Source organism: Legionella tucsonensis, from assembly GCF_001468035.1.
GTDB classification, from domain to species: domain Bacteria; phylum Pseudomonadota; class Gammaproteobacteria; order Legionellales; family Legionellaceae; genus Legionella; species Legionella tucsonensis.
In genome coordinates this window covers 1-230,686 of record NZ_LNZA01000001.1, presented here as the reverse complement: position 1 = coordinate 230,686, position 230,686 = coordinate 1, and the positions used below count along the sequence as shown (strand labels likewise).

The following is a 230,686-nucleotide window of genomic DNA, read 5'->3' as shown; positions in this document are numbered from 1 at the left end:
CTCCCAATTCTTTTGCATTGGCAAGAACAGTAGAGTATTTTCGTATTCCACGTAATATCCTGACTATTTGTCTTGGTAAATCGACTTATGCACGTTGCGGCATTATTGTTAATGTGACTCCTTTGGAGCCCGAGTGGGAAGGTCATGTAACTTTAGAGTTTTCGAATACGACTACATTGCCTGCCAAAATTTATGCGCATGAAGGCGTTGCCCAGATGCTATTTTTAGAGTCCACTGAAATTTGTGCCGTTTCATATCGAGATCGCAATGGAAAATATCAGGGACAAACAGGTGTGACTTTACCTCGTACTTGATTTGGATAATAAAAAAAATTATTCCTTGAAAGCAAATGAAGCCTAGGTTTTTGCATGAAACTCCTGAGTGCAATAATGAAGCACCCAGGGACCCCTTATTCTTCATCTGGTAATTTATATTTATCACGTGATGCATCGACGCGCTCACGTAATTCTTTTCCTGGTTTAAAATGAGGGCTGTATTTAGCCTTTGTCACAACTTTTTCACCAGTTTTGGGATTATGAGCGTTGCGGGGAGGCCTATAATGGAGAGAAAAGCTGCCGAATCCCCGAATTTCTATCCGTTGATTTTTAATAAGTGCTTCACTCATTAACTCCAATATTCTATTTATGCCATCAGCCACTTGCTTCTCAGTAAGATGCGTCATTCGAGCAGCGATGTGTTCAATGAGCTCCGATTTGATCATACCCACCTCGTGTTGTCGCGTGTTTCAAAGTCTGCTACCAATACAGATTAGGTGCTGACAATTGTCCTTGTTTTATAAGTATAGACTGGGAAAAAAATTATTCAATATTTTCAAGACAGTTAGTCGAAAGTTGTTTTCGCGTATGGATGTAAGCAAACACAACGCCCCAACTCATTTCAACTTTGGTGCATGTTGTCAGAGTAAAATGAGTACTGGATAATGTTTTACTGGTTGTAATTACTGTGTTGATATGTGGTAAATGATCCAGCTTAGCACATAATTTTTCCCATGTTGCACCGAAAAAGGCAGTGGAATTTATAAAAACAAGCGTTGCGTCATCTAAATTCACCTCGAGAAAATCCCCTAAAATAAACCGAATTTTTTTTGCTTGTTCGGCATAGTTTTTCATAGAGGCCAATTGATCAAGTCGTTTGCATGAATCGAGGTAGAGTTCGGGAAATAATTCGATGCCAATACTTTTGTCTACGGGGTACACCATACTGCAGGCTAGCACCGCTTTACCTGTTCCCGAACCCAAGTCATAGAAAACTGTGTTTTCATTCGGGTTCGTTAGAGATAAAAGTGCAATAAATGATAAAAATTCGATTTCTCCATAAGCATATTCCATTGCATCATGTTCGTGGCGTGCATTTTGAGACAGCATAAAGCCATTAGCATCGGTGTAAATTAGGTGGAAAACGTGAGCATGTTCTTGCAAATTTAATGATTTTTGCCATTGAGCCACGTTGATTTGTTTTCTTTTGCATTTTAAATGAAGAAATAAAGCTAAGAGCACAAGGAGCAAACAAATAAGATAAGATATCAAGTGGCTCAAGAGTTAGTCCTTAATTTATATGCAACTGATTTAGTAGTAATCACCATTTTACCTTCTTGGTATATTGAGAAGCTACTCATTTAAAAATTAGGAGCGGTTTGTAGTAACTCTTTAGGCGAGCTCAATCATTTTCTTGGTAATGCATCATAAATAGTTCCTTAAATTGTAAGTTCGCTATAAACTTCATGTAATTATCAAGTATAAAAAATATAAGCATTGTCTTATTGTGGCTTAATTGGGTAAAATCATTGCATTTAGTATAGAATTATAATGTTAAGTGCTATTTTATGACTATAATTGGTTTGTAAAATGAGGTTAACTGTAAATTTATATATTATGCGATTGCTAGTTAATATTTCCTTAATTTTGATTCATTAGAATGAAGTTATATTGAGGTTGGGAGAGCATCATGGCGGGTTTTTTTAGTAATAGAGCTTTTGTACAGCAAGAACCTAGACCACGTGCAGAATATAGTTTTATCAATGTCGGTAATGAACAATTTCATGCCGCTGCTGTGGCTTTGATTGATTCCCTGCAAAGTAGTAACCAGCGAGGCAATGATGCAACGTTGAAAAAAATTTTAGAACGTTTTTATCAGCACTTCCCCAAATATATAAGCAACCAACCGTATTTAACACTTCCTGAGCGTATGGGCATGTTACTTAATAGTTCTCGTAAGTCAGAGTTAGTGGCGTGCATGGCTTATGTATTACGCCAACTGACAGTGGATGAATTATATACCCATCCTTTAAAGTATATTGAGGTATTTGATGGGTTGAGTGCGGAAACACCCAAAAGTTATTTACGCGATCCTGAGGTCAAGTTACCACCAAATGCTTTAAATGCCTTGGCTCATGCATTAGGAATTACTGTTACTCTCTCTTTTAAAGAGCTCGGCAAGGAGTTGAGAAAAAGAGAAATATATGAGGGAGAAGAATAATGACTGGGATTAAATTAGAGATTCAAGTTCAAGGGGGTAAGTATTTTCCTGCTGTAAAGCGCAAAGAAGATTTTACCTATGTTGGTAAATTAGCTCTTCCTGAACTTACACCTGTCGAAAATAAAAACGAACAAGAGCAAACCCTAAGTGGTATTATTAATATGATTGCGGAACATAAGAAACATCGTTCGCAATCTCACGACCAATGGCGTAAGACTGTTTTAAGCATGGTTGCAGCTGGTGAATTAACTCGTGAACAACTCATGGCGCTCTACATTAAATTTTTACCTGTTCAATTGAAGAATGCCATATCTGTATCTGACTTGACCCAAACACGACAAAATTCTGCTATTGCTGGAGAGCCACAAAAACAAGAAAAATATACAATTGATCGTTTGGCTGACTCTATTGCGGCTTGGATTGTCACAGGGCAAGTTGAACCTGATGTCTTGTTTGATCAATTAGAAAAAGAAAACCAATCAACTATAGCATTAAGATAAAACAGGTAGTCCAATGAAGCAGAATCAATTCGGCTGATTTAGTTCTGCTTCGAATGTTCGTTTACAGAAATCCCTGTTTTTTCATCCATTCATCATTAGCAAATTTAGACATATAATTGCGAATGGAATCAGGTAGAATGACCAGGCATTTTTGGCCTTTAGCTAAGGATTTTGCGGCATGCAGCGCAGCCCACATTGCAGCTCCTGAAGAGCCTCCTACTAATAAACCTTCTTCACGAATTAAATCCCTTGCAGTTCGAAATGAATCCAGATCATTCGTTTTAATGTACTGATCAATTAAATTATTATCTAAAACTTCTGGAAAGAAATCATAGCCTATTCCTTCTACTGCATAGGGTTTAATTTCGGTTCCACCACCAAGAATGGAGCCTTCGGGGTCAACGCCAATTATTTTAATTTGCGGATTATATTCCTTAAGCCGTTTGGCAACCCCTGTAATTGTCCCTCCAGTTCCTACACCGGCAACAACCATATGCAAGTCTTTACCAAAATCATCAATAATTTCTTGAGCAGTGCCGTGGTAATGGGCATTTGGATTATTGGGGTTAGCATATTGATCAAGAATATAGGAATTAGGAATTTCTGCATTCAGCTTTTTAGCCAAAGAAATGTGGCTTTCAGGATCATCATAAGCTGCTTCTGAGGGGGTTCGATAAATCTTTGCTCCTAACCGTTCGAGCACCGATTGTTTTTCTTGGCTCATTTTTTCAGGCATGGTAATGATTACTTTGTAGCCTAATACAGCACCTGCTAGTGCAATACCTATTCCCGTATTTCCAGAGGTAGGCTCAATCAGTGTATCGCCAGGCCTAATATGGCCATCGCGTTCTGCATTAACTACCATTTCATACCCAATGCGATCTTTAACAGAACCGCCTGGATTAAAAAACTCACATTTTACATACAGCTCACAATCAAGATTATGGCTGAGACGATTAATTTTTACTACAGGAGTTTGTCCTATGGTAGCAAGGATATTGGGATAAATCATAATAAGTCCTTTATTAGAGAGTTAGATTTTATTATATGGTTTTTTAGGTGAAAAAAAAATTCTTGTTGAATTTGGGTGGTGATTTTAAATTTTTTAATTTATATTAATCTTTTGAATTAACGAAGCAGGGAGCTAAATATGATAAAACTACAATCAATTAAGTTAGGTTTTGGTATTGCTTTATCTTTAGGATTGTGTGCATGCATGGACATGCAACGTTCAGAACAAATGCATATGCATGACCAGGGCTATGAGAAAATGAATACACAAGCCCAACAACAAACAACAAATAAACCTAAAGCGCAAAAAACTTATGCTTCAAAAGATCCTGCTCAACGATCAACTCCAGGACCTAAACGAAATGCTGCGCCACAAATTCCAGTAATAGAATAATTCTTAGTATCTGAATTGGCTTTCCTGCTGTAAATGTGGGAAAGCAATATCGTCGCTTTTTCATATACTAATGATTCGTCTTTGAGGCTAGTTTTTTATCAAGAATCATTATGCAATTATATGAAGTATTTATTAATACTTCAGGTGAGTTTAGGAGTTGGGGTTGGACTCCAGTACTCAACCCCATATGCTACAGAATTACCAGGGAGTAAAACTTTCTGTTTCATCTTCTTTGGCTTTACGAGCCTCTTCCATTTCTATTTTTATTTGCATTAAATCCAGCCCGTCCTTAATCATTTCATTTTCCACAAATTGTCTGGATGCGCGATCCCCAAAAAAACTCATTTTTTTCTTACCTGCCTTTTCGATGCATTGATGAGATGTTTTTGCGTTTTTATGACCTTCGGAATTTTGTGTTAAATGAATAATTCTTTTTTGCTTCATACTAGAACCTTATTTTCTTATAAACTTTTTTAAGAAGTTCGTCCTTGCATTACTTTTATCAAAAGCAAAAATCCATTTTTGCTCCCAAATGACTTAAATTGATTCAATTTGGTATGTTCTCTCTATGCAAGAGAGCATACTTTCAAATGAACAAGCCAACTATGCAATAGAACAGCATAGTTTTTCAAGAGATTTTCCTATTGAATCACTGCGGACCAATCATTTTTTCTGGTCTTACCAGTTCTGCAAAGCGCTCTGCTGTTAAGATGCCAAGTTTGACTGCGGCCTCCTGCAAGGAAGAGTTGTCTTGGTGAGCTGTTTTAGCAATTTTAGCTGCCTTATCATAGCCTATATGTTGATTGAGTGCGGTGACCAGCATTAAGGAGTGATGTAGATAGTGGTCAATAACCTTGTGATTGGCATCGATCCCTTCTGCACAAAATTCCTGGAATGAACGGCAGGTGTCTGTCAGCAAGTTAAGCGAATGAAGTACATTAAAGATAATCACGGGTTTAAACACATTCAGCTCAAAATTACCTTGGCTGTCGGCTATCCCTACAGTTGCATCATTCCCCAGAACCTGAGCACAAACCATAGTCATAGCTTCGCATTGAGTTGGATTGACTTTTCCAGGCATAATGGAAGATCCAGGTTCATTTTCTGGAATGATTAATTCACCAATGCCACAGCGTGGACCCGAAGCTAACCATCGAATATCATTCGCAATTTTCATTAAGGCACACGCCAGCGCTTTCATGGCACTGTGGGCATTAACTAAAGCCTCATGGGAGGCTAGTGCTGCAAATTTATTATTTGCAGTAACAAACGGCAATTGAGTTATATGGGCAATGTGCTCTGCTACTTTAGTTGCAAATTGGGGATGAGTATTTAACCCGGTTCCTACAGCAGTTCCTCCAGCTGCCAACTCGTATAATTCAGGTAGTGCATTCTCGAGTCGACGGACACAGGCATCAAGCTGGGCAACATAGCCAGAAAATTCCTGACCTAATGTGAGTGGTACAGCATCTTGTAAATGAGTTCGTCCTATTTTAACTATATCTTTGAATGCCGCCATTTTAACAGCCAGGGCAGCGCGTAAGTTTTTTACGGCAGGGATTAGTTTATTATTGAAGGCAATAGCTGCTGCAATATGCATAGCAGTTGGGAATGTATCATTCGAAGACTGGGACATATTCACATGATCATTAGGATGAACAGGCGATTTACTACCCATAGTTCCACCTGCTAGCTCAATAGCACGATTTGAAATGACTTCATTGGCATTCATATTGGATTGAGTACCGCTTCCAGTTTGCCATACATGCAAAGGAAAATGATCGTCCAACATCCCTTTACTGACTTCGTCAGCTGCTTGAATAATTAAATCAGCCTTATCCTTCGGCAATTTACCCAAGTCCAGGTTTGTTAAGGCTGCAGCTTTTTTTAAAATGCCAAAAGCGTGAGTGACTTCACGTGGCATAATGTCTTTGCCTATATTAAAGTGATGTAACGACCGTTCGGTCTGTGCACCCCAATACCTATCCGCAGGAACAGAGATTTCACCCATGCTGTCAGATTCAATACGTGTTTTGCTCATTATTTTTAATTTCCTTACAGTGTTTAGTGAAATAAAAAATTCTACCACATAGGGTAAAAATAAGTAATTTTTGTTATAGTATTGGGCAAGGACAAAGATGTGATTGGATGAAGCTTTGCTGCATTCAGCTAGGTTGCGCTACTATTGGTTAAGGAATAAGTTTGGGAACTATTTTCTTAATGTAGTGAGACTACGTTACAGGTCAAAAATACATGAGAGCGGTACGCATTTATCAATCTGGAAACTACCATACAGGTCAACTTTTAGAATTATCTCCAGAAGCGAGTCAGCATGTTGGTGTTGTTTTGCGCATGCAGGTTGGCGAGCATATTACTTTATTTTGTGGGGATGATCGGGAGTTTGATGCAACAATAGAAGCCGTGAAGAAAAAACAGGTTACTGTAGTCATAGGTTCAATAAAAGATGTGAGTCGTGAGTCGTCTTTAGCTATTCACTTGGCACAAGCTATTTCCAAGGGAGAACGAATGGAGCTTGTAATGCAAAAGGCTGTTGAGCTCGGAGTAGCCAGCATTACCCCCATTATTACAGAGCGTTGTGTTGTCAAGTTAGATAAGGAGCGAATGACAAAAAAACTTCTTCAATGGCAGGCAATTGTCATTGCAGCGTGTGAACAATCGGGTCGTAATACAGTCCCCATAGTACATCCTTCTGTTACGCTAGAGCATTATGTCGGTGAGGCTCAAGCTCAATTAAAATTGATTTTGCATCCAGGTGAGGATAAAAACTGGAAAGATTATCCGATCGGCCCTTCTGCAATTGCTTTGCTTATTGGCCCTGAAGGAGGACTCAGTGATAATGAAGTTCAATTTGCCCGCAAGCACGGATTTCAGTCTTTATCCTTAGGTCCACGAATTTTACGCACAGAAACAGCTGCGATTGCTGCATTAAGTATGTTGCAAGCAGTGGGCGGTGATCTATAATAGAAGTTGCAGCCTGTTTCTCTTAATGCAAAAATCTAGGATAGTGGATTTGAGTGTAGATTGAATGAGCAGTCTTTTGGCTCGAGTAAAATGATGTCTGGGTTATCAGAGGATTTTTCATTCAAGCTATGTCAAATGTGAGTATTCCTTGATGCAAAGTGAATGTTTGGCAATTAACTAATTTTAAATAACCGAGGTTGATACATGAGTGATCTTATTAAAACGATAACAGATGCAAGCTTTGAACAGGATGTAATCAATGCAAATAAGCCCGTATTAGTTGACTTTTGGGCTGAATGGTGTGGTCCATGTCGCGCATTGACGCCTATATTGGAAGAAGTAGCTGCTACTCATGGTGAGCAAGTAACTTTTGCAAAAATTAATATCGATGAGCATCCACAAGCCCCTGCAAAGTTTGGTGTGATGAGTATTCCTACATTGATTTTATTTAAAAACGGCCAAGTCGAGGCGGTTAAAATGGGTTTGCTTTCAAAATCTCAATTAAGTGCTTTTGTTGAGAGTCACGTTTAATTTTTTATTTTTCTATATAAAAATGTTGTATCTTTTACTAAAGCTATGATAGCCTGTCTGCAATATGTGATATAATATAAATATGTCACATAGGCAGCAGAATCCTTAGCTGCATTCTTAAATAATATTTTTCCCGGATACCCAATTCAATTAATCAACAAATCAAGTGAGAAGTATGAATCTTAGTGAACTTAAGCAATTGCCTATTGCCGATCTTTTTAATATCGCACAAGAGATTGGTGTCGAGAACCCTTCCCGTATGCGTAAACAAGAAATTATTTTTGCCATTCTTAAGGCGCACGCCTTAAAAGGCGAAGACATCCACGGAGATGGTGTTTTAGAAGTCCTGACGGATGGTTTTGGTTTCTTGCGTTCTGCCGATGGCTCTTATTTGGCAGGCCCTGATGACATTTATGTGTCTCCTAGCCAAATAAGACGTTTTGGTTTGCGTTCTGGTGATACTATTTCTGGTAAAATTCGTCCCCCTAAAGACAGTGAACGTTATTTTGCTTTGTTGAAAGTTGATGAAATCAACTATGATTCACCTGATAGTGCTAAACGAAAAATTTTATTTGAAAACCTTACTCCTTTATTTGCTGCAGAGCGCTTAGTTATGGAGCAAGGAAATGGCAGTACTGAAGATTTGACTGCCAGGGTAGTGGATTTATGTGCTCCTTTTGGTCGAGGACAACGCGGTTTGATTGTTTCCCCCCCCAAAGCGGGAAAAACATTAATGCTGCAAAACATTGCTCGCTCTATAGAAAAAAATTATCCTGAATGTTATCTCATTGTATTATTAATTGACGAGCGTCCTGAAGAAGTAACTGAAATGCAACGTTCTGTAAAAGGTGAGGTGGTTGCCAGTACTTTTGATGAACCTGCAAACCGTCATGTTCAAGTCGCTGAAATGGTGATCGAAAAAGCCAAGCGCTTGGTCGAACACAAACGTGATGTGGTGATTTTACTTGACTCGATTACTCGCTTAGCCCGGGCTTACAACACAGTGATTCCTTCATCAGGTAAAGTACTGACTGGCGGTGTTGATGCCAATGCATTACAAAGACCTAAGCGTTTGTACGGTGCTGCACGAAATATTGAAGAAGGCGGTAGCTTGACGATTATCGCCACAGCTCTGGTAGACACCGGTTCTAAAATGGATGAAGTGATTTATGAAGAATTCAAGGGAACTGGTAATATGGAAATCCACTTGAGTCGTAATATCGCTGAGCGTCGTGTGTTCCCTGCGATTAATATTAATCGTTCCGGTACACGTCGTGAAGACTTGTTATTATCTCCAGAGGATCTTCAACGTACTTGGATATTGCGCAAAATCCTGCAATCTATGGATGAGTGTGATGCAATTGAGTTCCTGCTTGAGCGCATGAAGAATCATAAAACCAATGCCGAATTCTTTGATGCAATGAAACGTCAAGAGTAATTTAAGTATTTTAACTGTCTTAAATGCAGCCTGGGTAAATCGATGCGATCCTGGGGCTGTGCTCACAGCCATTAAATTAAGGGACTTTGTCATTCCCGCGCAGGCGGGAATCTATTCCTGAATCGGCTTTGGTGTTCGATTAGAGTTGGATTTCCGCCTGCGCGGGGATGACAATTTTGCGTAGAACTTAATGGCAGTGAAGCTACTCTAGGGGATTATTAATGAAATACTCTGATCTAAGAGATTTTATTGCACAATTGGAATCACGTGATTTATTAAAACGCATATCCTATCCTGTATCGCCTTATCTTGAAATGACAGCAGTCAGTGATCGGGTATTACGTTCAGGTGGCCCGGCTCTTCTCTTTACCAATACTCCAAACCATCAAATACCGGTTCTGACCAATTTGTTTGGTACCATTGAGCGTGTGGCTATGGGAATGGGTGAAGAAAACATCAGTGCATTGAGAGAGATAGGTAAATTATTGGCTGCTTTAAAGGAACCTGATCCACCCAAAGGATTTAAGGATGCTTTTAATAAGCTTCCTTTGCTAAAACAGGCATTAAATATGGCACCAAAATATGTAAGCGGTGCAGAATGCCAAACTCATGTTTGGGAAAAAGATGAGGTAGATCTTAATTCTTTACCTATTCAAACCTGCTGGCCTAAAGATGCTGCGCCATTAATAACCTGGGGGCTTGTAACCACTAAAGGACCTTATCAAACACGTGAAAACATGGGGATTTACCGGCAGCAAGTATTAAACAAAAATCAATTAATCATGCGTTGGTTATCTCATCGTGGAGGTGCATTGGACTATCAGGCATGGGGAAAAGCTTATCCCGGGGAGCGTTTTCCAGTTGCAGTGACCTTAGGAGCGGATCCTGCAACCATACTTGCAGCCGTGACCCCTGTACCTGATACTTTGTCTGAATATGCTTTCGCTGGATTATTACGGGGGCAACGCACGCGTCTAACTCGATGTATTGGGAGTGAGCTGCATGTTCCAGCGAGCGCGGAAATTATTTTAGAAGGTTATTTGGAGCCTGGCGTTGAGGCACCTGAAGGACCTTATGGGGATCATACGGGCTATTATAATGAAGTACAATCTTTTCCGGTGTTTACTGTGGAACGTATCACCCATCGAGATGCTCCCATTTATCATAGTACCTATACTGGCCGACCCCCTGACGAGCCTGCTATTTTAGGTGTTGCGTTAAATGAAGTGTTTATCCCCTTATTGCAAAAACAATTCCCTGAAATTGTTGATTTCTATTTGCCTCCCGAAGGATGTTCTTATCGTTTGGCTGTGGTCACAATGAAGAAACAGTATCCTGGGCATGCGAAGCGAATTATGATGGCAGTATGGTCGTTTTTAAGACAGTTTATGTATACCAAATTTGTCATTGTCTGTGATGATGATATCGATGCGCGTAATTGGAAGGATGTGATTTGGGCAATGACTACACGCATGGACCCTGCACGAGATACAATCATGATGGAAAATACACCGATTGATTATCTGGATTTTGCTTCACCTGTTTCAGGTTTGGGTTCAAAAATAGGAATGGACGCAACCAATAAATGGCCAAGTGAGACACAAAGAGAATGGGGGGAGCCCATTGTGATGGATGAAGAAATATTAAAAAAAGTCAATGGATATTGGTCCTCTCTGGGGTTAGATAAATGAAGGAAAAAACAATTAAAGCTCTTGTAGAGGAAATTTCACCTTTGACAGACAGCATCATGCGCTTGATTTTAACTCCTGAAAAATACATTGATTATCAAGCGGGACAATATTTGCAAATTCTTTTTGGTGAAGAAGCATTTAGTTATTCTATTGCTAATGCTCCATTAGGATCTCATAAATATGAGCTTCACATTCGCCATAGCTTGGAAAATCCTTACAACCAGAGATTATTTGCTCACATCAAGGAGTATGGCTTTGTGAACATTTGCTTGCCTTTTGGTGAGTGTTCCATTGAACATTTAGATCCGAGACGTCCTATATTATTTATTGCAGGTGGCACTGGATTTGCACCGGTAAAAGCGATGATTGAGCAGTTATTATCTACTTCAGATACCCGAGCTTTTGAACTATTTTGGGGTGCACGTTTGCAAAATGATTTATATCTGGATGAAAAGGTAGCAAGTTGGCAGACTCATGTGAGTCGTTTTAAATATTTTTCTTCAGTTTCTGAAGATAATACTGTACCACTCGCTTCTATTGTACTGAGCAGGCATCCACAGGATCTTGGTGAATGGCAAATAGTTATTAGTGGGCCTTTTGATATGGTATACAGCACACGTGATGCTTTAGTAAACAGCGGCGTTTCCCCCGCTCATTTATTTTCGGATGCATTTAGTTTTGAAGCAAAATAAAGGAGAGTTTTATGGAGAGTTTATATCAAATTCTAGGCCTTATTGGTGCAGGACTGATCATTTTTATTTTGTATCGCGCAATCAAAGGAAAGCCTGAACAATTTAGTAAAGAAAATTTAAACAAAAGTTTTTTTACCATGGGTGTCTTGGCTCTTGTTTTAATCGGCTTTATTGCGCTCTTAGTTTTAATTTTAAGGAATACATAGAAACATGTAATCCGGGCGCCGCCGTATAATGTTTAATGCGTGAGATTTGCACTACTATAATGCCCTTCTTTTTCTTTTAAATAAAAGCGGACATGTGGGTTGTTAATTGGTCTTTGGCTTGTGTCTGCAATGAGCATACACTCTTCGACATAAGTAATTTGACTGCTGTCATCAACCAATAAGCGATACCAAGGATTTCGAGTAGCAAATTCACGTTTATGTGCTTGTGGATTATAACGTCCAGAAGCCTGAAATAAAGGATCAACATCCACTACGATTGCTCTGTAGCGGCTGTTTTTGTGAATCACTAAATCGCCAATATTAAATTGCGCAATTTTATTCATATAAGCCTCTTTTTCAGTCGTCCTGATTAATATATCGGTACAAATGAATGAAACTTGAAGCTTATATAGCCTTCCCCACTAAGCTTTAGACAAGGCGCGAGTGAATGAGGAGAAGGAGTGTATACAAGCCTGATTAATGGCGGCCCTGATGCGACAATCGTTATTTGTTAGCACAGTAAATACACGACTACACGTTTCGATGGTCAGATTGTATGTTTAGGTATTAATTATTTATTTGCTTAAATTGTAAGCCTGGGTGACCTTGTATTTCACCCAGACTGTGCATTGATTTAGATTGTATTAAGACCTAAAAAACCATCTATTTCCTCTAGCGTTTCATCAACAGGAACTTCGATTTCTTTTTGCGCTTCAATTTTATCGAACCAGAAAGATGCTCTTCCAGTTGTCACTTTCGAATAAATCAATTTACCTATTGTCACGAGACTCAACAAGATATTGGCTACAACTGTTGGCCAAGACCTATGTTCACTCATAACATCATCTTGACTGTGTAATCGTGCTTTAACTTTCATTTTAAACTTTTGATAGGCTTCTTTGTCTGGAATCTCATCCTGATTATGATGGACAAATTGATCCACATCTTTTTTAAGATCATCAGCAAGCTTATTTATGATTATTTTTTCATGTTCGGATAGGGTTTCTGCATAAGTTTTTATGCCGGCAATTTTTTCATATAAGCCCCGCATTTTCAGAGCATATTCTTTATATCGACCTTCTTTGGTTTCGAACGTTAAAAGTATTCGTTCCGCTTCTCCAGGAAGATCTTCAATCGCCTCAGGTTTTGCATCTGCTTCCATTAATTTAACTACAATTTTACTCAGAGTAGCTTGCATTTTGACGCCGGGAAATTTATCCGCTTCTGCAGTAATTTTCTTAAGTAACGCTTCACTTTCTCCTGAGTCGATATATGCTTTTAATAGACCATTTTCTGCATCGCCAATTTCTTTAATGAATTGATCGCGAAGATCTCTATCTTCAGAAATCAATAAATCCTTAGCATGATAATGCTTATTCCGATCATTGAGGTACGTGTCAAGCATTCTTCTAAGATCTTCAGCAAGAATGGCACGTTGTTCTTTCCTTTCTTTTTCTTGTTGTTGTTTTTCTTCTTCTTGTTTTTCTAAAACTTTAATTTGTCGATCGAGCTCTGCTGCTTGCTCTGTATGTTCTTTAATTGTAACTGTTTCCTTTTGGATTATCTGTTGATCAAGTAGAACAATTTCACCAGCGAGAATATCTCTTTCATCATAGTTACGCGTTAGTTTTAATTTAAGTCGTTCTAACGTTTTTAAAGCAGATGAAATTTCCTCTAGAGTTTGCTCATCTACGCCAAGAGTATATGCAATGCTATTCGTTTTGCGAGAGACGGCACTTAATAAGTTACGTTTATCGGTTGATTCTAAAGTCCAAGAGTATTTGCTTTTCTCTTCCTCAAGGATTTCCAGTAATAAATCAAATCCTGCATTTTGCGGATTTTTAGTACTCGCAATACCTGATTGATTAGCAAATTTTGCAAGTGTATTTCTGTCATAACCAACAGTTAGGTGCTCTTCAACTTTTTGCAGCAATAAATTTAATTTGTTTGTGTTCTCAAAAAGTTTTTTATTATGCTCCTCTACTTTGCGCAAAGCACCTTCTTGGTTTTGGATGTAGAGCAAAACGGCTTGCTTATCTTCTCTATTTAAATTTACTGAAGAACCGGCATTTATTTGGACTAGACTTAAAGCGGAAGGTACTTCGTGTTCGATGATGGCCTTATTCTTTTGATTAATTACTCCTATGGCCTTTTCTTTTTCACTTTTTTGTTGTTGCAGTTGCAGAAGTTGCTCTCTTTGTACCATAATTTGTTGTTGTTTTTCCAGATACTGGCGGGTTAACTCTTCTTTACTTATCATTTCTTACATCTCACATCTAATGATTAAAACATGGGCATTATAAAGCACATTGACTGATTATTAAATGCCCAATTATTTCATTTAAAAATCAAAAAGTTAAATAAAATAAACTGTCAAAATAATCCCTAGTTCATAAAGAAAACAAAGTGGTACTGCGAGCATGATTTGTGAGAAAACGTCAGGCGGGGTAAGTAACATCCCTACAATAAAAGCCCCAACGATGACATAGGGTCTGATTTTTTTTAGCATCATCACTTCAATGATTTTCAAACGCACCAGCACTAAGCAAATCAATGGTATCTGAAAGCAAAAGCCAAAGATCATAAGCATTCTGGTGATAAAATCCAAAGCATAAGCCATGTCAGGCATATAGCGCACTCCTTTAGGTAATGCGTGCGCAAAAAAGTGAAACATGAACGGTAAAACCAGATAAAAGCAAAATAAAACTCCGGCAAGAAAAAGTATAAGGCTGAAGATTAGAGCAATACGTAGCGTAGTTTGCTCTCTTCGGTAAAGGCCAGGACTGATAAAGCGCCAAAATTGAAATAAAGCAAAAGGAGCGCTTAGTAACATGGCTGCATCAGCGGCGAGTTTTAGTGGAGTAAATACTGGGGATGTTACTTGGGTTGCAATTAAACCTTCTTGGGTTGAAAGAGTATGGAGCAGCGGGTTAACCAATGCTCGATATAAATCGTTAGCAAGAAAAAAGAAAATAAGAAATAAGCTGCCAAACCATATTAAGGTTTGCAATCCACGGCGGCGTAATTCTAAAAGATGATTTAACATGGTTTCTTTGAAAATAGTAAAATTTTTATTCTAACCTTTCCCAGCAACGGCCATTAAGTTAATGGCTATTGATTTCTCTCCTGCCGCATTATGCGCGGTATCCAGTGATCTTTTTAAAAAAGAGTTCAAGAGTACTCTTAAAGAATCGTTATGAATACTTCGCATAAAGCGCAGTACGTAGAGAAATTTTTAAGCTTCGGCAAGCACTTTGCTTTTAAATCCAACTTTTTCTGGTCGAATTTCTCTTAAGCGATTGAATTGATCAACAAAAACTACAGTAGGAATTATATTTACACATTCTTCTTCCAATACTTGGGTAAAGGAAGCGATAATGATTAAATCGCCTGGGGTTACCAAATGTGCTGCTGCTCCGTTCACACAAATTTCAGTAGAACCGGGTCTGCCGGTGATGGTATAAGTTTCAAATCGAGTACCTGCAGTGACGTTCCAGACATTAACTGCTTCATAAGGCAATATGTTTGCTGCCTTAAGCAGTTCCGGAGAAATAGTAATGCTTCCTTCATAATCCAAATCGGCTTCAGTGACACGAGCACGATGAATTTTGGACTTTAACATTTTTCTATAAGCCATAAGGATCTCAGTTTTGTTCATAGTGGCCGAATTTTACACCAACTCGAGAAGATTATGCTATATAAATTTATCACTTGGCTTGCAGGTACATATCTCAATCAGCAAGGGAAAACCAGAGCCCCCTTTGCCTCTCGTAGGCTACTTTTTATTGAGGATGCGCGTTATAATTGGCTTTTACTTTATGGGATGAACTAAGGTGAGGCATAGCCCACGAAAGCGTTTTGGCCAGAATTTTCTACAAAACCGACATATTATTGATGACATTGTCCGTGCAATTAATCCGCAAGAAAAAGATAATATGCTGGAAATTGGCCCGGGTTTGGGGGCTTTAACTCTACCATTGTTGCATCGCTTAAATCATCTATCAGCAGTTGAAATCGATACCGATTTACAACACTATCTATCAGAACAGCCTATGGCGCAAAATAAATTACATTTGATTGCTGCGGATGCATTAACTCTTGATTACAGCCAATTTGGCTCCCAATTACGTGTGGTAGGGAATTTACCTTATAATATTTCCACACCTTTACTCATTCATTTATTGCATTTTACGCCATATATAGAAGACATGCATTTTATGTTGCAAAAGGAAGTAGTAGATCGTATGGCAGCACAACCAGGAAGTAAAGCCTACGGTCGGTTAACGGTGATGCTGCAATATCATTGTGCTGTGGAGCATTTGTTTTATGTTCCTCCAGAAGCTTTTGATCCACAGCCTAAAGTAGAGTCAGCGGTGGTTCGTCTTATTCCTCATCGCGTTTCCCCTTTTGAAAAAGTTTCTGTAGCGCAGTTGGAGCGTTTGGTAGCTAGTGCATTTGCCATGCGTCGTAAAACACTTAATAACAATTTAAAAGGAATAGTAACGGTTGAGCAATTGAGCACTTTCGGTATTGATGGAAGTAAAAGACCTGAACAAATTTCTATTGCGGAATATGTTCAACTAGCGAAATTTATTTCCATTTAGTGTAAAATTAATCATTATGGACATAATTTATCAATTTTGGAGTTATTAATTATTATGGAGATGGCCTTGTTTCATCGTCAACGTCAGCGTAAAGGTTCCTTGTCTGCACACGGTAAATCTTTAAAAGATTTAACACGTATTGTTAATGCGCATCATTTTTTGTCGGAAGACAAGAGGCAGATATTACTGAAAAAGATGAGAATGTTATCTGGCTTGGAAACTGCACGATATGATAGCTTATGCAGCATTCTTATCAATAACCTAGTTCACTATTGCCAAAATTTACCTGAGACAGCAAACAGTTATTATTCCCAGCAAGGTGGATTGGTAGATCATGCACTAAACCGTACAGAAGCCGCGCTGAGCCTTTTTCAGGAATTTATGGTACAGGATCAGCCTGATTTATTATCTGAAGAACAAAAGCTTTGGCAATATGCACTTTTTTCAGCAGCAGTGCTTCAAGGTATTGGTAAATTGTTTGTTGATTACCGCGTCAGTTTTTATGATGCAAACGGTCAATTTTTAAAAGAATGGAATCCTTTACTTGAAAATATGACAAGCACTGGAATTTATTATTTTTACGAGTTTGAAAAAGAACCCGAAATTGAATTTCGACGTCGTCTCAATTTATTGATGGCAAAAACACTAATGCCGACAAGTGGATTTGCTTGGATAGCCTCTAATCCAGAAGTTCTTTCAGTATGGCTTGCGTTATTGAATGAAGATGAGCGCTCTGCGGGTACTTTGGGAGCCATATTAATTCGTGCTGAAGCCATTGCAATTCAACGTTATTTGCTTGAGTTTATGGTAAGAGGTGCTCCTGCTCATAGTGGAGGGCGTTATCGTGCAGGGACTTTTTCTGGTGGTCAGCCAGAAACCTTATTAGAGAAGGAACAGGCCGTAGGGATGGAGTTTATCCAATGGATGATTAAAGCGTTAGATGGCGGCAAGATTATGATTAATAAAGCCCCCTTATTTATGGTCCCTGGGGGTATGTTGATGTGTGCTGAAATGTTTCAATTATTTGTACGTGAACATCCTGAATATAAGAATTGGCAAGCAGCGCAAAATGGATTTTTATCTTTGGGTTTACACAATCGCGCTGCTGATGGCGGTGTGTTAAGTCGATTTGAAACGGGTAAACAAATGGAGACTGGGATTGTATTTTCCAAGTATACTCTTGCTTTACCTGAGTCGGTAAAAGTAGTTCACCCAAGTACTGGAAAAGTAGAATCGATGTCTGCTACGGAATTGATTCATAAAGCACAATTTAACAGCCAGGCTACCCTGCAGCAAAACATGAGCTTGGCAGGTTCGTTGCAAAAATTGGATGCAGCCGGGAAATGGCACGCAGTTGAAAACGAAGGGAGTGCGCTAAGACCAGGAGCAAAAAAAGGTGCCTGATTATGCAATTGGTGATGTGCAAGGTTGTTATGAGCCTTTGCAACGACTGTTGGAGCTAATCGATTTTGATGACAAAAGAGATTGTTTGTGGTTTGTTGGCGATTTGGTGAATCGAGGCCCTGAGTCTTTAGCTGTTTTGCGTTTTGTTAGTGCCTTACCCATTCCACCAAGAGTGACTTTAGGTAATCATGATTTACATCTGCTAGGCTCATTATTTGGTGGCAGACCGTGGAAAGGGCATGATGACACTTTGCACGAAGTGATAGACGCTGTTGATGGTGAAGCTTTAGGTCATTGGTTAAGGAAGCAATCCATTTTGTATCACTCACCAGAACTTAAAGTGGCGATGTGCCACGCTGGAATTTGTCCATTATGGGATTTTTCACAGGCAATACAACACGCTAAAGAGCTTGAAGAGGTGCTTTCAGGTGACAGTTATTGTGATTTTTTATCGCATTTATATGGTAATCAACCCGATATATGGTCTGATGATTTAAGAGGAGTGGACCGACTGCGGGTAATTACCAATTATTATACGCGCATGCGTTTTTGTGATGCACAAGGACGGCTCGAGTTGGGCTATAAAGAAACTATTGCTCAAGCGCCAGCAAATCTTTATCCTTGGTATGAAGTACCGCATCGTAAAGAAATTGATGTGGATATTGTTTTTGGGCATTGGGCCGCTTTAATGGGGAAATGTCCCAATCCCAAAATTCATGCAATAGATACAGGATGTCTTTGGGGTGGGCAATTAACTGCATTACGTTTGCAGGATATGCAACGATTTGCAGTCTGGAACAAAAAATGATGTTAGTGAAATACTTTAACTCCGTATGCTCATCCTACATGTCGCGGCTTGTCCGCGGGATCCGGGAATCTTGTAACAGCATTGGCTCCCGCGGACAAGCCACGGGACGTAGGCAAAGAAGAGCCGTTACGTTTTTCTTACTCTGTTGCGTGTTAGGATTTAATGCTTGGTCGCTTTCCACCACTGAAGATTTACAGGTAAAACAAGCAGAAGAACGATTACAAAAAGCGATAGAGAATCCTGAGTTTATGTTGCATAACTGGATAGAGTTGCCAACTTCTCCTGCAGCCCGCAATAAAATTGTACATCGCTTAAGTATAAGAGAGGCAATTTTATTAGCTTTACGCTATAACCCTAATATTCAAAATGCTGAACTGGATCGAATCGTACAACGTTATCAATTGCGTTTGGCCAACAATCAGTTTGAACTCCAATACGCGTTAGGGGCTTCTGGGGTAATCCAAAAAAGTAAGTTTAATGGAGTGGGTACCAATGCAACACGTACATTCTTAGCCAGCCCCGAGTTTAATTTGAAAACAAAACTTGGAACAACAGCTAATTTATCGATAAATAATAATGTCAATGATAATAATAACTACAATCCTGTATTGAATTTTTCCTTAACTCAGCCTTTATTACGTGGCTTTGGAAAAGCAGTAAATGAAGCAGCGCTTTTAGATGCCAAGGACAATGAATGGTTAAACAAATTAAATTTACAGCAATCGGTCGCGGATCAGGTCACCCAAGTCATTATGGCTTATCGAATGCTTATTTTAAGCGGGAATAATTTACAGAATCAGCGCTTGCAGCTAAAAGAAGCAAAAAAATCGTATGGAATTAATGAAAAGAAGATAAAGGCAGGTCAATTAGAACCAACTGGCAACATCCAGCAATCCTATCAAATTGAATCGTTAAGTTTAATGGTAGAGCAGGCGGAGAATGATTTTCAAACTGCATCGCAGGATCTCTTGCAGATCATTGGCCTTGATCCAGAAATGCATATATCAGTCCCTAGCGATGTTGCTTTAGATAAACTTGCAGCTCCTGATTTGCAGCAGTCCATTGAGCAGGCATTGAATCATAACACCGTTTATTTGGCACAAAAAATGACATTACGTGCTGATGAGCGTGCATATAAAGTGGCTAAAAATCAACAGCTATGGCAATTGGATGTGTCAGGCAATGTGCAAAGTGGTGTTTTAAATGATGTGACAGGCGTTAATGGAGGAGTGAGGGGCATTTACAATGGAAATAATATAACCGAGGCAGCTCGTTTGACATTAACTGTGCCGTTGAATGATATCAGTCGCCGCAGTCAATTAATTAATGCTAAAGTGCGCTTGGAAAAAGACCGGCTAAATTTACTTGCAACAAAACGTGCATTAATAACAAATATAACCAATACCATAAACAATATAAGAAGTTTGGCAAAACGTTATCAATTAGCATTAAAACAAGTAAAACTGGCAGAGCAATCTTATGCCTTGGAAAAGAAAAAGCAACAAGCAGGTATATCCAGTGCATTGGATGTAAACAACACGCAGAACCAGCTGATTCAGGCGCAGACCGGATTAATTAATGCAAAAATTGCATATCTTAATCAGATATCAAACTTACAAAGGACTTTGGGAACAACGCTGGAGCAGTGGCAAATTAAATTAAGGTATGGTGGATGAATAGGTATTTAAACACATCAAAAGTCGTCATTTTATTATTAATTGGGTTTCTTTTATCCTCATGTGGTCATCATGAAAAGAAAAAAACGGTTGCGTTACACCAATATAGAGTTGAAGAACAGGCAATCCATAAAACCTTGCATTTTACAGGAACGGTTCAGCCTTTACATGAAAATACTATAGCCAGTCCAATGGAAGCAGTGGTTGAAACAATGAATTTTCATTATGGGCAAATGGTCAAAAAAGGTGATGTAATTTTAACGCTAAACTCAACTGAGTTACAAAGGCAGTTTAATGACACTTTAACAGAGTACTTAAAGGCCAAAGACAGCTACACTATAGCAAAAGCCAAATTTGTTGGGACACAAGATTTATGGGACTCAGGTTTATTATCCAAAAATAATTACATGAGTGAAAAATCAAATGTGGATACAGCTCGGGTTACTTTAATGCAGTCTACACGTAAGCTGACTGAAATGTTAGAAAAACTTGATGAAAATAGTCCAAAAAATTTATCTGCATTAAGTTTGGCTGATTTTGATAAGATAAAAAAAATTTTGGCAGCCAAGCATAATGTGATTCATTTAAAATCACCTAGGGATGGAGTGCTCCTATACCCTCCTAAAGCGGGCGAGGATAAAAGTGTACGTGTTAGCGTGGGCTCTGCCGTGAAGTCGAGTCAAGTCATTGGATTGATTGGTGATTTATCCGGGATCAGCATCGAAATTGATGTCCCAGAAATCGATATAACTCAAATTCAAGCAGGCATGAATGCTGTAGTGAGTGGAGTCGCTTTTGGTAAATATCCATTAAAAGGGCAATTGGTTGCAGTGAATGCCCAAGCATCAAATAACAATGGACTCCCCTTTTTTACGGCCGTAGTTGAAGTTAAGAAATTGACCCCAGAGCAGCAAAAATGGATCAAAGTAGGAATGAGTGCATCCATTGAATTAAGTGTAGATAATGGCAAGCAACTCATCATACCTATTGCTGCGATAAAACGAGAAAAAGGACAAAGTATTGTTAATTTGCAAAACGATTCAGGCGCTATTGTAAGGCGAGTTATAACAACAGGTGCGGCGCAAGCAGATTCAGTTGTCGTTGAGACCGGTTTAAAAGCCGGTGATGTGGTGGTTTATGGGTGATCTCGTAATCAATTCAAATACTTTGTCTGAGGATTCAAGTATTCTTGAAAGACTTTTTCATCCTGCGATAAACCCGAGGCATAGAGGTGATGTTAAGAAGACTCAGCAATCATTAATGGTGCTGACGGATGTTGTAAAAACGTATCATCTCGAAGGAATTAGCAGTACCATCTTAAAAGAAGTATCGCTTACGGTATATGAAGGAGATTTGCTTGCTATTGTAGGCGCGTCTGGCTCAGGTAAATCTACTTTGATGAATATTATGGGGCTTCTGGATAAAGCAGATGCAGGAACCTACTTACTGAAGAATCGCAATGTTGCTGCTTTGACAGATGATGAGGCAGCAGAGCTGCGGAATCAAAATATCGGTTTTGTTTTCCAGCAATTCAATTTATTACCAAGGTTTAGTGCCATGCAAAATGTGGCATTGCCTTTAGTATATCGAGGCGTTGGAGCTGCCGAAACTAAAGAGAGGGTGCTTACTGCGCTTGAGCGAGTAGGAATGAACCAATATGCACACCACAGACCTACACAACTATCCGGCGGACAGCAACAACGGGTTGCTATTGCCCGTGCTTTGGTTACAGAGCCGCAAGTGATTTTGGCAGATGAGCCTACCGGAGCGCTTGATTCACGTACCGGTAATGAGGTAATGAATTTATTTTTAAGTTTACACGCCCAGGGGCGTAGTATTATCATGATTACTCATGATGAGCAGATCGCTGCGTTATGCCAGCGAAAAATTACTCTTGTGGATGGTGTCGTTATGGCGGAGACCGGGCTATGAATCTTGCCGGACATTTCCAGCAAGCCTTGGTTAATTTAACCGCTGCCAAATTGCGTTCCTTTTTGGCCGTTCTAGGAATTTTAGTAGGTACGGCGGCTGTTGTTGCGTTAATTAGTTGTGGTCAGTTAGCTACAGAAAAGGCATTAGCTCAATTCAAAGCTCTAGGTACGGATTTATTGGCAATTTCTGTCTACCCAAAAACGACAGATAAATCTTCTGGAAGTATGGAGTCAATTTCTGCAGATCAATGGGAACAGTTACCAGAGCGAATACCTTATATTGTCGATATGGCGCCTTATAGCACCGCATATCAACCTTTGAGTTTTCAGGGAAAATTAATGCAGGGTGCAGTTATAGGAGCTAATGAGCATTTACCAAAAATTGTTCATATTAAACTAGCAGCCGGACATTTTGTTTCTTTTGTTGAGTCTTATGAGCATTATTGTGTGATTGGTGCAGGTTTAGCGCGGCAAATCAAAGAAATTAGTTTTGATGATCCAATAGGAAAACAATTACGTATAGGACAATCTTTATATACGATTATTGGAGTGGCCGAACCCTGGAAAGAAAATGGTTTTTTCAATGAAGACATCAATCAGGCGGCAATTATTCCATTGGCTGGGATTAGTATGATCAGCAAGGATGCCAAAGTAAATAATGTGGTTTTGGAGTTGAAACCTGATAGTCCCATAGATGAAGTGATTGAAGAAATAAAACAAATTATTGGTTCAATAGCTCCCAAATTGAGTGTTTTTTCTCGTAGTGCAAAACAAATTATTGCCAGCATGGAAAACCAGGGACAAATTTTTACCTTACTGCTCGGTGTAATTGGCGGTATTTCGCTTTTAGTGGGTGGAATTGGCGTAATGAATGTCATGTTGGTTTCCGTGAGCGAGCGAAAAAAAGAAATTGGTATTCGTAAAGCTGTGGGGGCCAAAAATAGCGAAATTCAAGCTTTATTTTTAGTAGAATCGGTTATGCTTTCTTTGTTGGGAGGCATACTTGGGGTAATTTTAGGATTAATTTTTACACGTATTTTAGCATATTTTAGCGACTGGAATTTTTCAATCTATCTTCTTCCTCCCGTAGCAGGTTTTTTGGTATCAGCCGCCACTGGAGTTTTCTTTGGTTTTTATCCTGCACGACGTGCTGCAAAATTGGAGCCGGTGGTTTCCTTGCGTAGCGAGTAATGCGGCATCAGGGCTCTGGCGTCACTTACCGTGTATCTTCCAGTTCTTACCCTTAATTGTGTATAATTTTTGTCTGGGTGAGCTAGAAGGTAAAACTACAATTAGTATAGGAATAGTTAGCGTTTCTCTATTTTATTTATGCTAATGATGTGGATGAATTGATTTCTGCAGCAGATAAACATTATCTGAAGCGAAAAAAGCTGGGAAAAACCAAATACACTCTCTATTAATTAAAATGATTCAGAATATTTAAGAGAAATTTTTTTCATAATTTCTTCAATGGGCAAACCCATAACATTGTAGTAGGAGCCTTTTATTTCTTTTATGAATGTATCATATACATTCTGGATACCATATCCGCCAGCCTTATCAAAAGGATCTCCTGTATCAATATAATTTTGTATATGTTGCTCTGTAAGCGTGTGAAAGGTAATGCTGCTTGTTACACAATCAATCCACCACTGTTGTTCTGGTAAAAAAATTAAAGCATAGCCTGTATAAACCTCATGAGAATTGCCACTTAGCATGCTTAACATTCTATATGCATCTTGGTGGTCGCGGGGTTTTTCTAAAATATGCTCCTGGTAAGCCACTGTTGTATCGGCTGCTAGAATTATGTCCGCTGCACCCACTTCGACTTGTTCTAAAATAGTTTGAGCTTTTTCTCTGGCAAGCCGAGTGACATATATTTTAGCTTCCTCGTCTTTTTGTGGAATTTCTTCAATGTTGGCAGGCATAACAACAGCAGACAGATCGTGCTCTTGCAAAATGTGCAAACGTCTTGGAGAAGCGCTGGCTAGAATAATTTTTAATAGACGATTCGGTTTCATAAAAAATAGAGTTTGGAGTTTAAAGCATATTATAAATTCTATAATTATTCATTCAAAAGTTTAAGATGAGTCAGACTTAAAAATTATTATTTTTGGGGTTTGCCTTGCTGCTTCTAGATTATAGATATCTGAAGTTTTGATTCTATTGCACTGAATTTATAAGTATTTTATGATGAAAAAATTCTTTTCATTTAAATGGATTTGAGAATGTTAAAAAAATCTTTGCAAGTGATAGCCTTAACTTCAGGCATTTGTTCTTTTGCTTTTGCTGATACAGCAGCTCCACCACAAACTAATTCTTCAAATACGTCTTCTTCTGTAGTACCTTCCAGTTATTCACCCGTAGTGATTCATGAGACTTTTGCAAGCATTTTGCAGCGTATGAGCAGCGAAAAACAAGCGATTAATGATCGGCAGCAAGAACTATTAAAACAGCGTTATGATTTGAGTAATAAACCTTCTAAAACAACAAAGATGTCTAATGGAAAATCGGTACAAGAAGGTGTTCGAGTGAAGTTGCCTGAGGGAGTAACATGGGAGCAGCTTGCCAAAATGAGTCCCGAGGAGATTAAGAATAAAGGTCTTTTTCCTCTGGGATTTTTACCATTACCCCATCCTAATCATCCTGAGGGCGGGATGCTATTTCCCAAGTTTTTTATTGATGAAATTAAAAAACAAGAAGACAGAGATTTGACACGATTTGATTTGGATTTTGATATTCCCGATCATTTTTTACCGCCCCATCCTGCACCGATTTATTTAGTTACCAGACCTGATCTTGGAGATGTTTCCCACGGTAAACTGGTAACCATTGAAAATTATTATGAATTGTTTAACGGTTTATTGAATCCTAAGCAATTGGAAGGTTTGCGTTTATTAGTCACTCCATTCCCACAACAGCAGTTTAACCAAACTGAAGATCGGCGTACTGTAAAGCCCAGTCGTGGAGTTACCTGTTTTGATTGTCACGCGAACGGCCATACGAACAAAGCAACACATTTGGTTGGTGATATTAGACCCCAGGAGTTTCGCCATCGTATCAATACTCCAACATTACGCGGTGTAAACATTCAAAGATTATTCGGGTCCCAACGTGCATTAAAAACGGTGGAGGATTTTACTGAATTTGAACAAAGAGCAGCCTATTTTGATGGTGATCCTGTGATTGCGACCAAAAAAGGCGTTAATATTTTGGAGCGTGGCAGCCAAGTTCACTTCATGTCTGAATTTCAGGAAATTCTTGATTTTCCTCCAGCACCTAAATTGACTTGGGAAGGTAAATTGGATCCTGCTAAAGCCAGCCCAGCAGAATTACGTGGACAGGAGTTGTTTTTTGGCAAGGCAAAATGCTCTAGTTGTCATGCTCCTCCTTACTACACTGACAACACCATGCATAATTTACAAACAGAACGATTCTATCAACCACAAATGATTAATGGCATGAAAGCAGTTGGTGATGGTTCTATAAAAACATTTCCTTTGAGAGGAATTAAAGATTCTCCGCCTTACTTACATGATGGCCGTTTGTTAACTTTGGCAGATACTGTAGAGTTTTTTAACTTGGTATTGCAATTACAGTTAACTCAAGAAGAAAAAGCGGATTTAACAACATTTATGGAAGCCCTTTAATACTCAAGGTATAATCCTTTTGTGTTGGTATTCTGGGTTGTTGCCTATAGCCGTCTTAATAAAAAGCGGATGTTATCATTTCTGCGAAGGCAGAAATCCATCTATGATTGCGCATATTACCAATATAAAATAGGGCCCCGCCTGAGCGGGGATGACAAATTTACTTGCGAAATTGGGTAAAATGAAACACTAAATACTCTTAGCTTGACGGCGAGGGTATAGTCAGGCTATCTGTTTCATGATAAATGGTCTATCTTTAAATATTGAGATGGCAAGTAGGTAAATAAAAATCAGGGGGAAAGGCTATGAAAAAATGGGGACTTGCGATAATCGCATATGTTCTGGTACATCATGTTGCCTTCGCACAACAGAATTGGAATGCTTGGGTTGCTGGAATTAGAGCAGAGGCATTACAACAAGGAATATCACCAGAAGTTTTTGATGAGGCATTTGCAGGAATCCATGAACCAAGTCATCAAATTAAAGGATTTTTACGTTCTCAACCAGAACATCGACTCACGTTCATTAAATACCGCAATACACGTGTTGATAATTATCGGATTGCTATAGGACGCAAGGAATTCAAAAAGAACCAGGCAGTATTAGAGGCTGTAGCCAAGCAATACGGTGTAAATCCGTGCTTCATCGTTTCATTTTGGGGAATGGAAACCAGTTATGGTACTTACATGGGCAATTTTCCCGTAGTAAAAGCTTTAGCTACCTTAGCATACGACTCCAATCGTAAGGAGTTTTTCCGTAAAGAGTTATTCATTGCCTTACATATCCTGAATGGGGGACATGTGAGTCTCGCTGATTTCAAAGGTGAGTGGGCGGGCGCCTCAGGCCAACCGCAATTTTTACCTTCAAGCTGGGTGAAATATGCTGTTGATTATGATGGTGATGGACGAAAGGATATTTGGAGAAGTAAACCGGATGTCTTTGCTTCAATTGCAAATTATATGAAGCAAAATGGATGGCAAACAGGTGAACCCTGGGCAATCCAAGTCAAATTACCTCATAAATTTGATATGGCTATGGAAGGAAAAAAAATTGTAAAACCTGTGAGTGAATGGAATGCAATGGGTGTGCGTACTGAAGAGGGGGAGCTATTACCGTTCCAAAATCTGCAAGCGAGTATTGTTCGGCCATTAGGCGGCCCAACTTTCTTAACCTTCCCAAATTATAAGATGATTTTACATTATAATAATTCCATTTATTATGCAGGAGCTATAGGTTATTTAGCAGATAAAATCTGCCAAGGACAACATAGATAGACATTATGGATGATTATCTTGATAAAACTTCCAGTTTAACCCCCTTAGCAAAAAGGATAATCTGTGATAAAGCCACAGAGTATCCTCATACAGGGGCATACAATTCTGTCATAACACAAGGGACTTATTTATGCAGACGTTGTGGTTTGGCCTTATTTCGCGGGTCAAGCCAATTCAGTTCTGGGTGCGGCTGGCCAAGTTTTGACGATAACATTGTTCATGCAGTGAAACAGCTCCCCGATCGGGATGGCCAACGTACGGAAATCCTCTGTTCGCGCTGTGATGCTCATTTAGGTCATGTCTTTACGGGAGAGTATTTTACCCAAAAAAATTTACGTCATTGTGTCAACTCCGCCTCTATTGATTTTGTTGCAGACACCCAGGTATTGGATGCTGGCGAAGCAATAATGGCTGGCGGATGTTTTTGGGGGGTCGATCATTTTTTAAAGCAAATCTCCGGAGTTCTTCATGTTGAAGTGGGTTATACCGGTGGTGTTACTTCAGAACCCAGTTATGATCAGGTATGTCAGGGCAATACAGGCCATTATGAAGCAGTACGCGTTATTTATGATAAAGCTAAGACTGATTATCATCAAGTACTAAAGCGTTTTTTTGAAATCCATGATCCCACACAAAAATCGGGACAAGGTCCAGATATAGGTCAGCAATATCAGAGTGCGGTATTTTATTATAATCAGGAGCAATTGGAAGAAGCAAAAACATTAATCCAAATGCTACAAAAAAGAGGTTACGAAATTGCGACTCGCCTTTTGCCAGTACAAACATTTTGGCCTGCAGAAGAATACCATCAGGATTATTATGCCAAACATCATAAAGCCCCCTATTGTCATCAACCAGTAAATCGGTTTGGTTAACTTCACATAACCCTCTCCTTTAGAGCTGTCTCTCGATCACATCTCTGCCGACGCCCCACGGACAGGCTGTAGGACGTCGGAATAGAGCTGGACTGACTTTTCAGCGATGTGTAGAAGATTTAGCCCTTAGAAAGGGCGTGCTTCCGCATGAACTATGATTCGTAAATCTATTATAAGTAGCTTAATACACATTTAAATACATATGCTCAAATCCTGAAAAAGATAAACTATGATGTTTTCTTTGCGCAGGGTTGCTTGCATCCAGATGTAAAGAAGGGAATTGTGTCAACAGAGCTTTAAAAATGTGGTGCATTTCAAGACGCGCCAATTTTGCACCAAGACAAAAATGACTCCCATAACCGTAACTGAAATGCTGCGTTTGCTTTTTCTCGGGTGTTATGGTGTCTGGATAATTAAAATAATGCGGATCACGATTAATTGCATGTGTTGATATGAAAATTACTTTCCCTTTTTCAATCAGTTGCTCACCAAGCATGGTTTCATTTTTAGTTACTCGAAAAATAAAAGTTACTGCAGGATCAAGACGGTTGCATTCCTCAATATAAGCATCAAGAGCATCGAGATTATTTCTTATCTGTTTCCAGAGTCCTCGTTCATTGAGCAAAATAAATAAATTATTACATAGTTGATCGGTTGTTGTTACCTGACCTGCAACCAACATCATAATGGCCTGGGAAATGATTTCATCATCAGTTAATCCAAAATAAGCTTGATGCTCCAACAAGATACTTAAAAAATCTTTTCCAGGCTTTAGTCGGCGGTGACTCATGAGATCAGAAAAGTAATTATATAATTGTTGGGCGCTATGATTTACCTTGATGCCATCTTCATCTTTATAACTGGTTGAGCCGCCAAAAAACTGAGTCATGTTATTAGACCAATGATAAAAATCACTGCGCTCGCTATCCGGAATTGCAAATAATTCGGCAAGTGTTACTGAGGGAATGTTTTGCGCGAGTTGGCTTACAAAATCAAAAGGTTGGTTTTCAGTAAATTCAGTCAGGCAATTTGCAATAGTTCGCTGAATCAATGGTTTTAACTGCTCGAGGCAGTGAGTACTCAATCCATGATAACAAATTCGTCTACGATCCGTATGCTCTGGAGCATCACTCATCACCATCATTTGGCTGACTACTTTAAAAAAATCAGTAATTAATGACACATTCATTTCGGGCATACGGGAGATAAAAAAAGGTGAGCGATCGCAACTGAAATCCTCGCTTGTGAGCACTTGTTTGGCTAATTGATAGGAGGTAATAACAAAAAATTTCCCAGGATCCCACCAGAATAGCTCCCCCATTTCCCGTAAGTGATGACTGAATTGTTCTGGAGTTGTTGTTTGTTTGAGCTGCATTAACGTATAGGCTTTCATAGTATTTGGATCCTTCTTAAATGTCTTGGACTATGGCGATGAAATGAATTACGACCATGTAAGAGAGAAAAATTATCCGCAATCAATAAATCACCTTTTTGCCATTCGTGCTGGTAGATGTGTTGAGGCATCCGCATGCTTTGGCTTAAAGAGGATAAAATAGCATTTGATTCATCCTCACTTTTACCAATTATTTTGACATGTACAGGATTTAAATAGTCTTCCCCTACAGGTTCAGCAAAGCGTAAAATAACCTGTTTTGTATGCGGATGAATATTGATTAAGTTACGCGTAATGGAACCCCCATAATGAGCCAACTTCTCAGTATGAAATGAGAGAGAATAGTGTTGCCATTCATTTTTTTGCGATTCGTTTGCGGTATGCCAAACCGTTTCAGTGTTTACAAATACGGTTTCGCCCCCGCTCCCAATTTTAGGTGCTTGCAAGCAATTAAAGAGTAAAAAACGAGGTTCTCGATGGAAAGCTCCGTCCCAGTGTAAAGGAACATCTCCTTCAGTAAATAAGTAGTTTTTAGGCTGCTTATCTACTTTCATTTCCATTACCGGCCCAAACTCCCAGGAAAGCAATTGTGCTTGGCTTTGGCAATAATTGAGTAACGCATCACGCTCAAGAGGTTTGAAGCCGCGCAAAAGGACAATTTTATAATGAGTTACCTGAGCTAAAAGCTTTTTTAACGGTAAAGCAGTCAAATTTGTGTTTGTATCCGCTTGGATGAGATACGGATTAAATAATTTTAAGTTATTCATTAGCATGCCTCCAACACATAATGATCATTATTTAATCGAGCCCCAAGTCGCTCTGCTTCTTCTCTTTTTACTAATTGCCATCCTTGCGCGTTTTTAAGTAAAACACTATGCCAGGGGGTGCTCCAACGATTTGCTACAGGAAGAAAGTGAATTCCTATTTTTTCTGAGCCACAAGGCTGCGGGTGAATCGACAAACGTACGGATTGTGGAAAATAATGTACAAGTAATTTTGACCATGCATTCGATCGACGGATTACCTCATAAGCGATGTGTTTGGCTTCCTGACGTATTTTGTTTTTCGTTTGTTCCGGCTTCAATGCAAGTTGATCTTCAACAATAAAACGATGAATGCCATTAAATTGATACCGCGCACTCTGTTCGCTAACTATGTTTTTTTTTAATTCGTTTAAAGATTGCCCAAATTCGATCATTAATGATTCGCGCATGATCTGATAGTTATGATAGGGGTACACATCATCAAGTGAAAAAGTCGATAAATGGTTTAGTTGATAATCCCTAATGATTTGTTGAATTCCTTTTTGGTACACATCTACATGCAGATCATTTACCAAAACCAAATCATTAAATACGCGACCATCAGAGCAAATAATTAATTTTACACCTACAGGATAAGCTTCCTGCATGGCTTGGCAGAGTTGATTTAGATTGCTTAAGCCAATGATTTCACCTCGATCAGGTTTCTCTGACAGCGTTTTCTTCCTGTTGGCCGATTTTGCTGGGAAGGCAGGAAGAATTAAAGTAAGTATTCTTTGCTCAGTGACTGCTTGTTGAATTTTTTGCTGCGGGTGACGAGTGCATTCAGGACATAAAATTCCAGAGCACTGTTTTTCAGTTAACTCACTAACCCGTCTTTGATTGAGTAATAAATCTAATAATGCAGTTGTTGTCTCTTGAATGGACCTCATTGACATATTTTGCCTCCAATTTGCTTTCCTTGTAGCCTGGGTGCAGCAAAGCGGAACCCGGGTATGGGCGTTATGTTCGCAACCCAGGTTCCGCTTTGCTGCCCCCAGGTTTTCGTAAGCTATTTTCCATTGGAATAAACAGATTAGGCAGAATCTTTATAAATTGATAATATTAAGTTTTAATAAACTTAATAATATAAAATTATGGATATTGATTTTGATGCTCTGCGAGTTTTTGTTGTTGTAGTTGAATGCGGTGGGTTCAACGCCGCAACACGTAGCTTATTCAAAACTCAGCCTGCAATCACTTCATCAATAAAAAAGCTGGAAGAGCAGCTCAATTTGATATTGTTTGATCGCAGCCACTATCGACCTGTTTTAACGGCAGAAGGAGAAAAACTATTTCGACGTGCTCAGTCTTTAATTGGGCATTGGAAGAACATTAGCCAATTTGCAGAGCTACTTCAGTCAGAGGCGGAAAGCGATATTACGATTGCTATCGATGTTTTTTTTCCTTTATCAAGCTTGAAAAAACTTTTACGGTATTGGATTTACAGTTTTCCTAATACACAATTTCATTTTCTAACTGAATCGCTTGGCGGCGCGTGCGAGCGATTATTAAGAAATCAAGCAGACTTGATTATTAGCGAAAATTTGATCACCAAGAAAGCAGTTGAAGTGATACCGCTGCGCTCTGAGTTCCTAATCGCAGTAGCATCTCCTGAGTTTATCCAACATTACAGCAAACAATTAGGCGATCTGGACACTCTTTCTGAATGCATGCAAGTTATTCTGCGCGATTCATCGCAGTCTGATTTTTCATTTGGAGTTATTGAGCATGCGCGCCGTTGGACAGTAAGCGATGTTATGGCCAAGAAGGATATTATCATGGCAGGCCTTGGATGGGGGCGGTTGCCTTTACATATGATTACCCAAGAATTAGCAGATGGTCGACTGCAGTGCTTGCAAGGAAATCATTTTGATAGACGATTAATTACTATGGGTGCAATACGATTGCAAAAATCAGCCCGGGGTCCGGTTGCAGAAAAGTTATGGCAGGATTTGAACAATAAAAATATTGTAAAATTTGAACAGTAAGATATGTTTTCTATCTTTTAGAATACTACAATCAATAATAGTAGGTAGAGGTTCAGTCTCCAAAAATCGATTTAAGGCGCTTGTTCTTCTTTCTTATATTGCTCATCCGCTTCTTTTGCCTTACGCTGATTTTCTTGCAACTGCAGAGTATTAAGCTGTTGTTGCCAGATTAAAGTTGCATGGGCTTTGAGTTGGTTCAGTTTTCTTATTAATAACCCTAAATGTGTTGCCAGCATGGGGAGTTTTTTAGGTCCAAACACAGTGAGGGCAACAATAAAAATGACAAGAAGTTCACCCGTACTCATGAGGATTTATTATCTTCTTTTGGCGGTTCATTTGTTTGCTCTTCATTCAAGGCCTTGCGGAAATTTCTAATCGTTTCGCCAAGATCCGTGCCTATAGTTCTAAACTTGGAAGTACCAAAAAGAGCAATAATAATAACTAGAATTAATAATAATGAAAGAGGGCTGATGCCGCTTAGTCCCATGTTAGTTCCTCGTACTACGGTTAAAAAGTACAAACAGACCCGTCAAAATAGCTCCGGTAAGAGCAAGTGGAGCGAGCTGTTTATTGTGGATAAAATGCAAATAGTCAAGCAAGCCTACTAAAAGAAATGAAAGTCCCGCACCGATTGCAACGCTATTCCAGTGTACTGCTGGTTTTTCATTTTCTGGCTGCTCATTAGTACGCTCTTTATTTATTATTAATTCTTCTTTTTTAAGCTCTAGAAAATCAAAAAGCAGTTTGGGCATATGCGGTAATTGTTCCGCCAAAAAAGGTAGATTCTTTTTTAATTGAGTAAAGAATGCTTTGGGGCCGATTTGATCTTTCACCCACTTTTCAAGAAAAGGTTTGGCAGTGGCCCATAAGTCCAAATCGGGGTAGAGTTGGCGCCCTAAGCCCTCTACCGCGAGCAGCGTTTTTTGCAATAAAACCAATTGCGGTTGTACTTCCATATGAAAGCGTCGAGCAACCTGAAAAAGGCGCAATACCACTTGGGCAAATGAAATATCTTTTAACGGCCGTTCAAAAATGGGCTCACATACCGTACGAATGCCGCTTTCAAATTCATCAACACGGGTATCACGGGCAACCCAACCTGACTCAACATGCAACTCGGCTACACGTCGGTAATCACGATTAAAAAAAGCCAAGAGATTTTCAGCTAAATATCGTTTGTCATTATCGTTTAATGTGCCCATGATCCCAAAGTCTATGCAGATATATTGTGGTTCTTTAGGATTTTTATAAGAAACAAAAATATTCCCTGGATGCATGTCTGCATGAAAAAAACAATCACGAAATACTTGTGTAAAGAAAATTTCTACGCCGCGCTCAGCCAGTTTTTTTATATCAACCCCATGAGCCTGCAACCCCGATACATCAGATACAGGTATGCCATGGATACGTTCGAGTACCATGACGTTGGAATGTGAATAGTCCCAATATACTTCAGGAATATACAGTATGGGAGAATGCTCAAAGTTACGCCTTAATTGAGCAGCATTGGCTGCTTCTCTTAACAAATCGAGTTCATCAAGTAAGGTATGTTCAAATTCTCTTACAATTTCCTTGGGTTTTAAACGTCTTATCTCAGGCCAATATCGATCCGCCCATTTTGCAATAGTGTGCATAATACTCAAGTCTTGCTCAATGATGCGTCGCATATTAGGTCGAAGCACTTTGACAATCACTTCTTCACCTGTTTTCAAGGTAGCAGCATGTACTTGAGCCATAGAGGCAGATGCCAAGGGGATTGAATCAAATTCAGCAAAAACTTCGTAAGGAGACAAACCATAGACTTTTTCAATAATCGCCATTGCTTTTTCGCTGGAGAATGGCGGAACGTTATCCTGTAATTTGCTGAGTTCAATCGCTATATCTAGAGGTAAAATATCAGGACGAGTAGAAAGTGCCTGGCCGAATTTGATAAAAATAGGCCCTAGCTCTTCCAACGATTTACGCAGTGCTTCACCATGGGGAAGCTGTTCTTTGCGAAACCAGTTCCAGGGATTTAAATAAACAATAAAACGTATAGGCGCAAACAATCTTAATGACACGACTACATTATCTAACCCGTTTTTGGCCAGAATATAATTGATATGGATAAGACGAATGAGTTTTTTAATGGATTTCATGGCGGCTTATTAGTTGATTTAAATGAGCCTGTAAGCGCTCGACACTTAAGGATAACTCGTCGACTTCAACAAAAAAATCTTCCAGTTCATATTTTGTGGGAAAAAGCCGCAATTCTTCTTGCAAGTATTCAGACATATTTTGACGCATGGAATCATCCAATCTCTTTTTGAATGCCATTCCTTTACGTACAAATGAACCAATCTGATGAGCAACCACATCACCAGTAAAATGAGCCAGATGTCCTTCCCAATCGATATCCATTTCATCAAACAGTTTTTTTACTTGTTGCCCTAATTCTGTATCGCCAGTCATGCGGATTTTATCATTAAATAAAGAGCGAGCCTTTGATGCGGGTAATAAACTTAGCCGGATTAAACCTATGGGATTACTATGGATTATCGTGTCTGCTTCTCTATCGTAGTTATCCAGCAAGATGATTTCACCGTCTTTAAAAAGGATAAAAAAATTAACATTTAAAGGACTTATAATCATCTCAAGAGTTTTGTTATCAAGCGCTTTCAGCTTGGCTGGCATGTGTTCATCCAGTCTGGCGGCTTTGTTAATGGCTATCTGGAGAGCCTTTAGAGAATATTTTTTTAACATAATGCACTCAATATTTATAGGCAATGTGCAAGGCAACTATGCCACCGCTTAGATTATCATAATGACAATCTTCAAATCCCGAACGCTCAATCATTTTTTTTAGTTTGGTTTGATTCGGATGCATGCGTATCGATTCAGCAAGGTATTGATAACTGGCTTTATCTTGCGTAATAAGCTCTCCTATTTTAGGTAAAATATTAAACGAATACCAGTCATAAATAGGCTTTAAGCCGGGAAATGTAGGGGTTGAGAATTCAAGAATCATTAATTTTCCACCGGGCTTGCATACACGATACATCGAACGAAGCGCTTCTTCCTTATCTGTCACATTTCTTAAGCCAAATCCCATGGTAATACAATGAAAACTATTATCAGCAAAAGGGAGACATTGAGCGTTACCTTGTACGTAATCAATGTTTTGGTATAAGCCTTCATCCAATAAGCGATTACGTCCTACATTAAGCATGGCTGAATTAATATCCGTCAGAACAACACGGCCTAAATCGCCGACTTTTTTGCATAACAAACGGGTTAAATCCCCACTACCTCCTGCTAAATCTAAAACAAGGTGTCCAGGGCGTACTTGGCTAAGCTCTACGGTATAGCGTTTCCACAGATGGTGGATGCCTAAAGACATTAAATCATTCATCAAATCATAATTTTTTGCTACTGAGTGAAAAACTTCTGCTACTTTCTTTTCTTTTTCATCCCAGGCAACAGTAGAGTAACCAAAATGAGTTTTATTTTCTTGATCGGCCATTATAGGAACACGAATTTGTTATTTAATGCTCCATATTAACTGATTTTGGGCAAGATACCCAGTCCTATATTTTTTACTTATTGTATAAGTCATTTGAACGAGATCAGTTATATTTTGATCAAATAGTATCTTTGTTAATTTGATAATAATATTATGCAATCAAATTTTATTTTGTAGTTTTTAAATCAAAGTAAGGGGCGAAAATTCATGAAATCAATTCTTGAACTTATTTCCATGATTGGTGAAGACGGTGAATTGGCAATTAACGACGTGAAAGTAAGAATTAATCAGTTAATGGAATTAACGGAGGGTGGGTTTAACGTGGGCGAATCAACAAGTCGCTCTGATGAGGCATTAACTGATTTAAGGACTTCGCTGCCTTTGATAACCTCGGACTCTAAAACAATAGAGATAAAAAAACGCTTGGTCTTATTACAAAATGAATACAATCTTATTAAATTTGAAGAGAAAATTGATGAAGTGACAAACCAATCTACATTTATTATTACTGAAGTTGCTTATCCAGAGTTTCTCAATAAGACACACGGTGATTTCCAATTCCCTATAGAAGATTCGCATTCTCCTGAAGTCGATTCTGTTGTTATCCGAACAGGATTACATAATATTCGTTGTAGCTATATTAAAGTATATGTTGGTCAACAAGTAGTGCATCCGATTCAGGAATTGCAAATACTCAAAGATTTGTCTCCACATGGGGATAAAGATGTAATTACTTACAACAGAAGTAATACCGTTGATAATTTTTCCATCATGGATTTCATTGCATCTCAAGATCAAAAAGATTTTCATGAGGTTAAGAGTATGCTAAATCAATTTTGTGATTTGACGACGAATAATGAGTTTTCACTTTATTTTCAATCCAGTAGTCCTGAATTTCCAATTGATCTTAGAGTTTTTCTCGATAAAGAGGATAAAAATGGAAAAAATGCTCAATTAAAGCTATCAGGTTTTGTCCAATTTGGAGGCGGTTTAATTTATGAAGTAAAGTCCTCTAAAGATTCGAATCAAATAGCGATTATTATAAAAGCAATTAATAAAGCTCACTTAGAGAGATATTTTACCAATAAAGAAAAGTTGCGTTTGGAAGGAGATCAACTTGACAGAGCTCTTGCTTTAATTAAAGAGCATTTTCCAAATGATAAACACATTCAGGATTTGGCTATTGTTAGTGGGGAAGTTAGTTATACGAGACCTTTTCCGCATATCCGCACCCAAAAGTTTTGGTCTGTAGCAACGGTTGATCCAAAAACAATTGCAGCGCTGTCACTCCTTGAGAAGTTTGGTTGTATTGATTTTGATCTGAGGCCGGAAAATAGATTTACGGTGGAAAAACGCAATAATGCACATTACCTTAAAAGTTTCGCTCCTGTTAACTTCCAAAATGACAACTACCAATTTATCGTTGTACCTAAAAATCTAAGTCTTTTACAGGAAAAACTTGATAGTCTAGAGCCAAATACATCACTCAGGCTCAGTTGAAATAGTATTTTAAACTATTATTGGCTCTCCTCGATTATTAGTTGTTATATCACTTTGGAGAGCTCATTTGAAATAAAGGGAATTGTATAAATTACAACAATTAATATCTATAATAAAATATTTACTTATTGATAAACGATAAAAATTTGTTATAATTTAACAGAAATTTATTTATAGGTATTTATCATGAAAAAAATAAAAAACACCAGTCATATTCTTTTCCTGTTATTTCGTACTCTTTGTTGGCTTATTCCTTTAACCACAACGCTCTTAATCTTATTTAAGTTCGATTGGATGTGTTATATAGGAGCCTGGTCTTCTTTAATTTCTACAGAGCAAATTCGTGACCCATCCCATTTTTCTTGGATGCATCGCTTCATCGTGTTAGCGATTGACTGGATGCCGCTGGCCATTACTATTTTAATTTGTCATAAGCTCGCTAAGCTATTTCGTCATTTTGAAAAGGGTTATTTGTTTGAAGAAGAAAATATCAAATTAATTAAACAGGTAAGTATTTACATGATTTTGGGTGAGGTAGTGCAGCTATTTTATCAACCTTTAATGACTGCGGCACTTACCTTTAATAATCCTAAAGGTGAGCGTATTGCCAGTATTACCTTGAATTCTGCAAATTTATCTACTTTAATTACGGCTTTTATTATTTTAGTTGCTTCCTGGATTATTCAAGAGGCACATCAACTAAAATCAGAAACGCAATTAACAATTTAAGGAATATTCTCGTGTCTATTATTGTTAATTTGGATGTGATGATGGCAAAACGCAAATGCAGACTTAAGGAGTTGGCTGAGGCAATAGGGATTACCGAAGCGAATTTATCAATTTTAAAGAATGGTAAGGCTAAGGCAATACGCTTTACAACATTGGAAGCGATTTGTGCTTATCTCGATTGTCAGCCCGGAGATATTCTTGAGTATCAAGCGAAACAGCAGGATGATTTGACGGGACATAAAGACAACTCATCTTTTCTGATGGTGGAGGGTTAGTCATTACCCATCCCCTAAGTACCGTGCATGAGGCTTGGTACTTAGGAGTGAGGTTAAAAGTGAATAAAATAATTCAAAGACCGGCTAATGTTTGCAGATACTGATGTTCGTCAGGGGGCGTGTTATTTTTTTGTGAGAGCCACAAGCACTCAGCTAATTGCTCCATTAATAAATGCTCTACGGACAACGAGTCATTGTATTTTTTGATTAATTTTTTATAGATTTCGTGTATCCCTGCTGGGCGGTCAGTGGCGATTTGCTCTCTAATTGCAAGATGTAGCCCCATATGCAGGAATGGGTTTGCTTCCCCTGACTCGGGAAAATAAGATTGCTGCTGAAATTTCTGATTCTCAAGTATCTTATGGTATTCAGGATGAACCAATATTACTTGAACAATTTCATTTTCCAAGGGTGACAGCAGTTTTTGATGTTGATATTTTTCCCAGCTGGAAAAAAACATGTGTCGTGTATCTTGAATGGTGTCGCCGTAAAACATGTATTGCTCAATATTTATAAAATCTTGAGTATAACTGAAGTGGGTTAGAACAACAATGGAAAATATTTTTTGCCGAGTACTTCCGATTGACATGAATAAATGATTATGAGATATTCACGTTGCGAGGTTGGACTTGCTATGTGTCATTCCACTGGGTCAATTGGCGACACACTGATTGGCCCTTTCTATTAAATTGATTTCCCAATTATTTCTGAAATTAAACTTAAACAATCTGTACCGAGTTTAATGCTTATAAAAGCCATGAGCAGACCGCTAATTAGCTCAACTCCTTTCCATACATTTGCTTTTGTTAAAACATCGGAAAAATATCGTGCGGTAAATGTTAATGAACTAAACCAAAGAAAGCTTGATGTGAGTACACCCAGTAAAAAAATATATTCTTGATCTGGATATCCGCTGCTGCCGCCACCTATAATGACAAGAGAATCAATGATGGCATGAGGGTTAAGTATACTAAACCCCAAGGCTAAAAGAATGATTTGGATTCTGTTGCGTGGCTGATGTGTATTCTCTGCATCTTCTGATGGTTTGGAAAATGCGTTGGCTAATGTTTTCGCGGAATAAAAAAGTAAAAAAAGTGTACCTAACAGCATCATCCATATTTGTAGAACGGGACGAAGCTGAAGCAATTCGTGCAAACCTGCGATACTGGAGTAAATTAAAATAAAATCACAGATAAAACATATAACAGCAGAAAGAATTGCATGATTTTTTTGTGCGCCTTGTTTAATCAAAAAGACGTTTTGCGGCCCTAGTGCAATAATTAAAGAGAAGCCTAAAAATAAACCATTAAGGTAAACAAACATAATCACAATATAAAAAAAATCAAAGATAGCGATTATAACATTGCAACTTATGCATTGTGGAGTATAAAATGCGTCGATTATTCTGTCTCCGCAAGAGAAGCGTACAAAATAAGAACAAATAGGAGGGAGCGTGGGCTCTTTGTTACTAAGAAAGCTAATCGTCACAGCAACTTTGACGATGCTTGGTCTAACAGGCCAATTATTACATGCAGAAAATACTGCACCTGCCCAACAGAAATTACAAGTTCATGATGGATATTATCCTGTCTATCCACCTACTGCGCCAGCCACAGGTGAACAACAGACTTTAATTGAGCGCGGAGAATATTTGGCAAAGATGGGGGATTGTATTTCCTGTCATACGAATGTTAAAGCAGGTACGCCCGCTTATGCAGGTGGATTGCCTATCGCAACGCCTTTCGGAACATTTTACAGCCCGAATATTACTCCTGATAAAGAAACCGGGATCGGTAATTGGACTGAAAAAGATTTTATTCGTGCTCTCAAAGAAGGTCGCGATCCCAAAGGTAGAAATTATTTTCCAGTATTTCCGTATGTGTATTTTTCTAAAATAACTGAGGAAGATGCGCGTGCTCTTTATGCTTATTTTATGAGCTTGCCGCCTGTTAATTTACCTAACAAATCCTTGCCCTTCCCATTTAATGTTCCTGGTGCTCGCTTTACACTTTGGGGATGGAACTTATTATTTTTCTTTCCTGAAGGACATGAATTTCAATATGAAAAAGGCAGATCTCCTGAGTGGAATCGTGGAAAATATATCGTAGATGGTTTAGGCCATTGCAGCATGTGTCATACACCATTAAATCCATTCGGTGCACCCAAGAATAGATATTACCTTACCGGTGGATTTATTGATGGTTACTGGGCACGAAACATTACTAAGTATGGATTGGAAAGCGCAACTCATGAGGAAGTCACTGATGTCTTCAAATATAATAAGCTCATTAATAATGCAGGACCTGTCGCGGGTCCTATGGCTGAAGTAAATCATAACAGCTTGATGTACTTAACCGACGAAGATAGAATGGCTATCGCTATATACCTAAAAACAGTTGTGAGTGAAGAGCCTTTAGGGTTACCGCCTTCAAATGATCCTCCTTCCCTTGCTCGTGGAAAGCAAGTTTATTTCACTGCATGTGTAATTTGTCATCAAGATGGCGCAATGAGTGCTCCTTTATTGGGGAGTTCTGCAAGTTGGTATGAACGATTAAAAAGCAGCGGATTAACAGGATTATATCGTCATGCAATCGATGGATTTAACTTTATGCCAGTTAAAGGTGCCTGCGTGACATGCTCCGATAACGATATCATTTCAGCTGTTGATTACATACTCAATCAATCATTGACGCGCACACAATTATTGGACCTCAAGTCTGACGGTGCAAAAAAATATCCTGTAAGTGGTGAGGCCGTTTATAACGAGCATTGTGCGGTTTGTCATAATGATGGAAAAGATGGGGCACCCAAAATTGGTGATAAAGAAGCATGGCAATCTTTGATTGCAAAAAATATGGATGTGTTGATTGGAAACACCGTTCATGGAAAAGATCATCCGAAAAACGGTGGTTGTAAACAATGCACAACGAACGAAGTGATCGAGGCAATAAAATACATTGTCAATAAATCTAAAACTGAAGGAAACTACTCACTGTGGTAGCCTTATTGATTGAATAAAGCCCTCACCTTATTGTGAGGGAAGAGCAAAATTAAAAATATATAAAAATAAATTTGGATCCAGGCTTGCCTGGTTTCTTGACAAGATGAGGAATGGGGATGTTAAACAGGTTAAAGATCTGTAGATTATTAACGATGCTAGGTATCTGGACTGTGAGTCAGCCAATATTCGCTGCGGATTATTGGCAATTAAATATGCACAGAGGAGTGACTCCCATCAGTAAAGATGCATATTACCTACATATGGTTTGTATGGCAGTTTGCGCCATTATCGGGATCATTGTATTCGGCGTTATGATCTATTCCATGATTCATCATAGGAAATCCAAAGGATATAAGGCTGCATCATTTCATGATAATCCTCGATTGGAAGTCGTCTGGTCGATTATTCCTTTCTTGATACTCGTTGGACTTGCAATACCTGCTACCCGTGTTTTAATTCGTATGGATGATACAACGCAATCAGAACTGACTATCAAAGTAGTGGGTTATCAATGGCGATGGCAGTATGAGTATCTTGATCAGGGAATTAGTTTTTTTAGTACCTTATCCACGCCTTTTGCTCAAATTCAAAATGAACAGAGAAAAAATGATTGGTATTTATTGGAGGTAGATAAGCCATTGATTGTACCTGTTAATAAGAAAATTCGCTTTTTGGTGACTTCAAATGATGTGGTTCATTCCTGGTGGGTCCCTGAATTAGGTATTAAACGTGATGCGATACCCGGCTTTATGTATGAGGCATGGGCTAAAATAGATAAACCAGGAACCTATAGAGGCCAATGTGCGGAGCTTTGTGGGGTGAATCATGGATTTATGCCCATTGTTGTTGAGGCAGTAAATGATGAAGATTTTAATAAGTGGGTTGCTGCGCAAACAAGAGCCGAAGAGCGGTATACTCAAGAAGAAGCGGTTGCCGCAACACAGAAAACGATGACTCGGGATGAGTTACTTGCTTTTGGTAAGCAAAAATATGAACAATTTTGTTCCCCATGTCATCAGCCTGATGGCAGAGGGATACCACCTATGTACCCAGCACTAAGAGCCAGTTCTGTGGCAAACGGTCATCCTATTTCACGACATATAGATATAATACTCAATGGTATTGCAGGTTCAGCAATGCAGCCCTATAAAGATCAACTTACAGATGAAGAAATTGCTGCGATTGCGACATATGAGCGTAATGCGTGGGAAAATAACACTAATGATGTAGTTCAAGCCGCAGAGGTTGCTACACAACGTCAGAAAGCTAATCAACAACCAACCATGGTTAATAAAGTTCAAGCTGGAGGTTTGCAATGAGCAGTTATACATTAGCGCACGATGAAAAACACGACGATCATGGTCCTGAACAAGGTAAGGGCGTCTTAGGATTTATAAAACGCTGGTTGTTTACTACAAACCATAAAGACATAGGTACACTTTATTTGTGGCTTGCAATGTTTAGCTTCTTTTTAGCTGGCGGTATGGCCTTAATCATTAGGGCAGAATTATTTCAGCCAGGTCATCGCTTCGTTGATCCTAATTTCTTTAACCAAATGACCACTCTACATGGCTTAATTATGTTGTTTGGTGTGGTAATGCCAGCATTTACTGGAATGGCAAACTGGCAAATTCCCATGATGATAGGTGCTCCAGATATGGCGCTGCCACGTCTAAATAACTGGAGTTTTTGGATTTTACCTTTTGCATTTACATTATTAATTTCAACCACATTTCATGCCGGAGGCGGCCCTAACTTTGGCTGGACCATGTATGCACCACTCTCAACTACATATGCTCCTCCCAGTACCGATTTTATGATTTTCTCAATCCATATGATGGGTCTTTCATCCATTATGGGTTCAATTAATATCATTGCGACTATATTAAATTTACGTGCACCAGGCATGACTTTGATGAAAATGCCAATGTTCGTATGGACTTGGTTAATTACCGCCTTTTTATTGATTGCAATTATGCCTGTATTGGCGGGAGCAGTAACCATGATGTTGGCTGATCGCCATTTTGGCACCAGCTTCTTTAGTGCAGCAGGTGGTGGTGATCCTATCCTGTTCCAGCATGTATTCTGGTTTTTTGGACATCCTGAGGTATATGTGCTCGTATTACCAGCTTTCGGCGTTATTTCAGAAGTTATTCCTACTTTTAGCCGTAAGCCTTTGTTTGGTTATTACTTTATGGTTTATGCTACAGTCAGTATTGCTGTCTTGTCATTTATTGTCTGGGCACATCATATGTTTACAACAGGTATCCCCCTGGGTGCGGAATTATTTTTCATGTACACTACGATGCTTATTGCGGTTCCCACGGGCATTAAAGTATTTAACTGGGTAAGTACTATGTTTCGCGGCGCTATGACTTTTGAAACACCCATGTTATTTGCATTGGCTTTTGTATTTTTGTTTACTATAGGAGGATTTACAGGACTGATGTTGGCATTAGTTCCTGCAGATTTTCAGTACCAAGATAGTTATTTTGTCGTAGCTCATTTCCATTATGTTCTGGTTCCTGGAGTAATTTTTGCCCTATTTTCCGCTACGTATTACTGGCTTCCTAAGTGGACCGGACATATGTATAACGAGCTGTTAGGTAAATGGCATTTTTGGTTGTCTGTTATTTCGGTGAATGTAGCTTTTTTCCCGATGCACTTTTTAGGATTAGCGGGTATGCCAAGAAGGATCCCGGATTATGCATTGCAATTTGCTAATTTTAATATGATCTCTTCAATTGGCGCCTTTATTTTTGGATTTACACAGCTTCTATTTTTATATAATGTGATCGCTACCGTAAGGAAAAAAGGTACTAAAAAAGATATTGCTGCTGCAAGATCATGGGAAGGCGCATACGGTTTAGAATGGACATTACCTTCGCCGCCCCCATACCATACTTTTACTTCTCCGCCCAAGTTAGATTTATAGGTTGGCTGTATGAAAAAAGAAAAAGGGCATCATCGGCTACTCGTTATATTATCCGGCCTCGTGTTGGGGATGTTTGCTTTTGGATTTGCACTAGTGCCCATTTACAACAGTTTATGTAAATCATTGGGCATTAATGGTAAAACAAATCCTGAAGCAGTAGCATATGATGCAAGCAAAGTTAAACTAGACAAAAGTAGAGAAATAACTGTTGAATTCGTTGCTACAAATAATAGTGGTGTTCCCTGGGCATTCTATCCAAAAACACGAAAAATTAAGGTACACCCTGGCGAAATAGCCAAACTGGCGTTTTATGCAGAAAATAAGACTGAGCATCGAATGACGGTGCAGGCAATCCCCAGTGTCACCCCGGGTATTGCTGCTAAGTATTTGAAAAAGACAGAGTGTTTTTGTTTTGCACGGCAAACATTGGATGGACATGAAGCAATGAATATGCCTTTGTTATTTCATCTGGATGCTGATTTACCCGAAAAAGTACAGACAGTTACGTTGTCCTATACTTTATTTGATGTAACAGACAAGGGTTAATATAATGCTGCACATTTTGAATGAGCGCAAACTTGTGATTAATATACAAGATAACTCTTAAAATAAAATTGGCAGATCGAACAAGTTATGTGGATTACGCTCTTCCATTAAAGAGAGCTTTAAAAACAGTTTATTGGAACAGGAGATTAAAATATAATGGGAGGACATGGTACATATTATATCCCTAAACCAAGCCATTGGCCTTTGGTTGCATCAATTGGGTTAACTACTACTCTTGTGGGTGCGGCATCGTGGCTTCATAATGACTGGTATGGCCCCTATATATTCACCATTGGTTTGGCAATCATGGTTTTTATGTTATTTGGTTGGTTTGGCCAAGTAATTTATGAAAACTCGAAAGGAGTCTATGACGAGCAAGTTGATAGATCGTTTCGGTGGGGAATGTGCTGGTTTATTTTTTCCGAGGTCTGTTTTTTCGGCGCTTTTTTTGGTGCTTTGTTCTACAGTCGACTTTGGTCTGTACCTCTTTTGGGTGGTGAAGTGCATCCAATTACCCACTTTACTCTTTGGCCTGATTTCAGTTCAGCCTGGCCTGTACTCGTTAATCCGGATAATCAAGTTTTTGCTGGGGCCCATGAAGCAATGGGAGCTTGGGGTTTAGCAGCAGTGAACACACTTATTTTATTAACCTCCGGGGTAACTATTACTTGGGCTCATTGGGCTTTAAAATTACAAAAGCAAAAACAGTTAATTATTGGGATGATTTTAACCATTGCATTAGGATTGACGTTCTTAGCATTACAAACTTATGAATATCATGATGCATATACTGAGATGAATTTAACTTTATCTTCAGGTATCTATGGGACGACATTTTTTATGCTCACCGGATTTCACGGCTTACACGTAACCTTGGGTACAATTATGTTGATTGTGATCACGGTTCGCTGCAAGCTAGGCCATTTTACACCAGAACGACACTTTGCATTTGAAGGGGTTGCCTGGTATTGGCACTTTGTAGACGTAGTCTGGTTGTTCCTCTTTGTTTTTGTTTACTGGTTATAAATAAATCAATATCAAATATAGGCTGGTCTGATAAAAACCATAGACGCCAAGCGAAGAAGAAAGCGAATGTTGTCATTCCTGATAAAGCAGGAATTCCATCCATAATTGAGTACATTGCCAATATAAAAATGGATCCCCGCCTGCGCGGGGATGACGGAGTTAGTTGCGAATGGAGTAAGATTAAACCCCAATACACATAGCTTGATGGCTATGAGGTCTAGGAGCAAGGTTAAACTGATCTTGTCATTTCTGAGTAAGCAGAAATCTATTGATGATTGAGCATTGCTCTTCTGTATCTTAATATCTTATAAACGTGTATTAATCAATAAGCCAGGCTGGAATTGAATGTCTTGAATTGTTAATAGGTACGTAAAGAAAGATTGATCAAATTTAATTTCCTGGATGATTGCCTGACCGCGAAAATGTTTCGCTAAAAAGCATACCTCGATATCTTTTTCAATATACGCATTACATTTAAATTCTAGATTTTCTTCAGATAGACTAATCAGTTGGCCTGTATATTCATCTTCGCCAATTTTTATTATAATGTATACGGGTTGAACAGGCTGAATTAACATTGCAATCTCCAAGCAATATAACCAGCTTATATAATAAGTGTAGTCTAAATATTTATTTGGCGCCAAGTTCTATTTGGCTTATCTTGAACTCAAACCTGATTTTCCACTATCACTTAACAGTTACACTGATTTACGCTGTGCTGTACCCGAGCTAGAAATACTGTTAAAGCCAAAAAAACTAGTATGCACCAATGAGTTGATCAATAATATTTTGCAAACTGTGCTCGTTATCATAGTGAATGACCAAGGAGCCCTTACCTGATTTTCCGGGTTTAAGTTTAATTGGCGTTTGCAAATGGTGTGAGAGATTTTTCAGTTGATCCTGATAGTGAGAAAGATCTATATGTTGTTCTTCTTTTATTTTACCTGATTTAACTCGTTCAACGAGCTTTTCAGTTTCACGCACGGATAGGTTTTTTGCAACGATCAGTTGCGCTACTTGATTTTGCTGCTTTTCTTCTAGCATCAATAAAGCGCGTGCATGACCCATATCAATATCACCATGTTCCAAAAGTTTTTTAACCCCAGTTGATAGAGCCAGCAATCTTAAGTAATTACTTACCGCAGTTCTGGATTTACACAAGAGATCTGCAACTTGTTGATGTGTTAGGGAAAATTCATGGGTGAGTCTGTGCATTGCTCGTGCTTGATCCATCGCATTTAAATCTTCACGTTGCAAATTTTCAACTAATGCCATGGCCATAGCAGTTTCATCATCTACTTGCTTCAAAATAACCGGAACTTCTGTGAGTCCAGCTAATTGACTTGCACGCCAGCGACGTTCACCGGCAATAATTTCATAGCGGCCATTATTCAGTTCGCGAACTAAAAGGGGTTGCAGTAAGCCCTGTTTTTTGATTGACTGGGCAAGTTCCATGAGTGGAGCCTCTTCCATTTCACCACGGGGTTGATATTTTCCAGGTTGCAAACATTCAACCGCAAGTTTAAGCGTTTCAGTTTGTGGTTTCTCATTTAAAAGATTACCATTTGATTGACTTAATAAAGCGGATAAGTTACGGCCTAAACTACTACGTTTTATTGTCATAAATTACCCCAATTATCCTGCAACAGTCTGTTTATTAATCAACTCAGAGGCAAGTACCATATAGGCTGCTGCGCCCGGAGATGTTTTATCGTAATGTAAGGCTGGCAATCCATGACTTGGTGCTTCAGCAAGTCTGACATTACGTGGAACTACGGTTCTATAAACCTTAGTTGGAAAATGTTCTATGAGTTGCTTTGATACCTCAGAACACAATCGATTACGAGCATCGTACATCGTTCTCAGCAGTCCCTCAAGATGCAATCGAGGATTTACTGAAGCTTTAACCTGCTCAATAGTTGAAAGCAGAGCTGCTAATCCTTCCAGAGCATAGTATTCACATTGCATAGGAATAAGAACAGAATCAGCAGCAACAAAAGCATTAATTGTCAGCGTATTCAATGTGGGTGGACAATCAATCAGCACAAAGTCATAATTACTTTGAATAGGTTGTAATGCCTTATAGAGGAAGGTTTCACGATGATTGCGTTCCATCAAGCTTACTTCCGCAACGGTTAAATCATCATTACCGGGTATTAAATCATAGCCACTGGTTGTGGCAAGACATGCCTGATTTGCAAGACAATCATGAAGTAAAACATCATTAGTCGTATGTACCAATTGGCTTTTATCAACTCCGCTACCCATGGTGGCATTGCCTTGGGGATCCAAGTCGATGAGTAAAACCCGTTGTCGATTTGCTGCCAAAGAAGCAGCTAAATTAATCGCTGTAGTGGTCTTGCCTACCCCACCTTTTTGATTGGCAATGGCTATAACTTTTGCCATGATTTATTCCTTGGTTAAACCGGAATAAGCAGCGAACATCCAGTATCTGTTCACATTTCTGCAGTTTGCCAAACTGCCCTGATTTACCTGCGCTCCGATGCTCGAAAATCAGGCTCATTTTGGTTCAAGTTCGCGAAATGTTAACAGATCTCTAGGATGTTAACTCCTTTTTCCAGGTTGATTTTCAATAATGACGCAACAACGCTCGCCTTCAACACCTGCCACAGTATAACGCTCTATCTTGCAACTTTGTTTGATCTCATGCAATTCTGTATCAGGATAACGCCCCTTCATAGCCAACCAAATTCCAGTATCTGCAATAAGATGTTGCGTCCACTGAATCATTTGTTCAAGGCTGCTAAAAGCTCGACTTAATACTGTATCAAAACCTTGAGTTGGGTGGTAGTTTTCGACTCTAAATTGCACAATTTCAACATTTTTTAAGTTAAGCTGACGCTTCACTTCCGCCAGAAAACGAGTTTTTTTACCATTAGAATCCAATAAAACAAAGTATAAATCGGGTCTGGCCAGAGCAAGAGGAATTCCCGGTAAGCCTGCTCCTGTTCCGACATCGATGATATGATTTCCTTTAAGCCAAGGTAAAATTGCTAGACTATCCAATAAATGTTTACCAACCATAGATTCAAGATCACGAATTGATGTGAGATTATAAGCTAAATTCCACTTGTTAAGTAAAAATAAATAATCTGATAAAGAAGCACTAAGCGTTTCCAAATCAAGTTGTTGTAAGCCCTCTTTAAGCAGCGGTTGTATTTGCATTATTTGTTCTTTCATACCTCAATTCGCTGTTTTTTCAAATGTACTAAAAGTAGCGACAAGGCAGCAGGAGTGACTCCCGAAATACGACCGGCCTGGGCTAGAGTAGATGGCCTTATCTTGGTCAGTTTTTGAATCACTTCATTGGATAAACCAGTCACCTCACTATAATTCAATGATTCAGGTAATATAGTATTTTCATGTTTACGCATTTTTTCTATATCTTGTTGTTGTCTCTCGATATAGCCTGCATATTTATTTTGAATTTCTATTTGTTCACTGACTTCAGCTGATAGTTCAGGCAAGTTTAAATCATCGAGCATTAATAAATGCTGATAATTAATTTCAGGGCGTTTGAGAAACTCTGAGGCCCTATTATCATGTTGCATGGGATTATGCAGGATATCTTTAAAGATCTGATTATGGCCTACACGCACCCAAGTATTATGCAGTAAGGACTGAGTGGTTTTTATTGCTTGGTGTTTTGCAGAGAAGTGCTGCCAACGTTTTTCACCTACTATGCCTAATTCTTTGCCTTTAGCAGTTAAACGTAAATCGGCATTATCCTCACGCAGAAGTAAGCGATATTCGGCACGCGATGTGAACATTCTATAGGGTTCCTGAGTTCCGCAAGTGATCAAGTCATCAATCAAAACACCTATATATGCTTCATCTCGTCGCGGACACCAAAGCTCCTTTTCCTGTATCAACAGGGCAGCGTTCATGCCTGCAATAATTCCTTGTGCCGCAGCTTCTTCATAGCCTGTTGTTCCGTTGATTTGACCAGCAAAAAACAAGTTGGAGATGGGTTTGGTTTGCAAGAATGAAGTTAGCCCTCTAGGGTCAAAATAATCATATTCTATGGCATAACCAGGGCGAGTGATATGGGCATTTTCAAACCCTTTAATTGTCCGTACAAACTGTACTTGTACTCCAAAAGGAAGACTCGTAGAAATGCCATTGGGATAAATTTCTTCAGTAGTTAATCCCTCAGGTTCGACAAAGATTTGATGGGATAATTTATCTGCAAAACGAACAATTTTATCTTCTATAGAGGGACAATAACGAGGTCCCACCCCTTCAATAATCCCCGCATACATAGGAGACTGGTGCAGATTATTACGAATAATTTCGTGTGTTGCTTCGGTTGTATGGGTAATATGACAAGATACTTGTTGGGGATGATCATTGACATGTCCCAGATAAGAAAAAACGGGTATGGGTGTATCTCCTGGCTGTACGGTCATCTGACTGTAATCTAAAGAACGACGATCGATCCGTGGCGGTGTCCCAGTCTTTAAACGACCTACAGGTAAATCAAGATCACGCAAACTTTTTGCTAATGCAATTGAAGGTGGATCACCTGCACGACCGCCTGCATATTGGTTCATACCTACGTGAATTTTTCCACCCAAAAAGGTACCAACGGTCAGTACTACCGCACGAGCTCGTAAGATAAGGCCCATTTGGGTAACAACAGCGGTAACGTGTTCTCCTTCGATCAGTAAATCATCAACAGCTTGTTGAAACAGAGTCAGATTTTCTTGAGTTTGTAGTTGTTCTCTAATGGCTTGTCGATAGAGTACACGATCAGCTTGTGCGCGAGTAGCACGAACTGCTGGTCCTTTAGAAGCATTAAGGGTGCGAAATTGAATTCCTGCTTTATCTGCGGCTTTTGCCATAGCACCATCCAAGGCATCAATTTCTTTCACCAAATGCCCTTTCCCTATTCCTCCTATAGCAGGATTACACGACATCTGGCCAAGCAAATCCATGTTATGAGTAAGTAATAAAGTTTGTGCTCCCATTCGTGCTGCTGCTAAAGCGGCTTCTGTGCCCGCATGTCCACCACCCACGACAATGACATCATATAATTTTTCAAGATTCATGACTGATCAATATTTGTGAAACAAAAAGAGGAATTATACACTTTTTTATCCATTGTCCCAATATTAAAGAAATAGTGAGGTATTAATTTTGTTTAAAAACTTAGCAAATATGTTGGAAACATTAAATTTAAGTATTAGTTTCAATGTGTGGATGAACAAGCTAATCTTCCATAAGTAGTTTTTGTTCATGTTTATATCATAATTGCTTGTTATGATATGAGTTAATAAGTAAATAATTTTTATTGAGATAGAGATGTTTTTTAATAAAACTGAAGATGAAATTGGACTCGAAGAATTTTCGGCTGCGTATTTAAGAAAAAAATTAAAATCAATGAAGGGTACTAAAGCGTCCCCAACGTCCATTGCGTCATCTATATTAAGAATGCTTCCTTTTTTTAATAAGTTTATGGACTCTGTAGATGGATCCGGGAGCGCAATTACTCATATGGTAGAAGTAGCAGAGCATGTAAGTAACTCTACAAAATCAGCAAGTACTGGGTTTCACGTTATTAAGTTAGTAACGAGTATATTAGATTTCATCTATATCCCCTGCATTTATTTGGGTGCCTATATAACCAAACAAAAGTCACCTATTACTTTGTCTCGTAATGCTCGTTTTTTGTACTCTGCAGTGATTCTAGGGCTTACTATCACGGCTATTGTATTCCCTCCTTCAGCACCTATTATTGCCTTAGTTACTTCCATAGCGGCATTAGGTTTGAGTGTAATCACTCTAGCTAAGCTTTATTATAAACGCTATGAACTAAAAGACCAGCTGGCACAAATAGAACAAGGGATTAAGAACAAAAAAAATTTAATCAATTATTTAATTGATGATTTAGAAAACTTGGAGACAAAAGCAAAAAAAGCGAAAAACGAAGGTAGATTAGAGGAGTATGCTTCCTTAGAAGAAGAAATCAGAAATACAAGAAAAGAAATTAAAGTTGACTTAAATGTATTAAAAAAAATATACGATGATCAGGAACAATGTAAGCAAAAAATAGAAAAATTGGGAACAATGGCTGTTATAGATAGAACAGTGGGTATTGCTTTTGCTTCTCTTGCATTCATTGGCGCAACAGTCTGTATATTCCTGCCTCCAGTAGGATTTGGAATACTCGCAGCAACGGCTTCTTTGGCACTTGCTTATGTTATTGGACGTGTTACTTATCCCCTGCTTAAGTCACTTGGGAAGAAAATAGTGAATGCGGTTACAAAAAAAGCTGAATCCGATGCGGGGGATAGTGATGTTCAAAGGGAAAAAGATGATCTGACCGAATCAGAATTTGAGACTTCAGCTATGAGGACTCAACATGATATGCCTGAAATAGAAAAAATTGCAAAACGGCTAGAAAAAACCGTAGCCGATGCTCCGATTATTCATACAACAATACAGCCTGAAGAATCGGCTCACGATTCTCCAGCAAAAATTACAAGGCCTCAAAAGAAGAAAGAAGAGGATGAAATATTAAAAGAGAGTGAACATCCATCCATGTAATGAGACTCTCTTCATTTACGCACTATGATCGGAAAGCCCTATTTGAGTACAAATCTGACTTTTCCCTAAGACTCAACATCCCCCTTGAACAGTTACTCATCTTTTTGGCGATAAATCTAGGAATAGGCCTTCAGGAAGGATTAATAGGGGGGAGTGCACTTTCATTTTCTTTTTTGTTCGTATTATTTTTTTTCATCTGCTCAACACAGCGCCATAATTCATCGCCTCGCCATAAGCTTTTTCCTTTATTTTTATACAAAACTTGTGAAAGAGTTTGTACTTGTTTTTTGAAAGAAGCATCAGACGCAAGGCGCGTTAAATCAGTGAGATTTAATATAGTCGCATCTGGCCAATGTAAGCTGGCCCACTTTAATAATGCATCGCGCGTGCGTTGGGGATCTCCCTGCATACATGCCTTATGAAGAGTATTTAATACAGTTTTATATTGACCTTTTCCTGCATTTTTACTGTGTCTTTGCCATCCCCAAAGGACTAGAGTGACCAACCAGGCGCAGGCAAAAAGTGCGGCAAATACCCATGCCCAATTGAATGGTTTTGGCGCAGTGGATTCATTTATTTCTTTTGTGGGTTGGGTTATTATTTTCTGATTTTTAGTTATGTCAACTGGGTTTGTGTTTGTCGTGGGTGCAGTACTAGATGAAGGAGTTACTGCAAATGTCTTTGCAGGTAAGGTGGCTGTTTCTTCTTTTCCAGTTTCTGTATTGAACCAAGGAAGTTTAAGTTCAGGGATCGTTATTTTTCCTGTTTTATTGAATAAATAAGTTACTTTTATCTCAGTGCGGCCAATCAATTCTCCATAAGTAACTCGATTCTTATCTTTTCCTTTCTCGGGATAAACATTAACACCGTCTATTTCTGCAAAATTGAGTGTAGGTAAAAGTTGAGCTGGAATGCCCACACCTTCAAGAATTACAGTACGAATTAACGTGTTACCTTGAGTGGCAGTTTCGTCAGAATGTTCATATTGTTCCATTAATTTGACTTGTTTTGCTGGAAGCCATACTTTCCCTGAATATTCTTTAGGTATGGGTTGCACCTCAATATTCATTGCCTTGTCTGTGGCTTTAACCCGCTCAGGATTAAAATCATAAATTAAGGCAGTAAATACGGGTGGTTTTATTTTCAAGGGCCCACTTTTTTGGGGGAAAATGGCATAGCTTTGTTCTTCAACAAGAAAAGTCACGCCATTTTTTTTTGTCTGATAACGCTTTTCATCACCCAAAGGAACGAGCAAAGCATTTTCTACTTGAGGTCCTTGATAGCTTGCGTCTAAAAGATGTTTGGAATTGTATAAGGCTACTTTATAAGTCACTTGTTGATTAATATAAGGATTTTTTTTACTAACCTCTGTGGTTAAATAAATACTCTGATTTTTCTGTGAACTTGGAGAATTACTGCTGGGAGTATTTTTTGGTGTTGTACCCGTAGTTACATCAATTGTTATAGGTTTGGTATGTTCTCTGCCAATTTTAATGGAAGGAATTGTCAATTTACCCTCTTTTTGCGGCTTTAATGTTATAGTCCATTCACTGGATGATTGTGTATGTCCATTAATAATCGAGTAATTCATACGACGTTCGGTGCCGAGAATCATAAAATCTTTTTGTAACGGAGTCAGATCGGGAACACCTCCGTTTTGTAAATTATCTTGAGTTAAAATCAAACTGAATGAATCATCAATACTAACTTGAGAAGGATCAATTTGCACTTGTACTTCTGCATAGACCAGTGCATTGAATAAACAAAAAAAAGCAATTACTAATATTTTTTTCATTGATACCATCCGCGTTCTCTTCGTAAATGGTCACGTAAGAATTTTTCTCGCATTAATCCACCTGGATCATCTGGAATCAAACGCAACCATTGTTCCTTTGCCTGTTGTTTTTCTCGCTCTGCTTCAGATTGAGCCTCATTATTCTTCTGATTATTCTTTTTATTTTGATCTTTGCTTTGCTGATCTTTGCTTTGTTGATCTTTGCTTTGTTGATCTTTGCTTTGTTGATCTTTGCTTTGTTGATCTTTGCTTTGCTGATCTTTGCTTTGTTGATCTTTGCTTTGCTGATCTTTGCTTTGTTGATCTTTGCTTTGTTGATCTTTGCTTTGTTGATCTTTGCTTTGTTGATCTTTGCTTTGTTGATCTTTGCTTTGTTGATCTTTGTTTTGCTGATCTTTGTTTTGTTGATCTTTGTTTTGCTGATCTTTGTTTTGCTGATCTTTGTTTTGTTGATCTTTTTGCTGATCTTTGCTTTGTTGATCTTTATTTTGATTTTTTTCTTTATCTTTCTTCAAAAGTTCTTCAACTAACTTGCGATTATAAAGAGCATCCTGATTTGTAGAATTGATTGCTAATGCTTTATCATAAGCTTTAATTGCTTCTTCATATTGTCCCATATGGGCGAAGGCATTTCCTTGGTTGTAATAACCTTGTTCATTTTTTAAGTCTCGGTACAACTCAGCTGCTTTTTGGTAATCGCCTGCACGATAGGCTGCGGTAGCAGCCCAATCATTACGTGTAAATGTTTCCTTGGCTTGTTTGAATTGATTTTTTGTCATTAAGTCTCGTCCTTGTTGATCCGGCGTGGACCATAAGTCTTGCCAATTAAAGGCATGAGTAGCAAAGGATGAGAACGAGATAAATAAAAGAATAAACCAACGCATCATACAACTACCCTCTGCATCCAGCCACGTCGAAATACGGGCAAAAGTAACAGCAGCGCAGGAATTAAAAACCACCGTCCTTCATCCCGCCAAAGTGGAATGTCTTCGTCTTTACTTAGCACAAATTCATTGTTATTACTGGATTTTAGCCATTGATCTAAGTCATTTGAATCAGAAGTATATTTTATCAACTGTCCTCTACCTGCATCAGCAAAACGATTAAATAGCGGATTTAGGTTTTTATCTGCTTTGACTGGTATAATGGAAGAGTAAATGCCTGATTCAGCTAATTTTTTTGCCAGGGCAATTGATGTATTGGAAGGAGAGTCTGCTGTTAATACCAAGATTTGTCCCTGCTTATAACCCGCTTGCTTGATTAAGTTACTGGCTTCATTCAAGGCGCTCTCAAGATTTTGCCCAGTTACCGGCATGATATCTGGAGTTAGTGAAGAAAGTAGAGAGGAAATAGTATGTCCATCATCGGTAAGTGGAGAGACAACAAAAGGTTCACTGGTAAAGACCACAAGACCAAACTGACCTACATCTTTGTGAGCAAATAAATCATGCAGCTTAAATTTAGCACGACTTAAACGATTAGGAGTTAAATCATTAGCCATCATATTGTCCGACATATCCAAAACTAAAACTCGGGGTTGTATCGGTTTATAGGTCGCTACAGGCAGCTTATACCAAACAGGGCCGGCAATACTCAAAATCATGAACAGAATGCTTAAAAACAAACAGATCATCGAGCCCATACGTTGACCTTGGCCTTTTTTTTGCAGGAGATGGCTGAGTAGATGTTGATCACAAATTTCTGTCCAAGCATGTAATTTAGGTTTTTGGCGCCAAAAAGCTATAGCTAATCCTAATAAAGGAAAAATCATTAAAAGCCACCAAGGTCTTAGAAAATGAAAATCGGTAATCATGACTTTAATGCCTCCCGATTTGGCATTACAGCGCTTATTTTCAGATTTAAATCTGCTTTTCTAACTAACCAAGAGAAACAAAGCACTAATGCAAAACCGACAAACCAGGGATAATATTCTTTTTGTGGGCGGACTGTAGCTTGTTCCTGATTTATGGTTTCCAATTCGTTAATCGTTTTATAAATTGAATGTAGTGTTTCAGTATCTGTAGCACGGAAATAACGACCTCCTGTCATGTCAGACATTTTTTTTAAAGTTTCTTCATCCAAATCTGCTGAAGCATTTTGCATCATAAAATTACCGATTAATGCTCTTGAATCTGCTTCAGAGCCTAAACCTATAGTGTAGATCTTAATCCCTTCTTCTTTTGCCAGTTCGGCTGCTTTTAACGGTGCCAGTACGCCAGAATTATTTGCTCCATCTGTTAATAAAATAAGAACTCTTCCTTTTTGGGGTACATTCCTCAACCGTTTAACAGCAAGACCTACGGCATCACCAATAGATGTGGTTTTACCTGCAAGTCCGGCGGTGGCATCTTCAAGGCGCAGGAGAATAGTATGTCGGTCATAGGTGAGCGGAGTTTGCAAGTAAGCACGGGTACCAAAAAGGATTAAACCGATTTTGTCACTTGAACGATCACGGACAAATTTATCGGCCGCACTCTTTACAACACTTAAACGACTTACAGGTCGGCCATGCAGGAGCATATCAGGAATTTCCATGCTGCCAGACAAATCTAAAGCCATCATGATGTTATAACCTTCACGTTCAATAGGCTTGGGTGCACCAATCCAGCGAGGACCAGCTAAAGCAACAACCAATAATAACCATATAATGACTGGGATAAGCAGTGAATATTGTGCGGAAACAGAACGTTTTTCCTGATCTGCTATGTCGACCATCGCAGCAAAGAAAGGTACTTTCAATGCAGCAGGCAATTGTGCTTTGGCTCTGGGCAGCAAAAACCAGAAGATTAAGGGTAAAGGAAAGAGCATTAAAACCCAAGGATTAGCTAATTCGAACATGGCACTCCTCTTTGTTTAATCCAAAGTTGAGCTGTGTTGAACAAGGGTTTAAGATCCATGGTTTCTTCTGTTTTGAAGGGTGCATCTAACAACAAATCTTTTACCAAATTAAAATCAATTCCTTTACTTGTTTCATTTAAAAAGTTAAGCCACTTTTCTCCATGCAAACTTGCAACTTGCTCCCTTGGATAATAGACAAGCGCTACTCGGCGTAACAACTCTGAAATATGCGCACTGGTTTGAGAGCCATTATATTCTTCACTATATTCTTTTTGATAGGTATTTAACAAAAGCAGTGCATGTTTTTTGGCAAGAGCATTGCGATATTTCTTATAAAAACTGTAAGCGAATATGATTGCCATAAATAAAACCAAGCCTATCAGAATATACCATCCCGGAGCCAATGGCCACCAGCCAATCGGTGTTGGAAGGTGAATGTCTTTTAACTGTGCCAAGGGATCAGTGTTAGCCACGGGATCTCCTGGGAAAAGTTTGACGCACTAATGGCGCTAGATCAATGTCTGCTGTAACTTGAACATACTGAATATGTAAGCGTTGAAACTGATCTTGCAGTTGTTTTATACGTTGTTGGCAATATTGCGCGTAAGCGCTGTTTACTGAACGCAGGCTGGTATCGAGTATTATTTCTTGCTGTCCATTAGTCATAGCATATTGCTGAGGTTTAGGTGGAGAAAGTTCTACTCGATCACAAATATGGTAAGCTAGAATGTCATTGTGGTAGCGTAATCGCTTTAAATGCTTTTCGCATTCACTGTCCAAAGAGTAAAAATCACTGATCAAAACCAGGATACTTCCTGGTCTGACTACACGGCGTAAGCGTACTAATGCGTCACTAAGCTGTCTTGGTTGCGCTTCGCGTTGCGCCTCAGTCTGATCAGTGTATCGACTTAAGGAAGACAGCAAAGGCAATACACCCATATCACGACTGCGCGGCGTAAATTCACTGTGATCAGTGGCTGAAAAGAATACCCCGCCCACTCTATCTCCTTCCTTGATCACTGTCCAGGCAAGTAGAGCTGCTAATCGTGCAGCAATGACTGATTTAAAAGCGATGCGAGTACCGAAAATCATTGAGGGATTAAAATCAGTGAGAATCACTACGGGTCTTTCTCGTTCTTCCTGATAAATTTTGACATGAGGTCTGCCAGTACGTGCGGTAACGCGCCACTCCATGTGGCGTATTTCATCACCTGCCTGATAATTTCTTACTTCAGCAAAATCCATACCGCGGCCACGTAATTTGGACAAATGATTTCCTGATCGTATTGCTTTACCTTCGGGACGATAATGAACGGATTGTACGTAACGTCTTAAGTCAATCAATTCATTTAATTCTGCAATAACGCCGTTAACCATAAAAACCTCTTGTACCTCATCATATTTCTAAGTGGATTAGGTAATTTATACCTTGGTGAAGACAACGCCGTAACCTGGTTTATCAATTTACCCTGATCCTGGGTTCCGCTGCGCCCGGCTACGGAACAGCAACTAAACGTAATAAGGAGTCAATAAAATCATCACTATTGATTCCTTCTGCTTCAGCTTCAAAGCTTAATAAAATTCGATGTCGTAATACATCATGAGCAATTACATGAATGTCATCTGGAGTAACATAATCCCTTCCGCAAAGCCAGGCATGAGCTTTAGAACAACGATCTAAAGCAATTGTGGCACGCGGGCTGGCACCAAAGCGTAACCAACGACTCAACTCTTCACTGTATACACCAGGATTTCGTGTTGCTACTACTAACTGGACCAGATAATTTTCTAATGCTTCACTTGTATGAACATTGAGTACTTGTTTACGTGCTTCAAATAATGTTTTTTGTGATAATTTTTCTGATACAGCAGGTTTAGTGGCCATAGCTGCGCCTAAGGCTTCTTTGCGTGATAAAGCTAAAATATCATGCTCGATCTTGGCATCAGGATAACTAATTTTTACATACATCAAAAATCGGTCCAATTGTGCTTCGGGCAAGGGATAAGTTCCCTCCTGCTCAATGGGGTTTTGTGTTGCCATTACCAAAAATAACTCAGGCAAAGGATAGGTTTTGCCTCCTATAGTAACTTGTCTTTCAGCCATTGCCTCAAGTAAAGCGGATTGTACTTTCGCTGGAGCACGGTTAATTTCATCTGCCAAAAGCAAGTGATGGAATATAGGACCTGGTTGAAATACAAAAGAACCATTTTGTGGATGGTATACATCGGTACCCGTTAAATCTCCGGGCAATAAATCAGGGGTAAACTGGATGCGATGAAAATTACCTTCAACTCCATCTGACAGTTCTTTAACTGCCCGTGTTTTTGCCAATCCAGGTGCTCCCTCAACTAATAAATGGCCATCCGCAAGTAGGGCAATGAGTAAACGTGAAATTAATCCATTCTGACCTAGAATTTGCGAATTTAAGCGATGACTTAACTGTAATATTTGATGTTGCACAGCATTTCCAGTCTTATTGTCTTCTACTTGCTCCATAGTTTCTACCTTAATATAAATAACATCGACAGGATTTAAATAAAAAACTATCCTAGCGTGAATTGCACTCGATGCCAAGTATGTAGATGATTTTTTGTTTAAAAATTGATCAATAATGCCTTGGACTGGGTTACTGTATCCTTGTTTGGAGCAGAATTGTAGTGAGAAGGAAAAGCCATAATTGGGGTTAAGAAGTTTGATCTATGTCCAGAATCTCCGTTATGCTTATGGCCCGCTCAGGCTATATTATTGTTGATAGTCAGGGTGAAGCTCTAATGGCATCATCATTTGTAATTTCTGATAAAGCGAAAGAATCTGTTCACAAAAAACATGAAATTGTTGCTGATTTTCCCATAAATCATAATCAGTTCCCTTAAGGAAAACCTGCTGCCTTGCTAGAGTTTTTAATAAAATAATTTCCTGGTGAGAAAATCCTAAATGGTTATTTAATTCAACCAGCTCCATAAGATTCTTATGCTCTTTGACCGGACGATGTTCATGCAAACAATAAGCTTTCAATGTCAGTTGAAAGGCTTGATACATTAATGAAGTTACTGGGGTTAATACACTGACTGGCTCAGTTTGTCTATAAGTCCAATTGGTGATTTGTTGCAATAGATAATCAGCAGCATAGGCATGTTGTGTCGCTATATTGAGCATTTCCAAAGGGGATAAATAACGTTTTTCCATAAAGGAGTTTTCCTGTTTGATTCGATTTAGGTTCAAGTATGTTAAAATTGGCCTTAATTATATCCATGAATTAAATTGATGCACGCTTTTATTAACAGTTCTTTGAAAATAGGTTCTTTAACTTTACCTAATCGGTTAATCCAAGGCCCTTTGGCAGGTTACAGCTGTGCACCATTCAGAACATTATTTAACCACTATCGGCCTCCCGCGTATTGTGTGACTGAAATGAGTTCTGCAACAGATATTCTTCATAAACATACTGGGAACTCGCGTTATGTTTATCGAGCGCCTCAGGAACAGATTCTGGCCTATCAAATTGCAGGTACTGAACCCGATATATTGGCGCAAGCAGCACAGCAATTACAACTTAATGGTGCAGATATTATTGATATAAATTGTGGCTGCCCAAAACCTAAAATACGTAAGAAAGGTGCAGGAAGTGCCTTGCTGGATAAGCCAGAACAATTGGTGTATATCATTAAGGAAGTACGTGCTGCGATTACTGTTCCTTTAACTATAAAAGTTCGGATTCAAGGTAATGAAAAGGATGTTCTTTTGGCGAAAAGAATTGAAGAGGCAGGCGCAGATGCGCTGATTGTGCATGGCCGACGTTGGATTGATGATTATGATGTTTCATCCGACTTGCAACAAATTGCCCAAATCAAACAAAGCATTTCTATTCCAGTGATTGCTAATGGAGATATCCATGATGCTCGCAGCTTACACAGAGCAATAGAATTAAGTGGTTGCGATGCTTATATGATCTCACGTGCTGGAAGCGGCAAACCCTGGCTTTACCAAGAGTTATTAGAGAGGCGATGCGTATCAGTGAGCTTAATGGAAAATTTTGATCTTTTTATGACTCATTTACAAGGATTAGCTGTACTTGAAGATGAATATAAGGCGGTTTTACAAAGTAAGTCTTTAGTTCGTTACTATTTTGGCAAGTTGATTGATGCATCATTATTAAATCGTTTTTATCAATTGGATTCTTTAGAGAAAATTCACGGTTTTTTGCAGGAATTTAAAGCAGATCACTATAGTCTTGATTGTAAAGTATGAGATGCTCCAATCGTTGGGCAACTTTTTTTGCCCCTTCCTGATCCCCATTTTCAAAACGAAGTTTGGCAAGATAATTCAGGTAAATCTCAATATATTGTGGAGAAATAGGATACTGAAGACCTGCCTCCAAGATTTCCTGCGCGGAATGCAATTTATTTTGTTCTGTTAAAAATCGAGCAAAAGTTAGCCGTGCTAAACAAAAATGAGGATTGTTCTTTAGGGCTTTAAGAAAATAGGCATTTGCTTCTTGGTCATCATTAAGAACTAAACTTTGCAACAAAGCCATTTGGAAATAAGAGCGAGCAAAATAAGGGTTCATTGCGATTGCCTTATTAATCGCATTTTTAGTTTTTTCTACCCAATAATGGCGCGTGTGATCGGATGTTGCCTGTTGAATCAGTTGTAAGTACGCGTCTATTTTAAGACTTTGGACTTCAACAAAAGGAAATGATTTCAGTGCATGATTACTCGTCATAAGAGCATCATTGAATTGCTTTGCTTGGATGGCGGTTTCAGCTTTTTCTATATAGTATTCGAGGATTAAAAAGCGAATAAAATAACTGCTGATAACGAAGAGAAATACAATTATTCCTCCTCTTAGGATCCAAATATTTTTAAAAGAGAATGAATAAATCCTGACATGACCTTCTTTTCTAAAAAAATAATAAAGATAACCGAAATAACAACCCATAAGGAGATTCATGGGAAATACATAAAAATTAAAATCAACTATACTATGACAGGTTAAAGCACCTAGTGCAGCAAAACACGCCATACACTGGATATGTGCCATTGGGTTCTGGCTTGGGGTATTTAAGTAACGTCTTAAATACACAGCTAAAGTCACTATAATTCCAAGCAGAATCATACTACCTGGAATCCCAGTTTCAATAAATAGTTGTAATAAATCATTATGAACGTATTCGAGATTAGAACCGTCGCCTGGCAAACTAAATGCAGGGTAATAATGTTTAAAATTAAAAATGCCTAAACCATACCAGGGTGTTTTTTGCCATAAATGCCAAGCACCTTGCCAGATGATAAGGCGTGATTTCTCGTGAGCAAGTAATGCAAGTCGATGGTGTATGGCTGGTTGAGCAAAGAGACACAAGGTAGCTAAAGCCAGAGCCAAAACTCCTGCTAAGTGGTACACATTTTTTATTCTTAGCTCATGACGACATAAAATGATTTCTAACAGGGTAAAGAAAATAAAACAAAGAATGACGCCACGGCTTAATGCGGCGAATAAGGCTAAGCTGATAATATAGATGCTGATTAAAAGAATAGTTTTCTTAATTGTTCTTTGCGATTTGGACGAGTTTGTCGCTATAAACTCTGGGTGATTCAAAATGAACAATTTCCCCATGAGCAGCAGGTTAACCGTCATTAAAAAAGCCGCAGCAGTATTTTTACTGGCAAAAAAACCAGTAGGCATTGCATTTCTAACGAATAATTGAATGAGAGCATATGCTGCGCAAACCAATGCTAATGTCCAGAGCAATCTGAGTAAGTTGTTCCATAACCACTCAGAGAAGGGATTTCCATGAAATAAAACAAAGCCAAATACCCAGGCTGAACACTGAAAAATTCCGAAAAAAGCGGTATTAGGGACCCAGCCTATCAAGGGTGGAAGAATTATCCAGATAAGCCAAATTATCAGTAAAAGAGTTAATATGGAACATTGAATTGTTTTTTGATGCCAAGAAAAAGTAATGGAGCCAATCATGGCAACAAGCATGACGCCATAACTAATAAATAAAATAGAATAATCACCTGTTCCCCTAAATACAAAGGCTGAGATGACAAGTAGGAAAAAAGGGATTCCCACTGAGTTCTGAAAACTTTTAAAATCACTTAAGAAATTCAGTAGCATCCTGTATTTCATCACTCAACATCACACATCATGAACTATCCTGAAACCCATTTCCCTTTAATAAAAGGACCATCCAAAGAGAAATCATGCTGGCTTACAGTCGTTACGGGATTGGTGTAGCCTCCTGGAGGTAGAAGAAGCAGGTCAAAATAATGTTGCCACATCCAACCTGCCATCAAACTGAATTGCCCGCTATTTGTACACCATTGATAACTGGCACCTAATTTAGCTTCCAGTTCGGGAACAATATGCGTTTGTTTTGCTTTTGCATTAAAAGGTGTGGCATTGGGTCCGCATAAGTTTGCTCCCGATAATTTGGCTCTTCCTTGTCCAGATAACAGGGCCATCGCGCTTTGGGCAAATACCGCAAAGCCGTGGTTTAGATCATGAGACATATCGACACCAACCCGAGGCCCCGCGCCCTGGAATCTAGTATGAGTTATTGATCTTTGAACAAGATTTGCAGGATCAGATGGGAGCTGTTGATACCCAAATTCACCCCGTTTAATCTTGGCGTAGACATATTGTCCGCCACCATAAAAACGAATATTTGTTTTTTTGCCAAAATGGCTGGTTTGGGCAAATTCTAAATTAACGACGTCAAGATGGGTATCGAATTTTAAATTGGTGATATTTGTAATAGGAATCGCTGCATCTGCAAAAAAAACGGCAAGTTCATCAAAATTATCGTTATCAAAATGCAGCCAATTTAAATTAAGGTCATTTCCTGTATTAAAATGATAGCTGCCCTCAAGTAAAAAGCCCCAATCCCAAGAGGAATCAACTGAGTGAAATTTATCATTGCCTGCATTTAAAATTGGATTCAATAAAGCTGAATTGGTGTTTGGTTGCAAATATAAGGCACTAATACCTAAATCCCAAGCATTGCAATGGCCGGAAACGGTTACATTATCAGGACTGCATAAAGGTTTTACTGGACCCATCGTACCTGCTTGAACCATTTTGATACTCAATGCACAAAGCACAAAGGTTGCTATCTTCTTCATAAATATTAATTCATCCTTGTTTGTTTCATTCATTATTAAATAAATGATTTTGTTAATCAATTAGCTATGTATTATTTTTAGTATTAGCCAAGTAAGTTTCTTCCACCATCCACTTTGAGTATTTGTCCGGTAATATAAGGATTTTCGGCCAAAGCCAAAATTGCCTGGGCAATGTATTCGGGATTACCGTGTCTTTTTAGTAGTGTTTTCGCAATTATTTTTTCTTGTATTTCTGGAGTGAGAGTATTGGCGTGCTCAGGCCAGGCAATGGCGCCCGGAGCAACTGCATTAACCCTGATTTCGGGAGCAAATTCACGTGCCAAGCTTTTTGTTTGCATTTCCAAAGCGGCTTTGCTTTGACAGTAAACAGAGTATCCTTTCAATGGTTTTTCTGCATGAGTGTCACTCACATTGATAATGGCTCCTGAGTGTTTTGCCAATAAAGGACGCGCCGCGAGGCTCAGTAAGAAAGGGGCCTTAACATGAACATCAAAAAGAGCATTCCAATCCGTTTCAGCAAACGCAGTAAATTCAGTGCGGATAAAAACAGAGGCATTATTCACTAATAAATCCAAACGTCCCGCCCAATCTTGAACCGCAGTCATAATTTCTGCTGCAGCGCACGTCTCAGCTAATTCTCTTTGTAAAACAAAGGCACTGTTTGGTCGCTGCTCGTTTAAGTTGGTGGCAAGATTATGGGCCTCTTGCAATGATTGATGGCAATGAATCACGACTTTATATCCTGCTGTATGGAGTTTTTGCACTATAGCTGCGCCAATACGGCGCGCACCTCCGGTAACCAAAGCAACCTTCGCTTCTTGTTTGTTTGTCGGATTCAATGTATGTTCCCTATTCTAAATTACAGGGTGAGGCGTAGCATCGCTACAATTAAGTTAATAAAACGCTTTTTGCCTACGTTCCGAGACTTAGATTACGTTCACCCAGACTACATTTTAAATAATAACTATGATGAGTATAATACAAACTTTAAGTGCACTGCTGAAAGAACGCCAGGCTATTCCCTTTGTAGAATTCATGCAACTTGCATTGTACGCCCCTGGTATAGGATATTACAGTTCTGGGCTGCAAAAATTAGGAAAACAGGGTGATTTTATCACCGCTCCAGAGCTCACTCCTTTATTTGGTAAAACGCTTGCGAATCAGTGTCAGCAAGTGTTAAAAGAGTTTGAGTCTCCTGTATTATTCGAATTTGGTGCAGGCTCAGGCGCTCTTTGTGTTGCTCTCTTAGAGCATCTAGCGGAACATAATTCTTTGCCAGAGACATATTACATTTTGGAAGTCAGCGCTAATTTACACCAGCGTCAACGCGAGCTGATTGCACAAAAAATTCCTCATCTGGCTCATTTAGTTACCTGGCTTGATCGTTGGCCAGAAACTCCTTTTAATGGAGTGGTCCTGGCAAATGAGGTGCTGGATGCGATGCCGGTGCATCGTTTTATGAAAACAGAACAGGGCATTATGGAAAGTTATATCGCCTTGAATGAACAACAACAATTAACCGAACTCTTTAAACCGTGTCATAATCAGCGATTGCTCGATTACATTAATAACAGATTATCGCTGCCAAATACACCTTATCTTTCTGAGGTGAATCTTTTTATTGATGATTGGATCGTGAATAATTATCACATGTTAAAACAAGGTGTAGTGTTTTTGATTGATTATGGCTTCCCTCGTCATGAGTATTATCATCCTGATCGTAATCAAGGGACTTTAATGTGTCATTATCAACATCAAAGTCACCCGGAGCCTTTATTGCATCCGGGGGAGCAAGACATTACCGCGCATGTGGATTTTACTCATGTTGCAGAAGCGGGACAACATGCTGGTTTTCATATTGCTGGTTTTACAAATCAAGCCTCTTTTTTGCTGGCTAACGGTTTGCTAAGCTTAATCAATACATTGGACAGTGAGTTGGAACAAGTACAAGCAAAACAAGCGATAAAGCAGCTCACCCTTCCTAGTGAAATGGGGGAGTTATTTAAAGTAATCGCGCTGAGTAAAAATGTGGAAATTTCCTTAAACGGATTTCTATTAAATGATAAACGAGTGAGTTTATGAACAGAAAAAAATACCTGACAACAGTGGAATTACAAAAAGAGTCCATGAAGTTTTCTGCTGGCCACACTACTATTTTCTCTGCAACAGAAAGAGAACCATTACATGGCCATATGTATGGGGTTTATTTGGCACTCACTACGTGGGTCGAAGAAAATGGGATGACTTTTGACTATCGTTATTATAAAGAACGTATTCATAAATTATGTCGTTACTTGAATCAAACGTTTCTAATGCCGCAATTTTCTCCTTTTCTGGAATATGCTGAGGATGAGGAATATTATTACTTTACCTTTAACCACAAAAAAATTCCTTTCTTAAAAGAAGACGTGACTTTATTGCCAGTAACCAATATTACAGTTGAAGAGTTATCGCGTTGGTTTGTTCATGAGCTGATTAAGGACACAGCAGAGTTGGATCGACATCGCATTGAGAAGGTTGTGGTGAAGGTTTTTTCGGCCCCAGGTCAATCAGCCAGTCATCAATGGCAAAGAGCGAATGAATAGAAACACTCACGATCATTCTATGGAGCATGCACTTTTGTCACTTTCTACAGACACATCCTCAGAACAGATTAGGGTGGATGGGAACACAACGAGAGAAAGTGAGCAAAAAGGAAAGACCGCTTACCAAGTTTGTATTCCACACACTCACCGAGATTTTTTTGATTATGCTGCAGAAGAGGTTATCCCTTGCATAGGGGCGCGCGTTTGGGTTCCATTTCGCAAACAAACACGCTTGGGGTTGGTCATTGGTAAAAATGAATCCTCATACGATGTCGCATCATTAAAAAGCATTAGCACAGTAATTGATGAACAACCATTAATTACCCAAGAGGCTTTAACTTTATGTTCATGGATCGCGAACTACTATCAATCACCCTTGTCTGAAGTATTGCCGCTTGCCTTGCCTAAAAAATATCGATTGGGGAAGCCTTGCCAATTACCTATGGGTGATTTTTATCAATTGGCATTACCCCTCGACGAGGCCAAAAAGCTTATTCCTGCTCGCGCACGTAAACAGCTGGAACTGGTCGAATTCTTGAGTACCCAAAAAGAACCGGTTGCCAAACATTGTTTGACGGAAAAAGGATTTAACTCAAGCCAACTCTGTACTCTGCTTGCCACACAAATTCTTTCTTTATCCCAAAAAACAATAGTGCCAGAAAAAGCAAATGCTTCACTATCGCTCCCATTAATGCTTAATCCTGAACAAGCTTTGGCAGTGACTGCAATTACAGCGACACTGCATCAATATCAGTGCTTTTTATTGCAGGGGGTCACAGGAAGTGGGAAAACAGAAGTCTATTTGCACGTTATTGCGGAGGTGTTAGAGCAACAAAAACAAGTTTTGATTCTGGTGCCTGAAATAGGATTAACTCCACAATTAGTATCTCGATTTACCGCCCGTTTTAAACATCCCATTACGGTCATCCATTCCGGATTAAATGAATCAGAAAGACAAGTCGCTTGGCAATTAGCAAAAGAAGGTAAGGTTAAAATGGTGATAGGAACCCGAGCTGCAATTTTTACACCTATGCCTGATTTAGGTTTGATTGTAATTGATGAAGAGCATGATCCTTCCCTAAAGCAAATGGAGGGAGTGCGCTACTCCGCGCGTGATACCGCGTTAATGCGTGCACATTTAGCGAATATACCTATTATTCTGGGTTCAGCGACCCCTAGTCTGGAAAGCATTTACAATGTAATGCAAAAAAAATATACGGTGTTACGTTTAACTCATAAAGCGCTTTCGACAACCCCTTTGCACTATCAATTAATTGATTTACGTTCACAATCACTCCAGCATGGTTTGGCAACTACCACCTTAAACGTAATTAAAGAGCATTTACTCAAACAAAATCAGGTGTTGGTCTTCATTAACCGCCGAGGTTTTTCTCCCGTTTTGTTATGCCATCAATGCGGTTGGATGGCTGATTGTCGTGCTTGTGACAGCCATTTGACCCTGCATAAACAGTTAGGACAGATGATTTGTCATCATTGTGGGTTGAACCAGAAAACTCCCGATCATTGCTCCAGTTGTAACAGTAGGGAATTGATACCCGTTGGGGCAGGAACTCAACGTATCCATGAGTTTTTAAGTGCCTGCTTCCCAGATACGGAAGTCGTACGTATCGATCGCGATGCAGTTCGCAAAAAAAATTCTTTAGATGAGCAGTTGGATAAAATCCATGATGGCAAGGCACAGCTAATCGTCGGTACACAAATGTTAGCGAAAGGCCACCATTTTCCTCGTCTTTCTTTGGTTGTTGTTCTGGATGCAGATGCCGGGCTTTATAATCAGGATTTTCGTGCTCTAGAACATTTAGGACAATTATTAATGCAAGTTTCAGGGCGGGCAGGTAGAGCAGAGCAAGCAGGCCAGGTTTTAATTCAAACCCACATGCCTAATCACCCACTACTGAATTTATTGATTCAGCAAGGATATGATCAATTCGCCGATGCTTTATTAACCACGCGCCAAAAAGCCCAACTGCCTCCTTTTCACTATTTGGCTGTAATTAGGGCGCAAGGGAAAGCAGCAGGAAGTGTATTAAGGTTTTTACATGCGGCCAAAGAGCAAATCGTAACACACTCCATTACCGCAATGGGGCCAGCACCTGCTCCTATGCCTCGAAAAGCCAACCAGTATCGCATGCAGCTGTTACTTAAGTCCTCTTCAAGAAAAACGCTTAAAGACTCTTTAACACAATTGCGTGAATGGTTCGCGGGGAATAAATTAGGTAATGGTGTGCGTTGGAATATTGATGTAGATCCTATAGATTTATCATAGTCTAGAAAAACAGATTGAAAATCTGTTGCGCACAAGCTAAGGATTCTGAATCGGTCCGCTAGGGCCGCAGCTGCTTTTTCTAGGATAATGGAGATAGAGAAATGACTGACTCGAAGGTAGAAGTACATAAAAAAGTTTTTCCCATTGCCTGGGGTGATATGGATGCATTGGGACATGTGAATAATGCTCGTTATTTTGATTATTTTCAGGAAGCACGTATTGACTGGTTGAGACAGCTTAATATCAGCATGACTGAAAAAACGGGTCCTGTAGTGATTCACGTTGCATGTACCTTTTTAAAACCGGTAATTTATCCTGCTACAGTGACTTTATGTTCAAAAATACACAGTCTTGGAAACTCCAGCATGATGATGGATCATGATCTGTATCAGGATGAAATCCTGATGGCGCAAGGCAGTTGCAAAATTGTTTGGGTAGATTATATACAAAATAAATCCATGCCTTTACCTAATGAGATCCGCATACTTTTTAATGCAGACTTGTAACCCGCAGCAGCGCCGCAGTGGAACCCGGGTTTCGCTGTGTTGCACCCCAAGCTACAAATGGAATTTTTAAACTGCAATTGGCGCTTTAATGGCAGGATGAGATTGATAATTTATGAATTCAAAATCATCATAAACATATTCAAATAACGATTGTGGTTTGCGTTTGATATTTAAAGTGGCTAAGGGTAAGGGTTCTCTGGATAATTGAGTGCGTGCTTGATCCAAATGGTTTAAATACAGATGACAATCTCCGCCAGTCCAGATAAAATCACCTACATTGAGATTGCATTGCTGAGCAACCATGTGGGTAAGCAGCGCATAAGAGGAAATATTAAAGGGTACGCCCAAAAATACATCAGCAGAGCGTTGATACAATTGGCAAGAAAGAGTTTTATTGGCTACATAAAACTGGAATAAGGCATGACAAGGCATTAAAGCCATTTGATCCAGTTCTCCAACATTCCAGGCACTGACCAGTAAGCGGCGAGAGTCGGGATTGGTTTTAATTTGTTGTATGACGTCACTGATTTGATCAATGATGCGACCATCAGCTGTTGGCCAATTTCGCCATTGTTTGCCATAAATTGGTCCCAAATCACCATTACTGTCAGCCCATTCATCCCATATAGTAACTCCGTTTTCATTTAAATAGGCGATATTGGTGTCCCCTTGCAAAAACCAGAGTAATTCATGAACGATACTGCGCATATGTAATTTTTTGGTAGTAACTAAAGGAAATCCTTGGCGTAAATCAAAGCGCATTTGATAACCAAAAACCGATATGGTTCCAGTCCCTGTTCGGTCTGTTTTTTGGGTGCCGTGTTGTAAAATATGTTCTAACAAGTTTAAATAAGTTTTCATCGTTTCGCCCACCATAACCAAAATCCCAGCAATAACATGGGAATAGATAAAATTTGTCCCATAGTCAACCATCCGAAAGCAATATAGCCCAATTGCGGATCAGGTTGTCGGAAAAATTCAGCAATGATACGACACACTGCATACCCCATTAAAAAAACGGCGGATACCCGACCAACTGGACGTGGTTTGCGTGCATAAATCCAAACAAGAAGAAACAACCCAACTCCTTCCAAGCCAAATTCATACAGCTCTGAAGGATGACGCGGTTGATTGTCAACGTGTCTATAGACCATACCCCAAGGCATGTCTGTAACCCGCCCCCAAAGCTCGCCGTTGATAAAGTTACCAATACGTCCAGCACCTAAGCCTATGGGAACCAATGGTGCAATAAAATCTCCTATTTCCAAAAATGATTTTTTACTTTTGAGAGAAAAGAACCATAATGCAAGAGCGACACCAAGTAAGCCGCCATGAAAAGACATGCCGCCTTGCCAGATTTTAAATAATGACAAGGGATCATGAATTAATTCAGGGAAATTATAAAAAAGCATATAGCCGAAACGCCCGCCAATAATGACTCCCAGGGCTGCATAAAAGATCAAATCGCTGATTTGTTCTGAGGTCCAGTCCAATTGATAGTGCTTTGCGCGCCAATGACCAAGTAACCAACCACTCACAAAACCAATCAGATACATTAACCCATACCAATGAACTTGTAACGGGCCTATTGAAAAAGCAACAGGATTTATATAAGGAAAGGTGAGCATATCTTTTTAAGTTCCTTTTTTATCTATGTGCGCTGCACCCAGACTACGTCTGCATCGTCGAATCAGATCTCTATTCATAAAGACTTTCCAGCCCTGATGAGACTGCCCAACCCCTCTTCCTCCAAGGCTTTTTGTAAATGAAAACGTATTTGGGCAGGGTGTTCAAATTCCAAGACTTCGGCAAGAATTTTGCGGGCAGTCGCAATAGCGAAATTACGGATAACCCATTTCACTCGCGGTAAGCTTGAAGAGTTCATACTTAAGGTATCAAAGCCCATAGCGATTAACAAAATAACAGCTAAAGGATCACTGGCCATTTCCCCGCAAATACTCACTTCTACTCCTGCTGCATGACCTCCTTCAACTACTTTTAGCAAAACACGCAACATGGCAGGATGCATGGAGTCATAAAGGCCCGCAACGCGTGCGTTGTTTCTATCTACAGCCAGAAAATATTGGGTCAAGTCATTGCTGCCTACAGAGATAAAATCAACACGTTTGGCGATTTCACGTGCTAAATAAGCAGCCGCGGGGACTTCGATCATAACCCCTAACTTTGGTTTTTCAATGGCACAACCCTCTTCGAGTAATTCAGTGAACGCTTGATCAATAAGATAGGAAGCTTCCTCAACTTCACTTAAATTGGTGACCATAGGTAACATAATTCGCAAATTATTCAACTCTTCGTTTGCACGCATCATCGCACGGATTTGCATCAGGAAAACATCGGGATGATCCAACGTGACGCGAATTCCTCGCCATCCCAAATAGGGGTTATCTTCTGCAACAGGAAAATAGGGAAGTACTTTATCACCACCAATATCAAGAGTTCGCATCGTCACAGGATGTGGAGCAAAGGCTTTCAATGTTTGTCGATAAATAATAGTTTGTTCATCTTCCGAAGGGAAATGATCACGACTCATAAAAGGGACTTCTGAGCGATATAAGCCAACACCTTCTGCACCGACACTCATGGATAAACCTGCGTCCATAGCTAAACCGGTGTTCACTTGTAAAGAAACCCTATAGTTGTCAACAGTTTCTGCAGGTTTATCCCGTAAACTAACCAGACTCTGGTTCAATGCCTGCTCTTCTTGCTCCAGAAGCTTGAATTCTGCGAGTACTGATTTTGATGGGGAAATATAAACTTGCCCATAATATCCATCAACAATAATGGCTCGGCGGGAAATCAAATCTAATTTTAAACCACGAACGCCCATGACTGTAGGTACACCCAAGGCACGTGCTAAAATTGCGACATGTGAATTATTGGAACCTTTAGCTGATATAACACCAGCCAGAAAACCTTCAGGAACTTCTGCTAATGCTGCAGCGGTTACTTCTTCCCCAACTAAAACTGTCCTTTTGGGATAAACAATTTCTTCTTGTTGTGACCATTGTAATGCTGCTAAAACACGACGTCCCAAATCACGAAAATCGCTGGCTCGTTCACGGAGATATGAGTCTTCCATGCTTTCAAATTGTGCGATGTGTTTTTTAATGACTGTTGCTAAAGCAGCTTGCGCTCCAATTTTTTCTTTACGAATTATCTGCTCTACTTCAATACCTAAACTGTCTTTATCAAGAATGCGTAAGTACACATCAAACAGAGCATGTTCTTCCTCTGCAACAACGGATTTCATGCGTTTGCTTAGACGGTGCATATCATCTCTAGTGGACTCTAGAGCTTCATAAAATGCATTAATTTCCTCATCCAAAGTCTCTACAGGATTTTGCGGAACCGCATCAATATCTGCTTGAGGATATACAACTACAGCGGTTCCTATTCCAATGCCTGGAACAGAGCCGATTCCTGCCAGGGCGGTTGTACCTGCTTCAACTTTTTTGTTAACGCCCATAGGCTTGGGTTGCGTTAACTCAGCTAGCTCTCCTGTAGCTTCCGCGTGAGCAATAATTCCACCAAGTTGGGCAGCTAAGGTAATTAAAAAAGATTCTTCAGTATCATCAAAGCAACGTTGTTCTGTTTGCTGAACAATGAGAACGCCATAGATCTTTCTATGCTGAATAATAGGTACGCCTAAAAATGCTTTGAAATGCTCTTCTCCCAATAAGGGATTATGATAAAAATCGGGATGGGCGGGAGCATCTTCGAGATTAATAGGCTCTTCGCGTCGGCCGACAAGCCCCACAAGACCACTATCAAATGAAATACGAACTCGAAATCGTGCTTGCTTGTTTAAACCTTCGGTTGCAATAAGAACGTATTCAGCATGTTTGGTATCGATGAGGTAAACGGAAGCGGCCTCTGCATTAATGGCTTTATTAATTTGTTGCACCAGAATGCCAAGTGCATCGGAGAGCTGCTTGGCTGCAGTGACTTCTTGAACTATCCGTTTAAGTACTTTGAGCATCTACGCTTATACTACCTCTTTTTTCGTTTAACGCCGTAGGGTGTACGACGATTTTTTTTCAATAAAGGTTCCAGCTCTTTTAACGCTTGCATATAAACTTGACGTTTAAAAAAGATAACCTGTCCTTCTGGTTCATGAAAATCAACCCAACGCCAGCTGTCAAATTCTGGAGAATCACTCAGATCCAGTTTAACTTTTTGCTCACTGGCAATGAGCTTTAATAAATACCATTTTTGTTTTTGTCCTATTACTAAAGGCTCGCTGCCATGACGCAGATATTGTTTCGGGAGTCTGTATTTAAGCCAGCGCTTGGTAGAACCAATAACCTCTACATCTTCCTTATTCAATCCTACTTCCTCATGCAATTCCCGAAACATTGCGTCTAATGATGTTTCACCAGCAGCCAAGCCGCCTTGCGGAAATTGCCAAGCATCATGACCAGTTCTTCTACCCCAAAAAACTCTGTTCTGTGCGTTGACTAGGACAATACCTACATTCAACCGATAACCGGCACGATCAATCACCATGATGTCACTGTTTAGATTAAACTGCTAATAGCTTGATTTTTCCATAAACAGCGAGACCTTGGCAATTAAATCCGTAATTATTATTGAAAAAAGATAACTACACAATAAAAACTGACTTATCTTCCTTTTCACGACCCTGCTTGCAGCATCAGCACATCTTTTTTATTCAATAAAAAGAAATACGCTATTTCAGATCATTTAGTTATATAATTGGAACAAATACTTCAATTTACAATTATATGAAAAAGAGAATTTTAATTATTAATACTGGCGGTACTATCAGTTGTATTAAAACAGAAAATGGTTATGAGCCTGCTGCAGGTTATGTGGAGGATGCGTTACAAAAAATACCCTTGCTCAAACACAAAGACATACCTGAATATTCGGTAAAAGAATACAGTCCTTTGCTTGATTCATCCAATATGACTGTATATGACTGGAACCGAATAGCCAGGGATATAGCGGATGATTATGCGTATTTTGATGGCTTTGTCGTTTTTCACGGGACTGATACCATGGCATATACGGCATCGGCATTGTCTTTTATGCTGGAGAATTTAAGTAAACCAGTAATTATTACAGGCTCACAAATCCCTTTATCGGAAGTACGTAATGATGCAATAGATAATGTGGTTACTTCATTATGGCTTTGTGCCAATCAGCCCATACATGAAGTATGCATTTACTTTAATCAACATTTATTACGCGGCAACCGAACCCAAAAGATCAGTTCGCAAGGATTTAAGGCTTTTGATTCGCCGAATTATCCGCATTTAGCAGCGATAGGAATAGAGATTAAGGTGCAGAAAAATCTTTTGCTCAAACGGTCGCAGAAGTCATTTCACTTACAAACGATCGAACCCCAATTTATTGCCAATTTCAGATTATTCCCAGGGTTTGCCACCGATGTTTTAGCTTATATTTTAAACCAACCCTTATGCGGTCTGATCTTAGAAACATATGGTGCAGGAAATGCGCAAAATAATGATCCTCGTTTTTTAAAACTGCTTAAAGATGCGTGTGCGCGTGGCGTGATCATAATTAACTGTACTCAATGCCAACAGGGCGGGGTGGAAATGAGTCAATACGCTACGGGTCATTCCTTAAAAAAAGCAGGACTTATTAGTGGCCATGATATGACTCCCGAAGCAGCACATTGCAAGTTACTGTATTTGTTGAGTAAACGATTGGACATTTCAGAAGTAAAAAGATTGATGGAAACGGATCTTTGTGGGGAATTGACCATATAATTGGAGGTATTGGCGCCTAAGCGTCGCGCAGCGGAACCCGTATTGAAACATTTTAATCGGGTTCATTCTGGATTTCATTGCGCGCTATACTGAGGCTGCTACGGAAGAGTTATAAAGATTTAAACAGTTAATGACGAGCTGTCTTCTTCTCTCTTTTCCTTTTCTGCTGATGGACATCTTTCTTTAATTTCCTCAAGCGCATTGTCCATAGCAACTTTTAATCGTCCTCTACTGGGTTTTATGGTAGGTGCTTTAACTTTAGCCACTGCAATCAAGGTTACTTGTACTGGTATCGAATCAATAGGTTTTGATTCTTCACAAATCCCGGTGTTTTCTCTTTGAATCGCTTCTATTGCTTCAATAACAAAAGTCTTACGTAAATCTTTGTAGTTAGGTTTTTCCTTATCTAAACCGTCTAGTTTTTCCTTACATTTGAGAATATGTTTCATCAGACACTCTTCTTTTTTAGCTCTGATTTCTATTGCTGTAGAATGACTAATGGTATTGGAAACGGTTTCGTATATTTTAGCAAGCATGCCTTCTCCAGGAGGACAAAGTATGTGTTCACCGAGGTAATAAGCTGCATGAGCACAAAGCAAGTTAAAGGGGTCATCGTCATCAGCTACATCGAGAAAATGAAATGAGCGCTCACTAAGAGAACGATAAAATCGGTCCAGGCTGGAATTAAGTTCGCTTAAAGTGTCATTCAAGCCGCCTCTTTTCCATGATTTTCTTGCTCGTAAAAGCTCTACGGCAGTGTCTGTTTTACTGATTAGCTCTTTTATTGACTCTAAATTTTTTTTATCGTTTTTTTCTTCTGAAAAATCTGCAATATATTTTTGCAGGGTACGCGTTATGCTCCTTTGTTGTTCGGAGTGTTTCGTATCGCGAAAATATCCGTAAAACATCCCATTATCATCAGCAATCGAATCTTCTATTGATTTATTCAAAACGCGATCTATAAGTGCTTTGGCTGTTCTCACAAATATTGATGACATTGCTCTACTCCTTGAACTGTAATTTAGTTATCATACCTCTTTTTATTTATTTAATATTGAGGCAGATTGTTTTATTGAAAACCTTTAACTTAGGAACTCATAACTCCATGAATTTACAAATTATTATTTTAGCTGCAGGTCAGGGTAAACGGATGTATTCCAGTACTCCTAAAGTACTTCACCCAATTGCAGGGAAGCCCATGTTAACTCGGGTAGTGGAAACCGCACAGCAACTAAATCCTGATGCAATCCATGTTATATACGGTCATGGTGGTGAACAACTTAAGAACTCACTCCCTGACTTACCTGTGCATTGGGTACAGCAGGCAGAACAATTAGGTACAGGTCATGCAGTAATGCAGGCTTTACCTTTTATTCCACCACAAACACAAGTACTTGTTCTATCTGCTGATGTACCGCTTATTCAAGCAGATACGCTACGCGCATTAATTGCGTGCAGCAATACAGCAAACGCTCATCAATCCATTTTGTCACTCTTGGTTGCTCATCTTGAAGATCCCAGCGGTCTTGGACGTATTGTTAGAAACAACCAAGGTGAAGTTTCCATCATTGTAGAAGAAAAAGATGCAAATGAGCAAGAAAAGAATATAAAAGAAATTTATTCAGGAATTTGTTGTGCCATTTCTGATGACTTAAAAAAATGGCTGCCCAATTTGTCTCATGATAATGCTCAATCTGAATACTATCTCACTGAAATTATTGCTTTAGCTGTTGGCAGTCATACACCAATTAGAACACTGAGTGTAAAAGATAGCGCAGAAATTCAAGGTGTAAATAACCGATTGCAATTGCAGCAATTAGAGCGAATACTGCAAGTACGACAGGCTGAACAATTATTGAAACAGGGAGTAACTATAGCTGATGCAAATCGTTTTGATTTACGCGGCGACTTAATCTGCGGTAAAGACGTGTTTATTGATGTGAACTGTGTGTTTAAAGGAAAAGTGATTCTCGGAGACGGTTGCTCTATAGGACCTAATTGCATACTTACTGATGTAAGTTTGGAGGCTGGATGTGAGATTTATGCCAACAGTGTTTTGGAGGGTTGTAAGATAGCAAATGATTGTACTATTGGTCCTTTTGCTCGCTTAAGAGCAGGCACTGAATTAGCTGCAAATTGTAAGATAGGCAATTTTGTTGAAACCAAAAAAGCCCTATTTGATGTGGGTTCCAAAGCAAGTCATTTAAGTTATTTGGGTGATGTGAGTTTAGGGAAAGAAGTTAATGTAGGAGCAGGCACAATTACCTGCAATTATGACGGAGTTAATAAATACAAAACCATCATTGAAGATGGTGTTTTTGTCGGTTCAGACACCCAATTCGTTGCGCCGGTGACTGTAGGTGCTTATGCAACCATAGGGGCTGGCAGTACCATTCGGAAGGATGTTCCTCCTGGTGAATTGACCCTTACTGAATCAAGACAGAAAACAGTCTATGGCTGGAAAAGACCAGTAAAAAAGGAATAATAGTCGCAAAGTCACAGTGCCCTTAACAATTATGGAAATTAGAGCTTCAATCATACTGCAAAGTCGATGCTTTGTTTTTTTCCATATAGGCACAGAACCATATGATGAAGGGTAGAAAAACCAACGTCATGAATAATTTGTAATGCCAAACATTAGCTACCAAACTAATAATTTGATCATAAGGATAAATGCCGCCGAAGAGTAAACTGTAGTCAATTAAACACAATAAGGAATTAGAACAAAAATTGGCAATTAAGATGCGCAATGGACGATGTAAATTCCACTTTGAATGTTTCAAGTGGTTTAGTAGCAAGGCATTACTGATAAAGGCAACAAATAATGTCAGAGAGGCGGTAGGTAATCTTTTTAACATAATGTAGTTGTAAAAAGGATTCAAATTAAAGAATGTTGGTGATGGCAAAGCAACGATCCCTATAAGCAAAATATCAAAAGTGAATTGAGTAGCAATAAGGATTAGGCATAATCTTAGATTAACTTGATAACCCCACAGCTCGCCGAGCACTGTACTAATCATTAAAGTAACGGGAAAAAATAATGAGCTTGCTGATAGAACCATATATTTATTGATAATTGTTACTATCCTGTATTCGCAAGCTAAACAAAGGAGCATGATGACGATCGCAACACAAATAAAGTAATGATATAAGGGCAGCGCTTCTCTGCTTCGCTCGAGGTCTGCGATAAAAGATAAATTATGGTATTTTAGTAAAAAGGTCAGATAGAACACACCAATAATTAGCAGTATGATTGAAGTAATCATGAATGAATCAATAAAGATGTGTTTGAAGCTGTGTAGATGAACTCCTGAAAATAAGAGAAAAAAGTCCAATCCAAAAAAACTGAGGCCTCCTAATAATGCAAGCAGCATACATTGTTTGGGTGAGGGTAAAACTTTACTGGTTTTAGGATGAAATAATAGATGAGGCACGTAGAAGCTCAATGCAAAAGCAATAGTAGTTGCAAAGAATTTTTTAGGGATGTCTGCAAAAATAATTTGATAAACAGGATTATTGTGCATGTATTCAGCTGCGGGCAAGTTGATCAGTATATAAACTCCAATACAAAATACATATAAAGTCATTAAAGAGATATTTAGTAAATGTCTTTGTTCTTTTATTGTGCAATTTCTTAATGCTAATAAATACAAACCTGCAATGAGTGGACAGATGAAACAGTTCACAGAAAACATAAGTCCTTCTATGAGAACAATTTTGAACGATACATTAATTAATAAGATAAGGGAGGTAATAACACTGACAGTCAGGAATAAAAAACAGCACCGCTGTGAAGGCAATGATTGATTCATAGGTTTAGTTTTTCCATAACTTTGTTTTGCTAATAATTGCCTTGTAATGAACTAATTCGCGCGCAAATATAACACCATTGCATTTAATATGGCAAGTAGTTGTGTAATTCTACTGGCCAAGTTAATTTGGATGAAGTGATGCATTCTGCGAATAACAATTCCAATCAAGATGATCAAAATAGCTACCTACATTCTTTCGATCCCTTAACTTATTGGTTGTATTCAAATGATGGAGACACGTCCTCTATGTTCGATGATGACTCGAGTTTCGATTTTTTTTGCAGTGGATTGGTAGGACGTTGTTTGGTGGAAAATAAACTATGCGCTGATATTAAGGGCGAGGTTTTTTGAGGAATTAGCTTTTTAGCATCAACCACTATTGGTGTTCGTGGAGTTTTTAACTCATTTGCTGGAGGTAAAACTTTGACTGGAGATTCTGGAGGAAGCTCAATAATCCTATCTGTTTCATGCAAGCCCACATTAGGTGTTCTTTTAGCCAACATTACCTCATGCGATACATTATTTCGTTCAATCCATAATTTAAGTGCCATAACAAAATCCCAAAAATCTTCTTTTTTACTTAACGATAAAAGAAATTCAGACAGTTTTATAGGTAAACCAAAGCGATAGTTTAATACGACTGGGAGCGTGTATTTGACCGTAGATGCGATTGCTGTAGGCGCTGTTGTTAGTGTTTTAACTGGTTTTGTGGCTTCAACGATTTCTATAATATAGAGTAAGTCCTTGCGGATGTCGGGCCAAAACTCCTTTATCACGGGATCATTGACTGCATTTTTGGGGCTATGAAACATACTGGGTAGCAGATACTTTGTTGTTTTCTTAAAAAAACCAGGTGGTACAGGTTTAACTTGCTCCAAATCACTGTCGAGTACTCGAGTTAGAAACCTGAAAACTGTTGATAAAGGGATAAATGGTTTTGCACCTCGAGGTGGTTTAAAATCAATGGGTATTCTTTGCATCAGTCCTGCAAATAAAACGTCAACAGCAAACCGCTTGGTGCGATCATAAATCACTAAAGGATCAACGGGAATTTTATCTTTTGTTGATCGGACTAAAGGCAAAGGCATGTGCGATGCAATATTAATATGTGCTAAAAGTAATAAATGACGCAATGTTCTGAGGTAAAGATAGGGAGGCATGCCTACAGTTGATTCAAGCGCATAATCCATCAAGTATGAGGTTCCAGTATAGGCTAAACCTAAAGACAATATGGATTCAGATTTCATGGCTTTATGCCGTTCACAACGTTCTGGTGTTGCCATGCGTGTAATGTATTCGCCATAAAAATAGATAGCTAATATCCAGGCGATTTGTTCCCCGTAAGGAAGAGATTTACTAATTCCCCAAAGCACCAGATCATTAAAAGCCAACACTAAGGGTTCGCGCAGTGATCCTTTAAATTTACGTTTGAAATTACAATCTTCGTCTTTTTCTCCGCAGAGGGTTGGAGGGGGGGGAGTGAGCTTTTCTTTGTGCTCATTAAAAGCAGAGGAGCCTAATGCATCAAGCGCTAAAGTATGTGCAATTAATTTAGGCACCTGCCTGTATGTAAATCCCCACACTGCATAATTCATGAAAGTCAAGGTGGGTAGAACCGCATAGGATGCCAACATTCCTGTTGGATCTTCTGGGCGTAAATAATTTTGAATGCCATTATTTACGCAATGTACTGCGGCGACTGGCAAAACATCATAAAAGAGTATGTTTCCTGCTCCATTGACGATTTTCATTACTGGAGGAGTAACTATTGCAGGAACTGCCTCGCGTAAGGCTAAGACCTGTTCCGCTACATAAAACGCTGTATTTGCGGCATAGCCCACGGTTTGTTTTATGGCGTTACTCCAAAGCCATGTTGCTCCATCACCAATTGACTTGGTTCCATCAACCACAGAAGTCCACCAGTTCATAGTATTGCTCTCCCTGCAACAACGAAATTTTATTGTATGAGTAAAAAAATAGAAATGCCAGTCTTTTTCTCATGAAGCACAGGAAGATTACATGTTGCTACGATTCTATTAAAACTTTTATCTTACATAAGACAAAGTGGGCTATTTTTTATCTTTCAATTCGACTCTTCCGATATCATCGCAGAATAACCCATCAGATCCTCCCTATTTTTATAAGTTTTTATCCGGGTATTCACAAAGATCCTGAATGATGCACGTTTTACATTGAGGACGGCGCGCAGTACATACATAACGCCCAAGTAAAACAAGCCAATGATGCGCATCTTTTAAAAACTCAGGCTCAATATTTTTTATAAGCTTCTTTTCTACTTCTAAAGGAGTTTTCCCTTTAGCGAGCCCAGTACGATTTGCTACTCTAAATATATGGGTATCTACTGCTACTGTGGCTTCGCCAAAAGCTGTATTCAGGATTACATTAGCTGTTTTACGACCTACCCCTGGCAAAGATTCCAATTCATTACGTTTGTTGGGTATTTTTCCGTTGTAATTTTTGACCAGCAATGCACAGGTTTTCATAATATTTTGTGCTTTGCTATTATAAAGACCTATAGATTTTATATAATCTTTAAGTTTTTCTAAACCCAATTCAAGAATACTCTCGGGAGTGTTCGCCTCTGGAAATAATTTGGCCGTTGCTTTATTTACTCCAACATCAGTTGCTTGTGCTGAAAGAATGACAGCAATTAATAGTTCAAAAGGGGAGTGATAAACCAACTCCGTAGTCGGATGTGGATTGTGTTCACGAAAACGCACAAAAATTTCATGGCGCTGCTGTTTATTCATGATTTTTTCGCTTTTACCCGTGCCAATGCTTGTTGAATATAATCTTGTTTGGCTTGTAAGTCTTGGGTCTTATCCGTTTTCAATGCAAGTTGGCGCTTTTCTCTATAGGCCTGTTGTTTTTCGTGTTCCTCACGTAATAAACGTGTTTGTTTGGTATTAAAACGCTTACGTGCTATGTCTTTATCATAGTGTATATCCGGTAAGGCAACCATCTCAATACAATCTACTGGACATGGGGCAACACATAAGCCACAACCAGTACATTCATGGTTAATCACTGCATGCATTAATTTACCGCTACCAATAATTGCATCTACCGGACAGGCTTTGATGCATTTGGTACAACCAATGCATTCTGCTTCGCGAATGACTGCGACAGATGGTGCTCGGGTATTTGCAAGTGCTTTCTCCAAATATGGGGCAGGATCAATATTGAGTAAAGCGCCTAACGCTTTGACTGTAGCAACTCCTCCGGGAGGACATTTATTGATTGGGGCTGCCCCTTGCGCCAGAGCTTCGGCATAGGGCAAGCAGCCAGAGTAATCGCATTCACCACATTGAGTTTGTGGCAAAAGTGCATCAATTTCTTTAACTGAGGCCACGGTACACCTGTTTGGATTGCGCAAGCATGGCCTGTATTTTTTCCTTTTCAACACGAACCATTAAAGGCTGGAAGGTATTGAGATTATGATTGAGCAAAGGTTGATTAATTGATTCCCAGTTAAGGGGGGCGCAATTTAAAAAATCTTCAGAAGCTTTTGCCATCAAAGGCAATACGGGTTTTAAATAAGTGATTAAGATGCGAAATAAATTAATCCCCATCGTACAAACGGCCTGTACTTCGGGTAAACGCCCTTCTTCTTTTGCCAATACCCAGGGCTTATGTGTATCTATATACTGATTCACTTTATCGGCGCAATCCATAATCTGGCGAATAGCGCGTGCATAATCACGAGAAATGAAAGAGTCAATCACTTCAGCGCGCACCTCAAGCAGTTTTGCATACAATTGTGGATCACTTAAACTGCTGCTTAAACGGTTATCAAATCGCTTATTGATAAAGCCGGCACAACGACTGGCGATATTGACTACTTTACCTACGAGATCAGCATTGATCCTATTGATGAAATCATCAAAATTTAAATCCAAATCATCAACGCGGCCGTTTAGTTTAGCGGCAAAATAATAACGGAGGTATTCAGGCTGCAGATGCTCTAGATAAGTCCGTGCTTCAAGAAAAGTTCCGCGTGATTTTGACATCTTCTGGCCATCAACAGTCAAAAAGCCATGGGTGTACACTGCTGTAGGCATGCGATGACCACTGGCTGCAAGCATGGCAGGCCAAAACAAAGCATGGAAGTAAACAATGTCTTTGCCAACAAAATGATAGAGCTCAGTGGTAGAATCTTTATCCCAAAATTCCGTAAAAGAAATGCCTTGCTCATCACAGTATTTTTTAAAACTGGCCATATAACCTATAGGGGCATCAAGCCATACATAGAAGTATTTGTCCGTAGTTCCGGGAATTGGAAATCCAAAATAAGGTGCATCACGCGATATATCCCATTGCTTTAATCCTGCGGCAAACCACTCATCCAGTTTATTCGCTACTTCAGCTTGCAAATGACCGCTACGGGTCCATTCTTTTAAAAGCGATTCATAACGCGGCAAATCAAAGAAATAATGTTCCGAATCTTTCTCTATAGGTTTGGCTCCTGAAATAGCAGATACCGCATCAATCAAATCCGTAGGTGAGTAAGTCGCCCCACAAACTTCACAGTTATCCCCATATTGATCGTGAGCACCACATTTGGGACATGTCCCCTTAACGTAGCGATCAGGCAAAAACATTTGTTTTACAGGGTCATAAGCCTGCCGAATGGTTTTTTTAATAATGGAACCATTTTCCTGTAATGAAGCGTAAATGGCTGTAGCTAAGGCCTGGTTTTCTGGGGAATGGGTCGTATGATAACAGTCATAATCGATAGCAAACGCTTTGAAATCACGTTCATGGCTTTGCTTTATTTCAGCAGTCAGTACTTCTGGTGTAATTCCCATTTGTTCTGCTTTCAACATAATCGGAGTACCATGTGCATCGTCACCGCAGATACTGATGCAATCGATTCCAGACATTTTATGGGTGCGCACCCAAATATCCGTTTGAATATGCTCTACTAAATGTCCAAGATGTAAATGTCCATTTGCATAGGGTAAGGCGCTGGTAACCAGCATTTTACGTTGTTTCGCCATTAATTTTAGTACCTGCTTGTGTGAAAATGACTGATTATAACGCATGTGAGTCATAAATGCTGTAGGCAACTGAGTTAGAGTAAATCGTGGTTTGTCATTGCCAAAAAGAGCATTCTCAATAGTGAGGCTAGCTTAGTATTTATCCGTTATTTAGATTATGTCTTATGATTAATTCATTAGAAATAAAAAACGCGGCATACGCCGCGTTTTGCATTTCTACTTTAATACAGATTATTGGCTTTTGCTCAAACTGAGTGAGCTTTCAGAAACCACTTCAATTTTCGGCTTATTATCACCAGATGTTCTCAAAGGAGATGAGAAATGAGGTACTTCTTCATCACGTTTCAGAGTAATTACAGTTCCTGATGAAGGCTGACCTAAAGTTTTTGGCTCTTGACCCAGATTAGTGAATGGGTTAGAAGGAGAAGTATCGATGCTGTCATGACTATGATTTAAAGTTTCTTCATCTTCAATGTCAAGGTCTTCAATTTTAACGCCTTTGCTTCTACTTTTTAAACCTTTGCAGCATTCAGCAATCCAATTAACCAGGTTACCAGCAGCAGCTGTTACGTAAGTTGCAACAGAAACAGCAGCAGCAGTTAATGCAGCAGCAAGACCGATTTGTGCAATGGTGCTAGCGCCAGCAATCGCGGCAATAGAAAGACCAGCAACCGAGAAAGTAGCAACTGCAGTTAGAGCAGCAGGCCACAAGAATAAAGTAAGTGCAACTGCGCCAGCAGCAAGTAAAGAAAGCCAGAAAGCTGTAGCAATTGCTTTTTTATGGTTAGAGAGGAAATCAGCAGTTGAACGGCTAACAAATTTAATACCCTCAGCTAAATAACCTACTAAACCAGGTGTTGTTACAGGTTTACCATCGCGACCTATTTTAACTTTTTCTACGCCATCTCTACCCTTTTCTTTTACCGTAGAACCTAATACTAGATTAGTCAGACCTGTTAAAGCATTTGCCGGCAGGTAAGCAACCGCACTCATTACTTGTTTAAATTTCATGTGTTACTCCAAGGTTATAAATCAGGGCGAATAATAGCAATGATTTTGCAATATGTGAATCAAAAATGCTCAATTTGTTGTAACAAAAGTGTAAAAATATTTGATTTTTTTGTGTTAACAGTATAATAAATGAGCAATTATTGCATTAATAAATCTTTAAGGTTTGAATTTAAGCAAAAAGAATCTTTAGCATGGTGTATCGATACAGGGAATTATGCAGTCCAATGATAATTTCCTGTAGTTTTATCAATGATTGCAACGGCGGTATAGAGTAGGATCATCAATTCCAGCTCCAAGAAAACCGCGCTTTCTGAATGTACAACTATCACATTGCCCACATGCTTCCCCAGCATCATTTGCCTGATAACATGAAATAGTTAAGCTGTAATCTACATTCAAACTTATTCCCAATTGGATTGTTTCTACTTTGCTTAAGTGTTGTAAGGGAGCATGAATAGTGAATTGTTCACCGTTTACACCGGCTTTAGTTGCTAAATTGGCTAAAGTTTGAAATGCCTGGATAAATTCAGGGCGGCAATCAGGGTAATGAGAATAATCAACAGAGCTTGCACCGATAAAAATTTCTCTTGCTCCTATAGATTCTGCGAAACCTAAGGCCATAGCCAGAAAAATGGTATTGCGTGCAGGCACATAAGTAACTGGAATGTCAGAGCCGCTCTGAAAGGAGGGTACTTCCATGTTAGAATCAGTCAAAGCTGAATTACGAAACAATGCGGTATCTAAGGTGACAATTTGATGTTTCACATTATAATGCTGGGCAATGCGTTGCGCAGCGAGCAATTCAGCTGAATGTCTTTGTCCATAAGAAAAGCTGATTGCGTAGCAGGAAAAGCCTTTTGAATGTGCTAAAGCCAGGCAAGTAGTTGAATCCAGGCCGCCAGATAATAGGACTACCGCTTTTTTCATGATATATAAGTCTCCAAATTTATTTATCTTGGTAACTTCTTAAATAATCCGGTGGCAAGAACCGATACCTACGTTCTGCGTATAAGCCGCAGCGATTATAATTTGCTCAGACTTCTTGGGAAGTTACCTTTTTTTAGATTTAAAATGCTGCTAGAATGCGCCCATTATGCCATAACATGGAACTTTATGACGACTACTCTTTATCCCGTTATCCTTGCAGGCGGTTCTGGAACTCGTTTATGGCCTTTATCTCGTAAAAATTATCCGAAACAATTTTTAGCCTTAAATGGTGAGCTGTCTCTTTTGCAACAAACTGTGAACAGAGCGCAGACTCTGGTAAATACTCATGCACTTATTGTAAGTAATGACGCGCATTATTTTCTTTGTCAGGATCAGTTAAATCATTTAACTCATTCGATGACTTATTTGCTGGAGCCTTGTGCCCGCAATACAGCCCCAGCAATTGCCTGCGCAGCTCATTATTTATCTCAAATCGCAGGATCCGATGCAGTGATGTTGGTACTTCCCTCAGATCACTGGATAGCCGATGATCTGGCATGGCAAGAGGCAATGTTAATCGGAGCACAATTTGCTGCAAACCATCATGCTTTAGTTACTTTTGGCATCCAGCCGGATAGTCCTAAAACTGGATATGGTTATATAGAATCCGGGTTGCCGTTAACTGATAAAGTACAACAGGTTTTAAGTTTTAGAGAAAAACCAGCGCTTGATCAAGCAAAAGAATTTATTGCCGATGGAAATTATTTTTGGAATAGCGGTATGTTTGTTTGTCGTGCTGGCGTATACCTGCAGGAATTAGTCGAATACCAACCTGACATTCATTATTTTAGTCAGCAAGCCGTTTTAAAAGCACAACATCACCATGATTTTCTACGCCTAGATTTAGAATGCTTTTCTCGTTGCGAGGCTGAGTCTATTGATTATGCAATTATGGAAAAGACAGATAAAGCTGCGGTCATACCTGTTTCAATGCAGTGGAGCGATTTGGGGTGTTGGTCTGCAGTAGCGGATGCGAATACGTCCGATCAAGACGGAAATACGGTTACAGGAAAAGTTATTGCACAGCAAAGTTCTAATTGCCTGATTCACAGTACAGACATCTTAGTTACTGCAATAGGTGTACAAGATCAAATCATTGTTGCTACCCAAGATGCTGTTTTGGTAGCGGACAAGCAATACTCACAACACGTTAAAGACTTAGTGAGTTCTTTAAGTAAAGATCACCATCAATTGACTCAAGATCATCAACGAGTATCACGTCCTTGGGGATATTATGAAGTTTTGGCTGAGGGCGCTTCTTTTAAAGTAAAACGACTCATGGTAAAACCAGGCGCTCGTTTATCCCTACAAATGCATCAACATCGGGCCGAGCATTGGGTTGTTGTTTCTGGAAAGGCAGAAGTAATCAATGACACCCAAACGATTTATTTATCGGTAAATCAATCAACCTATATCGCGCAAAATACACTTCATCGTTTGAGTAATCCTGGAAATGAACCGCTTTATGTTATTGAAGTTCAAAGTGGTGCGTATTTAGGAGAGGATGATATTAAACGTTTTGATGACATCTACGCGCGTGAACTCTCCTAATCAAAATGCTTCTTTACAGACTGGATGATACGTCTATCTCTTAATCATAAGTTAAGAATCTGTATAGAAAATTCCATGTTCTGTTTTGTTTCCTTTAGATTCATTATTTTATGCAAATTTTAGTTTCAATAGTGTAAATCAATGAATGTTCAGCTTGTTTTTAAAATTAGTGCTATGTTATAAAAAAGAACATATTAATTTTTTTACTGTGATTAAATGAATTAGTCGCCGAAATTCATGAGCACAGAGGTGACATTATGGCAACGAGTAGTGCAGTTCTGCAATCCTTTCTTAGAAATACATTCCAAGATAATAAGAAACTTGCTGATTTGAGCTTCGAGGACTTGCTAAAGTACAACCGCGCTGAATGTGGCCTTATTGAGACAAATTTTGACCCTCAAAATAATATTGATGATCTTGAAGATGGGTTAAATGGTAATGATGCGATCATTTTGTATGATAATGAGCTTTACCATGCATACATAGATGCACAAGGTCGCAAAGTGCGCAAACTTCCAGTGCCGACTGATGACAAAATAGAACATTATAATCGACTAAAAGTATCGTGCTCTGAATTTTATAAGCGAGCAAAGAGGGAGCAGTTAGAGTGGGTTAGCTCCATAACTGACCGCGCCTACACGGAACATCGTATTAATGATTTTCTTTCTTCACTCGATTTTTATCTAGGTATATTGGGCAAGACTGATCGAGTCATGTTCGATTATATGAATCACGCTCAAAAAGAAGAGTTGGCATTTAATCTTAAAATTACTCTATTACTTTTGCTGGCACAAAAACAACATGAGATAGAATATCAGAAAACCGAAAACGTAAACACCTATAATCAGCATATTAAACGATGTTCAAAATTTCTTATGGAGCTGGATCCAGAATATCTAGAGCGGATCAAAATGCATCCTGAACAGGAAGTACTCCATCCTGATAAGCCGATAAAATATATGGGCATTCCTCTTGGTCAACTATTGGCTAGAGATATGGTTGAATTACCTGGAGGTACAACTAAGACCATTAAAGAGTACATGGGCAAAATAAATGAAAATAGACTTTATTGGGTATGGGGTTCAACTTTTTTAAAAACAGTAGTTGGCCTACTTCCTGATTATATGCATTCGGGACAAGCGCCAGAAGCCATGAAAACTCCGGATCCTTATACGGGAAATTTGAGCTGGGGTTTATATTATGCACGTTTTTTCTTGGAGTTGGGGTTATTACTCAAACATACCATCAAAGGGCCGTGGATGAGCGAGGAGGAAGCAAAAACACCTTGGGAAGATCGTTTTTTAAGTCAATGGGAACAAAGAAAATTTGCTTTATTGAATGATTCAATTTGGGGAACGGCTAATTTGCTTTGCTTCTTCTGGCTTAATGGAAAAGGGGCATTGGGAACCGCAGGAGATGTTCTCACTCTTGTTCTTTTGGTTTTTGATATCGCTATGGTTGCATGGGAGTTTGAGGAGCAAAGAACAAAATATCATAAGGCTATGTTGCAGTACGATGAAGATCTGGAACGATTAAAAAAACAACTTCAAGTGTTCAAGGATATAGAAACAAAAAGAAAACTTGATGGTGAAGAGTCAAAGGAAAAACGCCAAATCGAGATACAAATTCGCACATTAGAACGGGAAAAATTAAAGTGCTACAGAGAGTGGCAACTGCAAAAAGTATCCTTAATTAATACTCTTTCCTACGCTGTTGGTCTTATGTTGGCTTTTATTGTCTTAACTGCGCCATTTATGCCTATTTCAGCTCCTGTGTTAGGTATCATGGTAATTGCTGGCGCGGCAGCGTGTCTTGCATTTACCATTATTAATAATGCAATCAAAGGAGGCATTGAGCTTTATAAAACCTATAAAACACTACAAGAGCAAAAGCAGGATCATGATGACAAAATAAAAGAGTTACGGCGCTTGTTAAAAAAGAATCCAAACTTAGATGAGAATAAGAAAAAACTTCTTTATCTTGAAATTAAGCAACTTCAGGCACAAACAGAATATCAGAAACAGATGATGGTTTATCAATCAGTAAATTTAGCGCGCCGTATTATGATTGAAGCCTTAGTTCCTGTTGTTGTTTTGGTAAGTTTAGTAGCGGTGCCTCTAGGGGGATTAGGTATTATACCTGTACTTATTGCAGCAATTGCGTTAGCGATTGCAACCCAGATGCTCGTGGATGCACTGTTTAAACCTGAGGAAAAAAAGGCACTGGAATTTGATGAGGAATCTTATACGAAGTTTTGTGAGGAGATTCAAACGATGCCGAAACCTGAGCGTGACCGTCTTTTCTCTGAGAAAGAACGCCTATTGGACAAAAGTGACAATAGTGACAATAGTGATTCAGTGGATCCCTACCTTGCACTTGATTATTAGCTTAGATGACGATTTAGTCTTAACCTAGGTTTAGCGGTATCTCAGTATTGAACGAGATACTTTATTTAAAATTCTTTCATTAAAATTCAATGGGGTTATATAAAAATAAAAAACTGGCATTCATAGTCTTCTTCTGTATAATGTTTAAAGAAGGCTGACATGGAATGTCTTAATGAAAAAGCTCACTATCTTATTGTTGCTTGTTTTTTCTGCCAATGTTATTGCTTCTGCTGCGTGTGATACGCATGCAGGTATGTCTGATTCTTATGTCTTAGCGCTAAGTTCGCAGCCGGGTTTTTGTCAAACATATGGATATGAAGCAGGTAAACCAGAGTGCATGCATTTATCTAAAAATTCTTATCAAGCAAAACATCTGACCTTACATGGTTTATGGCCCAATCAAAATGCCTGTGGGCAAAGTTATGGCTATTGTGGTGTTGAGCAGAAATCTAATCACTGTGCCTATCCTCCGTTGAATTTATCACCCCAGGTATCTGAGCAGTTGAAAAAGATTATGCCCAGTTATTATTATGGAAGTTGTTTGGAGCGTCATGAATGGAATAAACACGGCAGCTGTCAAATTTTGTCTGCTGATGAATATTTTTCACTGGCCATGCATTTGACTGAGTCGGTCGATAATTCTGTTTTGGGGCATTATTTAACAGAACATCAGGGGCAAAAGGTGTCCTTAACCGCTTTGCGAGGGGCGGTAGTCCAAGCATTTGGTAAAAATAATTCCGGGAAAGTTTACTTAGGTTGTAGAAATGGCATATTAGTTGATATTTATATTCAATTGCCCGCATTAATTCCTTTCGATGAATCTTTAGAGTCTCTAATCGATAATGCGCCTGATTCTCAAGTGAATGACACGTGTCCCGCCAATGTCATGCTTTCGAATTTTAATAAAGGAAGTTGGTTTTAGTTGCCTTGCACATTGTCAGAACTTCCTCTAATGTAGAGGAATTATTGATATGGGAATGAAGCTATGCTAAAGCGGTGTTATTTATTGATTCTAATTGTCTTTTTATTAACTGCTTGCGCGCATCATGCGCCAAAAAATCAACCGACACCTCCGCCGCAAGCGCTTAAGACAAAACAAGTCAGACACGTCTCTGCTTTTAATCAGGTTAATCTGCAAGGACAAATCAATGTCAGTTTGCATACAGGTTATAAAAAGCCGCAAGTGATTTTATCGGGTGATGTCCGTGATTTGGCGATGATAAAAGTCGAAGTAGTACAAAACACTTTGTATTTGGTTCTAGGTGGCGGTTATCCAAAATTTGGTCCAGTTTATGCTGATGTTAGAGGCCGGTTTCTTAACCGTTTGATGGCCAATGGTACACCTTTAATCACTGGCGATCGGCTGCATACTAGCATATTGGATGTTTATTTGGTAAATACAGGAAACGTAAGATTAGGCGGATCTATTGGCCTGCGTGTTTTGGATATAAAAGGTAAAGGGTTTACCCAAATTAGTGGGATATCAAGTCAAAACTTACAGATCCACCTACAGGAAAGTCCAAAAGTACAACTTTCGGGTGTTGCCAATTTATCTAATTTAACCATGCAGGGAAATGCTTGGATTGGTTTTTACTGGGTTAAAACAGATACCTTAACGGTACGTGCGAAACAAAAAACTACGATTCAATTGGCGGGTGCAGTAAATCGACTGGATGTTGAGCTTTGGGGAAATGCACGATTTAAAGGGCGTTATTTACGTGCACAACGCAGTTTTGTGAGAACTCATGATCATTCTGTTGCTGAGATTTCGGCAGTGAAACATCAGAGCAATTTGGCTACCGATGCCAGTGACATTTATTATTTTAATCTACCAACCACACGAGCAGATTTTATGGCTTATAATGGTTCAGTGTTGGATATGCGCGAGTGGAATCAATACGATTTGCAAGATTTCACTCGCTACAACAAGCAGTTTCCTTAAAGTCACACTGAAGGTTTATGACTTTTAAAATTACCTACGTTCTGTGGACAGCCGCAGGACGTAGAAGAAGTTTAACCTGATACATTATTGCTGTTATATCCCAGTCACAAGCATCTCTTCTCCTAACAAAGGAGAAGATTTTTCACCCAGTGTACGTTGCTTAATGCATTGAACTATCATATCCAAATCATTATCTAATGGTAAAACATGGGCTGAGTTTGCTAGCCAATGTATGGTTGTATTGGGTAAATGAGAAAACATTTTTTCAACTTTTTTGGAGGCAACAACACTATCGTGGGCACCAAAAAAGAGATCAATCGGGCAGTTTGGTGTAACCCATTGATATTCATTAATCAGGGTAAACAGTTCAATCAGCGCAGGAATTGGAATCTTTCTATAGGATATTTCAGCATATTTGTCGGTGATGAGGTTGCCTGCTCTACCACGTAGTTCGCAAAATCCAAGTTTTTGCAGTGCAATAAGAAGTTTTAAATTCTGATGCGTGTTCATCTGTAATTTAAACGCAGGGGCTAAAAGAAACATATGATTGAATGTAAAACTCGCACTCAACTGACATGCCAGTATACCGCCAAGGGATAATCCGAGTACATCTACTTTTTGATATTCCTTAAATAATGCGTCACATTCTTGGGCAGCACAGTCAAGCAAATCTTTGGCCTTAGCTTGTGCGAACGCAGCGATGCTGTCTGCATGCCCTGGTAATGCAGGGCAAAATAAAGCGTCATAATGGTTTAATTGAGGAATTAGATAGCGATAAACAGCTGGAGTGGAAGTAAATCCGTGTAAAAGCAGTAATGCGTGATCTGTTTTTGTTCCCTGTTTCCTGATTGGTTTAAGGAGCGCAAGATCTTCCCTTTTTAAATCAAACAGTTGTTTGCCACGGCGCATGAAGCGAAAATCATTAGGATTCATAATCATTCCATATGGTTGCATTTATTTTGAAAAATTATTGTAAATTATGGTCGAAAACAACTTATCAAAAAACAAATCTTGATAAGATTTAGTGTATCTGAAAATATTGGATCTACGCTATCTATATTAAAGGCAATGTCAATTATAATGTGCTATCTTTAACGTAATAGGGGTAGATATTTAGAGGTAACGATTTATGACTCAAGAGAATAAAGATAAAACAACGCAACCAAATCCTGCGCCTCAATCTGTTCCAGATCCAAAACCGGATGTAATTACTACCGATGTATCTTCTGTGCCGAAACCAGACAAGAAAGATGGTGCCCAACAAGCTAAGGATGAAGAGGCAAATAAGCCCCCTAAACCCGCAACGACAGAAGCAAAGAAAGACGAGAAAAAAGACCCTAACCTTCAATTACTTGAGGATTTGAATAAGCTGGTTGCAGATATTAATGGAAGCATCAATGATGCTTTGAAAAAGGGAGTGGAGAAGGCAGGAGAGAAATTTTTAGAAACAAAAGTGGGCAAATCTTTGACTGGGTTGAAAGATGCAATAAGTGATAAAGCATCAGAGTTAACAGAACAACTCAAGGATAAGGCGGGTGAAAAACTGGATTCGCTCACTGATTCGATTAGTAATACGGAAGTGGGTAAAACCTTTGGTAGCTTTAAAGATATGCTGAGTTCTGTGCCTGACAAAATTAGTTCGGGAATTGCCAGTGGTATAGATTCACTTGCAGAAAAGATAGCAAATATTGGCAAAGAGGCTCCAAAAGAGAATGTTGAACAAAAGCCAGACGAAAAAGGTGTGGAAATGAGCAGTTTATCCAATACAACAACGGATCCATTGCAAGCAACAAAAGAAGCATTAGATGAGGTAGACTTTAAACCTCTTACTGTCCCCTCCTCTCCAGTAAAAGAGCCAGAAGTAGAAAAAGATTTAACTTCATCTGTAAGCATGACCAACAATTAAAGCACCAAGGTAGATTGGCAAAGCAGCATCCGGGAACATAGAGATAAACCCGGATTCCGCTTGCTTCACCTAGATTACACTTCATGTTTGATTTACTTCACCCCAATAACTTATGCGGTAAGCTTTCGATGCGTCCGGCTTGCGTCACAACTACATAATTTAATTTACGTTGCAGTTCGCTGATTGTATCAGCGCCCGCATAAGTAAGTCCGGATCTTAAACCACCTATTATATCCGCAATAATTGCATCAGGATTTTCTTTGAAGGCAACTTCAGTGGCAACACCCTCGGCAGTTTTCCATTCATGCATTTGCCCCAAGAAGTTTTCTTGTGCTTCTTTAGAGGCCATTCCACGGTAACGCTTTACTTTGCTGCCGTCTTTCTTTTGAATGACTTCACCAGGAGTTGGTGATGTACCTGCGAGCATTCCGCCAATCATGACAAAATCGGCGCCAAAGGCCAACGCTTTGACTATATCGCCCGAGGTTTTTATCCCACCATCAGCGACAATAGAACGGTCCGCACGTGCACAATCCTGAATACAGGTCAGCATCGGTACACCAAAACCTGTTTTAATGCGGGTGCTGCACACAGAACCGCCGCCAATACCCGCTTTAATGATGTCAGCACCACATGAAGCAAGGTAATCAGCGCCAGCGTAGGTTGCCACATTTCCTGCCATAATACAGCGGTCAGCAAGGATATGACGTAAGCTTTTTAAGGTTTTTCCTACATATTTGGCATGAGCATGAGCCACATCCACACAGAAATAGTCAGCTCCTGTATCACGTAATGCCTCTGCTCGTTCCAATTCAGCTGCAGTACAGCCAACTGAAACAAAAACGTTATTGTGGCACTTTTTAAACTCTTCGATGTTTTCTTCAATGGACATAAAGCGGTGCAAGGCGCCCATAGCACCTTTAGAGCTCATGAAATTCGCCATGTCACTTTCAGTAATAGTATCCATATTGGAACTGATGACAGGGAGCTCGAGGGTTAATTTACCCAGTCTGTCGGTACTGGTGGTTTCTACTACTCTTCTTGATTCGTGATGATTGTACGAAGGAACAAGGAGAACATCATCAAAAGTGATGGCATGGTCAGTCATGGTCAGATCCTTAAAGTCCCTACTATAAATGCTCCGCAGCATAAAATGCAAGTCTTGAGCGCTCCCCACGAGTTAAACTCATATGTGCACTATGTTCCCAGTGTTTAAAGCGATCCACTGCAAAAGTTAAACCCGAAGTGGTTTCACTCAAGTAAGGAGTATCGATTTGTTTGATATCACCGAGGCAAATAATTTTGGATCCCGGACCTGCTCGGGTGACTAAAGTTTTTATTTGTTTCGGAGTCAGGTTTTGCGCTTCATCAATAATTATGTAGCGATTTAAAAAAGTACGCCCACGCATGAAATTTAAGGAACGAATTTTAATTTTATTTTGTAATAAATCCTGAGTTGCTCCGCGTCCAAAACTCCCGCCTACTTGTGAGCTGTGCAAAACTTCTAAGTTATCCATTAAAGCACCCATCCAAGGTGTCATTTTCTCTTCTTCAGTTCCGGGCAAAAAGCCAATGTCTTCACCTACAGGAATGGTCACGCGTGTCATGAGTATTTCGGTGTAACGGTTTTGATCCAGAACCTGGGTTAAGCCTGCAGCGATGGTGAGCAGTGTTTTTCCTGTTCCAGCCGGACCTTGTAAACTTACAAAATCGATCTCAGGATCCATGAGTAAGTTTAAAGAAAAGTTTTGTTCACGGTTTTTGGCATGAATTCCCCATACTGAGTGCTTTGTGTAATCACGAATTAACTGAATTACTGCATGATCACTTTCAAGTTTTTTCACAATCGCCTGAAATTGATCATCCTCAGTGCTGATGCAATCATTGGGGTTCCATTGATTGATTAATGGTCCTGCTACTTTATAAAAAGTTGTACCACTTTCTTGCCATGATCCCATATCTTTAGCATGGGTATCCCAGAAATTATTATCAAGAATGTGCAGGCCCTTATGCAGCAGATTCACATCATCCAATACCTGGTCGCTGTAATAATCTTCTGCAAGAATTCCAAGTATTCCTGCTTTGATACGCAGGTTAATGTCTTTTGACACAATAATTACTTGTTTTTTGCTCGCATATTTTTTTTGTAAACCCAAAGCAGTGGCAAGAATCGTATTATCTACTTTATGTCCTGGAAGAGTGGAAGGAACAACCTGGTCGAATTCATCGGTTTGAAAAAACAGCTTGCCGCTGCACTTTTTTTTATCTGAGCTGAGGTAGTTGGGTATTGCTAATCCGGATACGATTTGTTCGTGAGACGCATTACTCATGAGCTCTACCAACATGCGGTTGGTTTGCCGTACGTTGCGTGCTACTTCTGATGTACCCGTTTTATGGCTGTCTAATTCTTCCAAAACAACCATTGGCAAATAGATATCATGCTCTTCAAAATGATAGATGGCTGTAGGATCATGCATTAAAATATTGGTATCAAGCACAAACAGTTTTCGACGGGTATTGCTATTATCCATAAAATTCACCTTGTGATTAAAACGTGTAGCCTGGGTGAAGGCACGCAGCAATTAAGTTAATGATTTTTGACTTTATCATACGTCTCCCCTCCACGACTAGTTCGCGGGGTTGTCCGCGAGATCCGGTGTTTTCCTGGGTTCCGCGGACAAGCCGCGGAACGTAGACAAGGCACTTAGTTTCTTAACTTAATGTATTAAGGCAGCCGTAACCCTACAATTATTTGATTGCTTCTTTCATTCTGCTTAGGGGAGAAGATTCAGTCAAGAATAAAATTTTTATTTTATTGTACGGAGTACTTCGTCTACATGTCCTTTAACACTCACTTTGCGCCACTCTGTGCTTAATTTTCCTTGAGGGTCAATGATAAAAGTGCTGCGTTCAATGCCACGAACTTGTTTGCCATACATGGATTTCATTTTAATCACTTCAAACAATTGGCATAACTGTTCGTCAGGATCGCTAATGAGTTCGAAAGGAAAGTTTTGTTTGGCTTTAAAAAGTTCATGTGATTTTAAGCTGTCGCGGGAGATTCCAAATATCTGGGTATTTGATTCTTGGAACTGAGGGTATGCATCCCGAAAGTCTTGTCCTTCTGTTGTACATCCTGGGGTCGCATCTTTAGGATAAAAATAAAGAACCACATATTGTCCTCGATAATCGCTCAAACGAGCATTGAGGCCATTCGTTGCAGTGAATGCAAAATCGGGTACGGATTCACCTATATTCATTAATCTCTCCCTGTTTTTTTCATTATGCGCGAACGGTCCCTTTGCCATTCACGATCTTTAATGGTATCTCGCTTATCATGCTCTTTTTTTCCTTTGGCCAGAGCTATTTTTATTTTGACTTTATTTTTTTTCCAATATAAAGAAAGTGGGACTATAGTATAGCCTTGACGTTCGACACTACCGATGAGTTGGTTTAATTCTTTTTTATTTAATAAGAGCTTACGAGTACGTATTGGATCAGGAATAGAATGTGTCGAAGCGGTGATGAGTGGATGAATCTGGGCACCAAGTAAAAAGGCTTCGCCGTATTTAATAATGATATGAGCATCTGACAGATTTATTTTTCCTGCGCGTAAACTTTTGACTTCCCAACCTTCAAGCACCAAACCTGCCTCGTATTGATCCTCAATAAAATAGTTAAAGCCTGCTTTGCGGTTCAACACAATGGTCGAATCGGATTGTTTTTTATTTGTCATATTTATTCTTTGTTGCGATCGTGTTTGTAATCCAGTGGTAATTGAGGATAGACTCGATTTAATTGATCATCAACTGCTACTCGGTTATCAAAAACAAAACATTGCCCTTCCCAGAGCGATTCTTCTTTAGGCATTTGTTCAATATAATTGAGAATGCCATCATATAAATGATAGACATTTTCAAAACCTAAATTTTTTAAATAAGCAGTGGATTTCTCACAGCGTATCCCACCCGTACAAAACATTGCAATTTTTTTATTTTTTTTATCAAGCAAATGTTCGCGCACATACTCCGGAAAATCTCTAAAATTTTCGGTACTGGGATTGATGGCATTTTTGAATGTGCCTAATTCAAATTCATAATCATTACGGGTATCGATTAACACCACATCGGGATCTTGAATTAATTCATTCCATTCTTCAGGACTTAAATAGGTTCCTGCTGATTTTAAAGGGTCAACGTTTTTTATGCCCATAGTTACAATTTCTTTGCGAAGTTTGACTTTAGATTTTTCAAATGGGTTTTCATCATCAAAAGTTTCTTTAAACTTTAAATCTGCCAAACGTTCATCCTGGCGTATGAATTGATAAAACAAATCCATTTGCTCACGAGTACCAGCAAACCCTCCGTTGATCCCCTCAGAGGCTAATATAATGGTCCCTTTAATTTTGATTTCATGCATTTTGGCAAGCAAAGGTTCGCGCATTGTTTCAAAATTTTCCAAAGAAACAAATTTATAAAATGCAGCAATCACTATTTTTTCCATTATACTACCTGAAATAAAAACAAAAATATTCGGCAAAAATTACCATTTACACAGAATTTAATCAATAGGCTTGAATTAGATGCATCCTAGTCTGCGTTTAAATATTAAGCAAAATTAACTAAATGCGTTGACAAAAACTAACCAGCGATCATACTGTTATATACCAAAGCTATCTGTGCTTTCATTTGCGGCTTTATTTTATAAGGAGATAATATGGCCCAGTACATTCGGAAGTTGCGTTGGTTCTTAATCCTTTGTTTATTTGTCCCATTCATGAGTTTCGCTGCTACTCCTGTAAAGTCTATGGTGGTTTTTGGCGACAGTTTGTCTGATACAGGGAATACCACTCACCTACTTAAAAGTTTACGCCAGGAAGAAGATCCCGCTTTTTTAGTCGCGCCTTTTAAAGTATTTGTACTCAATAAGATGGTTGAGTTTGCCGAAGAATATTATGTACCACAAATGGTTTTGGATTCAGGTATCGCCATAGTTACTGATTTTTTTGATAATCAATTGGCACCTTATATCGCCAATTTGGTGAGTAAAGTCAAATTAGTTCCCGTATTACCAGGAACTCCTTATTGGAATGCACGTTTCTCCAATGGCCAGGTATGGAATGAATATTTAGCAAAAATGCTTTCCATTGCCCCAGAGGATGAAGAGGTTTATTTAAATCGTGCATTTGGGGGTAGCTGGACAGCAACTTATGATTATCAATTAACGGTGTGGAATTTGATTCGTCACCCATTAGGAACAATCAAAAATCTAATCGTAGGTAAGTTGGTTCCTCCAAGTCTTGGTTTAACTGTTCAAGCGTATTTATTGGAGCACCCAGCTTTAAGTAATGAAACCGTATTTTTTATTTTCTCAGGTAGTAATGACTACATTAATGTCTTGTTCTTTGAAGATAATTACAACACGGAAGTAATGAGTACCTATGTTGATAATGTTTTATCAGGTGCGAGTTCTGCGGTTATGAAATTAATGCAAGCTGGCGCACGCCGCTTTGTAATCATGGGTCTGCCTCATATAGGAGACACACCTCGCATGGTACAAACCACTGATAGAGAGGTTTTGAATAATGCTATTGATATGCACAACGATCGACTTCGAAATCGTATGCAGGAATGGGCAAAAATTTATCCTGATTCAAATTTCCTCTATATCGACATGAGCGATTATTTCGAACGCGCTTTAAAGAACCCGGAAGATTATGGATTTACTAATACTACAGAAGCGTGTATCGATGTGAAACTTCCTATGTATGATGCATTCCGTAGTTCGCCTTTTGCTAACAACTATGTATTACGTTATGCACAAGTGCTTCAATACAGGGATGCAAGTTTTGCTGCAGGAGACAAAAACTATCATGTATGTGACACTCCGGAAAGTTATTTATTCTGGGATGAAATTCATCCGAGTACACGCGCCCATGGATTGCTTGCGTTTGAGGTGTGTAAGGCTATGAAATACCATGGATATAATGTAACGTGTCAAAATCCTATAGAGTAATAGAGAGTTAGTCGTTAAGTCTCTTAAGTATAGCCTGGGTGAAGACGCGTAGCCCGGGCAAATTTGCGACGTCGTCCTCTTTAGCGCACAACACGGAACATGTTAGTGATTTATAAATGTTTATGGCATAATTGCCCTTTTTTTATTGTTATCGTTCATGTGCGGTTGTTGAAACGAGGAGCAGGATATGTGTGGGATTATTGGAGCTGTGTCTGAAAGGGATATCAGTAAAATTTTACTGGAAGGATTACGTCGTTTGGAATATAGAGGTTATGATTCTGCGGGTATTGCAGTAATCGATAATGATGAACTTTTACAACGTGTGCGAATCCAGGGTAAGGTACAAAATTTAGCTGATACCATGCAAAAAACAGCTGTTGCTGGAAATACAGGTATTGCCCATACGAGATGGGCAACACATGGTAAGCCTTCAGAGCAAAATGCACACCCTCATCTATCCCATGGACAAATTGCATTGGTACATAATGGGATTATTGAAAATCATGAAACTTTGCGCCATGAGTTAGCAATGAAAGGATATCAGTTTACCTCTGAAACAGACACTGAAGTAGCTGCCCATTTAATTCATTACTATTATTTGCAGAATGAAAATTTACTCGAAGCAGTACAAACCGCAGCTGCAAAAATGGACGGTGCTTTCGCTTTAGGGGTTATCCATCAACAAAAACCAAAGGAACTTGTTGCTATTCGTAAAGGGAGTCCTTTAGTCATTGGCTTAGGCATCGGTGAGAATTTTATCGCTTCTGATGGATTAGCATTAAAATCTTTTGCACAATCAGTGATTTATTTAGAAGAAGGTGACAGTGCTTCCATTACCTCAGCAAGTATAACAATTTATGATTCATCCAAGTCATTTGTTGAGCGTCCTCTCCATCCTTTAACGAGCGATGCTGAAACCGTGAGTAAAGGTCCTTATCGACATTTTATGCTCAAGGAAATTTTCGAACAATCTAAAGTGTTGACCGATACCTTAGAAGGTCGTGTGAATAGTCTTGAGGTACTTAAATCCAGTTTTGGAGAGCGTACCTCTCATATATTTCCTATGGTAAAGCAAATTCATATTGTTGCTTGCGGTACCAGTTATCATGCCGGAATGATTGCTAAATATTGGTTAGAATCATTGGCTGGATTGCCGACCCAGGTTGAAATTGCGAGTGAGTATCGCTATCGTGATGTAGTTGTACCCAAAGATACTTTATTTATCATTGTTTCCCAATCAGGTGAAACCGCAGATACTCTTGCTGCTTTGCAAAAAGCAAAAGATATGGAGTATTTGGCCAGTTTGGCTATTTGTAATGTGGCAACAAGTACTTTGGTCAGAGAAGCGGACTGTGTTTTTTTAACACGCGCAGGAGTGGAAATTGGCGTGGCGTCTACTAAGGCATTTACTACGCAACTGGCTGCTTTTTTAATGTTAGCTGCGGCGCTTTGCCATGATGATCGGGCAAATGAAGTTTTAAAGCAATTGCAGGAGCTGCCTGCATGTTGTGAACGCGCATTAAAGATGAATGAGGAAATTGAAGACCTTGCTTCCCTTTTTGTTAATAAAGCACATGCTTTATTTTTAGGACGAGGCGTGCAATACCCAGTCGCTCTGGAAGGTGCTTTGAAATTAAAGGAAATCTCCTATATTCATGCTGAAGCATATCCCTCTGGGGAGCTGAAACATGGTCCTTTGGCTTTGGTTGATGAAAACATGCCTGTTGTTGCAGTTGCTCCCAACGATGAATTATTGGATAAATTAAAATCTAATTTACATGAAGTAAGTGCTCGAGGGGGGCAGTTATTTGTTTTTGTTGACGACACTCAAAGTTGGCGCGCAAATGGAGCACGTTTGATTAAGGTCCCATACTGTGGTTTATGGGTTGCTCCAATCATTTATACGATTCCTTTACAATTGTTGGCTTATCATGTTGCTGTTGTAAAAGGTACAGATGTTGATCAGCCACGTAATCTTGCCAAATCAGTGACTGTTGAGTGATAATGTGGCGGTTTTTTTAACGATTTACCTTCAATCAGGCTACAATTCCTGTAATGTTTAGGGTGAAATAATCAATTGTTATATATTTATGTTTTACGGGGATGTAAATGACTCAAGAGATGTTGAGATTAGCTGCAATTATTGCGCAAGAGCTTAAAGTTAAACCAGCGCAGGTAGAAGCAGCCATTCGTCTGCTTAATGAAGGGGCAACAATTCCTTTCATTGCTCGTTATCGCAAGGAAGCTACTGAAGGACTCGATGATATAAAATTACGTTTTATTGATGAGCGCGTACTTTATTTGCGTGAATTGGATGAACGTCGTGTTGTCGTTTTGCAGTCTATCCGCGAACAAGAGAAATTAACTCCCGAGCTTGAAAAGAGTATTTTGGCAGCAGATACTAAAACTCGTCTTGAAGATTTATATTTGCCCTTCAGACCAAAGCGTCGTACCAAGGCGCAAATTGCTATAGAAGCAGGCTTAGACCCGCTAGCTCAGGCACTTTGGAACAATCCTGATCTGGATCCTGAAGAGCAAGCAGTTCAATTTATTAATCCTGAGACTGGTGTTGAGGATGCAAAAGCAGCTTTAGAAGGCGCGCGCCATATATTAATGGAGCATTTTGCTGAAGATGCTGACTTGATTAATGAACTAAGGGAATATTTGTGGCAGCACGGTATCGTCAAATCAACAGGAAGCTCCAAGAAGAAAGAAACCGTGAATAAGTTTTCAGATTATTTTGATTATTCTGAAGCAATTAAGAAAATTCCCTCACATCGTGCTTTGGCCTTGTTCCGCGGACGTCGAGAAAGTGTTTTGCAAGTGAGTCTTATTTTACCCGAACATGATTTATCGTATGGTGAAAATAAAGTAGCTACTCATTTCAATATTGTTGATAAACAAAGAAAAGCAGACAATTGGTTACTCGAAACGGTACGGCTGACTTGGAAAATAAAATTATTTACTAAGTTGGAGCTGGAATTACTGACTCGCTTACGCGAAATTGCAGATGAAGAAGCAATAAAAGTATTTTCCAGAAATTTACGCGACTTATTGCTTGCTGCACCTGCAGGCCCGCAAATTACCATTGGACTTGATCCAGGAATTAGAACAGGGGTTAAAGTGGTGGTGGTTGATGCAACAGGCAAGTTGCTGGATTACACTGTTATTTTCCCATTTGCCCCACAAAATGAATGGCATCAAGCGATTACTGACTTAGCCAAATTGGCGGCAAAATACCAGGTCAATTTGCTCAGCATTGGTAATGGAACAGGGTCTCGCGAAACAGAACGTTTAGTTACTGATTTAATAAAAATGTATCCTGATTTAAAACTGACTAAGATTATAGTGAGTGAAGCAGGTGCATCTGTTTATTCAGCTTCAGAAATTGCTTCTCAGGAATTCCCTGATTTGGATGTTACTTTAAGAGGAGCTGTTTCTATCGCACGCCGTCTCCAGGATCCGCTTGCTGAATTAGTCAAAATCGAAGCCAAATCCATTGGCGTAGGACAATACCAGCATGATGTGAATCAAGCTCGCTTAGCTCGTTGTCTTGATGGTGTTGTAGAAGATTGCGTGAATGCTGTAGGTGTTGATGTAAATACCGCTTCAGCTGCGTTGCTATCACATATTTCTGGTCTTAATGAAGCTCTGGCCAAAAACATTGTGCTTTATCGCGATGAACATGGCGCATTTAAAAATCGAATGGAATTAAAAAGTGTAAATCGCATGGGAGAAAAAGCCTTCCAACAGGCGGCAGGTTTTTTACGTATCATGAATGGAGACAATCCTCTGGATGCTTCTTGCGTTCATCCAGAAGCTTATCCTTTAGTAGAAAAAATTATTGCGGATAAGAAAATTGATATCAAGAAACTGATTGGTAATAAAGAAATATTACATAGCGTGAATGCAGAAGCCTTTATTGATGATCAATTTGGTTTGCCTACTATAAGGGATGTATTACGTGAATTGGAAAAACCAGGCCGAGATCCCAGACCAGAGTTTAAAACAGCAAAATTCAAGGAAGGTGTTGAAGAAATCGAACATTTACATGAAGGAATGCTTCTTGAAGGGGTTGTCAGTAATGTGACTAATTTTGGTGCTTTTGTGGATATTGGAGTGCATCAGGATGGATTAGTGCATATTTCAGCAATGACTCACAAATTTATTTCTGATCCACGTACGATAGTAAAGGCCGGTGATATTGTGACGGTGAAAGTTATTGAAGTGGATAAGGAAAGAAAGCGCATTGGTTTAAGCATGAAACTAGAAGATGAGCCTGCGAATCAACCAATAAAAAAACCAGCAAGAACATCTGAAATGAAAAAGCCTCCTCAGGTTAAAAGAATGGAGCATAAGAAAAAGCCTGAGGCCAAAAAAGTTGAGCCGGTTAAAAAAACAGTATTTAATACAGCAATGGCAGATGCGTTAGCTAAGTTAAAACGTAATTAAAAACTTGTAGCCTGGGTGCAGCGCAGTGGAACCCGGGATTGAGAAGATATTCATGTCTGGAAACCCGGGTTCCACTGCGCTGAACCCAGGCTACTTGCATCACATAGGTGAATAATGACCAATACTCCAAAAGGAGAGCTCGCTATCCAGACTTTAGCAATGCCGGCAGATACCAATGCCAATGGCGATATATTTGGTGGATGGATCGTGTCGCAAATGGATTTGGCTGCTGGAATATTGGCAAAAAGATTAGCAATGGGACGAGTAGCCACAGTTGCCATACACTCCATGAGTTTTTTAAAAGCGGTCCATGTAGGTGATCTTGTGAGTTGCTATGTAACTTTGATAAAACAAGGTAACACCTCCATGACATTCAGTGTTGAGGTATGGGCACATCCTGCCACCCAAAATGAAACGTATCAAGTTACTGAAGGCGTTTTTGTTTTTGTTGCCATTGATGAAGAAGGCAGGCCAAGACAGGTTCCTAAAAAAATATGACCAGTAATTCGTCAGAGTTGTACCGCTTGCTTACTGAAATGGCTACCTTGATTGAACAAAATTCAGAGCTGGATCCACAGTTATATATTTTATTTTTCCAACAACCTGAACTTGCTTTTAAGTTAACCGATATTATCAGTAACTTAGAAGAAAATCTGGATGAAGGTCTTTCAGTTTATTCGGCTTGCGTTTTTGCTTTAGATATTTGTGTTGCGCAATTGCAAGGTGCTGCAGAATCCGATAATAAAATTACTGCAAAAACATTAGTTCAATTGATGAATCACCTGGCTGCAATGATCAATTTGCGCAAACATACACTGAGTTTTTGGCTGCCCGTATTAAATTCTTTTTATGAGTCACATGTTGAATTGACTGAGGAACTAAAAAACGCCTATTACGAACTTGCCAGTGAGGAAGAAGAGCTGCTTCCTGAGGGCGAACCTGTATCACATATAGAGGCAATTCGAGATTTAATTCATGAATTATCCGATCTGAATGTTTTTGAAATCGCCGAAAATTTTTTCGCTCAAAGTTATGCAATGCCAGCTGATTTCTTCATTGATCTTATGGCTGATTTATACAACATTGAAGAAGGTGCAGATATTGCCTTACTTATTTTATTGCATCCCAAAGCAGAGGTACGCGAAGTTGCTGTGCACACGCTGGATCAAATTATAAGATTAGTTACGCTTTCTTCGACTTCCCTTTCACGGTTGCAGACGATCAAGTATTGGTACCCAAAGCATTATCATGAGCTGTTTGATTCATGGATAAAAATCCAACGCAAACGAGGGGTTGTGTTTGCACCAGAACCTGAAGCAGCTAAAGTAATGATTCGCGCGACAGAAATAGATGGTACGGGCTCGCAAGGAGTTTTTCTTCATGTGCGTAAATACAGGAAAAATAGACTTTGTGGCTTGTTATTAAAATATGAATTAGGTCTTAAAGATGCATGGATAACACCTTCAGTTTCAGCAAAGGATGTGAAGAATTATTACACTCAGGCTTTTGATGAAAATGTAACCTTGCGTGAGGTGGATCTATCTTATTTCACAATGATGGTAGAACATTTCTTGGCGGTTACAATAGAGAAAGGCGAGATTCCTAATGTCCAATTTTTAGAAATCCAGGAGCTACTGGGGATACGTTTACGACCTGTAATGCTTGATGTAGATTATCTCTTTGAACAACTAAGCATACAAGTTACACCATTTACACAAGAAGTAATTTCCGAATCCTTGCGACGTTCAAAATCCTGGCTCAAAACTAAATCATTTACTGAATCCTGGTATTTGGAGAATCCTCTAATTGACAAGATAGTTAACCATAAGAGCAGTTTCGTTGACGGGATTAGAGTATGTCGTATGGAGGAAGCCATGGATGCTGTATTTTCCGAAGAAATGGAATTGCATCGTGATAAATGGCAATTTCATTTTTTATGGGTTTCTCTATGGATGAAAGCCAAGGAAAAACGCAATGAAAAAATGTGGCGCGATAGTTTTCTAATTGCTTATACCATTCATGAAGGTGTACCTCTGAAAGAGATTCCAGTCATGCAAGAAATTTGCCGGCAAACGGTGATTAATAGTGTAGAAACCATGCATGAGAGACGAACACATTTGAGTCCGGAATGAGAGAAGCCATGTTTACTGGAATTATTGAAAAAAAAGGTACTGTGATTAACAATAGTAACCATGATGGTGCGAGTCGGTTGCTTATTTCATCTGCTTTTAAACAACTCCAAGTAGGTGAAAGTATCGCTGTAAACGGAGTATGTTTAACTTTATTGCCTTCGGATGACACAAAATTGAGTTTTGATGTTTCTCCCGAAACCCTGACTAGGACTACTTTGGGGGAGCTAAGGGCAGGCGATGAAGTAAATTTGGAACGGGCCATGCTTGTATCAACGCGTTTTGGTGGTCATTACGTAAGCGGGCATGTCGATGCGATTGCTCAAATTCATTCTATAAAGCACATTAATGAATTTGTTGAAGTAGAGTTAAGTGGTTTTGATGCAAACGCGATGCTGTATTTAATACCTAAAGGTAGTATTACTGTTGAAGGGGTAAGCTTAACGATTAATTCAGTTGTGAATCAAAGCATTAAATTAATGCTTGTTCCACATACACTACTTAATACTACCTTGAGCTTTTTAAAATATGGGCAAAAGGTTAATATTGAATTTGATTATCTAACACGTATTGTTGCTCATCAATTGCAGGTTGCTGGAAAGTTAAATAATCAGATCCCGTTATGAATTAAGGAGTAGTTCATGACCAAACATTTAACATCCCGATGGCATCTTCTTTTTATTGCCACAATTTTTATCGGGATTGTTTCTGGTTTTGGAGGGATGTTTTTAGCCATATTATTGCATTTTATTCAACACTTAGCCTATGAGCACACTGTACTTCCTATTCTCGAAAATAAGCATTTTCTTGAGGTTATTGCTGGTTCCACTGCTTCAAGAAGAGTAACAGCTCTTCTTTTGTGTGGGTTCATTGCCGGTTTTGGCTGGTGGGCCGTTTTTCGCTATGGTAGTCCTTTAGTCAGTATTGCTAATGCAATTAAATCACCTAGGCCGTACATGCCGATAAAAACTACTTTAGTGCATGTCTTACTGCAGATTATTACTGTTGCCTTGGGTTCTCCAATGGGACGAGAAGTAGCTCCTCGTGAGTTTGGCGCTACTTTTGCATGTTGGCTGACTAATAAAATGAAGCTGCATCCTAAGGAGAGCCAGATACTTGTAGCTTGTGCTGCAGGAGCAGGATTGGCTGCAGTTTATAATGTTCCTTTTGGCGGTGCTTTATTTACTTTAGAGGTTCTACTAAGCTCTTTTCATTGGTTTGCGGTAATTCCAGCGATTACTACTTCTGCAATAGCAGTGGTTATCTCCTGGATTGGTCTTGGTAATCAGTCACTATATCATATACCTGATTTAAGACTTGATTCCCCAATAGTCATTTGGGCTATTCTTTCTGGCCCCATTTTTGGTTTTTCTGCCTATTGGTTTAAAAAAGTCACGAATAGAGCCCAAAGCAGAGCGCCGCGAAATTGGAAAATAATCGTATCGTGTTTATTTAATTTTTCCATCATTGGTTTATTAGCTATCTATTTTCCGGAGATAATAGGAAATGGGCGATCTGCCGCTCAATTAGGATTTGATGGGAATATATTAGGACTTGGGATTGCTGCAGTTGTCTTAATACTTAGGATTTTAATTGTCTGTACTAGTGTACAAGCGGGTGCTTCAGGTGGTCTTCTTACTCCTTCTCTTGCAAACGGCGCTTTAATGGCTGTCGTTCTAGGGATTCTTTGGGGTTATTTGTGGCCAGGCGCCTCTATATCTATATCGGCTTTTGCTGTTATTGGAGGAGCAGCATTTCTTGCGGCGGCTCAAAAAATGCCCATCACAGCAATTGTTTTGATCATTGAGTTTACGGGGATTAATTTTAGCTTTTTTATTCCAATACTTTTTGCTGTTGCAGGCTCAACGAGTGTATTTAATTATTGTGCTACTAGACGCCTGGTTTCGATTGCCAGCTGAACGATCTCTAAGACAGCTATACACCATTTTAACGAGCCCGTGTTTTGCCTGAAAGTACTTCATAGTTGGCTATGTTAAGCAGACCCAAGTGATGTCTTTAAGTTCAACTATAAATATTATATACTCAAACACGCTTTCTGAGAAAAGCTCAATATAATGATATTTCTAAAGAAATATCTCTCAAGATACAAAGAAGCCTATTACGTGCTCGAAGATATTTTCCCGGTGAGATATAGTTTTATTTAAGGAGTTTTGAGTGCAACAACAAATAGAGCCTATGAATCATGAAATTGATTTATTGACATTAGCGCGATCTTTATGGAAGCAAAAATGGCTTATTTTATTTGTTACCTTGATTAGCTTTTTAGCGGGTGTTACTTACCTATACTTTGCTAAACCAGTGTATGAAGTAAATGCTCGTATTTCAGCACCCTATACAATGGATATAGAGGCATTAAATTATGGGGCTTCGTTTCCTGAGCAATTAATAAAACCTTTCGAAGTGATAACTGTATATAACATTTTTTCATCTGCATTATTAGCTGAATCAACACATTATAAGTTTTTTAATAAAATTTATCTGCCCAGTTTATCTGTTTCTCCCAAAGATAAAGTGCAAGAAGGTGTTCTTTATGATCAATTTAAACGTACTATCACGATCAAGGAAGTTCCAAAATCAGATCCTAAACAATACATTATTAAAGCTCGCGGACATGAAGCAAGTAAGCTCTCCGGGTGGCTTAGTCAATACATAAATATGGCAAAGAGTGATGCAAAAAAGGGAATCATAAATATGATATCCCATCGTCAACAAAATATTTTAAAGGAATTACAACAAAGAATTGACAGTGCGAGAGAAACTGCGAGAGAAAGAACTTCAGATCGATTAGTTCGAGTGAAAGAAGCCCTAAAAATCGCTCAAGCGGCTGGCTTGTCGAGTCATTTGCCAATATTAGTAGGGAATGTAACTGATGATATGGAAAAGCCGGATTTAATGTATGGTCGAGGAAGTAAAGCCTTGCTTGCGGAAATAGATAATTTAAATAATCGCGAGTCAGAAACAGCATTTTTTCCAGAGCTGCGCAAAGCAATAACTTATTATGACATGTATAAAAATATTAAGATAAATCCTAAAGATTTTCGTATGTTTCGTTTAGATGCACATCTTGAAGAGCCTACTTCCGCAGTGTCACCTAGAAAGGATTTAATTCTTGGATTTTCAATTATTATTGGATTAATGGGTGGAATATTTATTGGGATGATAAGGGAATTATTTTTAAGGATAAGATGACTTATAAAATTATGGGGACTATAGCGCCCTGCATCATTTTGCACTTTAAAGAAAGTGCGCTCATTTCATGTTAAATAGCAAAAGATCTAAATTACTGGAGGCACTACAAATATACGTACATTCGGTGGAGCCATTAACTAAAGATCATGGCTTATCCTGCACGCATGAAAGTTCTGCAGAAGAAAATCGGCTAAATTAATTAGGTGGAATTCTAGACTAGTCTATTATTAACAGAGATTTTAATTTAAGATATAGAAAGTTATAAAAAGTAATATAAATATGGATTTTGAAAAATTTAATATAAGAATTTCTTTACCGACGGTAACTTTATTAAGTATTTTTCTTTTTTATACAATAGTTGTTTTTTATGCTTTCGAAATTTTTTATCAGTTTACTTTTTTAGAAATTATTTCTACCTCCATAGTATTTCTTATCTTGTTAATCTGCACTTACAGCTTATTCTGCCGTGGTTTTATTACACAAAAGTTAGACATTACTCTAATAAACATATTTGTTTCTATTTTGGTGGTTCTTTTTTTAATTGATTTAGGCAGCTCTTTTATCCATCCTTGTTTAGACTATGCAAGAACATATCCTCTATTAGAAACAGAACTAGGTTTAAATTACCATCGTGATACAGTTTTTCATGTTTCAATAATTCAAAGTATCCTCAATTTTGGTTATGCAAGTACAGCACAGCATGGGACTCCAGTTCTAAATTATCACGTGTTAAGTCATTATATAGATGCTTTAATTATTTTTTTAACAAAAGTTGATCCTTATGATTCATATGGGATGTTTTTTTACTTTAAAATATGGTTATTTCTTTCATCAATTGTATTATTTTTATTTGATGTATGTATAAATAACAAAAGTCTATTTTTTTTAGCTCTTTTAGCAATTGCACCACTGTTAGTTGGTCGTTATAGTTCAGTGCTTTCTCATGGATTATGGTTTACCAGTATAATAATAATGTTCAGCTCAGTTAAGGTGCATAAAATTTTTATCGCGAAAGAAAATCAAGCAAAAGAATTTGTTTTTTTATTTTTTTTAGTAGTGGTAGTTGCGCTCGGGAAAGTCTCGAGTGGATTTGTATATGCTCTAATTATTGGTACTTATTTATTATTGAAAAATCCCAAAAGCCTTCATATCTATGTACTAGCTTTTAGTTGGATCTTATTCTTCTTTTTTTATCAAAAATGGTTAACAACATCAGAATCTCCTTTCGCCAACCTTAACACATTTTTAGCAAATCCCGTGAGCTCATTTTTTCATAACATAAAAGCGCTTATCATATATTTGACCGAAATACAAAATTCTCTTACTTTACCCACTATATACACTACAATAGTAACTCTTGTATTAATAGCTTGTCTTTTTCCAAGAAAACAAAATAGCATATTATTGCTATCGGGAATAGGAGTGACCCTTTTAGTGTATGAGGTAACTCACATACGCAACGATTTAATTCCAGCTGATATATATTATTTTGAGTTTGGACTATTATTCATTCTAACTCTTTTTACTGTTCAGTTTCTTGCGTGTCAAACAAAAGACACTCATGGTATAAATGTTGATACCAGTAATATCAAGTTATTTATTTTATCATGGTGGTTTCTGCTCTCTTTCTTTTGTACGAAACCAAATATTGCGGCTCTTGGTGAACATATTAAAAGCGCAAATAATACTCCTTTTTTGTTTATTAACAGAGACTACAAAAAGATAAATTTGCATACCCCAATTAGTTTTACACAGGTTTTAACTAATCATTTTAGACTGGAAAACCTTTTCCAGAATAAGCCAAGACCTTTATTTGATTTTAAAAATACGTTAGCCTCATTTATGAAAAAAAATGAGCTCACAAAGAAAGATTCGGTGCTATTTATCCCGCAAGAAATATACGAGAAAGATTTAGATATATTTGCAGGAGACGTTTGGGCAAGAGGGCTTTTGATATATGCTGTGACAGGAATACCTTTAGTTCATGGTGTTCATTCTATTTTTCAATATTATGGTTTCAAGGATTATAGTAAAAAAGCTTTATGGGTAAATAAATTAGATGGTTTAAATACTGCTTGTAAGGATTCTATTGGTAAAAATGTTATATTAGTTAAAAATTTTAAGCAACCGACCTTTAGTGTCTACCAATGTATTCCCTCCAAGAGAGTGACATTATAAAAGAAGATAGTTCATCTGTTTACATAGTAAACATATTTTCATTATAAAGATTAAAAAGGAATTAGCATATTTCAATTCTCCTAGTCATACTAAAAAATTTTAGATAAGATCCTTCATCTTATAAATCTAGGAGAAACAGCCATATTCCGCTCTTTGACACAGAAAGATCTTATATTTGGTTATGGCAAATTAGGGTATCGAGCAGATATTGACGGGCTACGAGCCATTGCTATTCTGCTTGTGCTTATTTTTCATGCTTTTCCTGAGTATTTACCAGGTGGCTTCATAGGCGTTGATGTTTTTTTTGTAATTTCTGGTTTTCTTATAAGTACAATTATTTTTGAGCATTTGGAAAATAATACTTTTAGTTATTTGTACTTTTATTCTCGGCGAATAAAACGCATTTTCCCTGGGTTACTATTTACTCTCATCACTTGTTACCTTGTCGGTTGGTATATTTTATTCCCTAATGAATTTAGACAATTAGGGAAACATATTGCTTCTGGAGCGGCATTTGTATCAAATGTAGTGCTATGGAATGAAGTAGGTTATTTTGAGCAAGATGCTACTAAAAATCCTTTGTTACATTTATGGTCACTTGCTACTGAAGAGCAATTCTACATTTTCTTGCCTCTATTACTCGCGTTCATTTGGAAACGAAAATATAATTTTTTAATTGTCATTACTTTTATAATGATTTTATCCTTTGTGATTAATATTCTCAGTACTAGGCACGATAGTATTGCAGGATTTTATTCACCTTTATCACGCTTTTGGGAGTTGGCTCTTGGTTGCACACTTGCGTATTTAAAATTGTATAAAAGTAATTATTTGATACGTCAAGCTAATTTAAGGGCTCTCTTAGGGTGTATATTAATTGCAGCAAGCACTTTACTACTCAATCAAGAAAAACATTTTCCCGGACTATGGGCTTTATTACCTACTCTTGGAGCTTTTTTAATTATTTCTTCAGGAGAAAAAGCTTGGATTAATCGCAGGATCTTATCCAATAAAATTCTAGTGTGGCTCGGTTTAATTAGTTTTCCTTTATATTTAGTGCATTGGCCTTTACTCTCCTTTGCGCGAATAATCGAAGTTGATAAGCTTCGATGGAGTATTCGTTGTACTATATGTCTCATAAGTATTTTTATAGCTTTCATAATTTATCAATATATTGAAAAACCAATACGCCAACACTCAGCTAGGAAATTAAAACCCATTCTTCTTCTTATTTTTGTCATCCTCTCTGGAATTTTAGGGTATATAACGTTTTTGTTTAATGGGTTTAATTCTAGGTTTCCTGTAATTATTCAGAAAATTATAAATCATGCCGATTATAATTATCATGTAGGTTATCGAGAGGGAAGTTGTTTCTTAAAACCTGATCAAGATTATCATAACTTTAAAGTTAATGATTGTACGACTCACAATTCTGCGCACTCGTTAATCTATTTGTGGGGAGACTCTCATGCAGCCCATCTTTATCCCGGTTTAAAAGAGACACTCGAAAAAAACTATAGAATTACTCAATTAACAGCATCAGCTTGTCCACCTATTTTAGGTATGACCCTAAAAAACCGACCTCATTGTAAAAGAATTAATGATTTTGTTTTTAAACAAATAAAAAAAGAAGTTCCTAATTCAGTTATTCTTGCAGCCAACTGGACTTTTTATAAGTGGAGAGAAATTGATTTTACCATTCAAAAATTACATTCTAGCGGCATAAAAAATATTATCATTGTAGGTCCGGTCCCAAACTGGAGCCGTGGGGGATTACCAGTGACGATGTTAAATTTAGTTAAAAATAGTAGATTAGGGATTATACCTAAAAGACTTAAAGAAGGACTAAATATAAGAGCACAAGAAGTTGATAAGAAAATGTTCTTATATACAAAAGAGCAGAATCTCTATTATATTTCTCCCATTAAAATTCTTTGCAATGATAATGGCTGTTTAGCGGCAGCCAAAATAGGTAATACTGAAGAATTAACTGCATGGGATCAGGCCCATTTAACTGATATTGGCTCTTATACACTGGTTAGTCACTTTCCTAGCAGTTATTTTAATGGTTGAGTTTTATTGGTCAGCAAGAAATCTAACAAGCCTCGTTAATGGCTTCCATCAGAGGAGGCCTTTTAATAAGATAACTCGCAAAATTAATTTGTTCTTCTAAATCATGAGCACGATGATAATCACCAAGAGATGCAAGCTTAGGCAGAAAAAGGTCTATCAAAATATTCCTAGTAATAATGTCCTCCACTGAAAGAGGATATTTTTTTTGAAGGCATTTTTTTTGGGCCTGTTCTAATAATTCTGTTGCTTTTTCACTTAAACTAATTACATCCATACAATTAAATATATTCAATTGCCATTCATAAAGTAATGCTGGATATTTAATTACTTTAAAAAAGCTATCTAAGGCAGCTAATAATGGACGATTTCCCTTCCATTCGTTATAAATTGTTCTTTGATTGATAACTGAAGCTCCTGGCTCTATTGCAAAATCAAGAATAATAGCACCTTTATTAATCGAAATTTTCCTAACACGTTGAGCTGCTCGGCGAGAAAGAACGATGTTCGTTAGTTTATTTCCCATGTTTGCTTTAACAATAGCTCTAGAATTGGTCTCCTCATAAGACACCGAACTTATACTTAAAGGGTCCTGGGGGAATAAAAACTTAAGCAGTGACCAACAATGCTGAAAACTATCATACATTAGGGGGGTATAAAAATCGCCAAATTTCTTTTCACCATACCTCATTTCGCAAAAGACATCCTCCCAAATTAAGTCAATGGAAGAAATGCGGATATTTTTCAAATAGTTTGCAAAATCAAATAGATAACTTGCATGCATGAATTCAAAGTTAACTCCAATTGCAACTTTTGCGTTCTCACCTAAATATATTAGTTCTTGAGCTTCGTGAGTAGTGAAACAGAAAGGTTTCTCGCATAAGACCGGAATTCTATTAATTAGAGCTTGTTTAATATAACTCATATGTAAATGCGAGGCGGTTGCAACAATTATCGCTTGCGGTTTCAACCGCCAAGCTTGCTCTTCATCAGAGGTGATAAGTACGTTGCGAGTTTTATATTTTTTCAACCACTCTACATTCTCACCATAGCTATTTTTACTTACCCAGGTAATCTTTAACTCTGGATAAGCTTGAAGCAAAACAGTAAGTAAAACGCGCGACCACCTTCCACCCCCAAAAAGACAAATTGAATTCATGGAAACTTACTCAACAATTTTAAATTCAGGCATTGGAATTACAAATTTCGAATTAAGACCACGTGCTTTCAATTGCGCCATTATAGGTTCGGCATAATGCCAAGCTAGCAAAACCACATATTCAGGCTGCTCATCAATCAAGCGTTGATTGTTGACAATTGGAATATGAGTTCCTGGTAAATACTTATTTAACTTAAGGGATGTAGCTTGTTCGCCTAAATAGGGTAGCAAATCAGGTCCAATTCCTGAAAAATTTAGTAAAGTGCTACAGCGTCCGGGACAAGAATTACCGACAATACTTACATTATTTTGTCGACACTTAATAATAAATTCTAGTAATTGGTTTTTAAGATTAATTGATTTTTCGCGAAAGCGTTTATAGTAATCAGGATCGGATAATCCTACTCTTTCTTCTTTAGCTAGTAATTCGTTAACAGATGCTTTAGCAGAGTGATTTTTTCCCTTGGCAACGTAAACGCGAATATTTCCACCATAGCGAGATACTTCTTTGGCATCAATAACCGTAAAATTATAATAATCAAATAATGTAATTAAAGAGCGCAAGGAATATGTTCGCAAATGCTCATGATAAATAGTATCGAACTGCAATCGTTCCATAACCGGAATTAAATAATGGTTTTCAAGCACAAAGTAACCATCATTAGAGACCAAAATCTCCAAACCTTCTATTACATCACCAAGAGAAGCCATATGAGCAAACACATTAGTAGCTGTGACTAGCTTTGCTTGTCCCATAGATTCAACGATTTGTTTTGCTACTTGCTGGTTAAACGAAGCATGAATTGTCTTAATGCCTTCTTGATTAGCTATATGAGCGATATTAGTTGGTTCAATTCCCGTTACCCTCATTCCATTTGCTTTGAAAGCAGCTAATAAAGTCCCGTCATTTGAGCCAATATCACATATCAGGCTATCACAAGGAATATGAAGATTTCTAATAAGTTCATTGGCCATTTCTTGCTGATAAGCCACTAATTCTCGAGTTACACCTGTTCGATAAGGATAATTTTGGTGATAAACGACATCACCTTGTACAATATAGTCTAGTTGAGATAAAGTGCAGTTTTTACACCAGAATTGGCGCAAAGGATAAAACATTTCAGGCTCGTTAAGTTGCTCGAAAGTTAGTAAGCTATCGCAAAGTGGTTGATGACGTAAGTCAAGAACTAAATCCAAATCTTCCGAACCACAAATTTGACAATGTTTTAAAAGTCCTGTTTCAAGGTTATGATTAGGTCTTCCTTTACTTAATTTTAAATACATAGGCTTCTCTTGCTAATGAAATTTTAATTCGATAAAATACATTAAGGACTTTATGAAAACAAGAAGTATCATACGATGAACATGGAAAAAAGCAATAATATCATTGCCAATAATCATCGAAAGCTAAAGCCTCTTATATCTGTAGTTATTCCTGTTTTTAATGAAGAAGGTAATATAACGCGAGCGTATGAAGCAGTTAAAAATGTATTTGAAAGTCAGCTACTCAATAAGTATGACTTTGAAGTCATTTTTACTGATAATCATAGCGTAGATAACACCTTTCAAGAATTACAAGCCTTGGCAATACAAGATTCACGAGTTCGTATTGCTCGATTTACTCGTAATTTTGGTTTCAATAAGTCCTTACTGACAGGCTATAGGCTTGCCCAAGGTGATGCCGCAATTCAGTTAGACTGTGATTTACAAGATCCTCCCGCCCTTTTCAAAACACTTCTGTCTTACTGGGAAATGGGGCATGATGTCGTTGTGGGTAAGCGAAATAAACGTGAGGAAAATTTTTTTTTACACGGTGCTCGAAAAGTATTTTACCGTTTTTTGAACCGAATCTCTGATGATAATTTAGCTGTTGATGGCGGAGATTTTCGTTTAATTGATCGCTCTATTCTTGATAAGCTGCACAGAATTCACGATGCAACACCCTACGTTCGGGGCTTGGTCTCTATGTTGGCGTCAAAACAGATAGATTTTCCTTATGAACGTCAGGCAAGACAACATGGGAAAAGTAAGTTTCCTATTATTCGCTTAGTAGGGTTAGCTATAGATGGTATCGTTAGCCATTCTATTATTCCTTTGCGTTTAGCGTCTATTATTGGCTTGCTCGTAGCAACATCAACTTTCTTGCTAGCCATGTTTTATATGATAGGGAAATTATTTCTTCATGGTAATTGGCCATCTGGTTTCACAACGCAAGTGGTCCTGATACTATTCTCCATGGCCTTAAATGCCATTTTCTTAGGGATTATCGGAGAGTATTTAGGCCGAATGTATAAACAACTCCGTTATCATCCTTTGACCATCATTGAGAGCTCAATCAATCTTACCAATTCTATCACTAAGAGTGAAGTATGAATAATAAACAGTTAAGATCCCCTAAAAAAGCGCAAGTTGAATTTGATGAATATTGTGATAACTATAGCCATCAAATAAACGAAGCTTTAGCATTCTCTGGCCAATCTCACGATTTCTTCACAAAAGTAAAAGCAGATTATTTAACAGAGATCTTATCAAATAAGTTTGCTTCTAGCGATGATGAGGAAATTCATGCCTTAGATGTTGGGTGTGGCCATGGCTTGATTCACCCCTATCTCATGGAAAAAAATAATAAGCTTCGTCTCTCAGGAGTGGACATTGCTTCTTCTGTAATTGATGCAGCACGTAGTGCAAACAGTAATGTTTCTTACCAGACTTATAATGGTGCGATCTTACCGTATGCTGATAATACATTTCATATGGCTTTTGCTATTTGTGTTATGCATCATGTACCTCCTTTACAATGGCATTCATTTTTATTGGAAATGAAGCGGGTAGTGAAACTAAATGGTCTTGTTGTTATATTCGAACACAATCCTCTTAACCCGATAACTCTTAAGGTGGTTAAAAATTGCCCTCTTGATAAGAACGCGATATTAATTCGCAGCGGATTAATGAAAAAACTCAAGCAGCAAGCAGGATTAATGAATTTAAAACGTTCGTTTATCCTATTTACGCCCTTTGAAGTACCTATCTTGCAAAAGATGGATCACAAACTAGGCTGGCTCCCCTTAGGGGCACAATATTATGTTTTATCTGAGAAACATCATAAATAATTGCGTAAAATAATAAACTTTTGGTTTTGTATGCAAATAATAGAAATCTGTTGTAAATTGGATAATCACCTCTTTCGTTTTATTTTAATTGGAGGCATAAATACTTTTATTAGTTATTTATTATTTTTAGTTCTGATTAAAGTGGGATTTTATTATATTTATGCAATATCAATAACATGGTGTGTAGGGCTGTTATTTAATTTTAGAACTATTGGCAAATGGGTTTTTAACAATAATGATAAAAAACCGTTTGTAAAATTTATGGTCTTATATGGCTTTATTTATTTACTTAGTATTGTGTTGTTACGCTTAATAAATGGGTTATTAAATAATCTTTCTTTAAGTGGAATTGTGACAATTTTAATAGCATCCAGTTTGAGTTTTTTAGGTAATAGAAGCTTATTTTTATCATCTAATCAATACGAAAATGCAGACAAAAAATGAGGTAAGAAGATAATGAAAGCTGTAATTTTAGCTGGTGGAATGGGGGCCCGTATCAGTGAGGAAACCTCATTAAAGCCCAAACCCATGATAGAAATTGGTGGTAAACCAATCCTATGGCACATAATGAAAATCTATTTAGCACATAATATAAACGATTTTATTATTTGCTTAGGTTATAAAGGTTATCTTATCAAAGAATATTTTATCAATTATTTTTATCATACTTCTGATGTCACAATTGATATGAAAAAAAACACAACTGAGATTCATCAGAGCTATTCTGAACCTTGGCGCATTACTTTGTTAGACACGGGCGAACACTCCATGACAGGAGGCCGTCTTAAGCGTATTGCTCATCATCTGGAAGATGAAGATTTTTGTTTTACTTATGGGGATGGAGTATCAAATGTCAATATAACAGAATTGATTGAATTTCATAAATATCACAAAAAATTAGCTACTGTAACAGCCATCAAACCTCCAGCAAGATTTGGCGCCATTAATATTGAAGAGGGAAGAATTATTAATTTTGAAGAAAAACCTTACGGTGGCAATGGGTGGGCAAATGGTGGTTTTTTTGTTCTTTCTCCCAAAGTAATAGACTATATAAGTGATGATTCCACCATATGGGAACGTGAACCCATGGAGCGACTAACTCAAGATAATCAAATTACTGCATTTCAGCATGAAGATTTCTGGTACGCGATGGATACTTTAAGAGATAAAAACTATCTAGAAGAGTTATGGTCAAATAAACAAGCCCCATGGAAGATATGGTGATGGATTGTTCCTTTTGGCGTAATAAAAAAGTGCTAATTACTGGTCATACAGGTTTTAAAGGAAGTTGGCTGACATTATTGTTGCAAAAACTTGGTGCAAAAATTGTAGGCTTTTCGCTTGTACCTCCAACTCAGCCTAATTTATTTACTCTTGCCAACATCAAAGAAAAAGTAATTAGTCTCACAGGAGATGTATGTGATTTTAATGCTCTTAGCGAAGCTTTCCTTACCCATCAACCGGAAATAGTTTTTCATATGGCTGCTCAGCCACTGGTTCGTTATTCATATGAGCGGCCTGTAGAAACTTACTCTACAAATGTTATGGGTACTGTAAACTTACTGGAAATTGCACGCAGAGTAAATGTTACTAAAGCTATAGTTAATGTAACCTCTGATAAATGTTATGCTAATAAGGAATATCAAAGAGGGTATCACGAAAAGGATGAACTGGGTGGGCATGATCCATATAGCAATAGTAAAGCTTGCGCCGAGTTAATAACATCAGCTTTTCGAAATTCTTTTTATAATAATTCTAACAACATATGTGGGTTGGCATCTGCACGGGCCGGGAATGTTATTGGTGGTGGAGACTGGGCTGCGGATCGACTTGTACCTGATATTGCTCGTAGTATTTTGACCCGCTCGACTTTGAGAATCCGCTATCCCCATGCATTGCGTCCCTGGCAGCATGTACTTGAGCCTCTCTATGGTTACTTACAATTGGCCCAGTTTCTTTTCCTACATCCGAATGATTATGCCCAGGCATGGAATTTTGGTCCTGATGAGAATGAAGTTAAATCGGTAGATTGGATAATTCAAGAAATTCAACTGATTTGGGGTGAAAGATTGAATGTGCAATATGAAAGAACTCCAAAATTGCATGAGACTTCGCTCTTAAAATTAGATAGTTCAAAAGCAAAAATAAGTTTAAACTGGAAACCAATTTGGAATTTAGAAACTGCCTTAAGGCATACGGTTGACTGGTATCGCGCTTATCAAGAAAACAAAGATATGTATATAAAAACAAAAAATCAAATTAATCAATATATAAGCGATCGCTTGTCGTTGTGAATAAAAAGAGGCATATTTAGTGGGATTGCTTAGTTAGATCCGTGACATTTGTTTGATGGAGAATTACTAAATCCACCTTTTTTAGACGATGCAGCAATTTGCTACAGTCAGGTAATGATTACCGAGTGGAGTTAATTAAACGCATGCTTCTTAATTGTCCTAAATTTAGAAATAAATTAACGAAGCCATATAAGCTTGTAAATAAAATTGCTCCAAAAAATAAATCTAATGAATATTCATATCTAAAATATACAGTGATACATATTGGCATAGACATTCTAGCTATTGTAGAAAAAAACAGTTTAATAGATGTTCCAAGTAATCCAATTTTCATTTGAATTTGAATAAGCAACATCATAAGTAGATAGGTGATAAATACTGATAATAATGTTGCAATGACTATGCCAGACAGCTGGTAGTTTTTAACAAAAAGGAAAGCTAAAGCTAAATTAATTAAAACACCAAGAAAAGTGATACACATAGGCTTAAAGATATTACCTGAAGTAAAAAAAACTCTATTAAATAAATCTCGTAAGATTGTAAAAGGTAAGATGAAGATAAATAACTTAAAAATTGAAGCAACCCCTACAGCATCATGTAAAGTAAATTTTCCTCTTTGAAAAAATAGTGCAACAATATCTATGCTATACAAACATACGAATGAAGCAATTGGAATGGTTATAAAAAACACGGTTTTCACATAGCTAAGACATAATTTTTGTATGTTTTGATAATCTTTATGAGCAGATAATTGAGCAAACTTAGGTAACGCTACTGTTGTCAAATATAAAGACACTAAAGAGAGTATGATACTATTCAATTTACTTGAATAGGAATAAATAGATATCGCTCCGATATCTAATTGCGACGCAAAATAGATACCAACAAATAATCCTGTTTGTTCTAAAAAAAACAAAATGATTGCCGGTAGGATATTCAATATAACTTTAAAATTCTGCTTAAGTTCTTTAAACACGCGCCAATCAATTTTAACCATGTCTCTCGATACAATAAAATTTAGAATACATAAAAATATCCACGAAAAATTAGTAAGAATTAATACGGCTTTTAAACCATCCCCATTGTTAAATAAATATAAGCCCAAACAGAATAATATGTTATTAGCTATCGGTACTAAATAGGTATATAAAGTTATCCCTCTCGTTGTTTGAATAGCATTATAAAAACCAATAATTGTAGAAAAAACATAACCAAAAGCCATTATCTTCAAATATTCTATTGCCAATTTATAATCTAACTGATTGATATTTATTGAAGAGAAGTAACTTACTAATGTAGGAGTAAAAAAAAATGAGAATAAAGCAACAAAAAAGCTAAGCAGTAAAAAATAAAAAAAAGCAACGCTTAACTCTAAAGTTTTTATTGGATTATTTGAATTTTTATGTGATGCGATAGGAACAATTATTGCTGAAATAGCTGAATGTATTGCTACATAGGTTAAAGCAGACAGAGACATTGAAAAAAAATAAGCATCTGAGACGTCAGATACACCATAATAATAGGTAATAAGTAAATCTTTTAAAAATCCAGATATCTTGCCCAATAGAACAATAAATAAAAAATAAAATACAAATTTGATATTTTTTTTATTTATTAGGCTCACGAACCCATACCTATTCTTTTTTGATATGAAAATGCATTTCCACTCAAATACATTATAAAAATAATAACTAAAGCCAATGTGCCTTGTAATGAATGCATAATTTGGTTGTTAGAATAACTAAATATAAGGCCAAGTGATAATAATATAAAGAGAGGCTTTGCAAATGGATTTGTTTCAATAAGAATTTGCTTCCAAAGTTTGCCGTAAAAATATGCAAAGAAGAACGTTATTCCTAATACTCCTGTAAATGTAAAATCGGATGCTAACCAGGAATATAAAGAATGCCATTTATCCATTCCCCAGCCTTTTTCACCTGCCCGATAAATATAAGTATTCTCGAAAATAGCGCCGTCTGCTTTGAAAAAAAGCTCAAACATACGTGCTACTGCATATGAAGAGCCTAAAAAATAGGTCCACTGAAAAGGAAGTGATAAACATACACTTAATCCATAGACTCCATTGGATAAGTACATCATCAACATACCTATCAAAAACCCCTTTTCTGTACCAAAAATTTTTAAAATTATGGAGTTCTCATCCCAGGACATCAAAGGATGCAAGTGATATAAGATATTTTCACCATTTAAATTTATGGTACTGTATCTTTGTGAAAGAATTTCACTCAATGCCACTACTCCTGCCAATAATACAATAAATATCACTATCATTTTGGAAACAGTTAGTTTTATTTCTGATCTTGCATACTTCATAACGAGGTAATAAAAAAAGAAAATCATTACATCACCAAGATATTTTTGCTTACCATTTGCTAACAAGTTTATTAATACATATGAAGTTGTTACAAATATACATGCAATTTTTATCCTGAAGCTAAAATCTTTATAAAAAGAGAAAGAGAAAATTACCCCTAAAAAAGCCATCAACTCATCAAATATATTAAATACATAGAGAGAGTCAATGCTTGCTTGGCCTCGAACATAGCCAGAGTAATGCTCTGCGTAACTTTTACCAAGGGCACTCAAACTAAGGGTGTGACCTGAAATAATTAGCGATAACCATTTAAAAAAGTAACTAAGAACACAATATAAGAGAATGAGTTTTATAATTTGAAATAATAGCAAAAAAGAACGCTGGGACTGATTTTTTTGATTTAATCTCCCGCTACATCCTAATAAATATCCTAAAACAAAAATTAAAACTAATATTAATAAGTATGTTGAAACCTCAAAATAGTTGAAATCATTGTATTGTATGGGGCCGAAATTAATTGCAATAATTAATAAACAAGTTAATCCAAGATAGACATACAATGGTAGAGCTCTTTTTATATTTAACATACTTCCATAACTCTATTGCTAGCTTATCCTTATGCAACCCAATTAAAATTTGTTGAATATTTTTTTATACGCAGCTACCTTTTCTTTGCCCTTTAAATGACCAATTTTTAATGACTTTAATTGAGCTTTTTCAAGGAAGGCCTCGGTTGTGCCAATTACTCGCGCAGGTGAGCCCGCCACAACACTACCCGAAGGGACATCCTTGGTAATAATCGCATTGGCTCCAATTATACAGTTATCCCCAATCTTTACATCATATAATATTAAGGCTCCAGTTCCTATGAAAACATTGTTGCCAACTATAATTTCTCCGGCTAATTCAAGATCGGGTATTCTGTTTCTAAAGAGATCAACAGGCCCATCATGACAAATAAATTTTGCACCTATGGCAATGATTACATTATCTCCTAATGTCACGAGGTATGGCTCAGAACTGAACATTCCATGGCTCGAGCCATAAATAGCCACTTTCCCATTAATATTTACTCCAATTTTTTTTGCATACGAAACAGGCCAAAGAATGGCGTGAAGCCAATTAAAAGGCATATAAAATAATTTAAGTAAACGTTTCATTTTTATTCCAAACCAATTGAATTTAAAAAATCACCGACTTGAGATGAGTAATTCTCATAATGAAATAATTTGCTATTTAATACTTTCTTTTTCATATTTCTTATATCATTTTTAGTCCATAACCATATGTCATTTAATTTGACAGAATTATGAGCATTATTTAAAAAGATTATTCCTTCTATTCCATCATATCTTTTTAAGCCATTTGTTTTATTAATAATGACGGGGGTGCCATAAGTGATGGATTCAGCTAGCTTGGATGGAAACCCAGCGTCGTTTATTCTGTTGTTTTCTTTAAAAAAAATAGAAAAGTCAGCTTCTTGAAGAGCCTTAATAACCTCTGTATGAGGAACAATCCCATTAAAAAAAATTTTATCTTTAAGGCTTTCAAGAATAAGCTTATGCTCGGAAAAAACTTCTAAATATTCAGATTTTGTAATGCCATAGATTTGTAATACAAACTCTTTCTCTTCTTGAAATAATTTATTAAATAAAAGAATAACTAAATCTAACCTATCTTTCAGATTAGATTTATTTTTGTTTACTCTTTTAGGATCAAATGGGGTGCCGCAATAAACAAATTTTCTTAGAGAACTATTCCCTTGAGCAGAATCATCAATCTCTATTAATTTCAAATTGTGACAATCATATAACGTGGGAATTTGAACTACCTTACTAGTGCGTTGCAAATAAAAATCGGTCATAAATGCGCTCGTTGTAATAATACCATCAGAAGATTGAGCTACTCTATAAATACGCAGAGAAGAGTCATACCACTTCAAAAATCGAAACAGATAACTTCCCGAAGATGAATCATACCACTCAGTTATATCAGAAATACACTTTATCTTCAATCGTCTTGATTTTTTCATTATTCTATACTGAGCTAAACTGGGAAAATTATAAAATATAACTGCTTTCAAAGAAGACTGATATGCCTCAAAAATATCAAATAGCTTCTGGTTTCCTATCAAATAGGAAAACCACGATTTCTTATCATGAGGATAAAAAAGAAGGTAACAATCAAATTCAAAAAAAACGCTAAGACCCTCTTCTTCCTTGATCGTAGTAAAGCCAACCAAAATAACCTCATACCCCAGTGATCTTAATATTTTAGCGTTCGCAATTACTCTTTGAGCCGCAGCATTTTTATCTGGAAATCTTGCTACACTGTAATAAATAATGGTTCCTTTGTTCATAAAATAAATTCATCCAGAAATTGAACTCGAGTTTTGTTAGATTAGATAACTTATATTAACTCATAATATATATCCATATGTGCGGCAACAACATGCTCGATGGAAAACTCACGCTCAGCTAATAGTCTTCCCTCTTTACCTAGTTGTTGACGATAATCAGAATCATCAATCAAACGTTCTATTGCTGAAGCAAGCGCTTTTACGTCTTTAACAGGAACAAGCAACCCCGTTTGATTAGGTTCAATTGCATCACGACAACCAGGAACATTTGTCGTAACAACAGCTCGTCCACTTGCGGCAGCCTCTAATAATACTTTTGGTAGTCCTTCTCTATATGAAGGTAAAACAATAATATTAGTCTGTTGCATTAACTGAGGAATATCTTTTCGAAAACCAAATAACTCAACATAACCTTCGCCATGCCATGTTTTCAATAGATCTTTATCGATACAAGTAGGGTTCCCATAATCTATCTCTCCAATTAACATAAAACGTGCATTTACACCTTGAGATCTCAGCATTTTTGCTGCAGCTACATATTCAATTACACCCTTATCTTTTAATAAACGTGAAATCATTGCTACAACAATTTCACCATTTTTTTCTGGTGTAGCCTGATAAAGTGATAAATCAACACCTGAGCCACGAATTAATACTGTTTGGGATAATGAAAAAGCTCCCATTTGTAATAACATTTGGCGATCATCTGGATTTTGAAAGATAATTTTTAAATTCGGATGCTTCAGAGCAAGACGATATAATTGATTCATTACCTTGCGTCGTAATTTGGTGGTCAAATTACTTGAAATATACTGTGAGCCTAATCCAGAAATTGCAACCACAACGGATGGTATCCTAAGTAATCGTGCTACCAGGCCCCCGTATAAAACAGGTTTGATAGTAACTAAGTGAACTAAATCTGGCTTAACAGTCCGCATCAATCTATAAATAGCAAATATACTTTTTACTTCCCTAAATAGGTTTTTTCCCTTGCGTGATAAAGGAATAGTATGAAAAATAAATCCAATCCCTTTAATTTCTGAGGGAGTTTTTTCTTGAGGAGTAGCAATGTGTACTTCAAAACCTCGTTCTTTTGCTGCTATAGCTAAAGGTAAACGATGACTTATAAAAAATAACAGATCATTAATCACAAATAGCAAACGCTTGCTATACATTTTGCACTCCATATTATAGAGAAAGCTTATGCTTTTTTCTTTTATAACAAAATCTTAAGGCTCATCACTAATTTTTGTAAAGCATATAACATTCCAACATTACCCCTAATATATTCTATATAACTAAGGGTATTAATCATAGACGCAAATCAGTCATATTGGCAGGGTATAGATATTTTAGATCATACAAAATATGTCTCTCTTTCCCAAATGATCTAATGACTTCAATGCCAAATTCTTTGAATTGTTGATGAGCAACAGCGAGAATTATTCCATCATATTCACCTCTATTAGGCTGCTCAATTAGCGAGATTCCATATTCAAATTCTACATCTTCATTTGCAACCCAAGGATCATAAATATCAACAGCAACATTGTACTCTTTTAACTCAGTTATGATGTCAATAACACGGGTATTACGTATGTCTGGACAATTTTCTTTAAAAGTTAATCCCATAACTAATATTCTTGAACCTTCTACGTGAATACGTTCTTTGAGCATCGATTTAATAAGTTGTGAAACCACATAAGAACCCATAGCATCATTAAGACGTCGTCCTGCTAGAATGATTTCTGGATGATAGCCAATGGCTTGAGCCTTATGAGTAAGATAGTAAGGATCCACACCAATACAATGGCCACCTACTAAACCGGGGCGGAAGGAAAGAAAATTCCACTTTGTTTCAGCAGCCTTAAGTACCGCTTCGGTATCTATATTTAACTTATTGAATATAATGGCTAATTCATTGATCAATGCAATATTCAAATCACGTTGGGTATTTTCAATAACCTTTGCTGCTTCAGCAACTTGAATACTTTCTGCTTTATGAGTTCCCGCTGTAATAATTTCTTTATATAAAGCATCAACTATATTTGCCACTTCAGGAGTTGAGCCTGATGTTACTTTCATAATTGTAGTGATACGATGATGCTTATCGCCGGGATTTACTCGTTCTGGGCTATAGCCTACGTAAAAATCTTCATTAAACTTCAAGCCTGATACTCGTTCAAGAACTGGAACACACACTTGTTCTATGGCACCTGGATAAACTGTAGATTCATAAACAACGACATTTTCGGGCTGCAATAGGCTACCAATCATTTCACTAGCTTGGATTAGAGGAAGAAAATTAGGCTGCTTGTACTCATCAATAGGCGTGGGTACGGTAATAACATAAGTATCACAAAAAGCAATTTCTGCTGGCTTTGCTGTTAAATACAGATGTGATGCTTCATGCAGCTCCGCCTTACTTACCTCCAAAGTTGAATCATGACCTCTTTTCAGTTCATTAATCCGTTTTTCATTAATATCAAATCCCATTACTGAGCGTACTTTACCAAATTCGACTGCTAAGGGTAAGCCCACGTACCCTAATCCAACAACAGCAAGCTTTCTTTCTTCAACAGAAGTTAGCATCCATTCTCATCCTTATTTAATTAAATAACTTCCCAACTCAAATAATCATGAACTCAAAGGTTGTTCTAAAACTTGATTCATTCGGACTACATAATAATCTAGATACCATTCCACAAAGCACTTTACCCCTACTTCAACAGGAGTGCTCGGACAGTATCCCACATTTTTTTTGAGGGCCTCAATATCTGCGAAAGTATCAGGTACATCACCAGCTTGCAGGGGTAATAAATTCATTTTTGCTTTTTTACCAAGACATTGCTCCAGTACTTCGATATAGCGCAATAAGAGGACTGGGTTACTGTTTCCAATATTATAAACGCGCCATGGAGCAGCACTTGTCCCTGGATCAGGAGATTCACCTGACCATTCTTCATTTGACGTAGCTATATGATCGTGCACACGTATTATACCTTCAACTATATCATTAATATAGGTAAAGTCACGCCGATGATTTCCAAAATTAAATACATCAATAGGCTCATCATTAAGGATCTTTTTTGTAAAGCTAAAAAGAGCCATATCTGGCCTACCCCAAGGTCCGTAGACTGTGAAGAAACGTAATCCTGTGGTAGGTAATTGATATAAATGACTGTAACTGTGAGCCATAAGTTCATTTGCTTTTTTCGTGGCTGCGTACAAACTCAAAGGATGGTCTACATTATCATGAACTGAAAAAGGTAAGGATTCGTTGGCGCCATACACCGAGCTAGAAGAAGCGTAACAGAGATGCTCTATCTGATGATGTCTACATCCCTCCAGGATATTTAAAAAACCAATTATATTGCTGTCAATATAAGCATACGGATTTTTGATTGAATAGCGAACACCAGCTTGGGCACCAAGATGAATGACTCGTTGGAAATCATGAGTTGCAAACAACTGTGCCATATTTTCTCGCTCAGCTAAGTCAAGGCGAATAAATTTGAAATTTGCAAAATCAGTTAATTTTTGCAGACGTGCCTTTTTCAGATTTACATCATAGTAATCATTAAGATTATCGATACCGATGACTTCATCACCTCGTTCACACAATCTTTGTGCTACATGAAAGCCAATGAATCCAGCTGTACCAGTAACTAAAACTTTCATTAAATTTTTTCTCCAGTTAAATTACTGAGACTGTACTACTATATTAAAAGGATCCATGATTGATCTCATTAATAACCAGACATTTCAGCCTTATTCTCCATATCCCGGATCCCGCGAACAAGTCACGGGACGTTACGGATGGATTGTCATACTCCCTAATTTAGCCTTGATTCATCGAGAATAATCCTGCCCTCGAAAAACCAGAAACCAACTATTATGCAATCATTCTCCAAAGTATTAGGGGGTTTGAAACCCTAAAACTGAATGGATACATTTGCCGATTGTAAAATACTTCAAGGTAATCGAATAGAGCTAATTGAGCTTATTTCTCGTTTTATAACGTACGTCATAAATCAACTTGAAATATGATAAAAAGCTTCCGTGATTCATAATAGTTACCAAATTCGCTTAGAGCTAATAAAACCATTTGCCTTAAGTGCTGAGTATCTACGCTAGGTGTTCTAATCAGTTACTGTTATTGCTATTTATTTTGTGATAAATTTACATTCCTTGCTGGAACTGAGGATATACCAAATGCTGAAAGTAATGACAATCATAGGTACGCGACCTGAACTGATCAAGATGTCTCGTGTCATTGCTGAATTTGATAAGTATACTCACCATGTTCTGGTTCATACTGGGCAAAATTTTGATTACGAACTGAACCAAATTTTTTTTGATGATTTGGAAATTCGTAAGCCTGACTATTTTCTGGAAGCGATAGGAGATACAGCAGCACAGGCAATCGCGCGCATTATTGAAAAAGCAGATGAGGTCTTGGAAATTGAAAAACCTGATGCGCTTCTTCTTTATGGCGATACCAATTCTTGTTTATCTGTAATTCCTGCCAAGCGCCGCAAAATTCCGGTATTTCACATGGAGGCAGGCAACCGTTGTTTTGATCAACGAGTTCCGGAAGAGTTAAATCGTAAGGTGTTGGATCATTTGAGTGATATCAATCTGGTATTATCAGAGCATGCGCGTCAATACCTAATTAATGAAGGTATTTCTGCAGAAAGAATTATTAAAACAGGCTCACATATGCAGGAAGTGTTGAATCATTTCATGCCCAAGATTTTATCATCAAATATATTAGAGCAGCTCAATTTGCAATCCCAAAGATATTTCTTAGTGAGCAATCACCGCGAAGAAAATGTAGATGTCCCCTCAAATCTGCAAAATTTGCTGGAAACACTACACTCTTTAGCAAAAGAATATAATATGCCTATCGTTGTTTCTACGCATCCCAGAACAAGAAAACGCTTGGAAGCACTTAATGTGACTCAATTGGATTCTCGCATTCGTTTTTTGAAGCCCTTTGGTTTCCTAGATTATATTAAATTGCAGATGGAGGCTTTTTGCATTTTATCAGATAGCGGCACAATTACAGAAGAAGCCTCTCTTCTTAACCTTCCTGCGGTGACTATTCGTAATACTCATGAACGCCCGGAAGGTATGGATGAAAGTACGTTAATCATGTGTGGGCTTGAATCAGCTAGTGTCCTAGATGCAGTGCGTATTGTAACGGCGCAACATAATCGTAATTCTAGAACTTTTAAAGTAATTTCGGATTATGAGGGAGGGTGGGTCTCTAAAAAAATTATTCGAATTGTATTAAGTTATGTTGATTATATTAATCGAGTAGTATGGTCAAAATAGCATTTTATTTTTCGGTATGAATTGTGAACAAAAATACATTATTTACTTCTGACTCCACCTATTTTGTCTGTGCAGACGGTATAAGAGGATTAGCATGTCTTATTGTATTAATCACGCATGCTACCACCATGTTTTTTAGCAATTTATCACCTTATTTAGCTGGTAGTGGAAAAATTGGGGTATGGTTGTTTTTTATATTAAGCGCATTTTTATTAACAACGAGATTTAAAACCACGGGCTTTAGTTCTGCGCAACTGTTTCATTATGGAGTTAGCCGTTTTTTACGAATCATTCCGCTTTATTTGTTTGCATTAGTGATTTATAAATTTCTGGGGACTACGGACATTCATTCCTGGAAAAATGTTGAAGAGGCTCTTTTCTTAAAGCAGGGATTTTCGCATTTATGGACTATTCCTGTTGAATTCAAATTTTATTTCTACCTGCCTTTATTAGCTTATCTATTTATTAAATTATCAAAGAACAATAATCCATCGATCCTAATTCTTTTATTTATAATTTTAATTTTACTTGAGCAATTTTTTTGGCCTTACTGGCTTACTCCCATTAATTCAATTCACGTAAATCACTATTTTACACCCTTTACGACGGGAGTTTTTTTTGCTGCTATTTATGATCGTTTGAAGCAATACGTAACCCCAGTTAGTGCCAATTGGCTAGGGTTGGCAACGATCATAGCCTGTTTAATTTCTTTACCGATTACAAAAAAGTATTTTTTCAAGATTCCGTATGATTTAAGCCTAGCTAATCAATTTGTCTATTTCGGCTTTTTATGGGCTATTTTTATCGTTTACAACCTACAAGGAAAAGGTTTTTGGGGAAAAATTCTCAGTACTTATTTTTTCAGGATGATAGGAAAATGGAGTTATTCCATTTATCTTTTTCATTGGCTTGTTTTGATGAAATACATACAGATCTGGCCTAATCAAATTTTTGCCATGCTTGCTGCTTTTGTATCTGCCATTGGGGTAGGTGGCATCGTTTACTATTTTGTTGAACAACCTATAGAGTACTTAAGAAAAGCAGCTAAAACCAATTTCAACCAAAAAAAAGCATGGCGCTTATTTTTAACGGAGTAGGATTAGGAGCCTCTGTTAGCACGTCGAAATTCACCCTTATGACAAGCTCTTTACTGTTTCTCAATCTAACCTTGAAGGCTACTTCTGATTAAAACTCATGCTTTGATCCATTTTTATAGGTTTTGAAAGAGATCTAATGTGCCCGATTTTTCGGGACAAGATCAATAGACGAAGCTAGCACTTTTTTAGATTGACTTTTAAATATTTTATTAAACTCGGGTATCAATAAATCAGCCCCTCGTAAATTTAAATGATGTGCATCATAATATATCGGTAGGCCATTCAAATCCCCGTAACAATATTTTCTTTTACACAAATAGGGAGTGACTTCTAATATTTTAACTCCACATGTTTTAGCTGTTTTATTTTGAAGCTCGATACTTTTTTCAGAGTATTTATCAAATTTACGAGCATCTATTTTGATTCGAATATCACGCTTTTTTCTTAATATATTTTTAGCCATGGTATCTGGAACATGCACAGGCATAACAGGAGTAGGTCTTAGCAAATATACAGGTCTATCTTTTGCCATTTCACATGCAAGCTCCATCCTGTCCTCATGATTTGCAAAATTAACCATCAATAGTGGGATATTGGAGGGAATATTTTTGCTCTTTTTCAAAAAAAACTGATTGCTAATGGCGCATTTTTTATATGTCTCAGGCCCACTAGTATATCTTAAAGCAGCTGGACATGCCAAAATAGACCAATCCAAGACATGCAAATTCTTATTAGGGAGAGCCTTTTCAAGTGCCAAAACCACAGCGGATGCATGGCTATCACCCAACAAAATAATGCCTAAGTCTTTCCCACCATAAGTGCATTCTTTAGGTTTTTCCGGGTTATTTATGTTTAAATGACCGCACTGTTGTTCTCTTGGATTTTTATTCTTTGCTTCTGCTGAAATTTTTTGTACCTGGAAGGCTAATGTACTAACAAATCCTTCTTGTGAAATTATATACAATGGGATAATTAAGAATATGCATATAGGAAAAATGATTGTTATAAGTGATGTATAATATGTCTTTTTGCTAAATAAATATTTACTTGGTGTCTCTATAAATAAATACGAGAGATGAGCACAAATCAGTGTAAAAATAAGTGCTATTACTATATATATAGTATTCTGAGTCATTTCAAAATAAACAAGAAAAACATAAACAGGCCAGTGATACAAATACAAAGAATATGAAATACGACCAAGATATTGGAACAGTCTGTTTGATGTTAATATGCTATTGTTCCTTTTAGCCGTAATGATTAAAGTTGTCCCTATAACAGGGATAGTTGCCAACCAGCCAGGCCATACACTCTCTGTTGTGAATATAAAAAATGACGCAATTATCAATAAAAATCCAGAGTATTCCATGCATTTTGCCATGCGTTCTTTAAAAGAAAAATTATCCAGATACAGATAAATACACCCACCCATAAGCATTTCCCACGCTCTGGTTGGCAACATATAGAAGGAAAACTCTGGACTGTATTTTGTTATTATGACTGAATACAACAAAGACAATATTGCACACAGAGACAGTATCAATTTAATAAAAAAACCTTTCGGATATATTTTGTATGCAACAATTAATATAATAGGTAAAACCAAATAAAATTGCCATTCTATAGACAATGACCAAGTGTGAAGTAACCATTTTGTATTAGCTAAAGCGTCAAAATATCCAGTTTCATTAAGAAATTCAAAATTTGAAAAAAAACCAAGGGCACTTATGATATGTTTGCTTAGTTGATTGTATTGATGGGCTGGAAGTACATAGTACCCAAGGGCAACTAAAATCACACATAAAACGAATAATGAGGGTATAATCCTCCTCGCGCGCAAAAGATAAAATCTTAATAGAATAGAAGAGAATGTATTATTAGAATTAAATAAATCATCTGTTATTATCTTCGTCATTAAAAACCCTGATATGACGAAAAAAACATCGACACCAGCAAAACCACCAGTAAATTTAAATAACTGGAAATGGAAAAAAATAACGGCAATCACTGCCCATGCTCTTAAACCATTTATATCATTCCTAAAAGCGTGCATATTCTCTTTCCTGTAACATTTGGTGTTCTGAAAATATTGAGCAGCAATAATATACATCCGCACCAGCATTCTCGCCACAAAATATTTGCATCGGTGAAGCATCTGTATTTCAGATCAAAATTTTTTAAACTAATTAGTGCAGAGCAGTATGAATCACCAAAATCTTTTAAAAAATATTAGGTTATATCAACTTGTCCTCATTTTAATTTAAATCAACTCGTTTGTTATGTTTATTATGAAATAGAAGATTTATAATGTATTCAATGTTATCATTGAGAACATTTTTCTTTCTAATCTATGGCAAAACAGGATCTCAAAAGTATGAAGTATATTGTTACCGCACTTTTTTCTTTTATTTGGATCTCTAATGCTTATGCATATCTAGATCCGGGTACAGGTAGTTTAGTGATTCAGTCCACCATTGCAGCGATTACAGGCGGGCTTTTTATATTAAAGACTTATTGGCATAAGCTGAAGGCTAAATTGTTTTCTAAGAGGGAAAAAATAGAAGATGAAAATGATGGCCGACAAAAATAATCTCCATGCCAATGGAGTAGAAGTTCATCACTCCTCGTTCCGTGATCCAAGTGGTCAAGTCTATAAGATAAATGGTGAAATATATCGGCAAATTAATAAGGCTGGAATTTTGGACTATCGACATCTTATGGTTTCAGGATTATATGAAAAACTTCAATCTAAAGGATATTTGATTCCTCACCAAGAAGTTTCATTCGAGTTTGCACTTAATGAACAAGGGCAAGCAGTATTAAAACCAGAAAAAATTGGATTTATCTCATATTGTTATGAGTGGTCTTTTTCGCAGTTAAAAGACGCCACGTTACTTACTCTTGAAATTGCCAAGATTGCTATTGAATATGGAATGATTCTAAAAGATGCAAGCGCTCATAATATTCAATTTTATCGTGGGAAACCCATCCTTATAGATACTTCTTCTTTTGCATGTTATGAAGAAGGTAAGCCTTGGGTCGCTTACAATCAATTCTGTCGACACTTTTTAGCCCCCTTGCTGTTGATGGCAAAAGTTGATGTTCGTATGGGTAGGCTCTCTCAACAGCATATTGATGGAATTCCGCTTGATTTGGCGAGTAAGTTATTACCTTTTAAAAGTAAATTTTCTTTTTCAATTTTTGCACACATTCACGCACACGCAAAAATTCAGAAAAAATACAGTGACACGATTACTATAAAAGGAAAGCCGAATCTTAAGGTTTCTAAGCTCAGTTTACTGGGTTTACTTGATAACTTAAGCTCTTTAGTCAAAAAATTAACCTGGTCGCCTATAAAAACTGAATGGGGGGATTATTATAATCAAACCAATTACTCCAATGATGCTACAAAACACAAAGCTGAAATGGTGAAAGAGTTTTTTATCCATTCAAAAGCACGCTCTGTCTGGGATTTAGGCGGCAATACTGGTTATTACAGCAGAATTGTTGCAGATGCAGGAGCAAACGTCGTTTGCTTTGATATTGATCCCATGGCAGTCGAGACAAATTATCAAAAGATAAAGCAAGATAAGAGTCAAGCGCTTTTACCACTTTTACAAGATTTAACTAACCCAAGTACAAGCCTTGGATGGCAACAAAATGAACGCGATGGTTTGCTGGAAAGAGGAGGGCAGGTCGATTTAATTATGGCATTGGCCTTAATACATCACCTAGCCATTTCTAACAATGTTCCTCTTTCTCGTATTGCGGATTATTTTTCTCAATTGGGTGACTATTTACTGATTGAATTTGTACCGAAAGAAGACTCCCAAGTTCAGCGTCTCTTGGCTAGTAGGACAGATATTTTCCCACATTATCATATAGAGTCTTTTAAAAAGATCTTTTCCGAGCATTACACTATTCTGGAAGAAAAAGCCATTCAAGAAACATGTCGCACACTTTTTCTCATGAAAAAAATAGGCAAATAGTATGTTACATCGATTGAAAAAAAATTGGCGTTATCTCTTTGTAACCCCCCTGTTTTTTACTGCTTTATGTAGTGCCTTTATAAGACATAATGGGATCAATATCACGAACCCAGAGGTACTCCTATCTTATTTATTATTAGTTCTTTTGGGATTGATTCCAGGAGTTTTAATGGCTTTGGGGGGAACGCTATTACGATTAATCACGGTGTCAGGAGTACTTGTTCTTTTTCTATTAAGCCAAATTAAAGTATTACCCATCCTGCCCTTAGGGTTAAAATATCGTTATATTGTACCTCTATTTTTAATTGGTCTAACTGCTCTGCTCTATTGCATCCGTGAAAAGCTCGACAAAGTGCTTCTCATCATGTTTTCAGTGTTTTGGATTGGTGCTTTTTTTACAGCACAATCACCACTTCTCTCAGTTACAAAATTTCAAACTGCACCACAAAAATCTAACTCCAAATTACCACCTTATATTGAGGTTGTTTTAGATGAGCAAATTGGTATCCAAGCGGGTTCGATTTTGGAAAAAGACACACACTATTTTTCCAAAGATTTAATCAATGATTATGTTAGAAAAGGCTTTGCTGTTTATGGTTATGCCTATAGTCGTGATTTCCAGACACTCTCTTCATTTGCGAGCTTTCTAAATTTTAAACCGCTCGCTGAGCTGGACAATTATATAATGACCAAAGAGGGTAAAAATGCGATCACTAGAAATAAACTATTTGAGACCTTAAGCAAGCAAGGATATGAGATTAATGTATTGCAAAGCACATTTGTAAATTTATGCGAACAAACAGAAAGAATTAACTTAAAAAAATGCAGTACCTACAATTATTCTGCACCAATTCCCTACCCAATTGTTAATATCAAAGAAAAGTCACTTGACATAATTAGTAATATTTTTTCTGTAGTGCCTTTATTTGAAAAATTTAGTAACAAGCTATTTTCTTTGATATTTCACGACAGTAAAAAACGAACTATTATTGAAGCATCTACAGCAACTTATAGAACATTTCCAGAAGTTCTGAAATTAGCTAATGAGGTCGAAAAAGGAAATGCATATTTTATTCATTTATTAATGCCACATTACCCATATGTTTTTGGTGCACATTGTGAATACTTGGGTGACCGTGGGAAATCAGTGACTACTTACCTCGAGCAAGTGAAATGCACACATAAAATGATGGCTGAATTTCTTCAGACACTTGCTAAAAATCCCGCAGCGCAAGATAGCACAATTGTTATTCATGGGGATCATGGTTTACGTATGCCCAAACCAAGTGCAAAGAAAAGATATTATTTTACTGCAGATAATCTTATTAAGACTTACAATACTTTTTTTGCAGTAAAAAGTCCTTTTGAGGAGGCGAATTATAATAACATCCAACTACCTATCGATTATTTACTGAGAAATATTGTAACAAGACAAAAAAACTCATTTTCATATGATCCTGGAATGCAATTTGTTTATTTACGCAGTGACAAACACACAGACAAACCATTTGATCGGGGAATAGCTTTAATGCCACAATCTGAGATGAAAAAAAAATCAGAGCATAAAAAGTCGTAAAATTTCATGAACAATTATAGTAAATTATTGCAAACATCCTTTCTTTCTAGCGTATCAACTCTAGTAAAAATTTTAACAGGGATGCTGAGTCTAAAAATTGTTGCGCTGTATACAGGACCGGAAGGAGTAGCGCTATTAGGCCAATTTATGGCTCTAGCTAATATTTTTGCTACTATTGCTGGTGGCGGTATTTCTTTAGGGGTTATCAAATATGTGGCGGAATATGCTAACACCAGTAAATTTCGCGATTTTTTGCCAACAGCAACTTTTTATACCTTGTTCTTTTCTGTTGTAACAATGTTCGCAGGCCTTACCTACAGCAAAGCTTTAGCTGAGTGGATTTTGGGCTCCACTGAATTTGCTTATCTCATACAATGGATGGCTATTTCACAGGTATTTATCGCGATGCATTTATTGTTTTGCTCTATCATAAATGGCTTTGGTCAAATTAGACTGCTTGTAAGCATTACGGTTATCAGTAGCTTACTGAGTTTCGTGATAATAGGAGCAGGGGCAGTTTTTTATCAATTAAAAGGTACTCTATTTTCTTTTGTTTTAGCTCAGGCATTAGCAATTATAATTTCATTGGCATTTGTGCATAGAAAGGAATGGTTCTCGCTTTTGTTTTTTAGGAGAACAGACAAGTCCCATTTTGTTAATTTAGTGCGTTATTCGTTTATGACTACTATAAGTACTTTGACTGTCCCGCTTGCGCAAATCGTGGTGCGCAATGATTTAAGTACTTTGTTTGGTTGGGATTCTGTAGGATATTGGCAGGCAGTTGTACGATTATCAGATGCTTACTTGATGTTTGTAACTACCGCATTAACCGCTTATTACTTACCTCGGTTATCAGAGCTGCAGGACCCAGCAGCATTAAAACAAGAAATTGCTCAAACTTACCGAATATTAATGCCTCTTGTTGGACTCATTTTAGTGCTTATTTATCTTTGCCGAGACATCATCATCAATCTTCTCTACAGCAAAACATTTGTACCTGCTACTCAATTGTTTTCTTATCAGCTTCTGGGTGATTTTTTTCGGATTGCAAGTTGGTTGTTTACTTACTTACTTTTAGCAAAAACCTGGACAAAAACATATATTATCACCGAAATTCTTTTAAGTTTAATATTTATTGGATTGAGTTATTCATTCTCTAGATATTATGGATTGATAGGTGTAACCTATGCGTTTGCTTTAACTTATTTGGTTTATTGGTTTCTCATGGGAGTTATTGCCGTGTTTTATTTTAAATGGAAAAATAAAAACTATAAATTTGCTGTACTTAAACAAGTTTAATAAAGAAAATTTATTGTTTTTGATGAGCTTTAAGTAGCTTAGGTGAAACAAAGTGGACACGAGTTTCCTGCCTACGGGGTCTTCATCCATGCTACGTAAGTTACGCCATTATGTGAACAGTACATTTTATGGGGGATAGGGCATGATTTCTTGTCTTATACAAAGAGATCAGAAAGGACATCTCGGAAGTGTTTTAAATTTTTCTAATTTCTTAATAGCAAGCCTTACATTGGTAGGATTAATTTCCATACAGCCTTTTTTTATTTGGAACCATAGTAAAGTTTATTATCTAATAAGCACACTCATATTGTGTTTTGCTTACCTTGGTTACATTAAAGATCATTATAAATTGATACAAAAAAAATCTATATTATTTATTTGTATTTGTTTGATTTTCCTGATGTACCTAACTATTTTACCAAAGGTAAATCATCAACATGTGCGCTGGATATTTTTAACTCCTTTTATTGTGGCTTATTTTACTCTCCCTGAAACACTTCAAAAACAGGTATTTAAAACTTTTTATTGGGTTTTTCTTTTAAGCTTAGTGCCAGGAATGATTCTTTCTTGTTTGATGGCACTAGGTTTTTCGCCTAAATTTTCAATAATACCAACTCCTATAGAAACTTTTGCAAAAAGAGGGGTTTTTTATTTGTATTTTCCTGGGGCGATGTTTCTTAATAATAATAGTATTTGGTTGCCAAACGGTGGGTTCCTTTCTAGATTATGTGGAATTTGGGGTGAACCAGGAACAGTAGGAACTATTGCGGCATTGTTATTGGCAGCCGAAGGTTTTCAAATGAAAAAAGTTTCCGCAAGATTACTGTTTATAGCAGGGTTTTTATCTTTTTCAATGGCATTTTTTATTCTGTTTATAGTGGGTTTTTGTTTTTTTAGCTTATTAAATAAGCGTTATAGTTTTATCATTTATGGATTGTTTATCGCTTTGGGAGTCCAGATAACTTTAGGAATAGGTTTGGGGGGAAACCATGTGAATCAAAGCAAGAAAAGTGGTCTGCTTAGGGTCGATGGAAATGAAAGCGTTTCAATAATTTCTTTGCATAATGAAGAAAAAGAAAGTGATTTACTAAAAAACAAAATGGCTAAGTTCATTAAAGTACGTGGTGCTTTACGGACTTCTGTATTTGATGATCGTTCTAGCACTGAAATGAATACTCTTTTCATTAAATATTTACATAGCGATCTCAAAACAATTCTATTTGGTATTGCTAGCGATGCCAGTGATGTATATGGCGGAGAAAGCAGGGCCATCTGGAAAATTGTATTCACCAATTATGGAGTTATTGGATTTTTTCTCCTAGTTAGCTTATTTTTTTACTATGCTTACTTATTCGCAAACAGAAATCATATTGGCCATATTTTTGCTTTTGTTTTCCTGTTTTTTCTCAGTTTTTACCAACGTCCTGTAATTTGGATGCCTTTTTACTTCATAATTTTTTCGGGCGGGATAGCGACATTAAGCTCTATTAATAGTCGTCAATACATTAGCTTTAAATCAAAGATTTCTGCCAGTAAAAATCAGGGAGAATTGGCTCAGATTTAGAAAATGGTGAAAAATTCAAAAAATTTTTTAATTTTTGCATTCAGACTGATTGAAGTATTGGATAAGTTGAAATGCTGGTCCTAAAATCCGCTAAAAATGTTTAGTAGATTAAGTCCAATTTAAAATTAAGTTTTTGATTATTTTAAAATTAGGAGCTGTTATGCACAACAAGGGTTCAAGTAATCCTTTAGTTTCTTTAGTAATACCTGCCTACAATGCAGAAAAATATGTGATGGAAGCGATTAATAGTGTATTGCAACAAACTTATTCACCTATTGAATTGATTGTTGTGAATGATGGTTCCACAGATAACACCAAACAATTACTTATTCAAAACCAAGAAAAGTTCACGTTTTTTTCGCAAAAAAATGCAGGCCAAAGTGCCGCAATGAACTTTGGGTGGGAGCAAAGTTCAGGTTCTATACTTGGTTATTTGAGTGCTGATGATCGGTTGCATCCTGAGGCAATTAGTCAATTAGTCACTGAGCTTTTAGCTCATCCTGAAATAGTGATGATCTACCCAGATTTTTGTATCATTGATGAAAATTCAAATTATGTTCGTTCTATAAAAGCTAAAGATTATGATCTAAAATTAGTTATTGCAGATTTTGAATGTTTGCCGGGCCCTGGTGCTTTATTTCGCAGAGAAGCTTGGTTAGAGACAGGGGGATGGAATTCTCAATTGAGACATATTCCAGACATGGACTTTTACTTACGCTTGAGTGCTCTTGGCTCATTTTTAAGAGTCCCAGAAGTATTAGCAGATTTTCGTATCCATTCTGGTTCCACGACATATAGTCCTTCTTCTGTATCTAAAGCAGATGAACCTTTAAAGGTTGTGAACGATTTTTTTTCTCATCAAGATACTTCTTTCAAATTTAGAAAATGGCGTAGGCGATCTACAGCGAACGCTTTAATGTTATCGGGTTTTATGCATGGATACTCGGGTCGTTATATTAAATTTCTTTCTCGGATGATGGAAGCAGGTTTTACCAGTCCTTCCGCGCTTTTGACCAAAAAAATGGCTAGTTATTTATTGCGTGTTTTTAAAAGATAAGTGGTCGGAAAAAATCTCATAGGAAAGCATATGGCAAGTGTAGTTTAAAAAAGAGTGATTCAATATATATTGATTAGAACATGCCATTGAGAGAAAGTGATTTTTTTAAGATTATATGCTAAGGTGCAAACACTCAGGTCACCATGCTTTTTTGTGGAGTTGATTGCTAAAATAAATGAGATAAAAGAGTGTCTTTTTATTTTGTAAACAATAAGGTAAATCTAAAACTCGAATTTTTATGAAATTAAAAAATTGGCACTTGTCATTTTTTTAATAAAAATAATGTGAAACATGCTATGACTTACTTTATGAATATTAATGCATCTCGTTTACTCACTGGATTCTTTCTGATATTCGCACCTTTTTTGACTGTGATGGCCTCATTATTTTATCCTGGCTCTAAAGTGCTTTTTATAATTTATGGTCTCTTAACTACGTGTATGCTTGTTTCTATTTTCATAAAGCAAAATGGTTACTTCCCTCTTTTCTTTTTTTCATTTTTAATTATTGGTTGCTGGCTCAAAACGATGTTTCATTTTCTTTTTAATACGAACTTTATTGAGCCTGTTGGATTGTTTAGTGGCTTGCCGGAAGAATGGGATGTTGGTCTTTTAATACTCAATGTCGCATTCGTGTCCTTACTTATTTGTTATTGGATTAGTACTGTTTTTACTAGAAAAGAAAAATTCGTTGTTCAATCTTTTAATAGCTCAAAATACATACTTGCGCTCCTCGTTTTTAGTTTTACTGCCGCGATGGCTTTATTATTTTTTAATTATCAATTTTCAATATTAAAAATTGGCACTGAACCCTTAATTAAACTTCCTAGCTATCTTTATTCAATTATTGCATTTATGGTTGCTTGGGGAAATGCAATATTAATCTCAGCCTTAGTTTATTGGTTAATTAAATCTGAAAGAATCAAACCTTGCTGGATGTTTTATTTATTAAGTGTATTAGGAATGTTTACTTCAATCTCAATGGGAAGCCGAGTACAAATGATTTTGTATACGGCGGCTCCTTTTATTTTATACTTTTATAAAGTAAGCCCCTTAGATAAAAAATTTAATAAGTATGAATGGAGAAGAATTATCATTGTGACAGGGCTATTATTTATAGGGACTTTATTATCGGTATTTGCAGATCGCTATAAAAATTTTCCTCATGAATCTAATCACAGATATCAATTTTGCGCACAATCTTTGAATGAATTTGATAAGCTTATTGTTAAGCGAAGGAGTTTTCCACATTCAAAGTTGAATGAGTATAATCGTGAATATAGTTATATGAAACCCAAGCATGCTTATAATCGCCTGTTATTAAAATATCCATTTTTAGCACACTCCTTGAATCAATTGAATAAACTTATTGTTGATCGATGGATTGGGGTTGAGGGTGTTTTAGCAGTTTCCAGTGCCCCTCGACTCGGAACAAAACTATTTCAGATTGCATTGTTTGAAGATCCTAGGCGTGGCAATGATGCAATTTATCAAAAAATATCAGGTTCTTTTTATAAAAAATATAAGAATTTTGTATTTATGACTATTCCTGGGCCCATAGCATTTCTATATTTTAGCGGAAGCTTACTTGTGGTAGCTTTGGGCATGGCTTTACTATATTTTGTAGGATACTTTATTGAAAGTTTAGCAAATATTCTAGTAAAAAATGAAGCGGTTAATGCAATCATTGGCATCGCTTTGGCATATCTTTTTGTACAACTTAACTTTCCTATAACGCTTTATTATTTCCTTATTGAACTCATTGTTTTTCTCGTGGGACTGGCTTTATTACAAAAAATTATCACATTCTCAGATATATACCTAAAAATCAGAGGGTTCAGTCTTAAAAATAATAAAAATTACCGTGCTGAGTGCAGCCAATAAAACCAGGAATCTTATCCAGTTAAATCTGAACTCCATTTCGTTGCTCTTATAGGGGCTCTTTTTCATATGGAATTGCTTTAGAACAATGCTTGTTATAAATAATTAAAGTTATTTACTTAATTAAACCTTTATTATCCTGCTGAATTTCTGTGTCTTCTTGCTCTTGCCTCAATTCTTTTATTACTTGTTTTATATTTTTAAAGTAGCGTGTCGCTGTTTCTTTGGTTTTTTCACTTTTTTCTTGACTTTGAACTATTGTTATTCTTACCGCTTCTTTTAAAGACCTAATTACTTCCTCATTAGTTTTCTGAGGTCTACTCGGTTCAAGGGTGTCGTTTTCGTACTCTAGTTCTTCTATTCTTTGCTCTATTTCTTCCCACTTTTTCTTTTCTTCCTTTGTAATAACTTTACCTTCTACTTTTAATGTATCCAGTTCGGTTAATAGCCGTGCAATCTCTTGTTTATTTTTTTCCAAGTTCATTTTTGGCAGCTCTGTTCCATGACTACTCTCTAAACCATGAGGTACAATTAAAGTTTCCCTATCTTCTTTTGCAGAAAATTTTTCATCCAGCTCTTTTAACACGGTATCAAAAGACCTTATTTGTTGTTTATCAGCATTTTCTATCTGTTCAATAGCCTCTTCTAACCGACCATTTTTTTTGAGTGATGATAACACTTTCTTGGATGACTTTAGACGCTCAAGGCGCTCCTTGTGAACATCTTGCTGTTTAGCTTGTTTAGACTCTTTCTGACACGTTTTTATATTGTTATTAAGAGCTTGTATGTCAGTTTGTAAACGCTCCGTGCTTTTACTGGTGGTAAAAGAGGTATAATATTGATCATGTACTCTTTTTATTTTTTCAATACTCTGGATATAGCTAGAGAGCGCTTCTTTTTTTTGTTTAAGAGCCCCAATTCTACTATCCACAGTTTTGGGATTCATTAATTGTTTGATTTCTGTATCCAGTTTGTTTTTCTGCGAAAGTGTTGTCTCGTATATCTGCTGATTTTCTTTGTATTCAAATACGTTCTTAACTCCTGTGGATAATTTCTTTTTTATTTCATCCCAATTGGCGTTGGCGGAAGCATGTTTGATTTTATTTATAATATTCTTTGTTACTTCGTCAGCCTTTTCTTTTCCTCCCAGCTTAGCAACAATTTTCATTTCATCATTTCCCGTACTCTGAGATAGATTTTTTAATTTTTCAAAAAAACTTGCCTCAGACAGATGCAAAATTCCTCCTCCCTCATGACCGAAAATACGCAACAATAATTCCATTTCGTCGAATGTTAACTCATAGGGAGTTTCCTGGGCTTCTTTCTCTGCTCTATCTGAACGTTCTTTTTCTTCTTGTAGCCTTTTCTCCAGATCTTGATAGTTCATTGCCATTTTTAATTGTTTAGAGATGTCACCTTCAGGTCGGCTTTTATAATCCTCGAGAATTTGAATAACTTGTTTTAATTTAGATAATTCAGATTTAGCTCTCTCTAAATTAACTGCTTGATGTCCACTTACAGTACCATTAAGTTTTCGATGTGCATTAAGAAATTTACCATATAATTCGTCTAAATTAAGATTAGGTTTTGAATGAGAATACATAAAAACGCTCTGTTTATGTCGATAATTTAATTATAGATGAAAATTCCATGGGTAATGCTCTAGTTGGCAAAGAAGTTAATACTGTAACTGAGTTCGTGCAGGCTCTGCAGGATAAAAATGCGACGCAATGCATTTATCCCAAAAAACAAAACACCTGAATCAGAGCTAAAGCAATTTATCGAAAATATAACCGAGAAAAGTGTCTAGGCACAGGGTAGTATTCAACACAAGGATAAACGATTTAAAAAAGGCTATGGCCTATTCTCTGGCAGTGTACTAACCGCACAACAGAATGCCTGAAAATGATGCGTTTAGGGATATAGCAGAGTGGGAAATAGGTTTATTGTGCTGCCCAGAAAGCATGGTAATGGCTAGTTTTTACAGCAACTTTGGTGCTAAAGCAAAGAAAAAGAATTAGTCACCAAGAATCAACTCAAAAAAACTACGCCCCTTTATAAGGGACGTGAACGATTTCCAATGACATTAACATGCAAAATTTTGTTCTATCCAAATCATTAAAGCAGGCTGTATAAATTATTTTTAAACACCTGATGTGATGTGTTAAGCATCGAGAACTTCCTGAATAAAATCAAGGCGAAGAAGTAAGTCTTTTATCTCAGGTATTGTGAGTCGCTGCGTATTATGAGATGTATAATCATCAAACGTAGAAATAATTTCCTCACCTTCTATAAAATATTTTTTATAATTAAGATCTCGATTATCTGCACTGATACGATAATACTTCCCCATATCTTCTGCTTTAGCCATTTCTTCTCTGGAAACAAGAGATTCATAGAGTTTTTCACCATGACGCGTACCGATCACTTTAATTTGGCTGTTGCTTTTGAAAATCTCAATCAGTGCTTGTGCTAAGTCAGCAATAGTAGAGGCAGGAGATTTTTGGATAAAAATATCTCCTTGGCGCGCATTTGCGAATGCATGCATTACTAGATCAACGGAATCTTCGAGCGACATTAAAAATCGAGTCATTTTCGGATCAGTTATAGTTAATGGATGATTTTCTTTTATCTGCTCAATAAAAAGTGGAATCACGGAGCCTCGTGATGCCATCACATTACCATAGCGTGTTGCACAAATGACAGGGCCGCTTTCAGAGATGAGTCGTGACTTGGCAACCATAATTTTTTCAGCCATAGCTTTTGAAATACCCATTGCATTGATGGGATAAACCGCTTTATCTGTGCTGAGTACTACTATTTTTTTCACGGAGCTTTTTATTCCCGCATTTAAAACATTTTCAGTTCCGAGAATATTGGTCCGAACTGCCTCCATAGGATAGAACTCACAAGAAGGTACCTGCTTTAGTGCCGCAGCATGGAATACATAATCCACTCCAATCATTGCATCTTCTACTGCTTGGGAGTCGCGCACGTCACCAATATAGAATTTTACCTTTTCATTGTTTAACTCATTACGCATATCTTCTTGCTTTTTTTCATCTCTGCTAAATATGCGTATTTCGCGAAGATCGGATTTTAAAAAACGTTTCAAAACAGTATGACCAAATGAACCGGTGCCACCTGTAATCATCAGAACTTTATTATAAAACATCACTTAGCTCCGTAAAGTTTTCTTGTTTCATACATGCCCTCAATCAGCTCAGGCCATGAAGGAGCGATATAACCTGTCGCTGCCCTAAAGCGTTCACCATTTAAAGACCGATCAATAACTATTTGCTCATCGAGAATAATTCTAATTTTTTTCTTATAAATTTCGGCTATTAAAGTGAGTAAATCAAATTTATTAATGGGAGATGCCGCTACATGGTAAAGACCATGTAATTCAGGACAAGGTATAACATAATCACGAATGATTCGAGCTAATTCAACAGTTGGAAATCCTGAAAAAATTGCTTTTGTATAGCCGTTTACTTGATTCTCTTGGGAAAGAAACCACTCAAGCAGGGCATAATTGCTGCTTATCTCATGGCCAATAATAGAGGTTCGTAAGGTAATCGCGTGAGATAACTCTGTTACTTCTCCTATGTATTTTGATTTTCCATATAAATCTTCTGCATCAGATACGTCTTGTTCCAAATAAAGACCTTTTCGTCCGGAAAAAACACAGTCAGTACTAATATGAATTAGTCGGGCATTGGATAATGCGCAGAACTTTGCTAAGCGATGGGGTAACATAGCATTAATGGGAAGTGTTAATAAGGGATCTTTAGCTGCAGCAAGCTGTTTGATAAGACCAATACAATTAATTACAACGTCTGGGCGAATTAGTTCAAATAACCTGAATAAGGTATCTATATCAAGCACATCTATATTAGGTATTAGGTTGGCGTGTGTGTGCTCAGGGAAATACTGCACACTTTTTCTATCCCGTAATGTACCATATACTTTTGCATCAGTTTGGTTAAAAGTATGAAAAACAGTACTTCCCAACATACCCGTAACGCCTAAAACTAAAACATTCACTTAGGCTTTCTCCTTCTTAATAATTCTATTGCTAAGAATTTCGATAAGTTTTTGACTTTGTTTGGTCATCTCAAAATGTTCAAGAAAGTACGAGCGACCTGCTTGGCCTAGTTTCTCGCGATCTGTAGGTGACATATGATATAGCTGTTCAATATTTTTTGCCAGCCCAGTAGAATCTTCTGCTGATGAAACAAAACCTGCACCTGCATCAAGGATAATACGAGCCCCTTCCCCATTGAGTGCTGCAACTATAGGGCGCCCAGATGCTAAATAAGCCTGGACTTTACTTGGAATGGTATAAGAGAAAATTTCCTCATTTTTTAATGTAACGAGTAAACCCGTAGCTCGCGAAAAAATTTCTGGCATGAGCGTGGAAGAAAAACGGCCGGGTAACAGTACATTTTTTAAATTTTTTTCAGAAATATATTTTCTTAAAAATTCAGACTGATTACCACTGCCAATCAAAATAATTTTACATTGAGGTAGGTGGAGTAATCGTTCAGCGGCTTGCACAAGTGTTTCTAAAGCTTGCGCTTTTCCAAAGTTACCTGCAAAAACGAAACAACTATTTTGCTCGAGCACGTTAAGGAGATTTTTGGGCAATGTTTCTCTTTTGGTATCGGTAGTAGTTTTTTCCAAATATGAATTAGGATAATAAATTAATTTTTCTTGGGTGACATATTTTCTCATCGATGGGAGAAATGCCTGGGATTGCACAAGTAATGTATCAGAAGATCTGTATATCCACTTTACTAAATACCCTATTATTTTTAGGAGAAATTTATTTTGAGTAAAGCCAGTTGCTTTGACGCTTTCCGGCCATAAATCCTGCACCCAAACTGCCAAATGTGTGCGAAGTCGCCATTTGAGATACATCGCTGGAATTACTGCGGTTATTGGCGAGGGAACAAAAACTAAAATGGCATCAAATTGCTTGCCCTTAATCAATTTTGGAAAATATAAAAGGCCGCTAAAAATAAAGGAAAGATAGTTTAGTATTAATTTTTTAGCACTTTTTCCTCGAGGGTACATGGGGATGCGATGCACTTTAACACTCTCAAATAACTCCGTTGAACAACCTGAAGCTGAATACCCCTGAAATATTTCACCTTCAGGATAATTTGGTTTTCCAGTCATTACTTCAATCTGATTACCATGGGCACTTAGACATTTTACTAATTCATTGATAATGAAAGTTTCAGGCCAGAAATATTGTGAGACTACTAAAATTTTCACTCAACCGCATCCTCTATCAATTTTAAATATTTTATCGCTGAATTTACCTTTTTTATTGTCTAGGTTAAAATCAAGATATGTGAAGCATATGATAACCTAGGTGTCTCTCATAGACATCATTGTAAGATGCTTTTGTATAAAACAGTCATTTTCTCACCTACGGAACTCCAAGTATAATCCTTAAGAATAAGTGTATTTAAATTAATCCCCATATCAGTTCTTCTTAAACTGGAGAGCATTTTTAGCAAACCTTGCTCTAACCCTTCCACGCTTGCGGGGACTACATATCCGGCTTCAATATGTTCCAAGTCAAAACCACATTGATCAGTAATTAATGCGGGCTTGGAAAAGATACCCGCTTCCACCACAACTATAGACATCGCTTCTTGCCGAGAAGGGACTACTAGAAACATAGAGTTCTGATAAACATAATTTCTATCTATCCCAGATACACTACCAATAAAATGAACTCGGTTATCAAGATTAAGATCTTTTGTAATACTCTGGAGTGAACTCAGCATGCCACCATCTGGACCGGCAAAAACTAAGTGATAATTTTTATATTCCTGAGGTAAGTTTGCAAATGCTTTCAAAATAAGATCCGGTCCTTTTATATAATTTAGCCTTCCCATAAACAAAATATATTTTTCTGGCAAGTTAACACTAGATCTAAAGTTTATATTTTCTTGAAAAAAATCTTCTGCAAATACTCCATTAGGGATAAAAGTGATTTTCTGTTTGTCTACTCCATAAGATCTATAATGTTGCACCTCATTTTCTGCAATAGCAATATGCCCATGGGCATTTTTAATAATGCGCTTTCCAATAATAACATTGTATATTTTTTTGAATACTTTAGAGCGTCCAAAAACAGTCAAAGCACCAGCAGGACAAACAACATAAGGTTTACGGAAATAATAAGCGTAACAATATACTATTGCATTTAAAATGGTCCAATGATTCATTATGTGAATAATATCTGCTTCATATACCGCTTTCCTAATTTGTTTGAAGCCGCCTTTCGGAATAAAAAAACGTTTTGAAAAATAAGGCAAGATGATTAATTTGATATTCTTGAGTTTAGCAATTTTCTCATTATTTGGATTAGCAAAAAAAGTAAGAATTGTGCAGTCATAATTTTTTTCAGCCAAAAATCGACTCATTTGATTTGTTCTTTCGGCTGTACCGCCATCATTTACAGAGTCGATGGAAAAATTTACATTTAATACTTTCATTGACTTGTCCTATTTTTCATTACTATAGCGTCACCCACTAAGTTCTATACATCGTTGCAAGCTTGTTCGGCTCAGTCATATACTTGAGTACAATCCTTCACCTCACTCTACTTGCGTCGCCTTGTCTAGAACTTAGTGGATGACGCTATGCTGTACCAGGTTACAAATTTAGCCAGACCTTCTTCGAATTTAACAGGTTTAATGTAACCTGCTTCACGCAGGTTTTTACCGCAATAGACTATTCTTGGATTCATCGCTCCTTTACCAAGCATTTGATAAAAATTCTTATAAAAAAGTAAAGGTAGAGAAAAGGACGGTATTAAGTAAGGGATTTTAAATTGATTCATTAGATAATTTTCAACGTATTGAAAATTATTTTCTTTAACCTCATCGTCACTTATTATGTAAATGAATTTTTTAGGTTTATTGATGTGAATTAAATATTCAAGAGCTCCGACTACATTGTCAACACAGACAAGATTCATCGGTTTTTTGGCCATTAAACAGGATTTTAAATAATTTTTAAATGAAGAACCCCTAACAAGATCATCAGCCAATTTCACAAGATTTTTGCCTTTCGGACCGAAAACCTGTGTCGGTCTCAAAATAATTAGTTCAAAAGAGTCATTATATTTTTCTAGTAAGTAATTTTCTATTGCTCGTTTTGTCTTGGCATATTCTGTTTGCGGATTGCAATGTGTATCTTCATCAACAATATTTTCCTTTATCTCTCCATATACGGAAGTAGTGCTGCAATGAATAAATCGTTTTATTTTATGAAAAGCGCAAATTTTAGCTAAGTTTTCTATTGCTTCCAAATTTTGAGTGCAACTACCTTCCCATAGATAAGAAAGGTTAATCACTATATCACATCCTTTGATAAAACTTTCCAGTGTGGAAGGTTCTAATAAATCCCCAGAATAGAAAGTCACATTATTATATGAAGTGTTCTTCAAATGGGAGTTTCGGGACAATGCATTTATTGTCAGATCTAGGCGTGATAGCTTCTCGAGCAAATGAGAACCAATAAAACTGTTTGCTCCTGTAATTGCTATTTTAAGCATTATATTTTCCTTCTAAAGCATTCCTCAAATCTCCTAATACCCGACTTCCAGTACAAAACATAGTTACCTTTAATTCATATTCTATCGTTTGCATGCATAAGCTTACTTGTTCTGATGATTCTAAGGCGGGTTCAAGCATGGGTCTTGCATATCCAACTGTTGTAGCTCCAAGAGCAAAGAGCTTGGCGGCATTTAATCCGTTATTCACTCCACCCGACCCCCAAATCTCGTAAGAGGGTTTTAGCTCGGTAGCCTGTTTTACCGAAGTCGCAGTATCAATCCCCCAGTTTCGAAAAGTAATGGCTGCTTGTTGCCGAATTGGATCATGAAGGGCTCTATGTCCTTCAATTCGTCCCCAGTGTGTTCCTCCTAGACCGCCTACATCAATCGCAGCAATGCCAATCTCATTTAAGCGCATCATCGTTGCACGAGAAAAGCCACAACCTGTTTCTTTAATGATAATGGGTACAGATAGTTTTTTAACTAAGCTCGCTAAAGTCTGCCAGCATCCTTTATAAGTTGTTGTACCTTCAGGCTGCATGCATTCTTGCAGGGGATTACAGTGAATAATTAATGCATCAGCGTGTAACGCATCGATTAAGCGTTGAATATCGCTTAATGATGTGGTGATTAATTGTGCTATTCCTAAATTGCTGTATAAACTAACCTGAGGAAAGTCACGGCGTAAATCTTGCCACTCAAATGCTGCTTTAGGGTCAGTGAGTTCACGTCTTTGCGAGCCTACCCCCATTGCCCAGCCATTCAGCGCGCATGCCTCAATTAGGTTATGATTGATGTGTTTTGCACGGCGATGCCCCGCAGTCATAGAGCTTATGAGAAAAGGTTTTTCAACCACTTGCCCAAATCGAGAACCCTTAATGCTTATTTCATCAAAATTTAAGTCAGGCAAAGCATCATGAATCAGATTGATACTATCAAATGTACTGAGCCCTGTAGTTTGATTTTCAGGCATTAAGGCCAATTTAATGTGATCTTTCTTGCGTTGCTCAAACTGCTCATAGTTATTCGTCATAGCTTATATGCCTGTTTACAATTGATTTAATATTTGGTGCAATAGTTACTTGATTTTTTCAAACATAGGGAAATTTTTTTCTATAAGGTAGTAAATAATTAACATAAAAACGAATTCAGTCATCAATGCTTGATAAATATTTAATTTATTCATATTAAGCAATAAAACAAGAATCAAAAAAATACTATTCATTGATATTTGACCCAATAGAATAATACGGGTATCAACTCCAAGCTGTTTCAATCGTTGATATGCATGTTTTCTATGAGGAGCAAACCATTTTTCTTTGTTAAAAACTCTTCGCAGCAGCGTAATCGTTGCATCAAAAAGAAATAAACCATTCAACATGAACCAGTATATAATCGGAATCTGATATTTTTGTTGTGCGATTAAAGCAACATAAAAAGAGAGAAACCCCAGTGTTGCACTACCTATATCTCCCATAAATAATTTTGCTGGAGGGAAATTGTACAACAAAAAGCCCGTTAGGCTAAAAATAAGTATAAAACAAAAATCTTGATAGATTAGAGCACTGTTGAAATGAAACAATAAAGCAAAACTAACGAATAAAAATATAGCTTGCGAAGCACAAAAACCATCAAGTCCATCCATGAAGTTGAAATGATTAATTGCCCAGATAATTGCAAAAAATAGAAAAGCAATAATTAAATACTGATTTTCTAAAGAAAATAAACCAAAATCCAACATGTCAGGGCTTATAAAAGCAATTAATCCAGCAACAATACATTGAACCAGGAACCTGGATTTAGCTGATAAGGTATAGAGATCATCAAAAAAACTAATGGAAGCGAGTAAGACAGTGCTAGCTAATAAAATGTACTGTTCGCTAAAGGAAGATTCGGTGAAGAAACATAAAAAAGGCAAAGAAATCAAAGAGAGGCTAATAAAAACAAGCCCTCCTCCTCTTACTATTGGAATAGTATGTAGGGACCGATCGTTTGGTTTATCCATCAGTCTGGTGTTTTGTGCTAACATACAAAAAATCTTCGTTAGAATAGCGGAAAGAACAACAAAAAATAGACTAAGAATTATATTCATTTTTATACCATTTTGCAGTTCTAGCTAATCCATCGGCAGAAGTTACGGGTGGGATCCATCCTAATTGTGATTTTATCTTGTGATTACTCACTTCTAAAGATCCGAATAATCTACTGCTCAGCTTATTTAAACCAAGTAATTTGAAGCCAAATAAAACTCCAGGTATCGGGAATAACTTAGCCTTACTATTCATTTCTTTGGCCAAAAAACTGAGTAAATTAGACAAAGACCAAGAATCATCATCCGCAATTAAATAGATTTGGTTTGCGGCTTTGGGTTCAGTTGAAACAGTGCAGATAGCTGAGACCAGGTTATCTATAAAAACAAAGCTACGTTTATTATTAATTTTTCCAAAAGGTAAGGGCCAGCCTCTATTAACTAATTGGAGCATTTTAAAAAAATTAGCTTTGACTCCTGGACCAAAAACTAATGGAGGCCTCAAAATAACAATCTCCATACCTGTATTTTGGCTAATGGATTGTAAATACTGCTCAGCATATAACTTGCTTTGAGCATATGGATCAGTAGGCTGGACTAAACTATCTTCAGTAAAAGGAGCGCTCTCTAAAGTAAATTCTCCGTTTACTTTAATAGAACTTAAAAATACAAATCGCTTTACCCCATACTGAGCCGCTTGTTCTGCTAAGTTTTTTGTTGCAATACTATTTATTTTACAATATTCGTCCAAAGGTGACTTTGTAGTATCTCGCATTATATGAACTCTGGCTGCAAGATGGATAACTATATCAATACCCTGCAAAGCCGTACTCCAATCTGGCAGTAATTCCAATTTATTAATAACAATTTGTTTTGCCTGCAGCCAGTCAACCTTCTGTGAAACAGCGCATAATACATCATGACCAGTCAAGATAAGGGCTGGAACTAAGCTTCGTCCAACAAATCCTGTAGCGCCCGTAACTAATATTTTAGACATAATCTACCCTATATTTTCCTTTCCTTATTATGACTTATCTGCTTTTAATTTGCACTAGCATTTAGTGCAACCCAATCCGCATAAGCTTCCATAAAATCTTGTAAGAACTTTCGTGTGTCTTCTTTTTTGATGTTTCCCTGCTCGTCAAACAAATCTGCTGCCATGCCTATGTATGTTTCGGGTTGTTGAAGGGTTGGAATATCTAAGAAAACAAATGATTGTCTTAAATGATTGTTTGCTCCGAATCCTCCAATAGCTCCGGGAGAAACACTTATCACTGCGCCAGGCAACTTGCTCCAAATACTTTTACCATAAGGACGAGAGCCTACATCAACTGCATTTTTAAGTACACCAGGAACTGATCGATTGTATTCTGGGGTAACAAACAACACACCTTGATATGTTTTCATTTGCTCACGAAATTGAACCCAGGATGCAGGGGGTCTATTTTCATCATCCAGATCTTGGTTGTATAGTGGCAAATCACCAATTTCAACAATTTGCGGATTTAACGACTTAGGTGCCAGAGAAATAAGTACTTTTGCCATTTTTCTGTTGTAAGATTCTTTACGTAGGCTACCAACAATCACTGCGATTTTTTTACTCATGTTACGACTCCTTGTATTTAGGGCCTTCTTACTTATAGTAGACCAGACCCATGATCCAAAACATCCCCAAGCTCTTTAAAAAATATAAGGCATATAGCTCACACAATTTTGTGTGTGTATTATAGCAAATGAAAAAAGAATCAAAATCATCAATGATTATTATTGGCGGTAATTTTTTTTGCGGGGGCTTAATTTTTATAGAATTAAAAATAAAAAACTCCCTATCCGATTAAATAATGTCATATTTAAGCGAATAAGGAGTTTCAGTAAATTGATTTAAACTACTTCAACTTCTTCAGCTTGAGGACCTTTTTGGCCGTTACTAGGCTTGAACGTCACTGTTGCACCTTCAGCAAGAGTTTTAAACCCGCTGCCTAGAATTGCACTGAAATGCACAAAATAATCTTTACCGCCACTTTCTAAAAAACCGAAACCTTTGGACTCATTGAACCATTTTACTGTACCACGAATTTTATCTGACATGTTAATTTCCTAAATTGTTACCAGGACATTGTAGCATTATTTTATTAATTGTGCTGTTTTTTTATTAAATATTTTAAATTTTTTTTACATTTAATATGAAAACAGAAAAATAATACCCCTATATTATAGAGTATTTTGTCTAAAAACTCTAATATTTTGCAATCTCTTAGCCGTTTTTTCGCGTAAGAGCAGACAGAAAGGGCTTAAGAAACAAAAAAAGTTATAAGAATTAATGTTCAGGGATTTTAATTAACTCAAGACCATCTTCTTTCTTTAGAAAAATAAAAATGATCCCTGAAAAAAAAGTAATAACTCCAAGCATTAGAAACGTATCATGGAATATTTGGATGGATAAAATATGATCTTCAGAATATATATAGGTGAAAAGACTCAGAAAAATCGCTGATACTGCAACACCAAAACTTTGTGCCAGTTGTTGCGTTGTACTCATAATGCTGGTCGCTGCACTCATATTGTTTTCTGTAATGTTGGCATAAGCCAAAGAATTCATACCCGTATATTGAAGCGCAATGAGAAATCCGTATGCAAAAGTCAAAAATGCAATTCCATATACGGAAGAATATTGGTTAATGGAAAAAAAGGACCAAAGAGAAATACTTACTAGCATTGTATTTAATATTAATAAATTTTTATAACCAAGCCAACGTAATATATAAACTGATAAAGGTTTAACTAAAAAAATACCTAGGGCAATTGGAGCGAGCAAGAGACCGGATAGGCGTGGTGAATAGCCTAACCCAATTTGTAACAACAAAGGCAATAAAAAGGGGACTCCCCCAAAACCTAGTCGGGCTAATAAATTACCCACAATTGAGACACAAAAAGTACGTGTGTATAAAAGTTCCACCCTAACAATAGGGTGTTTTCTTTTATAGGAGTGTTTGGTATATCCACCTAATAGAAGAAGTGCAATAAAGAAAGCCGCGACGATTTGAAATATTGTAACATTTGATTCACTGGCCATAGATAAACCAAAAGTTAAGGTCGCAAGTCCACTCCCAAAAAGAACAAAGCCCAATTTATCGAGAGGAGGAACCGGACGAGGAAGCATATAAGGTAATAATTTGCTTGATAAAATTACAGCGAGTACTCCAACAGGAATATTGACCCAAAAGATCCAACGCCAGGAAAAGCGATAGGTAATAATTCCGCCTAGTAATGGCCCAAGCATCAATCCCAAAGAGGCAACCATCACTACGATACTCATTTTTGCGATTAGTTCGTGTCGTTCACAAGTCCGTAAAATAATGAGGCGGCCAATAGGCATGGTGAGCGAACCTCCCAACCCCTGCATGATGCGTGCACAAACTAATTCTCCCAAGCTATTAGTGAATCCACACCAGACTGAACTTAAGGTAAAAATAGAGATTGCCATAATAAAAACGATTTTCATGCCAAATTTATCAGCGATCCAACCGCTAATCGGAATAAAAATTGTCAAACTCAAAAGATAGCTTATCAATGCTAATTTCAAATCAATCGGATTGACTTTTAAACTCTGTGCCATAACAGGAATAGCGGTGTTAATAATGGTAGTATCAACTGCCTCCATAAACATGGCAAAAGAAACAATGAACAAAATGATGTTTTTTTTCATAAATTCAGTATAACAATGGGGAAAGAGTTCTACATTAAGTTCAAATCAGGATTCACTCAACAAGCTTTTCAATCCTGCTAAATGTGATTTAGCCAAGTTTTTTGACTGCTCTTCAGATCGCTCGATGTTTTTGCCAAACCATTCTAAATGCTCTGTGGGCAATTCATCCAAAAATCTACTTGGCAAACAATCTTGCAACTCACCTGCACGACGTCTTTGTTTTGCTAAGGTAAAACACAATCCTTTTTGAGCTCGGGTAATTCCAACATAGGCCAGGCGTCTTTCTTCTTCAATTTGATCTTCGTCAATGCTCACACGATGTGGCAATAATTCTTCTTCCATACCCACTAAATAAACGTAAGGAAACTCCAACCCTTTTGATGCATGTAACGTCATTAGTTGCAAAGTCTCATTATCATGTTCGTCTGCTTGCTCAAGAATATCGATCAAGATTAATTTATTAATCACTTCTGCTAAGGTCTGCTCTGGTTTTTTTGCTAACAAACGTCCAATCCATTCTAATAACTCCCAGACATTATTCATCTTTTTTTGTGCCTTTGCGGGGGTATCGCATTGTTCGTAAATATAGGCTTCATAACTACTGTCTTCTACCATTTGTTTCAAATGCTCAATAATTGCTCCAGTAGCTAATCGTTTTTTTATTTCTTCTATCCAGGATTTAAAAACAAGCAATGCTGCACGTGGTTTTTCTGCAATATATTCACTAAGGGCCAGGTGGTCTGCTGCTGTATAAAGGCTTACACCTCTACTTTGAGCATAATGACCTAATGCATCAAGGCTGGCTTCACCAATGCCGCGCTTGGGGGTGTTAATTACTCTTAAAAAAGCAGCATCATCTGCTTCATTACACAATAATTTCAGGTAGGCAAATACATCTTTAACCTCTGCTTTGGCAAACCATGACTGGCTGCCACTGATTGTATAAGGGATACTGTAATGACGGAGCACTTTTTCAAATATGCGCGACTGATGATTGCCACGATATAAAATTGCATAATCGCCATATTGAGTTCTGGAGCGCAGTTTATGGCTGATTAAATCAGCAACTACATGTTCTGCTTCATCATTTTCATCTTTGCAACGAATAACTCGTAAGAGCTCTCCTTGACCGAACTCACTCCATAATTTTTTTTCAAACAGATGCTGATTGTTTGCAATAAGGTGATTCGCAGTATGTAAAATAATGTTGGTCGAGCGGTAATTTTGCTCCAGCTTGATTATTTTTAATTGTGGGTAATCATGCTGTAATTGTTGCAAATTTTCAGGTTTTGCACCTCGCCAGGCATAAATGGATTGGTCATCATCACCCACTACAGTAAAGCGTGCTTGAATTCCAGTTAATTTTTTCACCAAAAGGTATTGGCTGGTATTTGAATCCTGGTATTCATCTACCAATAAATGGCGGATTTTATTTTGCCAATACTCTAATACAGAAGGATGTTCACTCAAAAGACTGACTGGAAGACGAATTAAATCATCAAAATCAATCGCGTTATATGCTTTAAGTGCATGCTGATAACGTGGATACAACAGTGCAGCTTCTTCATAAAAAGGAGTGTCTAATCGATTTTTAATGACGTGCTCTGGGGTAAGAAGATCATTTTTCCAGCGCGAAATTTGTTGTTGAATCTGGAAAATAAATTCACGTTCAGTTGCTTTATTTGCAGGTAAAAAGCCACGTAAAATTTGCAAACAATCTTCACTATCAAAAATAGAAAATCCTTTTTTCAGATCACATAAGGTGTAATTACGTTTGAGAATGCTTAAGCCTAAGGTATGGAAGGTTGCTACTTTTAAACCGCGGCGACTGGCTGCCGGCAGAACGGCGGCAACGCGAGTACGCATTTCATTGGCTGCTTTGTTAGTAAATGTTACGGCACATACTGTATTAGCGGCATAGCCGCAAGTGTTAATTAAATAGCCTATTTTTTGCGTTATTACTCGTGTTTTACCGCTTCCAGCCCCAGCAAGAACTAATAAGGGTCCGTCTATATAACGTACTGCTGCCATTTGTTGGCCATTTAACATCTTAAAGATTTCTCACTCAAAAAAAGAGCGATTATTGCCTGCTTAGGTATTGTGAATCAACTACTAATTAATAGACCGTTCGACATCAAATTCTTCTCCTGTATCTATTTCAATAAAGTCAGGTTTAGTTTCTGGCTCTTTTGGTTCTTCAATACCAAAAATGACTTTATCAATCGTTTTGAATAAAGGTGCAAGAATGTTTTTATCTATCATGATTTAGTCCTTTAGTTTTCAGATGGATGTTTTAAAAGCATAGTTCAAGATAATTTTTTCTCCAGGAAAATTAGAAAAAAATTATGTTATACTTTGCGCGGCCACGAGATTTGCTTTAGGGTCTGTTGAAATTCTACTCTCTACCAAAATGGTGAATTGGCAACAGACCCTGGTTCGTTGTAATTTATTTTGAGTCCATTATGAAAGAATCTGATACTCTTCAACGCTTTATTTTTGAACACGCCAACATACGGGGTGAAATTGTTCATATTGAAAATACGTACCAATCAATTATGAGCCAACGGAGCTACCCGCCAATGGTTAAAAATTTGTTGGGAGAAGCTATAGTTTCTTGTTTGCTTCTGGCATCCAGTATTAAATTTCAAGGCAGTTTAGATTTACAATTTCAAGGCGATAAACGGCTTCCTTTATTATTGGTACAATGTGATCATGAGTTTAATGTAAGAGGTTTTGCCCAATTTATTGAAAATCTAGAAACTAACGAATATGCCTCCGCCTTTCTTAAAGGGCAGATGGTTATTACCATTAACCAATACAATCAAACCAACTCATATCAAAGTATGGTTCCAATTCAATCAACATCCATGAGTGAAAATTTAGTACACTATTTTGCTCAATCCGAGCAAGTATCCACTCAAGTTTGGTTGGCTGTGAATGATAATGCTGCAGCAGGAATGTTACTGCAGTTAATGCCAGGTCAAGATACGGTACAACGAGAGCAATTTTGGGAATATGCTGTGCAATTAGGGCAAACAATAAGTGCACATGAATTACTTACTTTAGATAATGAAACATTACTTTACCGCCTTTATCATGAAACAGAACTTAGGATATTTGATAGTCGTAAAACTCAATTTAAGTGCCGCTGTAGTTTGGAAAAAATGAAGCAGGTGTTAGCTGTTTTAGGTGAGGAAGATGCAAAAGAATTACTAAAGGAGCAAGGTGAAGTGGCGATTCGATGTGATTTTTGCAATAAGAAATATACTTTTGATCCTATTGATGTGACGATGCTATTTCATAAGGGATGAAAATAGTGCGGCAGTCCTGGGTGCAAGTAAACCGAGGAGCATTATTCTCTGCATTCTGGAGCTCCTCTATGCTGCATCCAGGTTATAACGAATTATTTATTGCAAAGTAAATTTTATAGAAGATAAGATTTCCTGGTTTGATTGAATGAGCTCTACGTACTCCCCACGCATGGCCTGTAATATTTGCTTTAATGTAAGAAATTGTTCACTGAGTTGAATGTACAGATCAGCAGTATGCTTTCCTTCTAACTCTCCGATTGTTAAATAAGCTGCTTGTCCCATTTCAGAAAAATAATCAAGACTGACATGGCGTCTCTTGGCAATTCCTGGAAATAGTCCACAAAAGAGTAAGCTTTTATCACCTACATCGCGTAATAATTCCATTTGCAATGTTTTTGGTCTCTGTACTGACTCAAGAAAATCAAGTGCAACAACGGACTCAATGAGTTTAGGTCCTTGGGAAAAGCGCATTAATAAAAATACTAAATAACTTTCAGTATTTTCTGTTAACATCAGCTGTGTTGCAGCTTGAGCCTCATTAACTAATGCATGCCATTGGCTAATGTCAGTGGGATGTAATATTAGTTGTTTCATAGTTACTCCCTATTTTTAACCCCTCACTATTATTTTAGCAGCTAAAAAATAATTTGTAGTCAGCATCTTGCAGTCTGGATGCAGTACAGTAAATCCCGGGGCTGTAGCAGCATTAAGTCCTCGGTTTACGGTACTCTCTCAGACTGCTGAATCTTTTAAATATCCCTGAGAACCCAGTCCTGCTCTGCTCTCCCACGTCCCTCTGCTTGTCCAGGGCTCCAGAATATCGCACTAAAACACTGGGACAAGCCGTGGGATTAGGCAGAGATGTGCTCATGAAACAGCTCACGCTGGAGTACTGCAATTGAAGTTTTGCTATACTAAAATACACAAAGCAGATAGGTTTTAGCGGTCTATTGATGTATAATGTCAAATCTATGTACAAATACTCTGCTTTTTCCTTCAAAGGTTATTTATGATTGATCAGATTCGCAATATCGCCATTATCGCCCACGTCGACCATGGTAAAACCACGTTAGTAGATAAATTACTGCAACAAACAGGTACATTAAATGAGAGAGCGCCTAAAGTTGAACGTGTGATGGATTCCAATGCTTTAGAAAAAGAACGGGGCATTACTATTCTTGCTAAAAATACCTGTGTGTATTGGAAAAATCATCAAATTAATATTGTTGATACCCCAGGGCATGCTGATTTTGGGGGAGAAGTAGAGCGTATTTTATCGATGGTTGATAGTGTATTGCTGCTGGTGGATGCTGTTGATGGACCTATGCCACAAACACGTTTTGTAACTCAAAAGGCATTTGCGCGTGGGTTGCATCCTATTGTTGTGATTAATAAAATTGATCGCCCAGGAGCAAGACCTCATTGGGTTATGGACCAAGTATTTGATCTTTTTGATAATTTGGGTGCAACAGATGCGCAATTGGATTTTCCTGTAGTTTATACTTCTGCATTAAATGGTTATGCCAAGTTGAATCTGGAAGATGAAGCTACGGATATGAGTGCTTTATTACAAACAATTATTGATGAAGTTGAAGCACCAAAAGTCGATGCGAATGGTCCTTTCCAAATGCAAATCAGCTCTTTAGATTACTCATCCTATGTTGGCACTATTGGAATTGGTCGAGTGACTCGCGGACAAATTAAAGCAAAATCTGCCGTTAAGATTATTGATAAAGAGGGTAATATTCGCACGGGTCGATTATTGCAATTATTAGGTTTTAAGGGCCTTGAACGTGTTGAGATTGAAGAGGCTAGTGCAGGTAATATTATTGCGATTACCGGCATTGAAGGCATCAAAATTTCTGACACGATTTGTGAGCCTAGTGTTGTTGAAGCATTACCTGTACTATCAGTGGATGAGCCAACAATTAGTATGACTTTCCAAGTCAATGACTCACCTTTTGCCGGTCAGGAAGGAAAGTTTGTGACCTCGCGAAAAATTCGTGAGCGTCTGGAAACCGAATTATTACATAATGTTGCTTTACGCGTTGAGGATTGTGACGACCCTGATAAATTCCGTGTTTCTGGCCGTGGAGAACTCCATTTATCAATTCTTATTGAAACAATGCGTCGTGAAGGTTATGAATTAGCGATCAGCAAACCGGAAGTGATTATTCGCGAAGTAGATGGTGAGCAACAAGAGCCTTATGAGCATTTGACTGTAGATGTGGAAGAAAATCATCAAGGTGCTATTATGGAAAAGCTAGGAGAGCGTCGAGGCGAATTACAAAATATGGTTCCTGACGGAAAAGGAAGAGTGCGCCTTGACTATATGATTCCTACCCGAGGCCTTATTGGTTTTCATAATGAATTTTTGTCTTCTACCTCTGGTACAGGTTTAATGTATCATGTTTATGATCATTACGGTCCGGCGATTAAAGGACGAATAGGAAAGCGGATAAATGGTGTAATGATTGCTAATTGCCAGGGTATGGCTCGTGCATTTGCTTTATTCAACTTGCAGGATCGAGGCAGGTTATTTGTTGAGCCGCAAACAGTTTGTTATGAAGGGATGATTGTTGGGATTCATGCTCGCGATAATGATTTAGTTGTTAATGTAACAAAAGAAAAGCAATTAACTAACATCCGTGCTTCAGGTTCTGACGAAAACATCATTTTAACTCCTGCGGTCAAATTAACTTTGGAGCAGGCATTGGAATTTATTGATGATGATGAGTTAGTTGAAGTAACTCCTGATTCGATTCGATTAAGAAAAAAATCATTGAAAGAACATGAAAGAAAAAAAGCATCAAGAACAGCAAACATTGAAGAATAAAGTTAAATTCAAACGGATCATCTTGTATGCGCGCCAGCACAGGGCAAATCAAGGGGTGAATGAAAGTTTATACCGCTTGGTTGATTTTCTTGAAAAACAAGAGGTGCAGATCTATCAAGATGTAGATACGTCTACAGGATTTGATGTGAAAATTCCCATATTAGCCAGAGAAGATATGGGTAAAAAAAATGATTTAATCATTGTGGTCGGTGGTGATGGGAGTTTGCTCTCAGCGGCGCGTATGGCGATTAAAGTGGACACTCCGGTAATTGGAATTAACCGAGGGCGCTTGGGATTCCTTACCGATATTTTACCTCATGAACTGGAAACGCAATTGAGTGCCGTGCTATGCGGTTATTATGAAGAAGAAAAGCGCTTTCTTTTACATACTCGCATTTATGATGAAGATCATACTTATTTTGAAGGTGATGCACTCAATGATGTGGTTTTAGGACGTGGGAAGGAAACACATCTTATTGAATTCTCAGTATATGTCAATCGGCAGCTAGTGAGTCATTATCGCTCTGATGGCATGATTTTATCGACTCCTACCGGATCTACTGCCTATGCTTTATCTGCAGGTGGTCCTATCATGCATCCCCAGTTAAATGCAATCGTTCTTGTGCCCATGTTTTCGCATAGTTTAAGCTCACGCCCATTAGTTATTGATGGAGAAGCTAAAATTGAACTGCATATCAGTCAGTTTAATGAAGCGGATCTGCGAGTAAGTTGTGATGGTCATGAATCCAGAATGGTCAAGCCGGGACAAAAAGTTGCTGTTCAAAAAAATGGTCATCAACTACGTCTGTTACATCCTCTTGATTATCATTATTATGATACATTACGATCAAAACTTGGTTGGGAATCCAAACATCAAGGATAGGATAGAACATGCTCACAACTTTGTGCATTGAACAGTTTGCGATTGTGCAACACTTGGAGTTAGACTTTTCTCAAGGAATGACAGCTTTCACTGGTGAAACAGGCGCGGGTAAATCGATCATGATTGATGCTTTGATGCTGGCTTTAGGTGATAGAGCAGATGGTTCAGTTATCCGGCCTGGCCAAGAAAAATGTGATATCACCGCCGGATTTTTTGTAGGTCAAGGATCTGAGCCTGCGCAGTGGCTAGCAGAACACGATATTCCTTGTGATGATGGCGAGATTTATTTGCGGCGGGTGATTTATGCAGAAGGTCGCTCCAAATCATATATTAATGGTCAACCATTCCCGTTGCAAAAAGTAAAAGAATTAAGCGAAAAACTAGTCCACATTCATGGACAGCATCAACATCAAACACTGATGCAGCATGCAACGCATCGCCAACAATTGGATCAATATGGAAAGAATCATGCGTTACTTGATGAGGTCGCTCGGGTTTATAAGCAATGTCAGAAAATTCAGCAGGAAATTGATGTATTACAGAGTCAGGAACAACAAAAAGATAAAATTGCATTATTGCAATTTCAAATTGAAGAATTATCTGCATTGAATCTGCATGAAAATGAAATTGAAACTTTGTATCAAGAACATCAAATGTTACATCATGCAAGAGAATATTTGCAAAAGAGTCAACAAATCCATGGCTTATTAAACTCTGAAGATGAACTCAATATTTGTACCGGCTTAAATCAGGTTTTGCATTTACTGGGTCAATTACCGCAAGAACAATCCCAAATTAAAAATACTTTTGAATTGATCAATGGTGCGTTGATTCAATGTGAAGAAGCAATTGATGAAATGCAGCAATTTGCAGAGCGTGTTCATTTGGACCCTGAGCGTTTGCATGAAATAGAAGCGCGTATGAGTGCGATACATCAACTTGCACGCAAATATCATATTGATAGCAGTAAGCTTCATGAGCATGCACAAAACTTGCAAAAAGAGCGAGACGAGCTGCAAGACAATGAAAGCCGGTTAGCTCAATTAAAAATTCAGCAGAGTCAATTGATTGCAACCTATGAAGCAGCAGCTCTTAAATTGAGAGAGATAAGAAAAATACAGGCAAAAAAACTGGCAAAAGAAATTACCGCCAGTATTCAACAACTTGGCATGCCTAAAGGATGGGTGGAAATTGAAATATCTCCCCTAGAAAAAATGTACGTCCATGGAATGGATAAAGTAGAATATAAGGTGTGTACTAACCCAGGCATGGAGCTTGATTCATTAAGTAAAGTGGCATCAGGCGGTGAACTTTCGCGAATTAGCTTGTCCATTCAAATGATTACTGCCCAGCAAGGTACGACACCTACTCTATTGTTCGATGAAGTGGATGTAGGTATTGGGGGAGCTACAGCAGCCCTCATAGGGCAAATGCTTCGTAAATTGGGAGAGCGTTTGCAGGTATTTTGTGTCACGCACCAGCCTCAGGTTGCTGCCGCTGCCAATAATCATTTTATGGTTGAAAAGCGAAGCAACAATCAAGAGACGTTTACCCATATTTCTTTACTGCAATCTAATGAAAAAATTGATGAAATAGCACGCATGCTTGGAGGATTAAAAATAACTGAGCAAACGCGCTCCCATGCTAAAGAATTGTTGCTGCAAAGTAATTAGACGCTCTATTTCCATTTCTATTATCTTTGCCAAACTGTCCTGATTTTCTGCTCTGGCTATGCTCACATATTTTACCCTTGGTTATGAAAATACATGGCATGTTTCCCCCGGATTCTGTTATGACGTTAATGCGTCACTAAGTGAAATAAAATGATAGCCATGAGCTTCAAACATTAGCAATAAATCATCTAAAAAATAAGCATTCAATAAATTGGCATGTAGAAGTAAGATTTGTTTTCCAGGGGTATTTTTTTCAGCAGTTAATGTGCGTTGCCAAACATATTCAAGATAATGCCTCTTTAAATCTGTTAATGGTGCAGTTGGATTTTGTCTTATTTGCTTTATTAATTTTTTATTAAATTCAAAGTCCCTGCTATCAACGGTGACTGGAGCGACAATGTAGTTATTATTGCTCAAATAACGTCGAACAATATTTTTTCTCTACAATTTTCCTTCAGACAGATAAGGGTAACGAAAATATTTTGGCTGTGACATAAACGGTGCAAGAACTGTATCTGCCTTAATAATATCATTGATGTATTCTGCGCAAGAAGCACGTTTTAAATTCAAATGAGAATAAGTATGGTTTCCTAACTCCAATCCATTTTGCTTAAATAACAGAAATTGATTTATGGTTTCATTGGTGACTCGACTACCAATGGCAAAACCTATTGCAGGAACTTGATGTTTCACGAAGCTATGAACAATACTTTCGAACATTTCGTAGGGAAGTCCAACAAGAGGCAAGTCATCAATTGTAATCGAAATATCTCGTTGTTGAGCACAGCAGATGCTAATAAACAGAAAAAATAACGCCACAGCATGGAACAAAGATTTTTTCATGTATTCATCTAATGCATTGAGTCAATATCTCTATAATCATATTGCATCGAAAATTTTTCAAGTGATCCCATCCCTCCTCTTAGTAGATAGGGATGGTTGCGCGCAGAATTGATCTAAATAAAGTACGTATTAAATTGCATTAACGCGTTCAGGTAATTCTTCAATAAATTCTTGGGTGGCAGTTGGTTCTTCATTCTGTATGGGAAATAAACGATGTCGATTATAGACAGGATTATTTTTTGCTTCTTTAAGTATGGAATTCACTGAAGAACCATTAGAATTGGCTTCGCGAACTTTAGTTTTTAACTGTTTTAGTTCTTCTTTTTTAGCATCCGCTATTTCCTCGCCAACCCAGATCGTATTAAGGTGTTTTCTTTCATATTTTTCAATTAGAGAAACTGCATGCTCAACGTTCCATTCTTTTGATGGACGTGCTGCCTCGTCAGCTAATGTTACATTCTCTTCTTCTTGTACGCCTCGTTGCTTGTTCCATGCTTTCTCCCACGTGAGTACCTTTGGCTGTGGTGTTTGCATATCATTAGGAGCTGAATTTTTTTTACTTGCCAAGCAATCCCAAGCAGCTGCAAGAAAATATAAAGGTGAAGCAATTGTTTTGAGAATCCTGGAGGGAATATCTTCATTATGCTCTTCTTCGGAACCTAAACGTTCTTCTAATAATGTTTTTGTTTTAGAGCTCGAGCCAATAAAATAATGCGCGTCTTCGAAACCCTCACTGATAATTGCTACAAGAGCAGCTACTATTTGAGGCACCCCAGGCATGCGATCTGAAGTCAGGGCAACGCTTACTAAGTGACCCAAAAAAAGCAGAATACGTAAAGGAGTAACCGTTAATTTTAACAGGATACGAAACGGGTTAATCATCTGTAACCAATTTTCAGTATCCCATACATGGGTAAGCCCATCTACAATGGTTTTGTAGGTGCGTTGAAATATATTGGTGGTATTGGTCTTGGGATCTGTGGCTTCATAGATCATTTCCAGAGATTCAGAAGAGTTTTGTATATTAAACGATATAGCAGATAATCCAGTGATGATGGGATTGATAATCCCCATAACAAAACTGGGTATTCTTTTCATCCATTCAAATAAAGGGCGGGCACTGGTTGCTACAGTCCACCAAGTACCGGCAGTACAAATCGTAAGCGCAATGGCTAAGCCCACTAAAAATACAGCAGTGAGCGTCATCAATACATTACGCGCTGTGATACCTTGACTTAAGTCATTTTTAAGTTTGGTATACCATTTTTTGATAGTGTCATTATTAATAAGATCTGTGATCGTATTGTAAGTCAACATACCATAAGCAGCTCCAGCAACTACTGCCATTGGAACAATGAGGATTGGCCAAAAAGCAAAAGGAATGGCGGCCATTAAAGGAATTACGCTAAACGCTTCTACAATGAGGTAGGTACTACCAAGCCCCATGAATACACCAGCAACCAAACTGAAACTTTTAGCAAAATTAAATGTTGATTGGCGTTTTTCTAAGCGTTCTTGCCACTCCTTTTGTCCGTGAGCTTCCAGCCAATCTCTTAAGGATTGTGTATATTTGGATAGTTCTTCTTCCTCCTCATCTTTGTGCTTTTTTGGGGTTGCAAATAATTGCAAAGCGAACCATTTTTCCATGTCCGTCAGCGTTTTTTCTATTTGCTTTTTGCGTTTTCTGCTTTCTTTATTAAGTTGTTTATGATTAAAGTCTTTCAGGAGATTGAGTTGTGCTTCATAATCTTTGAAAAATTGAGGACACTCTTCTGAATCAGTATTTTCGGGAAAGTTTTCTAGCAAATATTCTTTAGCCAGGTGATTCTCTAAGTAGGTGCTTTTAAATATTTTTTTAAAAGCACCTTTAATATTTTGTAAATAGACTTCGCCCTCATAGGCTACAGAAAGACCAAAAGCAGCAAATGCCAAAGGTAGGATAGGATATAATGCATACATTCCACCAAAACTTAGAAAACCAAGAATTAAACTAGCGCCGATAGTAAGAGACGCCAGAGCAACATAACGAGGAATTTTTTTGAATCTTATTTTATTTGCTGCCATTTATTTGCTCAACTAATGGGTCGGGGTTCAAACTCTAGCGCAAATGAAAATGATTATCAATAGCAAAAAGAACAAAAAAAAGTCATATGGTTATTTTTTTATTGAATAAAACTTAAATTAAACAGTAGATCCAATTGCAGAATTTAGGTAAAGTGAGTTTTTACGAGGTAAATACGTTGCAAATTTAATTTAAAATAGGAGTAGAAATGCGTTTTAATCAATGGATGACCTATATCGCAGTGGGCTCAGTGCTTGCTAGCACTGATGTTTTGGCGACAAGCGCCCCTGTTCATGAACAGTTGCAAGTGCCTCAATGTCTTGCCGCAAAAATTGCTACTCCGTATGAGGTTTTGGCAGAAAATAAACAATTTAAAATAATTGATATTCCTGCAGCAGATGTGGATGCTCTAAGTCATTTGGCAGATCAAGTAAATTGCGGTCGTTTCGTGAATGTGAGCCATCACATACTTGGTTCTTTGCTTCCAGCGAAAAAGCAATCTGCGCAAAGAGTCCTGCAGAGAAAAACAATTAAAGCAGCGCAACCCAAAAGCACTGTATATGAGCTGAAGCACCCAGATGAAGTTAATGAGGCATTACAGAATGTGGTCCCAGATAATATTTGGAATACTTTGAAGCAACTTACTTCATTCCATAATCGTTCAGCGACCAAAGATACAGGTGTGGATGCGGCAAAATGGTTGAAAAAAACTTTTGATGATATGGTTGCTGCAAATGGTCGTACTGATACAGCAACCTTTTTCGTGAAAACAGGTAATTATTATAAGCAACCTTCGTTAGTCACTGTCATTGGCAAAGACATCAATGCGCCTGCAGTAGTGATTGGAGCACATATGGATACGCTTGACGGACGTATGCCAGGTGCAGGGGATGATGGAAGCGGTTCTTCATCGGTTATGGAAATGGCGCGAATTTTGTTGTCTTCCAAAACAACGTTTAAGCGCCCAATCTATATCATTTGGTATGCCGCTGAAGAGCGCGGTTTAGTAGGCTCTCAGTATGTTGTTGAGCATTTTATGGATAACTCAATTCCGGTAAAAGCTGCTATTCAGTTTGACATGACGGGTTATCGCGTGAATCGCAAAGATCCAACAATGTGGGTATTTACCGATTATACAGACGAGAGTTTAAGTAATTTCGTAGCAGAATTAATCAGCAATTATGTGCAGGTTCCGGTTGCTTATTCAGAATGTGGCTATGGGTGCAGTGATCATGCTTCATGGGATGAAGTAGGTATTCCCGCAGCATTCCCATGCGAGTCTAATTTTGAAGATCACAACCCTTACATTCATAGTTCTAAGGATACTATGGACAGATTGAGTTTAGAACATATGACTAACTTCTCTAAATTGGCGTTGGCCTTTGCTATTGAAATGGCTTTAGAGTAATTCTCAAATACCTCCATAAAAATTTATGGAGGTATTGTTTTAAATAACGTAAGTAAGAGGTAATCATGATGTACCGTGCTGTGACAGGTAAAGTAGGGGCTTCTTTTGGCTTATTTCTTTGTTTTATCATAAGTTGTATGACCTCTGTAGCGAATGCAGCTGATATGCTACTTCCTCCTTGGTACTTATTACAAAATCAGCTAAGTGCCGCGTTGAATGCAGATCCGTGTGTTCATGTAGCTGACTTAACGGGTGAAGGGCGTGATATGGAAATTAAAGTTACTGTTTGTAACGAAGATAAAGCTCAGGCCTTAGCCTCTTTTGTTAACCAGGTGCATGAGTTTGGAGAGCAGTTAGCGGTTACCGTTAAAGTTTATTCATCTGATTCAGTTCCTGTTGAAGCAAGTACTTTAAGTAGCCTTAAGGAGGCTGTAGAGTTGCTTAATCGAGCACTGAAAGGTAATAAATATTTTATAAAAACAGGAATTGGAATAAGAGGACATGTAGAAGCAGCATATGCACTCTTTACGCCTCAGATTATCCAATATTATTCAGATGACATTAGTGATTGGTTTCTGAATAATAATGAAGTGGCAGCAAAAGTGTTTCGTGACATTTTTAATTTGAATCCATTTGCAGAAGATGGAGTTAAAATATATGCATCTACTGCGATTATTGAAAAATAATGAGCAGAAATTTTTTTATCACTAGGGGTGGGGATGAATTATAAGCACTCCCTATTTTTTCTTTAATCGTTATTGAGAATAGTCCTTTGTGCTCATCAATTAGTTATTCGATGAAGGTTTTGGCGGGCAATGATATTCTTCAGTGATCTCGTTTTCAGAATTTACTGCTTGCAAAACGATAGGAAATTTCCATAAAAAATAGAGATGTTTCAAAACATCGACTGTAGTTTGGCCCAAAGGCACTCTATTTTGCTGGGTGTACCGTAAAGTCATTGAGCGATCACCTTGTAAGTCAACAGAATAAATTTGAATATCAGGCTCCAAATAACCTAGATTATATTGTCTTGATAATGCTTCTCTTATTTTTTGATATCCTAATTCATTATGAATTGCGTTGACGTAAAGATCAGGACTGCGATCGTCGTCTACGATGTGAAATAATTTTAAATCACGAATCAATTTAGGGGATAAATATTGGGCAATAAAACTTTCATCTTTGAAATGACGCATCGCATTATCCAAATTACTTAACCAATCTGTATTGGCCAAATATGGTAACCATGTTTTATCTTCTTCTGTAGGATTTTCACAAATTCGCTTGATGTCTTGCATCATATGATACCCCAAGGTATAGGGATTTATGCCGCTATAATAAGGACTATTATAAGGTGGCTGCATGATGACGTTGGTATGGCTTTGTAATATTTCCAGCATAAATTCATCTGTAACTAGGCCTTCATCGTATAATGCATGCAAAAGGGTATAGTGCCAAAAGCAAGCCCATCCTTCATTCATCACCTTGGTTTGGCCTTGAGGATAAAAATATTGAGCCATTTTACGTACGATACGCACGATTTCTCGCTGCCAAGGTTCTAATAAAGGCGCATTTTTTTCAATAAAATATAAAATATTTTCTTGTGGCTCTTCTGGGAAATGTTTTTTCTGAGCTTGTTCCATAACTTGTCTGCTTTGTGGAATGGTTCGCCATAATTCATTGACTTGAGATTGCATATAAATTTCGCGGTTTTGTTGGCGAATTTTTTCTTCCTGTATGGATAAAGGGGTAGGATGTTTATAGCGATCCACTCCATAGTTCATCAGTGCATGGCACGCGTCCAGGACTGCTTCTACTTCATTGATGCCATAGCGTTGCTCGCAATCACTGATGTATTTTCTTGCAAATACTAAATAATCAATGATGGCATCAGCAGAAGTCCACATTTTAAATAAATAATTATTTTTAAAAAATGAGTTATGGCCATAACAAGCATGAGCAATCACTAAGGCTTGCATGGCCATGGTATTTTCTTCCATGAGATAAGAAATGCAGGGATTTGAATTAATAACTAATTCATAAGCTAAGCCCATTTGTCCACGTTTATAACTTTTTTCAACACTGACAAAATGTTTGCCAAAAGACCAATGATGATAACCTATAGGCATCCCTACAGAAGCATAAGCATCCATCATTTGTTCTGCGGTAATGACTTCTATTTGGTTAGGGTAAGTATCTAACTTAAAATCTTTGGCTATGCGTGCAATTTCACGATCATAGTCCTGAATTAATTCAAAGGTCCATTCTGCACCTGTGGATAAAGGCTTCTTCTTTTTCATGCAGTTTTCCTTTTAAATAGCTCATGAAAAACGGGATAGATATCAGCTACTGTATCAATGTTCTCCATAGCAAAATTAGGATAGCGCTCTTTTACGAGTTGATAGACTTCCCATAAACTTTGATGATGGCGCGGCATGATTTCAATATAAGCAAAATATTGTAATAAGGGCATAATCTTATCTTGCAGCAGCTCTTGGCAATAAGGTGAATCAGCATTCCAGTTATCGCCGTCTGATGCTTGTGCCACATAAATATTCCAAGCTTCTGGTGGATAGCGACTTTCGATAATGGTACTCAGGAGTTCCAAGGCGCTGGAAACCACAGTGCCACCAGTTTCTCGAGAGTAAAAAAACTCTTCTTCATTTACTTCCTTAGCGGAAGTATGGTGCCGGATAAATACCAGCTCAATTTTTTCATAATTTTTGGTGAGAAACATATAAAGCAAGATAAAAAAGCGTTTTGCAATGTCTTTTTTAGCCTCATCCATTGAACCCGAGACGTCCATAACACAGAACATGACAGCTTGAGTCGAAGGTGATGGGACACGAACGCGAAAGTTATAACGTAGATCAATGGTATCGATAAACGGTACAGTTTGTATTTTCTTCTTTAGATGCTCGATCTTTTTTTGCAGGTTTTTCAAGACTTCGGCATCTGGAACAGGTTGAGCTTCCAGTTGTTCTAATTCTTCTTCTGCCTCTTTTAATAGTCTTTTGTGGGGTGAGGCCAAAGCAACTCGGCGGCCGGTTGCTTGTTTCATTGAACGAAGAACATTAATATTATTAGGAATGCCGCTCGTAGTCACGCCAGCTCTTATCGTTTTGAAGGTGCTAATGCGCGCCAATTCTTTTTTCACCAAATCGGGTAATTCCAAATCTTCAAAGTACAGATCCAAAAACTCTTCCCGAGATAATTCAAAAACAAAATTATCTTCGCCTTCACCGCTGTCGCTTGCATCTGAGCCATCTCCTCCGCCACCCGATCCTCCACTCGGTCTTCTTATTCTATCGCCAGCAATAAAATTATCATTTCCCGGTAATACACGTTCTATATGTCCACCTTGTCCTCGATGAAACATAGGTTCAGAAATGTCTTTAGCAGGAATTGTGATTTGTTCGCCTTGGTCAATTTCGGTAATACTTCGCTTTCCAACAGCATCGGAGACAGCACGTTTGATCTGATTTTTATAACGGCGAAGAAAACGTTGGCGATTAACCGTACTTTTTTTTCCTGCGTTTTGTCGTCTATCAATCAATTGCGACATAATTTAGCCCCACATAAAAACTTTTATTCTGCACCTATTTTTGTAGTTTTGAGCTATAAATTCTAACTCAAGGAAGCATTTATCGTAGATCCCAAGCTATAGCGCCACCCACTAAGTTCTATACATCGTTGTAAGCTTGTCTAGAACTTAGTGGATAACGCTATATAAGTTAGCGTCGCCCAAACTACACCAGTTCTTTAGCTTTCTCTCATAGGTGCGAGAGAAAGAGTTTTATTATTGTGACTTACGTACTCTCAAATACCATTCACAAAGCAAGCGTACTTGTTTGCGTGTATACCCTTTATCAACCATTCGAGAAATAAACTCTTCATGTTTTTTCTTATCATCTTCAGATGCTTTGGCATTGAAGGAGATAACAGGTAGCAAATCCTCAGTATTAGTAAACATCTTTTTCTCAATTACTGATCTTAATTTTTCATAACTATTCCATACTGGATTTTTGCCGCGATTATTCGCACGAGCACGTAAAACAAAATTCACTACTTCATTACGAAAATCTTTGGGATTCGATATCCCAGCTGGCTTTTCTATTTTTTCAAGCTCTTGGTTTAATAAGGCCCGGTCAAAAATTTCACCGGTATCTGGATCACGATAATCCTGATCTTGAATCCAGAAGTCGGCATAGGTGATGTAGCGGTCAAAGATATTTTGGCCGTATTCAGAATACGATTCCAAATAGGCTGTTTGAATTTCTTTGCCAATAAATTCAACATACTTGGGTGCAAGATATTCTTTGATAAAGCCCAGATAGGATTCTTGTACCTCTTGTGGGAATTGTTCCTGTTCAATTTGACGCTCCAACACATACATTAAATGTACGGGGTTTGCGGCGACTTCACTATGATCAAAATTAAACACTTTAGAAAGGATTTTGAAAGCAAAGCGTGTTGATACGCCGCTCATTCCTTCATCGACACCGGCAAAGTCGCGGTATTCCTGATATGATTTTGCTTTGGGATCAGTGTCTTTTAAACTTTCTCCATTATATACGCGCATTTTGGAATAAATGCTGGAGTTTTGCGGCTCTTTTAAACGAGTCAAAACTGAAAATTGCGCTAACATATCTAAAGTACCTGGAGCGCACTGTGCATGCGTCAATGAGCTGTTATCAATAAGTTTTTGATAAATTCTATTTTCTTCGGAAACGCGCAGACAATAGGGTACTTTGACTATGTTAATACGATCTATAAATGCCTCGTTATTTTTATTGTTTCTGAATGTTTGCCATTCGGACTCATTCGAATGTGCTAAAATAATTCCTTCAAATGGAATGGAGGATAAGCCTTCCGTCGCATTGTAATTACCTTCCTGAGTAGCTGTTAACAAGGGATGTAGCACCTTAATTGGTGCTTTAAACATCTCGACAAACTCTAAAAGACCACGGTTTGCCCGGCATAATCCACCAGAATAACTGTATGCATCAGGATCATCCTGAGAATGTTCTTCTAATTTACGAATATCCACTTTACCTACTAATGAAGAAATATCCTGATTGTTTTCATCGCCTGGCTCTGTTTTGGCAATGGCAATTTGTTTTAAACGGGAAGGCCTGACTTTAACTACTCTAAATTGGCCAATATCACCATTATATTCATGCAAACGTTTAACTGCCCATGGTGACATCAAATAACGCAGGTATCGTGATGGGATCCCGAAACGTTCTCGGAGTAACTCAGCATCTTCAATTGGATTAAATAAGGATAAAGGGGATTCAAATACTGGTGAACCTTTAATGGCATAAAAAGGTATTTTTTCCATTAAATCTTTTAATTTTTCAGCAATAGAGGATTTACCACCTCCTACAGGCCCTAAGAGATAAAGAACTTGTTTTGTCTCTTCCAAGCCTTGGGCTGCATGTTTTAGAAAACCAACGATTTGCTCAATCGGCTCTTCCATGCCATAAAAATCTTGGAATACAGTATATTGCGGGATGATTTTATTGGAAAAAATCCTTGATAAAACAGGATCATGGCGTGTATCGATCATTTCAGGCTCGCCTATGGCCATTAACAAGCGCTCCGCTGGATTGGCATAAGCTGAAGGGTCATTTTTACACAATTCCAGGTATTCTTCCAAACTCATCTCTTCTTCTTTGTTATCTACAAAGCGTTTGGTATAACTGGTTAAAAAGTCTTGAGTATTCATATGCCATCCCCTTTATCCTTGTGAAGGATATATTGTGTTTCTTTACATTTATTGCATTTTACTGGTAAAAGCAATAAATGAATTTCCAGCTAACTTCGTATACTTATAAAGATTGACCTAAGAAGTTACCCCTCTATAATCATTATAGGCTAAACTAAGAAATTTTTTATATATAACTCAATAAACTTAATCGCATTTTTCATAGGATGTAACGATCATGCCTGACACAACCGTTTATTTAAAAAACTACCAGCCTCCTTTTTTTGCGGTAGAGACTGTGAATTTAAATTTTGACCTCTATGATGATCATGCTTTGGTAAGTAGTGAGCTGAAATTAATCCGTCAACATGAAGGTCCTTTGCATTTGTATGGTGATGAGCTGGAATTGGTTAGTGTACACATGAACGGCCAAAAACTGGAACCATCTGTCTATACCTTGCAAGCTGATTCGCTCGTTATCAAAAATTGTCCCGATGAACTTACCCTAAATATAGTAACGCGTATTTACCCGCAAAATAACACACAATTATCTGGACTTTATCGATCAAATCATCTGTTTTGTACTCAATGTGAGGCAGAGGGCTTTCGACGTATTACTTATTTTCTAGACCGGCCTGATGTTTTAGCTACTTATACTACACGAATCTCAGCGGATAAAAAGCAATATCCTATTTTATTATCCAATGGAAATTTGCTTGAATCGGGCGTGACTGATGATGGGCGTCATTGGGTAGTTTGGAATGATCCTTTCAAAAAGCCATCGTATTTATTCGCGTTAGTTGCAGGAGACTTAGCGTGTATTCGCGATAAGTTTGTTACCTGTACTGGTCGTACAATTGATCTACATATTTATGTTGAGCCAGGAAATGAAGATAAATGTGCTCATGCCATGGAGTCGTTGAAAAAATCCATGCGCTGGGACGAAGAAGTTTATGGACGGGAATATGATCTGGATATTTTTATGATTGTGGCGGTTAGCGACTTCAATATGGGGGCTATGGAGAATAAAGGATTAAATATTTTTAATTCCAAGTACATTCTTGCGCGCCCAGATACAGCAACAGATCAAGATTTTGCCGATGTTGAGGGTGTAGTTGCCCATGAATATTTTCATAATTGGACTGGTAATCGAATTACTTGCCGTGATTGGTTCCAATTAAGTTTGAAAGAAGGCTTAACTGTTTTTCGCGACCAGGAATTTTCTCGAGATATGAATTCGCGAGATGTAAACCGAATTATGGATGTGAGAGTATTGCGAAGTGCTCAATTTCCCGAGGATGCTGGAGCAATGGCTCATCCTGTGAGACCAGAGTCTTATCAGGAAATAAATAATTTTTATACAGCCACAGTTTATAATAAGGGAGCTGAAGTAATCCGTATGCAACATACACTCTTAGGTAAAGCGGGTTTTAGACGAGGTATGGATTTATATTTTAAACGACACGATGGTCAGGCGGTCACTATTGATGATTTCGTTGCAGCGATGGAAGATGCCAATCATGTTGATCTTACTCAGTTTAAGCGATGGTACAGTCAAGCAGGTACCCCAGAGGTAACAGTTACCAGCGAGTATGCGCAGGGTAAGCTGACCTTAAAAATGAAACAAAATTGTTCACCAACCCCTGAGTGTCAAGATAAAAAGCCATTTCATATTCCTATTCGTGTTGCATTATTTGATGCTCATGGGCATCAGATGTCAATTGATAAGGACATTTTGGAGTTAAAAGAAGCAGAGCAGAATTTTACTTTTACCGGTTTGAGTGAAAAACCTGTTGTTTCATTATTACGCGAATTTTCTGCTCCGATTAAATTAAAATATGATTTGACTCAAGAGGAGTTGCTTTTTTTATTGCGGTATGAAGTGGATGGTTATGCCAAATGGGATGCAGCGCAAAATCTTGTTCTGAATTGTATTAAAGAATGCTTAAATCAACCATCCAGCACATGGCAAATTCCTTCTGCTTTAATTTCTGCTTTAAAGCATGTACTCCTTGATGATTCACTAGATGCTGAGTTGCGTGCGGAATTACTGATTCCTCCAGGTTTTGAGGATATTGCTACAAGGCTAGACAGTGTGGATGTGAGTGCAGTAGAAAACGTCCGTGATTTTTTCCACCAGCAATTAGGATGGTACTTGTATGAGACTGCCCAGTCACTTTATCAACACCTCTGGCAAATCGAAGATCACCGTATGAATGGACCTGCTTATGGTCGTAGAAAATTACGGAATGTTTGTTTATGGCTTATGATGAAAGCTAAGGAAGTAACTGCTCTAGACGTATGTCAACAGCAGTATATAGCGGCACAGACCATGACGGATCAAATCGCCAGTTTTTCTTTATTGGCCAATTGCACGAATCAGGGATTGCGAGAGCAAGCAATTGATGATTTTTATAAACAATGGTCTAAAGATGATTTGGTATTAGATAAATGGTTTACAATTCAAGCGATCAGTGAACTACCGGACACTTTGACTCATGTAAAAGTATTATTAAAACATTCTGCTTTTAGTATAAAAAATCCCAACAAAGTTCGTGCGCTGATCGGTGCATTTTGTATGGGAAATCCACGCAATTTCCATGCTCTAGATGGAAGTGGTTATCATTTTTTAGCTGAAATGTTGGTGATTCTGGATAAAATTAATCCACAAATTGCAGCTCGTTTAGCGAATCCATTTACTCGCTGGAAGCGTTATGACAAACCCAGGCAAGCTTTAATGAGAAATCAATTGGAGCAATTGGCCAAACTGGATTTATCGCGTGATTTGGCAGAAGTAGTTTCTAAAAGTTTGATGGTGAGCTAACGAGGACTATAATAGGACTTATTTGTACCTAGAACTCATTGTTAGAGTGCGACTTTAGTATGTTTAGCAGGAAGCGAACTTAAATTGTTGCAAAAATCAGTGAGATTTAAAGTGTAATAAAGTCCTAAACCCACTTCACATAAGAAAACGACTAGGACGAGCACTCCTTCTCTAAGCAAAATATCACCTTTCCCGAAGGTAGAGCACGATGAAATTGCCATGAATGTTTGATAGTTTTCCTCAGATAGATGATTTAATAATGGGCTATTTCTTAGAATACTTTTTTCATTTTCGGAAAAGTAGCTCATTGAATTTTCCCTTAACTCAATAAGAGTATTTTATTATATTTCTTCGCTCATTCAGAATGATGATGCGATATTGCTCGACGAAGAAATTTAGTTACTATAATTATTTGTAGAGAGATGTATTTTTTTCAAGAAAATTAATTATTATCCAGTGCTCATTTCATTGGAAACGCAGCCAACTCCTTGATAATTTGTCCCTGTGCATCGGCCACACCTACTCCTATTTCATAAGCAGTATCATGGATTTGTGTTGGATGTGCTTGGGTGAATTGATAAATTAATTTTTGCAATTGCTCATATAAAAAGATATTTTGTCGTGCCTTTAAATGTTCTGCAGAAAAGATAGAGAAATGTGGATTAAAGTAATTGAGTACAGTCGGACTTCCATATTGATGAAAGAGAGCTTGTCTTTCCGGGTCATGAGCAGCCCAAGTTGGAATAATTGTATTGGGATCCCTTAAGTATGCTAATTTATTTAATGCCTTCTTGCTTAATCCACATATTTTTTTATTATGTGTTACAGTTAACATCAAATAACCATTACGGTTAGGAATAAATTTTGATGTAGACAGGAGTATTGGTTTCTGTTGCTTTGCCAATTCTCTTGTTTTTCTGATAATGGTAGGAATTTGTTGTGAGTTATAGTTTGTCAGATACAAGGTAATATGAAGAGGAAGATGGTTCATATAAGGTGTAATCTGATACGTAGTGAATATTCCTTGTTCCGCCAAATATTGATTAAATTCTTTGATAAGGGTTTTGATGTGGTTTTCTGGCTTTAATTTAAGATAAACGTTAATTGACAGACTATTTGCTGCTGTGCTGTTGGCAACAAAACAACCCATTAACCCGAATAGGAGGATAAGGTGTCTCAGCGTTTTGCAGTTATTGGTAATCCCATTGCGCATAGTTTATCTCCGATAATTCATCAGTGTTTTGCCAAACAAATGAATGTGCGACTGACTTACGAAAAAATTAAGGCAGATGATTTCTCCTTTGAGAAACAAGTATCTGATTTTTTTACTCAAGATGGCAAGGGAATGAATGTTACTTTACCGTTCAAGCAGCGAGCTTTTGCGATGGCGCAACAGCATAGTGTACGGTGTAAAAAAGCTGGGGCTGCGAATACGTTATGGATGCAAGCAAATCAATTACATGCAGACAATACCGATGGTGTTGGATTAATTCGTGATTTGCATCGACATCTCTTAGTAGAAGGAAAGCGCGTATTAATCTTAGGTGCTGGGGGAGCTGCACGCGGAATAGTTTATCCTTTATTGGAAAATCACCCTGCAGAGCTGATTATAGCAAATCGTACTTTAGGCAAAGCGGAGGAATTTCAACGCGCTTTCCCGCAAACAAAATGTTTGAGCCTGAATGAGATTGAGGGGCAGTTTGACATAGTGATTAATGCAACTTCTGCCAGTTTGACAGGGGAGTTTGTTGCGTTACCTACCGCATGCTTGTCAGCAAAAACATTTTGTTATGATTTATCTTATAAGCAAAATGGCATAACAGCTTTTGTCCAATATGCTAGAGAATTAGATTGTGACGCAGTAGATGGCTTAGGAATGTTGGTGGAACAAGCTGCTGAGGCTTTTTTTATTTGGCATGGCATGATGCCTGAAACTCAAGAAGTACTGACATTTTTGCGTGCATCGGCGTAGGTTACTGAAGACTAATCGGTGACCCTAGATGGAAGTCCAATCCATAAAAAAATAGAGAGTTAGTCTCTGTTTAGAACTGGATCCCGTTCGTTTAGCGACACAAAAGGCATTCTTATGCCTTTTGTGTCAGATGAGATTTTGTTTTCCAGGAGGGATTATCGTTATGCCCAATAAAAATAAAATTTATGCCTAAACAATTTCCAGAACGTCTGATGTTGGGAATTTGATAACTAAGAGAAATTACTCAAAAAAAGCCGTAACTTCCTTGGCATTATTGATCGTATCTTGAAAACCAAGCTCAAATAATTCTCTAGTATAGTCACGCTCGAAAAGCACAAAACTTAAAAGATCGCCTGAATGTTTTTTTTCCCCCAAAAAATTGAGGAGGTATCGAAGCAATGTAGGCAAGGCTTTAAAATGTATTTGCGCCAAAGGAGCTAAGTCTTTACTGGGACGTAGATGTAACGTTGTAATGGGGCGCCAAGGTGAACGGCGTTTTTTCCATATTGACAGCAGCATGGCAATTTCGTTCATTCGATTGACCATTTCAATATCGCGGTCAAGATTATCCAAAAAAAGCGCATTTAACATATTCCCAAAAATATGAGAAAAGGGAATATCATCATGGTTACGTAAGTTTTCTTGCTCTACAAATGTAGGTAGTGCTCGGGTTCCTAAAATTAGAATTTTATCCACTTCAAAACGAATGGAGCCACGAAGAGGAGCAGCTAGGCCTACGCTGCCATCGCCATAATGAAAGCCGTCGAGTAAAACTGTTGGAAAAAACAAAGGCAAGGCGCTGGATGCCAAAATATGTTCTGCCTCGACGCTAACGCGTTTGCTGCCGTGCCGCGGATAATTCCAGTCTGTGAATTCGGGATTATTGTGTTCGTAAAAAGAAATAGTTTGGCGTGTTTCATAACAATTACTAATTATTTCCAATGTATTCAGATATCCATTGTTTATATTTTGCGTAATTCTGGTGAAATCAAGACCATCTTCAATCATTTCTTTCAAGGGAGTCGTATCAAGTAAATGAGCTGCCTGTCGCTGCTTGAGCATCATTGTACTCATATTGCGCATAACGGATTTGCTTAATGCAAAATTACTGGCTTTATAGACTTGTTGACAATGAATTTCACTCCAAATGGTTTCCAGTTTATCAAGTGCCGTTGGGAAATCATCTGCATTTTCTGCAAGTACCGCAGCATTGATACTTCCCACACTAACCCCACTGACCATCTCAAAGGGTAATGTTTTAACTTGCAAAATATGGCCAATTGCTTTCAGGACACCAGCTTGGTAGGCGCCTCGAGCACCACCACCTGCCAAATAAAGGGCTTTCTTAGACATAATGATTATTTTTATCGCATTTATTTAGTATCTATGTGGAAATATAGTTGAGTTTATGCTGAATTAGCAAGTTCTCGTTTGTATTGTAAAAATTTTCACCAAAAGTGTAAAGAAAATGGTATATTATGTTTTTTATGCAAAATGATTAATTGGCGGTCAATATGAGGGAATTTGAGATTGCAAATACTCTATTCGAGGCAACTGTAATACTTGAAGAAATACAGCGTCCAATCGATTATGATTTAGAGTGCACCACAAAGAAAAGATCTAAAAAACTCTCAAAAAAAATATTATTCTTATCAAAAATTATCAAAACTACAGGAAATACAGGCAAGGCAATGATGCAGATTGGTTCTTCCGTCAGAACCTTCAAAAATATCGCTCCTACTGAATCCCTAACCCGAGGATTAAATATTGGGGCAATTGCTTTTGCTGCATTAGATTTTTTTATTATCCCTTTTGTTTATCTCGCTTGCTACCTCTTAGATGGAAAAGCTCCTGTTAATCGGAGTAATAATGCCAAGTGGTTTTTTTCGGCGGCAGTATTAGCACTGACAATCACCTCAATATGTGTTCCTGCAGTAGCAGTAGCAATTGCTTTTACTACAGCTGCAATCTCATTAGCTTTGAGTTTATTTTTATTGGGTCAGACAATATATGAATGCCGTCACTTAATTAAGGAACGAAGAGCAACTAGAAAATTAATTGCCAACGCTGAATCTGACATAAAAGCGAGCCAAAGCAAAGCAGATCAATTAAAAACTGATTTAGGAAATGCGAATACTGAACAACAACTGATGATGCTGTACGGACAAATTACCTTTTTACAAGAGCACTTTAATGCTCAAAAAGAATATTTAATTAAACTGAAGTTAAAAGAATTAAAATTAAGCAAGAAAATAAAGAACGCTGGATTTGTGCAACTAATGGATAGATCGATTGGTTCAAGTTTGTGCGCATTGGGTATAATCGGTTTGATTGTGTCTTTATATTTCCCAATGGCAGGTTTAGGAATATTAACTGCCATATCTGCTATTTCGCTTGCATATCTGATCATTCGATTGGCGGTACCATTGCTGCAACTGCTAGGCAAATGGATTGCGAGCATGTTTAAACCTGCAGCTGTTGAGGGCATCTCAAAAGACAACCTAGAGCAAACGTATGAGCATAAAAAAGAATCTTCGACTGATTTGATGATAGAATGTTTTTTTGGCAATAAAAAAAGTGCAAATGAATTTTTAAAAAAAACCTCCAAAAAAGATGAGGATTTATCATTAACAAGTAAGACCTCAATATTTAAAATTGAAAAAAACTTATTGGAAGAAAGAGATAAAAAAGATTTGATTTGCTGTGAATTAATTGTCTGAACATTAATTCCATAAACTGAAATAGTCGATGAACACTCTACTATCTGGTCAAAATGATGCGCCTTTATTTGCTTTGATACTCACATACTTCATGTATGCTGCGTTTCGGTATACCCTATAATCACGCCATTTTGTTCAATCTAGAGAATTGTCTACGGCTCCCCAATTTTTTAGTCCAAAAGCTCATTGCAAAAAATTAAAAACTCCTTTAACTTAAAAATTTACCCTTAAAAGAAGAAAACTCATGGTGAATATATTTCGCGAGCAACCCCGTGCATTTCACATGATTTTTATGTTGGAATTATGGGAGCGGTTTGGGTTTTATACAGTTCAAGGGATCTTGACTTTGTTTTTTATTCGCTATTTGGGTTACAGCGACACGATATCCTATTATACGTTTGGTGCTTATTCAGCTCTGGTTTATGGTATGGTGGTTATTGGAGGGTATTTGGGAGATAGAATATTAGGCACAAAGCGCACTATAGTTCTTGGACTTATTACTTTGGCAACAGGTTATTTTTCTTTAGCGATTACAGATAGAGGACATGTATTTTTTGCATTGGGTTTAATTTGTGTTGGAAATGGTTTGTTTAAGGCAAATCCATCGAATTTGCTCGCTAAGTGTTATGAGGAAAATGATCCTCGTTTGCATGGCGGTTTTACTTTGTATTATATGGCGATCAATTTGGGCAGTATGATTGCATTATTTGCTGGCCCAGCGATTGCGAGTCGATATGGTTATTCTTATGCTTATATGATGAGTTCAATCGGCTTGCTCATCGGATTAGCCAATTATTGGCTGCAACACAAATTTGTTGCACACATTAATACTGATGCTGACAAACGGAAAATCTCGCTCTCCCAATGGTTAATTATATTGTTTGGGATATTCTTTCTCACTGAATGTTCTTCTTATTTATTACAGCATGTAATGCTTGCTAAAAACTTATTTTGGTTTATTACCATTACGGTAATCAGTTATTATATATTTATGACAGGCAAAGAAAGCAAAATTTCCAGAATGCGCATGCTCGTTGCTTTGGCGTTGATGTTGGAAGCAATTATTTTCTTTACTTTATACCAACAAATGCCAACTTCACTGAATTTATTTGCCGTACATAATGTAATCCCGGTTTTCTTTGGAATCCCGATAGATGCACAAAGCTTTCAAGCATTAAATCCCATCTGGATAGTATTGATGAGCCCTATTTTGGCTTATTTTTACAACTTTCTTCACAAGAAAGGCATAGAGTTTTCCATTCCTTATAAATTTTCTTTAGGCATGACCATGTGTGGTGTGAGCTTTTTAATGCTCTTTTTTGCTCGCTATTTTTATACAGATCAGGGTATGGTTTCTTCCTGGTGGTTAATTATAAGCTATTTATTTCAAAGCATTGGTGAATTATTGGTATCAGCTCTTGGAGTAGCAATGGTTGCAGAGTTAGTCCCGGCGCAAATTGCAGGTTTTGTGATGGGGATGTGGTTTTTAACTTCTGCTATAGCCGGGTTTATTGGTGCCACGGTTGCCTCTTATACCGCACTTCCTGAGCAGATTAAACCGGGAGTTGGTTCTTTGATGATTTATACTAATGTATTTGCCTGTATTGGCATCGTTACTTTAATTATCGCGTTGTTTATGTGGTTATTATCACCGCGATTAAGTCGCTATATTGCAACAAAAAAAACGGATTTGCACCAAGAGACAAAAGAAGCAGAATATTCTGTATCTAAATGCTTTATGATTAAGGATTAGATCATAGTTCAAATGCTTCTTAGGAGACAAATCAAAAAGTGAATAAAATTTTTCAAGCCCAGTTATTCATCTCGAAAGTTGGTTAACCTAAATTCAACTGGTGAATTTAGGTTAACCAATTTTGGGCTTTTTTATCTCCAATGACCGCGCCAACCTGTACCACGCCAGCCTACACCACGCCAACCGCCATGCCAACCACGACCACCCCAATAACGCAAGCCACCATAAGTACGCCATCCTGAATAGTACCGGGGGTAATAGGAGTAACTTGAATAGGAGTAAGGATAATAGCTAGAATAATAATAGCTGCTAGGCGTTGCTGTAGTAACATAACAGCCACTTAAAAAAATTGTAGGTACAAACACTAATACTGCGATAATAAGTTTTTTCATGATCGCTTCCTTAGTCAACGTTCGCAAATTAATTATACTCCATGAGCATATTTTAATCAAAAAATATTTATTTATATTTGAATCGTTCAGTTGGTAATTGCTTGTTAATTAAGGTTTGTTTTAATATAACTTGGATAAACCATGTTCATATCGATGAATTCTAGTATTCTATTGTGCATATTATGAAGTACGGTTGTAAGCTATGAGAAAATGAATATTGAAATCAGTCTGTGTTCTCAAAAATTGATAAAGAAATACTTATTAGCCTCTGGTGTTCATCCTCATGAGCTCTCTTCTATTTCTTTGCCGCCTGATTTTATAACCTTGATGTCATGGCTCGATGAAAAGCAAATAAAAAACTCAGAGAAATCATCAACGAAAAAAAAGCAAAAAATTGAATTTATTCTTGTCTCCTTACGCACAGAGCTATTGCGGGATCTTTTCCTTTCCATGCAAGGGGACGATGTTAATTTGCCTAAGGAAGTTGAAAACAATACGAAAGGCAAAATGAAATTCGTATTACTCACCATGGCTGGTATTTTGGTGGCAGCATGTCAGGGATTTGATGGAATCGTGACTATGTTGAGTGTTGTCAGCTTGCCCTCTTCGATAATTCTTGGCATTGGTTTTGCGTTTTCATTTCTTTCTGTGATTGTTTTTTGTGGATTTGATTTAGTAAAAGTTTCAAATGCTCTGGGGATTAAGCTTAGTGATGCATATAAGTTATTAGATGCATACTTGTTGCAATTGCAAATGATTAAATCCATAAGAAAGAAAATAGATGATTATTGTTTTTCAGATTTTTTTTCAAGTGATTTGAAGCAATTGGAGCTTATAGTTTCTATGTTGCAAAAAAACTTTGCATCACTTACTAAAGCCAGTAAGCAATTTGAAAAGGCACTAAATAGTGAAAGCATTCAAACGATTAAAACTCTGATTTCAGGTGTCTCTGCATTACTTTTCTTTGGTGGTGGTTTTTTTACAGGCCAATCAGTAGCTCTTTTTATGTCAGGTCTTATCATTAATTCAGCAATTCCTGCTTTTTGGCCAGTAATTATTTTCAGTGCCGTAGTAGGTTTAGCGGCATTGAGTATTTATTGGTATGTAGAGCGCCCTGTGCTCGACAAGTTAGTGAGCAGTTGGTTTGGTTTGAATGAAGAGAGTGTACAAAAATTATGTGATAATCATTTGATAGATAAAGAAGAAAAAAAGTTAGAAAATTTGAAGCGGAAAATAATCAGTGCTGCTAGAGCATCTAAAAAAGTTGTACAGTCGGAGCAACTTTTTGATGTTCATGAGAAACTGAAAAATAATGAGTTAGTTCATGAGAGAGTTGAAATTGGCGCAAGAGTTAGTACTAATTATTATTCTTTTCTTAAACTACCAGAATCTCCTGCTGCATTACCGGATGTTGTTGCTGAGGACGAATATTTAGAAAATGCATCATGTTGTATTATATGAAGTGTATTAAATTGGAGGGCAACAGATCCCGGTTTTTGGTGGGGTGCTGTGCTCAGGGAGGTGATCTTTTAAGTTAAATATTTAATGTATCTTTTACAAAAGGGATCGTTATTTTTCGCTGTGCTGCAAGAGAGGCATCATCCAGTCGATTGAGTAAATTATGCAAGTCATGCATATTTCTAGAGCATCTATTCAGCAGGAATTGTCCTACGCTTTCTGGTAAGTCAAATCCTCGCTTTAACGCATGAAGCTTTAGAGTATTAATTTTATCTTCATCATTTAATTCCATCAACTGAATCACTAATCCCCAGCTTAATCTAGAGCGTAAGTCTGCCAGTTGGATGGGGATAGTAGTTGGTGATTGATTTCCAGAAATGATTAAAATACTCTTTTCCATGTCTTTGATTTTATTATATAAATGGAATAAAGCTTCTTCCCAGGAAGGATCTTTGGCGATTACATCGATGTCGTCAATACAGATTAGCTCTTGCTCCTCCAGTCCTTCTATAGCTTGCGGTCCCCATTCTTTGAGGAGCATCAAAGGGAGATAGATTGCGGAATGAGCATGGGCTGCTTGACAACAGGCTTGTAATAAATGAGTTTTACCACTACCAATATTACCCCAAAGATAAAGCAATCGGTCTTCCCTATTTGCGAGTATGTTATGTAATTGCTGTTGCAGCAGTTTATTACTTCCCCAATTAAAATCAGCAAGGGTTGCTTCATCATTTAATTTTATAGCTAGCGCCAACTGCTTGTTCATTATGATGGTTCTTTTTTGGGCCATGCTTTCCTGCCCCAGGTCCAAATATAATCAACATAAGTAATTGCGGTAGTAAGCGTCGTCAAAATGATCAGGACATTAAGCAGATAGGGAGGAAATTCAAAATAAGCCAATTCAAATAAACAAAAAGTGACTAGAGTCAGCTGTAATACTGTATTAATTTTACTGAGCAGCGTGGGTTGAAAGTCCAACTTACGACGAATAAATTGATACCATGCAATTACCCCTAGGGAAATGGTTAAATCCCTGAGGAATACCAGAATTACTAGCCACCAAGGTAATACACCGATTAAAGCTAAGGAGATGAAACTGGAAGCGATTAATAATTTATCAGCCAGCGGATCAATAAAAGAGCCAAAAAAACTTTGCCAGTTAAAACTTCGGGCTAAAAAGCCATCTAACCCATCACTCAATCCAGCCAAAATAAATAAATAAAAAGCAATAGCATACTCATGGCGATATAAATAAAATAGGAAAGGTGCGATTAATATGAGCCGCAATAAAGTTAGAATATTTGGAATGTATTTTAATATCATAGGCCATACGATAATTAATTTAATTACCCCTTTATTTGCCCAACGCCTTTTCAACGTTAAATTTAGTGATTGGCTTTTTGAAGGGAATATATAATTGCTAAACAATATAGTCTAGTGTATACAATACTCGCAGTTCTGTCACTTATGTTTGTCTTCATTTTTACGAAACATAATTACTGTGTTGCCAATCATTTGTATGAGTTCAGCATGGAGTTGCTCACATAACTCAGTAGCCATAACAAGTCTGTCTTCTTTTTCTGCACCATTAATTTTTACTTTTATTAATTCATGTGCGAGCAATGCAATATCTGTTTCCGCAATAACGGCTTCAGTTAACCCTTTAGCTCCAAGAAGCACAACGGGTTTCAAATGATGTGCTTGGGCTTTAAGAGATTTTTTGAGTGAAGTATCCACGTAATGTTCCTTAATATAAACAGACCCTAATGCACTGATTTGGAGACTGAATGATAAAATGGTAAATTATTGCACGTTTTGCTGGGAAAAGGTAGTAAAATTCAGTATCATAGATCAAATTGATACTCTATATAAATTTATGAAGCGTACTAAAAGCAGTAAGCGATGGTTGCAAGAGCACTTTGATGATGTTTATGTAAAAAAAGCACAGGTAGAGGGCTATCGCAGTCGTGCGGTATACAAGTTAAAAGAAGTAGATGAAAAAGAGTCATTGCTCAAACCAGGGATGACCGTAGTTGATCTAGGTGCAGCCCCAGGGGGATGGACTCAGTATGTTTCTGAACGGTTACAAGGTCGCGGACGTATAGTCGCATTGGATATTTTGCCTATGGATGCTTTGCCTGATGTGGATTTTGTTCTTGGTGATTTCCGGGAAGATGAGGTGTTGCAAAAGCTCATAGACTTAATCCCAGAGCATCGTGTCGACTTGATATTATCAGATATGGCCCCAAATATGAGTGGGACCACTGCAATTGATATTCCACGAGCAATGTATTTGGTGGAGCTGGCCTTTGATTTTGCACAGAAAATGCTAAAGCCTGGCGGTTCTATGCTTATTAAAATCTTTCACGGGGTTGGTTTTGATGAGTTAGTAAAGCAGGCGAGATCTTCTTTTGAGAAAGTCGTGATTCGAAAGCCTTTGGCTTCTCGTGCTCGCTCAAAAGAAACCTATTTGCTGGCAAAGGGATACAATTTATAGTAACTTTATGATTTAAGAATTTTCGATCATAAAATAATAGCTGTACGTCACTAACGAGGTTAATACTTTGAACGACATGGTTAAGAATTTATTTTTATGGCTGATTATAGCGATTGTGCTTGTTTCAGTTTTCAGTAATTTCGGCCCTCGAAACTCGGTTGCTGAGAAGCTTTCTTACAGCCAGTTTTTGAAAGAAGTCGATCAAGGTATGGTTAATTCAGTCACCATCGAGGATGATAAGATCATCAAAGGGATGACAAAAAATAATAAGCGCTTTATTACTTACATGCCCATGCAAGATAATGCTTTGTTAGGTGAATTACTGAAAAGCAAAGTCGATGTAAGCGGTCAAGAAAAACAACAAGAAAGTTTTCTTCTTCATCTATTTATTAATTGGTTCCCGATGCTGCTTTTAATTGGTGTTTGGGTATTTTTTATGCGTCAGATGCAAGGTGGGGGTGGTCGAGGTGCTATGTCGTTTGGTCGTTCACGAGCACGCTTGCTTGGTGAAGATCAAGTTAAAGTAACTTTTGCTGATGTTGCTGGGGCGGATGAAGCTAAAGAGGAAGTTAAGGAACTAGTTGACTTTTTACGAGATCCTACCAAATTCCAAAATCTGGGTGGACGCATTCCTCGCGGTGTATTATTAGTTGGTTCTCCCGGAACAGGTAAAACCCTTTTAGCTCGAGCTGTTGCTGGTGAAGCTAAAGTACCCTTCTTCACTATTTCAGGCTCTGATTTTGTTGAAATGTTTGTTGGTGTGGGTGCATCTCGTGTCCGCGATATGTTTGAGCAAGCAAAAAAACATGCTCCATGCATTATTTTCATTGATGAAATTGATGCGGTAGGTCGTCATCGTGGTGCTGGTCTTGGTGGAGGTCATGATGAACGTGAGCAAACGCTAAACCAATTACTGGTTGAAATGGATGGTTTTGAAGGGAGTGAGGGAGTTATTGTTATTGCAGCAACAAACCGCCCAGATGTTTTGGATCCTGCATTATTACGTCCGGGTCGTTTCGATCGGCAGGTTGTGGTCCCTTTACCGGATATCCGTGGTCGCGAACAAATATTAAGGGTGCATTTGCAAAAGGTTCCAGTAGATAGCAATGTGGATATTATGGCAATCGCCCGAGGTACTCCAGGGTTTTCTGGAGCAGATCTCGCAAATCTGGTGAATGAAGCGGCTTTATTTGCTGCGCGTACAAATAAACGTAAAGTCGGCATGATAGAGCTGGATAAAGCAAAAGATAAAATTATGATGGGAGCTGAACGACGCTCCATGGTGATGGATGACAATGAGAAAAAACTGACTGCATATCATGAAGCAGGTCATGCGATCGTTGGTTTATCTGTACCGGAACACGATCCTGTTTATAAAGTTTCTATTATTCCGCGGGGGCGCGCTCTTGGTGTGACAATGTTTCTACCGGAACAAGATAGGTACAGTCATAGTAAACGTCGTTTGGAAAGTCAATTATCCAGTCTATTTGGTGGCCGCATTGCAGAAGAGCTTATCTTTGGTCCGGAAAGTGTAACCACAGGTGCATCGAATGACATTATGCGTTCTACTGAAATAGCACGCAAAATGGTTACCACTTGGGGACTTTCGACTTTGGGCCCACTGACTTTTGGTGAAGAAGAGGAGGAAGTATTCTTAGGCCGCTCAATGAATAAACATAAAGAAATGTCAGATAGAACCGCACAACAAATTGATGATGAAGTGCGTGCAATTATTGATAGAAACTACACGCGTGCTAAAGAAATTCTGGTTTCTAATATGGATAAGTTGCATCTAATGGCTCAAAGTTTAATTAAATTCGAAACTATAGATTTCAAGCAAATACAAGAGATTATGTCTGGGAAGGAGCCTTCTCCACCCGAAGACTGGGGTTCATCTAAGCCTCTGGATGGACCTGAAGTGATTAATAACTCACCAGAAAAACCGACAGAGCATGAAGTGAGTGTAAATCCTGCTGAAGAGCACTGAGATTATTAGTGAGAGAAGTAGGTGAATTCAAAGCAATTTTCAGGTTGGCTTGAATGTCAACGCCAACCTTCCTTAGATAATCCACCAGAAAAACCATTAATTATGGGCATCTTGAATGTCACTCCGGATTCCTTTTCTGATGGGGGTAAATTTTTATCCCCAGAGCGGGCCTGTGAACATGCTTTTCACCTAATAAGTCAAGGAGCGGATTTAATCGATATTGGAGGACAATCTACTCGACCAGGTGCACAGCATGTTCCACTTGATGTAGAATTGAACCGAGTCATATCTGTCATTGAGCAAATTCGCCTTAGTTCAGATATTTGTATCTCAATTGATACAAATAAACCCGAAGTAATGGAAGCTGCTGTAAGTGCTGGTGCCAACGTAATTAATGATATTTATGCCTTACGCACTGATGGGGCTCTCGAAATGGCTGCAAAACTAGCAGTTCCTGTTTGTTTGATGCACATGCAAGGAGCCCCACATAATATGCAACAAAACCCATATTATCCTGATGGTGTGCTTGCCGAAGTGACGCGTTTTTTTATAGAACGCATTACAGAGTGTGAGCGTGTTGGCATTAAAAAGAACAATATAATTTTGGATCCGGGCTTTGGATTTGGAAAGCAAGTACAAGATAATTTGCTCTTAGTCAAAAATCTTGATAGCTTTGCAACATTTAAAATGCCTATGCTTTTAGGGGTATCACGCAAAAGTACTATCGGAGCAGTGCTTGCTAAAGAGGTAGATGCTCGTTTAATAGGGAGTATAGCGGTCGCAGTTTATGCTGCACTGAAAGGCGCTGGGATCATTAGAACGCATGATGTCGATGAAACAAATCAAGCGTTACATATGATCACCACGATAGAGAAGGCCAATATATCAGCCTATAAGGGCTAAAAATTTTTGATAAGAGGTGGTTAAGGATGAGTCAACGTAAATATTTTGGTACGGATGGTATACGCGGACACGTGGGTTTATCAAATATCAACCCTGAATTTGTGTTAAAACTGGGTTGGGCAGTTGGCCGAGTGCTTGCTAATGGCCAACGCAAAAAGGTAGTGATTGGAAAAGATACAAGGGTATCCGGTTATATGTTGGAATCTGCTCTTGAAGCAGGACTATCCGCTGCTGGCGTTGATGTTGCTTTGCTTGGACCTATGCCAACACCCGCTATTGCTTATTTAACCCAAACACTTAGAGCAAGTGCAGGTATTGTCATCAGTGCCTCACATAATCTTTTTGAAGATAATGGAATCAAGTTTTTTTCCTCTGAGGGAGGTAAATTACCTGATAGTGTTGAGTTAGCAATTGAAGATGAACTGGAAAAGAAAATGCAAACAGTTCCCTCTGAGAATTTAGGGAAGGCAACACGAATTAATGATGCAAGCGGACGTTATATAGAGTTTTGTAAATCCACTATTCCGTCATTAACACGGTTGTCAGGATTAAAAATTGTAGTTGATTGTGCAAATGGAGCGACCTACCATATTGCCCCTAATGTATTTTCTGAGCTCGGAGCCCAAGTTATTTCCATTGGAAATCGTCCGGATGGTTTTAATATTAACGAGAATTGCGGCTCAACCTCTCCTGAACTATTAAGACAAAAGGTCATGAGTACTGGTGCAGACATTGGTGTTGGCCTTGATGGTGATGGTGATCGAGTCATACTCATTGACTCAGATGGTCGTTTAATTGATGGAGATCAAATTCTTTATATTATTGCTAAAGATAGGCATCAGCGGGGTGTGCTAAACGGTGGTGTAGTTGGTACCCAGATGAGCAATTATGGCCTGGAAATCGCGATTACGAGTTTAGGTATTCCTTTTGTCCGAACACGGGTAGGTGATCGATATGTTTTAGAGGCTTTGCGAGAAAAAGATTGGAAAATAGGTGGCGAAACTTCGGGACATATCGTCTGTTTGGATAAAACTACAACAGGTGATGGGGTAGTTGCTGCCTTACAAGTATTATCAATTATGGTTAAGCAGGGCAAAACGCTACAGCAATTAATTCAGGGTATTAATCTATTACCACAAAGCTTAGTGAATTTAAAAACCAATTACGCTACCTTATTAGCAGAACACTCACAAGTAATCGAAGTAGTAAGGGCTTTAGAATCAAGTCTTAATGGAGAAGGGAGGGTGCTACTCAGACCTTCCGGTACTGAGCCCTTATTACGCGTTATGGTAGAGGGTATGGATGAGTCTATAGTGAAACAACACGCGCAAAATTTATGTGATTATATAAGTCAGATTGAGAGAAATTTGGGCGACCAGTAATAAATAAGACTTATCTATTGAACCTTTTGATAAAAAAATTGCGATAGGACTACACATCAGCAATTAGTTTGGGTATAGTCCGCAGTTGAAAATGAAGGGGCATCCTGATGAGACAGAAAATAGTTGCTGGCAACTGGAAAATGAATGGGCAGCTGCAGCAGGTAATTCAATTAGCTAATGAACTTAAAGAATTACTTTACTCTATTAGCGATGTGCAAGTGATAGTAATGCCGCCTGCAATTTATATTCCGCAAGTTAGAAATATATTTGGCGATTGTACAATTGATATAGGTGCCCAGAATGTGTATCCAAAGGATTTTGGTGCTTACACTGGTGAGATATCTGCACCTATGTTAAAAGATTTTAACTGTCGCTACATTTTGATAGGACACTCTGAGCGGAGACATTGTCTTCACGAAGATGAAAATTTTGTAGCACAAAAATTCCACCATGTAAAAGAACATGGTATGATACCGGTTCTTTGTGTCGGTGAAACGCTAGCTGAACGTGAAAAAGGTCAAACAGAACAAGTAATTGCTAAGCAACTGCTTGCGGTAAGCGAAGACGAAAAAAATTGTTTTCATAATTGTGTTATAGCTTACGAACCTGTTTGGGCAATAGGTACGGGAAAAACTGCCTCACCAGAACAGGCACAGGAAGTACATCAGTTCATTAGAAATCTGGTTGCAGAGATAAATCATAGCGATGCTGAACGGTTGCCACTTCTTTACGGTGGAAGTGTCAACGAAAGTAATGCCAGGGCGTTATTTGCCATGCCCGATGTAGATGGTGGCTTGGTTGGCGGTGCATCGTTAAACGCGAAACAGTTTGTGGAAATTGTGAAATGTATCAATTGATATTAATGATTCATGTAATCGTTGCTGTAGTCTTAATAGGCCTGGTCCTTATCCAGCATGGTAAAGGTGCGGATATTGGTGCAGCTTTTGGATCTGGAGCTTCGAATACATTATTTGGGAGCCAAGGTACAGGCGGATTTTTATTTAAATTAACCGGTGGTCTGGCGTTGATCTTTTTTATCACCAGTTTATTGTTATCATATTTGGTGTCTGTTCAATATCAAAAAGCGGATCAGCAAATAATTCCTCAAACTACTGTACCTGCGAGTTCAATTCCAGTACCAGTAGATAACGGTAAGAAAAATTAAATGAGATATCTTTCTCTGCATTTAAATATAGAGAAGATTGGGAATAAATAACTAGTAGTTAATAATAAAGAATTGCCGAAGTGGTGGAATTGGTAGACACGCCGTCTTGAGGGGGCGGTGGCGAAAGCCGTGCCGGTTCGAGTCCGGCCTTCGGCACCATTTTAATCCGTACAAGGTGAAAAAATGCTATCTCAATATTTACCTGTTCTTATTTTCATAATTATCGGATTGGCATTAGGCTTAGCAATGTTAGGGGCAGGTTCTCTTTTTTCAAAGCACAATCCTGATAGTGCCAAAAACTCTCCCTACGAATGTGGCTTTGATGCATTTGAGAGTTCCCATATTCCATTTGATGTTCGTTTTTATCTGGTTGCAATCTTATTTATTATTTTTGATTTAGAAACTGCATTTTTCTTCCCATGGGCTTTAGCTTTACGCAAAATTGGTTGGTTTGGCTTTGCTGGAATGATGTTGTTTTTAGGCTTATTAGTGATTGGTTTTATTTATGAATGGAAACGAGGCGCACTAGAATGGGAGTAAGTCTAAGAGTGCGAAATAGAGCTGGCTCCAAATTCACTTCTGATCGCAGCTTCATAAAGAAAGATGCAATCAGGAATGGTATTTTTTTATTAATATTTTAACTGCTTAGAGGCTAACTATGGCGGTTGCAGAATTGCAAAAAAGTGGCTTTGTAACGACTTCAGTCGAAAAACTTCTTGGATGGGCACGTAGTGGTTCTATGTGGCCTATGACATTTGGATTGGCATGTTGTGCAGTAGAAATGATGCATGTAGGTGCGGCACGCTATGACTTAGACCGGTTTGGAATTATTTTTCGTCCCAGTCCACGGCAATCGGATGTGATGATAGTTGCTGGTACTTTATGCAATAAAATGGCTCCTGCTTTGCGTAGAGTTTATGATCAAATGCCTGAACCAAGATGGGTTATTTCCATGGGCTCTTGTGCGAACGGGGGTGGTTATTATCATTACTCTTACTCTGTAGTTCGGGGGTGTGATCGTATTGTTCCTGTTGATGTGTATGTACCAGGTTGCCCTCCAACTGCTGAAGCACTGCTTTATGGCATTATTCAATTGCAGAACAAAATCAGACATAAAAAAATCTTAGAAGTTTAAGCTCATCAAAGGTGCTAAATAGATGACAAAAAATGATTATTTGGTTGAACAACTCAAAATGGAACTAGCGACTCAATTTAAAGATATTACTGTCGCATATGATGAGGTAACCATTGAGTGTGATGCATCAAATTTAAAAGCAATAATGTTAGAGCTACGCGATCTAGAAGCATTTTATTTTGATCAGCTTATTGATCTTTGTGCCGTGGATTATTTGCTTTATGGTGAATATGATTGGGAAACAGATTCAGCGACTGAAAGCGGGTTTTCTCGAGGCGTAGAGCGTCAAGAAACTAAAGGTTATGCTCTGAATAAACCACGTTTTGCTGTAGTATATCATTTGCTTTCAACGAAAATGAATCACCGATTACGTGTTAAGGTCTTCATTGATGAGTCTCACTTAATTGTTCCGTCAGTACATCATTTATGGAAGGGTGCAAATTGGTTTGAGCGAGAAGCTTATGATTTATATGGTATTTTATTTGAAGGACATCCTGATTTAAGACGTATTTTGACAGATTATGGATTTATTGGACATCCATTTCGTAAAGATTTCCCACTCAGTGGTCATGTTGAAATGCGCTATGACGCAAAATTTGAAAAGGTCATATACGCTCCAGTAGATATTGAACCCAGAGTTTTAGTGCCCAAGGTTATTCGTAACGATAACCGGTATATTGGTGATAAAGGGGCGAATAATGATTGAATTAAAGAATTATACCTTAAACTTTGGTCCACAACATCCTGCCGCACATGGAGTTTTGCGTTTAGTTCTTGAGCTTGAAGGTGAAACTATAGTTCGTGCGGATCCGCATATAGGCTTGTTGCATCGTGCTACAGAAAAATTGGCAGAAACAAAACCTTACATTCAATCGATCGGTTATATGGATAGACTTGATTACGTGTCTATGATGTGTAATGAGCATGCTTATGTGCGCGCGATAGAAAAACTTTTAGGTATAGAAGCGCCGATTCGCGCTCAATATATTCGTACCATGTTTGATGAAGTCACTCGCATTTTGAATCATTTATTATGGTTAGGTGCTATAGCACTGGATATTGGTGCGATGACTGTGTTTTTATATTGCTTCAGAGAGCGCGAAGATTTATTTGATTGCTATGAAGCAGTATCAGGAGCACGAATGCATGCTACTTATTACAGACCAGGGGGTGTCGCACGTGACTTACCTGATACGATGCCTAAGTATAAAGAATCCAGATGGCATAATGAGCGCGAAGTTGAAAAGCTTAATGAAGACAGAAGCGGTAGTTTGCTTGATTTTCTCTGGGCATTTACGGAACGTTTCCCTCGTTGTGTCGATGAGTATGAAACTTTATTAACCGATAACCGAATTTGGAAACAGCGTACCGTAGACATTGGTGTTGTTTCACCAGAAGAAGCTTTGCAGTGGGGATTTACAGGACCAATGCTTCGTGGTTCTGGTATTGCATGGGACTTACGTAAAAAGCAAAGTTATTCGGTATATGATCGCGTGGATTTCGATATTCCAGTAGGTAAAACTGGGGATTGTTATGATCGCTATTTGGTTCGCGTTGAAGAACTAAGACAATCCAATCGCATTATTAGACAATGTATTGAGTGGCTCAGAGCGAATCCCGGTCCTGTACGCATCGATGATCACAAGGTTACCCCGCCCCGGCGTGTAGAAATGAAAGAAGATATGGAGTCATTAATCCATCACTTTAAACTGTTCACTGAAGGTTTTTGTGTGCCGCATGGGGAAGTATATAGTGCGGTTGAGGCGCCAAAAGGTGAATTTGGTATTTATATGGTTTCAGATGGTGCCAATAAACCTTACAGACTGAAAATTCGTGCTCCTGGATTTGCCCATTTGTCCAGCTACGATGCAATGACTCGAGGACATATGATCGCTGATGGAGTCGCTATTCTAGCAAGTCAGGATATAGTATTTGGTGAAATTGATCGTTAATTTGTGACATGTCAGTTCTTACGATTATTAAAATGACATTCCAGAAAATTGCAATTTAAATTAATAAAGGTTTAGAAATGTCTGATAATTCTGCAAAAATATTACATCAATTGGTGTCAACTCCAAGAATAAAAGACATTGATCATTGGATAGCAAAATACCCAAAAGATCAAAAGCAATCAGCCGTAATGAGTACTCTGCGCATTGTCCAAGAAGAGCATGGTCACCTAACGACGGAATTAATGGATGCTGTAGCTGACTATCTCGAAATGCCTTCAATTGCTGTATATGAGGTGGCTAGTTTTTATACTATGTATGAACACCAACAGGTTGGCAGACATTCGATAAACGTATGCACCAATATCTCATGTATGCTGCGTGATTCTGCTGCAATTGTCAGCTATTTGGAAAAAAAGTTGGGTATAAAATTAGGCGAAACCACAGATGATGGACGTTTTACTTTAAGATCTGTTGAATGTTTAGGCGCCTGTGTTAATGCCCCAATGATGCAGGTGGACAAGGATTATCATGAAAATCTGACTCCTGAATCTATAGATAAAGCGTTGGAAGAATACCAATAAAAGATAGAGGTGGTTACCGTGGTTGAATTAAATCAAGTTTGTTATCGAACATTTCATCTACCAGAGCCTTGGACGCTATCTGCTTATGAAAGTGTTGGTGGGTACAGTGCATGGAGAAAAATACTAAAAGAGCAAACTTCTCCACAGTCAATTATTGATGAGTTAAAAACATCTGCTCTACGAGGCAGAGGGGGAGCAGGGTTCCCGACCGGATTAAAATGGAGTTTTATGAATCGTAATAGCCCGGTACAGAAGTATGTAGTATGTAACTCCGACGAAGGCGAACCAGGTACATGTAAGGACCGTGAAATACTTGCATTAAATCCACACCAACTTATTGAAGGAATGGCAATTGCCGGATATACCATGGGTTCCACTGTAGGATATAACTACATTCGTGGCGAATTTTGGTTACCTTATGAACGTACAGAAGCAGCGCTGAAAGAAGCATATGCGGCAGGGTTGCTGGGTAAGAATATTTTAGGCTCCGGTATTGATTTTGATCTGTATAATCATTTGGGCGCTGGCGCTTATATTTGCGGTGAAGAGACTGCATTACTCAATTCTTTGGAAGGGAAAAAAGGTCAGCCGAGGTTTAAACCTCCCTTTCCTGCTAACTATGGTTTATATGGCAAACCTACAACCATAAATAATACAGAAACTTTTGCTTCTGTACCGGTTATTATGGAAAAAGGCGGTGAGTGGTTTTTAAAAATTGGCAAGCCCAATAATGGTGGAACTAAATGCTTTAGTGTGAGTGGCCATGTCAATAAACCTGGAAATTATGAAATTCCTTTGGGAACACCATTTAAAACGCTTCTTGAGTTAGCTGGTGGAGTGATTAAAGGCCGAAAAATCAAAGCAGTGATCCCTGGTGGTTCGTCCATGCGTGTATTACCTGGCGACGTAATGATGGAGCTTGATATGGATTATGACAGCATCCAAAAAGCAGGTTCAGGATTAGGTTCTGGGGCGGTAATTATTATGGATGAGACAACCTGTATGGTTGATGCATTATACCGTATTTCTGAATTTTATATGGATGAATCTTGCGGGCAATGTACTCCATGTCGTGAAGGTACAGGTTGGTTAGTCCGATTATTACACCGCATTAAAGAAGGCCATGGTGAGCCAGGAGATGTGGAAAAACTAGTTAATGTTGCGAATAATATCGAAGGGCGCACTATCTGTGCACTAGGTGAAGCAGCAGCTTGGCCTGTACAAAGTTTTGTTAAGCATTTCCGCGATGAATTTGAATATTTCGTTAAGCATAAACGCTCGATCGTCGCAGCATAATTAAAAGGTTTGACCATGACTACTACTATTGAAATCGACGGTAAGACATTTGAAGCAGAAAACGGTAAAATGATTATCGAAGTTGCTGATGAGGCGGGTATTCATATCCCACGTTTTTGTTATCATAAAAAATTATCTGTAGCGGCAAATTGTCGCATGTGTTTAGTTGAGGTGGAAAATGGCCGCAAGCCAGTTCCAGCATGCGCAACTCCAATTACCGATGGAATGAAGGTATTTACCAAATCGAAAGAAGCATTACATTCTCAAAAAGTGGTCATGGAATTTCTTCTTATTAACCATCCACTGGATTGTCCAATTTGCGATCAAGGTGGAGAGTGTGAGCTTCAAGATATATCGATGGGGTATGGTGCGGATGAATCACAATATAGAGAAACTAAACGTTCAGTAGATGATGATAACTTAGGAGCGCTGATTTCAACTGAAATGACTCGCTGTATCCATTGTACTCGCTGTGTTCGCTTTGGCGAGGAAATCGCCGGATTAAGAGAGTTAGGTGCAACAGGCCGCGGCGAGCACATGCAAATTGGAACCTATGTTCAACACAGCATGAAATCAGAAGTTTCCGGCAATATTATTGATTTATGCCCTGTCGGTGCATTAACATCAAAACCTTTTCGTTTTACAGCAAGGGCTTGGGAACTCACCCAGCATGATGGGGTAGCACCACATGACTGTCTTGGTTCAAATATTTACCTGCATACACGTCGAAACAAGTTAATGCGTATTGTTCCTAAGGAAAATGAGGCAATTAATGAAACGTGGCTGGCTGACAGAGACCGATTTAGTTATTTGGGGTTAAATAGTCCGTTAAGAGCCAGTCAACCAAAGATTAAACGTAATGGACAATGGGAAATTGTCGATTGGGAAACTGCACTAAAATTTACCGCAGAAGGACTGGCTCGCATTATAAAACAAAATGGTGTTGAACAAGTAGCGGCTTTTTCTTCAAGCTCTTCTACATTGGAAGAGATGTATTTGTTGCAAAAATTAATGCGCGACATCGGAGTTCATAATCTTGATCATAGATTGCAGCAAGTAGATTTTAAAGATCAGGATTATCAGGCGACTACACCAAAAAATTCATTACCTTATGCAGAAGTTGAATTACAAAACACAATAGTGCTTGTTGGATGCAACATTGATCGAGAAGTTCCTCTGGCTGGTGTAAGAGTGCGTAAAGCTTCCCGTAATGGAGCTAAAATTTATGCTATAAATTCAGTAGATTTTGAATATCGGTTTGACCTTAATGACCGATTCATTATTTCGCCTTTAGAAATGCCAATGCAACTTGCAAAGCTTGCTTTAGCACTGGCTGGCGATATAAAGAATTTGCCTACAGAAGTGCAAAAATTATTGATAGGACTTGAGTCAGATAAAGCAATTCAGCGAGTTGCCAAAGCATTGAAAGAAGAAAAAGCATGCATAATTACTGGCGCTCTATGCGAAAATCATCCTGAGGCTGCTTTATTGCGTACATTAATTTTCCATATCGAGAAATTAAGTGGAGCCAAAGTGTTAAGATTCACTCAGGGTGCAAACACAGCGGGTGCGTGGATGGCGGGTATGGTCCCTCATCGAACCACTGCTGGCAAAGCCGACTCTAATCCGGGTATGGATGTGCAGGCAGCATTAAATGCTAAACTTAAGGCCTATTTTTTAATGGGAGTAGAACCAGGTTTTGATTTTGCAAATCCTTATGGTGCAAGACAATCGATGCTGGGTGCGGAATTTGTTGTATTAATGTCAGCTTATGATCATGAATCAATGCATGATTATGCAGATGTTATTTTACCCATGGCGCCTTATGCTGAAACATCAGGGACATACATTAATATTGATAACACCTGGCAAACAGTAAAAGGTGCTTTGACTCCCCATGGAGAATCTCGACCTGCATGGAAAATATTGAGAGTACTCGGTAACTTATTGCATTGTGATGGCTTTGAATATTTATCAACTGAGGATATCTTGTCAGAAATTAAAAATAGTGTTGCAATCACAATGGAGCAAGAATATAAACCTTATTATCCTGAGAGCTTGCCTTTAATTAATCAATCATTGGTTCGTGTTGGGGAGTGGCCACTCTATCGTAGTGATGCAATTGTTAGAAACGCTAATGAGTTGCAATTATGCGCTGCCGCTGAGTCAGCATGCATACGTATCAATCCTGCAACAGCAGATAGATTGAAATTAGACGATATTGCTACTGTATCTCAGGGAGATATTGAGATAACATTGCCGCTTAAACGTGATGAACGCATTGCGGCAGATGTTGTATGGGTAGCAAACGCGATGCCTGAAACAGTTGATTTAGGACATTCATTTGCTGCAATAACTATTAAGCGCTAGGCAGGTAAGAAAATGCTGCAAGATATTGGCATATTAATTTGGATCATCATTAAAATATTGGTAATCGTAGTACCATTGTTACTATGTGTCGCATATTTAATCTACGCAGAGCGTAAGGTTATTGGCTACATACAATCGCGTATAGGACCCAATCGTGTAGGTGTGCGCGGCTTGCTCCAGCCAATTGCAGATTTAATAAAGCTTATTACTAAAGAAATTATTATACCTACACGTTCTAATAAATATCTTTTTATAGCCGCACCACTGCTTTCTTTGGTTCCTGCCTTGGCAGGTTGGGCCGTTATTCCTTTTCAGGAAGGAATGGTTCTCGCAAATATTAATGCGGGAGTTCTTTATATTTTTGCAATGAGCTCGCTTGGAGTTTATGGTGTTTTAATAGCAGGGTGGGCATCTAACTCCAAATATGCAATGTTTGGTGCTTTAAGAAGTACTGCACAAACTGTATCTTATGAAATTGCTATGGGTTTTGCTTTAGTAGGCGTATTGCTGGCTGCAGGAAGCATGAATCTTACAGATATTGTTAATTCACAAAAAGGCGGGATTTTACATTGGTGGTTTATTCCCCTGCTGCCACTTTTTTTTGTGTTTTGGATTGCAGGAATTGCTGAAACAAATAGAGCGCCTTTTGATTTAGCTGAAGGCGAGTCCGAAATTGTTGCAGGATTCCATGTGGAGTATTCTGGAATAGGGTTTGCACTATTTTTCTTATCCGAATACGCGAGTATGATCCTTATCTCCATGCTCCTCAGTATCCTCTTTTTAGGTGGTTGGATGTCACCATTTGAAGGAATCCCGTTTTTAGAGAACATATTTTTTGTTGTTCCGGGATTTATTTGGTTAATTGTAAAGGTTTGCTTTTTCCTATATGTGTACTTATGGATAAGAGCTACTTTTCCTCGTTATCGTTATGACCAGCTTATGCGTTTAGGCTGGAAAGTACTCATTCCGGTCACCATTGTTTGGATTATTGTAACTGCGTTAATGGTTGTTACACATGTTAAACCTTGGTTTTAATGGTTAATAGAGAAGCCGATGAAAAAAGCATATCAATATATTAAATACTACGTACGCAGTTTTCTTTTGATAGAATTATTGCAAGGTTTAAAGCTAACTGGTAAATATTTCTTTAAGAAAAAAGTAACGGTACAGTTTCCAGAGGAACAAACTCCAATTTCCCCTCGTTTTAGAGGAGCACTTGCTTTACGCCGTTATCCCAATGGTGAAGAACGCTGCATTGCATGCAAACTATGTGAAGCAGTTTGTCCAGCCCTAGCAATAACCATAGAGTCAGAGCAACGCGAAGACGGGTCGCGTCGTACAACAAGATACGATATTGATGTGTTTAAATGCATTAACTGCGGTTTATGTGAAGAATCTTGTCCTGTAGATTCCATAGTTGTTACACCAATACATCACTATCATGTCAGTGAACGTGGTCAAAATATTATGACTAAAGAGAAGCTCCTTGCACTTGGCGACTTAATGGAACCAAAACTTGCAGCAGATAGAGCTGCTGACGAAAAATACCGATAGCGGGGTAAAGTATGCATGAATTACTAATTCAAATTATTTTCTATGTTTTTGCGGCTATAGCAGTAGGTGCTGCGTTTATGGTAATTATCCAAGATAATCCTGTCCGCAGTGTTTTATTTCTTGTGGTTACATTTTTTGCGAGTGCAGTATTATGGATACTTGCCCAAGCAGAGTTTCTTGCACTGATTTTAGTATTAGTATATGTAGGTGCTGTGATGACGCTGTTCCTATTTGTAGTGATGATGCTTAATATTGATGTTGAAATAATTAAGAGTCATTACAAACGATACTTACCCTTTGGCTTAATTCTTGTCGCGTTATTAACAGGCCTCTTAATGGTATCCATTCCCGCAGGCACATTTAAGGCAAATGTTGAAACAAAAAACAATGAGATGATGAGTTCGCAATTACTTAACACAGACCAAAACAATCCTGAAGTACAGCCTCTATCGAATACTGAAGCCTTAGGCATGGTTCTGTATACAGATTATCTACTGGCTTTTGAAATTGCAGCTGTGCTGTTGTTAATAGCAATTATTTCTGCAATTACCTTAGCACATAGAGGTCCCAGAAAGTCGAAAAGGCAGGATGTAAAACAACAAATTCTGACACGTAGAAATGAACGGGTTGAATTAATTAGTATGAAAGCAGAAAAATAAGGTTGGGGAGTTCCATATGATACCTGTTAATGATTATTTGATTCTGGGAGCGATTTTATTTGGCCTTGGACTAATCGGTATAATGATGAATCGTAGAAACATCATTTTATTGCTAGTATGTATCGAATTGATGTTGCTTGCAGTAAATACTAATTTCGTAGCATTTTCCCATTATTATAACGAAATTGGTGGTCAAGTTTTTGTCTTTTTTATTTTAACAGTTGCTGCAGCAGAAGCAGCAATAGGATTAGCCATAGTGATGTTGCTTTTTAGAAATAGAGGCAACATTGACGTTGATAAAATGAATCATTTAAAAGGTTAACATTGTGAGTATCCAACAACTTTGTCTAATAATCGTTTTAGCTCCCTTGGCAGGTTCCATAATTGCTGGTTTTTTCCGTAATCAAATCGGACGAGGCGGAGCCCATACAGTTACAATATTGGGGGTTTCAATTTCTTTTGTAGTATCGTTGTATGTTGCTTGGCAACTCTTCTCAGGAGCCATTTCAACTGAAAGTACGGTGGTTTATCAGTGGGCTAATGGTGGCTTAATACTTCCGTTTGAATTCAATATAGGTTTTTTGATCGACCCTCTTAGTGTTGTTATGCTTTTAACTGTAAATTTCGTTTCTTTGCTGGTGCATATTTACAGTATTGGATATATGGCAGATGACGATGGTTACCAACGTTTTTTTAGCTACATTTCCTTATTTACTTTCATGATGCTTATGTTAGTAAGTGCCAACAATTTCTTGCAATTATTTTTTGGTTGGGAAGGTGTAGGCTTAGTTTCTTATTTGCTTATTGGATTCTGGTACCAAAAAGAATCAGCGATTGAAGGTAGCCTTAAAGCGTTTATCGTGAACCGGGTAGGTGATTTTGGTTTTCTGTTAGGTATTGCTCTGGTTTTTTCATATACCGGAAGTATCGATTATGAAACTGTTTTCAAAAGCGTAGACTACTTAACAAGTCAAAATATTGAATTATTTCACGGACACCCTTGGTCTTTAGTTACCGTGATTTGTCTGGCCTTATATGTTGGGGCTATGGGTAAATCTGCACAAGTTCCACTGCATGTTTGGTTACCTGAATCGATGGAAGGTCCAACACCTATTTCTGCACTGATTCATGCTGCAACAATGGTTACCGCTGGCGTATTTATGATTGCACGTATTTCACCTCTGATTGAATTTTCCACCACGGCATTAAGTGTGGTTCTAGTCATTGGTGCAACCGGAGCTCTCTTTACTGGTATCTTGGCGCTGGTAATGAATGATATTAAGCGTGTTGTGGCCTATTCAACATTATCGCAACTTGGTTATATGATGGTAGGAATGGGCGCTTCTGCTTACAGCGCAGGAATGTTTCACCTACTTACTCATGCATGTTTTAAAGCACTCTTATTCCTTGGTGCCGGTTCAGTAATCATTGGAATGCATCATGAACAAGATATGCGAAAAATGGGTGGCTTATGGAACAAAATGCCAATTACGTATGTAACTTTCATAATTGGCTCCCTTGCTCTTTGTGCTTTCCCTCCATTTGCGGGATTTTATTCGAAAGATACTATTATTGAAGCGGCTCAGTTATCACAAATTCCAGGAAGTAGTTATGCCTATTTCTGTGTGGTTGTTGGTGCCGGCGTTACTGCACTGTATACCTTTAGATCATTATTTATGACGTTTCATGGTAAGCCACGTATGGATGAGCATACCTTAAGTCATATTCATGAGTCGCCTTGGGTTGTATGGCTGCCACTTGTTTTACTAGCTATTCCTTCAGTTATGTTGGGTTATGTGTTGTATATGCCAATGCTTTTTGATAATCCAACTATTTTAGGCTCCTCTTTGTTTGTTCTTCCTCAACACAATGTCTTGGCAGAACTCGCTCACGAAATTACTTCGCCGTTTCAAAGTATGTTGCATTCAGTATTTTCACTTACGTTTTGGATTACTGTAGCGGGGATTTTTATTGCTTGGCTTTGTTATATCGCTATTCCTTCGATTCCAGGCTATTTGGCACGTAACTTTTCACTCCTCTATAAAATGCTTATTAATAAATATGGGTTTGATGCGTTTAATAATTTAGTTTTCGTAAAAGGTTCTAAGGGCATAGGAACCGCATTTTACAGTGTGGGTGATCAAAAACTAATTGATGGTATGATTGTAAACGGCAGCAGCCGGCTTATTAGATGGTTCTCGGCTAAAGGTCGTGTGATACAAAGCGGTTATCTGTATCATTATGCAACGGTAATGGTTTTTGGATTGCTTGGATTTTTATGCTGGTTGATACTTGGCTGAATATAGGGTGACGGTATGCATTATTTGCTCAATTTACTAATTTGGTTGCCAGTAATAGGCGGTATTTTTGTTCTTCTTGCTGGAGACGATCGTAGCCCGAATATTTCACGCTATTTGGCTTTGTTTACTGTAATACTTTGTCTATTACTTTGTATTCCGCTCGTTGCAGGTTTTGATCCTAAAGTACTTGGAATGCAATACTTGGAAGAATTTCAATGGATGCCAACTTTAGGAATTAACTATAGTTTGGGCATTGATGGCATGTCTTTGCTTTTAATTATACTTAGTATTTTTACGAATTTAGTTGTGATTTTGGCAACTTGGGAGAGTATTACTAATAGAGTTTCTCAATATTTGGCTGCATTTTTAATTATGCAGGGATTATTGGTTGGAGTTTTTTCAGCGTTAGATGCAATTGTATTCTATGTATTCTGGGAAGCAACGCTGATCCCAATGTATTTGATCATTGGAATTTGGGGATCTGATAATCGTGTCTATGCCGCAATTAAATTTTTCTTATATACTTTTTTAGGCTCAGTACTCATGTTGGCAAGCTTTTTATACATGGGCTATATAGCAGGCACATTTAATATTGAAGCATTTTATGCCATTAAACTCGGAATGACTGCACAAACATTGATTTTTATTGCCTTCTTTCTTGGCTTTGCTATCAAGATACCCATGTTTCCAGTACATACCTGGTTGCCTGATGCGCATACTGAAGCTCCAGCAGGCGGTTCAATAGTATTAGCAGCAATTTTATTAAAGCTCGGTGCTTACGGATTTATTCGTTTCTCTTTGCCCATAGTACCAGACGCTTGTAGCCGTTATGCTGGTATTATGATTGTCTTGTCTTTAATTGCAGTCGTTTATATTGCCCTTGTTGCAATTATTCAAAAAGATATGAAACGTTTAATTGCATATTCTTCAATTTCGCATATGGGATTTGTGACATTGGGTTCCTTTGCTATTTTTGAAATTGCAAAGCAAACAGGATTGAGTGCTGCGGGCCTCATATTAGAAGGTGCAATTGTAGTCATGATCTCTCATGCATTTGTCTCAAGTGCTCTTTTTGCTGGCGTAGGCTACATTTATGATCGCATGCATACCCGTCGTTTAGTAGATTTTGGTGGCATAGTGAATACCATGCCAATCTTTGCATCGTTCTTCATGCTTTTTTGTATGGCAAATGCTGGGCTACCAGGTACTTCCGGGTTTGTTGGCGAATTTATGGTGATTCTCGGTTCACTTAAAGCAGGTTTTTGGGTAACATTTTGGGCAGCTACCACGCTAATTACAGCGGCTGGATACAATCTTTGGATGTACAAACGTGTTATTTTTGGTCCTGTAGCAAATGAAAAAGTTGCAGAATTAAAAGATCTTTCGAGCTATGAGTTAAGCGCTTATATCCTACTTGCTTTGATGGTTATCGCTATGGGCGTTTATCCTAAGCCAATGCTAGAGTACATACATCAAACAGTAAGTCATACTCTGGCATTAGCAAGTCAATCAAAATTGTAATCAAGGTTAATCAATATGACAGCATTACTTGAAAATATCCATGTAGCTCTTCCAGAAATAATCCTTTTAACTGCAGCATGTATTGCGTTGCTTGCTGATTTATTTTTACGGGATCGGTGTAAATCAATTGCCTATTTTATATCATGTAGCGGTTTGATTTTAGCTGCTTTTGTTAGTTTTCTTTATATTGGTACGTTTAAGGTTATTACACTTAATGGTCTATTTATCAGTGACGATATTGCAAATTTAATGAAGTTTTTTATATACCTGTCGGTATTATTGAGTTTTATTTATTCAAAGAATTACATAGATGAGCGTCAAATGCCTTCTGGTGATTACTATATTTTGGGAATGTTTTCTACCTTAGGAATGATGATCTTAGTTTCAGCGCACTCATTACTTACTATTTTTCTTGGTTTGGAATTATTGTCATTACCTTTATATGCCATGACTGCTATTCGTAGAACAGATGGAGATGCTTCAGAGGCTGCGATGAAGTACTTTGTAATGGGATCAATTGCATCTGCCATGCTTTTATATGGTATTTCTCTAATTTATGGTGCAACAGGAAAACTGGATTTACTTGAGGTTGCAAATGCAATTGCTGCGAACTGGCAACAACAAAACACATTACTTACTTTCGCTTTGGTCTTTATATTATCTGGGGTTGCATTTAAATTGGCTGCTGTTCCCTTCCATATGTGGGCGCCTGATGTGTACCAAGGGGCTCCAAGTTCAGTTACCTTATTCATTAGTGCCGCACCAAAGATTGCAGCGCTCGGGATGACATTTCGATTGTTAACTATTGGTTTGGTAGATATTAGCACGCAGTGGCAACAAATATTACTGGTAATTACCTTGCTTTCAACGGGTTTGGGTAATTTATTAGCTGTGGTGCAAACCAGTATTAAACGTTTACTTGCTTATTCAGCAATATCACATATTGGATATGCTCTGTTCGGTATTTTAGCCGCTACCAGTGCAGGTTATTCGGCAGCACTCTACTATATTTTGGTTTATGGAATAACTTCTGCAGCGGCATTTGGCCTAATTGTCTTAATGTCCACACAAGGAATGGAAATTGACTGTATCGATGATTTAAAAGGCCTTAACAAAAGAAACCCCTGGCTCGCATTTTTGATGTTAATTATTATGTTTTCGCTTGCAGGTGTTCCACCCACTGTTGGATTCTTTACTAAATTACTTGTACTTAAAGCTTTGGTCGATGTTCAAATGACTTGGGTTGCTGTGCTTGGATTATTCTTTACAGTAATTGGCGCTTATTACTATTTAAGAGTTGTTAAAATCATGTATTTTGACAAACCCGTACAGGTTGATCCAGTAGTTATGAGTAAAGGAAATGTTTTAGTACTTTCCCTCAATTGTTTATCACTACTTTATTTAGGTATTTTTCCTAGCGCCTTAATTGTGGCTTGTATTAACGCTTTTGGTATCTAAAAATGAAGTAATTCTGTTTTTAATAATGCAGAATACATATTTATTTAGAATCTTAAGCGAAAGTACTTGCTAAGAACACTGACTCTCAGTATACTTGCCATCAGTTGACGCGGGGTGGAGCAGCCTGGTAGCTCGTCGGGCTCATAACCCGAAGGTCGTAGGTTCAAATCCTGCCCCCGCTACCACTTATTTAGAACCCCATTTATGGGGTTTTTTATTATGTATAATTTGTACTGCACTAAAAGATAATAGTAGCCCAGTAAAGCCAAGGTCACGCTCGGAACTAATTGCTTTAACGAAAACTCTTTCAGAGTTTAGCCCTTGTCCAAACTCAGGTTACCCTATTGTATTTTAATTAGGCATGCGTGCCCTTTTTTAGTTTGTTAATATTATGATACAAGATGAGTTGGAACATTTATTGGCCCCTACGATTTCAGATATGGGCTATGAGCTTTGGGGGTGTGAATATCTTTCACAGGGTAGGCATTCCTTATTGCGTATATATATTGATAAGGCTAATGGAATAGGAATTGAAGACTGTGAAGCAGTAAGTCATCAAGTTAGTGCTTTGCTTGATGTTGAAGATCCTATTTCTGGAAATTACAGCTTGGAAGTATCATCACCCGGCATTCCAAGGCCTTTATTTAAAAGTTGGCAATATCAACGTTACATAGGACATGAAGCACAAGTAAAAACTTTTAAACCGGTGGACGGTAAGCGTAAATTAGTTGGTACTATTGTCTCAGCATCAGACCATACTTTAGTACTTAACATAAATAACGAAGATCAAGAGTTACTTTTTTCAAATATTGTGAAAGCAAATTTGACAGTATAGAGAGGCGAACAATGAGCAAAGAATTGTTACTGGTTGCAGAGGCGTTATCAAACGAAAGAGGTGTAAGTAAAGATGTTATTATACTTGCCATTCAGGCCGCATTGGAGTCAGCAACTCGCAAGATCTTTGGTTTGGATATAGGTGTAAGAATTAAGTTAGATCCTCGTACGGGCGAGCATGAAACCTTTAGGTATTGGGATGTAGTCAATGAAGATGAGCTAGAGCACCCTGATCACCAATTAACTGTTGAACAAGCAAAAGAGCGCAATCCAGCCGCAAAAGTTGGTGATCGCATAGAAGAAACAATACCTTCAATTGAATTTGGAAGAATAGAAGCTCAAACTGCTCGCCAAGTTATTATGCAAAAAGTTAGAGAAGCTGAGCGTGAGCTGGTCATTGATCAATTCAGAAGCAAATTAGGACAGTTGATTTATGGAACTGTTAAAAAAGTAACTCGTGATAATATTATCATTGACTTAGGTGGTAAAGCAGAAGCATTTTTACCACGGACTGAAATGTTGCCGCATGAAATGTTCCGTCCAAATGATCGTGTCCGTGCTTATTTATATGAGATTACACCTCAAGCTCGTGGACCACAGTTATTTGTGAGTCGTACACGTAATGAAATGCTTATTGAACTTTTCCGCATTGAAGTCCCTGAAATAGGCGAGAATGTTATTGAAGTTAAAGCCGCCGCGCGCGATCCAGGAAATAGAGCTAAAATTGCAGTTAAAACCAATGATGGACGGATTGACCCTGTAGGGGCGTGTGTAGGTATGCGTGGCGCTCGGGTTCAGGCTGTTTCCAGCGAACTTGGTGGGGAGCGGGTAGATATAATTCTATGGGATGATAATCCGGCTCAGTTAGTGATTAATGCGATGGCTCCAGCAGAAATATCTTCTATTGTTGTTGATGAGGACACACATGCTATGGACTTAGCTGTAGAAAAAGATCAATTGTCCCAGGCAATTGGCCGCAATGGGCAAAATGTTCGTTTGGCAAGTCAATTAACAGGCTGGACTTTGAATGTAATGACTACAGACGAGTTCGAAAATAAAAATTTGGAAGAATCAAGTAAAATTGTTAAATTATTTACTTCTGCACTGGAAATTGATGAAGAAATTGCTTCATTACTCGTAGCACATGGTTTTTCTTCTCTTGAAGAAGTTGCTTATGTACCTAAAGAAGAATTACTTGCTATAGAAGAGTTTGATGAAGAAATTGTTGAAGAATTAAGAAATAGAGCAAACGATAAATTACTCACTATGGCTCTTTCTTCAGGAAAAGAGCTATCTGGTTCACCTGACGAATCACTACTTTCAATGGAAGGCATGACCAATGAGTTAGCTAATAAATTAGCTGCGAAGGGGATTACTTCTATGGAAGATTTAGCCGAGCAATCTGTAGATGAGTTGTTAGAAATTGAAGGAATGACTGAAGAAAAGGCCGGTGTCTTAATTATGAAGGCTAGAGAACCATGGTTTTTATAGCCATGGATTTATTATAAATTAATGTAGTGCAAATATGCAGTTCGTTCTTAAATAATTGAATATAACTGCTGAAAGGGGATTAAAATATGGCGGATGTGACGGTTAAACAATTAGCTCAAGTCGTTGGTATTCCGGTTGAACGCTTATTGAACCAGTTACAGGAAGCAGGGTTGTCTTTTTCTGATGACCAACAGACTGTGAATGAAGAGCAAAAACGGATCCTACTTAATCATTTGAAAAAAACTTCTCTGAGCGACGTAAATGCTTCGCCGGAAAGAATTACTTTGAGAAGAAAAAGCTTATCACAAGTTACTGTTGGCCATGATGCCCATAGTGGAAAAACTGTTAATGTTGAAGTACGTAAGAAAAAGGTATTTGTAAAGCGTGCTCCAATAGTAAGGCAGTCTGAAATTGAAGAACCTTTTGTTATGCCTGAAGAAAATCAGAGTGTACTAGAGCAACATCCTGCTGAAGTTGTATTGGAAACTGCACCTATGTCTGAAATATTTCCTGATACAGAGGAACATGTTACTGAAACGGTTGAAGGCAATGAACCAGTTGAAGCAAAGGTTACAACAAAAGAACAACCTGAGTCAGAAGAGAAACTGCAGAATGAGAAGGCTGAAGAGCACTCGGAATCCCATGTAGAAATCGTTGAAAATAAAAACGCATTTAAAGACACCGAAGAACCTCCCAGAAAGGAAGATCAAAAACTTGAAAAGCAATCTAAAAAGAAACATGTAGATGCAGTGATTGAAACTGAAGCGCCAGACTTTAAAAAAGCTAAGAAAAAACCTAAATATCAATCCACTTATGATCGAGATGAAGAAGAGCAAGAAATACATAGACGCGGTGGACGTAGTAAATTTAAAAAGCGAAAGGGTGTTGAGAAGTCAGACAAGTTAAGAGAAGCCGAAGAATCATTAAAACATGGTTTCGCATTACCAACTGCACCTGTAGTAAAAGAAGTTTTGGTACCAGAAACTATTACTGTTGCTGAGTTGGCAAAAAGGATGTCTGTAAAAGCTGCTGAAGTAATTAAGGCGATGATGTCACTTGGCGCAATGGCAACCATAAACCAGGTTATTGACCAAGAAACAGCGGTGATCGTAGTAGAAGAAATGGGCCATAAGGCACAAGTCATTAAAGAAGATGCGATTGAAGTAGGTTTAGGCGAATCAATTACCAAGGGAAGTCATACAGAATCTAGAGCACCTGTAGTTACGATTATGGGGCACGTGGACCATGGTAAGACTTCTTTACTTGACTACATTCGTCGAACCAAAGTTGCTATTGGCGAAGCAGGTGGTATTACACAACATATTGGTGCATACCACGTGAGTACACCCAAAGGTAATATTACTTTCTTAGATACTCCTGGTCATGCTGCATTTACAGCGATGAGAGCTCGAGGTGCACAGGCGACTGATATTGTTGTTTTAATTGTTGCCGCAGATGATGGAGTTAAGCCGCAAACTATAGAAGCAATTCAACATGCGAAAGCAGCAAAGGTGCCTATTATCGTTGCAATTAACAAAATGGATAAGCCAGATGCTGACCCTGACCGTGTCATGAATGAATTGTCTGGACATGAAGTTATTCCAGAAGGTTGGGGCGGCGATACTATGTTTATCAATATCTCTGCTAAATCAGGCATGGGTATTGATGATCTGCTTGACGCAATATTACTTCAATCTGAGGTTTTAGAGCTGACGGCGGTTACCGATGGCGCTGCCAAAGGTGTAGTCATAGAATCACGTTTGGATAAAGGGAGAGGCCCTGTAGCAACTGTGTTAGTACAAAGTGGAACTCTTCATAAAGGGGACATCTTGCTTGCTGGCTTCCAGTATGGCCGTGTACGTGCCCTTGTTGGTGATAATGGAGATATGGTTGAGCAAGCCGGTCCATCAATTCCAGTTGAGGTGCTTGGTTTATCAGCGATTCCTCATGCTGGAGATGAAGCAGTTGTTGTTCCTGATGAGAAAAAAGCAAGAGAAGTAGCTTTGTTCCGTCAAGGTAAATTCCGTGATGTAAAACTTGCCAGACGTCAGAAATCAACCATTGAAGGGATTATGGAAAATATGGCTGCTGGTGAGTCAAAAGTGCTTAACGTTGTACTCAAGGCCGATGTTCAGGGCTCTCTTGAAGCCATTACAGATGCCTTAGTGAAGTTATCTACAGAGGAAGTTAAAGTTGAAGTCATTTCAAGTGGTGTTGGTGGCATCACTGAATCTGATGTTCACTTGGCTATAGCATCAAGTGCAATTTTGGTTGGTTTTAACGTCAGAGCAGATAGCAGTGCTAAGAAATTAGCAGAACATGAATCAGTGCAATTGCATTATTACAGCGTCATTTATGATATTGTGGATCAGATTAAAGGTGCTTTAACGGGTATGCTTGCCCCGCAATTTAAAGAAGAAATTATTGGTATTGCTGAAGTCCGTGATGTGTTCAAGTCACCTAAAATTGGCGCAATTGCGGGTTGCATGGTTGTTGAAGGTGTTATTAAGCGCAATAACCCTATCCGTGTGCTGCGTGCCAACGTGGTTATCTATGAAGGAACTTTGGAGTCATTACGAAGATTTAAGGATGATGTGGTAGAGGTTCGCCAAGGATTCGAATGTGGTATTGGAGTCAAAAATTACAATGATGTGAAGCCAGGTGACCTAATAGAAGTGTATGAAACAGTAGAAATTAAGCGTGATTTATAAAGATGGGTCATAATTTTAAACGTACAGACCGTGTCGCTGAGATGATTCAGCGAAAACTAGCTCAAATAATACCTAAAGAAGTGAAAGATCCACGCTTAACAGGTTTCGTGACTATATCCGCAGTAAAAGTTGCTGCTGATATGGGACATGCCAAAGTATATTTTACCGTTCTTAACGAGGATAAAAAAACAGCAACAGCAATTTTAAATGCTGCTGCTAGCTATTTGCGTAGTGTTTTGGCGCGAAGTATTACCTTGCGGACAGTTCCTCAGCTTCATTTTGTATATGATGAATCAATAGAATATGGACAACGCTTAAGTCGTCTCATCGATAAAGTGAATCCGTCAACTTCAGATGATGATGAAAGCAATTAACCCTGTGACAATAAATGGTGTTTTATTGCTGAATAAGTCGGAAGGAATGACCTCAAATACGGCCCTTCAGAAAGCAAAAAAACTGCTAGGAGCGCCAAAAGCGGGACATACCGGAAGTCTAGATCCTCTCGCTACAGGAATGTTGCCTCTTTGTTTTGGTGAAGCAACTAAAGTATGTCAGTTTTTGCTTGATGCAGATAAATGTTACCAGACCACGGGTTTATTAGGCATCAAAACCAATACTGCTGATGCGACAGGCGAGGTAATTACTCGTACGGAAGCATTCAATATTTCTGAGGAAAATTTGCTTCGTGTATTGATGAAACATACAGGTCACATCAAGCAGACACCTTCTATGTTTTCTGCATTAAAACATAATGGAGTACCTCTTTATCGTTTGGCCAGAAAAGGGATCAACATTGAAAGAGCAGCACGTGAGATCCTGATTAGTAATTTACAACTTAACGCATTTGATGGAATTCAATTTTCATTAACTGTGACTTGCAGCAAAGGAACCTATATTCGCAATTTAGTTGAAGATATTGGCGATGCTTTAGGTGTAGGGGCTCATGTGACGCAGTTGCATCGAGTTTATACATCGGGTTTAGAAAATATGCTCATGTATTCGCTAGACGAATTAGAGAGCATGTCTATGTCCGAGCGAGTTGCTTGCTTAATTCCTATGGATAGAGCAGTTGACCATTTAGAGACAGTGACTCTTTCGGATGATGAAATAGTCGCAATTCGCCAAGGCAGAGTGGTACCAAATAAGGTAAATGTTGAAATAACAGATTGTGTTCGTCTTTATGATAAAAAAGCACAATTTATTGGATTAGGTGAACGAAATATACAAGGTAATATTAAAGCGAAACGATTGCTTTCTTTTTAATCTTTTCATGGTTCAAATGAGAGAGTTCACTAAAATATGAAATTTTTTGCACAAAAATAATTTTCAGTACTTGTTTCGTTTGACATGCCTTGGTAGAATGTTCGCCTTTAAATGAATACTTAGTAGTTCCGGGAGTGTATAATGTCGCTAAGCAGCGCAGATAAAGCAGCAATCGTTAAAGAATTCAAGCGTTCTGATAAAGATACAGGTTCGCCTGAAGTTCAGGTTTCTATTATTACAAGCCGTATTAAATATTTAACCGAGCACTTTAAAGAACATAAAAAAGATTTTCATTCTCGACGTGGGCTACAAGAGCTCGTTAATAAGCGTCGTAAGTTGTTAAAATATTTAAAGCGCAACGATGGAACTCGCTACCAAACATTGATCCAAACTCTGGAACTGAGAGATTCTTATTGATTGGTGAGCAAAACATTTCTTTAGAAATGTACTTTATAAAAAAACTTTAAATAAAGGCGCAATTTTCTGCGCCTTTTTTTCGTTATAATTACTTAATGAGGAAGATTACGTGGCTAAGTTTACAAAAGAAATAGCATTTGGTGACCATACTCTTATATTGGAAACTGGTGAAATTGCGCGACAAGCTGATGGAGCAATATTAGCCAGTATGAATGGCACTCAAGTATTAGCTACTGTAGTTGGTAAAAAAGAAGGTGGCGAAGAAAATGGATTTTTTCCACTAACAGTAAATTACCAGGAAAAGTTTTATGCTGTAGGGAAAATACCTGGTGGATTTAATAAACGTGAAGGCAGACCAACAGAAAATGAAACACTAATTTCACGACTGATTGATCGCCCAATTCGTCCTTTATTTCCCGATGGTTTTTGTAACGAAGTACAGGTCATTGTCACGGTTCTTTCTTTAAACCCAGAAGTTTCTTCTGACATTGTGGCAATGGTAGCCTCCTCTGCAGCTTTAGCCCTTTCTGGCGTCCCTTTTAACGGACCAATTGGCGCTGCTCGTGTTGGTTATAAAGAGGGGATTTACTTATTAAATCCAAGTCGCAAAGATTTAGAGCAATCAAGATTGGACTTAGTAGTTGCAGGTACTAAAGATGCGATTTTGATGGTTGAATCAGAAGCAAAAGAATTAAGTGAAGATATTATGCGCGGTGCGATCATGTTTGGTCATGAAATGATGAAAAATGTGATTAAAGCAATCGAAGAGCTCGCAGCACAAGCTGGAAAAACACGCTGGGAATGGACCCCTCCTGAAGTAGATTCTTATTTACAAGAACGAGTTTCAGACATGGTAAAAAATGAAGTTGAGTCAGCATATCTGATTAAAGACAAACAAGAGCGTTATCAGCGTCTTGATGAATTAAAAGAACAAGCAATCGCTGCGTTACAAGCTGAGAATGATGAGTTAAAGGCAGATGTTATCGGCAATATGTTTGTTGAAGTAGAGCGTGCTACAGTACGCAATCGAATTCTTGATGGTGAGCCAAGAATTGATGGCCGCGATCATAAAACAGTCCGTCCTATTGCTATCCGTACAAAACTTTTGGAAAGAGCACATGGCTCTGCGTTGTTTACACGTGGTGAAACACAGGCTATTGTCGTAGCTACCTTAGGTAATGATCGTGATGCACAAATTTTAGATAATATTATCGGCGAAACAAAAGATCGCTTTATGTTGCATTATAATTTCCCTCCTTATTCAGTAGGGGAAACTGGCATGGTTGGTAGTCCTAAACGTAGAGAAATTGGGCATGGTCGTTTAGCAAAACGAGCAATCATTGCTGTATTACCTGAGGCAAATGAATTTCCCTATGTGCTAAGAGTTGTTTCTGAAATCACTGAGTCGAATGGATCAAGCTCAATGGCTACGGTATGCGGAACCAGTCTTGCGTTGATGGATGCAGGTGTTCCGTTAAAAGCACCTGTTGCGGGAGTCGCAATGGGTTTAATTAAAGAAGGCGATCGTTATGCTGTATTAACTGATATATTAGGTGATGAAGATCATTTAGGTGATATGGATTTCAAAGTAGCCGGTACCGAACATGGAATCACCGCATTACAAATGGATATAAAAATCCACGGAATTACCAATGAAATTATGGAGCAAGCTTTAGACCAAGCCTTAGCCGGCCGCTTACATATTCTTGGTATCATGAATAATGCTTTATCTGAACATAGAGAAGAATTATCCCAACATGCGCCACGCATTACTACAATGAAGGTGGCTGAGGACAAAATACGAACTATTATCGGGAAAGGTGGAGCAACGATTAAGGGGTTAATTGAGAGCACAGGTGTATCTATAGATATAGATGATACAGGGGTGATTCAATTATTCTCTCCAGATATGCAAGCCTTGGAGGAGGCACAAAAACAAATTAAAGCATTAATCGCAGAAATTGAGGTGGGTCAAACCTATCAAGGTAAAGTAAGTAAGATTGTTGATTTTGGTGCTTTTATTAATCTTTTACCCGGAAAAGATGGGTTACTCCATATTTCACAAATCTGCAGTGATCGATCGCAAAAAGTCGAATCTGTACTGCAAGAAAGTCAAGAAATCGAAGTGTTTGTTGCGGGTATTGATAAGCAAGGTCGCGTGAAGCTTGAATGGAAAGATAAACCACAGGCAGAAGAGACAACAACAGCTTCTGCTGAAGAAAAACATCATGAAGAAGAGCATCATGAAGCAGCAGAGATGGCCAATCGTGGTGGAGAAGAGGAGTAGAGTGATTTTCCTGGGTGAAGCTTCGCTTCAGCCCAGGCTAAGTGATAGGGGACAGGACGGATTACTTATTAAGCGTCAAGGTTAAGAATTCAGCCCGACTTGTCGGATTATTACGCATATCGCCAAGCATAACTGAAGTAGTCATTATTGAGTTTTGCTTTTCAACACCACGCATCATCATACACAGATGTTTTGCTTCAATAACTACTGCCACACCGCGTGCACCAGTAATAGATTCTAAACAACTCGCTATTTCCGTAGTTAATCGTTCCTGAATTTGTAAGCGTCGAGCGAAGTAATCAACGATGCGTGCTATTTTTGATAAGCCTATTACTTTCCCATTGGGTATGTATCCTACATGACATTTTCCAAGAAAAGGGAGTAAATGGTGTTCACACATGGAGTACATTTCGATATCCTTCACGATTACCATTTCACTCATGTCTGAATCAAAAAGCGCATCGTTAATAATTTCCTCGAGGCTCTCATTATAGCCCTTGGTTAAATAACGCATGGCATTGGCAGCACGTAAAGGAGTATCAACTAACCCTTCTCGCGTTACGTCTTCACCTAATTGTATTAGCAGTTCTTTATATAATTTTTCCATAGTTTTTTTCCTAACCCGGGGGCCAAGTCATGTGACGTCCGCCCAGTAAATGTAAATGAATGTGAAATACTGTTTGGCCGCCATCGGGATTAATGTTAAAAACTAATCGGTATCCTGTGTCACTTATTCCTTCAGTTTGAGCAATTTTTTTTGCCCCTAAAATCATTTTTCCCAACAGGGCCTGGTTTTCATCGCCGGCATCATTCAGCGTAGCAATATGTTGCTTCGGAATAATCAGCAAATGTTTAGGAGCTTGCGGGTTGAGATCACGAAAAGCCATTATCTCATCGTCTTCAAAAACTACTGATGCAGGTATCGCACTTTGTGCAATTTTGCAAAACAAGCAATTCATATGTAATCTCATTTTAATTAAAAAGAGATATTATACATTGCATTACTTATAATGCGACAGCTTCTCTTTGCCTTTTGATGTGTTTTTTCGCATAATAGCCGCTTTTGTATTGCAATTTTGCATTTACGCAATGATTTTTTTAAATAAGTAGAATTCTGCGGGTGTTTTATTTTTGAATTATTCCAAGGGTTTTTTACAGGATAACATGTGTTGAATAATCTAAAAGATGATTTCCTGGCCTTTAGTTTGATCTGAATTAAAATGTCATTATATATTTTTATTTCATTAGAGGGGAGAAGAATAAATGAGTTTAATGAGAATTAGTAGTGGCCGTGATTTGCCAAAAGTAATTAATGTAATTATTGAAATCCCTATGCATAGCGAACCCGTAAAATATGAGGTTGATAAAGAGTCTGGAGTGTTATTTGTTGATCGCTTTCTAACTACTCCCATGTTCTACCCTGTCAATTATGGTTATATTCCTCACACTCTGTCAGAAGATGGAGATCCTGTTGATGTTCTTGTGGTGACCCCAGTTCCTCTTGTTGGTGGATCAGTAATTCCGTGCCGACCAGTGGGTATGTTAAAAATGACTGATGAGTCAGGTGTTGATGCTAAAATTCTGGCTGTTCCTACGAACAAGTTAACTAAAATTTATGAGTCAATTAAGTCACATGAAGATATGCCGCAGCATCTATTGAACTCTTTGGAGCACTTTTTCAGTCATTATAAAGACTTAGAAGAAGGTAAATGGGTTAAACTAAATGGTTGGGTTGGTCCTGATGCTGCGTTTGAAGAGATCATGTCCAGCGTAGCTCGTTTTAATAGTAAAGAGCAACAATAGGATTGCCTATGGCGAGGAAAATTAATGGTTCAGGGTTAAGGACATTAGCCTTTAACCCACTGGAGCAGCTGCGTATTTCTTGCCTTTATAAATTACCAATATCTCTCAAAACGATTGCAAAATTAACTCTATCTCGCTTTCTTTGAAGCCATATGATACTTTATTTCGTGTTATAAAAGCTTGAGGAAATTCGGTGGCATTCCATCTTTCTACATTGTTTATCATACTGGTTTTTTTAATTCTCGTGAGTGCTTTTTTTTCAGGCACTGAAATCGGTATGATGTCGATTAATCGCTATAAGTTAAAACATTTAGTTAAGAAAGAAAATGAACAAGCAATAAGAGTGAACAGAATACTTTCTCGACCCGATCGACTGTTGAGCGTTATATTAATCGGTAATATTTTGGCGAATATTCTTGCCTCAACAATCGCAACGTTGATTGGACAGCATATTTATGGAGATGCTGGTATTGCTATAGCTACAGCGCTTTTAACATTGGTAATTTTGGTATTTGCTGAAATGATACCCAAAACATTTGCGGCGATTTATCCGCAACAAGTTGCATTTGCTACTTCACTACCACTGCAAATACTCCAATTGATTTTTGCACCTTTAGTGTATATTTGTGTTTCCATGTCTAATGGGGTACTGCGTTTATTTCGAATCTCAATTGACAAAATACAAAAGGAATCATTGACTGGCGAGGAATTACGTTCCGTAGTACATGAGGCAGGCGGGTTATTGCCAGTTGAACATAAAAGTATGTTGATTAGCTTATTGGATTTGGAGCAAGCTACTGTAGAAGATATTATGATTCCTAAGTCAGATATTGTGGGTATTGATATAGAAGAACCCTGGTCAGAAATCTTATATCAATTAGAAACAGCAAAACATACTCGTCTGCCTTTATACCGTGATTCAATTGATGATTTGGTAGGAATGATCCATGTGCGCGATATCTTAAATCTGGCTATAGAGAATGAGTTGGATCTTAATAGTCTATTAAAAGCAGCAGATGAACCTTATTATATTCCTGAGGCTACTTCCCTCAACATTCAGATTTTAAATTTTAGAAAAATGAAAAGACGCAGCTCATTTGTAGTAGATGAATATGGAAATATTCAGGGTTTAGTCACTATGGAAGATATACTGGAGGAAATTGTAGGCGAGTTTACTACTGATGTAGCTGCGCTTAGTCGTGATATCATCCCGCAGAGTGATGGCTCAGTTATTGTTGATGCGGGTTTAACATTACGCCATTTAAATCGATTAATGGGATGGAACTTACCTATGATAGGGCCCAAAACGTTAAGCGGTTTAATTGTTGAACATCTTGGTTATATCCCCCCAGCTGAATCATGTTTAACTATAGAAAACTATCGCATGGAAATATTAAAAGTCGGGGACAATACAATTAAAAGCATTAAGGTATTTAAAATAAGTAAGAAGCGAAAATAAAAATGATGCTTTTCCTAGGATTTTGTATCACTTTCTTTTAAAGTGATTACTTGTGCGGTAAACATATAACCACCATTGCGAATAGTTTTAATTAATACGGGTTTTTTTGCATCAACTTCTATTTTTTGGCGAAGCCGACTTATTTGTACATCAATTCTTCGATCAAAAGGATTTAGATCACTGTTTTTAGTGATGTGTAATAGAAGCTCTCTATCCAGGACTCGTTGAGGTTGCTGTACAAAAGTAAGTAGCAAGTCATATTCACCAGCGCTTAATGATAATTCTTCACTGGTATTATCACGAAACACTTGTCTTGATGCAGGATAAAGTCGCCAATTGGCAAAAAGAAGAATTTCTTTTTCATGTGCAGATTGTTGTTGTGCCCGTAAGACGCGTCGGTTAATTGCGCTGACTCGTGCATGAAGTTCTCTGGGTAATAGTGGTTTTATAATAAAGTCATCTGCTCCAGCTTCAAGTACCTTGATACAGGCTTCTTCATCCGGAGCATCATTTATAATGAGTAAAGGTACAGGATAGTTTGTATAGAATTGATGAAGTGCCTGGGGGGAATTTTTTAAAATAGACCAATTAATCAGAATTGCAATAGGTTTTCCTAACCCATTTTGAACCGGTATTAATTGATTTTGTTGAACAATGTGAATGTTAAATTGTGCAAAATATTTCTTAAGATCCTCACTCACAGGATCGTTATCAATAAATAAAAGATAACTAAGTAACGGCATTCATTTAATTCCAGTTTGCTTCGCGGTATTCGCTATAATTTTGGCAAGATTAGTATCGACTTGCAATTAATTTCGCTATTATTCTAAGAGTTATTGGTTTTATTTTCTATCTCTGCTGGATATAGGATTTATCATAAAATGTTTTCAGGATGATGTTTAGGAGAAGGATGATGCAAAACAGGGCAAAGTTTTCAATTTCCACGAATGAAGTTCCTCTACCTTCAAAACAATTACACCAATTATTTTCCAAATTACAGTGTAACGTATGGTTGGAGAGATTCGTTAATTATTTGAATCAAAGTTATGAGACACCTATTGAGTCGGTAGCTGTATTTCATGACTGGAGTATGGAACAGTTGCACGCTGCATTAGATTATTTTTCTAATTCAAAATTTGCTGGTTTGGTTAATGCAATTTTCTTCTATAAGATGCATCCGGATCAATTATTTACTGATGTAATTCATTCTGAAAAGTTAATTTCAGTTCAGATGCGTTTGGAAGTATTACATTATTATATCGAATTAATGCAGCAACAACTGTATGAGATTGCTTTACAAAATGAATTGACTCCAGGAGTCGATTATTTTTTGCATGATGAAGAATTACCCCCAGGTATCATGATCGAAACAAATGAGGAGTTGAAGCAAATGATCCAAACAGCTGTTAAAGGATTAAAACTAAGCTCGAATTTAACTCACTCAAAACAAGTGATTAATTATTTTTATGATCTAAGACGGGCTTATAAATTTTGCTTTAATCCAAATCGTTTCATTGATGCAGTGATGATGCTACACCAAAATTTATTATCCGAGCTCCTGGAACAAGAACGGAACTCAATTATTTTTCAAGAAAAAATGGTGGCCGTCTACAGTCAGCTGACTACTACGGATTGCGTAGATTTATACGGGCATTTTTCCAATAATGATACGCACAGTTTACTCTATACATTTTTTAATATCGCTAGCGGAAGTACTTTTGAGTGGCTGCCTTTATTGAATAGTGAAGAAAAATCAGCAGTAATTGAGGTATTTAATGCCATATGTTGTGTTATGGAAGCGTTACGTATCGAACTAAGAAAGAGGTACCTGCTTACTGAACCTTATCGATATGATGTAGCAAAACCCAAGATGGAAATAGACCTGCGAAATCGTAATGCAGTATTTAGAGTAATTCAAATTTATAAACGCACTCATATAATTGCTGGAGATGTTATTGAACAGTTATTTCAATATATGGAGCAGATCGATTGAGTTTTAGTAAAATATTGGGTGCTCATCTTTAGAAAGTAATTATCAGTTGGGAACTGGCGGTGTTGAACTTGCACCATGCTCTAATAACAAAGCAGTTATTTTTTCCATATCCCCGGTTTCACTTACATTGGTTTCACTTATTTGGAGCGGTGTAAGATTATGGTTATCTTTCGCATTAATATCTATATTCGTATTCTCGATGAGCCAACGCACTACTTTTAAATTTCCTGACTTTACTGCATGATGCAGGACACTAAATCCTGCAGAGTCTGTAATGTGCGCTTGTGCTCCATGTTGCAAAAGGATTTGCACTGCAAAAAGTCTTCCTAATTCAGCAGCAATCATTAAAGGAGTTTTCCCTGTAAAATCCGGGGCGTCTTTATTTGTACTAGACCTACAACACTCCTCCAGGATCTCTTGGTTTGCGTAGCAGGCGGCATAATGTAGAGCCGTCCAACCACTGGAATCAGCTAAAATGGTACCCTCTTTAATTTGTAGCAAAGGAATAACGCATTGTATTTGATTGTTTAGAATTGCGGTATGTATTGGGTAATGAGTATGTTTATTTTGTATGTAAGCGAGCTCCGTATGAGTTGCTAAAATTTCTTTAATTAAGGAATCAAAACCTTGTAGTGCTATTTGATGTAAAACTGTATCACCATTTTTATCTTGATTTAAAAGCTGATTACCTTTTTCTTTTAATAAACTAAAAATTTTTATTTTATTTTGTCTTAGCTCATCCTCGTAAAGGATAGGTAAAATCAATGCGCTAAATAAAGGATATTGTTTCTGCTTATTAAGAATACATGGATCTGCACCTAAAGAAAGCAGCATATGTACTGTATTAATGTTTCCTTCAAGAGCGGCCAGATGTAATGGGGTTAATCCATTTGAATTTTTAGTATTTAATAAAGCCTTATCGATTTTCAAAGAGTGAAGAACACGATCGAAACCCATATAAGATAAAAAAGAAACTAAATTATCGCCATGAAAATTTTGATTGGGTTTACTCATATCATGAGTTGTTTCCGGAAGAACAAAATCTAAATAAAATTCAGTTGCTTGTTTATATTGCTCAAACTGCTCATTTTCGCTCCCTGAGAGATGAAGCTCAGTAGATATATTTTTTTGAAACCATCCTTGTAACAATTCTAGTTTTTTTGATAGGGGTTGATCCATACTAACTCCTATTTCTAAGCATAATAAATCAAAATTCATTTTATTGTCCTTTAATTATCATATTATTAAATCTCGATTGATTTTCTATGTTCTTCTCTTTCAGTAGGTTCTTCTTCTTTTGGTTTTCGAGGCTTCATTTGATCCTGAAATTTCGCTTTGAAATCTTTAAAACTCGTGGCTGCTTTATCCGTGTCAATTTCATTTTCAGTAAGATAAACTTTACCGCCCTTTCCCCAATGGCGATGAGAAGCAAGTTCTTTTAATACCTCTTTCGATTTTGTAGAATCGAAGAAATGAACGCGTTCTTCTATGGATAATTTGCTCATTGCATTCTCAATTCTTTCTGCCTTGGCATTTTTTCCTACTGCAAATAGATCGGCAGCTTCTTTTCTAAATTTGCTAATTTCAGATCGTACCTGTTGGACAGGACCAGTTTCCAAAGCACTAACCGTGTTTTGTAAGTCTTCTAAAATTTTTTGGCGTGCTTCTTTTCCATACGTAATATTAATGAGTTCTTGTTTGTCACGAATATATTGGTTCATCATTTTATCATCTTTACCAAAATTCAAGGTCTTTAGTTGAGTAAAAACATCTTTAAACTCAGGATTATTAATCATAAATAACCGATCTAAAGCTTCTCGTACAGGCATGCGTTTAGCTGGATCTGGGTTAACTAGTCCTACAACCAATTCCTTAAAGGCAGGGCCATGGGGTTCACTGTTAAATAATTGGAAATCAAAATCAAATTTTGCTCCATTGTTTCCTTTTCCCATTGAATTTGTGGCATAAATGTATAAGTTTACTCCAAGAATATAGGCATGAACGGCATCTGCATCAAGTATGGTTTCAGATGGATCAGTTATTAAACCATTGACTTCGGGAGGCCTATAATTATTAGAGTCTAAGAAAGCACCGTATTCATTTCCGGGAAGACCAAGGTGGTACTTTCCATTTTTATCTGTAAAAATAAAAGTTTTAGTATCGCTAAGTTGAAGTTGATCTATGTCATCTATTAGCCAGTTGGTAATTTTTGCATCTGGAAACATACATCCAGCGTCCTGAATATCTAACATACTTCCTGCCATTTGTTCAAAAATTTCACCGGAATATCTTATTAGGTCTGATACTCTTGTTAATTGTTGGCGATGATCGTATACGCTCCCTCCCCCACTATATTCCGTAACATGAATACCTCGAGTAATTGTGTCTCCAGTGGCATGGTCTATGCATGTTGCTTGTCTTTCTGCATGTATTGGGATAAATTTATCACTAAGTTTTTCGCGTAAATGAGCCTCTACATTTCGCGGCATACCAAAGCGATAATCTATTTTTAGGACAAATTCGCTTTGATCACTTAGTTGGGTTATCTTAAAATTTTTAGAGTTGTTACCTCCTAAGAAACTAATTTCATGCTCTTTAATAAATTTACGAAAGGCTTCCGCTTCCGGGCTTTTATCAGATTCTTCATAGAGATTAGCTAACTCTTTCTTGTAATTTTTCTTTTCTAACTCTTCCTTCGTTAAGCCTTTACTTGTATTATTTACTAAGATATCTAATAGTTTATCCGCCTTTTCAGGAGACATATTTGCAATGATTTCGGCAAGAGGCGAAGAGTGTCTTGGCGATGTAACTAAAGAAAAAACGCCCAAACTAGCATATTGATACTGTATTTCTTTAAATAAAAATGCATGGGCTTCGCGATAAGCAGGAGAGTCTGCAAAATGCTTTTGTTTATATTTATAATCGAATTCTTTTATTTTTTCTTGTATTTGCTTTAAAAAATTTTTTTTCCCAGCGTCATCTATTTCTAGATTATAATCCTTTATTAGGTCGTTTATTTCTTTTGTAAATCGCTCCACGTCCTTGGAAGGCAACGCTCCAGGACTAAAAGGAGCTAATGTCTTCATCTCTCGTTTAGGCGGAGGTTTTGGTTTTGGCCATAATTCAGAAATTTTGTTTAACATAGTTTTCTCGTAAAATACAACGGTTTTTCCATATACTTATAATTTTATCAGTTTTTTCAAAAAACGAGCAAAATTACGATAAAAAGAGATAAACTCTTCGTTTAGAGCTTGAGCTTACTAGAACATTTTTAATTCAAGCTCCTTCGAGATGATTAGGAAGGAGGTTTTTTCTTGCAGAGTGTGACTCTCTAATAAGGATTAATTAACGTTTTTTTCTTTTTTCTTCTAAAAAGAACGAGCATAAATATTTAATGATTAAGGCACCCAGTTTTCTTTCTCTGCCTGCTTGCGTTAGTGGAATGCCAATCTTTCGCGAAATTTTAGCTTTCAGGGCAGAGATGCCAATCAGCCTTTTCCAAGAAAAACCGCCTAGATTCATATTCAACTCCCTCATCATTAAATTGAGTGAGTATACTTGTTTTTCTTGGTTTTAAGTAAAAATAAAATAATTTAATTGTTCTTTTATTCGTGTTCGTGCGACGGGCTATTTATATGCCAATTATAAATATAACTGTCGATGCTATTGATGTGTTTTAGTTGGCTTAATAAAGGTTCTTTTGCAAATTGCAATAAATGAAAAATTACATCGTGCTTGGTTCCCCCAAAATCCTCTTCATACCAGTCGTATAATTTAGAGATGATGAGCTTTCCTTCGATGACATTTACTCCTCTAAGCGAATTAATGTAAGTGGAGGCAGCTTGATTTAATTGTTCTTCAATGAGCTTACCCTGATAGATTTTTCTACTAAGATTTGGGGCGCCAATAGTCCCATTGTTTATAGCATAATGGGTGCGAGGATCATTCCAGATCGCTCGAATAATGCGATTATTAATGTCATCTAAAGTTAAAGTAGTATTTTTAATGGTGATTAGATTCGCTCCCCAGGGCCCTATGCTGAATAATCCTGGTGATATATTAATTTCTTGGACCGAAGTAACTGGATAATAATTGGCTATAATTTGAACGGTCAAAGCATTGTATACATTAATCCAAAAGGCTAATTGCTCATCGCGGTTGTAGTTATTAATATTGATTTCTGACATGCTTTTTAAATAATCTTTAAGCAAATTCATGTCTGTTTGTGTCATATGAGCATAATCAACCAGATTGATGTTTTCTTCATTGGTGACAATGCGGCGATTTAGAAAATCTTGCCAAAGCTTATGAGAAATAACTTTTGTTGATAAAGGGCTATTTACCTGCCATTGGGGCCATAAATTTTTGTAAAAAGATGCATTTGCTAGTCCAGAAACGAGAAGCATCAATATGAAAATGTATTTATTGTGGAATACTGTTTTAAACATGAATTATTGCTCTGTTGCGAAGGGCATTTCCTATAGTATTGCCATCCAAAAACTCTAATTCTCCTCCAGAAGGAATGCCGTGCGCCAATTGGGTAATGTTTATTGACAACTCACGCAAAAGCTGGTGAATAAAATGAATGGTGGTTTGCCCTTCTACACTAGGGCTTAATGCCAATATCACTTCTTTAATTTCTTCTTGAATGATGAGATTTTTAAGTCGTGGTAATCCTATGTCTTCTGGTCCTAAGCCATCCAATGGAGATATTTTCCCCATGAGAACAAAATACTTGCCTTGAAAGGCATTGCTTTGTTCTATGGCAGATACATCAGCGGGGCTTTCTACAACACAAAGCAAGGATGGATCCCGATTTGGATTTTGGCAGAGGCTACAAACTTTTTGTTCTGTATAGTTAGCACAACGTTCACAATGATGAATATTATTCATTGCTTGCTCCAGACATGATGCAAGGTGTAACCCTCTCTGTCTTTGATGCTGGAGTAAATGAAACACCATACGCTGTGCTGATTTGGGACCTACGCCTGGCAGACAGCGGAACGCTTCTACCAAGCGGTTTAACATATCCATCTTTAGGACTATTCCTTATCGTCCTTATCACCGCCCATTAAATCAGTTGGAATATTTAGACCCGCTGTTAATTGACTGATTTTTTCTTTAGATGCTTTTTCAATTTTTCGTACTGCATCATTAATTGCTGCAGCAACCAAATCCTCCAACATTTCTACATCTTCTTCCATCATTGTAGGTTTGATTTTCACTTCAGTGGCATCATGTCGGCCATTCATTTTAATAACTACCATACCACCACCGGCTTCACCAGTGACAACTAATTGGCTTAGTTGTTGTTGCGCTTCTTGCATACGTTGTTGCATTTTTTGCGCTTCTTTCATCAGGTTGCCAAGATTTTGATTCATATCCATTATTAAGGCCTCATATGTTTAGATTTAAAATTCGATATATTATAAGTCATCTTTCAGCGGGACAATAGAATTTTTGACCAATTCTGCTGAAAATTCTTGTTGAAGCTGCTGAAACATGGGGTCATTGTTTAATGCAGCTTCTGCTTTGAGTTGTTTTTGATGTGTTGCTTGCTCTTTTTGCTGCGCTGGAGAGGATTGAACTGACTCATCACAGTTAAGAATAATTTTCACTTGATTTTGATAATATTGGCCTAGTGCCATTTCAATGCGTGAGAGTACCGTTGGAGTAAACAGAGATTGGTGCCCTTTGGCCACTCGTAAAGTGAACTCTCGTCCATCTTTTGCAACTAATTCCGCATTTTCTGCTGCATTAAGCGCTAGGCCGGTAAGTTTGAGATGAGGAATAATGTTTGCCCAATCTCTCTCCTCCTGGTTAGTGCTCTGAGGTTGCTTTTCCTTTCCTATATCTTCTGAATTTGGATCAAAATTTGTCAGATTCTGAATTTGCTTTTCCGGAACGCTTAAAGGAGCCTGTACTTGTGCAGAATGAGGCGGTTGTAGCGTAGAGGGAAAGGAATTTTTATAGATTGCTAAAGGTGGAGGTGTTTCTTTAGGAACAGGCCTAAAAGTAAGCATCCGTAACACAGTCATATTAAAGCCAATAATTAAAGTTGGCGCAAGATGAATTTCCTCGCGTCCTTTAAGCCCAATTTGATAAAACAGCTGGATGTCTTCAGATGAAATGTGTTGTGCAAGAGTTATAATTTCCGGTGGAGGACTAATTAGCGGATTATTATCTCCAATAGTGTGGTATATAGCTATTTGGTGAAGATAGTTAAGCAATTCATCCAGAACATATTGAAAATGTCCTCCTTCAATTGAGATACACTGGCTGATTTTTAATACAGCAGAGGCATTTTGCTCGGCCAAAGCGCGTAGCATCTGTAGGGCATAATCTTGTTGAGTATAACCAAGGATCATTTTGACATCATCTGCACGTAATTGGGTATCACAACCAGTAATGGCTTGATCCAAAAGACTTAACGCATCACGCATGCTGCCTCGAGCAGCTTGAGCCAATATATCTGCAGCTTGAACTTCAAAATAAAGTTGTTCTTCCTTAAGAATCAGCTGTAAATGATGGCTGATTAACTCAGTAGCCAAGTGCTTTAAATTAAACTGTAAGCAACGAGATAATACAGTTACAGGAAGCTTTTGCGGATCTGTTGTAGCTAAAATAAATTTAACATGTGCCGGCGGCTCTTCCAGGGTTTTGAGCAGTGCATTAAAACTATGCTGGGAAAGCATATGTACTTCATCAATTAAATAGATTTTAAAACGGCCAATAGCGGGTGCATATTGCACGTTATCCAATAAATCACGAGTATCCTCAACTCGAGTTTTAGATGCACCATCAATTTCGATTAAATCAATAAAACGACCTTGTTCAATTGCATTGCAGATAGTGCATTGCAAACAGGGGTCTGAGCTAATTCCTTTCTCGCAATTGAGTGATTTGGCTAAAATGCGGGCGATACTGGTCTTTCCTACACCGCGAGTTCCGGTAAAAAGATAGGCATGGTGCAATCGTTGCTGATTTAACGCATTGATTAATGCCTTATTTATATGGTCTTGGCCAACCAGTTGGGAAAAGGTGCGTGGTCGCCATTTACGGGCTAGTGCAAGATAGCTCATACATGTTTTCACAAATTGGGCGGTAGCTCTAAGAGCCACACTCCGGCGCTCGAATCAATCGTTACCGCTGCTCCCTTCCGGGCCTGACGGGGTTCACGATCTATCGCCGCGAAGGGACCAATAGAGCCACCATAGTTGAATCGTGAAGAGTAACAAAAAAAAATGAGGATAGCCAGATCTACTAGAAATTAATTCTTAAGACACTTGAATTTTTAAAACATGTCCATACATTAATATATGTTCGTCGGTGGAATTAACTATTTTTATGAACTAATTATTAAAAAAAAATGAAGAAAGTATTTGACACTGTGACTGAAATCAGTAGAATACGCAGCACGCCTTCGGG

209 protein-coding genes, 2 tRNA genes, 1 other RNA gene and 3 pseudogenes (1 of these 215 cut by a window edge) are annotated in these 230,686 nt (G+C 37.9%); 112 read left to right on the top strand and 103 right to left on the bottom strand.

Annotated elements, in window-relative coordinates:
• Positions 1–314, top strand: the 3' portion of a protein-coding gene (dcd, locus tag Ltuc_RS01040; protein WP_058519513.1) for a dCTP deaminase. 253 nt of this gene lie to the left of the window's left edge; 314 of the gene's 567 nt are visible here — the last part of the coding sequence; the start codon falls outside the window, past its left edge; it ends in the stop codon at positions 312–314.
• 95 nt (positions 315–409) lie between these two features.
• On the opposite strand, the gene Ltuc_RS01035 is transcribed toward dcd, so the two are convergent.
• Positions 410–721, bottom strand: coding sequence for an integration host factor subunit beta (locus Ltuc_RS01035; protein ID WP_058459016.1), 312 nt, complete (start codon positions 719–721; stop codon positions 410–412).
• Positions 722–818: 97 nt separating this feature from the next.
• Complete coding sequence (locus Ltuc_RS01030) at positions 819–1,556, bottom strand: class I SAM-dependent methyltransferase (RefSeq protein ID WP_058519512.1); 738 nt, start codon at positions 1,554–1,556, stop codon at positions 819–821.
• 409 nt (positions 1,557–1,965) lie between these two features.
• On the opposite strand from Ltuc_RS01030, the gene Ltuc_RS01025 reads away from it, so the two are divergent.
• Together Ltuc_RS01025 and Ltuc_RS01020 are read left to right on the top strand one after the other, a co-directional pair.
• On the top strand, positions 1,966–2,496 hold the full coding sequence (locus Ltuc_RS01025; protein WP_058519511.1) for a hypothetical protein: 531 nt from the start codon (positions 1,966–1,968) through the stop codon (positions 2,494–2,496).
• A complete protein-coding gene (locus Ltuc_RS01020; RefSeq protein WP_058519510.1) occupies positions 2,496–2,996 on the top strand; it encodes a hypothetical protein in 501 nt (166 codons plus the stop codon). Before Ltuc_RS01025 ends, Ltuc_RS01020 begins: the two co-directional genes overlap by 1 nt.
• A gap of 61 nt (positions 2,997–3,057) precedes the next feature.
• Here the strand turns inward: Ltuc_RS01020 and Ltuc_RS01015 are convergent, their stop codons facing one another.
• Positions 3,058–4,008 (bottom strand): pyridoxal-phosphate dependent enzyme, encoded by a 951-nt coding sequence (locus Ltuc_RS01015; RefSeq protein WP_058519509.1) that lies wholly within the window; start codon positions 4,006–4,008, stop codon positions 3,058–3,060.
• A gap of 138 nt (positions 4,009–4,146) precedes the next feature.
• Here Ltuc_RS01015 and Ltuc_RS01010 point away from each other — a divergent pair, with 138 nt between their 5' ends.
• Positions 4,147–4,401 (top strand): hypothetical protein, encoded by a 255-nt coding sequence (locus Ltuc_RS01010; protein WP_058519508.1) that lies wholly within the window; start codon positions 4,147–4,149, stop codon positions 4,399–4,401.
• A 198-nt stretch (positions 4,402–4,599) separates the two neighbouring features.
• Here Ltuc_RS01010 and Ltuc_RS01005 read toward each other — a convergent pair whose 3' ends face one another.
• Positions 4,600–4,845, bottom strand: coding sequence for a hypothetical protein (locus Ltuc_RS01005; protein ID WP_058519507.1), 246 nt, complete (start codon positions 4,843–4,845; stop codon positions 4,600–4,602).
• Positions 4,846–5,050: 205 nt separating this feature from the next.
• Positions 5,051–6,442, bottom strand: a complete 1,392-nt coding sequence (gene fumC, locus Ltuc_RS01000; protein ID WP_058519506.1) for a class II fumarate hydratase — start codon at positions 6,440–6,442, stop codon at positions 5,051–5,053.
• A gap of 212 nt (positions 6,443–6,654) precedes the next feature.
• Between fumC and Ltuc_RS00995 the strand changes: the two genes are divergently transcribed.
• The 6 genes from Ltuc_RS00995 to Ltuc_RS00970 all read left to right on the top strand — a co-directional run bounded on the left by Ltuc_RS00995 (position 6,655) and on the right by Ltuc_RS00970 (position 11,941).
• Positions 6,655–7,383, top strand: a complete 729-nt coding sequence (locus Ltuc_RS00995; RefSeq protein ID WP_058519505.1) for a 16S rRNA (uracil(1498)-N(3))-methyltransferase — start codon at positions 6,655–6,657, stop codon at positions 7,381–7,383.
• 204 nt (positions 7,384–7,587) lie between these two features.
• The gene (gene trxA, locus Ltuc_RS00990; protein WP_058459007.1) at positions 7,588–7,914 is read left to right on the top strand and encodes a thioredoxin; all 327 of its coding nucleotides are present in this window, start codon (positions 7,588–7,590) and stop codon (positions 7,912–7,914) included.
• Positions 7,915–8,089: 175 nt separating this feature from the next.
• A complete protein-coding gene (gene rho, locus Ltuc_RS00985; RefSeq protein ID WP_058519504.1) occupies positions 8,090–9,352 on the top strand; it encodes a transcription termination factor Rho in 1,263 nt (420 codons plus the stop codon).
• 221 nt (positions 9,353–9,573) lie between these two features.
• On the top strand, positions 9,574–11,043 hold the full coding sequence (gene ubiD / locus Ltuc_RS00980) for a 4-hydroxy-3-polyprenylbenzoate decarboxylase (protein WP_058519503.1): 1,470 nt from the start codon (positions 9,574–9,576) through the stop codon (positions 11,041–11,043).
• Positions 11,040–11,735 (top strand): NAD(P)H-flavin reductase, encoded by a 696-nt coding sequence (locus Ltuc_RS00975; protein WP_058519502.1) that lies wholly within the window; start codon positions 11,040–11,042, stop codon positions 11,733–11,735. The genes ubiD and Ltuc_RS00975 overlap by 4 nt, the downstream gene beginning before the upstream one ends.
• Positions 11,736–11,746: 11 nt before the next feature.
• Entirely contained in the window at positions 11,747–11,941 is a 195-nt protein-coding gene (locus Ltuc_RS00970) for a hypothetical protein (protein WP_058519501.1), read from the top strand.
• A 32-nt stretch (positions 11,942–11,973) separates the two neighbouring features.
• Here the strand turns inward: Ltuc_RS00970 and hspQ are convergent, their stop codons facing one another.
• From hspQ to panD, 4 genes are all read right to left on the bottom strand, one after another.
• Positions 11,974–12,285, bottom strand: coding sequence for a heat shock protein HspQ (hspQ, locus tag Ltuc_RS00965; RefSeq protein WP_058519500.1), 312 nt, complete (start codon positions 12,283–12,285; stop codon positions 11,974–11,976).
• Positions 12,286–12,575: 290 nt separating this feature from the next.
• On the bottom strand, positions 12,576–14,201 hold the full coding sequence (locus Ltuc_RS00960) for a hypothetical protein (protein WP_058519499.1): 1,626 nt from the start codon (positions 14,199–14,201) through the stop codon (positions 12,576–12,578).
• Positions 14,202–14,297: 96 nt separating this feature from the next.
• Positions 14,298–14,987, bottom strand: coding sequence for a twin-arginine translocase subunit TatC (tatC, locus tag Ltuc_RS00955; RefSeq protein ID WP_058519498.1), 690 nt, complete (start codon positions 14,985–14,987; stop codon positions 14,298–14,300).
• Between the two features lie 189 nt (positions 14,988–15,176).
• Complete coding sequence (gene panD / locus Ltuc_RS00950) at positions 15,177–15,578, bottom strand: aspartate 1-decarboxylase (protein WP_058519497.1); 402 nt, start codon at positions 15,576–15,578, stop codon at positions 15,177–15,179.
• 196 nt (positions 15,579–15,774) lie between these two features.
• On the opposite strand from panD, the gene rsmA reads away from it, so the two are divergent.
• From rsmA to Ltuc_RS00915, 7 genes are all read left to right on the top strand, one after another.
• Entirely contained in the window at positions 15,775–16,545 is a 771-nt protein-coding gene (rsmA, locus tag Ltuc_RS00945) for a 16S rRNA (adenine(1518)-N(6)/adenine(1519)-N(6))-dimethyltransferase RsmA (protein WP_058519496.1), read from the top strand.
• 54 nt (positions 16,546–16,599) lie between these two features.
• Positions 16,600–17,949, top strand: coding sequence for a conjugal transfer nickase/helicase domain-containing protein (locus tag Ltuc_RS00940; protein WP_058519495.1), 1,350 nt, complete (start codon positions 16,600–16,602; stop codon positions 17,947–17,949).
• Positions 17,942–18,757 carry a symmetrical bis(5'-nucleosyl)-tetraphosphatase gene (locus tag Ltuc_RS00935; RefSeq protein ID WP_058519494.1) on the top strand — a complete coding sequence of 272 codons (816 nt, stop codon included), beginning with the start codon at positions 17,942–17,944 and terminating at the stop codon, positions 18,755–18,757. Before Ltuc_RS00940 ends, Ltuc_RS00935 begins: the two co-directional genes overlap by 8 nt.
• Positions 18,754–20,433, top strand: a complete 1,680-nt coding sequence (locus tag Ltuc_RS00930) for a TolC family protein (protein WP_238584046.1) — start codon at positions 18,754–18,756, stop codon at positions 20,431–20,433. Before Ltuc_RS00935 ends, Ltuc_RS00930 begins: the two co-directional genes overlap by 4 nt.
• Positions 20,430–21,578: an efflux RND transporter periplasmic adaptor subunit gene (locus Ltuc_RS00925; protein ID WP_058519492.1), complete on the top strand. Its 1,149-nt coding sequence runs from the start codon at positions 20,430–20,432 to the stop codon at positions 21,576–21,578. Before Ltuc_RS00930 ends, Ltuc_RS00925 begins: the two co-directional genes overlap by 4 nt.
• Positions 21,579–21,693: 115 nt before the next feature.
• Entirely contained in the window at positions 21,694–22,365 is a 672-nt protein-coding gene (locus Ltuc_RS00920; protein WP_058521559.1) for an ABC transporter ATP-binding protein, read from the top strand.
• Entirely contained in the window at positions 22,362–23,555 is a 1,194-nt protein-coding gene (locus Ltuc_RS00915; protein WP_058519491.1) for an ABC transporter permease, read from the top strand. Before Ltuc_RS00920 ends, Ltuc_RS00915 begins: the two co-directional genes overlap by 4 nt.
• Positions 23,556–23,785: 230 nt before the next feature.
• Here the strand turns inward: Ltuc_RS00915 and Ltuc_RS00910 are convergent, their stop codons facing one another.
• Positions 23,786–24,385 carry a Maf family protein gene (locus Ltuc_RS00910; protein ID WP_058519490.1) on the bottom strand — a complete coding sequence of 200 codons (600 nt, stop codon included), beginning with the start codon at positions 24,383–24,385 and terminating at the stop codon, positions 23,786–23,788.
• A gap of 207 nt (positions 24,386–24,592) precedes the next feature.
• Here Ltuc_RS00910 and Ltuc_RS00905 point away from each other — a divergent pair, with 207 nt between their 5' ends.
• The 3 genes from Ltuc_RS00905 to Ltuc_RS00895 all read left to right on the top strand — a co-directional run bounded on the left by Ltuc_RS00905 (position 24,593) and on the right by Ltuc_RS00895 (position 28,163).
• Entirely contained in the window at positions 24,593–26,014 is a 1,422-nt protein-coding gene (locus tag Ltuc_RS00905; RefSeq protein WP_058519489.1) for a hypothetical protein, read from the top strand.
• A 305-nt stretch (positions 26,015–26,319) separates the two neighbouring features.
• Positions 26,320–27,288 carry a lytic murein transglycosylase gene (locus Ltuc_RS00900; protein WP_058519488.1) on the top strand — a complete coding sequence of 323 codons (969 nt, stop codon included), beginning with the start codon at positions 26,320–26,322 and terminating at the stop codon, positions 27,286–27,288.
• A 5-nt stretch (positions 27,289–27,293) separates the two neighbouring features.
• Positions 27,294–28,163, top strand: coding sequence for a bifunctional methionine sulfoxide reductase B/A protein (locus Ltuc_RS00895; protein WP_058519487.1), 870 nt, complete (start codon positions 27,294–27,296; stop codon positions 28,161–28,163).
• Positions 28,164–28,344: 181 nt separating this feature from the next.
• On the opposite strand, the gene Ltuc_RS00890 is transcribed toward Ltuc_RS00895, so the two are convergent.
• The 3 genes from Ltuc_RS00890 to Ltuc_RS00880 are packed head-to-tail and all read right to left on the bottom strand — an operon-like array spanning position 28,345 to position 31,255.
• Positions 28,345–29,556 carry a cytochrome P450 gene (locus tag Ltuc_RS00890; protein ID WP_058519486.1) on the bottom strand — a complete coding sequence of 404 codons (1,212 nt, stop codon included), beginning with the start codon at positions 29,554–29,556 and terminating at the stop codon, positions 28,345–28,347.
• Positions 29,553–30,323, bottom strand: a complete 771-nt coding sequence (locus tag Ltuc_RS00885; protein WP_058519485.1) for a TauD/TfdA dioxygenase family protein — start codon at positions 30,321–30,323, stop codon at positions 29,553–29,555. The genes Ltuc_RS00890 and Ltuc_RS00885 overlap by 4 nt, the downstream gene beginning before the upstream one ends.
• The gene (locus tag Ltuc_RS00880) at positions 30,323–31,255 is read right to left on the bottom strand and encodes an isocyanide synthase family protein (protein WP_083498021.1); all 933 of its coding nucleotides are present in this window, start codon (positions 31,253–31,255) and stop codon (positions 30,323–30,325) included. The genes Ltuc_RS00885 and Ltuc_RS00880 overlap by 1 nt, the downstream gene beginning before the upstream one ends.
• A 198-nt stretch (positions 31,256–31,453) precedes the next feature.
• Here Ltuc_RS00880 and Ltuc_RS00875 point away from each other — a divergent pair, with 198 nt between their 5' ends.
• Positions 31,454–32,347: a LysR family transcriptional regulator gene (locus Ltuc_RS00875; protein ID WP_058519484.1), complete on the top strand. Its 894-nt coding sequence runs from the start codon at positions 31,454–31,456 to the stop codon at positions 32,345–32,347.
• Positions 32,348–32,418: 71 nt separating this feature from the next.
• Here the strand turns inward: Ltuc_RS00875 and Ltuc_RS00870 are convergent, their stop codons facing one another.
• Genes Ltuc_RS00870 through ubiE form a run of 5 tightly spaced genes read right to left on the bottom strand, consistent with a single transcriptional unit; the run spans position 32,419 to position 35,849 of the window.
• Entirely contained in the window at positions 32,419–32,652 is a 234-nt protein-coding gene (locus tag Ltuc_RS00870) for a twin-arginine translocase TatA/TatE family subunit (RefSeq protein WP_058519483.1), read from the bottom strand.
• Positions 32,649–32,834 carry a twin-arginine translocase TatA/TatE family subunit gene (gene tatA, locus Ltuc_RS00865; RefSeq protein ID WP_058519482.1) on the bottom strand — a complete coding sequence of 62 codons (186 nt, stop codon included), beginning with the start codon at positions 32,832–32,834 and terminating at the stop codon, positions 32,649–32,651. The genes Ltuc_RS00870 and tatA overlap by 4 nt, the downstream gene beginning before the upstream one ends.
• A 1-nt stretch (position 32,835) precedes the next feature.
• Entirely contained in the window at positions 32,836–34,485 is a 1,650-nt protein-coding gene (gene ubiB, locus Ltuc_RS00860) for a ubiquinone biosynthesis regulatory protein kinase UbiB (protein WP_058519481.1), read from the bottom strand.
• A complete protein-coding gene (locus Ltuc_RS00855; protein WP_058519480.1) occupies positions 34,472–35,089 on the bottom strand; it encodes a ubiquinone biosynthesis accessory factor UbiJ in 618 nt (205 codons plus the stop codon). Before Ltuc_RS00855 ends, ubiB begins: the two co-directional genes overlap by 14 nt.
• 7 nt (positions 35,090–35,096) lie before the next feature.
• Positions 35,097–35,849, bottom strand: coding sequence for a bifunctional demethylmenaquinone methyltransferase/2-methoxy-6-polyprenyl-1,4-benzoquinol methylase UbiE (gene ubiE / locus Ltuc_RS00850; RefSeq protein ID WP_058519479.1), 753 nt, complete (start codon positions 35,847–35,849; stop codon positions 35,097–35,099).
• Between the two features lie 207 nt (positions 35,850–36,056).
• On the opposite strand from ubiE, the gene Ltuc_RS00845 reads away from it, so the two are divergent.
• From Ltuc_RS00845 to Ltuc_RS00835, 3 genes are all read left to right on the top strand, one after another.
• Entirely contained in the window at positions 36,057–37,349 is a 1,293-nt protein-coding gene (locus tag Ltuc_RS00845; protein WP_058519478.1) for a hypothetical protein, read from the top strand.
• Between the two features lie 186 nt (positions 37,350–37,535).
• A complete protein-coding gene (locus Ltuc_RS00840) occupies positions 37,536–38,078 on the top strand; it encodes a DUF2975 domain-containing protein (RefSeq protein WP_058519477.1) in 543 nt (180 codons plus the stop codon).
• 11 nt (positions 38,079–38,089) lie between these two features.
• Positions 38,090–38,353, top strand: coding sequence for a helix-turn-helix domain-containing protein (locus Ltuc_RS00835; protein ID WP_058519476.1), 264 nt, complete (start codon positions 38,090–38,092; stop codon positions 38,351–38,353).
• Between the two features lie 73 nt (positions 38,354–38,426).
• On the opposite strand, the gene Ltuc_RS00830 is transcribed toward Ltuc_RS00835, so the two are convergent.
• Both Ltuc_RS00830 and Ltuc_RS00825 read right to left on the bottom strand, forming a co-directional pair.
• The gene (locus Ltuc_RS00830; RefSeq protein ID WP_058519475.1) at positions 38,427–38,849 is read right to left on the bottom strand and encodes a DUF1841 family protein; all 423 of its coding nucleotides are present in this window, start codon (positions 38,847–38,849) and stop codon (positions 38,427–38,429) included.
• A gap of 188 nt (positions 38,850–39,037) precedes the next feature.
• Positions 39,038–39,676, bottom strand: a complete 639-nt coding sequence (locus Ltuc_RS00825; RefSeq protein WP_058519474.1) for a LysE/ArgO family amino acid transporter — start codon at positions 39,674–39,676, stop codon at positions 39,038–39,040.
• 130 nt (positions 39,677–39,806) lie between these two features.
• On the opposite strand from Ltuc_RS00825, the gene Ltuc_RS00820 reads away from it, so the two are divergent.
• From Ltuc_RS00820 to Ltuc_RS00800, 5 genes are all read left to right on the top strand, one after another.
• Positions 39,807–41,354 (top strand): c-type cytochrome, encoded by a 1,548-nt coding sequence (locus tag Ltuc_RS00820; RefSeq protein WP_058519473.1) that lies wholly within the window; start codon positions 39,807–39,809, stop codon positions 41,352–41,354.
• Between the two features lie 116 nt (positions 41,355–41,470).
• Entirely contained in the window at positions 41,471–42,673 is a 1,203-nt protein-coding gene (gene coxB / locus Ltuc_RS00815) for a cytochrome c oxidase subunit II (protein ID WP_058519472.1), read from the top strand.
• Positions 42,670–44,289, top strand: a complete 1,620-nt coding sequence (ctaD, locus tag Ltuc_RS00810) for a cytochrome c oxidase subunit I (RefSeq protein WP_058519471.1) — start codon at positions 42,670–42,672, stop codon at positions 44,287–44,289. The genes coxB and ctaD overlap by 4 nt, the downstream gene beginning before the upstream one ends.
• Before the next feature lie 9 nt (positions 44,290–44,298).
• Entirely contained in the window at positions 44,299–44,835 is a 537-nt protein-coding gene (locus Ltuc_RS00805; protein ID WP_058519470.1) for a cytochrome c oxidase assembly protein, read from the top strand.
• A gap of 156 nt (positions 44,836–44,991) precedes the next feature.
• Positions 44,992–45,861 carry a cytochrome c oxidase subunit 3 gene (locus Ltuc_RS00800; protein WP_058519469.1) on the top strand — a complete coding sequence of 290 codons (870 nt, stop codon included), beginning with the start codon at positions 44,992–44,994 and terminating at the stop codon, positions 45,859–45,861.
• 305 nt (positions 45,862–46,166) lie between these two features.
• Here Ltuc_RS00800 and Ltuc_RS00795 read toward each other — a convergent pair whose 3' ends face one another.
• The 5 genes from Ltuc_RS00795 to mnmG form a co-directional block, all read right to left on the bottom strand.
• The gene (locus Ltuc_RS00795; RefSeq protein WP_058519468.1) at positions 46,167–46,439 is read right to left on the bottom strand and encodes a hypothetical protein; all 273 of its coding nucleotides are present in this window, start codon (positions 46,437–46,439) and stop codon (positions 46,167–46,169) included.
• Between the two features lie 178 nt (positions 46,440–46,617).
• Positions 46,618–47,484: a ParB/RepB/Spo0J family partition protein gene (locus tag Ltuc_RS00790; RefSeq protein WP_058519467.1), complete on the bottom strand. Its 867-nt coding sequence runs from the start codon at positions 47,482–47,484 to the stop codon at positions 46,618–46,620.
• A gap of 12 nt (positions 47,485–47,496) precedes the next feature.
• Complete coding sequence (locus tag Ltuc_RS00785) at positions 47,497–48,267, bottom strand: ParA family protein (protein WP_058519466.1); 771 nt, start codon at positions 48,265–48,267, stop codon at positions 47,497–47,499.
• A 159-nt stretch (positions 48,268–48,426) separates the two neighbouring features.
• A complete protein-coding gene (gene rsmG, locus Ltuc_RS00780; protein WP_058519465.1) occupies positions 48,427–49,062 on the bottom strand; it encodes a 16S rRNA (guanine(527)-N(7))-methyltransferase RsmG in 636 nt (211 codons plus the stop codon).
• Complete coding sequence (gene mnmG, locus Ltuc_RS00775) at positions 49,059–50,933, bottom strand: tRNA uridine-5-carboxymethylaminomethyl(34) synthesis enzyme MnmG (RefSeq protein WP_058519464.1); 1,875 nt, start codon at positions 50,931–50,933, stop codon at positions 49,059–49,061. The genes rsmG and mnmG overlap by 4 nt, the downstream gene beginning before the upstream one ends.
• Positions 50,934–51,186: 253 nt before the next feature.
• Between mnmG and Ltuc_RS00770 the strand changes: the two genes are divergently transcribed.
• The gene (locus Ltuc_RS00770; protein ID WP_058519463.1) at positions 51,187–52,431 is read left to right on the top strand and encodes a hypothetical protein; all 1,245 of its coding nucleotides are present in this window, start codon (positions 51,187–51,189) and stop codon (positions 52,429–52,431) included.
• Between the two features lie 130 nt (positions 52,432–52,561).
• On the opposite strand, the gene Ltuc_RS00765 is transcribed toward Ltuc_RS00770, so the two are convergent.
• On the bottom strand, positions 52,562–54,226 hold the full coding sequence (locus tag Ltuc_RS00765; RefSeq protein ID WP_058521557.1) for a BatD family protein: 1,665 nt from the start codon (positions 54,224–54,226) through the stop codon (positions 52,562–52,564).
• On the opposite strand from Ltuc_RS00765, the gene Ltuc_RS15830 reads away from it, so the two are divergent.
• Positions 54,186–54,788: a Cys-every-fifth RiPP peptide CefA gene (locus Ltuc_RS15830; protein ID WP_420798250.1), complete on the top strand. Its 603-nt coding sequence runs from the start codon at positions 54,186–54,188 to the stop codon at positions 54,786–54,788. The genes Ltuc_RS00765 and Ltuc_RS15830 overlap by 41 nt on opposite strands.
• Here the strand turns inward: Ltuc_RS15830 and Ltuc_RS15825 are convergent.
• From Ltuc_RS15825 to Ltuc_RS00730, 7 genes and pseudogenes are all read right to left on the bottom strand, one after another.
• Positions 54,772–55,005: pseudogene (locus tag Ltuc_RS15825) on the bottom strand (tetratricopeptide repeat protein); the annotation flags it as partial. The gene Ltuc_RS15830 and the pseudogene Ltuc_RS15825 overlap by 17 nt on opposite strands.
• A gap of 104 nt (positions 55,006–55,109) precedes the next feature.
• Positions 55,110–56,039 (bottom strand): vWA domain-containing protein, encoded by a 930-nt coding sequence (locus Ltuc_RS00755; RefSeq protein ID WP_058519462.1) that lies wholly within the window; start codon positions 56,037–56,039, stop codon positions 55,110–55,112.
• The gene (locus tag Ltuc_RS00750) at positions 56,036–57,064 is read right to left on the bottom strand and encodes a vWA domain-containing protein (RefSeq protein ID WP_058519461.1); all 1,029 of its coding nucleotides are present in this window, start codon (positions 57,062–57,064) and stop codon (positions 56,036–56,038) included. The genes Ltuc_RS00755 and Ltuc_RS00750 overlap by 4 nt, the downstream gene beginning before the upstream one ends.
• A complete protein-coding gene (locus tag Ltuc_RS00745; protein ID WP_058519460.1) occupies positions 57,052–57,537 on the bottom strand; it encodes a DUF4381 domain-containing protein in 486 nt (161 codons plus the stop codon). Before Ltuc_RS00745 ends, Ltuc_RS00750 begins: the two co-directional genes overlap by 13 nt.
• Positions 57,530–58,441, bottom strand: coding sequence for a DUF58 domain-containing protein (locus Ltuc_RS00740; protein ID WP_058519459.1), 912 nt, complete (start codon positions 58,439–58,441; stop codon positions 57,530–57,532). The genes Ltuc_RS00745 and Ltuc_RS00740 overlap by 8 nt, the downstream gene beginning before the upstream one ends.
• A 118-nt stretch (positions 58,442–58,559) precedes the next feature.
• On the bottom strand, positions 58,560–59,561 hold the full coding sequence (locus Ltuc_RS00735) for an AAA family ATPase (protein WP_058519458.1): 1,002 nt from the start codon (positions 59,559–59,561) through the stop codon (positions 58,560–58,562).
• 246 nt (positions 59,562–59,807) lie between these two features.
• Positions 59,808–60,251, bottom strand: a complete 444-nt coding sequence (locus Ltuc_RS00730) for a hypothetical protein (protein WP_058519457.1) — start codon at positions 60,249–60,251, stop codon at positions 59,808–59,810.
• A gap of 78 nt (positions 60,252–60,329) precedes the next feature.
• On the opposite strand from Ltuc_RS00730, the gene Ltuc_RS00725 reads away from it, so the two are divergent.
• Positions 60,330–61,313: a tRNA dihydrouridine synthase gene (locus Ltuc_RS00725; protein ID WP_058519456.1), complete on the top strand. Its 984-nt coding sequence runs from the start codon at positions 60,330–60,332 to the stop codon at positions 61,311–61,313.
• Here the strand turns inward: Ltuc_RS00725 and Ltuc_RS00720 are convergent.
• The 3 genes from Ltuc_RS00720 to Ltuc_RS00710 form a co-directional block, all read right to left on the bottom strand.
• Positions 61,276–63,186, bottom strand: a complete 1,911-nt coding sequence (locus Ltuc_RS00720; protein WP_058519455.1) for an O-antigen ligase family protein — start codon at positions 63,184–63,186, stop codon at positions 61,276–61,278. The genes Ltuc_RS00725 and Ltuc_RS00720 overlap by 38 nt on opposite strands.
• A 35-nt stretch (positions 63,187–63,221) precedes the next feature.
• Positions 63,222–64,193: an Lpg1974 family pore-forming outer membrane protein gene (locus Ltuc_RS00715; protein WP_058519454.1), complete on the bottom strand. Its 972-nt coding sequence runs from the start codon at positions 64,191–64,193 to the stop codon at positions 63,222–63,224.
• A gap of 83 nt (positions 64,194–64,276) precedes the next feature.
• Positions 64,277–65,032, bottom strand: a complete 756-nt coding sequence (locus Ltuc_RS00710; protein ID WP_058519453.1) for a pteridine reductase — start codon at positions 65,030–65,032, stop codon at positions 64,277–64,279.
• A 130-nt stretch (positions 65,033–65,162) separates the two neighbouring features.
• Between Ltuc_RS00710 and Ltuc_RS00705 the strand changes: the two genes are divergently transcribed.
• The 4 genes from Ltuc_RS00705 to Ltuc_RS00690 all read left to right on the top strand — a co-directional run bounded on the left by Ltuc_RS00705 (position 65,163) and on the right by Ltuc_RS00690 (position 69,571).
• Entirely contained in the window at positions 65,163–66,275 is a 1,113-nt protein-coding gene (locus Ltuc_RS00705) for a class I SAM-dependent methyltransferase (RefSeq protein ID WP_058521555.1), read from the top strand.
• A complete protein-coding gene (locus Ltuc_RS00700; protein ID WP_058519452.1) occupies positions 66,272–66,778 on the top strand; it encodes a 6-pyruvoyl trahydropterin synthase family protein in 507 nt (168 codons plus the stop codon). The genes Ltuc_RS00705 and Ltuc_RS00700 overlap by 4 nt, the downstream gene beginning before the upstream one ends.
• Positions 66,771–69,065 (top strand): primosomal protein N', encoded by a 2,295-nt coding sequence (locus Ltuc_RS00695; protein WP_083498020.1) that lies wholly within the window; start codon positions 66,771–66,773, stop codon positions 69,063–69,065. The genes Ltuc_RS00700 and Ltuc_RS00695 overlap by 8 nt, the downstream gene beginning before the upstream one ends.
• A gap of 101 nt (positions 69,066–69,166) precedes the next feature.
• Positions 69,167–69,571, top strand: coding sequence for an acyl-CoA thioesterase (locus Ltuc_RS00690; RefSeq protein ID WP_058519451.1), 405 nt, complete (start codon positions 69,167–69,169; stop codon positions 69,569–69,571).
• Positions 69,572–69,637: 66 nt separating this feature from the next.
• Here the strand turns inward: Ltuc_RS00690 and thyA are convergent, their stop codons facing one another.
• The 4 genes from thyA to Ltuc_RS00670 all read right to left on the bottom strand — a co-directional run bounded on the left by thyA (position 69,638) and on the right by Ltuc_RS00670 (position 74,098).
• Positions 69,638–70,432, bottom strand: coding sequence for a thymidylate synthase (gene thyA / locus Ltuc_RS00685; protein ID WP_058519450.1), 795 nt, complete (start codon positions 70,430–70,432; stop codon positions 69,638–69,640).
• A complete protein-coding gene (gene lgt / locus Ltuc_RS00680; RefSeq protein WP_058519449.1) occupies positions 70,429–71,199 on the bottom strand; it encodes a prolipoprotein diacylglyceryl transferase in 771 nt (256 codons plus the stop codon). The genes thyA and lgt overlap by 4 nt, the downstream gene beginning before the upstream one ends.
• Before the next feature lie 74 nt (positions 71,200–71,273).
• On the bottom strand, positions 71,274–73,571 hold the full coding sequence (gene ptsP / locus Ltuc_RS00675) for a phosphoenolpyruvate--protein phosphotransferase (protein WP_058519448.1): 2,298 nt from the start codon (positions 73,569–73,571) through the stop codon (positions 71,274–71,276).
• Between the two features lie 11 nt (positions 73,572–73,582).
• Positions 73,583–74,098 (bottom strand): RNA pyrophosphohydrolase, encoded by a 516-nt coding sequence (locus Ltuc_RS00670; protein WP_058519447.1) that lies wholly within the window; start codon positions 74,096–74,098, stop codon positions 73,583–73,585.
• A gap of 239 nt (positions 74,099–74,337) precedes the next feature.
• Here Ltuc_RS00670 and ansA point away from each other — a divergent pair, with 239 nt between their 5' ends.
• Positions 74,338–75,348, top strand: coding sequence for an asparaginase (gene ansA, locus Ltuc_RS00665; protein ID WP_058519446.1), 1,011 nt, complete (start codon positions 74,338–74,340; stop codon positions 75,346–75,348).
• Positions 75,349–75,467: 119 nt separating this feature from the next.
• On the opposite strand, the gene Ltuc_RS00660 is transcribed toward ansA, so the two are convergent.
• A complete protein-coding gene (locus Ltuc_RS00660) occupies positions 75,468–76,346 on the bottom strand; it encodes a hypothetical protein (RefSeq protein WP_058519445.1) in 879 nt (292 codons plus the stop codon).
• A gap of 107 nt (positions 76,347–76,453) precedes the next feature.
• Here Ltuc_RS00660 and glmU point away from each other — a divergent pair, with 107 nt between their 5' ends.
• Positions 76,454–77,833 carry a bifunctional UDP-N-acetylglucosamine diphosphorylase/glucosamine-1-phosphate N-acetyltransferase GlmU gene (glmU, locus tag Ltuc_RS00655; RefSeq protein ID WP_058519444.1) on the top strand — a complete coding sequence of 460 codons (1,380 nt, stop codon included), beginning with the start codon at positions 76,454–76,456 and terminating at the stop codon, positions 77,831–77,833.
• A 46-nt stretch (positions 77,834–77,879) separates the two neighbouring features.
• Here glmU and Ltuc_RS00650 read toward each other — a convergent pair whose 3' ends face one another.
• From Ltuc_RS00650 to queC, 7 genes are all read right to left on the bottom strand, one after another.
• The gene (locus tag Ltuc_RS00650; RefSeq protein WP_058519443.1) at positions 77,880–79,160 is read right to left on the bottom strand and encodes a VUT family protein; all 1,281 of its coding nucleotides are present in this window, start codon (positions 79,158–79,160) and stop codon (positions 77,880–77,882) included.
• 209 nt (positions 79,161–79,369) lie between these two features.
• Positions 79,370–81,088: a hypothetical protein gene (locus Ltuc_RS00645; protein ID WP_058519442.1), complete on the bottom strand. Its 1,719-nt coding sequence runs from the start codon at positions 81,086–81,088 to the stop codon at positions 79,370–79,372.
• A 210-nt stretch (positions 81,089–81,298) separates the two neighbouring features.
• A complete protein-coding gene (gene nth / locus Ltuc_RS00640; RefSeq protein ID WP_058519441.1) occupies positions 81,299–81,931 on the bottom strand; it encodes an endonuclease III in 633 nt (210 codons plus the stop codon).
• The gene (locus Ltuc_RS00635) at positions 81,928–82,533 is read right to left on the bottom strand and encodes an RnfABCDGE type electron transport complex subunit B (RefSeq protein WP_058519440.1); all 606 of its coding nucleotides are present in this window, start codon (positions 82,531–82,533) and stop codon (positions 81,928–81,930) included. Before Ltuc_RS00635 ends, nth begins: the two co-directional genes overlap by 4 nt.
• On the bottom strand, positions 82,520–84,226 hold the full coding sequence (gene metG / locus Ltuc_RS00630) for a methionine--tRNA ligase (protein ID WP_083498019.1): 1,707 nt from the start codon (positions 84,224–84,226) through the stop codon (positions 82,520–82,522). The genes Ltuc_RS00635 and metG overlap by 14 nt, the downstream gene beginning before the upstream one ends.
• Before the next feature lie 186 nt (positions 84,227–84,412).
• Positions 84,413–85,192: a hypothetical protein gene (locus tag Ltuc_RS00625; protein ID WP_058519438.1), complete on the bottom strand. Its 780-nt coding sequence runs from the start codon at positions 85,190–85,192 to the stop codon at positions 84,413–84,415.
• A 246-nt stretch (positions 85,193–85,438) separates the two neighbouring features.
• Positions 85,439–86,119, bottom strand: a complete 681-nt coding sequence (queC, locus tag Ltuc_RS00620) for a 7-cyano-7-deazaguanine synthase QueC (protein WP_058519437.1) — start codon at positions 86,117–86,119, stop codon at positions 85,439–85,441.
• Positions 86,120–86,305: 186 nt separating this feature from the next.
• Between queC and Ltuc_RS00615 the strand changes: the two genes are divergently transcribed.
• From Ltuc_RS00615 to Ltuc_RS00600, 4 genes are all read left to right on the top strand, one after another.
• Positions 86,306–87,730, top strand: coding sequence for a mannose-1-phosphate guanylyltransferase/mannose-6-phosphate isomerase (locus tag Ltuc_RS00615; RefSeq protein ID WP_058519436.1), 1,425 nt, complete (start codon positions 86,306–86,308; stop codon positions 87,728–87,730).
• 257 nt (positions 87,731–87,987) lie between these two features.
• Entirely contained in the window at positions 87,988–90,117 is a 2,130-nt protein-coding gene (locus tag Ltuc_RS00610) for an AAA family ATPase (protein WP_058519435.1), read from the top strand.
• 172 nt (positions 90,118–90,289) lie between these two features.
• Positions 90,290–91,039: a ribonuclease T2 family protein gene (locus Ltuc_RS00605; protein WP_058519434.1), complete on the top strand. Its 750-nt coding sequence runs from the start codon at positions 90,290–90,292 to the stop codon at positions 91,037–91,039.
• 63 nt (positions 91,040–91,102) lie between these two features.
• Positions 91,103–92,059, top strand: coding sequence for a GIN domain-containing protein (locus tag Ltuc_RS00600; RefSeq protein WP_058519433.1), 957 nt, complete (start codon positions 91,103–91,105; stop codon positions 92,057–92,059).
• A 93-nt stretch (positions 92,060–92,152) separates the two neighbouring features.
• On the opposite strand, the gene Ltuc_RS00595 is transcribed toward Ltuc_RS00600, so the two are convergent.
• Positions 92,153–92,992 carry an alpha/beta hydrolase gene (locus tag Ltuc_RS00595; protein WP_058519432.1) on the bottom strand — a complete coding sequence of 280 codons (840 nt, stop codon included), beginning with the start codon at positions 92,990–92,992 and terminating at the stop codon, positions 92,153–92,155.
• 196 nt (positions 92,993–93,188) lie between these two features.
• Here Ltuc_RS00595 and Ltuc_RS00590 point away from each other — a divergent pair, with 196 nt between their 5' ends.
• A complete protein-coding gene (locus tag Ltuc_RS00590) occupies positions 93,189–93,965 on the top strand; it encodes a hypothetical protein (RefSeq protein ID WP_058519431.1) in 777 nt (258 codons plus the stop codon).
• A 97-nt stretch (positions 93,966–94,062) separates the two neighbouring features.
• Here Ltuc_RS00590 and Ltuc_RS00585 read toward each other — a convergent pair whose 3' ends face one another.
• From Ltuc_RS00585 to trhO, 5 genes are all read right to left on the bottom strand, one after another.
• Entirely contained in the window at positions 94,063–95,073 is a 1,011-nt protein-coding gene (locus Ltuc_RS00585; protein WP_058519430.1) for a guanosine monophosphate reductase, read from the bottom strand.
• A 22-nt stretch (positions 95,074–95,095) separates the two neighbouring features.
• Entirely contained in the window at positions 95,096–96,496 is a 1,401-nt protein-coding gene (locus tag Ltuc_RS00580) for a PhoH family protein (protein WP_058519429.1), read from the bottom strand.
• A gap of 276 nt (positions 96,497–96,772) precedes the next feature.
• The gene (locus tag Ltuc_RS00575) at positions 96,773–97,225 is read right to left on the bottom strand and encodes a peroxiredoxin (RefSeq protein ID WP_058519428.1); all 453 of its coding nucleotides are present in this window, start codon (positions 97,223–97,225) and stop codon (positions 96,773–96,775) included.
• The gene (smpB, locus tag Ltuc_RS00570; protein ID WP_058519427.1) at positions 97,225–97,701 is read right to left on the bottom strand and encodes an SsrA-binding protein SmpB; all 477 of its coding nucleotides are present in this window, start codon (positions 97,699–97,701) and stop codon (positions 97,225–97,227) included. The genes Ltuc_RS00575 and smpB overlap by 1 nt, the downstream gene beginning before the upstream one ends.
• Before the next feature lie 2 nt (positions 97,702–97,703).
• Complete coding sequence (gene trhO / locus Ltuc_RS00565; RefSeq protein ID WP_058519426.1) at positions 97,704–98,468, bottom strand: oxygen-dependent tRNA uridine(34) hydroxylase TrhO; 765 nt, start codon at positions 98,466–98,468, stop codon at positions 97,704–97,706.
• A 213-nt stretch (positions 98,469–98,681) separates the two neighbouring features.
• On the opposite strand from trhO, the gene plaC reads away from it, so the two are divergent.
• From plaC to Ltuc_RS00515, 10 genes are all read left to right on the top strand, one after another.
• Positions 98,682–99,980: a lysophospholipase/glycerophospholipid:cholesterol acyltransferase PlaC gene (gene plaC, locus Ltuc_RS00560; protein WP_058519425.1), complete on the top strand. Its 1,299-nt coding sequence runs from the start codon at positions 98,682–98,684 to the stop codon at positions 99,978–99,980.
• A 187-nt stretch (positions 99,981–100,167) separates the two neighbouring features.
• On the top strand, positions 100,168–101,982 hold the full coding sequence (gene glmS / locus Ltuc_RS00555; RefSeq protein ID WP_058519424.1) for a glutamine--fructose-6-phosphate transaminase (isomerizing): 1,815 nt from the start codon (positions 100,168–100,170) through the stop codon (positions 101,980–101,982).
• Between the two features lie 107 nt (positions 101,983–102,089).
• The gene (locus tag Ltuc_RS00550; protein WP_058519423.1) at positions 102,090–104,432 is read left to right on the top strand and encodes a Tex family protein; all 2,343 of its coding nucleotides are present in this window, start codon (positions 102,090–102,092) and stop codon (positions 104,430–104,432) included.
• 114 nt (positions 104,433–104,546) lie between these two features.
• Positions 104,547–104,930, top strand: coding sequence for an acyl-CoA thioesterase (locus tag Ltuc_RS00545; protein WP_058519422.1), 384 nt, complete (start codon positions 104,547–104,549; stop codon positions 104,928–104,930).
• Positions 104,927–106,564, top strand: coding sequence for a hypothetical protein (locus Ltuc_RS00540; RefSeq protein ID WP_058519421.1), 1,638 nt, complete (start codon positions 104,927–104,929; stop codon positions 106,562–106,564). The genes Ltuc_RS00545 and Ltuc_RS00540 overlap by 4 nt, the downstream gene beginning before the upstream one ends.
• A gap of 8 nt (positions 106,565–106,572) precedes the next feature.
• Complete coding sequence (ribE, locus tag Ltuc_RS00535; protein ID WP_058521553.1) at positions 106,573–107,187, top strand: riboflavin synthase; 615 nt, start codon at positions 106,573–106,575, stop codon at positions 107,185–107,187.
• Positions 107,188–107,202: 15 nt separating this feature from the next.
• The gene (locus tag Ltuc_RS00530) at positions 107,203–108,480 is read left to right on the top strand and encodes a chloride channel protein (protein WP_058519420.1); all 1,278 of its coding nucleotides are present in this window, start codon (positions 107,203–107,205) and stop codon (positions 108,478–108,480) included.
• 277 nt (positions 108,481–108,757) lie between these two features.
• Positions 108,758–109,771, top strand: coding sequence for an LPS O-antigen chain length determinant protein WzzB (locus Ltuc_RS00525; RefSeq protein ID WP_238584045.1), 1,014 nt, complete (start codon positions 108,758–108,760; stop codon positions 109,769–109,771).
• Positions 109,772–110,050: 279 nt separating this feature from the next.
• Positions 110,051–111,949, top strand: a complete 1,899-nt coding sequence (locus Ltuc_RS00520) for a hypothetical protein (protein ID WP_058519418.1) — start codon at positions 110,051–110,053, stop codon at positions 111,947–111,949.
• Between the two features lie 153 nt (positions 111,950–112,102).
• On the top strand, positions 112,103–114,022 hold the full coding sequence (locus Ltuc_RS00515) for an acyltransferase family protein (protein ID WP_238584044.1): 1,920 nt from the start codon (positions 112,103–112,105) through the stop codon (positions 114,020–114,022).
• 22 nt (positions 114,023–114,044) lie between these two features.
• On the opposite strand, the gene Ltuc_RS00510 is transcribed toward Ltuc_RS00515, so the two are convergent.
• Together Ltuc_RS00510 and Ltuc_RS00505 are read right to left on the bottom strand one after the other, a co-directional pair.
• The gene (locus tag Ltuc_RS00510; protein ID WP_058519416.1) at positions 114,045–115,178 is read right to left on the bottom strand and encodes a Gfo/Idh/MocA family oxidoreductase; all 1,134 of its coding nucleotides are present in this window, start codon (positions 115,176–115,178) and stop codon (positions 114,045–114,047) included.
• Positions 115,179–115,184: 6 nt separating this feature from the next.
• Complete coding sequence (locus tag Ltuc_RS00505) at positions 115,185–116,462, bottom strand: class I SAM-dependent methyltransferase (protein WP_058519415.1); 1,278 nt, start codon at positions 116,460–116,462, stop codon at positions 115,185–115,187.
• A gap of 75 nt (positions 116,463–116,537) precedes the next feature.
• On the opposite strand from Ltuc_RS00505, the gene Ltuc_RS00500 reads away from it, so the two are divergent.
• Genes Ltuc_RS00500 through rfbG form a run of 5 tightly spaced genes read left to right on the top strand, consistent with a single transcriptional unit; the run spans position 116,538 to position 120,582 of the window.
• On the top strand, positions 116,538–117,551 hold the full coding sequence (locus tag Ltuc_RS00500; protein ID WP_238584043.1) for a glycosyltransferase family 2 protein: 1,014 nt from the start codon (positions 116,538–116,540) through the stop codon (positions 117,549–117,551).
• Positions 117,548–118,288 (top strand): class I SAM-dependent methyltransferase, encoded by a 741-nt coding sequence (locus Ltuc_RS00495; RefSeq protein ID WP_058519413.1) that lies wholly within the window; start codon positions 117,548–117,550, stop codon positions 118,286–118,288. The genes Ltuc_RS00500 and Ltuc_RS00495 overlap by 4 nt, the downstream gene beginning before the upstream one ends.
• A gap of 30 nt (positions 118,289–118,318) precedes the next feature.
• On the top strand, positions 118,319–118,732 hold the full coding sequence (locus Ltuc_RS00490; RefSeq protein WP_058519412.1) for a GtrA family protein: 414 nt from the start codon (positions 118,319–118,321) through the stop codon (positions 118,730–118,732).
• 12 nt (positions 118,733–118,744) lie between these two features.
• On the top strand, positions 118,745–119,512 hold the full coding sequence (rfbF, locus tag Ltuc_RS00485) for a glucose-1-phosphate cytidylyltransferase (RefSeq protein ID WP_058519411.1): 768 nt from the start codon (positions 118,745–118,747) through the stop codon (positions 119,510–119,512).
• Positions 119,512–120,582 carry a CDP-glucose 4,6-dehydratase gene (gene rfbG / locus Ltuc_RS00480; protein WP_058519410.1) on the top strand — a complete coding sequence of 357 codons (1,071 nt, stop codon included), beginning with the start codon at positions 119,512–119,514 and terminating at the stop codon, positions 120,580–120,582. Before rfbF ends, rfbG begins: the two co-directional genes overlap by 1 nt.
• 118 nt (positions 120,583–120,700) lie before the next feature.
• Here the strand turns inward: rfbG and murJ are convergent, their stop codons facing one another.
• The 7 genes from murJ to Ltuc_RS00445 form a co-directional block, all read right to left on the bottom strand.
• Positions 120,701–122,206, bottom strand: a complete 1,506-nt coding sequence (murJ, locus tag Ltuc_RS00475) for a murein biosynthesis integral membrane protein MurJ (RefSeq protein WP_058519409.1) — start codon at positions 122,204–122,206, stop codon at positions 120,701–120,703.
• Positions 122,203–123,504, bottom strand: coding sequence for a hypothetical protein (locus tag Ltuc_RS00470; RefSeq protein ID WP_058519408.1), 1,302 nt, complete (start codon positions 123,502–123,504; stop codon positions 122,203–122,205). The genes murJ and Ltuc_RS00470 overlap by 4 nt, the downstream gene beginning before the upstream one ends.
• A 42-nt stretch (positions 123,505–123,546) precedes the next feature.
• Positions 123,547–124,077 (bottom strand): acyltransferase, encoded by a 531-nt coding sequence (locus Ltuc_RS00465; protein WP_058519407.1) that lies wholly within the window; start codon positions 124,075–124,077, stop codon positions 123,547–123,549.
• Positions 124,078–124,079: 2 nt separating this feature from the next.
• On the bottom strand, positions 124,080–125,276 hold the full coding sequence (locus Ltuc_RS00460; protein ID WP_058519406.1) for a glycosyltransferase: 1,197 nt from the start codon (positions 125,274–125,276) through the stop codon (positions 124,080–124,082).
• A gap of 50 nt (positions 125,277–125,326) precedes the next feature.
• Complete coding sequence (locus Ltuc_RS00455) at positions 125,327–126,451, bottom strand: glycosyltransferase family 4 protein (RefSeq protein WP_058519405.1); 1,125 nt, start codon at positions 126,449–126,451, stop codon at positions 125,327–125,329.
• A gap of 136 nt (positions 126,452–126,587) precedes the next feature.
• Positions 126,588–127,868, bottom strand: a complete 1,281-nt coding sequence (gene tviB, locus Ltuc_RS00450) for a Vi polysaccharide biosynthesis UDP-N-acetylglucosamine C-6 dehydrogenase TviB (protein WP_058519404.1) — start codon at positions 127,866–127,868, stop codon at positions 126,588–126,590.
• Positions 127,869–127,913: 45 nt separating this feature from the next.
• Positions 127,914–128,957 carry an NAD-dependent epimerase gene (locus Ltuc_RS00445; protein ID WP_058519403.1) on the bottom strand — a complete coding sequence of 348 codons (1,044 nt, stop codon included), beginning with the start codon at positions 128,955–128,957 and terminating at the stop codon, positions 127,914–127,916.
• Positions 128,958–129,012: 55 nt separating this feature from the next.
• Here Ltuc_RS00445 and Ltuc_RS15755 point away from each other — a divergent pair, with 55 nt between their 5' ends.
• The 3 genes from Ltuc_RS15755 to Ltuc_RS00435 all read left to right on the top strand — a co-directional run bounded on the left by Ltuc_RS15755 (position 129,013) and on the right by Ltuc_RS00435 (position 131,713).
• Positions 129,013–129,141 carry a hypothetical protein gene (locus Ltuc_RS15755; protein ID WP_274519399.1) on the top strand — a complete coding sequence of 43 codons (129 nt, stop codon included), beginning with the start codon at positions 129,013–129,015 and terminating at the stop codon, positions 129,139–129,141.
• Between the two features lie 350 nt (positions 129,142–129,491).
• Positions 129,492–130,616, top strand: coding sequence for a non-hydrolyzing UDP-N-acetylglucosamine 2-epimerase (gene wecB / locus Ltuc_RS00440; protein ID WP_058519402.1), 1,125 nt, complete (start codon positions 129,492–129,494; stop codon positions 130,614–130,616).
• Between the two features lie 23 nt (positions 130,617–130,639).
• Positions 130,640–131,713 carry an acyltransferase family protein gene (locus Ltuc_RS00435; RefSeq protein ID WP_058519401.1) on the top strand — a complete coding sequence of 358 codons (1,074 nt, stop codon included), beginning with the start codon at positions 130,640–130,642 and terminating at the stop codon, positions 131,711–131,713.
• Between the two features lie 133 nt (positions 131,714–131,846).
• On the opposite strand, the gene Ltuc_RS00430 is transcribed toward Ltuc_RS00435, so the two are convergent.
• Positions 131,847–133,766 carry an acyltransferase family protein gene (locus Ltuc_RS00430; protein WP_058519400.1) on the bottom strand — a complete coding sequence of 640 codons (1,920 nt, stop codon included), beginning with the start codon at positions 133,764–133,766 and terminating at the stop codon, positions 131,847–131,849.
• Positions 133,767–134,087: 321 nt separating this feature from the next.
• Between Ltuc_RS00430 and Ltuc_RS00425 the strand changes: the two genes are divergently transcribed.
• The 7 genes from Ltuc_RS00425 to Ltuc_RS00395 all read left to right on the top strand — a co-directional run bounded on the left by Ltuc_RS00425 (position 134,088) and on the right by Ltuc_RS00395 (position 143,081).
• The gene (locus Ltuc_RS00425) at positions 134,088–134,303 is read left to right on the top strand and encodes a hypothetical protein (RefSeq protein ID WP_065236219.1); all 216 of its coding nucleotides are present in this window, start codon (positions 134,088–134,090) and stop codon (positions 134,301–134,303) included.
• Positions 134,284–135,702 (top strand): class I SAM-dependent methyltransferase, encoded by a 1,419-nt coding sequence (locus Ltuc_RS00420; protein ID WP_202972323.1) that lies wholly within the window; start codon positions 134,284–134,286, stop codon positions 135,700–135,702. Before Ltuc_RS00425 ends, Ltuc_RS00420 begins: the two co-directional genes overlap by 20 nt.
• Before the next feature lies 1 nt (position 135,703).
• On the top strand, positions 135,704–137,278 hold the full coding sequence (locus Ltuc_RS00415; protein ID WP_058519398.1) for a sulfatase-like hydrolase/transferase: 1,575 nt from the start codon (positions 135,704–135,706) through the stop codon (positions 137,276–137,278).
• Between the two features lie 6 nt (positions 137,279–137,284).
• On the top strand, positions 137,285–138,577 hold the full coding sequence (locus tag Ltuc_RS00410) for an O-antigen translocase (protein ID WP_058519397.1): 1,293 nt from the start codon (positions 137,285–137,287) through the stop codon (positions 138,575–138,577).
• A gap of 670 nt (positions 138,578–139,247) precedes the next feature.
• Positions 139,248–140,141 (top strand): hypothetical protein, encoded by an 894-nt coding sequence (locus Ltuc_RS15205; protein ID WP_133138332.1) that lies wholly within the window; start codon positions 139,248–139,250, stop codon positions 140,139–140,141.
• A gap of 160 nt (positions 140,142–140,301) precedes the next feature.
• Complete coding sequence (locus Ltuc_RS00400; RefSeq protein ID WP_058519395.1) at positions 140,302–141,198, top strand: glycosyltransferase; 897 nt, start codon at positions 140,302–140,304, stop codon at positions 141,196–141,198.
• Positions 141,199–141,506: 308 nt separating this feature from the next.
• Complete coding sequence (locus Ltuc_RS00395; RefSeq protein WP_133138331.1) at positions 141,507–143,081, top strand: hypothetical protein; 1,575 nt, start codon at positions 141,507–141,509, stop codon at positions 143,079–143,081.
• Between the two features lie 112 nt (positions 143,082–143,193).
• Here Ltuc_RS00395 and Ltuc_RS00390 read toward each other — a convergent pair whose 3' ends face one another.
• The 14 genes from Ltuc_RS00390 to Ltuc_RS15480 form a co-directional block, all read right to left on the bottom strand.
• Positions 143,194–144,681 carry a V-type ATP synthase subunit I domain-containing protein gene (locus Ltuc_RS00390; RefSeq protein WP_058519394.1) on the bottom strand — a complete coding sequence of 496 codons (1,488 nt, stop codon included), beginning with the start codon at positions 144,679–144,681 and terminating at the stop codon, positions 143,194–143,196.
• Positions 144,682–145,242: 561 nt separating this feature from the next.
• Positions 145,243–146,253, bottom strand: coding sequence for an SDR family NAD(P)-dependent oxidoreductase (locus tag Ltuc_RS00385; RefSeq protein WP_058519393.1), 1,011 nt, complete (start codon positions 146,251–146,253; stop codon positions 145,243–145,245).
• Entirely contained in the window at positions 146,253–147,125 is an 873-nt protein-coding gene (locus Ltuc_RS00380; RefSeq protein WP_058519392.1) for a dTDP-4-dehydrorhamnose reductase family protein, read from the bottom strand. The genes Ltuc_RS00385 and Ltuc_RS00380 overlap by 1 nt, the downstream gene beginning before the upstream one ends.
• Positions 147,126–148,361, bottom strand: a complete 1,236-nt coding sequence (locus Ltuc_RS00375; protein ID WP_058519391.1) for a glycosyltransferase family 4 protein — start codon at positions 148,359–148,361, stop codon at positions 147,126–147,128.
• A 116-nt stretch (positions 148,362–148,477) separates the two neighbouring features.
• Complete coding sequence (locus tag Ltuc_RS00370) at positions 148,478–149,596, bottom strand: glycosyltransferase (RefSeq protein ID WP_058519390.1); 1,119 nt, start codon at positions 149,594–149,596, stop codon at positions 148,478–148,480.
• A gap of 125 nt (positions 149,597–149,721) precedes the next feature.
• A complete protein-coding gene (locus Ltuc_RS00365) occupies positions 149,722–150,660 on the bottom strand; it encodes an NAD-dependent epimerase/dehydratase family protein (protein ID WP_058519389.1) in 939 nt (312 codons plus the stop codon).
• Positions 150,653–151,693, bottom strand: a complete 1,041-nt coding sequence (gene fni / locus Ltuc_RS00360; RefSeq protein ID WP_058519388.1) for a type 2 isopentenyl-diphosphate Delta-isomerase — start codon at positions 151,691–151,693, stop codon at positions 150,653–150,655. Before fni ends, Ltuc_RS00365 begins: the two co-directional genes overlap by 8 nt.
• 45 nt (positions 151,694–151,738) lie before the next feature.
• Entirely contained in the window at positions 151,739–152,752 is a 1,014-nt protein-coding gene (locus Ltuc_RS00355) for an MraY family glycosyltransferase (RefSeq protein WP_133138330.1), read from the bottom strand.
• Positions 152,736–153,686 carry an NAD-dependent epimerase/dehydratase family protein gene (locus Ltuc_RS00350; RefSeq protein WP_058519387.1) on the bottom strand — a complete coding sequence of 317 codons (951 nt, stop codon included), beginning with the start codon at positions 153,684–153,686 and terminating at the stop codon, positions 152,736–152,738. Before Ltuc_RS00350 ends, Ltuc_RS00355 begins: the two co-directional genes overlap by 17 nt.
• Positions 153,687–153,730: 44 nt before the next feature.
• Positions 153,731–154,294, bottom strand: a complete 564-nt coding sequence (locus Ltuc_RS00345) for an NADPH-dependent FMN reductase (protein ID WP_058519386.1) — start codon at positions 154,292–154,294, stop codon at positions 153,731–153,733.
• 276 nt (positions 154,295–154,570) lie between these two features.
• Entirely contained in the window at positions 154,571–154,777 is a 207-nt protein-coding gene (locus Ltuc_RS00340; protein ID WP_058519385.1) for a cold-shock protein, read from the bottom strand.
• A gap of 229 nt (positions 154,778–155,006) precedes the next feature.
• Complete coding sequence (locus tag Ltuc_RS00335) at positions 155,007–156,395, bottom strand: MFS transporter (protein ID WP_058519384.1); 1,389 nt, start codon at positions 156,393–156,395, stop codon at positions 155,007–155,009.
• 45 nt (positions 156,396–156,440) lie between these two features.
• Positions 156,441–158,444, bottom strand: coding sequence for a UvrD-helicase domain-containing protein (locus Ltuc_RS00330; protein WP_058519383.1), 2,004 nt, complete (start codon positions 158,442–158,444; stop codon positions 156,441–156,443).
• A 63-nt stretch (positions 158,445–158,507) separates the two neighbouring features.
• Entirely contained in the window at positions 158,508–158,657 is a 150-nt protein-coding gene (locus Ltuc_RS15480) for a hypothetical protein (RefSeq protein WP_165480992.1), read from the bottom strand.
• Between the two features lie 200 nt (positions 158,658–158,857).
• On the opposite strand from Ltuc_RS15480, the gene hslO reads away from it, so the two are divergent.
• Entirely contained in the window at positions 158,858–159,706 is an 849-nt protein-coding gene (gene hslO / locus Ltuc_RS00325; RefSeq protein WP_058519382.1) for an Hsp33 family molecular chaperone HslO, read from the top strand.
• A gap of 96 nt (positions 159,707–159,802) precedes the next feature.
• On the opposite strand, the gene Ltuc_RS00320 is transcribed toward hslO, so the two are convergent.
• A complete protein-coding gene (locus tag Ltuc_RS00320; RefSeq protein WP_058519381.1) occupies positions 159,803–160,300 on the bottom strand; it encodes a hypothetical protein in 498 nt (165 codons plus the stop codon).
• Positions 160,301–160,715: 415 nt separating this feature from the next.
• Here Ltuc_RS00320 and typA point away from each other — a divergent pair, with 415 nt between their 5' ends.
• Genes typA through recN form a run of 3 tightly spaced genes read left to right on the top strand, consistent with a single transcriptional unit; the run spans position 160,716 to position 165,098 of the window.
• Positions 160,716–162,542: a translational GTPase TypA gene (gene typA, locus Ltuc_RS00315; protein ID WP_058519380.1), complete on the top strand. Its 1,827-nt coding sequence runs from the start codon at positions 160,716–160,718 to the stop codon at positions 162,540–162,542.
• On the top strand, positions 162,499–163,425 hold the full coding sequence (locus tag Ltuc_RS00310; RefSeq protein WP_058519379.1) for an NAD(+) kinase: 927 nt from the start codon (positions 162,499–162,501) through the stop codon (positions 163,423–163,425). Before typA ends, Ltuc_RS00310 begins: the two co-directional genes overlap by 44 nt.
• An 8-nt stretch (positions 163,426–163,433) precedes the next feature.
• Entirely contained in the window at positions 163,434–165,098 is a 1,665-nt protein-coding gene (gene recN, locus Ltuc_RS00305; RefSeq protein WP_058519378.1) for a DNA repair protein RecN, read from the top strand.
• A 117-nt stretch (positions 165,099–165,215) separates the two neighbouring features.
• On the opposite strand, the gene Ltuc_RS15615 is transcribed toward recN, so the two are convergent.
• From Ltuc_RS15615 to Ltuc_RS00295, 3 genes are all read right to left on the bottom strand, one after another.
• Positions 165,216–165,515, bottom strand: coding sequence for a polysaccharide deacetylase family protein (locus tag Ltuc_RS15615; RefSeq protein ID WP_238584042.1), 300 nt, complete (start codon positions 165,513–165,515; stop codon positions 165,216–165,218).
• 24 nt (positions 165,516–165,539) lie between these two features.
• Entirely contained in the window at positions 165,540–165,941 is a 402-nt protein-coding gene (locus Ltuc_RS15610; RefSeq protein WP_238584041.1) for a polysaccharide deacetylase family protein, read from the bottom strand.
• Between the two features lie 129 nt (positions 165,942–166,070).
• A complete protein-coding gene (locus Ltuc_RS00295; protein WP_058519377.1) occupies positions 166,071–168,005 on the bottom strand; it encodes a hypothetical protein in 1,935 nt (644 codons plus the stop codon).
• 206 nt (positions 168,006–168,211) lie between these two features.
• On the opposite strand from Ltuc_RS00295, the gene lapA reads away from it, so the two are divergent.
• Both lapA and Ltuc_RS00285 read left to right on the top strand, forming a co-directional pair.
• Positions 168,212–169,411: an aminopeptidase LapA gene (gene lapA, locus Ltuc_RS00290; RefSeq protein ID WP_058519376.1), complete on the top strand. Its 1,200-nt coding sequence runs from the start codon at positions 168,212–168,214 to the stop codon at positions 169,409–169,411.
• Between the two features lie 65 nt (positions 169,412–169,476).
• Complete coding sequence (locus tag Ltuc_RS00285) at positions 169,477–170,097, top strand: group-specific protein (RefSeq protein WP_238584040.1); 621 nt, start codon at positions 169,477–169,479, stop codon at positions 170,095–170,097.
• 99 nt (positions 170,098–170,196) lie between these two features.
• Here Ltuc_RS00285 and Ltuc_RS00280 read toward each other — a convergent pair whose 3' ends face one another.
• From Ltuc_RS00280 to Ltuc_RS00270, 3 genes are all read right to left on the bottom strand, one after another.
• Complete coding sequence (locus Ltuc_RS00280; RefSeq protein WP_058519375.1) at positions 170,197–171,711, bottom strand: SpoVR family protein; 1,515 nt, start codon at positions 171,709–171,711, stop codon at positions 170,197–170,199.
• Complete coding sequence (locus Ltuc_RS00275) at positions 171,708–172,976, bottom strand: YeaH/YhbH family protein (RefSeq protein WP_058519374.1); 1,269 nt, start codon at positions 172,974–172,976, stop codon at positions 171,708–171,710. The genes Ltuc_RS00280 and Ltuc_RS00275 overlap by 4 nt, the downstream gene beginning before the upstream one ends.
• A 234-nt stretch (positions 172,977–173,210) precedes the next feature.
• Complete coding sequence (locus Ltuc_RS00270) at positions 173,211–175,142, bottom strand: PrkA family serine protein kinase (RefSeq protein ID WP_058519373.1); 1,932 nt, start codon at positions 175,140–175,142, stop codon at positions 173,211–173,213.
• A 217-nt stretch (positions 175,143–175,359) separates the two neighbouring features.
• Between Ltuc_RS00270 and pepN the strand changes: the two genes are divergently transcribed.
• Positions 175,360–177,945: an aminopeptidase N gene (gene pepN, locus Ltuc_RS00265; protein ID WP_058519372.1), complete on the top strand. Its 2,586-nt coding sequence runs from the start codon at positions 175,360–175,362 to the stop codon at positions 177,943–177,945.
• A 41-nt stretch (positions 177,946–177,986) separates the two neighbouring features.
• Here the strand turns inward: pepN and Ltuc_RS00260 are convergent, their stop codons facing one another.
• Complete coding sequence (locus Ltuc_RS00260; RefSeq protein WP_058519371.1) at positions 177,987–178,253, bottom strand: hypothetical protein; 267 nt, start codon at positions 178,251–178,253, stop codon at positions 177,987–177,989.
• Between the two features lie 152 nt (positions 178,254–178,405).
• A complete protein-coding gene (locus Ltuc_RS00255; protein ID WP_058519370.1) occupies positions 178,406–179,095 on the bottom strand; it encodes a hypothetical protein in 690 nt (229 codons plus the stop codon).
• A 21-nt stretch (positions 179,096–179,116) separates the two neighbouring features.
• Here Ltuc_RS00255 and aroE point away from each other — a divergent pair, with 21 nt between their 5' ends.
• Positions 179,117–179,917, top strand: a complete 801-nt coding sequence (aroE, locus tag Ltuc_RS00250) for a shikimate dehydrogenase (protein WP_058519369.1) — start codon at positions 179,117–179,119, stop codon at positions 179,915–179,917.
• A gap of 240 nt (positions 179,918–180,157) precedes the next feature.
• Here aroE and Ltuc_RS00245 read toward each other — a convergent pair whose 3' ends face one another.
• Positions 180,158–181,270, bottom strand: coding sequence for a patatin-like phospholipase family protein (locus tag Ltuc_RS00245; RefSeq protein WP_058519368.1), 1,113 nt, complete (start codon positions 181,268–181,270; stop codon positions 180,158–180,160).
• 161 nt (positions 181,271–181,431) lie between these two features.
• On the opposite strand from Ltuc_RS00245, the gene Ltuc_RS00240 reads away from it, so the two are divergent.
• Both Ltuc_RS00240 and Ltuc_RS00235 read left to right on the top strand, forming a co-directional pair.
• Positions 181,432–182,637: a hypothetical protein gene (locus tag Ltuc_RS00240; RefSeq protein ID WP_058519367.1), complete on the top strand. Its 1,206-nt coding sequence runs from the start codon at positions 181,432–181,434 to the stop codon at positions 182,635–182,637.
• Positions 182,638–182,881: 244 nt separating this feature from the next.
• Positions 182,882–184,390, top strand: a complete 1,509-nt coding sequence (locus Ltuc_RS00235; RefSeq protein ID WP_058519366.1) for an oligopeptide:H+ symporter — start codon at positions 182,882–182,884, stop codon at positions 184,388–184,390.
• Between the two features lie 131 nt (positions 184,391–184,521).
• Here the strand turns inward: Ltuc_RS00235 and Ltuc_RS00230 are convergent, their stop codons facing one another.
• Complete coding sequence (locus Ltuc_RS00230; RefSeq protein ID WP_058519365.1) at positions 184,522–184,782, bottom strand: hypothetical protein; 261 nt, start codon at positions 184,780–184,782, stop codon at positions 184,522–184,524.
• 210 nt (positions 184,783–184,992) lie between these two features.
• Here Ltuc_RS00230 and Ltuc_RS00225 point away from each other — a divergent pair, with 210 nt between their 5' ends.
• The gene (locus tag Ltuc_RS00225; protein WP_058519364.1) at positions 184,993–186,243 is read left to right on the top strand and encodes a hypothetical protein; all 1,251 of its coding nucleotides are present in this window, start codon (positions 184,993–184,995) and stop codon (positions 186,241–186,243) included.
• A gap of 73 nt (positions 186,244–186,316) precedes the next feature.
• Here the strand turns inward: Ltuc_RS00225 and hda are convergent, their stop codons facing one another.
• From hda to yhbY, 3 genes are all read right to left on the bottom strand, one after another.
• Positions 186,317–187,006: a DnaA regulatory inactivator Hda gene (gene hda, locus Ltuc_RS00220; protein ID WP_058521549.1), complete on the bottom strand. Its 690-nt coding sequence runs from the start codon at positions 187,004–187,006 to the stop codon at positions 186,317–186,319.
• Positions 187,006–187,563 (bottom strand): CDP-alcohol phosphatidyltransferase family protein, encoded by a 558-nt coding sequence (locus Ltuc_RS00215; protein ID WP_058519363.1) that lies wholly within the window; start codon positions 187,561–187,563, stop codon positions 187,006–187,008. Before Ltuc_RS00215 ends, hda begins: the two co-directional genes overlap by 1 nt.
• Positions 187,564–187,701: 138 nt before the next feature.
• Positions 187,702–187,977 carry a ribosome assembly RNA-binding protein YhbY gene (yhbY, locus tag Ltuc_RS00210; protein WP_058519362.1) on the bottom strand — a complete coding sequence of 92 codons (276 nt, stop codon included), beginning with the start codon at positions 187,975–187,977 and terminating at the stop codon, positions 187,702–187,704.
• A gap of 139 nt (positions 187,978–188,116) precedes the next feature.
• On the opposite strand from yhbY, the gene rlmE reads away from it, so the two are divergent.
• From rlmE to pnp, 30 genes and pseudogenes are all read left to right on the top strand, one after another.
• Positions 188,117–188,737, top strand: a complete 621-nt coding sequence (gene rlmE, locus Ltuc_RS00205; RefSeq protein ID WP_058521548.1) for a 23S rRNA (uridine(2552)-2'-O)-methyltransferase RlmE — start codon at positions 188,117–188,119, stop codon at positions 188,735–188,737.
• Positions 188,738–188,813: 76 nt separating this feature from the next.
• Entirely contained in the window at positions 188,814–190,724 is a 1,911-nt protein-coding gene (gene ftsH, locus Ltuc_RS00200) for an ATP-dependent zinc metalloprotease FtsH (RefSeq protein WP_058519361.1), read from the top strand.
• A 21-nt stretch (positions 190,725–190,745) separates the two neighbouring features.
• Positions 190,746–191,627 carry a dihydropteroate synthase gene (gene folP, locus Ltuc_RS00195; RefSeq protein WP_058519360.1) on the top strand — a complete coding sequence of 294 codons (882 nt, stop codon included), beginning with the start codon at positions 190,746–190,748 and terminating at the stop codon, positions 191,625–191,627.
• 26 nt (positions 191,628–191,653) lie between these two features.
• Positions 191,654–193,009, top strand: a complete 1,356-nt coding sequence (glmM, locus tag Ltuc_RS00190) for a phosphoglucosamine mutase (protein WP_058519359.1) — start codon at positions 191,654–191,656, stop codon at positions 193,007–193,009.
• A gap of 107 nt (positions 193,010–193,116) precedes the next feature.
• Positions 193,117–193,866, top strand: a complete 750-nt coding sequence (gene tpiA / locus Ltuc_RS00185) for a triose-phosphate isomerase (RefSeq protein WP_058519358.1) — start codon at positions 193,117–193,119, stop codon at positions 193,864–193,866.
• The gene (gene secG / locus Ltuc_RS00180) at positions 193,854–194,174 is read left to right on the top strand and encodes a preprotein translocase subunit SecG (protein ID WP_058519357.1); all 321 of its coding nucleotides are present in this window, start codon (positions 193,854–193,856) and stop codon (positions 194,172–194,174) included. Before tpiA ends, secG begins: the two co-directional genes overlap by 13 nt.
• Before the next feature lie 74 nt (positions 194,175–194,248).
• Positions 194,249–194,333, top strand: a tRNA-Leu gene (locus tag Ltuc_RS00175).
• A gap of 24 nt (positions 194,334–194,357) precedes the next feature.
• The gene (locus Ltuc_RS00170) at positions 194,358–194,714 is read left to right on the top strand and encodes an NADH-quinone oxidoreductase subunit A (RefSeq protein WP_058519356.1); all 357 of its coding nucleotides are present in this window, start codon (positions 194,358–194,360) and stop codon (positions 194,712–194,714) included.
• Between the two features lie 118 nt (positions 194,715–194,832).
• Positions 194,833–195,309 carry a NuoB/complex I 20 kDa subunit family protein gene (locus Ltuc_RS00165; RefSeq protein WP_058519355.1) on the top strand — a complete coding sequence of 159 codons (477 nt, stop codon included), beginning with the start codon at positions 194,833–194,835 and terminating at the stop codon, positions 195,307–195,309.
• A 22-nt stretch (positions 195,310–195,331) separates the two neighbouring features.
• Positions 195,332–196,015: an NADH-quinone oxidoreductase subunit C gene (locus Ltuc_RS00160; protein ID WP_058519354.1), complete on the top strand. Its 684-nt coding sequence runs from the start codon at positions 195,332–195,334 to the stop codon at positions 196,013–196,015.
• A complete protein-coding gene (locus Ltuc_RS00155; RefSeq protein WP_058519353.1) occupies positions 196,008–197,261 on the top strand; it encodes an NADH-quinone oxidoreductase subunit D in 1,254 nt (417 codons plus the stop codon). The genes Ltuc_RS00160 and Ltuc_RS00155 overlap by 8 nt, the downstream gene beginning before the upstream one ends.
• Positions 197,262–197,338: 77 nt before the next feature.
• Entirely contained in the window at positions 197,339–197,842 is a 504-nt protein-coding gene (nuoE, locus tag Ltuc_RS00150) for an NADH-quinone oxidoreductase subunit NuoE (RefSeq protein WP_058519352.1), read from the top strand.
• Between the two features lie 18 nt (positions 197,843–197,860).
• Positions 197,861–199,138, top strand: a complete 1,278-nt coding sequence (gene nuoF, locus Ltuc_RS00145) for an NADH-quinone oxidoreductase subunit NuoF (protein ID WP_058519351.1) — start codon at positions 197,861–197,863, stop codon at positions 199,136–199,138.
• A gap of 15 nt (positions 199,139–199,153) precedes the next feature.
• Positions 199,154–201,508 carry an NADH-quinone oxidoreductase subunit NuoG gene (nuoG, locus tag Ltuc_RS00140; RefSeq protein ID WP_058519350.1) on the top strand — a complete coding sequence of 785 codons (2,355 nt, stop codon included), beginning with the start codon at positions 199,154–199,156 and terminating at the stop codon, positions 201,506–201,508.
• A gap of 12 nt (positions 201,509–201,520) precedes the next feature.
• Complete coding sequence (gene nuoH / locus Ltuc_RS00135; protein ID WP_058519349.1) at positions 201,521–202,543, top strand: NADH-quinone oxidoreductase subunit NuoH; 1,023 nt, start codon at positions 201,521–201,523, stop codon at positions 202,541–202,543.
• A gap of 18 nt (positions 202,544–202,561) precedes the next feature.
• Positions 202,562–203,062, top strand: a complete 501-nt coding sequence (nuoI, locus tag Ltuc_RS00130; protein ID WP_058519348.1) for an NADH-quinone oxidoreductase subunit NuoI — start codon at positions 202,562–202,564, stop codon at positions 203,060–203,062.
• Between the two features lie 11 nt (positions 203,063–203,073).
• Positions 203,074–203,721 carry an NADH-quinone oxidoreductase subunit J gene (locus Ltuc_RS00125; protein WP_058519347.1) on the top strand — a complete coding sequence of 216 codons (648 nt, stop codon included), beginning with the start codon at positions 203,074–203,076 and terminating at the stop codon, positions 203,719–203,721.
• Positions 203,722–203,737: 16 nt separating this feature from the next.
• A complete protein-coding gene (nuoK, locus tag Ltuc_RS00120; protein WP_058519346.1) occupies positions 203,738–204,043 on the top strand; it encodes an NADH-quinone oxidoreductase subunit NuoK in 306 nt (101 codons plus the stop codon).
• A gap of 4 nt (positions 204,044–204,047) precedes the next feature.
• The gene (gene nuoL / locus Ltuc_RS00115; RefSeq protein WP_058519345.1) at positions 204,048–206,021 is read left to right on the top strand and encodes an NADH-quinone oxidoreductase subunit L; all 1,974 of its coding nucleotides are present in this window, start codon (positions 204,048–204,050) and stop codon (positions 206,019–206,021) included.
• A 15-nt stretch (positions 206,022–206,036) separates the two neighbouring features.
• Positions 206,037–207,542, top strand: coding sequence for a complex I subunit 4 family protein (locus Ltuc_RS00110; RefSeq protein WP_058519344.1), 1,506 nt, complete (start codon positions 206,037–206,039; stop codon positions 207,540–207,542).
• 15 nt (positions 207,543–207,557) lie between these two features.
• A complete protein-coding gene (gene nuoN / locus Ltuc_RS00105; protein ID WP_058519343.1) occupies positions 207,558–209,000 on the top strand; it encodes an NADH-quinone oxidoreductase subunit NuoN in 1,443 nt (480 codons plus the stop codon).
• Between the two features lie 108 nt (positions 209,001–209,108).
• A tRNA-Met gene (locus tag Ltuc_RS00100) sits at positions 209,109–209,185 on the top strand.
• A gap of 206 nt (positions 209,186–209,391) precedes the next feature.
• On the top strand, positions 209,392–209,835 hold the full coding sequence (gene rimP, locus Ltuc_RS00095; RefSeq protein WP_058519342.1) for a ribosome maturation factor RimP: 444 nt from the start codon (positions 209,392–209,394) through the stop codon (positions 209,833–209,835).
• An 11-nt stretch (positions 209,836–209,846) separates the two neighbouring features.
• Positions 209,847–211,325: a transcription termination factor NusA gene (gene nusA / locus Ltuc_RS00090; protein WP_058519341.1), complete on the top strand. Its 1,479-nt coding sequence runs from the start codon at positions 209,847–209,849 to the stop codon at positions 211,323–211,325.
• A gap of 86 nt (positions 211,326–211,411) precedes the next feature.
• A pseudogene (locus Ltuc_RS15820) lies at positions 211,412–211,760 on the top strand (translation initiation factor IF-2 associated domain-containing protein); the annotation flags it as partial.
• A 263-nt stretch (positions 211,761–212,023) separates the two neighbouring features.
• Positions 212,024–214,036 (top strand): annotated as a pseudogene (gene infB / locus Ltuc_RS00085) (translation initiation factor IF-2); the annotation flags it as partial.
• Between the two features lie 2 nt (positions 214,037–214,038).
• Positions 214,039–214,410, top strand: coding sequence for a 30S ribosome-binding factor RbfA (gene rbfA / locus Ltuc_RS00080; protein WP_058519339.1), 372 nt, complete (start codon positions 214,039–214,041; stop codon positions 214,408–214,410).
• Complete coding sequence (gene truB, locus Ltuc_RS00075) at positions 214,397–215,299, top strand: tRNA pseudouridine(55) synthase TruB (protein WP_058519338.1); 903 nt, start codon at positions 214,397–214,399, stop codon at positions 215,297–215,299. Before rbfA ends, truB begins: the two co-directional genes overlap by 14 nt.
• A gap of 141 nt (positions 215,300–215,440) precedes the next feature.
• Entirely contained in the window at positions 215,441–215,716 is a 276-nt protein-coding gene (rpsO, locus tag Ltuc_RS00070) for a 30S ribosomal protein S15 (RefSeq protein ID WP_058519337.1), read from the top strand.
• A gap of 109 nt (positions 215,717–215,825) precedes the next feature.
• Positions 215,826–218,003 carry a polyribonucleotide nucleotidyltransferase gene (gene pnp, locus Ltuc_RS00065; RefSeq protein WP_058519336.1) on the top strand — a complete coding sequence of 726 codons (2,178 nt, stop codon included), beginning with the start codon at positions 215,826–215,828 and terminating at the stop codon, positions 218,001–218,003.
• Positions 218,004–218,064: 61 nt separating this feature from the next.
• Here pnp and folE read toward each other — a convergent pair whose 3' ends face one another.
• Positions 218,065–218,610 (bottom strand): GTP cyclohydrolase I FolE, encoded by a 546-nt coding sequence (gene folE / locus Ltuc_RS00060; RefSeq protein WP_058519335.1) that lies wholly within the window; start codon positions 218,608–218,610, stop codon positions 218,065–218,067.
• Positions 218,611–218,620: 10 nt separating this feature from the next.
• Positions 218,621–218,962, bottom strand: a complete 342-nt coding sequence (locus Ltuc_RS00055) for a histidine triad nucleotide-binding protein (RefSeq protein ID WP_058519334.1) — start codon at positions 218,960–218,962, stop codon at positions 218,621–218,623.
• 304 nt (positions 218,963–219,266) lie between these two features.
• Between Ltuc_RS00055 and ppa the strand changes: the two genes are divergently transcribed.
• Together ppa and Ltuc_RS00045 are read left to right on the top strand one after the other, a co-directional pair.
• Positions 219,267–219,806 (top strand): inorganic diphosphatase, encoded by a 540-nt coding sequence (ppa, locus tag Ltuc_RS00050; protein WP_058519333.1) that lies wholly within the window; start codon positions 219,267–219,269, stop codon positions 219,804–219,806.
• 193 nt (positions 219,807–219,999) lie between these two features.
• On the top strand, positions 220,000–221,265 hold the full coding sequence (locus tag Ltuc_RS00045) for an HlyC/CorC family transporter (protein ID WP_058519332.1): 1,266 nt from the start codon (positions 220,000–220,002) through the stop codon (positions 221,263–221,265).
• A 14-nt stretch (positions 221,266–221,279) separates the two neighbouring features.
• Here Ltuc_RS00045 and Ltuc_RS00040 read toward each other — a convergent pair whose 3' ends face one another.
• Positions 221,280–222,008: a winged helix-turn-helix domain-containing protein gene (locus Ltuc_RS00040; protein ID WP_058519331.1), complete on the bottom strand. Its 729-nt coding sequence runs from the start codon at positions 222,006–222,008 to the stop codon at positions 221,280–221,282.
• 167 nt (positions 222,009–222,175) lie between these two features.
• On the opposite strand from Ltuc_RS00040, the gene Ltuc_RS00035 reads away from it, so the two are divergent.
• The gene (locus Ltuc_RS00035) at positions 222,176–223,258 is read left to right on the top strand and encodes a hypothetical protein (protein WP_083498015.1); all 1,083 of its coding nucleotides are present in this window, start codon (positions 222,176–222,178) and stop codon (positions 223,256–223,258) included.
• Positions 223,259–223,300: 42 nt separating this feature from the next.
• On the opposite strand, the gene Ltuc_RS00030 is transcribed toward Ltuc_RS00035, so the two are convergent.
• From Ltuc_RS00030 to ffs, 8 genes are all read right to left on the bottom strand, one after another.
• Positions 223,301–224,476 carry an ankyrin repeat domain-containing protein gene (locus tag Ltuc_RS00030; protein WP_058519329.1) on the bottom strand — a complete coding sequence of 392 codons (1,176 nt, stop codon included), beginning with the start codon at positions 224,474–224,476 and terminating at the stop codon, positions 223,301–223,303.
• A gap of 26 nt (positions 224,477–224,502) precedes the next feature.
• Positions 224,503–226,401, bottom strand: a complete 1,899-nt coding sequence (locus tag Ltuc_RS00025) for a protein kinase family protein (protein WP_058519328.1) — start codon at positions 226,399–226,401, stop codon at positions 224,503–224,505.
• Positions 226,402–226,603: 202 nt separating this feature from the next.
• Positions 226,604–226,780, bottom strand: a complete 177-nt coding sequence (locus Ltuc_RS15475; RefSeq protein WP_165480991.1) for a hypothetical protein — start codon at positions 226,778–226,780, stop codon at positions 226,604–226,606.
• Positions 226,781–226,863: 83 nt separating this feature from the next.
• On the bottom strand, positions 226,864–227,706 hold the full coding sequence (locus tag Ltuc_RS00020) for a DUF547 domain-containing protein (protein WP_058519327.1): 843 nt from the start codon (positions 227,704–227,706) through the stop codon (positions 226,864–226,866).
• Positions 227,699–228,292, bottom strand: a complete 594-nt coding sequence (gene recR, locus Ltuc_RS00015) for a recombination mediator RecR (protein WP_058519326.1) — start codon at positions 228,290–228,292, stop codon at positions 227,699–227,701. The genes Ltuc_RS00020 and recR overlap by 8 nt, the downstream gene beginning before the upstream one ends.
• A gap of 8 nt (positions 228,293–228,300) precedes the next feature.
• A complete protein-coding gene (locus tag Ltuc_RS00010) occupies positions 228,301–228,645 on the bottom strand; it encodes a YbaB/EbfC family nucleoid-associated protein (protein WP_058519325.1) in 345 nt (114 codons plus the stop codon).
• Between the two features lie 39 nt (positions 228,646–228,684).
• Complete coding sequence (gene dnaX, locus Ltuc_RS00005; protein WP_058521547.1) at positions 228,685–230,340, bottom strand: DNA polymerase III subunit gamma/tau; 1,656 nt, start codon at positions 230,338–230,340, stop codon at positions 228,685–228,687.
• Positions 230,341–230,366: 26 nt separating this feature from the next.
• Positions 230,367–230,463, bottom strand: an RNA gene (ffs, locus tag Ltuc_RS14800) — signal recognition particle sRNA small type.
• Positions 230,464–230,686 lie beyond the last annotated feature (223 nt).

What these genes read in the sequence shown, in the direction of transcription:
- wecB (WP_058519402.1), top strand. Translation starts at nt 129,492, where the DNA reads ATGCTGAAAGTAATGACAATCATAGGTACGCGACCTGAACTGATCAAG.
- panD (WP_058519497.1), bottom strand. Translation starts at nt 15,578, where the DNA reads ATGGCTTATAGAAAAATGTTAAAGTCCAAAATTCATCGTGCTCGTGTC.
- Ltuc_RS00275 (WP_058519374.1), bottom strand. Translation starts at nt 172,976, where the DNA reads ATGTCGCAATTGATTGATAGACGACAAAACGCAGGAAAAAAAAGTACG.
- folE (WP_058519335.1), bottom strand. Translation starts at nt 218,610, where the DNA reads ATGGAAAAATTATATAAAGAACTGCTAATACAATTAGGTGAAGACGTA.
- Ltuc_RS15480 (WP_165480992.1), bottom strand. Translation starts at nt 158,657, where the DNA reads ATGATAGATAAAAACATTCTTGCACCTTTATTCAAAACGATTGATAAA.
- Ltuc_RS00470 (WP_058519408.1), bottom strand. Translation starts at nt 123,504, where the DNA reads ATGTTAAATATAAAAAGAGCTCTACCATTGTATGTCTATCTTGGATTA.
- Ltuc_RS00155 (WP_058519353.1), top strand. Translation starts at nt 196,008, where the DNA reads ATGATTGAATTAAAGAATTATACCTTAAACTTTGGTCCACAACATCCT.
- Ltuc_RS00230 (WP_058519365.1), bottom strand. Translation starts at nt 184,782, where the DNA reads ATGAAAAAACTTATTATCGCAGTATTAGTGTTTGTACCTACAATTTTT.
- ribE (WP_058521553.1), top strand. Translation starts at nt 106,573, where the DNA reads ATGTTTACTGGAATTATTGAAAAAAAAGGTACTGTGATTAACAATAGT.
- rfbF (WP_058519411.1), top strand. Translation starts at nt 118,745, where the DNA reads ATGAAAGCTGTAATTTTAGCTGGTGGAATGGGGGCCCGTATCAGTGAG.
- Ltuc_RS00445 (WP_058519403.1), bottom strand. Translation starts at nt 128,957, where the DNA reads ATGAAAGTTTTAGTTACTGGTACAGCTGGATTCATTGGCTTTCATGTA.
- glmU (WP_058519444.1), top strand. Translation starts at nt 76,454, where the DNA reads ATGAATTTACAAATTATTATTTTAGCTGCAGGTCAGGGTAAACGGATG.
- Ltuc_RS00975 (WP_058519502.1), top strand. Translation starts at nt 11,040, where the DNA reads ATGAAGGAAAAAACAATTAAAGCTCTTGTAGAGGAAATTTCACCTTTG.
- typA (WP_058519380.1), top strand. Translation starts at nt 160,716, where the DNA reads ATGATTGATCAGATTCGCAATATCGCCATTATCGCCCACGTCGACCAT.
- Ltuc_RS00590 (WP_058519431.1), top strand. Translation starts at nt 93,189, where the DNA reads ATGACTCAAGAGAATAAAGATAAAACAACGCAACCAAATCCTGCGCCT.
- Ltuc_RS00350 (WP_058519387.1), bottom strand. Translation starts at nt 153,686, where the DNA reads ATGTCTAAAATATTAGTTACGGGCGCTACAGGATTTGTTGGACGAAGC.
- Ltuc_RS00225 (WP_058519364.1), top strand. Translation starts at nt 184,993, where the DNA reads ATGAATATTGAAATCAGTCTGTGTTCTCAAAAATTGATAAAGAAATAC.
- Ltuc_RS01005 (WP_058519507.1), bottom strand. Translation starts at nt 4,845, where the DNA reads ATGAAGCAAAAAAGAATTATTCATTTAACACAAAATTCCGAAGGTCAT.
- Ltuc_RS00750 (WP_058519461.1), bottom strand. Translation starts at nt 57,064, where the DNA reads ATGTTCGAATTAGCTAATCCTTGGGTTTTAATGCTCTTTCCTTTACCC.
- pepN (WP_058519372.1), top strand. Translation starts at nt 175,360, where the DNA reads ATGCCTGACACAACCGTTTATTTAAAAAACTACCAGCCTCCTTTTTTT.
- Ltuc_RS01020 (WP_058519510.1), top strand. Translation starts at nt 2,496, where the DNA reads ATGACTGGGATTAAATTAGAGATTCAAGTTCAAGGGGGTAAGTATTTT.
- nuoI (WP_058519348.1), top strand. Translation starts at nt 202,562, where the DNA reads ATGAAAAAAGCATATCAATATATTAAATACTACGTACGCAGTTTTCTT.
- Ltuc_RS00430 (WP_058519400.1), bottom strand. Translation starts at nt 133,766, where the DNA reads ATGCACGCTTTTAGGAATGATATAAATGGTTTAAGAGCATGGGCAGTG.
- lgt (WP_058519449.1), bottom strand. Translation starts at nt 71,199, where the DNA reads ATGCTCACCTTTCCTTATATAAATCCTGTTGCTTTTTCAATAGGCCCG.
- Ltuc_RS00805 (WP_058519470.1), top strand. Translation starts at nt 44,299, where the DNA reads ATGAAAAAAGAAAAAGGGCATCATCGGCTACTCGTTATATTATCCGGC.
- Ltuc_RS00615 (WP_058519436.1), top strand. Translation starts at nt 86,306, where the DNA reads ATGACGACTACTCTTTATCCCGTTATCCTTGCAGGCGGTTCTGGAACT.
- Ltuc_RS00505 (WP_058519415.1), bottom strand. Translation starts at nt 116,462, where the DNA reads ATGTATTTAAAATTAAGTAAAGGAAGACCTAATCATAACCTTGAAACA.
- rbfA (WP_058519339.1), top strand. Translation starts at nt 214,039, where the DNA reads ATGGGTCATAATTTTAAACGTACAGACCGTGTCGCTGAGATGATTCAG.
- Ltuc_RS00035 (WP_083498015.1), top strand. Translation starts at nt 222,176, where the DNA reads ATGATGCAAAACAGGGCAAAGTTTTCAATTTCCACGAATGAAGTTCCT.
- Ltuc_RS00215 (WP_058519363.1), bottom strand. Translation starts at nt 187,563, where the DNA reads ATGATATTAAAATACATTCCAAATATTCTAACTTTATTGCGGCTCATA.
- Ltuc_RS00730 (WP_058519457.1), bottom strand. Translation starts at nt 60,251, where the DNA reads ATGGAAAAACGTTATTTATCCCCTTTGGAAATGCTCAATATAGCGACA.
- Ltuc_RS00530 (WP_058519420.1), top strand. Translation starts at nt 107,203, where the DNA reads ATGACCAAACATTTAACATCCCGATGGCATCTTCTTTTTATTGCCACA.
- Ltuc_RS00310 (WP_058519379.1), top strand. Translation starts at nt 162,499, where the DNA reads ATGAAAGAAAAAAAGCATCAAGAACAGCAAACATTGAAGAATAAAGTT.
- Ltuc_RS00885 (WP_058519485.1), bottom strand. Translation starts at nt 30,323, where the DNA reads ATGAATAACTTAAAATTATTTAATCCGTATCTCATCCAAGCGGATACA.
- Ltuc_RS00880 (WP_083498021.1), bottom strand. Translation starts at nt 31,255, where the DNA reads ATGTCAATGAGGTCCATTCAAGAGACAACAACTGCATTATTAGATTTA.
- Ltuc_RS00845 (WP_058519478.1), top strand. Translation starts at nt 36,057, where the DNA reads ATGAAATCAATTCTTGAACTTATTTCCATGATTGGTGAAGACGGTGAA.
- Ltuc_RS00320 (WP_058519381.1), bottom strand. Translation starts at nt 160,300, where the DNA reads ATGAAACAACTAATATTACATCCCACTGACATTAGCCAATGGCATGCA.
- nuoN (WP_058519343.1), top strand. Translation starts at nt 207,558, where the DNA reads ATGACAGCATTACTTGAAAATATCCATGTAGCTCTTCCAGAAATAATC.
- Ltuc_RS00255 (WP_058519370.1), bottom strand. Translation starts at nt 179,095, where the DNA reads ATGGGTTGTTTTGTTGCCAACAGCACAGCAGCAAATAGTCTGTCAATT.
- Ltuc_RS00410 (WP_058519397.1), top strand. Translation starts at nt 137,285, where the DNA reads ATGAACAATTATAGTAAATTATTGCAAACATCCTTTCTTTCTAGCGTA.
- Ltuc_RS00235 (WP_058519366.1), top strand. Translation starts at nt 182,882, where the DNA reads ATGGTGAATATATTTCGCGAGCAACCCCGTGCATTTCACATGATTTTT.
- Ltuc_RS00930 (WP_238584046.1), top strand. Translation starts at nt 18,754, where the DNA reads ATGATGTTAGTGAAATACTTTAACTCCGTATGCTCATCCTACATGTCG.
- Ltuc_RS00715 (WP_058519454.1), bottom strand. Translation starts at nt 64,193, where the DNA reads ATGAAGAAGATAGCAACCTTTGTGCTTTGTGCATTGAGTATCAAAATG.
- tatA (WP_058519482.1), bottom strand. Translation starts at nt 32,834, where the DNA reads ATGGGACTAAGCGGCATCAGCCCTCTTTCATTATTATTAATTCTAGTT.
- Ltuc_RS00900 (WP_058519488.1), top strand. Translation starts at nt 26,320, where the DNA reads ATGAAAAAATGGGGACTTGCGATAATCGCATATGTTCTGGTACATCAT.
- metG (WP_083498019.1), bottom strand. Translation starts at nt 84,226, where the DNA reads ATGCGTTATAATCAGTCATTTTCACACAAGCAGGTACTAAAATTAATG.
- Ltuc_RS00925 (WP_058519492.1), top strand. Translation starts at nt 20,430, where the DNA reads ATGAATAGGTATTTAAACACATCAAAAGTCGTCATTTTATTATTAATT.
- Ltuc_RS00755 (WP_058519462.1), bottom strand. Translation starts at nt 56,039, where the DNA reads ATGATTACCGATTTTCATTTTCTAAGACCTTGGTGGCTTTTAATGATT.
- Ltuc_RS01035 (WP_058459016.1), bottom strand. Translation starts at nt 721, where the DNA reads ATGATCAAATCGGAGCTCATTGAACACATCGCTGCTCGAATGACGCAT.
- Ltuc_RS00735 (WP_058519458.1), bottom strand. Translation starts at nt 59,561, where the DNA reads ATGGAGCAAGTAGAAGACAATAAGACTGGAAATGCTGTGCAACATCAA.
- Ltuc_RS00550 (WP_058519423.1), top strand. Translation starts at nt 102,090, where the DNA reads ATGACTCAAGAGATGTTGAGATTAGCTGCAATTATTGCGCAAGAGCTT.
- glmM (WP_058519359.1), top strand. Translation starts at nt 191,654, where the DNA reads ATGAGTCAACGTAAATATTTTGGTACGGATGGTATACGCGGACACGTG.
- Ltuc_RS00395 (WP_133138331.1), top strand. Translation starts at nt 141,507, where the DNA reads ATGAATATTAATGCATCTCGTTTACTCACTGGATTCTTTCTGATATTC.
- Ltuc_RS00700 (WP_058519452.1), top strand. Translation starts at nt 66,272, where the DNA reads ATGAACAGAAAAAAATACCTGACAACAGTGGAATTACAAAAAGAGTCC.
- tpiA (WP_058519358.1), top strand. Translation starts at nt 193,117, where the DNA reads ATGAGACAGAAAATAGTTGCTGGCAACTGGAAAATGAATGGGCAGCTG.
- Ltuc_RS00415 (WP_058519398.1), top strand. Translation starts at nt 135,704, where the DNA reads ATGTTACATCGATTGAAAAAAAATTGGCGTTATCTCTTTGTAACCCCC.
- Ltuc_RS00840 (WP_058519477.1), top strand. Translation starts at nt 37,536, where the DNA reads ATGAAAAAAATAAAAAACACCAGTCATATTCTTTTCCTGTTATTTCGT.
- Ltuc_RS00785 (WP_058519466.1), bottom strand. Translation starts at nt 48,267, where the DNA reads ATGGCAAAAGTTATAGCCATTGCCAATCAAAAAGGTGGGGTAGGCAAG.
- Ltuc_RS00510 (WP_058519416.1), bottom strand. Translation starts at nt 115,178, where the DNA reads ATGAATTCAATTTGTCTTTTTGGGGGTGGAAGGTGGTCGCGCGTTTTA.
- Ltuc_RS00600 (WP_058519433.1), top strand. Translation starts at nt 91,103, where the DNA reads ATGCTAAAGCGGTGTTATTTATTGATTCTAATTGTCTTTTTATTAACT.
- Ltuc_RS00335 (WP_058519384.1), bottom strand. Translation starts at nt 156,395, where the DNA reads ATGAAAAAAAACATCATTTTGTTCATTGTTTCTTTTGCCATGTTTATG.
- plaC (WP_058519425.1), top strand. Translation starts at nt 98,682, where the DNA reads ATGGCCCAGTACATTCGGAAGTTGCGTTGGTTCTTAATCCTTTGTTTA.
- secG (WP_058519357.1), top strand. Translation starts at nt 193,854, where the DNA reads ATGTATCAATTGATATTAATGATTCATGTAATCGTTGCTGTAGTCTTA.
- trhO (WP_058519426.1), bottom strand. Translation starts at nt 98,468, where the DNA reads ATGGAAAAAATAGTGATTGCTGCATTTTATAAATTTGTTTCTTTGGAA.
- nth (WP_058519441.1), bottom strand. Translation starts at nt 81,931, where the DNA reads ATGAATAAACAGCAGCGCCATGAAATTTTTGTGCGTTTTCGTGAACAC.
- Ltuc_RS00895 (WP_058519487.1), top strand. Translation starts at nt 27,294, where the DNA reads ATGGATGATTATCTTGATAAAACTTCCAGTTTAACCCCCTTAGCAAAA.
- Ltuc_RS00400 (WP_058519395.1), top strand. Translation starts at nt 140,302, where the DNA reads ATGCACAACAAGGGTTCAAGTAATCCTTTAGTTTCTTTAGTAATACCT.
- Ltuc_RS00110 (WP_058519344.1), top strand. Translation starts at nt 206,037, where the DNA reads ATGCATTATTTGCTCAATTTACTAATTTGGTTGCCAGTAATAGGCGGT.
- Ltuc_RS00030 (WP_058519329.1), bottom strand. Translation starts at nt 224,476, where the DNA reads ATGAATTTTGATTTATTATGCTTAGAAATAGGAGTTAGTATGGATCAA.
- Ltuc_RS00705 (WP_058521555.1), top strand. Translation starts at nt 65,163, where the DNA reads ATGAGTATAATACAAACTTTAAGTGCACTGCTGAAAGAACGCCAGGCT.
- Ltuc_RS00025 (WP_058519328.1), bottom strand. Translation starts at nt 226,401, where the DNA reads ATGTTAAACAAAATTTCTGAATTATGGCCAAAACCAAAACCTCCGCCT.
- Ltuc_RS00670 (WP_058519447.1), bottom strand. Translation starts at nt 74,098, where the DNA reads ATGGTGATTGATCGTGCCGGTTATCGGTTGAATGTAGGTATTGTCCTA.
- Ltuc_RS00605 (WP_058519434.1), top strand. Translation starts at nt 90,290, where the DNA reads ATGAAAAAGCTCACTATCTTATTGTTGCTTGTTTTTTCTGCCAATGTT.
- Ltuc_RS00855 (WP_058519480.1), bottom strand. Translation starts at nt 35,089, where the DNA reads ATGTTAAAAAAATATTCTCTAAAGGCTCTCCAGATAGCCATTAACAAA.
- Ltuc_RS00695 (WP_083498020.1), top strand. Translation starts at nt 66,771, where the DNA reads ATGAATAGAAACACTCACGATCATTCTATGGAGCATGCACTTTTGTCA.
- Ltuc_RS00595 (WP_058519432.1), bottom strand. Translation starts at nt 92,992, where the DNA reads ATGAATCCTAATGATTTTCGCTTCATGCGCCGTGGCAAACAACTGTTT.
- Ltuc_RS00020 (WP_058519327.1), bottom strand. Translation starts at nt 227,706, where the DNA reads ATGTTTAAAACAGTATTCCACAATAAATACATTTTCATATTGATGCTT.
- Ltuc_RS01025 (WP_058519511.1), top strand. Translation starts at nt 1,966, where the DNA reads ATGGCGGGTTTTTTTAGTAATAGAGCTTTTGTACAGCAAGAACCTAGA.
- Ltuc_RS00465 (WP_058519407.1), bottom strand. Translation starts at nt 124,077, where the DNA reads ATGAAACGTTTACTTAAATTATTTTATATGCCTTTTAATTGGCTTCAC.
- Ltuc_RS00625 (WP_058519438.1), bottom strand. Translation starts at nt 85,192, where the DNA reads ATGAAATTTAAACAAGTAATGAGTGCGGTTGCTTACCTGCCGGCAAAT.
- fni (WP_058519388.1), bottom strand. Translation starts at nt 151,693, where the DNA reads ATGACGAATAACTATGAGCAGTTTGAGCAACGCAAGAAAGATCACATT.
- Ltuc_RS00875 (WP_058519484.1), top strand. Translation starts at nt 31,454, where the DNA reads ATGGATATTGATTTTGATGCTCTGCGAGTTTTTGTTGTTGTAGTTGAA.
- rlmE (WP_058521548.1), top strand. Translation starts at nt 188,117, where the DNA reads ATGAAGCGTACTAAAAGCAGTAAGCGATGGTTGCAAGAGCACTTTGAT.
- rho (WP_058519504.1), top strand. Translation starts at nt 8,090, where the DNA reads ATGAATCTTAGTGAACTTAAGCAATTGCCTATTGCCGATCTTTTTAAT.
- recR (WP_058519326.1), bottom strand. Translation starts at nt 228,292, where the DNA reads ATGGATATGTTAAACCGCTTGGTAGAAGCGTTCCGCTGTCTGCCAGGC.
- smpB (WP_058519427.1), bottom strand. Translation starts at nt 97,701, where the DNA reads ATGACAAATAAAAAACAATCCGATTCGACCATTGTGTTGAACCGCAAA.
- Ltuc_RS01010 (WP_058519508.1), top strand. Translation starts at nt 4,147, where the DNA reads ATGATAAAACTACAATCAATTAAGTTAGGTTTTGGTATTGCTTTATCT.
- Ltuc_RS00460 (WP_058519406.1), bottom strand. Translation starts at nt 125,276, where the DNA reads ATGAACAAAGGAACCATTATTTATTACAGTGTAGCAAGATTTCCAGAT.
- Ltuc_RS00390 (WP_058519394.1), bottom strand. Translation starts at nt 144,681, where the DNA reads ATGTATTCTCATTCAAAACCTAATCTTAATTTAGACGAATTATATGGT.
- tatC (WP_058519498.1), bottom strand. Translation starts at nt 14,987, where the DNA reads ATGTTAAATCATCTTTTAGAATTACGCCGCCGTGGATTGCAAACCTTA.
- Ltuc_RS00365 (WP_058519389.1), bottom strand. Translation starts at nt 150,660, where the DNA reads ATGCTTAAAATAGCAATTACAGGAGCAAACAGTTTTATTGGTTCTCAT.
- ubiD (WP_058519503.1), top strand. Translation starts at nt 9,574, where the DNA reads ATGAAATACTCTGATCTAAGAGATTTTATTGCACAATTGGAATCACGT.
- Ltuc_RS15610 (WP_238584041.1), bottom strand. Translation starts at nt 165,941, where the DNA reads ATGAAAAAATCTTTGTTCCATGCTGTGGCGTTATTTTTTCTGTTTATT.
- Ltuc_RS01015 (WP_058519509.1), bottom strand. Translation starts at nt 4,008, where the DNA reads ATGATTTATCCCAATATCCTTGCTACCATAGGACAAACTCCTGTAGTA.
- thyA (WP_058519450.1), bottom strand. Translation starts at nt 70,432, where the DNA reads ATGAAAACTTATTTAAACTTGTTAGAACATATTTTACAACACGGCACC.
- Ltuc_RS15475 (WP_165480991.1), bottom strand. Translation starts at nt 226,780, where the DNA reads ATGAATCTAGGCGGTTTTTCTTGGAAAAGGCTGATTGGCATCTCTGCC.
- nuoH (WP_058519349.1), top strand. Translation starts at nt 201,521, where the DNA reads ATGCTGCAAGATATTGGCATATTAATTTGGATCATCATTAAAATATTG.
- Ltuc_RS00825 (WP_058519474.1), bottom strand. Translation starts at nt 39,676, where the DNA reads ATGTTTGTTTACCTTAATGGTTTATTTTTAGGCTTCTCTTTAATTATT.
- Ltuc_RS00160 (WP_058519354.1), top strand. Translation starts at nt 195,332, where the DNA reads ATGACAAAAAATGATTATTTGGTTGAACAACTCAAAATGGAACTAGCG.
- recN (WP_058519378.1), top strand. Translation starts at nt 163,434, where the DNA reads ATGCTCACAACTTTGTGCATTGAACAGTTTGCGATTGTGCAACACTTG.
- Ltuc_RS00295 (WP_058519377.1), bottom strand. Translation starts at nt 168,005, where the DNA reads ATGGCAGCAAATAAAATAAGATTCAAAAAAATTCCTCGTTATGTTGCT.
- hspQ (WP_058519500.1), bottom strand. Translation starts at nt 12,285, where the DNA reads ATGAATAAAATTGCGCAATTTAATATTGGCGATTTAGTGATTCACAAA.
- lapA (WP_058519376.1), top strand. Translation starts at nt 168,212, where the DNA reads ATGCGTTTTAATCAATGGATGACCTATATCGCAGTGGGCTCAGTGCTT.
- Ltuc_RS15205 (WP_133138332.1), top strand. Translation starts at nt 139,248, where the DNA reads ATGTTTCTTAATAATAATAGTATTTGGTTGCCAAACGGTGGGTTCCTT.
- Ltuc_RS00245 (WP_058519368.1), bottom strand. Translation starts at nt 181,270, where the DNA reads ATGTCTAAGAAAGCCCTTTATTTGGCAGGTGGTGGTGCTCGAGGCGCC.
- rimP (WP_058519342.1), top strand. Translation starts at nt 209,392, where the DNA reads ATGATACAAGATGAGTTGGAACATTTATTGGCCCCTACGATTTCAGAT.
- Ltuc_RS00910 (WP_058519490.1), bottom strand. Translation starts at nt 24,385, where the DNA reads ATGAAACCGAATCGTCTATTAAAAATTATTCTAGCCAGCGCTTCTCCA.
- Ltuc_RS00525 (WP_238584045.1), top strand. Translation starts at nt 108,758, where the DNA reads ATGAATCATGAAATTGATTTATTGACATTAGCGCGATCTTTATGGAAG.
- nuoE (WP_058519352.1), top strand. Translation starts at nt 197,339, where the DNA reads ATGTCTGATAATTCTGCAAAAATATTACATCAATTGGTGTCAACTCCA.
- ubiB (WP_058519481.1), bottom strand. Translation starts at nt 34,485, where the DNA reads ATGAAATCCATTAAAAAACTCATTCGTCTTATCCATATCAATTATATT.
- hslO (WP_058519382.1), top strand. Translation starts at nt 158,858, where the DNA reads ATGAAAGAATCTGATACTCTTCAACGCTTTATTTTTGAACACGCCAAC.
- Ltuc_RS00580 (WP_058519429.1), bottom strand. Translation starts at nt 96,496, where the DNA reads ATGGATAATAGCAATACCCGTCGAAAACTGTTTGTGCTTGATACCAAT.
- Ltuc_RS00040 (WP_058519331.1), bottom strand. Translation starts at nt 222,008, where the DNA reads ATGCCGTTACTTAGTTATCTTTTATTTATTGATAACGATCCTGTGAGT.
- Ltuc_RS00995 (WP_058519505.1), top strand. Translation starts at nt 6,655, where the DNA reads ATGAGAGCGGTACGCATTTATCAATCTGGAAACTACCATACAGGTCAA.
- Ltuc_RS00385 (WP_058519393.1), bottom strand. Translation starts at nt 146,253, where the DNA reads ATGTTTTATAATAAAGTTCTGATGATTACAGGTGGCACCGGTTCATTT.
- nuoK (WP_058519346.1), top strand. Translation starts at nt 203,738, where the DNA reads ATGATACCTGTTAATGATTATTTGATTCTGGGAGCGATTTTATTTGGC.
- Ltuc_RS00425 (WP_065236219.1), top strand. Translation starts at nt 134,088, where the DNA reads ATGAAGTATATTGTTACCGCACTTTTTTCTTTTATTTGGATCTCTAAT.
- dnaX (WP_058521547.1), bottom strand. Translation starts at nt 230,340, where the DNA reads ATGAGCTATCTTGCACTAGCCCGTAAATGGCGACCACGCACCTTTTCC.
- Ltuc_RS00520 (WP_058519418.1), top strand. Translation starts at nt 110,051, where the DNA reads ATGGATTTTGAAAAATTTAATATAAGAATTTCTTTACCGACGGTAACT.
- Ltuc_RS00645 (WP_058519442.1), bottom strand. Translation starts at nt 81,088, where the DNA reads ATGAACTGGTGGACTTCTGTGGTTGATGGAACCAAGTCAATTGGTGAT.
- Ltuc_RS00370 (WP_058519390.1), bottom strand. Translation starts at nt 149,596, where the DNA reads ATGAAAGTATTAAATGTAAATTTTTCCATCGACTCTGTAAATGATGGC.
- Ltuc_RS00920 (WP_058521559.1), top strand. Translation starts at nt 21,694, where the DNA reads ATGGTGCTGACGGATGTTGTAAAAACGTATCATCTCGAAGGAATTAGC.
- Ltuc_RS00240 (WP_058519367.1), top strand. Translation starts at nt 181,432, where the DNA reads ATGAGGGAATTTGAGATTGCAAATACTCTATTCGAGGCAACTGTAATA.
- nuoG (WP_058519350.1), top strand. Translation starts at nt 199,154, where the DNA reads ATGACTACTACTATTGAAATCGACGGTAAGACATTTGAAGCAGAAAAC.
- Ltuc_RS00740 (WP_058519459.1), bottom strand. Translation starts at nt 58,441, where the DNA reads ATGGTTAACGGCGTTATTGCAGAATTAAATGAATTGATTGACTTAAGA.
- Ltuc_RS00285 (WP_238584040.1), top strand. Translation starts at nt 169,477, where the DNA reads ATGATGTACCGTGCTGTGACAGGTAAAGTAGGGGCTTCTTTTGGCTTA.
- Ltuc_RS00770 (WP_058519463.1), top strand. Translation starts at nt 51,187, where the DNA reads ATGTTTTTTAATAAAACTGAAGATGAAATTGGACTCGAAGAATTTTCG.
- Ltuc_RS00870 (WP_058519483.1), bottom strand. Translation starts at nt 32,652, where the DNA reads ATGAGTACGGGTGAACTTCTTGTCATTTTTATTGTTGCCCTCACTGTG.
- trxA (WP_058459007.1), top strand. Translation starts at nt 7,588, where the DNA reads ATGAGTGATCTTATTAAAACGATAACAGATGCAAGCTTTGAACAGGAT.
- Ltuc_RS00125 (WP_058519347.1), top strand. Translation starts at nt 203,074, where the DNA reads ATGCATGAATTACTAATTCAAATTATTTTCTATGTTTTTGCGGCTATA.
- ptsP (WP_058519448.1), bottom strand. Translation starts at nt 73,571, where the DNA reads ATGCTCAAAGTACTTAAACGGATAGTTCAAGAAGTCACTGCAGCCAAG.
- fumC (WP_058519506.1), bottom strand. Translation starts at nt 6,442, where the DNA reads ATGAGCAAAACACGTATTGAATCTGACAGCATGGGTGAAATCTCTGTT.
- Ltuc_RS00915 (WP_058519491.1), top strand. Translation starts at nt 22,362, where the DNA reads ATGAATCTTGCCGGACATTTCCAGCAAGCCTTGGTTAATTTAACCGCT.
- Ltuc_RS00650 (WP_058519443.1), bottom strand. Translation starts at nt 79,160, where the DNA reads ATGAATCAATCATTGCCTTCACAGCGGTGCTGTTTTTTATTCCTGACT.
- Ltuc_RS00800 (WP_058519469.1), top strand. Translation starts at nt 44,992, where the DNA reads ATGGGAGGACATGGTACATATTATATCCCTAAACCAAGCCATTGGCCT.
- ubiE (WP_058519479.1), bottom strand. Translation starts at nt 35,849, where the DNA reads ATGGCCGATCAAGAAAATAAAACTCATTTTGGTTACTCTACTGTTGCC.
- truB (WP_058519338.1), top strand. Translation starts at nt 214,397, where the DNA reads ATGAAAGCAATTAACCCTGTGACAATAAATGGTGTTTTATTGCTGAAT.
- Ltuc_RS00340 (WP_058519385.1), bottom strand. Translation starts at nt 154,777, where the DNA reads ATGTCAGATAAAATTCGTGGTACAGTAAAATGGTTCAATGAGTCCAAA.
- ansA (WP_058519446.1), top strand. Translation starts at nt 74,338, where the DNA reads ATGAAAAAGAGAATTTTAATTATTAATACTGGCGGTACTATCAGTTGT.
- Ltuc_RS00540 (WP_058519421.1), top strand. Translation starts at nt 104,927, where the DNA reads ATGACCAGTAATTCGTCAGAGTTGTACCGCTTGCTTACTGAAATGGCT.
- Ltuc_RS00690 (WP_058519451.1), top strand. Translation starts at nt 69,167, where the DNA reads ATGACTGACTCGAAGGTAGAAGTACATAAAAAAGTTTTTCCCATTGCC.
- Ltuc_RS00170 (WP_058519356.1), top strand. Translation starts at nt 194,358, where the DNA reads ATGCTATCTCAATATTTACCTGTTCTTATTTTCATAATTATCGGATTG.
- Ltuc_RS00330 (WP_058519383.1), bottom strand. Translation starts at nt 158,444, where the DNA reads ATGTTAAATGGCCAACAAATGGCAGCAGTACGTTATATAGACGGACCC.
- Ltuc_RS00765 (WP_058521557.1), bottom strand. Translation starts at nt 54,226, where the DNA reads ATGAAAAAAATATTAGTAATTGCTTTTTTTTGTTTATTCAATGCACTG.
- Ltuc_RS00455 (WP_058519405.1), bottom strand. Translation starts at nt 126,451, where the DNA reads ATGTATAGCAAGCGTTTGCTATTTGTGATTAATGATCTGTTATTTTTT.
- Ltuc_RS00490 (WP_058519412.1), top strand. Translation starts at nt 118,319, where the DNA reads ATGCAAATAATAGAAATCTGTTGTAAATTGGATAATCACCTCTTTCGT.
- glmS (WP_058519424.1), top strand. Translation starts at nt 100,168, where the DNA reads ATGTGTGGGATTATTGGAGCTGTGTCTGAAAGGGATATCAGTAAAATT.
- Ltuc_RS00890 (WP_058519486.1), bottom strand. Translation starts at nt 29,556, where the DNA reads ATGAAAGCCTATACGTTAATGCAGCTCAAACAAACAACAACTCCAGAA.
- rsmG (WP_058519465.1), bottom strand. Translation starts at nt 49,062, where the DNA reads ATGAAAGAACAAATAATGCAAATACAACCGCTGCTTAAAGAGGGCTTA.
- rpsO (WP_058519337.1), top strand. Translation starts at nt 215,441, where the DNA reads ATGTCGCTAAGCAGCGCAGATAAAGCAGCAATCGTTAAAGAATTCAAG.
- Ltuc_RS00270 (WP_058519373.1), bottom strand. Translation starts at nt 175,142, where the DNA reads ATGAATACTCAAGACTTTTTAACCAGTTATACCAAACGCTTTGTAGAT.
- Ltuc_RS00260 (WP_058519371.1), bottom strand. Translation starts at nt 178,253, where the DNA reads ATGAGCTACTTTTCCGAAAATGAAAAAAGTATTCTAAGAAATAGCCCA.
- Ltuc_RS00795 (WP_058519468.1), bottom strand. Translation starts at nt 46,439, where the DNA reads ATGTTAATTCAGCCTGTTCAACCCGTATACATTATAATAAAAATTGGC.
- Ltuc_RS00420 (WP_202972323.1), top strand. Translation starts at nt 134,284, where the DNA reads ATGATGGCCGACAAAAATAATCTCCATGCCAATGGAGTAGAAGTTCAT.
- Ltuc_RS00280 (WP_058519375.1), bottom strand. Translation starts at nt 171,711, where the DNA reads ATGAAAAAGAAGAAGCCTTTATCCACAGGTGCAGAATGGACCTTTGAA.
- Ltuc_RS00725 (WP_058519456.1), top strand. Translation starts at nt 60,330, where the DNA reads ATGCACGCTTTTATTAACAGTTCTTTGAAAATAGGTTCTTTAACTTTA.
- ppa (WP_058519333.1), top strand. Translation starts at nt 219,267, where the DNA reads ATGAGTTTAATGAGAATTAGTAGTGGCCGTGATTTGCCAAAAGTAATT.
- Ltuc_RS00790 (WP_058519467.1), bottom strand. Translation starts at nt 47,484, where the DNA reads ATGACAATAAAACGTAGTAGTTTAGGCCGTAACTTATCCGCTTTATTA.
- Ltuc_RS00575 (WP_058519428.1), bottom strand. Translation starts at nt 97,225, where the DNA reads ATGAATATAGGTGAATCCGTACCCGATTTTGCATTCACTGCAACGAAT.
- Ltuc_RS00345 (WP_058519386.1), bottom strand. Translation starts at nt 154,294, where the DNA reads ATGAGTAAAAAAATCGCAGTGATTGTTGGTAGCCTACGTAAAGAATCT.
- mnmG (WP_058519464.1), bottom strand. Translation starts at nt 50,933, where the DNA reads ATGAATCTTGAAAAATTATATGATGTCATTGTCGTGGGTGGTGGACAT.
- Ltuc_RS00610 (WP_058519435.1), top strand. Translation starts at nt 87,988, where the DNA reads ATGGCAACGAGTAGTGCAGTTCTGCAATCCTTTCTTAGAAATACATTC.
- Ltuc_RS00905 (WP_058519489.1), top strand. Translation starts at nt 24,593, where the DNA reads ATGTTAAAAAAATCTTTGCAAGTGATAGCCTTAACTTCAGGCATTTGT.
- hda (WP_058521549.1), bottom strand. Translation starts at nt 187,006, where the DNA reads ATGAACAAGCAGTTGGCGCTAGCTATAAAATTAAATGATGAAGCAACC.
- ctaD (WP_058519471.1), top strand. Translation starts at nt 42,670, where the DNA reads ATGAGCAGTTATACATTAGCGCACGATGAAAAACACGACGATCATGGT.
- rfbG (WP_058519410.1), top strand. Translation starts at nt 119,512, where the DNA reads ATGGATTGTTCCTTTTGGCGTAATAAAAAAGTGCTAATTACTGGTCAT.
- Ltuc_RS00960 (WP_058519499.1), bottom strand. Translation starts at nt 14,201, where the DNA reads ATGATAAGTAAAGAAGAGTTAACCCGCCAGTATCTGGAAAAACAACAA.
- Ltuc_RS15755 (WP_274519399.1), top strand. Translation starts at nt 129,013, where the DNA reads ATGATTGATCTCATTAATAACCAGACATTTCAGCCTTATTCTCCATAT.
- Ltuc_RS00940 (WP_058519495.1), top strand. Translation starts at nt 16,600, where the DNA reads ATGGAGATGGCCTTGTTTCATCGTCAACGTCAGCGTAAAGGTTCCTTG.
- Ltuc_RS00545 (WP_058519422.1), top strand. Translation starts at nt 104,547, where the DNA reads ATGACCAATACTCCAAAAGGAGAGCTCGCTATCCAGACTTTAGCAATG.
- tviB (WP_058519404.1), bottom strand. Translation starts at nt 127,868, where the DNA reads ATGCTAACTTCTGTTGAAGAAAGAAAGCTTGCTGTTGTTGGATTAGGG.
- Ltuc_RS00355 (WP_133138330.1), bottom strand. Translation starts at nt 152,752, where the DNA reads ATGAATATAATTCTTAGTCTATTTTTTGTTGTTCTTTCCGCTATTCTA.
- Ltuc_RS00830 (WP_058519475.1), bottom strand. Translation starts at nt 38,849, where the DNA reads ATGTTTTACGGCGACACCATTCAAGATACACGACACATGTTTTTTTCC.
- queC (WP_058519437.1), bottom strand. Translation starts at nt 86,119, where the DNA reads ATGAAAAAAGCGGTAGTCCTATTATCTGGCGGCCTGGATTCAACTACT.
- Ltuc_RS00495 (WP_058519413.1), top strand. Translation starts at nt 117,548, where the DNA reads ATGAATAATAAACAGTTAAGATCCCCTAAAAAAGCGCAAGTTGAATTT.
- Ltuc_RS00585 (WP_058519430.1), bottom strand. Translation starts at nt 95,073, where the DNA reads ATGACTGACCATGCCATCACTTTTGATGATGTTCTCCTTGTTCCTTCG.
- Ltuc_RS00660 (WP_058519445.1), bottom strand. Translation starts at nt 76,346, where the DNA reads ATGTCATCAATATTTGTGAGAACAGCCAAAGCACTTATAGATCGCGTT.
- nusA (WP_058519341.1), top strand. Translation starts at nt 209,847, where the DNA reads ATGAGCAAAGAATTGTTACTGGTTGCAGAGGCGTTATCAAACGAAAGA.
- Ltuc_RS00720 (WP_058519455.1), bottom strand. Translation starts at nt 63,186, where the DNA reads ATGCTACTGAATTTCTTAAGTGATTTTAAAAGTTTTCAGAACTCAGTG.
- coxB (WP_058519472.1), top strand. Translation starts at nt 41,471, where the DNA reads ATGTTAAACAGGTTAAAGATCTGTAGATTATTAACGATGCTAGGTATC.
- Ltuc_RS00500 (WP_238584043.1), top strand. Translation starts at nt 116,538, where the DNA reads ATGAACATGGAAAAAAGCAATAATATCATTGCCAATAATCATCGAAAG.
- Ltuc_RS00970 (WP_058519501.1), top strand. Translation starts at nt 11,747, where the DNA reads ATGGAGAGTTTATATCAAATTCTAGGCCTTATTGGTGCAGGACTGATC.
- Ltuc_RS00165 (WP_058519355.1), top strand. Translation starts at nt 194,833, where the DNA reads ATGGCGGTTGCAGAATTGCAAAAAAGTGGCTTTGTAACGACTTCAGTC.
- Ltuc_RS00055 (WP_058519334.1), bottom strand. Translation starts at nt 218,962, where the DNA reads ATGAATTGCTTGTTTTGCAAAATTGCACAAAGTGCGATACCTGCATCA.
- ftsH (WP_058519361.1), top strand. Translation starts at nt 188,814, where the DNA reads ATGGTTAAGAATTTATTTTTATGGCTGATTATAGCGATTGTGCTTGTT.
- Ltuc_RS00010 (WP_058519325.1), bottom strand. Translation starts at nt 228,645, where the DNA reads ATGGATATGAATCAAAATCTTGGCAACCTGATGAAAGAAGCGCAAAAA.